General features: G+C 51.5%; 204 protein-coding genes, 1 pseudogene, 2 riboswitches and 1 other annotated feature (1 of these 208 running past the window's edge). Of the genes and pseudogenes, 128 read left to right on the forward strand and 77 right to left on the reverse strand.

The genetic code is table 11. From position 1 onward, the window contains the following. The 5 genes from bglX to OGV93_RS03410 all read left to right on the forward strand — a co-directional run. Positions 1-1,423: the 3' portion of a beta-glucosidase BglX gene (bglX, locus tag OGV93_RS03390; protein WP_016153697.1), read on the forward strand. Its footprint begins 875 nt before the window's first position; the window shows 1,423 of its 2,298 coding nt (coding positions 876-2,298); its start codon lies off the left edge, out of view; the stop codon is at positions 1,421-1,423. A 218-nt stretch (positions 1,424-1,641) separates the two neighbouring features. After that, complete coding sequence (gene osmF, locus OGV93_RS03395) at positions 1,642-2,559, forward strand: glycine betaine ABC transporter substrate-binding protein OsmF (RefSeq protein ID WP_047500997.1); 918 nt, start codon at positions 1,642-1,644, stop codon at positions 2,557-2,559. Between the two features lie 15 nt (positions 2,560-2,574). After that, positions 2,575-3,741, forward strand: a complete 1,167-nt coding sequence (locus OGV93_RS03400; RefSeq protein WP_278249885.1) for an ABC transporter permease — start codon at positions 2,575-2,577, stop codon at positions 3,739-3,741. After that, entirely contained in the window at positions 3,734-4,681 is a 948-nt protein-coding gene (locus OGV93_RS03405) for an ABC transporter ATP-binding protein (protein WP_103928373.1), read from the forward strand. The genes OGV93_RS03400 and OGV93_RS03405 overlap by 8 nt, the downstream gene beginning before the upstream one ends. Continuing rightward, positions 4,665-5,396 carry an ABC transporter permease gene (locus OGV93_RS03410; protein WP_016156966.1) on the forward strand — a complete coding sequence of 244 codons (732 nt, stop codon included), beginning with the start codon at positions 4,665-4,667 and terminating at the stop codon, positions 5,394-5,396. The genes OGV93_RS03405 and OGV93_RS03410 overlap by 17 nt, the downstream gene beginning before the upstream one ends. Here the strand turns inward: OGV93_RS03410 and OGV93_RS03415 are convergent. Together OGV93_RS03415 and mlrA are read right to left on the reverse strand one after the other, a co-directional pair. Further along, positions 5,377-5,484, reverse strand: coding sequence for a protein YohO (locus OGV93_RS03415; protein WP_003027354.1), 108 nt, complete (start codon positions 5,482-5,484; stop codon positions 5,377-5,379). The genes OGV93_RS03410 and OGV93_RS03415 overlap by 20 nt on opposite strands. A 74-nt stretch (positions 5,485-5,558) precedes the next feature. Then, a complete protein-coding gene (gene mlrA / locus OGV93_RS03420) occupies positions 5,559-6,290 on the reverse strand; it encodes an HTH-type transcriptional regulator MlrA (RefSeq protein WP_016153692.1) in 732 nt (243 codons plus the stop codon). 225 nt (positions 6,291-6,515) lie between these two features. On the opposite strand from mlrA, the gene OGV93_RS03425 reads away from it, so the two are divergent. Genes OGV93_RS03425 through OGV93_RS03435 form a run of 3 tightly spaced genes read left to right on the forward strand, consistent with a single transcriptional unit; the run spans position 6,516 to position 9,434 of the window. Further along, positions 6,516-8,201 (forward strand): sensor histidine kinase, encoded by a 1,686-nt coding sequence (locus tag OGV93_RS03425; RefSeq protein ID WP_016153691.1) that lies wholly within the window; start codon positions 6,516-6,518, stop codon positions 8,199-8,201. Further along, positions 8,198-8,917, forward strand: coding sequence for a two-component system response regulator BtsR (gene btsR, locus OGV93_RS03430; protein ID WP_016153690.1), 720 nt, complete (start codon positions 8,198-8,200; stop codon positions 8,915-8,917). The genes OGV93_RS03425 and btsR overlap by 4 nt, the downstream gene beginning before the upstream one ends. Before the next feature lie 46 nt (positions 8,918-8,963). After that, positions 8,964-9,434, forward strand: coding sequence for a YehS family protein (locus OGV93_RS03435; protein ID WP_016156965.1), 471 nt, complete (start codon positions 8,964-8,966; stop codon positions 9,432-9,434). Positions 9,435-9,476: 42 nt separating this feature from the next. Here OGV93_RS03435 and OGV93_RS03440 read toward each other — a convergent pair whose 3' ends face one another. Both OGV93_RS03440 and metG read right to left on the reverse strand, forming a co-directional pair. Beyond that, the gene (locus OGV93_RS03440; RefSeq protein WP_016156964.1) at positions 9,477-9,935 is read right to left on the reverse strand and encodes a YehR family lipoprotein; all 459 of its coding nucleotides are present in this window, start codon (positions 9,933-9,935) and stop codon (positions 9,477-9,479) included. A gap of 210 nt (positions 9,936-10,145) precedes the next feature. After that, entirely contained in the window at positions 10,146-12,179 is a 2,034-nt protein-coding gene (gene metG, locus OGV93_RS03445) for a methionine--tRNA ligase (RefSeq protein WP_103928372.1), read from the reverse strand. A gap of 164 nt (positions 12,180-12,343) precedes the next feature. Here metG and apbC point away from each other — a divergent pair, with 164 nt between their 5' ends. The 6 genes from apbC to OGV93_RS03475 all read left to right on the forward strand — a co-directional run bounded on the left by apbC (position 12,344) and on the right by OGV93_RS03475 (position 19,050). Continuing rightward, positions 12,344-13,453, forward strand: coding sequence for an iron-sulfur cluster carrier protein ApbC (apbC, locus tag OGV93_RS03450; RefSeq protein ID WP_016153686.1), 1,110 nt, complete (start codon positions 12,344-12,346; stop codon positions 13,451-13,453). A 264-nt stretch (positions 13,454-13,717) separates the two neighbouring features. Further along, positions 13,718-13,999, forward strand: a complete 282-nt coding sequence (locus tag OGV93_RS03455) for a DUF2574 family protein (protein WP_101700143.1) — start codon at positions 13,718-13,720, stop codon at positions 13,997-13,999. A 272-nt stretch (positions 14,000-14,271) separates the two neighbouring features. Continuing rightward, entirely contained in the window at positions 14,272-14,811 is a 540-nt protein-coding gene (gene yehD, locus OGV93_RS03460) for a fimbrial protein YehD (RefSeq protein WP_101700060.1), read from the forward strand. A gap of 63 nt (positions 14,812-14,874) precedes the next feature. Further along, positions 14,875-15,555, forward strand: coding sequence for a fimbrial assembly chaperone (locus OGV93_RS03465; protein WP_101700059.1), 681 nt, complete (start codon positions 14,875-14,877; stop codon positions 15,553-15,555). 13 nt (positions 15,556-15,568) lie between these two features. Continuing rightward, the gene (locus OGV93_RS03470) at positions 15,569-18,055 is read left to right on the forward strand and encodes a fimbrial biogenesis outer membrane usher protein (protein ID WP_287109364.1); all 2,487 of its coding nucleotides are present in this window, start codon (positions 15,569-15,571) and stop codon (positions 18,053-18,055) included. A gap of 11 nt (positions 18,056-18,066) precedes the next feature. After that, positions 18,067-19,050 (forward strand): fimbrial protein, encoded by a 984-nt coding sequence (locus OGV93_RS03475; protein WP_287109365.1) that lies wholly within the window; start codon positions 18,067-18,069, stop codon positions 19,048-19,050. 53 nt (positions 19,051-19,103) lie between these two features. Here the strand turns inward: OGV93_RS03475 and OGV93_RS03480 are convergent, their stop codons facing one another. Then, entirely contained in the window at positions 19,104-19,436 is a 333-nt protein-coding gene (locus tag OGV93_RS03480) for an RcnB family protein (protein ID WP_019077205.1), read from the reverse strand. 221 nt (positions 19,437-19,657) lie between these two features. After that, positions 19,658-19,754, forward strand: a riboswitch (TPP riboswitch). Between the two features lie 31 nt (positions 19,755-19,785). On the opposite strand from OGV93_RS03480, the gene thiM reads away from it, so the two are divergent. Genes thiM through OGV93_RS03495 form a run of 3 tightly spaced genes read left to right on the forward strand, consistent with a single transcriptional unit; the run spans position 19,786 to position 22,159 of the window. Beyond that, the gene (thiM, locus tag OGV93_RS03485) at positions 19,786-20,574 is read left to right on the forward strand and encodes a hydroxyethylthiazole kinase (protein WP_275261884.1); all 789 of its coding nucleotides are present in this window, start codon (positions 19,786-19,788) and stop codon (positions 20,572-20,574) included. Continuing rightward, positions 20,571-21,371: a bifunctional hydroxymethylpyrimidine kinase/phosphomethylpyrimidine kinase gene (gene thiD / locus OGV93_RS03490; RefSeq protein WP_287109366.1), complete on the forward strand. Its 801-nt coding sequence runs from the start codon at positions 20,571-20,573 to the stop codon at positions 21,369-21,371. The genes thiM and thiD overlap by 4 nt, the downstream gene beginning before the upstream one ends. Before the next feature lie 41 nt (positions 21,372-21,412). Continuing rightward, positions 21,413-22,159, forward strand: a complete 747-nt coding sequence (locus OGV93_RS03495; RefSeq protein WP_016153677.1) for a GntR family transcriptional regulator — start codon at positions 21,413-21,415, stop codon at positions 22,157-22,159. On the opposite strand, the gene OGV93_RS03500 is transcribed toward OGV93_RS03495, so the two are convergent. Genes OGV93_RS03500 through OGV93_RS03510 form a run of 3 tightly spaced genes read right to left on the reverse strand, consistent with a single transcriptional unit; the run spans position 22,133 to position 25,373 of the window. Beyond that, positions 22,133-23,098: a PfkB family carbohydrate kinase gene (locus tag OGV93_RS03500; protein WP_287109367.1), complete on the reverse strand. Its 966-nt coding sequence runs from the start codon at positions 23,096-23,098 to the stop codon at positions 22,133-22,135. The genes OGV93_RS03495 and OGV93_RS03500 overlap by 27 nt on opposite strands. Further along, positions 23,095-24,099 carry an ADP-ribosylglycohydrolase family protein gene (locus OGV93_RS03505; protein WP_019077202.1) on the reverse strand — a complete coding sequence of 335 codons (1,005 nt, stop codon included), beginning with the start codon at positions 24,097-24,099 and terminating at the stop codon, positions 23,095-23,097. The genes OGV93_RS03500 and OGV93_RS03505 overlap by 4 nt, the downstream gene beginning before the upstream one ends. After that, the gene (locus OGV93_RS03510) at positions 24,096-25,373 is read right to left on the reverse strand and encodes a nucleoside permease (protein WP_016153674.1); all 1,278 of its coding nucleotides are present in this window, start codon (positions 25,371-25,373) and stop codon (positions 24,096-24,098) included. The genes OGV93_RS03505 and OGV93_RS03510 overlap by 4 nt, the downstream gene beginning before the upstream one ends. A 252-nt stretch (positions 25,374-25,625) precedes the next feature. Between OGV93_RS03510 and fbaB the strand changes: the two genes are divergently transcribed. Beyond that, positions 25,626-26,678 carry a class I fructose-bisphosphate aldolase gene (fbaB, locus tag OGV93_RS03515; RefSeq protein WP_103928365.1) on the forward strand — a complete coding sequence of 351 codons (1,053 nt, stop codon included), beginning with the start codon at positions 25,626-25,628 and terminating at the stop codon, positions 26,676-26,678. Between the two features lie 22 nt (positions 26,679-26,700). On the opposite strand, the gene yegS is transcribed toward fbaB, so the two are convergent. The 7 genes from yegS to OGV93_RS03550 all read right to left on the reverse strand — a co-directional run bounded on the left by yegS (position 26,701) and on the right by OGV93_RS03550 (position 32,317). Beyond that, a complete protein-coding gene (gene yegS, locus OGV93_RS03520; RefSeq protein ID WP_046275436.1) occupies positions 26,701-27,600 on the reverse strand; it encodes a lipid kinase YegS in 900 nt (299 codons plus the stop codon). A 131-nt stretch (positions 27,601-27,731) separates the two neighbouring features. Then, positions 27,732-28,463, reverse strand: a complete 732-nt coding sequence (gene artJ / locus OGV93_RS03525; protein ID WP_016153670.1) for an arginine ABC transporter substrate-binding protein ArtJ — start codon at positions 28,461-28,463, stop codon at positions 27,732-27,734. A 245-nt stretch (positions 28,464-28,708) separates the two neighbouring features. Continuing rightward, positions 28,709-29,377: an arginine ABC transporter permease ArtM gene (gene artM / locus OGV93_RS03530; protein ID WP_016153669.1), complete on the reverse strand. Its 669-nt coding sequence runs from the start codon at positions 29,375-29,377 to the stop codon at positions 28,709-28,711. Continuing rightward, positions 29,377-30,093, reverse strand: coding sequence for an arginine ABC transporter permease ArtQ (gene artQ, locus OGV93_RS03535; protein ID WP_016153668.1), 717 nt, complete (start codon positions 30,091-30,093; stop codon positions 29,377-29,379). Before artQ ends, artM begins: the two co-directional genes overlap by 1 nt. A 6-nt stretch (positions 30,094-30,099) precedes the next feature. Next, positions 30,100-30,831, reverse strand: a complete 732-nt coding sequence (gene artI / locus OGV93_RS03540; RefSeq protein ID WP_016156951.1) for an arginine ABC transporter substrate-binding protein ArtI — start codon at positions 30,829-30,831, stop codon at positions 30,100-30,102. Between the two features lie 16 nt (positions 30,832-30,847). After that, on the reverse strand, positions 30,848-31,576 hold the full coding sequence (gene artP, locus OGV93_RS03545; RefSeq protein ID WP_016156950.1) for an arginine ABC transporter ATP-binding protein ArtP: 729 nt from the start codon (positions 31,574-31,576) through the stop codon (positions 30,848-30,850). A 225-nt stretch (positions 31,577-31,801) separates the two neighbouring features. Continuing rightward, positions 31,802-32,317 (reverse strand): lipoprotein, encoded by a 516-nt coding sequence (locus OGV93_RS03550; RefSeq protein ID WP_016153666.1) that lies wholly within the window; start codon positions 32,315-32,317, stop codon positions 31,802-31,804. Positions 32,318-32,568: 251 nt separating this feature from the next. On the opposite strand from OGV93_RS03550, the gene OGV93_RS03555 reads away from it, so the two are divergent. Continuing rightward, on the forward strand, positions 32,569-32,892 hold the full coding sequence (locus tag OGV93_RS03555) for a heavy metal-binding domain-containing protein (protein ID WP_001160725.1): 324 nt from the start codon (positions 32,569-32,571) through the stop codon (positions 32,890-32,892). After that, positions 32,889-33,719: an N-acetylmuramoyl-L-alanine amidase gene (locus tag OGV93_RS03560; RefSeq protein WP_047414015.1), complete on the forward strand. Its 831-nt coding sequence runs from the start codon at positions 32,889-32,891 to the stop codon at positions 33,717-33,719. The genes OGV93_RS03555 and OGV93_RS03560 overlap by 4 nt, the downstream gene beginning before the upstream one ends. Here OGV93_RS03560 and OGV93_RS03565 read toward each other — a convergent pair. From OGV93_RS03565 to poxB, 4 genes are all read right to left on the reverse strand, one after another. Then, the gene (locus OGV93_RS03565) at positions 33,716-34,729 is read right to left on the reverse strand and encodes a 3-beta-hydroxysteroid dehydrogenase (RefSeq protein ID WP_016153664.1); all 1,014 of its coding nucleotides are present in this window, start codon (positions 34,727-34,729) and stop codon (positions 33,716-33,718) included. The two genes, OGV93_RS03560 and OGV93_RS03565, sit on opposite strands and share 4 nt — an antisense overlap. Positions 34,730-34,823: 94 nt before the next feature. After that, the gene (locus OGV93_RS03570; RefSeq protein WP_211941248.1) at positions 34,824-36,257 is read right to left on the reverse strand and encodes an SDR family oxidoreductase; all 1,434 of its coding nucleotides are present in this window, start codon (positions 36,255-36,257) and stop codon (positions 34,824-34,826) included. A gap of 10 nt (positions 36,258-36,267) precedes the next feature. Next, positions 36,268-37,269, reverse strand: coding sequence for a low-specificity L-threonine aldolase (gene ltaE, locus OGV93_RS03575; RefSeq protein WP_016153662.1), 1,002 nt, complete (start codon positions 37,267-37,269; stop codon positions 36,268-36,270). Between the two features lie 36 nt (positions 37,270-37,305). Further along, positions 37,306-39,024, reverse strand: coding sequence for a ubiquinone-dependent pyruvate dehydrogenase (gene poxB / locus OGV93_RS03580; protein WP_016156946.1), 1,719 nt, complete (start codon positions 39,022-39,024; stop codon positions 37,306-37,308). A 152-nt stretch (positions 39,025-39,176) separates the two neighbouring features. Here poxB and OGV93_RS03585 point away from each other — a divergent pair, with 152 nt between their 5' ends. After that, entirely contained in the window at positions 39,177-39,611 is a 435-nt protein-coding gene (locus tag OGV93_RS03585) for a DoxX family protein (protein ID WP_287109368.1), read from the forward strand. 72 nt (positions 39,612-39,683) lie between these two features. On the opposite strand, the gene OGV93_RS03590 is transcribed toward OGV93_RS03585, so the two are convergent. The 5 genes from OGV93_RS03590 to aqpZ all read right to left on the reverse strand — a co-directional run bounded on the left by OGV93_RS03590 (position 39,684) and on the right by aqpZ (position 46,026). Continuing rightward, positions 39,684-41,300, reverse strand: coding sequence for an FAD-NAD(P)-binding protein (locus OGV93_RS03590; RefSeq protein WP_287109369.1), 1,617 nt, complete (start codon positions 41,298-41,300; stop codon positions 39,684-39,686). Positions 41,301-41,501: 201 nt separating this feature from the next. After that, positions 41,502-42,470, reverse strand: a complete 969-nt coding sequence (hcr, locus tag OGV93_RS03595; RefSeq protein WP_016153658.1) for an NADH oxidoreductase — start codon at positions 42,468-42,470, stop codon at positions 41,502-41,504. A gap of 10 nt (positions 42,471-42,480) precedes the next feature. Then, the gene (gene hcp / locus OGV93_RS03600) at positions 42,481-44,133 is read right to left on the reverse strand and encodes a hydroxylamine reductase (RefSeq protein WP_016153657.1); all 1,653 of its coding nucleotides are present in this window, start codon (positions 44,131-44,133) and stop codon (positions 42,481-42,483) included. Between the two features lie 155 nt (positions 44,134-44,288). Further along, on the reverse strand, positions 44,289-45,188 hold the full coding sequence (locus OGV93_RS03605; protein WP_016153656.1) for a LysO family transporter: 900 nt from the start codon (positions 45,186-45,188) through the stop codon (positions 44,289-44,291). Positions 45,189-45,330: 142 nt separating this feature from the next. Further along, positions 45,331-46,026 carry an aquaporin Z gene (gene aqpZ, locus OGV93_RS03610; RefSeq protein WP_131379619.1) on the reverse strand — a complete coding sequence of 232 codons (696 nt, stop codon included), beginning with the start codon at positions 46,024-46,026 and terminating at the stop codon, positions 45,331-45,333. Positions 46,027-46,398: 372 nt separating this feature from the next. Here aqpZ and OGV93_RS03615 point away from each other — a divergent pair, with 372 nt between their 5' ends. Next, the gene (locus OGV93_RS03615; RefSeq protein ID WP_016153655.1) at positions 46,399-48,057 is read left to right on the forward strand and encodes an ATP-dependent endonuclease; all 1,659 of its coding nucleotides are present in this window, start codon (positions 46,399-46,401) and stop codon (positions 48,055-48,057) included. Here the strand turns inward: OGV93_RS03615 and OGV93_RS03620 are convergent. After that, a complete protein-coding gene (locus tag OGV93_RS03620; RefSeq protein WP_137379550.1) occupies positions 48,054-49,004 on the reverse strand; it encodes a VirK/YbjX family protein in 951 nt (316 codons plus the stop codon). The two genes, OGV93_RS03615 and OGV93_RS03620, sit on opposite strands and share 4 nt — an antisense overlap. 160 nt (positions 49,005-49,164) lie before the next feature. On the opposite strand from OGV93_RS03620, the gene macA reads away from it, so the two are divergent. Together macA and macB are read left to right on the forward strand one after the other, a co-directional pair. After that, the gene (gene macA / locus OGV93_RS03625) at positions 49,165-50,280 is read left to right on the forward strand and encodes a macrolide transporter subunit MacA (protein WP_287109370.1); all 1,116 of its coding nucleotides are present in this window, start codon (positions 49,165-49,167) and stop codon (positions 50,278-50,280) included. Continuing rightward, positions 50,277-52,223, forward strand: coding sequence for a macrolide ABC transporter ATP-binding protein/permease MacB (gene macB, locus OGV93_RS03630; protein WP_016153652.1), 1,947 nt, complete (start codon positions 50,277-50,279; stop codon positions 52,221-52,223). The genes macA and macB overlap by 4 nt, the downstream gene beginning before the upstream one ends. Positions 52,224-52,297: 74 nt before the next feature. Here the strand turns inward: macB and cspD are convergent, their stop codons facing one another. Then, on the reverse strand, positions 52,298-52,522 hold the full coding sequence (gene cspD, locus OGV93_RS03635; protein ID WP_003036813.1) for a cold shock-like protein CspD: 225 nt from the start codon (positions 52,520-52,522) through the stop codon (positions 52,298-52,300). Positions 52,523-52,845: 323 nt separating this feature from the next. Here cspD and clpS point away from each other — a divergent pair, with 323 nt between their 5' ends. Both clpS and clpA read left to right on the forward strand, forming a co-directional pair. Then, positions 52,846-53,166: an ATP-dependent Clp protease adapter ClpS gene (clpS, locus tag OGV93_RS03640; protein WP_003036810.1), complete on the forward strand. Its 321-nt coding sequence runs from the start codon at positions 52,846-52,848 to the stop codon at positions 53,164-53,166. Between the two features lie 30 nt (positions 53,167-53,196). Then, on the forward strand, positions 53,197-55,473 hold the full coding sequence (gene clpA, locus OGV93_RS03645; protein ID WP_016153651.1) for an ATP-dependent Clp protease ATP-binding subunit ClpA: 2,277 nt from the start codon (positions 53,197-53,199) through the stop codon (positions 55,471-55,473). A 193-nt stretch (positions 55,474-55,666) separates the two neighbouring features. Here the strand turns inward: clpA and OGV93_RS03650 are convergent, their stop codons facing one another. Both OGV93_RS03650 and OGV93_RS03655 read right to left on the reverse strand, forming a co-directional pair. After that, on the reverse strand, positions 55,667-56,674 hold the full coding sequence (locus OGV93_RS03650; protein ID WP_000152889.1) for a phage integrase: 1,008 nt from the start codon (positions 56,672-56,674) through the stop codon (positions 55,667-55,669). A 145-nt stretch (positions 56,675-56,819) separates the two neighbouring features. Continuing rightward, positions 56,820-57,119 carry a helix-turn-helix domain-containing protein gene (locus OGV93_RS03655; RefSeq protein ID WP_000106734.1) on the reverse strand — a complete coding sequence of 100 codons (300 nt, stop codon included), beginning with the start codon at positions 57,117-57,119 and terminating at the stop codon, positions 56,820-56,822. Between the two features lie 123 nt (positions 57,120-57,242). Here OGV93_RS03655 and OGV93_RS03660 point away from each other — a divergent pair, with 123 nt between their 5' ends. Both OGV93_RS03660 and OGV93_RS03665 read left to right on the forward strand, forming a co-directional pair. Further along, positions 57,243-57,518: a regulatory phage cox family protein gene (locus OGV93_RS03660; RefSeq protein ID WP_000043870.1), complete on the forward strand. Its 276-nt coding sequence runs from the start codon at positions 57,243-57,245 to the stop codon at positions 57,516-57,518. Positions 57,519-57,540: 22 nt separating this feature from the next. After that, complete coding sequence (locus OGV93_RS03665) at positions 57,541-57,888, forward strand: hypothetical protein (protein WP_000379073.1); 348 nt, start codon at positions 57,541-57,543, stop codon at positions 57,886-57,888. Positions 57,889-57,892: 4 nt separating this feature from the next. Here OGV93_RS03665 and OGV93_RS03670 read toward each other — a convergent pair whose 3' ends face one another. Then, positions 57,893-58,372 carry a hypothetical protein gene (locus tag OGV93_RS03670; protein ID WP_000671519.1) on the reverse strand — a complete coding sequence of 160 codons (480 nt, stop codon included), beginning with the start codon at positions 58,370-58,372 and terminating at the stop codon, positions 57,893-57,895. A 138-nt stretch (positions 58,373-58,510) separates the two neighbouring features. On the opposite strand from OGV93_RS03670, the gene OGV93_RS03675 reads away from it, so the two are divergent. From OGV93_RS03675 to OGV93_RS03690, 4 genes are all read left to right on the forward strand, one after another. After that, positions 58,511-58,732, forward strand: a complete 222-nt coding sequence (locus OGV93_RS03675; RefSeq protein WP_000366435.1) for a phage filamentation protein Fil family protein — start codon at positions 58,511-58,513, stop codon at positions 58,730-58,732. A 21-nt stretch (positions 58,733-58,753) separates the two neighbouring features. After that, a complete protein-coding gene (locus tag OGV93_RS03680; RefSeq protein ID WP_000361779.1) occupies positions 58,754-59,137 on the forward strand; it encodes a hypothetical protein in 384 nt (127 codons plus the stop codon). 70 nt (positions 59,138-59,207) lie between these two features. Further along, positions 59,208-60,194, forward strand: coding sequence for a DNA adenine methylase (locus OGV93_RS03685; protein WP_287109371.1), 987 nt, complete (start codon positions 59,208-59,210; stop codon positions 60,192-60,194). A 59-nt stretch (positions 60,195-60,253) separates the two neighbouring features. Beyond that, the gene (locus OGV93_RS03690; RefSeq protein ID WP_287109372.1) at positions 60,254-62,689 is read left to right on the forward strand and encodes a replication endonuclease; all 2,436 of its coding nucleotides are present in this window, start codon (positions 60,254-60,256) and stop codon (positions 62,687-62,689) included. Between the two features lie 119 nt (positions 62,690-62,808). On the opposite strand, the gene OGV93_RS03695 is transcribed toward OGV93_RS03690, so the two are convergent. Beyond that, the gene (locus tag OGV93_RS03695; RefSeq protein WP_001090788.1) at positions 62,809-63,420 is read right to left on the reverse strand and encodes a dual OB domain-containing protein; all 612 of its coding nucleotides are present in this window, start codon (positions 63,418-63,420) and stop codon (positions 62,809-62,811) included. A gap of 15 nt (positions 63,421-63,435) precedes the next feature. Further along, complete coding sequence (locus OGV93_RS03700) at positions 63,436-63,999, reverse strand: DUF488 domain-containing protein (RefSeq protein WP_287109373.1); 564 nt, start codon at positions 63,997-63,999, stop codon at positions 63,436-63,438. 77 nt (positions 64,000-64,076) lie between these two features. Between OGV93_RS03700 and OGV93_RS03705 the strand changes: the two genes are divergently transcribed. Beyond that, a complete protein-coding gene (locus OGV93_RS03705; protein WP_287109374.1) occupies positions 64,077-64,658 on the forward strand; it encodes a replication protein in 582 nt (193 codons plus the stop codon). Here OGV93_RS03705 and OGV93_RS03710 read toward each other — a convergent pair. The 4 genes from OGV93_RS03710 to OGV93_RS03725 all read right to left on the reverse strand — a co-directional run bounded on the left by OGV93_RS03710 (position 64,641) and on the right by OGV93_RS03725 (position 70,420). Continuing rightward, positions 64,641-66,914: an nSTAND3 domain-containing NTPase gene (locus tag OGV93_RS03710; RefSeq protein ID WP_287109375.1), complete on the reverse strand. Its 2,274-nt coding sequence runs from the start codon at positions 66,912-66,914 to the stop codon at positions 64,641-64,643. The two genes, OGV93_RS03705 and OGV93_RS03710, sit on opposite strands and share 18 nt — an antisense overlap. A 313-nt stretch (positions 66,915-67,227) precedes the next feature. Continuing rightward, complete coding sequence (locus tag OGV93_RS03715) at positions 67,228-67,503, reverse strand: Ogr/Delta-like zinc finger protein (protein WP_287109404.1); 276 nt, start codon at positions 67,501-67,503, stop codon at positions 67,228-67,230. Between the two features lie 47 nt (positions 67,504-67,550). Then, entirely contained in the window at positions 67,551-68,612 is a 1,062-nt protein-coding gene (locus tag OGV93_RS03720; RefSeq protein WP_287109376.1) for a phage portal protein, read from the reverse strand. After that, positions 68,609-70,420, reverse strand: a complete 1,812-nt coding sequence (locus OGV93_RS03725) for a terminase large subunit domain-containing protein (protein ID WP_287109377.1) — start codon at positions 70,418-70,420, stop codon at positions 68,609-68,611. The genes OGV93_RS03720 and OGV93_RS03725 overlap by 4 nt, the downstream gene beginning before the upstream one ends. Positions 70,421-70,597: 177 nt before the next feature. On the opposite strand from OGV93_RS03725, the gene OGV93_RS03730 reads away from it, so the two are divergent. From OGV93_RS03730 to OGV93_RS03835, 22 genes are all read left to right on the forward strand, one after another. Then, positions 70,598-71,659: a GPO family capsid scaffolding protein gene (locus tag OGV93_RS03730; RefSeq protein WP_287109378.1), complete on the forward strand. Its 1,062-nt coding sequence runs from the start codon at positions 70,598-70,600 to the stop codon at positions 71,657-71,659. 28 nt (positions 71,660-71,687) lie between these two features. Next, positions 71,688-72,710 (forward strand): phage major capsid protein, P2 family, encoded by a 1,023-nt coding sequence (locus OGV93_RS03735; protein WP_001177621.1) that lies wholly within the window; start codon positions 71,688-71,690, stop codon positions 72,708-72,710. Positions 72,711-72,712: 2 nt separating this feature from the next. After that, positions 72,713-73,414 carry a phage terminase small subunit gene (gene gpM, locus OGV93_RS03740; protein WP_287109379.1) on the forward strand — a complete coding sequence of 234 codons (702 nt, stop codon included), beginning with the start codon at positions 72,713-72,715 and terminating at the stop codon, positions 73,412-73,414. A gap of 102 nt (positions 73,415-73,516) precedes the next feature. After that, positions 73,517-73,990: a head completion/stabilization protein gene (locus OGV93_RS03745; RefSeq protein WP_000016519.1), complete on the forward strand. Its 474-nt coding sequence runs from the start codon at positions 73,517-73,519 to the stop codon at positions 73,988-73,990. Beyond that, on the forward strand, positions 73,987-74,463 hold the full coding sequence (locus OGV93_RS03750; RefSeq protein ID WP_046274985.1) for a phage tail protein: 477 nt from the start codon (positions 73,987-73,989) through the stop codon (positions 74,461-74,463). Before OGV93_RS03745 ends, OGV93_RS03750 begins: the two co-directional genes overlap by 4 nt. Positions 74,464-74,498: 35 nt before the next feature. Next, positions 74,499-75,155 (forward strand): hypothetical protein, encoded by a 657-nt coding sequence (locus OGV93_RS03755; RefSeq protein WP_286469812.1) that lies wholly within the window; start codon positions 74,499-74,501, stop codon positions 75,153-75,155. Between the two features lie 2 nt (positions 75,156-75,157). Further along, the gene (locus OGV93_RS03760; protein ID WP_103766518.1) at positions 75,158-76,300 is read left to right on the forward strand and encodes a DUF2586 domain-containing protein; all 1,143 of its coding nucleotides are present in this window, start codon (positions 75,158-75,160) and stop codon (positions 76,298-76,300) included. 3 nt (positions 76,301-76,303) lie between these two features. Then, the gene (locus OGV93_RS03765) at positions 76,304-76,759 is read left to right on the forward strand and encodes a phage protein (RefSeq protein WP_000140062.1); all 456 of its coding nucleotides are present in this window, start codon (positions 76,304-76,306) and stop codon (positions 76,757-76,759) included. Between the two features lie 4 nt (positions 76,760-76,763). Then, positions 76,764-77,075, forward strand: a complete 312-nt coding sequence (locus OGV93_RS03770) for a phage holin family protein (RefSeq protein ID WP_000980879.1) — start codon at positions 76,764-76,766, stop codon at positions 77,073-77,075. Further along, positions 77,062-77,400 carry a M15 family metallopeptidase gene (locus tag OGV93_RS03775; RefSeq protein WP_000777034.1) on the forward strand — a complete coding sequence of 113 codons (339 nt, stop codon included), beginning with the start codon at positions 77,062-77,064 and terminating at the stop codon, positions 77,398-77,400. The genes OGV93_RS03770 and OGV93_RS03775 overlap by 14 nt, the downstream gene beginning before the upstream one ends. Next, entirely contained in the window at positions 77,400-77,783 is a 384-nt protein-coding gene (locus tag OGV93_RS03780) for a hypothetical protein (protein WP_287109380.1), read from the forward strand. The genes OGV93_RS03775 and OGV93_RS03780 overlap by 1 nt, the downstream gene beginning before the upstream one ends. Before the next feature lie 102 nt (positions 77,784-77,885). Continuing rightward, positions 77,886-78,155 (forward strand): putative phage tail assembly chaperone, encoded by a 270-nt coding sequence (locus tag OGV93_RS03785; RefSeq protein WP_287109381.1) that lies wholly within the window; start codon positions 77,886-77,888, stop codon positions 78,153-78,155. Between the two features lie 50 nt (positions 78,156-78,205). After that, complete coding sequence (locus OGV93_RS03790; protein WP_001255513.1) at positions 78,206-78,343, forward strand: DUF6890 family protein; 138 nt, start codon at positions 78,206-78,208, stop codon at positions 78,341-78,343. Between the two features lies 1 nt (position 78,344). Next, a complete protein-coding gene (locus tag OGV93_RS03795) occupies positions 78,345-80,459 on the forward strand; it encodes a phage tail tape measure protein (protein WP_287109382.1) in 2,115 nt (704 codons plus the stop codon). Then, on the forward strand, positions 80,456-80,791 hold the full coding sequence (locus OGV93_RS03800; RefSeq protein ID WP_000102748.1) for a DUF2590 family protein: 336 nt from the start codon (positions 80,456-80,458) through the stop codon (positions 80,789-80,791). Before OGV93_RS03795 ends, OGV93_RS03800 begins: the two co-directional genes overlap by 4 nt. Beyond that, positions 80,784-81,968, forward strand: coding sequence for a baseplate J/gp47 family protein (locus OGV93_RS03805; RefSeq protein WP_000136916.1), 1,185 nt, complete (start codon positions 80,784-80,786; stop codon positions 81,966-81,968). Before OGV93_RS03800 ends, OGV93_RS03805 begins: the two co-directional genes overlap by 8 nt. After that, positions 81,961-82,554, forward strand: coding sequence for a phage tail protein (locus OGV93_RS03810; RefSeq protein ID WP_286469788.1), 594 nt, complete (start codon positions 81,961-81,963; stop codon positions 82,552-82,554). The genes OGV93_RS03805 and OGV93_RS03810 overlap by 8 nt, the downstream gene beginning before the upstream one ends. Before the next feature lie 11 nt (positions 82,555-82,565). Beyond that, complete coding sequence (locus OGV93_RS03815) at positions 82,566-84,530, forward strand: phage tail-collar fiber domain-containing protein (protein WP_287109383.1); 1,965 nt, start codon at positions 82,566-82,568, stop codon at positions 84,528-84,530. Further along, on the forward strand, positions 84,530-85,117 hold the full coding sequence (locus OGV93_RS03820) for a tail fiber assembly protein (protein ID WP_287109384.1): 588 nt from the start codon (positions 84,530-84,532) through the stop codon (positions 85,115-85,117). The genes OGV93_RS03815 and OGV93_RS03820 overlap by 1 nt, the downstream gene beginning before the upstream one ends. Beyond that, positions 85,107-85,835: a hypothetical protein gene (locus OGV93_RS03825; protein WP_287109385.1), complete on the forward strand. Its 729-nt coding sequence runs from the start codon at positions 85,107-85,109 to the stop codon at positions 85,833-85,835. Before OGV93_RS03820 ends, OGV93_RS03825 begins: the two co-directional genes overlap by 11 nt. Further along, on the forward strand, positions 85,807-86,349 hold the full coding sequence (locus OGV93_RS03830; RefSeq protein ID WP_000083769.1) for a baseplate complex protein: 543 nt from the start codon (positions 85,807-85,809) through the stop codon (positions 86,347-86,349). The genes OGV93_RS03825 and OGV93_RS03830 overlap by 29 nt, the downstream gene beginning before the upstream one ends. A gap of 7 nt (positions 86,350-86,356) precedes the next feature. Further along, positions 86,357-88,081 carry a hypothetical protein gene (locus OGV93_RS03835; protein WP_287109386.1) on the forward strand — a complete coding sequence of 575 codons (1,725 nt, stop codon included), beginning with the start codon at positions 86,357-86,359 and terminating at the stop codon, positions 88,079-88,081. An 813-nt stretch (positions 88,082-88,894) separates the two neighbouring features. On the opposite strand, the gene trhP is transcribed toward OGV93_RS03835, so the two are convergent. The 8 genes from trhP to OGV93_RS03875 all read right to left on the reverse strand — a co-directional run bounded on the left by trhP (position 88,895) and on the right by OGV93_RS03875 (position 101,865). Beyond that, on the reverse strand, positions 88,895-90,256 hold the full coding sequence (gene trhP / locus OGV93_RS03840) for a prephenate-dependent tRNA uridine(34) hydroxylase TrhP (protein ID WP_006683890.1): 1,362 nt from the start codon (positions 90,254-90,256) through the stop codon (positions 88,895-88,897). Positions 90,257-90,415: 159 nt separating this feature from the next. Next, a complete protein-coding gene (locus OGV93_RS03845) occupies positions 90,416-90,748 on the reverse strand; it encodes a YegP family protein (protein WP_019077150.1) in 333 nt (110 codons plus the stop codon). 135 nt (positions 90,749-90,883) lie between these two features. Next, a complete protein-coding gene (baeR, locus tag OGV93_RS03850; RefSeq protein ID WP_016156936.1) occupies positions 90,884-91,606 on the reverse strand; it encodes an envelope stress response regulator BaeR in 723 nt (240 codons plus the stop codon). Next, on the reverse strand, positions 91,603-93,006 hold the full coding sequence (gene baeS / locus OGV93_RS03855) for an envelope stress sensor histidine kinase BaeS (protein WP_287109387.1): 1,404 nt from the start codon (positions 93,004-93,006) through the stop codon (positions 91,603-91,605). Before baeS ends, baeR begins: the two co-directional genes overlap by 4 nt. After that, positions 93,006-94,418, reverse strand: coding sequence for an MFS transporter (locus tag OGV93_RS03860; protein ID WP_287109388.1), 1,413 nt, complete (start codon positions 94,416-94,418; stop codon positions 93,006-93,008). The genes baeS and OGV93_RS03860 overlap by 1 nt, the downstream gene beginning before the upstream one ends. Beyond that, complete coding sequence (mdtC, locus tag OGV93_RS03865) at positions 94,415-97,495, reverse strand: multidrug efflux RND transporter permease subunit MdtC (RefSeq protein WP_287109389.1); 3,081 nt, start codon at positions 97,493-97,495, stop codon at positions 94,415-94,417. The genes OGV93_RS03860 and mdtC overlap by 4 nt, the downstream gene beginning before the upstream one ends. Continuing rightward, the gene (locus OGV93_RS03870; RefSeq protein ID WP_103928361.1) at positions 97,496-100,618 is read right to left on the reverse strand and encodes an MdtB/MuxB family multidrug efflux RND transporter permease subunit; all 3,123 of its coding nucleotides are present in this window, start codon (positions 100,616-100,618) and stop codon (positions 97,496-97,498) included. Then, complete coding sequence (locus OGV93_RS03875; protein WP_287109390.1) at positions 100,618-101,865, reverse strand: MdtA/MuxA family multidrug efflux RND transporter periplasmic adaptor subunit; 1,248 nt, start codon at positions 101,863-101,865, stop codon at positions 100,618-100,620. The genes OGV93_RS03870 and OGV93_RS03875 overlap by 1 nt, the downstream gene beginning before the upstream one ends. Positions 101,866-102,144: 279 nt before the next feature. Here OGV93_RS03875 and OGV93_RS03880 point away from each other — a divergent pair, with 279 nt between their 5' ends. Then, entirely contained in the window at positions 102,145-102,204 is a 60-nt protein-coding gene (locus OGV93_RS03880; RefSeq protein WP_109017525.1) for a type I toxin-antitoxin system Ibs family toxin, read from the forward strand. 100 nt (positions 102,205-102,304) lie between these two features. On the opposite strand, the gene yegD is transcribed toward OGV93_RS03880, so the two are convergent. Further along, positions 102,305-103,657 (reverse strand): molecular chaperone, encoded by a 1,353-nt coding sequence (gene yegD / locus OGV93_RS03885; protein ID WP_046275425.1) that lies wholly within the window; start codon positions 103,655-103,657, stop codon positions 102,305-102,307. A 136-nt stretch (positions 103,658-103,793) separates the two neighbouring features. On the opposite strand from yegD, the gene alkA reads away from it, so the two are divergent. Then, positions 103,794-104,663: a DNA-3-methyladenine glycosylase 2 gene (alkA, locus tag OGV93_RS03890; protein WP_103928360.1), complete on the forward strand. Its 870-nt coding sequence runs from the start codon at positions 103,794-103,796 to the stop codon at positions 104,661-104,663. Here alkA and OGV93_RS03895 read toward each other — a convergent pair. Then, positions 104,631-107,960 carry a diguanylate cyclase gene (locus tag OGV93_RS03895; protein ID WP_287109391.1) on the reverse strand — a complete coding sequence of 1,110 codons (3,330 nt, stop codon included), beginning with the start codon at positions 107,958-107,960 and terminating at the stop codon, positions 104,631-104,633. The genes alkA and OGV93_RS03895 overlap by 33 nt on opposite strands. A 315-nt stretch (positions 107,961-108,275) precedes the next feature. Between OGV93_RS03895 and udk the strand changes: the two genes are divergently transcribed. From udk to asmA, 3 genes are all read left to right on the forward strand, one after another. Further along, positions 108,276-108,917: a uridine kinase gene (udk, locus tag OGV93_RS03900; protein WP_003036776.1), complete on the forward strand. Its 642-nt coding sequence runs from the start codon at positions 108,276-108,278 to the stop codon at positions 108,915-108,917. 91 nt (positions 108,918-109,008) lie between these two features. After that, positions 109,009-109,590, forward strand: a complete 582-nt coding sequence (gene dcd, locus OGV93_RS03905; RefSeq protein ID WP_016153598.1) for a dCTP deaminase — start codon at positions 109,009-109,011, stop codon at positions 109,588-109,590. A gap of 25 nt (positions 109,591-109,615) precedes the next feature. Then, a complete protein-coding gene (gene asmA / locus OGV93_RS03910; RefSeq protein ID WP_287109392.1) occupies positions 109,616-111,466 on the forward strand; it encodes an outer membrane assembly protein AsmA in 1,851 nt (616 codons plus the stop codon). Between the two features lie 44 nt (positions 111,467-111,510). On the opposite strand, the gene OGV93_RS03915 is transcribed toward asmA, so the two are convergent. Beyond that, positions 111,511-113,094 (reverse strand): TerC family protein, encoded by a 1,584-nt coding sequence (locus tag OGV93_RS03915; RefSeq protein ID WP_019077138.1) that lies wholly within the window; start codon positions 113,092-113,094, stop codon positions 111,511-111,513. A 654-nt stretch (positions 113,095-113,748) separates the two neighbouring features. Between OGV93_RS03915 and OGV93_RS03920 the strand changes: the two genes are divergently transcribed. The 35 genes from OGV93_RS03920 (at position 113,749) to ugd (ending at position 151,245) form a co-directional block, all read left to right on the forward strand. After that, positions 113,749-114,888: a polysaccharide export protein gene (locus OGV93_RS03920; RefSeq protein WP_029139591.1), complete on the forward strand. Its 1,140-nt coding sequence runs from the start codon at positions 113,749-113,751 to the stop codon at positions 114,886-114,888. A gap of 5 nt (positions 114,889-114,893) precedes the next feature. Continuing rightward, positions 114,894-115,343, forward strand: a complete 450-nt coding sequence (gene wzb / locus OGV93_RS03925) for a low molecular weight protein-tyrosine-phosphatase Wzb (protein WP_016156925.1) — start codon at positions 114,894-114,896, stop codon at positions 115,341-115,343. Further along, a complete protein-coding gene (wzc, locus tag OGV93_RS03930; RefSeq protein ID WP_287109393.1) occupies positions 115,340-117,502 on the forward strand; it encodes a tyrosine-protein kinase Wzc in 2,163 nt (720 codons plus the stop codon). The genes wzb and wzc overlap by 4 nt, the downstream gene beginning before the upstream one ends. A 120-nt stretch (positions 117,503-117,622) precedes the next feature. After that, positions 117,623-118,465, forward strand: coding sequence for a colanic acid biosynthesis glycosyltransferase WcaA (gene wcaA, locus OGV93_RS03935; protein WP_016153592.1), 843 nt, complete (start codon positions 117,623-117,625; stop codon positions 118,463-118,465). A 2-nt stretch (positions 118,466-118,467) separates the two neighbouring features. After that, positions 118,468-118,956 carry a colanic acid biosynthesis acetyltransferase WcaB gene (gene wcaB / locus OGV93_RS03940; RefSeq protein WP_016156923.1) on the forward strand — a complete coding sequence of 163 codons (489 nt, stop codon included), beginning with the start codon at positions 118,468-118,470 and terminating at the stop codon, positions 118,954-118,956. Beyond that, the gene (wcaC, locus tag OGV93_RS03945; protein WP_019077135.1) at positions 118,953-120,170 is read left to right on the forward strand and encodes a colanic acid biosynthesis glycosyltransferase WcaC; all 1,218 of its coding nucleotides are present in this window, start codon (positions 118,953-118,955) and stop codon (positions 120,168-120,170) included. The genes wcaB and wcaC overlap by 4 nt, the downstream gene beginning before the upstream one ends. Beyond that, entirely contained in the window at positions 120,145-121,362 is a 1,218-nt protein-coding gene (gene wcaD, locus OGV93_RS03950; protein ID WP_287109394.1) for a colanic acid polymerase WcaD, read from the forward strand. The genes wcaC and wcaD overlap by 26 nt, the downstream gene beginning before the upstream one ends. 5 nt (positions 121,363-121,367) lie before the next feature. Beyond that, positions 121,368-122,114 (forward strand): colanic acid biosynthesis glycosyltransferase WcaE, encoded by a 747-nt coding sequence (gene wcaE / locus OGV93_RS03955; protein ID WP_049270706.1) that lies wholly within the window; start codon positions 121,368-121,370, stop codon positions 122,112-122,114. Positions 122,115-122,123: 9 nt separating this feature from the next. Beyond that, positions 122,124-122,678, forward strand: a complete 555-nt coding sequence (gene wcaF / locus OGV93_RS03960) for a colanic acid biosynthesis acetyltransferase WcaF (RefSeq protein ID WP_016153587.1) — start codon at positions 122,124-122,126, stop codon at positions 122,676-122,678. 24 nt (positions 122,679-122,702) lie between these two features. Continuing rightward, positions 122,703-123,824, forward strand: a complete 1,122-nt coding sequence (gene gmd / locus OGV93_RS03965; protein ID WP_016156920.1) for a GDP-mannose 4,6-dehydratase — start codon at positions 122,703-122,705, stop codon at positions 123,822-123,824. Positions 123,825-123,826: 2 nt separating this feature from the next. Further along, entirely contained in the window at positions 123,827-124,792 is a 966-nt protein-coding gene (gene fcl / locus OGV93_RS03970) for a GDP-L-fucose synthase (protein ID WP_016156919.1), read from the forward strand. 2 nt (positions 124,793-124,794) lie between these two features. Continuing rightward, on the forward strand, positions 124,795-125,274 hold the full coding sequence (locus tag OGV93_RS03975; RefSeq protein ID WP_169329979.1) for a GDP-mannose mannosyl hydrolase: 480 nt from the start codon (positions 124,795-124,797) through the stop codon (positions 125,272-125,274). Continuing rightward, a complete protein-coding gene (gene wcaI / locus OGV93_RS03980; protein ID WP_101700043.1) occupies positions 125,271-126,497 on the forward strand; it encodes a colanic acid biosynthesis fucosyltransferase WcaI in 1,227 nt (408 codons plus the stop codon). Before OGV93_RS03975 ends, wcaI begins: the two co-directional genes overlap by 4 nt. After that, positions 126,497-127,933, forward strand: a complete 1,437-nt coding sequence (gene cpsB / locus OGV93_RS03985; protein ID WP_287109405.1) for a mannose-1-phosphate guanyltransferase — start codon at positions 126,497-126,499, stop codon at positions 127,931-127,933. The genes wcaI and cpsB overlap by 1 nt, the downstream gene beginning before the upstream one ends. 127 nt (positions 127,934-128,060) lie before the next feature. Next, entirely contained in the window at positions 128,061-129,431 is a 1,371-nt protein-coding gene (cpsG, locus tag OGV93_RS03990) for a colanic acid biosynthesis phosphomannomutase CpsG (RefSeq protein ID WP_101700042.1), read from the forward strand. 54 nt (positions 129,432-129,485) lie between these two features. Next, positions 129,486-130,880, forward strand: coding sequence for an undecaprenyl-phosphate glucose phosphotransferase (gene wcaJ / locus OGV93_RS03995; RefSeq protein WP_016156914.1), 1,395 nt, complete (start codon positions 129,486-129,488; stop codon positions 130,878-130,880). 1 nt (position 130,881) lies between these two features. Beyond that, complete coding sequence (gene wzxC, locus OGV93_RS04000) at positions 130,882-132,360, forward strand: colanic acid undecaprenyl disphosphate flippase WzxC (protein ID WP_101700041.1); 1,479 nt, start codon at positions 130,882-130,884, stop codon at positions 132,358-132,360. A gap of 23 nt (positions 132,361-132,383) precedes the next feature. Then, a complete protein-coding gene (gene wcaK / locus OGV93_RS04005; RefSeq protein ID WP_047359119.1) occupies positions 132,384-133,664 on the forward strand; it encodes a colanic acid biosynthesis pyruvyl transferase WcaK in 1,281 nt (426 codons plus the stop codon). Further along, positions 133,661-134,881, forward strand: coding sequence for a colanic acid biosynthesis glycosyltransferase WcaL (gene wcaL / locus OGV93_RS04010; protein WP_287109395.1), 1,221 nt, complete (start codon positions 133,661-133,663; stop codon positions 134,879-134,881). The genes wcaK and wcaL overlap by 4 nt, the downstream gene beginning before the upstream one ends. A gap of 11 nt (positions 134,882-134,892) precedes the next feature. Further along, positions 134,893-136,287: a colanic acid biosynthesis protein WcaM gene (gene wcaM / locus OGV93_RS04015; protein ID WP_287109396.1), complete on the forward strand. Its 1,395-nt coding sequence runs from the start codon at positions 134,893-134,895 to the stop codon at positions 136,285-136,287. 164 nt (positions 136,288-136,451) lie between these two features. Further along, positions 136,452-137,345: a GalU regulator GalF gene (galF, locus tag OGV93_RS04020; protein WP_101700037.1), complete on the forward strand. Its 894-nt coding sequence runs from the start codon at positions 136,452-136,454 to the stop codon at positions 137,343-137,345. Between the two features lie 458 nt (positions 137,346-137,803). Further along, on the forward strand, positions 137,804-138,892 hold the full coding sequence (gene rfbB / locus OGV93_RS04025; protein ID WP_101700036.1) for a dTDP-glucose 4,6-dehydratase: 1,089 nt from the start codon (positions 137,804-137,806) through the stop codon (positions 138,890-138,892). 10 nt (positions 138,893-138,902) lie between these two features. Continuing rightward, positions 138,903-139,775, forward strand: coding sequence for a glucose-1-phosphate thymidylyltransferase RfbA (gene rfbA, locus OGV93_RS04030; RefSeq protein WP_101700035.1), 873 nt, complete (start codon positions 138,903-138,905; stop codon positions 139,773-139,775). Continuing rightward, positions 139,772-140,308 (forward strand): dTDP-4-dehydrorhamnose 3,5-epimerase, encoded by a 537-nt coding sequence (gene rfbC, locus OGV93_RS04035; RefSeq protein ID WP_101700034.1) that lies wholly within the window; start codon positions 139,772-139,774, stop codon positions 140,306-140,308. Before rfbA ends, rfbC begins: the two co-directional genes overlap by 4 nt. A 53-nt stretch (positions 140,309-140,361) precedes the next feature. After that, entirely contained in the window at positions 140,362-141,141 is a 780-nt protein-coding gene (locus tag OGV93_RS04040) for an ABC transporter permease (protein ID WP_101700033.1), read from the forward strand. 1 nt (position 141,142) lies between these two features. Further along, complete coding sequence (locus OGV93_RS04045; RefSeq protein WP_101700032.1) at positions 141,143-141,883, forward strand: ABC transporter ATP-binding protein; 741 nt, start codon at positions 141,143-141,145, stop codon at positions 141,881-141,883. A gap of 45 nt (positions 141,884-141,928) precedes the next feature. Then, positions 141,929-142,711 (forward strand): glycosyltransferase family protein, encoded by a 783-nt coding sequence (locus tag OGV93_RS04050; RefSeq protein WP_131382550.1) that lies wholly within the window; start codon positions 141,929-141,931, stop codon positions 142,709-142,711. Next, complete coding sequence (locus tag OGV93_RS04055) at positions 142,698-143,597, forward strand: glycosyltransferase family 8 protein (protein ID WP_101700031.1); 900 nt, start codon at positions 142,698-142,700, stop codon at positions 143,595-143,597. The genes OGV93_RS04050 and OGV93_RS04055 overlap by 14 nt, the downstream gene beginning before the upstream one ends. Beyond that, the gene (locus OGV93_RS04060; RefSeq protein ID WP_101700030.1) at positions 143,597-144,382 is read left to right on the forward strand and encodes a DUF4422 domain-containing protein; all 786 of its coding nucleotides are present in this window, start codon (positions 143,597-143,599) and stop codon (positions 144,380-144,382) included. The genes OGV93_RS04055 and OGV93_RS04060 overlap by 1 nt, the downstream gene beginning before the upstream one ends. Then, positions 144,379-146,196 carry a glycosyltransferase gene (locus tag OGV93_RS04065; RefSeq protein ID WP_101700029.1) on the forward strand — a complete coding sequence of 606 codons (1,818 nt, stop codon included), beginning with the start codon at positions 144,379-144,381 and terminating at the stop codon, positions 146,194-146,196. The genes OGV93_RS04060 and OGV93_RS04065 overlap by 4 nt, the downstream gene beginning before the upstream one ends. A 1-nt stretch (position 146,197) precedes the next feature. Next, the gene (locus tag OGV93_RS04070) at positions 146,198-146,638 is read left to right on the forward strand and encodes an NAD(P)-binding protein (protein ID WP_287109397.1); all 441 of its coding nucleotides are present in this window, start codon (positions 146,198-146,200) and stop codon (positions 146,636-146,638) included. 8 nt (positions 146,639-146,646) lie between these two features. Further along, positions 146,647-147,369, forward strand: coding sequence for a UDP-galactopyranose mutase (locus OGV93_RS04075; RefSeq protein ID WP_287109406.1), 723 nt, complete (start codon positions 146,647-146,649; stop codon positions 147,367-147,369). Then, positions 147,369-148,301 (forward strand): NAD-dependent epimerase/dehydratase family protein, encoded by a 933-nt coding sequence (locus OGV93_RS04080; protein WP_101700027.1) that lies wholly within the window; start codon positions 147,369-147,371, stop codon positions 148,299-148,301. Before OGV93_RS04075 ends, OGV93_RS04080 begins: the two co-directional genes overlap by 1 nt. Before the next feature lie 135 nt (positions 148,302-148,436). Beyond that, entirely contained in the window at positions 148,437-149,843 is a 1,407-nt protein-coding gene (gene gnd / locus OGV93_RS04085; protein WP_047415442.1) for an NADP-dependent phosphogluconate dehydrogenase, read from the forward strand. 235 nt (positions 149,844-150,078) lie between these two features. Beyond that, positions 150,079-151,245, forward strand: coding sequence for a UDP-glucose 6-dehydrogenase (gene ugd / locus OGV93_RS04090; protein ID WP_287109398.1), 1,167 nt, complete (start codon positions 150,079-150,081; stop codon positions 151,243-151,245). Between the two features lie 46 nt (positions 151,246-151,291). Here ugd and hisIE read toward each other — a convergent pair whose 3' ends face one another. The 9 genes from hisIE to hisL all read right to left on the reverse strand — a co-directional run bounded on the left by hisIE (position 151,292) and on the right by hisL (position 158,522). Next, the gene (gene hisIE / locus OGV93_RS04095; RefSeq protein WP_075848371.1) at positions 151,292-151,903 is read right to left on the reverse strand and encodes a bifunctional phosphoribosyl-AMP cyclohydrolase/phosphoribosyl-ATP diphosphatase HisIE; all 612 of its coding nucleotides are present in this window, start codon (positions 151,901-151,903) and stop codon (positions 151,292-151,294) included. Continuing rightward, the gene (gene hisF, locus OGV93_RS04100) at positions 151,897-152,673 is read right to left on the reverse strand and encodes an imidazole glycerol phosphate synthase subunit HisF (RefSeq protein WP_019077116.1); all 777 of its coding nucleotides are present in this window, start codon (positions 152,671-152,673) and stop codon (positions 151,897-151,899) included. The genes hisIE and hisF overlap by 7 nt, the downstream gene beginning before the upstream one ends. Continuing rightward, positions 152,655-153,392: a 1-(5-phosphoribosyl)-5-[(5-phosphoribosylamino)methylideneamino]imidazole-4-carboxamide isomerase gene (hisA, locus tag OGV93_RS04105; RefSeq protein WP_047498983.1), complete on the reverse strand. Its 738-nt coding sequence runs from the start codon at positions 153,390-153,392 to the stop codon at positions 152,655-152,657. Before hisA ends, hisF begins: the two co-directional genes overlap by 19 nt. After that, the gene (hisH, locus tag OGV93_RS04110) at positions 153,392-153,982 is read right to left on the reverse strand and encodes an imidazole glycerol phosphate synthase subunit HisH (protein WP_003030129.1); all 591 of its coding nucleotides are present in this window, start codon (positions 153,980-153,982) and stop codon (positions 153,392-153,394) included. Before hisH ends, hisA begins: the two co-directional genes overlap by 1 nt. Continuing rightward, positions 153,982-155,049: a bifunctional histidinol-phosphatase/imidazoleglycerol-phosphate dehydratase HisB gene (hisB, locus tag OGV93_RS04115; RefSeq protein ID WP_094169144.1), complete on the reverse strand. Its 1,068-nt coding sequence runs from the start codon at positions 155,047-155,049 to the stop codon at positions 153,982-153,984. The genes hisH and hisB overlap by 1 nt, the downstream gene beginning before the upstream one ends. Next, positions 155,046-156,125 (reverse strand): histidinol-phosphate transaminase, encoded by a 1,080-nt coding sequence (hisC, locus tag OGV93_RS04120; protein WP_049281927.1) that lies wholly within the window; start codon positions 156,123-156,125, stop codon positions 155,046-155,048. Before hisC ends, hisB begins: the two co-directional genes overlap by 4 nt. Further along, positions 156,122-157,426 (reverse strand): histidinol dehydrogenase, encoded by a 1,305-nt coding sequence (gene hisD, locus OGV93_RS04125; protein ID WP_287109399.1) that lies wholly within the window; start codon positions 157,424-157,426, stop codon positions 156,122-156,124. Before hisD ends, hisC begins: the two co-directional genes overlap by 4 nt. A 5-nt stretch (positions 157,427-157,431) precedes the next feature. Next, on the reverse strand, positions 157,432-158,331 hold the full coding sequence (hisG, locus tag OGV93_RS04130) for an ATP phosphoribosyltransferase (RefSeq protein WP_003834191.1): 900 nt from the start codon (positions 158,329-158,331) through the stop codon (positions 157,432-157,434). A gap of 45 nt (positions 158,332-158,376) precedes the next feature. After that, positions 158,377-158,499, reverse strand: a sequence feature (His leader region). Next, entirely contained in the window at positions 158,475-158,522 is a 48-nt protein-coding gene (hisL, locus tag OGV93_RS04135; RefSeq protein WP_100250077.1) for a his operon leader peptide, read from the reverse strand. (Overlaps the previous feature by 25 nt.) Positions 158,523-158,696: 174 nt before the next feature. Here hisL and OGV93_RS04140 point away from each other — a divergent pair, with 174 nt between their 5' ends. The 4 genes and pseudogenes from OGV93_RS04140 to plaP all read left to right on the forward strand — a co-directional run bounded on the left by OGV93_RS04140 (position 158,697) and on the right by plaP (position 162,122). Then, positions 158,697-159,521 (forward strand): SDR family oxidoreductase, encoded by an 825-nt coding sequence (locus OGV93_RS04140; protein WP_047498991.1) that lies wholly within the window; start codon positions 158,697-158,699, stop codon positions 159,519-159,521. Between the two features lie 40 nt (positions 159,522-159,561). After that, positions 159,562-160,546 (forward strand): annotated as a pseudogene (locus OGV93_RS04145) (LysR substrate-binding domain-containing protein). A 162-nt stretch (positions 160,547-160,708) separates the two neighbouring features. After that, entirely contained in the window at positions 160,709-160,771 is a 63-nt protein-coding gene (gene yoeI / locus OGV93_RS23830) for a membrane protein YoeI (protein ID WP_099045591.1), read from the forward strand. Continuing rightward, positions 160,761-162,122: a putrescine/proton symporter PlaP gene (gene plaP, locus OGV93_RS04150; RefSeq protein WP_016153551.1), complete on the forward strand. Its 1,362-nt coding sequence runs from the start codon at positions 160,761-160,763 to the stop codon at positions 162,120-162,122. Before yoeI ends, plaP begins: the two co-directional genes overlap by 11 nt. Before the next feature lie 60 nt (positions 162,123-162,182). Here plaP and sbcB read toward each other — a convergent pair whose 3' ends face one another. Then, a complete protein-coding gene (gene sbcB / locus OGV93_RS04155; protein WP_016156890.1) occupies positions 162,183-163,607 on the reverse strand; it encodes an exodeoxyribonuclease I in 1,425 nt (474 codons plus the stop codon). 397 nt (positions 163,608-164,004) lie between these two features. On the opposite strand from sbcB, the gene phsA reads away from it, so the two are divergent. The 7 genes from phsA to OGV93_RS04190 all read left to right on the forward strand — a co-directional run bounded on the left by phsA (position 164,005) and on the right by OGV93_RS04190 (position 171,256). Continuing rightward, positions 164,005-166,278, forward strand: coding sequence for a thiosulfate reductase PhsA (gene phsA, locus OGV93_RS04160; RefSeq protein WP_287109400.1), 2,274 nt, complete (start codon positions 164,005-164,007; stop codon positions 166,276-166,278). A 14-nt stretch (positions 166,279-166,292) separates the two neighbouring features. Beyond that, entirely contained in the window at positions 166,293-166,871 is a 579-nt protein-coding gene (gene phsB / locus OGV93_RS04165) for a thiosulfate reductase electron transport protein PhsB (RefSeq protein ID WP_016153548.1), read from the forward strand. Continuing rightward, on the forward strand, positions 166,868-167,635 hold the full coding sequence (gene phsC / locus OGV93_RS04170; protein WP_213238846.1) for a thiosulfate reductase cytochrome B subunit: 768 nt from the start codon (positions 166,868-166,870) through the stop codon (positions 167,633-167,635). Before phsB ends, phsC begins: the two co-directional genes overlap by 4 nt. Before the next feature lie 138 nt (positions 167,636-167,773). Further along, positions 167,774-168,946 carry a serine-type D-Ala-D-Ala carboxypeptidase DacD gene (gene dacD, locus OGV93_RS04175; protein ID WP_287109401.1) on the forward strand — a complete coding sequence of 391 codons (1,173 nt, stop codon included), beginning with the start codon at positions 167,774-167,776 and terminating at the stop codon, positions 168,944-168,946. Between the two features lie 123 nt (positions 168,947-169,069). Then, positions 169,070-169,537, forward strand: coding sequence for a DNA gyrase inhibitor SbmC (gene sbmC / locus OGV93_RS04180; protein ID WP_016156886.1), 468 nt, complete (start codon positions 169,070-169,072; stop codon positions 169,535-169,537). Between the two features lie 86 nt (positions 169,538-169,623). Further along, the gene (locus OGV93_RS04185) at positions 169,624-170,682 is read left to right on the forward strand and encodes an FUSC family protein (protein WP_016156885.1); all 1,059 of its coding nucleotides are present in this window, start codon (positions 169,624-169,626) and stop codon (positions 170,680-170,682) included. Positions 170,683-170,920: 238 nt separating this feature from the next. Next, positions 170,921-171,256: a DUF496 family protein gene (locus OGV93_RS04190; protein WP_003834176.1), complete on the forward strand. Its 336-nt coding sequence runs from the start codon at positions 170,921-170,923 to the stop codon at positions 171,254-171,256. Positions 171,257-171,296: 40 nt separating this feature from the next. On the opposite strand, the gene OGV93_RS04195 is transcribed toward OGV93_RS04190, so the two are convergent. From OGV93_RS04195 to pduA, 21 genes are all read right to left on the reverse strand, one after another. Then, positions 171,297-172,163, reverse strand: a complete 867-nt coding sequence (locus OGV93_RS04195) for a GHMP family kinase ATP-binding protein (RefSeq protein WP_046275680.1) — start codon at positions 172,161-172,163, stop codon at positions 171,297-171,299. A 92-nt stretch (positions 172,164-172,255) separates the two neighbouring features. Next, positions 172,256-173,470 carry an acetate/propionate family kinase gene (locus OGV93_RS04200; protein WP_046275681.1) on the reverse strand — a complete coding sequence of 405 codons (1,215 nt, stop codon included), beginning with the start codon at positions 173,468-173,470 and terminating at the stop codon, positions 172,256-172,258. Beyond that, positions 173,455-173,907, reverse strand: coding sequence for a propanediol utilization protein PduV (pduV, locus tag OGV93_RS04205; RefSeq protein ID WP_046275682.1), 453 nt, complete (start codon positions 173,905-173,907; stop codon positions 173,455-173,457). The genes OGV93_RS04200 and pduV overlap by 16 nt, the downstream gene beginning before the upstream one ends. Positions 173,908-173,911: 4 nt before the next feature. Further along, complete coding sequence (gene pduU, locus OGV93_RS04210; RefSeq protein WP_016156881.1) at positions 173,912-174,262, reverse strand: propanediol utilization microcompartment protein PduU; 351 nt, start codon at positions 174,260-174,262, stop codon at positions 173,912-173,914. After that, positions 174,262-174,816, reverse strand: coding sequence for a propanediol utilization microcompartment protein PduT (gene pduT, locus OGV93_RS04215; protein ID WP_046275683.1), 555 nt, complete (start codon positions 174,814-174,816; stop codon positions 174,262-174,264). Before pduT ends, pduU begins: the two co-directional genes overlap by 1 nt. 2 nt (positions 174,817-174,818) lie before the next feature. After that, complete coding sequence (gene pduS / locus OGV93_RS04220; protein ID WP_287109402.1) at positions 174,819-176,174, reverse strand: cobalamin reductase PduS; 1,356 nt, start codon at positions 176,172-176,174, stop codon at positions 174,819-174,821. After that, positions 176,171-177,283 carry a 1-propanol dehydrogenase PduQ gene (locus OGV93_RS04225; RefSeq protein WP_065554159.1) on the reverse strand — a complete coding sequence of 371 codons (1,113 nt, stop codon included), beginning with the start codon at positions 177,281-177,283 and terminating at the stop codon, positions 176,171-176,173. Before OGV93_RS04225 ends, pduS begins: the two co-directional genes overlap by 4 nt. A gap of 10 nt (positions 177,284-177,293) precedes the next feature. Further along, entirely contained in the window at positions 177,294-178,679 is a 1,386-nt protein-coding gene (pduP, locus tag OGV93_RS04230) for a CoA-acylating propionaldehyde dehydrogenase PduP (protein WP_047415486.1), read from the reverse strand. Beyond that, positions 178,676-179,683 (reverse strand): two-domain cob(I)yrinic acid a,c-diamide adenosyltransferase PduO, encoded by a 1,008-nt coding sequence (gene pduO, locus OGV93_RS04235; RefSeq protein ID WP_103928342.1) that lies wholly within the window; start codon positions 179,681-179,683, stop codon positions 178,676-178,678. Before pduO ends, pduP begins: the two co-directional genes overlap by 4 nt. 8 nt (positions 179,684-179,691) lie before the next feature. Continuing rightward, positions 179,692-179,967, reverse strand: a complete 276-nt coding sequence (locus OGV93_RS04240) for a EutN/CcmL family microcompartment protein (RefSeq protein ID WP_003030211.1) — start codon at positions 179,965-179,967, stop codon at positions 179,692-179,694. A 3-nt stretch (positions 179,968-179,970) separates the two neighbouring features. After that, complete coding sequence (gene pduM / locus OGV93_RS04245) at positions 179,971-180,462, reverse strand: microcompartment protein PduM (RefSeq protein ID WP_047415490.1); 492 nt, start codon at positions 180,460-180,462, stop codon at positions 179,971-179,973. Then, complete coding sequence (locus OGV93_RS04250; RefSeq protein WP_016153533.1) at positions 180,459-181,091, reverse strand: phosphate propanoyltransferase; 633 nt, start codon at positions 181,089-181,091, stop codon at positions 180,459-180,461. Before OGV93_RS04250 ends, pduM begins: the two co-directional genes overlap by 4 nt. Then, positions 181,091-181,555: a BMC domain-containing protein gene (locus OGV93_RS04255; protein ID WP_047415492.1), complete on the reverse strand. Its 465-nt coding sequence runs from the start codon at positions 181,553-181,555 to the stop codon at positions 181,091-181,093. Before OGV93_RS04255 ends, OGV93_RS04250 begins: the two co-directional genes overlap by 1 nt. Positions 181,556-181,579: 24 nt before the next feature. Next, positions 181,580-181,855, reverse strand: coding sequence for a propanediol utilization microcompartment protein PduJ (gene pduJ, locus OGV93_RS04260; RefSeq protein ID WP_001057752.1), 276 nt, complete (start codon positions 181,853-181,855; stop codon positions 181,580-181,582). A gap of 19 nt (positions 181,856-181,874) precedes the next feature. Next, entirely contained in the window at positions 181,875-182,225 is a 351-nt protein-coding gene (locus OGV93_RS04265) for a glycerol dehydratase reactivase beta/small subunit family protein (RefSeq protein ID WP_016156873.1), read from the reverse strand. Continuing rightward, positions 182,215-184,047 carry a diol dehydratase reactivase subunit alpha gene (locus OGV93_RS04270; RefSeq protein ID WP_019077098.1) on the reverse strand — a complete coding sequence of 611 codons (1,833 nt, stop codon included), beginning with the start codon at positions 184,045-184,047 and terminating at the stop codon, positions 182,215-182,217. The genes OGV93_RS04265 and OGV93_RS04270 overlap by 11 nt, the downstream gene beginning before the upstream one ends. 15 nt (positions 184,048-184,062) lie before the next feature. Then, positions 184,063-184,581, reverse strand: a complete 519-nt coding sequence (pduE, locus tag OGV93_RS04275) for a propanediol dehydratase small subunit PduE (RefSeq protein WP_153690249.1) — start codon at positions 184,579-184,581, stop codon at positions 184,063-184,065. A gap of 14 nt (positions 184,582-184,595) precedes the next feature. After that, positions 184,596-185,270 (reverse strand): propanediol dehydratase medium subunit PduD, encoded by a 675-nt coding sequence (gene pduD, locus OGV93_RS04280; RefSeq protein ID WP_047357936.1) that lies wholly within the window; start codon positions 185,268-185,270, stop codon positions 184,596-184,598. Between the two features lie 10 nt (positions 185,271-185,280). After that, positions 185,281-186,945 carry a propanediol dehydratase large subunit PduC gene (gene pduC, locus OGV93_RS04285; RefSeq protein WP_003030249.1) on the reverse strand — a complete coding sequence of 555 codons (1,665 nt, stop codon included), beginning with the start codon at positions 186,943-186,945 and terminating at the stop codon, positions 185,281-185,283. An 18-nt stretch (positions 186,946-186,963) separates the two neighbouring features. Continuing rightward, positions 186,964-187,776 (reverse strand): propanediol utilization microcompartment protein PduB, encoded by an 813-nt coding sequence (gene pduB, locus OGV93_RS04290; protein WP_016153528.1) that lies wholly within the window; start codon positions 187,774-187,776, stop codon positions 186,964-186,966. Continuing rightward, positions 187,776-188,057: a propanediol utilization microcompartment protein PduA gene (gene pduA / locus OGV93_RS04295; protein WP_003030255.1), complete on the reverse strand. Its 282-nt coding sequence runs from the start codon at positions 188,055-188,057 to the stop codon at positions 187,776-187,778. The genes pduB and pduA overlap by 1 nt, the downstream gene beginning before the upstream one ends. A gap of 525 nt (positions 188,058-188,582) precedes the next feature. Here pduA and pduF point away from each other — a divergent pair. The 22 genes from pduF (at position 188,583) to cobT (ending at position 207,588) form a co-directional block, all read left to right on the forward strand. Next, the gene (gene pduF, locus OGV93_RS04300; RefSeq protein WP_016153527.1) at positions 188,583-189,392 is read left to right on the forward strand and encodes a propanediol diffusion facilitator PduF; all 810 of its coding nucleotides are present in this window, start codon (positions 188,583-188,585) and stop codon (positions 189,390-189,392) included. 201 nt (positions 189,393-189,593) lie between these two features. Beyond that, complete coding sequence (gene pocR / locus OGV93_RS04305; protein ID WP_016153526.1) at positions 189,594-190,505, forward strand: transcriptional regulator PocR; 912 nt, start codon at positions 189,594-189,596, stop codon at positions 190,503-190,505. Positions 190,506-190,837: 332 nt separating this feature from the next. Beyond that, positions 190,838-191,012, forward strand: a riboswitch (cobalamin riboswitch). A gap of 88 nt (positions 191,013-191,100) precedes the next feature. Further along, on the forward strand, positions 191,101-192,480 hold the full coding sequence (locus OGV93_RS04310) for a cobyrinic acid a,c-diamide synthase CobB (protein WP_287109403.1): 1,380 nt from the start codon (positions 191,101-191,103) through the stop codon (positions 192,478-192,480). Next, on the forward strand, positions 192,477-193,436 hold the full coding sequence (gene cbiB / locus OGV93_RS04315; protein WP_047357938.1) for an adenosylcobinamide-phosphate synthase CbiB: 960 nt from the start codon (positions 192,477-192,479) through the stop codon (positions 193,434-193,436). Before OGV93_RS04310 ends, cbiB begins: the two co-directional genes overlap by 4 nt. Before the next feature lie 10 nt (positions 193,437-193,446). Beyond that, on the forward strand, positions 193,447-194,079 hold the full coding sequence (locus tag OGV93_RS04320; RefSeq protein WP_008785140.1) for a cobalt-precorrin-8 methylmutase: 633 nt from the start codon (positions 193,447-193,449) through the stop codon (positions 194,077-194,079). After that, complete coding sequence (gene cbiD, locus OGV93_RS04325) at positions 194,076-195,212, forward strand: cobalt-precorrin-5B (C(1))-methyltransferase CbiD (protein WP_016153523.1); 1,137 nt, start codon at positions 194,076-194,078, stop codon at positions 195,210-195,212. The genes OGV93_RS04320 and cbiD overlap by 4 nt, the downstream gene beginning before the upstream one ends. Next, positions 195,206-195,811, forward strand: a complete 606-nt coding sequence (locus tag OGV93_RS04330) for a cobalt-precorrin-7 (C(5))-methyltransferase (RefSeq protein WP_019077093.1) — start codon at positions 195,206-195,208, stop codon at positions 195,809-195,811. Before cbiD ends, OGV93_RS04330 begins: the two co-directional genes overlap by 7 nt. Next, the gene (locus tag OGV93_RS04335) at positions 195,801-196,370 is read left to right on the forward strand and encodes a decarboxylating cobalt-precorrin-6B (C(15))-methyltransferase (RefSeq protein ID WP_016153521.1); all 570 of its coding nucleotides are present in this window, start codon (positions 195,801-195,803) and stop codon (positions 196,368-196,370) included. Before OGV93_RS04330 ends, OGV93_RS04335 begins: the two co-directional genes overlap by 11 nt. Further along, entirely contained in the window at positions 196,363-197,136 is a 774-nt protein-coding gene (locus OGV93_RS04340) for a cobalt-precorrin-4 methyltransferase (protein ID WP_003030275.1), read from the forward strand. The genes OGV93_RS04335 and OGV93_RS04340 overlap by 8 nt, the downstream gene beginning before the upstream one ends. Beyond that, on the forward strand, positions 197,117-198,172 hold the full coding sequence (cbiG, locus tag OGV93_RS04345) for a cobalt-precorrin 5A hydrolase (protein WP_016153520.1): 1,056 nt from the start codon (positions 197,117-197,119) through the stop codon (positions 198,170-198,172). Before OGV93_RS04340 ends, cbiG begins: the two co-directional genes overlap by 20 nt. Beyond that, entirely contained in the window at positions 198,172-198,897 is a 726-nt protein-coding gene (locus tag OGV93_RS04350) for a precorrin-3B C(17)-methyltransferase (RefSeq protein WP_003030278.1), read from the forward strand. Before cbiG ends, OGV93_RS04350 begins: the two co-directional genes overlap by 1 nt. Next, positions 198,894-199,679 (forward strand): cobalt-precorrin-6A reductase, encoded by a 786-nt coding sequence (locus tag OGV93_RS04355; RefSeq protein WP_047357942.1) that lies wholly within the window; start codon positions 198,894-198,896, stop codon positions 199,677-199,679. Before OGV93_RS04350 ends, OGV93_RS04355 begins: the two co-directional genes overlap by 4 nt. Positions 199,680-199,689: 10 nt before the next feature. After that, positions 199,690-200,484 (forward strand): sirohydrochlorin cobaltochelatase, encoded by a 795-nt coding sequence (cbiK, locus tag OGV93_RS04360; protein ID WP_016153518.1) that lies wholly within the window; start codon positions 199,690-199,692, stop codon positions 200,482-200,484. Beyond that, a complete protein-coding gene (locus tag OGV93_RS04365) occupies positions 200,481-201,194 on the forward strand; it encodes a cobalt-factor II C(20)-methyltransferase (protein WP_016156863.1) in 714 nt (237 codons plus the stop codon). Before cbiK ends, OGV93_RS04365 begins: the two co-directional genes overlap by 4 nt. Further along, entirely contained in the window at positions 201,191-201,928 is a 738-nt protein-coding gene (gene cbiM, locus OGV93_RS04370) for a cobalt ECF transporter S component CbiM (protein WP_016153516.1), read from the forward strand. Before OGV93_RS04365 ends, cbiM begins: the two co-directional genes overlap by 4 nt. Before the next feature lie 2 nt (positions 201,929-201,930). Next, positions 201,931-202,212: an energy-coupling factor ABC transporter substrate-binding protein gene (locus OGV93_RS04375; RefSeq protein ID WP_006683999.1), complete on the forward strand. Its 282-nt coding sequence runs from the start codon at positions 201,931-201,933 to the stop codon at positions 202,210-202,212. Continuing rightward, a complete protein-coding gene (locus OGV93_RS04380) occupies positions 202,199-202,876 on the forward strand; it encodes an energy-coupling factor ABC transporter transmembrane protein (RefSeq protein WP_016156861.1) in 678 nt (225 codons plus the stop codon). The genes OGV93_RS04375 and OGV93_RS04380 overlap by 14 nt, the downstream gene beginning before the upstream one ends. A gap of 8 nt (positions 202,877-202,884) precedes the next feature. Then, positions 202,885-203,700: an energy-coupling factor ABC transporter ATP-binding protein gene (locus OGV93_RS04385; RefSeq protein ID WP_046275697.1), complete on the forward strand. Its 816-nt coding sequence runs from the start codon at positions 202,885-202,887 to the stop codon at positions 203,698-203,700. Next, a complete protein-coding gene (locus OGV93_RS04390; protein WP_046275698.1) occupies positions 203,697-205,217 on the forward strand; it encodes a cobyric acid synthase in 1,521 nt (506 codons plus the stop codon). The genes OGV93_RS04385 and OGV93_RS04390 overlap by 4 nt, the downstream gene beginning before the upstream one ends. Next, complete coding sequence (cobU, locus tag OGV93_RS04395) at positions 205,214-205,759, forward strand: bifunctional adenosylcobinamide kinase/adenosylcobinamide-phosphate guanylyltransferase (RefSeq protein ID WP_046275699.1); 546 nt, start codon at positions 205,214-205,216, stop codon at positions 205,757-205,759. The genes OGV93_RS04390 and cobU overlap by 4 nt, the downstream gene beginning before the upstream one ends. Next, the gene (gene cobS, locus OGV93_RS04400) at positions 205,756-206,499 is read left to right on the forward strand and encodes an adenosylcobinamide-GDP ribazoletransferase (RefSeq protein WP_019077089.1); all 744 of its coding nucleotides are present in this window, start codon (positions 205,756-205,758) and stop codon (positions 206,497-206,499) included. The genes cobU and cobS overlap by 4 nt, the downstream gene beginning before the upstream one ends. A 24-nt stretch (positions 206,500-206,523) precedes the next feature. After that, positions 206,524-207,588 (forward strand): nicotinate-nucleotide--dimethylbenzimidazole phosphoribosyltransferase, encoded by a 1,065-nt coding sequence (gene cobT / locus OGV93_RS04405; protein WP_016156857.1) that lies wholly within the window; start codon positions 206,524-206,526, stop codon positions 207,586-207,588. Positions 207,589-207,807 lie beyond the last annotated feature (219 nt).

Consider the following 207,807-nt stretch of genomic DNA (forward strand, 5'->3'; position numbering starts at 1 on the left):
GGAACTGATTAAGCACGGCACCGCCGCCGATCCTGAAGATGCGGTGCGTGTGGCGATCAAGTCCGGCATCAACATGAGCATGAGCGATGAGTATTACAGCAAATACCTGCCGGGGTTGATTAAGTCAGGTAAGGTGACGATGGCGGAGCTGGATGACGCTGCGCGTCATGTGCTGAACGTGAAATATGATATGGGGCTGTTTAACGATCCGTACAGCCATCTGGGGGCTAAAGAATCTGACCCGCAGGACACCAACGCGGAAAGCCGTTTGCACCGCAAAGAGGCGCGTGAAGTGGCGCGTGAAAGCCTGGTGCTGCTGAAAAACCGTCTGGAAACATTGCCGCTGAAAAAATCCGCCACCGTAGCGGTTGTCGGTCCGCTGGCCGACAGCAAGCGTGATGTGATGGGCAGTTGGTCTGCTGCCGGGGTTGCCGATCAGTCAGTAACGGTGCTGACGGGGATTAAAAATGCCATCGGCGAGCAGGGCAAAGTGGTATACGCCAAAGGGGCGAACATCACCAACGACAAAGGCATTGTCGACTTCCTCAACCAGTATGAAGAGGCGGTGAAGGTTGACCCGCGTTCGCCGCAGGCGATGATTGATGAAGCCGTTAACGCCGCGAAGCAGTCTGACGTGGTCGTCGCGGTAGTTGGTGAAGCGCAGGGAATGGCGCATGAAGCCTCCAGCCGCACCGATATCACCATTCCGCAGAGTCAGCGTGACCTGATTACCGCGCTGAAAGCCACGGGCAAACCGCTGGTTCTGGTACTGATGAACGGTCGTCCGCTGGCGCTGGTTAAGGAAGATCAACAGGCCGATGCGATCCTCGAAACCTGGTTTGCCGGGACGGAAGGCGGTAACGCCATCGCCGATGTGCTGTTTGGCGATTACAACCCGTCAGGCAAGTTGCCGATGTCTTTCCCGCGCTCTGTCGGACAGATCCCGGTCTATTACAGCCATCTCAATACCGGTCGCCCGTATAATGCCGATAAGCCGAATAAGTACACGTCGCGCTACTTTGACGAAGCGAACGGTCCGTTGTATCCCTTTGGCTATGGCCTGAGCTACACCACATTCACGGTTTCTGATGTGAAACTCTCTTCTCCGACGATGAAGCGTGACGGGACCGTGACGGCCAGCGTGCAGGTGACCAACACCGGCAAACGCGAAGGTGCGACGGTGATTCAGATGTATTTGCAGGATGTTACCGCTTCAATGAGTCGTCCGGTAAAACAGCTGAAAGGTTTTGAGAAGGTGAATCTTAAGCCGGGTGAAACCCAAACCGTTAGCTTCCCAATTGATGTTGAAGCGCTGAAATTCTGGAACCAGCGTATGCAATACGATGCCGAACCGGGCAAGTTCAACGTCTTTATCGGCGTGGATTCTGCCAGAGTGAAGCAGGGCGAATTTGAACTGCTGTAATTGATATCATGCCTGATAGCGTGACGCTTATCAGGCCTGCGAAATCGTACCATCCGGTAAACTCACTTTGGGTTTGCCGGATTTTTTTTATTGTATTATCGCCTTAGCGCGAGTAACTCGCAGTGTTACTACCCAATTGCCAGGTTAAGGCTTGATTTTTCGACTATGCTTTTTCCTCAAGTCTCTGAAAAGGGCCGTAAAAGAATGAGGAGTGCAGCATGATAATTTCAAAAGTTTGGGTGGGTTCGCTGGCGTTATTAGCCGCGATCAGCTTGCCCTTACAGGCCGCGTCACCCGTCACGGTCGGTTCAAAAATAGATACCGAAGGGGCGCTGCTCGGCAACATTATTTTGCAGGTGCTCGAAAGTCACGGCGTGAAAACCGTTAATAAAGTACAGCTGGGTACCACTCCGGTGGTGCGTGGGGCAATCACCTCTGGTGAACTGGATATTTATCCGGAATATACCGGCAATGGCGCATTCTTTTTTAAAGATGAGAATGATCCTGCGTGGAAAAATGCGCAGGCCGGTTATGACAAAGTGAAAAAGCTGGACGCAGAGCAAAATAAGCTGATCTGGCTAACGCCTGCGCCCGCCAACAACACCTGGACCATTGCGGTTCGCCAGGATGTCGCGCAAAAGAATAAGCTTGAGTCCCTTGCCGATTTAGGCCGTTACCTGAAAGACGGGGGGACGTTCAAACTTGCCGCCTCTGCGGAATTTATCGAACGGGCTGACGCGCTGCCTGCCTTTGAAAAAACCTATGGTTTCAAACTGAATCAGAATCAGCTGTTGTCGCTGGCGGGGGGGGATACCGCGGTGACGATTAAAGCAGCGGCGCAGCAGACCTCAGGGGTCAATGCAGCGATGGCCTACGGTACCGATGGTCCGGTTGCGGCGCTCGGTCTGCAAACATTAAGCGATCCGCAAGGGGTCCAGCCCATTTATGCGCCAGCGCCCGTTGTGCGTGAATCGGTGCTGCAGGACTACCCGCAAATGGCAGAATGGTTACAACCGGTATTTGCCAGCCTGGATGAAAAAACGCTGCAACGGCTGAATGCCAGTATCGCCGTGGAGGGGCTGGATGCGAAAAAAGTCGCAGCAGACTACCTGAAGCAAAAAGGATGGGTGAAGTAACGGAGTTTGCAGCAGGTGGGTGTTTTGTCGAATATTTTAGTAAATCGGGTGCTGTTGCTGCTGGTGTTTCTGACCATCGCGGCGGCAGCGCTTCCTTTCATCAGCTATGCTCCCAATCGCCTGGTTTCCGGTGAAGGGCGTCAACTCTGGGATATCCAACCCGACATGGCATGGGGATTAGCGGCGGCCTGTGTGTTGCTGTTTCTTCTGTGCTTTGTACCGGGAAAATCCGGCAATATATTGACGCTTATCGTTAGCCAACTGTTGGTGATTGCGGTGCTGGTCATCGCCGGCACAACGGCAACGTATCTGGCTCAGACGGGTAGCCCGCTGGCCAGAACCAGCCTGGGCAGCGGGTTCTGGTTAGGGCTGGGACTGATGCTGCTGGCAGCCAGTGACGCCATTCGTCGCATCACCGAACGGGCGTCGTGGCGTTGGTTATTGCACGCACAAATATTCATTTTGCCGCTGGTGTTACTGCTCTCCGGTACGTTTAACGATCTTTCTCTGCTTAAAGAATATGCCAATCGCCAGGATGTCTTTAACGACGCGCTGGCGCAGCATCTGACGATTCTGTTCGCTACCGTGGTGCCCGCGCTGCTCATTGGCGTGCCGCTGGGCGTCTGGTGTACTTTTTCTGTCTCCCGTCAGGGGCCGGTATTCGCGGTACTGAACATCATCCAGACTATTCCCTCCGTCGCGCTGTTTGGCCTGTTAATTGCGCCGCTTGCCGGACTGGTGAAGCACTTTCCCTTGCTGGGTTCGCTTGGCGTAGCGGGAACCGGTCTGACGCCTGCGCTTATTGCGTTGGTGCTGTATGCGCTCTTACCGCTGGTTCGCGGCGTAGTGGCTGGGTTGAATCAGGTTCCACGCGATGTACTTGAAAGCGCCCGGGCGATGGGGATGAGCGCGCGTCAGCGGTTTATCTCGGTGCAGTTTCCACTGGCGCTGCCGGTCTTCTTGCGCAGTTTGCGAGTGGTGATGGTCCAGACGGTGGGAATGGCGGTGATAGCCGCGCTGATTGGTGCAGGGGGATTTGGCGCGCTGGTCTTTCAGGGATTGCTCAGTAGCGCCGTTGATTTAGTGCTGTTGGGCGTGATCCCGGTCGTTGTGCTGGCTGTGTTGATTGATGCGCTGTTTGATTTAGGGATCGCGCTGCTAAAGGTATCGAATAATGATTGAATTTCGCCATGTCAGTAAAACCTATGGCCAGCAAAAAGCCGTCGACGACCTGAACCTGCAGTTAGGAGAGGGCAGCTTTTCGGTATTAATTGGCACGTCAGGTTCGGGCAAGTCTACCACGCTAAAGATGATCAACCGGCTGGTTGAACATGACAGCGGGCAGATCCGTTTCGCCGGGGAGGAGATCCGCAGCCTGCCGGTGCTGGAGTTACGACGGCGCATGGGGTACGCGATTCAGTCTATTGGTTTGTTTCCCCACTGGACTGTCGCGCAGAATATTGCCACCGTACCGCAGCTGCAAAAGTGGTCACGTTCACGTATTGATGACCGAACAGATGAACTAATGGCGCTGCTGGGCCTCGAGGCGAGTTTGCGTCACCGTTATCCGCATCAGCTCTCCGGTGGACAACAGCAGCGGGTTGGGGTTGCGCGAGCGTTGGCCGCAGATCCGCAGGTGCTACTGATGGATGAGCCTTTTGGCGCGCTGGACCCGGTCACCCGCGGCGCGCTGCAGCAGGAGATGACGCGTATCCACCGTTTGTTGGGACGTACCATTGTGCTGGTGACGCATGATATCGACGAGGCGCTGAGACTGGCGGAGCATCTGATTTTGATGGATGTGGGAAAAGTTGTGAAGCAAGGCACGCCACTGTCGATGCTCACTGCGCCAGCGAATGATTTCGTGCAAACTTTTTTTGGCCGCAGTGAACTGGGCGTAAGGCTGTTGTCGCTGCGTACGGTAGGGGATTTTATCCGTCGCGGCGAACACTCAGACGGCGAGCCGCTGGTGGATGAGATGACGCTACGTGATGCATTGTCGGTGTTCGTGGCGCGTGGCTGCGATGTCTTGCCGGTCGTGACGCCGCAGGGGTTGCCCTGCGGGACGCTTCATTTTCGCGATTTGCTTTCGGAGACGCCGACCCGTGAAACGTCTTGCTGATCCATTGCTATGGCTTGTTGCGCTGTTTCTGATCCTGTTGGTGGGGTTGCCTCACAGTCAGGCCCTGTTTAGTTCGCTATTTCCGGCGCTGCCGCGTCCCGTGTATCAGCAGGAAAGTTTTACGGCGCTGGCGTTGAGCCATTTTGCGTTGGTGGGGATTTCAAGCCTTATTGCCGTCATCATTGGCACCGGAGCGGGAATAGCGGTAACCCGGCCCTGGGGCGCGGAATTCAGGCCGATGGTGGAAACGATTGCCGCCGTGGGGCAGACATTTCCTCCGGTCGCCGTGCTGGCGATCGCCGTACCGGTGATGGGGTTTGGGCTTGAACCCGCGATTATCGCGTTGATTTTGTATGGCGTGTTACCAATCTTGCAGGCAACTCTGGCAGGACTCGGCGGAATTTCTCCCAGCGTGATGGATATTGCCAGCGGAATGGGCATGAGTCAGGGCCAGCGGCTGCGTAAAGTGGAGTTGCCGCTGGCGGCACCGGTTATTCTGGCGGGAATTCGCACGTCGGTGATTATTAATATCGGCACCGCTACGATAGCCTCAACCGTCGGGGCCAACACGTTGGGCACGCCGATTATCATCGGCCTGAGCGGGTTCAATACCGCCTATGTGATTCAGGGGGCGCTGCTGGTCGCGCTGGCTGCGGTGATAGTTGACCGCGGGTTTGAGCGATTAGCGAGCCACCTTACCCGGCACGTAAAATGAATGTGTAGCCTGCCAGCATGACGCCGCCGATACCGCCGATGGCCATCAGCAGGAAGAGGGTAATGACACCGATTTTAGCTGCGCTCATGATGCACTCCTTATGTGAATCTAAGGATTGTACACGTTTGTTAACAGAATATTAAGAGCCGATCCTGGTTGGCTTTAAATACCGAGTGGATAAATATCGTGACCTAACGCGCGCCATTCGTTCAGTTGTTGCTGCTGAGCGGGCGTTTGGCTTTCGCCGCACCAGACCAGTAAGGTTCGGCCTTCAAACAATTCCGGTCGCAATTGGTTTAGCGAGTGGGCGAGGACGTCAACGCGCCATCCCTGCTGGCTGGCTACCCAACCCTCCAGCCATAAGCGAGTGGTATCATGAATGTTCCAGCCGACAACCAGGGCATCTTTACCCTGTTTCTTGCGCGCCGAGGCCAGACAAATCGCGATGTAGTTGATGAGGACACCGTCGAGGATCCCCAGTAACGCCTGCAGGATCGGCTGCTGACATTGCAGGCGGCGGCGTAACGGAATGAACAAATGGGTGTTGAGCGTTTGTGCGGGATAATCCTGACCGCGCTCTTTGATCCACATCCTGAGGCTATGCAGATTATTACTTTGCAAATAGCTCAACAGCGTCTCTTGCTGTTCGCGCCAGCCGTTATGCACATCAATGTTCTCATTACTGAGCAACATTTTTACCTTACTGACCTGAACGCCGTTATTTATCCAGCGTTTTATCTCACGGATCCGGTCAATATCCGCGTCGTTAAACAGGCGATGCCCGCCGTCTGTTCGCTGCGGTTTCAGTAATCCGTAACGCCTCTGCCACGCGCGTAAAGTGACAGGGTTGATATCACAAAGCAAAGCCACTTCACCTATTGTGTAAAGCGCCATCGTCGTCTCACTTATGCTCGCGAGGTCCCAGTTTTACTTTAGACGCTCTTTTGCGAACTAGGTAGTTTTGTCTGTTTTTTGATCAGCAAATGGGTGAATTTGTAGTCATGTTCGCGCTTTCGAGTGATCGTTCTCACAAATTCCTTTTTTTTTGCAACACTTCAAAGAAAGTTACGCGCAGCCCATGTATGTTACGCGCTTTTAAGTGATGTGTGGTTGGCAGGTATGTACGAGTTTAATCTGGTGTTGCTGCTGCTTCAGCAGATGTGTGTGTTTCTCGTTATCGCGTGGCTCATGAGCAAAACGCGTTTGTTTATCCCGCTGATGCAGGTCACGATCCGGCTTCCGCACAAGCTGCTTTGCTACGTTACCTTTTCCATTTTCTGCATTTTGGGCACCTATTTCGGGCTGCACATTGATGATTCTATTGCTAATACCCGTGCTATCGGCGCGGTGATGGGCGGGCTGCTTGGCGGCCCGGTGGTCGGCGGTTTGGTCGGCCTAACCGGTGGCTTACATCGCTATTCAATGGGCGGAATGACGGCGCTCAGTTGCATGATTTCGACCATTGTGGAAGGTTTGCTCGGCGGGCTGGTGCACAGTGTGCTCACCCGTCGTGGCCGTACCGATAAAGTCTTTAGTCCACTGACCGCGGGTGCCATTACTTTTGTCGCCGAACTGGTGCAGATGCTGATCATCTTGTTAATCGCCCGGCCGTTTGACGATGCGTTTCGGCTGGTCAGTAATATCGCCGCGCCGATGATGGTGACGAATACCGTGGGTGCAGCCTTATTTATGCGTATTTTGCTCGATAAACGGGCGATGTTTGAAAAATATACCTCTGCTTTTTCCGCCACTGCGCTCAAAGTTGCCGCCTCAACGGAGGGTATTTTGCGCCAGGGGTTTAACGAGGTTAACAGCATGAAGGTCGCTCAGGTGCTGTATGAAGAGCTGGATATCGGTGCTGTGGCAATTACCGACCGCGAGAAGCTGCTGGCATTTACCGGCATTGGTGACGATCACCATCTACCCGGAAAACCTATTTCGTCGTCGTACACCCAACGGGCGATAGAAACCGGAGAGGTGGTGTATGCCGATGGGAATGAAGTCCCTTACCGCTGTTCTTTGCACCCGCAATGCAAATTAGGCTCGACGCTGGTGATCCCTTTGCGGGGGGAAAACCAGCGGGTGATGGGGACCATCAAACTGTATGAAGCCAAAAACCGCCTCTTTAGCTCGATCAACCGCACGCTGGGGGAAGGGATCGCTCAACTGCTTTCTGCGCAGATTCTGGCCGGGCAGTATGAGCGGCAAAAAGCGATGCTTACGCAGTCGGAAATCAAACTCCTGCATGCACAGGTGAACCCCCATTTTTTGTTTAATGCGCTCAACACCATCAAAGCCGTGATCCGACGTGATAGCGAGCAGGCCAGCCAACTGGTGCAGTATCTGTCGACGTTCTTTCGCAAAAACTTAAAACGTCCGTCGGAGATTGTGACGCTGGCTGATGAAATTGAGCACGTTAATGCCTATCTGCAAATTGAAAAGGCGCGATTTCAGTCGCGCCTGCAGGTGACTTTAACGGTGCCAGATGCGCTTTCGTATCAGCAATTACCTGCCTTTACCCTACAACCTATTGTGGAGAATGCCATTAAGCACGGTACCTCTCAGCTACTGGATACCGGCGAAGTGTCGATTACCGCCCGCCGCGAAGGGCAGTATCTGATGCTGGATATTGAAGATAACGCCGGGTTGTATCAGCCAACGTCTGAGGCCAGCGGATTGGGTATGAATCTGGTTGATAAACGACTGCGCGAGCGGTTTGGCGACGATTTTGGCATCAGCGTAGCGTGTGAACCTGACCGCTTTACCCGAATCACTTTACGACTTCCTCTGGAGGAACTGGCATGATCAAAGTGCTGATTGTCGATGACGAACCGTTAGCGCGGGAGAATCTGCGGATCCTGTTGCAGGCGCAAAGCGACATCGAGATCGTCGGCGAATGTTCGAATGCGGTGGAAGCCATCGGCGCGGTACATAAACTGCGTCCGGATGTCCTGTTCCTTGATATTCAGATGCCGCGTATCAGCGGTCTGGAAATGGTTGGCATGCTTGATCCTGAGCATCGTCCGTATATTGTTTTCCTTACTGCGTTTGATGAATATGCGGTGAAAGCTTTTGAAGAACACGCGTTTGATTATCTTCTCAAACCGATTGAAGAGGCGCGACTGGAAAAAACGCTGAGCCGTTTGCGTCAGGAGCGCACGAAGCAGGATGTATCGCTACTGCCGGAGAATCAGCAGGCGCTGAAGTTTATTCCGTGCAGCGGCCACAGCCGAATCTATCTGCTGCAAATGGATGACGTGGCGTTTATCAGCAGCCGCATGAGCGGCGTGTATGTGACCAGCAGCGATGGTAAAGAAGGTTTCACCGAACTGACGCTCAGAACGCTGGAAAGCCGTACACCTTTGCTGCGCTGCCATCGGCAGTATCTGGTGAATATGGCGCAATTGCGGGAGATCCGTCTGGAAGAAAACGGTCAGGCCGAACTGATTTTGCGCAACGGGCTGACTGTTCCGGTAAGTCGCCGTTATCTTAAAAGCCTAAAAGAGGCGATTGGACTGTAAAACTGATACACTGCGCGCTATTGCATCACCGACAGTTGAAGGCTCTATGCTAAGTAACGATATTCTTCGTAGCCTGCGCTACACCCTGAAAGCGAACAATAACGACATGGTGCGTATTCTTGCGCTTGCTGACATGGAATCCACCTCCGCAGGTTTTGATACCTGGATGACAAAAGAAGATGAAGCCGGGTTTATTCGCTGCCCGGATATCATTCTCTCCGGATTTTTAAACGGTCTGATTTATCATCTGCGTGGTAAAGACGAGTCTGCGCCGGAACTGGCGCTTGAGCGTCGTGTTAACAACAATACGGTGCTGAAAAAGCTGCGTATCGCCTTTTCGCTGAAAACCGATGATATTCTGGCCATTATGACCGAGCAGAAGTTTCGTGTGTCGATGCCGGAAATTACCGCCATGATGCGCGCGCCGGACCATAAGAACTATCGCGAATGCGGCGATCAGTTTCTGCGTTATTTCCTGCGGGGTTTGACGTCGCGAGTGCACAAAACGAAAGCGTAAAACGACGCTGGCGACCACGATGAATATCGGGTCGCCAGGATGTTATTTCACTTCTTTAAAACCCGCCGATTCCATTACCGTTTGCATTTGCTTCATGCTGATATTTTTATCGGCTTTCTCAGAAAGCTTCATCCCGGAAATTGCCTGCAACGCTTTTATATCGACTTTTTCCATATCGATAGTGACATTTTCCTGCGCGTAGGTATCTGTATAGGTGAGCTTTTCTTCTACGCCTGCAATATTTTGATATTTGGCGCTTAACGCATCGAATACTTTTGCGGCTTCCTCTTTATTGCTGGCGCCGACAGACGCATAGCTGATTTTACTTTCGGAGCTTTGTTTCAGAACTTTGTCACCTTTATAGGTGTAAGAGACGGTGATATCCGAACCGTTAAGATTGGCATTGAATGTTTTCGTTTCTTCTTTATCACCACAACCCGCCAGGGAAAAAACCACAACCGATGCCACGGCGAGAGAAACTAATTTTTGTAACGCTGTCATGGAGACTCCATTTTATGAATATCGAAAGCTAAATAATAATTCTAATGAATATGATGGGGCCGGGCGGCCTTAATAGCAGAGCAGTATAGAATAAATCTAATAGCGATGGCTGAGCAGTCCGAAAATGGAGTGGGGGAGTGTGTTTAAGATTAAAGGTAAATCCCTCAGCAAAAAAAAAGCGCTGCAGTTGCAGCGCTCGAGATGTCTGATTTATTTCACCTGTTGGCCAGGTTTTGCGCCTTCGTCCGGGCTTAACAGGAAAATATCTTTCCCGCCAGGACCTGCCGCCATGACCATCCCTTCAGAAATGCCGAAGCGCATCTTACGAGGTGCCAGGTTAGCAACCATAATGGTCTGACGTCCAACCAGGGTCTGCGGATCCGGATAGGCAGAACGAATACCAGAGAAGACGTTACGCTTCTCGCCACCGAGATCCAGCGTCAGACGCAGCAGTTTGTCAGAACCTTCCACAAACTCGGCGTTTTCAATCAATGCCACGCGCAGGTCAACTTTGGCGAAATCGTCAAAGGTAATGGTTTCCTGAATCGGGTCATCCGCCAGCGGGCCGGTTACCGGTGCGGCAGCGGCCTTCACTTCTTCTTTCGACGCTTCCACCAGCGCTTCAACTTGTTTCATGTCGATGCGATTGTAGAGCGCCTTAAAGGTGTTGACCTTGTGACCGAGCAGCGGTTGCTGAATGGCATCCCAGCTCAGCTCGCTGTTCAGGAAAGCTTCTACACGTTCAGCAAGCGTTGGCAGAACCGGTTTCAGGTAAGTCATCAGGACGCGGAACAGGTTGATACCCATGGAGCAGATCGCCTGCAGGTCGGTATCGCGGCCTTCCTGTTTAGCAACGACCCACGGAGCCTGTTCGTCAACGTAGCGGTTTGCCACATCGGCCAGCGCCATGATTTCACGGATAGCTTTACCAAATTCACGACTTTCCCATGCTTCGCCAATCACCGCAGCAGCGTCAGTGAAGGTTTTATACAACGCCGGGTCGGCCAGTTCAGCAGCCAGTACGCCGTCAAAACGCTTGCTGATAAAGCCTGCGTTACGTGATGCCAGGTTGACTACTTTGTTGACGATATCGGCGTTTACACGCTGAACGAAGTCTTCCAGGTTCAGGTCGATGTCATCAATGCGTGAAGAAAGCTTCGCTGTGTAGTAGTAGCGCAGGCTGTCGGCGTCAAAGTGCTTCAGCCAGGTGCTGGCCTTAATGAAGGTACCGCGAGATTTGGACATCTTCGCACCGTTTACCGTCACATAACCGTGTACGAACAGGTTGGTCGGCTTACGGAAGTTGCTGCCTTCCAGCATTGCCGGCCAGAACAGGCTATGGAAGTAGACGATGTCTTTACCGATGAAGTGATACAGCTCGGCGTCGGAATCTTTCTTCCAATACTCATCAAAACTGGTCGTGTCGCCGCGCTTATCGCACAGGTTTTTGAACGAACCCATATAGCCAATTGGTGCATCCAGCCAGACATAGAAGTACTTGCCTGGCGCATCCGGGATTTCAAAACCGAAGTATGGGGCATCGCGGGAAATATCCCACTGCTGCAGGCCGGATTCGAACCATTCCTGCATTTTGTTGGCGACCTGCTCCTGCAACGCGCCGCTGCGTGTCCAGGCCTGCAGCATCTCGCTGAATGACGGCAGGTCAAAGAAGAAGTGTTCAGAGTCGCGCATTACTGGCGTCGCGCCAGAAACGACGGATTTCGGCTCGATAAGTTCGGTCGGGCTGTAGGTTGCGCCGCAGACTTCACAGTTATCGCCATACTGATCCGGAGATTTACATTTCGGGCAGGTGCCTTTAACGAAACGGTCCGGCAGGAACATGCCTTTTTCCGGATCGTAAAGCTGGGAGATAGTACGGTTCTTAATAAAACCGTTCTCCTTCAGGCGCGTATAAATCAGCTCAGACAGCTCACGGTTCTCTTCGCTGTGCGTAGAGTGGTAGTTGTCATAGCTGATGTCAAAACCCGCAAAATCAGTCTGATGCTCCTGACTCATTTCACCGATCATCTGCTCTGGCGTGATCCCAAGCTGCTGTGCTTTCAGCATGATTGGCGTACCGTGTGCGTCGTCCGCGCAGATGAAGTTAACCTGGTGGCCGCGCATTCGCTGGTAACGGACCCAGACATCAGCCTGGATGTGCTCCAGCATATGGCCGAGGTGGATAGAGCCGTTGGCGTACGGCAGCGCGCACGTTACCAGAATTTTCTTCGCGACTTGAGTCATAGTGGGCAATTACTTCTTTTGTAGTGAAAAGGGCTTTGATAGTACCAAAATGGTAATTACTGCGCCAAGCGATAAGGGCATTTATCCGTAAATGAATAATTGTTGCGGTTGGAGTAAACTACCTGGTGACTATTGTATTTTCAGAACAACAAAAAGGAGTCGGGATGAACGCACAATCCCAGGCCAAATCACCAGAGACCCTGCGCGCGATGGTTGCCGGGACGCTGGCGAATTTTCAGCATTCAACCCTGAAGCATAATCTGACGACGCTTAAAGCGTTGCATCACGTCGCCTGGATGGATGACACGTTGCACGTTGAGCTGGTCATGCCGTTTGTCTGGCAGAGCGCGTTTGAGGACTTAAAAGAGCAATGTAGCGCCGATCTGCTGCGTATTACTGGTGCGAAAGCGATCGACTGGAAACTGTCGCATAACATTGCGACGCTGAAACGCGTGAAAAACCAGCCGGGCATTAATGGTGTAAAAAACATCATCGCCGTCAGTTCGGGTAAAGGTGGTGTGGGTAAATCCTCAACTGCCGTGAACCTGGCGCTGGCGCTGGCTGCGGAAGGGGCGAAGGTAGGGATTCTGGACGCCGATATTTATGGCCCGTCAATCCCGACGATGCTCGGTGCGGAAAACCAGCGTCCAACCTCTCCAGACGGTACCCATATGGCGCCGATCATGTCTCACGGCCTGGCGACAAACTCTATTGGTTATCTGGTTACTGACGATAATGCGATGGTGTGGCGTGGCCCGATGGCCAGCAAAGCCCTGCTGCAGATGCTGCAAGAAACCTTATGGCCGGATCTTGATTACCTGGTACTGGATATGCCGCCGGGTACGGGTGATATCCAGTTGACGCTGGCGCAAAACATTCCGGTCACGGGGGCTGTTGTGGTGACCACTCCGCAGGACATCGCGCTGATCGATGCGAAAAAAGGCATCGTGATGTTCGAAAAAGTCGAAGTGCCAGTGCTGGGTATTGTTGAGAATATGAGTATGCATATTTGCAGCAACTGCGGTCATCACGAGCCAATCTTCGGCACCGGTGGCGCGCAGAAACTGGCTGAGCAGTATCACACCCAACTGCTGGGACAGATGCCGCTGCATATTTCTCTGCGTGAAGACCTGGATCGTGGTACGCCGACGGTCATCAGCCGTCCTGACAGCGAATTTACCGCCATTTACCGCGACCTGGCAGGACGTGTCGCTGCCCAGCTCTACTGGCAAGGGGAAGTGATCCCGGGTGAAATTGCTTTCCGCGCGGTGTAATTAATAGCGTTAAAAAGATTCACCGTATCAATAATGCATTGATGCGGTGAATATATTGGATGAAAAATCTCACTCAATTATTTATCCGGACTGTATAATTCATGTCTTTTTCTGAATAAACACCCTCAATGCATCATTTAAATTGATCAAATTGGTCGAATTAATCTACAATCTCAATTAGTCTTAGCGAGGCAGTTAATCCATAATCTACTGGAAAGACGGCTTGTGTGCTGTTTCCCAACCGATACAGGAATAATGAACGTAATGAAAAAAAATTTATTCTTGGGAGTTATTACTTTGGCTTATGGAATGAGCGCTTCTGCTTTCGCCACAAATACTGCCACCCTGAATATCAATGGTCGGGTAACTGAACCCACCTGTAGCGCTGATGTTGTAAATAACGAAGTGCAGCAACGCTGTGGCAATGCTATTTCCTTTTCAAACGTCAGAGCGGGTGTTTCCAATCCAACAAAAGGTGCGGTAACTGAAATTGTTACTATCACCGGTGACGCTACACGACAAATTGTGATGACGCGTTACGATTAAACGTCTTTTATCAGCCATGCATTATTATTGTGAATAATACGTGGCTGACCATTTCTCTGAAGAATTCCATTCCGACAGTTAATTTCGTAAATTTATTAATTTAAAAGAATAAAAAAATCGACTGATTTGTTTCTATTATATTGCGCTTTGCAATTTGTTTTAAATCAATAAAACAACGCGTTTACATTGCGGTAACGTTTCTGGTGTGCGAATTTAATTTCACGGGTTAAGTCCTCTTAACCAATAGAAATTAATTCATTAAGGAATATACGATGAAACGTTCAATTATTTCTGCTGCTGTTCTGTCCGCTGTAGTTATGAGCGCTGGAGCTTTTGCTGCTGATTCTGATCAGGGTGAACTGATTATTACTGGTAAGGTAGTAGGGACCACCTGTAAATTTACAGGGGATACCACTGCGACCATTGGTATGAACCAAATTGGTGCTGACAGATTAAATGCCTTAGGTGCTGGTGGTGTTTATGAAGGATACTCAAATAAAACTACCGTGCCATTGACGGTTGAATGTACAGGAAGTAAAGCACCAAAAATTACTTTCTCCAGCTCCCAATTTGACAGCGAAAATAAATATATTACACGAAATACCGCAGCAAATAATGGTGCTGGCTTCACCGTTTACTATGGTGATGATTTTACTAAACAGGTTAACCCCGATACAGGTATTGAGTTAACTAAAACTGCGGACAATAAATATACTCTGAACTTTAGCGCACGCTACGCGAAAATTGGTACTGCCGATGTCTCCGCTGGTGATGTGGCTTCTTCGCTGACGATGACGGTTGTTACTGATTAAGATGACTATCCTGTTTGTCGGCGGCTCCGGCCGCCGATTATTTCCGCAGTAAGGATAATTATAATGAAAAAAATACTCGTGTTTTTACTGGCCGGTACAGTAATGCCTGCGTGGGGCGGCATATACATTTACGGCACCCGTGTCATTTATCCGGCACAGAAACAAGAAATCACCGTGCAGTTAATGAATGAAGGCAGTCGCAGCTCGCTGGTTCAATCCTGGATAGATGACGGAGATACCGTTCTACCACCCGAAAAAATCCACGTGCCATTTGTAATGACCCCTCCTGTGGCAAAGGTCAGCGGAGGCTCTGGTCAACAACTGAAAATTAAGCAATTGGCAAATACCCTGCCGAAAGATCGTGAAAGCCTTTTTTTTCTGAATGTGTTAGATATTCCTCCTAATTCTGCGGAATCAGAAGGTAAGAACATGATTAAATTTGCTATGCAGAATCGCATCAAATTTATATATCGCCCGCAGGGTATCGCCGGTGTAGATGAAAAAAGCTTTTCTCGCTTAAGCGTCAGAGATGTCAGCGGTGGCATTAATATCAAAAATAATTCTGCCAACTGGATTACTATTCCTGAACTAGTGGGTAATTCAAAAATAAACAGCGAGACAGTATTACTTGCTCCGTGGTCAGATAAAAAGGTCATCACCACTGCTGTCGTTAATCATTACAAGGTTACTCTTATTGATGATCACGGAAACTACTTAAGTGAAAAAATAAAAACGGAAAGATAGTCAAGGATTGATTATGTCAACGATAAATTCTATTACACTGTCAATCCTGTCGGTGTTGGCTGCTTCATCTGCATGGGCTGAAGAAGACACGTTTGATACCCACTTTATGATCGGTGGTTTGAATGGTGAGAAAATCTCTCGCTATCAAATTGATGGCGATAAGCCAATGCCCGGTATATATGAAATGGATGTTTATCTTAATAATAAGTGGCGTGGTCGGTACGATATTGATATTAAAGACGATCCCGAACTGACATGTCTGTCCTGGGCACAATTGCAGCAAATTGGTATTCGCACCGGGAACATTAAAACGGATAAACAAGAAGGCTGCGTGCCGCTGCGTGCAGCAGTGCAGGGCGGCAGTGTTAGTTATGACATTGGGGAGTTTATTCTAAATTTAAGCGTACCTCAGGCGTATGTGGTTGAATATGAACCAGGATATATGCCGCCTGAAACCTGGGATCGTGGGGTGAACGCTTTTTATACCTCTTATTACGCCAGCCAGTATTACAGTAATTATAAACACGGTGGTGATGATAAAAGCAGCTATGTGAACCTGAATAGCGGGTTGAACCTGCTGGGGTGGCAGTTGCATTCAAGTGACAACTATACGAAAGGTAACGAGGGCAACGGCAAATGGAAGAGCAACACGTTATATGTGGAACGTGGTGTGCCGTCGATTCTTGGTACATTGCGCGCTGGTGACATGTATACCGGGGCAGATATTTTTGATGCCGTACGTTTTCGTGGTGTGCGTATCTGGCGCGATATGCAAATGTTACCAAACTCAAAACAGAATTTTACCCCTGTAGTTCGTGGGATTGCTCAGAGCAACGCCCTGGTAACCATCGAACAAAATGGTTTTGTTATTTACCAGAAAGAAGTGCCACCAGGCCCATTTGCTATTGATGATCTACAACTCGCTGGTGGTGGTTCGGATTTAGATGTCAGTGTGAAAGAGGCTAACGGTTCGATATCTCATTATCTGGTGCCTTTTTCATCTGTGCCAAATATGCTGCAGTCGGGCGTATCGAAATATGATTTCGCTGCAGGGCGAAGCCATATTGAAGGGGCTGGCAATCAGTATGATTTCCTGCAAGGTAGTTATCAGTATGGTCTGAACAATCTGCTAACGGTCTATAGCGGTACAATGCTGTCGCAAAACTATTCTTCATTTGTGCTTGGGACTGGCTGGAATACACCCATTGGCGCAGTATCGGTAGACGCCACGCGATCGCATAGCAAGCAGGATAATGGTGATGTTTTTGATGGTCAGAGCTATCAGGTTGCATGGAACAAATATGTCACGCAGACCGGTACGCAGTTTGCACTGGCAGCTTATCGTTACTCCTCGCGGGATTATCGCACCTTTAATGACTACGTGTGGGCGAATAATAAAAATAACTATAATCGCGATAAAAACGATGTTTATGACATTGCGGACTACTACCAAAACGACTTTGGCCGCAAGAACAGTTTTTCACTGAATATAAATCAAGCGTTACCCGAAAACTGGGGATCCCTGGCGGTTAGCGGCCTGTGGCGCGACTATTGGCAACGCAGTGGAAACGGCAAAGATTATCAGCTTAGCTACTCTAACGCCTGGCAGCGAGTTAGCTATACCGTTGCCGTGAGTCAAACGTACGATGAGGATAACCACGAGGATAAGCGTTTTAACCTGTATATCTCCATCCCGTTCTCGTGGGGGGACGGTATTTCCACTCCTCGACGCGATCTGTTCGTCTCTAATTCCGCGACGTTTGATAATGACGGCTTTCAGTCGAATAACACCAGCTTAAGCGGGGTGACGGGTCATCGCGATCAATTCAGCTATGGCGCCAACCTCAGTCAGCAACGACAGGGGAACGAGACAACGGCGGGCGTTAGCATGGTCTGGCGCGCGCCAGTGGCGACTGTAGGCAGTAGTTACAGCCAATCGAATAAGTATCAACAGGCCAGCGGCAATATTCAGGGGGGGATCGTGGTGTGGTCTGAGGGCGTGGCTCTGACTCCCCGGCTTTCAGATACATTCGCCATTGTTAAAGCGCCTGGGTTACAGGGTGCGGCTGTGCAAGGGCATCGTTACCTAACGACCAACAGTAAAGGTTACGCGGTTTACGACAGTCTGACGCCGTACCGTGAAAATATGCTGATGCTGGATCTTTCCGACACTAATAGCGATGTGGCATTACTGGGCAATCGAAAAGGTACAGTACCCTATCGCGGTGCAGTCGTGATGACGGAGTTTGAAACCGATCGGCGCAAACCCTGGTACTTCCTGGCCGAGCGTCCGGACGGCTCTCCGTTATCTTTCGGTTATGAAGTGGAAGATGATATCGGTAATAATATTGGTCTGGTGGGGCAGGGTAGCCGGTTATTTATTCGCACTAACGACATTCCCGCGTCGGTACATGTTGCAGTTAATAAACAGCAGGGACAGTTCTGTACAATTACCTTCGATAGGGTGATTGATGAGAATAAAGTCTATATTTGCCGATAAGGATGCAAGATATGAAAGGATACGTATTTTTGATATTTTTGCTGCTGTCATCCTTTGGCGCTGATGCCGGGTGTACATTTCAGACGAAAAATGGCGGGTTAGCGACAATTAATCTGGATATGACATCTGGAACGGCAATAAATCAAATTAATCTCAGTTCCAGTGGCAACATAGTGTGTACAGCCAACAGTGATAGCTTATATTATACAACACCGCTTAAGGATTACATTGTTGCAATTCAGGGGGCCAGCGGCAAGAAGGTTTTAATTAATATCAATCTGACCAGCAATGATTTTCCAGTAAGTGTTGGTAAGAAAACGGTTAGTGCCGGCGAAGTGCTGGATACCAAAAGTTTCACCATCTCAGCAAGATATGTAAATTCAGGGACTATTAAGCAGACAGTATCCGGTGATGCGTTTAGTCTGAGCGACCCGGCAGTAAGTATTACCTCTGATAATTCTTGTACTTCAAACTGGCTAGCTTATCTTTATTGCTGGGTTACCGGACGTTTATCGAGTAATTCAGCTTTTACACAGAATTTAAGCTTTACAGTAACGCATAAACCCACCACGTGTCAGTTTTCATTACCTCGATACGAAATTAAAATGCCAGATACCACATTAAATGAAATGCTCACGGTTAATAATACCAAATCGGGTTCTACAAATCTGGTATTGAATTGCGAAAGTATATATAACGTCACCACTAATCCCGTCACTTTTAAGGTGGTGCGCGGTGACTGGGATGAAAGCGGGAAAATACTAAAAAACACGATAGCGAATGGCGCCAAAGGGGTGGGGTTCCAGATATATAATGGCACCGCGACTTCTCCTCTAAAACAGGGGGATAATCTGATGAACAGAATGACCAAACTGGAAGCAATCAGTAATCAGTACACTTTCCCTATCACTGCGAAATATGTTCGCGTGACAGGGGAATCATTACTGCCTGGTGAAGTACAAAGTAAAGTGATATTTGCAGTATCTTATGACTAATTGATTTGCGGGTATTTCACGTACTTTCTTGCTGAAAGTACGTGTTTTTTCTATTAACGATGATAAAAAATCTCGCCGTCGTAGGCTTTAATGATCTTACCGTCAGCATCGTTGATCAGCACGTACGCACCACCCATGTAGGTCCAGTGGGTACCGGCGGTAGGGGCTGGCAGGTTGCGTTGGTTCCATTGCTTAATCGCATATTCGTCAGTACGGTACAGCGGTGGGACCGTGTCACCAGGTTTAAAATGGGTAAAATCGGCGATGAAACCGCTCAACTCATACTTATCAATTCCGGTGGGAGCAGCTGTTGCGGCCGGCGCGGCCCAGACGACGCTGCTTGCAAGCAGGAGTGCACCCAGCAACATTTTATTCTTCATACCCATCCTCTTTACCTGTTCGGGTCATCAACATCAGTCGTGTATCATTCCTGGCTTATAGGGCATCTGACAAGAACTTTTTTGTGATCACGCCAGTCATTTCGTAAAAAGTGTAAATGAATGTACAGAATAGCTGCAACCTTACCCCGTAATTTCGTGGAGGGCCATGGTGCTGCGCTAATTTACATCATCAAGCGTAGGCAGTATTCTGTTACCGAAACTTGTGTTTCAACGACTCGGGGTGCCCTTCCTGGTGAAGGCTGAGAAATACCCGTACCACCTGATCTGGATAATGCCAGCGTAGGGAAGTCTGACACTGCTCGTGTCCCTTCTTCGCGCGGGCAGGAGCTGAACCATGCAGCCTGACCTGCACAGCCGCACACTCGCGGCTCACACCTTACATCAATTTAGAACGCTTTCCCCTCTCACACACTGCATGACCAACGAGGTCGTGCAAAGCTTTACGGCCAATACGTTGCTGGCGCTGGGCGCATCACCTGCAATGGTAATCGAGCCTGAGGAAGCCAGTCAGTTCGCGGCTATTGCCAGTGCATTACTGGTTAACGTCGGCACCTTAACCCGGGAACGGGCTACGGCGATGCGTGCCGCAGTTGAGCGGGCACAACTTGCTAAAACCCCGTGGACGCTCGATCCCGTTGCCGTGGGGGCGCTGGAGTTTCGTCGTCGCTTCTGTCTGGATTTGTTGGCGCTACAGCCTGCGGCTATCCGCGGCAACGCTTCGGAAATACTGGCTCTGGCGGGTATGAACGGTGGGGGACGCGGCGTGGATACGACCGATACGGCAGCCGCTGCGCTTCCTGCAGCGCAGGCACTGGCTCGTCAGGTTGGGACTATTGTCGTGGTTACCGGCGAAATTGACTATATCACCGATGGTCAGCGTACCGTCTGCGTGAACGGGGGTGACCCGTTGATGACGCGCGCGGTGGGCACCGGATGCGCGCTGTCGGCAGTCGTTGCAGCCAGTTGCGCCCTGCACGGTGACCGGCTTGATAACGTCGCCTCTGCCTGTAGCTGGATGAAACAGGCCGGACAAATAGCCACTCAACAATCAACCGGACCGGGCAGTTTTGTCCCGGCATTTATCGACGCCCTCTATAACCTCAACGCGCAGGAGCAACTATGAAACGGATTAACGCATTAACCATTGCCGGAACCGATCCAAGCGGTGGTGCGGGTATTCAGGCCGATTTAAAAACGTTCTCGGCGCTTGGTGCTTACGGCTGCTCGGTTATCACGGCGTTGGTGGCGCAAAATACGCGCGGGGTACAGTCGGTGTATCGCATTGAACCTGACTTTGTCGCCGCACAACTGGATTCGGTGTTCAGTGATGTGCGTATCGACACCACTAAAATCGGTATGCTGGCGGAAACGGATATTGTTGAAGCGGTCGCCGAACGCTTGCGTCGCCATCGGGTGCAAAATGTCGTGCTGGATACCGTGATGCTGGCGAAAAGCGGCGATCCGTTGCTGTCTCCTTCGGCGATTGAAACGCTGCGTACCCATTTGCTGCCGCAGGTTTCGATTATCACCCCAAATTTACCCGAAGCTGCGGCGATGCTCGGGGCTCCCCATGCGCAGACTGAGCAGGAGATGTTAGAGCAGGGAAGGGCGCTGCGGGCGCTGGGTTGCGAGGCGGTGTTGATGAAAGGCGGTCATCTGGAGGATGCGCAAAGCCCCGACTGGCTCTTTACCCGTGATGGCGAGCAGCGTTTTACCGCGCCAAGGGTGATGACCAAAAATACCCACGGTACTGGCTGTACGCTATCGGCGGCACTGGCGGCGCTGCGTCCGCGCCATGACAACTGGGCACAGACAGTGCAGGAAGCTAAGTTGTGGCTTTCAGCGGCATTGGCGCAGGCCGACACCCTGGAAGTCGGTGAGGGAATTGGTCCGGTGCATCATTTCCACGCGTGGTGGTAATGAGTATACTGGCTGCAGAAACGGCTGCAGGAAAAAGATAAATGGAACAAGCGCATACCCAGCTTATCGCGCAACTGAATGAACGTATTTCCGCGGCAGATAACACGCCGCTGTATATGAAATTTGCGCAAACGGTGAAAAACGCTGTGCGCAGCGGGATTCTGGAGCATGGAAACATCCTGCCCGGCGAGCGCGATCTCAGCCAGTTGACTGGCGTTTCGCGAATTACGGTTCGTAAGGCGATGCAAGCCCTGGAAGAAGAAGGCGTCGTGACGCGCGCCCGCGGTTACGGGACGCAGATCAACAACATCTTCGAGTATTCGCTAAAAGAAGCGCGTGGTTTTTCACAGCAGGTGGTGTTGCGCGGTAAAAAACCAGATACGCTGTGGGTTAACAAGCGGATTGTGCCTTGCCCGGAAGAGGTAGCGCAGCAGCTGGCTGTTGCCACGGGGAGTGACGTCTTCCTGCTCAAGCGCATTCGCTACGTAGATGAAGATGCGGTTTCTATTGAAGAGTCATGGGTTCCTGCCCATCTAATTCATGACGTGGATGCCATCGGCGTTTCACTGTATGACTATTTTCGCAGCCAGCATATTTTCCCGCAGCGCACCCGCTCACGTGTCAGTGCCCGAATGCCTGACGCAGAGTTCCAGGCGCACATTCAAATGGACAGCAAAGTGCCGGTGCTGGTGATCAAGCAGGTAGCGCTTGACCAGCAGCAACGGCCCATTGAATACAGCATCAGCTATTGTCGAAGCGATCTATACGTGTTTGTGTGCGAGGAGTAACGCCTCGCGCGTAGGGGCGCAATCGCCCCCGCGATGCCCTACCACCCAGGACGCCACGGCGTTTCCAAGCAGTACAGCGTCAGCCAGCGACCAGCCAGACGCCAGTCCCGCCAGCATGCCGCCAGCGTGGCTGTCACCAGCGCCAATGGTATCAACGACCGCTGTCGCAAATGCCGGTATGCAACCGGAAGTTTGCGTGCTGAAATACCACGCACCGTCTTTATCGTGGCGTACCACCACCGGTGTGGCAAAACGTTGCACCCATTGTGCGCCAAAACCTTCTACATCCTGGCTTAATACAAACCGCTCGGCGGCAATTTCCGCCTCCTGCCGATTGAGCGATACCAGTGGACGGCAGGCCATAATTCTTGCCAGTAAGGGCTCGGGAATGTCGCCGATGCGTGGGCCAAAATCGATAAACGGCGTCACTTCCTCCAGCCCTTCCAGCCAATGCACCAGCAACTCACCACACGGAGAGGCTAACTGATAGCCCGAGAGATAAACCAGGCTGTGACGTGGGATCTCCAGCTGTGCCAGCCAGTCAGCGTTCCACTGATTTTCGACGCCACTAAAGGACATAAAGGTACGTTCGCCATCCGGCTCGACCAGAGCGAGACACCAGCCGTTATCGCCTGCGGCGTTATCGATCAGGCTGTGCAGTCCCTCTTTTGCCATCCGGTTGCGGATAATATCGGCCCACACCCCCTGACCCAGCGGTAAAGCATTACTGGCGTCGATACCTAACCGCTTGAGTGCTACGGCAATATTGAGCGCGCAGCCGCCAACGTTCACCCCTTGCTGTTTGAGTTCAATGTCACATCCGCGCCAGGGAAGGGCATACGCATCGGCAATGACATCAATCACCGCCGCACCCACCACCGTAACGGGTCGCTGTGTGCGTAACTGCGGGAGAAGTTGTTGCAGACGCGTGGTGCTCATAGTGCCTCCCGCTGCTCGCGCAGTCGCATCAATCCACTGGCGTAGCGGATAAAGTCCAGCTGATTTACCGCATCGAGCTCATGTTTCAATGCCGGATTAATCGCACTTACGCCGTGGAGCGCGCCACAAATGGCGGTTGCCATCGCCCCGATGGTGTCGGTATCGCCCCCGAGGTTCGCGCACAGAATGGCGCAGCGGTTAGGATCGGTCTGCGCCAGCTCAACCATAGCGATGGCGCAAGGCACGGATTCAATGGTACTGGTTCCGGCCCCTACAACCTGATACAACTGCTCGCAGGCAGATTCAATGCCGTCAGCGTTACGGACAATTTTCAGCGCCAGTTCAAGGCGTGCAGAGAGCGATGCGCTAAAGGTAGTGATCCTTTTTTGCTGCGCATGCCGGGCAATGGCTGGCAGCGCGTCGACAATCTCTGACCATTTTCCGCCGTCGATAGCGCGTGATACCGCCCATGCGACCACCACTGCGCCAGCGATAGCCAAATCCGATTTATGCGTCGGGCTGGAGGCTAATGCCACATCATCGATAAAGGCATCGAGATCGCGCGCGGGGAGCAGACATCCCAGCGGTGAAACGCGCATTGCCGCTCCGTTGGTAACGCCGTTATTTTCCAGTTCGGCGACAGGTTTGCCGTCGCGAATGGCTTTTAGGGCAATTTTTGAGGTCGGGCCGAGCACGTTTTTATTAAAAGCATCAAAACGTTCGGCCCAGGCCAGAATATTGCGGCCAATAACGTCGGGTACAATCTCTCCGTCGCACTCAAGCAGGGCATCAGCCAGACACAGCGCCATGGAGGTGTCATCAGTGAACTCCGCCTGGTTAAAATAGCAGGCGGCATTATTCTCCGCAGGGCCGGGTAAAAAACGGTCGATCCAACCGAAATGGGCTTTAACCCGGGTTCTTGGCCACAGTTCCGACGGCATACCCATCGCATCCCCTAACGCCTGCCCATAAAGAGCACCGAGAATACGTTCTGCTTTCATTTTACTTCCCCTTGTTTCAACGCTACATCGCGATCATCCACCTTAATGGCGGTGATTTCTTTATCTGACTCGCGAAAGAAAATCATAAACATTACGGCAATGACGGCGATCATGACCGCGCCAAATCCCCACATGCCAGCCCAGTTAAAGGTAAGACCATTCACCGGTTCCTGATAAGCAAACATTTTTTCCATCATCACGCCGCCCAGACGATAACCGAGCAGGCTACCGAATCCCTGACAACAGAGGGTGATAAGCCCTTGCGCCGCGGTGCGCATATGTACGGGCGCTTTTTTATCGACATAAATGTAGGCTGTGACGTAGTAGAAGTCGTAACTGACGCCGTGCAGCAGAATGCCGAGAAACAGCAGAGCGTAAGTGAAATATTCTTCCGCGCCGCCGTAAACGAAAAATCCGTAGCGGATAGCCGCAGTAATAAGACCAAGCAGCAATACCTTTTTAATGCCAAAGCGTTTGGTGAAAAACGGTAGCGCCAGCATAAAGAAGATTTCAGAGAACTGGCCCAGCGTCATCCAGCCGGTGGCGTTTTTCATCCCGACTTCTGTCAGATAACCGTTGGCGAAGATGTAATAGAACGCCAGCGGCATCGCGAACAGAAAAGAGCAAAAGAAAAAGACGAGGAAGTTCTTATCCCGCAGCAGTATCAGCGCATCCAGACCCAGCATGACCTTGAAATCCATTTTGCCGGTACTTTTCGGCGGCGTATCCGGTAAAAAGAACGCAAAGACGCCTAACAGAGCGGAGCTTCCGGCAGTGATAAGCAGAGGAATATTGGTAGGGGAGATGTCACTATAGCCAAGCATTTGCGGTAAGAAACCGCAGGCCAAACCAGAGGCGATCCAGCCAATGGTCCCCATCACACGGATGCGCGGGAAATCACGCTCAACGTCACTGACGTTGGCAAAAGCGATACTGTTGGTCAGCGCAATCGTCGGCATATAGGTCAACGAATAGGCCAGTAACAGCGGGAAAAATCCGCTGAAGGTGGTTTGCTGGGCGGCGAAGTACATTAAAATAGCGCCGACGAACATCAGCACCGCCAGCACTTTTTGCGCGGAGAAAAAACGGTCAGTGACAGAACCGACCAGGATGGGCGACAGGATCGCAGCAATCGCGGTACAGGCGTAGGACCAGCCGATCTCCCCGGCGCTAAAGCCACTTTTACTCAGCCACAGCCACAGCGGTACAAACCAGGCGCCCCAGATAAACCACTCTACAAACATCATGAACGACAGCTTAACTGTAGTTTTCATCTTTAAATCCTTCATGACAGGTAAGGTACGCACTGATAGTACCATTCGATAATACCTTTAAAATACCTTTGAGGTCTAAATTTGACCGCCTTAACATTATTTCTTCCTGAATCGAGCCAGCAGAAGTTGCTGAAAAGTGCGCTAAAGATGGAAAAAAAACGCAGTCGGTACCAGGCTTATTGCTGCCCGCAACAAAGCGGGTCAGGACAATCCACATTCCGGTTTCAAATCGGAACTTACGGGAGCATAGCTATGACTGATATTGCGCAGTTGCTTGGCAAAGATGCCGACAACCTTTTACAGCATCGTTGTATGACCATTCCTTCTGACCAACTTTACCTGCCTGGACATGATTACGTCGATCGCGTGATGGTGGATAACAACCGTCCGCCAGCGGTGCTGCGTAATATGCAAACGCTGTATAACACGGGCCGACTGGCTGGGACAGGTTATCTGTCAATTCTACCGGTGGATCAGGGCGTGGAACACTCCGCGGGGGCATCGTTTGCGGCTAACCCGCTGTACTTTGATCCGAAGAATATTGTGGAACTGGCTATCGAAGCAGGGTGTAACTGCGTGGCATCGACCTATGGCGTGCTGGCTTCCGTCTCCCGTCGCTACGCGCACCGCATTCCGTTTCTTGTAAAAATTAACCACAACGAAACGCTGAGCTACCCCAATACGTTTGACCAGACGCTGTATGCCAGCGTAGAACAGGCATTCAATATGGGCGCGGTTGCGGTAGGGGCAACCATCTATTTCGGTTCAGAGGAGTCCCGTCGCCAGATTGAAGAGATTTCTGCGGCGTTCGAGCGTGCTCATGAACTGGGCATGGTCACCGTGCTGTGGGCGTATCTGCGTAACTCCGCGTTTAAACAAGATGGCGTGGATTACCATGTTTCCGCCGATCTCACCGGGCAGGCTAACCATCTGGCAGCCACTATCGGGGCGGATATCGTTAAGCAGAAAATGGCGGAAAATAACGGCGGGTATAAAGCAGTCAACTTTGGCTACACTGACGATCGCGTTTACAGCAAGCTGACCAGCGACAACCCAATTGACCTGGTGCGTTATCAGCTGGCGAACTGCTATATGGGGCGCGCCGGATTAATTAACTCTGGCGGTGCGGCTGGCGGCGAAACCGATCTGAGCGATGCGGTACGTACGGCGGTGATTAACAAACGTGCTGGCGGTATGGGGCTGATTCTTGGACGAAAAGCATTCAAGAAAACCATGGCTGACGGCGTTAAGCTGATTAACGCCGTGCAGGATGTTTATCTGGACAGCAAAGTCACCATTGCCTGATCCCAGTTGGGGTGTCGTCGTGTTAACGCAGTAGTGGACAACCCGGCGGCAGTCTGCAACGTAGCGCTGCGGGCAGGATTTCAATATGAAATTCTTGTCCGCTAAGCGGTTCGCCATCGAGATTAAACGTAATTTCATGCGGGGCGCGGATATCAAACCACGATGATGCGCCTTCGATGATGTTAGGGTTGTCTTCGGATTGCGTTAACGCCGAAAGCAGCCCTGGCAGCAGCTCTTCGCCGGTAAATATACGCAGTTGCAGCAGACCATCGTTGATCAGGGCCGTCGGGCAAAGCTGTTGCCCACCACCGGCCTGACGACCATTACCGATACCAATGACCAGCGCCTTACCCTGCCAGTGAAAATCTTCCCCACGAATGTCGCAGATGTCGGGTTTGAGCGTATCCATGCGCATTAATCCGTGAATAAAGTACGATACGCCACCTAATGCGGCCTTGAGTTTTTCTGGCGTCTCGCTGGTGATGCGTGTGCCGAAGCCGCCGGTCGCCATATTGATAAAACAGGTTTTATCATTGACCTGAACCATATCGATATCAGTCGCATTTCCAGCGATAGCCAGTTTTAACGCCTTATCAAGGGCGTCGGGTATGCCTACGCTGGTTGCAAAATCATTCGCCGTTCCCAACGGTAAAATACCTAGCGCCGGGATATTGCCGCCCTGCGACTGGATCAGCGCCGTCGAGACTTCGTTAATTGTGCCGTCGCCGCCGCCGGCAATCACCGTTGCAACGCCTAACTGGCGAGCTTCATCAACGTAGCGTTGTGCGTCGCCTTTTTCCCAGGTAACGCGAACATGGATTTCCACGCCTTCATCGCGTAGCTCTGCAATGACATCACGCAGGGGGAGATTATCAGCACTTTTTCCGTTGAGGATCAGTAAACTGGCAGGGAACGCTATCATCCGTTTGCCTCACTTTTTTTCGTTTTAACAAGTGTACGCCAGGAATGGGTTTATGGCGTAAGAACTGACTGAAAGCGAAGTCGAAGAGATAAAAAAAGCCGCAGGATGCGGCTTTTCAGATTGGGTGGACGTTACTGTGGGAACCACTGATCGCTGATTTTTTGGTACGTGCCGTCAGCTTTGATTGCGGCCAGCGCGCTATTCAGTTTTTCCAGCAGGGCTTTGTTATCCGGGCGAACCGCAATGCCAAGACCAGTACCGAAGTATTGTGGGTCGGTCACTTTGTCAGTGGCCACGCCTAACTGCGGGTTGGTTTTCAGCCACTCGTTAACCACGGCGGTATCGCCAAATACGCCATCAATACGACCATTTTTCAGGTCGATAATCGCATTCTGATAGCTGTCGTAGGCCACGGTCTTCACTTCAGGGTGTTTGTCCTGCAGGTATTTCTGGTGCGTGGTACCGTTTTCCATGCCAATGCGTTTCCCTTTCAGGTCGGCAAAGGTTTTATAGGTGTCTTTTTTCGCAATCACCAGCGCGGAGTTTGCATAGTAAGGCTGAGTAAATGCCACCTGCTTGCTACGCTCAGGCGTGATGTCCATTCCGGAAATCACCGCATCATATTTTTTGAATTTCAGCGCGGGAATCAAGCTATCAAAAGCATGATTGGTGAAAGTACAGTCAGCCTGCATTTGTTTGCACAGTGCCGTTGCCAGGTCGATGTCAAAACCGACAATTTTATTGCTTGCATCCAGTGACTCAAATGGCGGATAAGTCGCTGATACACCGAAACTAATTTTATCAGCAGCTGAGGCGCCAGCGGCGAAAGTAGCAAGTAATGCGGCCAGTACTAACTTTTTCATGGTGGAACTCCCGTCTGTCAATCTTATGATTATTTACCGTGTCTGCGGCGTGAATTAACAATGCCATTTAATGAATTTATATGCAATAAAAATGATTAACTATTTTTATGGATATAAAAAAAGACGGACAATTTAGGTTGTTGTCCGTCTTTTTATTTTGGCTTTATGCATATTCACCGGAGAGTGTACAACGGAAGATGAATCGTAGCCTGATAAGCGTAGCGCCATCAGACATAAAAACCGATTTAATTCCGGTGTTCAAACGCCAGCGCTTTACGTTCGATCAAGCGCATCATCAGCGTCAGCAAACCGTTGACGATCAGGTAAATCACACCCGCCGCGCCGAAAACCATGACGTCATAAGTGCGACCGTACAGCAGCTGACTATAGCCCATGACTTCCATCAGCGTGATGGTGTATGCCAGTGAGGTACTTTTAAACACCAGCACCACTTCGTTGGAATACGAGGAGAGGGCGCGTTTAAAGGCGTACGGCAACAGAATCGCCAGCGTATCCTTCTTACTCATCCCCAACGCTCCACAGGACTGCCACTGGCCTTCCGGGATTGCGCGGATAGCACCGTAGAACAGCTGGGTGGTATAAGCCGCACTGTTTAACGATAGCGCAATTAAGGCGCACAGCCACGGTTCAGAGAGCAGGTGCCACAGTACCGGATACTCCTGTAGCGTCGGGAACTGCCCTGGCCCGTAGTAGATCAGGAAGATTTGCACCAGCAGCGGAGTACCGGTAAACAACGTGATATAGGCGCGAACCAACCAGACCACAATCGGCGTTTTTAGCGTCAGGATGACGGTGAAAACCAGCGCCAGCACCAGAGCAACCACGATGGAGGCGACCGTCAGCGTCAGGCTGGTATGCAGCCCTTTTAACAATTCAGGTAAATACTCAAGCATCAGCCTGGTCTCCGCTCAAATCGTGTCGCGCGCAGGTCAATGCGTTTGAGAATGTACTGACTCACCAGCGTAATCACCAGGTAAATAGCCGCCGCCACAATGTACCAGGTAAACGGCTCCTGGGTACGGGTGGCAATGCTCTTGGTTTGCAGCATCAGATCGTTCACGCTGATAAGGCTGACCAGCGCGGTATCTTTCAGCAATACCAGCCACTGGTTACCCAGTCCCGGCAGAGCGTGACGCCACATCTGCGGCATCACCAGGCGAAAGAAGATCGCGGCTTTAGACAAACCCAACGCCTGACCTGATTCCCATTGTCCGAGTGGTACGGCCTTCAGCGCGCCACGCAGCGTTTGCGACGCGTAAGCCGCATACAGCAATGACAGCGCAATTACACCGCACAGGAACGGGCTGACGTCGAAGTTTTCGATCTGCATCTGAACCGGGATTTGTACAAACCCGAGATTGATCGTAAAGCCATCGGCCAGCGTCAGCAGCAGCTGTGAAGAGCCGAAATAGATGAACAGAACCACCAGAATTTCCGGCAGACCACGCAGGATGGTGACCAGAGCTGAGCCCGTCCATGCTACCGGACGCCATTTTACTGACTCCCAGACGGCAAAAAACATGGCGAGCGCGAGGCCAATAATCAGCGCACAAACGGCAAGGCCGACGGTCATCCCGGCGGCGCTTGCTAAAGGAAAAAATTCATTCATCAAGTATTACTTCTGGAACCATTTGTTGTAGATGGTCTCGTAAGTCCCATCTTTCTTCACTTTTTCCAGCGCAGCGTTAAATTTCTGCTGCAGCTCGGTATTGCCCTGGCGCACAGCGATGCCCAGACCCGTACCGAAGTAATCTTTATCCGTCACTTTGTCGCCAACTGCGGCCAGCTTTGGATTGTCTTTCAGCCATTCGGTCACCACTGCGGTATCACCAAATACGCCGTCAATACGACCATTTTGCAGATCGAGTTTGGCATTCTGGTAGCTGTCATACGGTACGGTGGTCACTTCCGGATGTTTATCCATGATGAATTTCTGGTGCGTAGTACCGTTTTGTACACCGACTTTTTTGCCTTTCAGCTGGTCAATGCCGGTGTATTTACCCTGTTGGCCAACAAACAGGGCAGAGTTGTCGTAATACGGGGTGGTGAACAGAACCTGTTTTTCACGCTCTGGCGTGATGTCCATACCGGCCATCACCGCGTCAAAACGACGGAATTTCAGGCTCGGGATCAGGCTGTCGAAGGCCTGATTGGTGAAGGTACAAGTCGCGTCAATCTCTTTACACAGCGCATTCGCCAGATCAACGTCAAACCCTACGATTTTGTTATTCGCATCAATAGATTCAAACGGAGGATAAGACGCTTCGGTGGCGAAACGAATGGTTTGGGCTGCGGTAGCGGAAAGGCTAAAACCTGCGATTAGCGCGGCAATCAGAACTTTTTTCATTGTATTGTCCCGAATCTTAGTGAGAGAGATAGTTTTTAAACGCTTCGGTTTGCGGGTTGGCAAAGCAGCTCGCATCCCCAAACTCGACGATATGACCGTTTTCCATATACACCACACGGCTGGCCGTTTTACGTGCAACTTCCACTTCGTGGGTGACGATCACCTGAGTAATGTTGGTTTCCGCCAGTTCACGAATGATGCTGACGATTTGGGCAGTAATTTCCGGATCAAGCGCTGCGGTAGGTTCATCAAACAGCAGCACCTGCGGCTCCATCATCAACGCGCGGGCAATGGCCACACGCTGTTGCTGGCCACCGGAGAGATGCAGTGGGTAGCGATCGCTGTACGGCTTCAGGCGCAGACGTTCCAGCAATTTTTCGGCGCGTGCCAGCGCTTGATCTTTTGTCAGACCCAGTACGCGGCAGGGCGCTTCAATCAGATTCTGCACAACCGTGAGATGCGGCCAAAGGTTGTATTGCTGGAAGACCATGCCCACGTTCTGACGCAGCTCCCGAATGGCTTTGTCTGACGGGGTCTTCGTGAAGTCGAAACGGTTACCCGCAATAGAGAGTGTGCCCGAGCGCGGCATCTCAAGCAGGTTGAGTACGCGCAGCAGCGAGCTTTTCCCGGCTCCACTTGGGCCAAGTAACACCAGTGTTTCACCCTGAGGGCAATCCAGCGTGATATCGAACAGCGCCTGATGTGCGCCGTAGAAGCAGTTAATGCCGTTTAATTGAATACTCATTGACACTCGATACTGGCAGTCTGATAGCTATTGAAGCCGCAGATACTACCTTTGACAGAATAGTTATGCAATATTTATGCGTTAAAAGTTAAATGCAAACCGCATTCTTATCTAAACATAGCACAAAATAGCGGGGCCACCAGTGGGCAAGAATAATTGTCGGCATTCTATGCAGAATGCCAGACAATTTATGGGGGTTATGATTCAGGCGGGTGAATGGGGCGGTTAGCGGTTTTCGACAGACTGGCGCAGCGTCCCGGCTGGCGCGTGTACGCTGCCGCCCAGATAGCGGACATCGTCAACTACCCAGCACTGGCCTTCGCGGATCATCAGCACTTCATCACGCCAGCTTTGGTCACCCTGTTTAAGCTCTACGCGCAGCGGAATGTTGCGTGCATCACTATTCGGAATGGTCGATGCGCTGGCGACGCTGGCACTGTCCGGTAACGTGGCGCGACTAGAGAACGGATCGCTGTTAAACAGATCGCGATGCGCGTTATCACGGCTGGCATCGTTCAGCAGTTTCGCCAGGTTGTCGCTGAGGTACGGACGAAGGGGAGTAATGTCATTGTTTCGGTGCTGAATACGGTAATCATAGAATTGTTGAGCCACGCTGTCTGGCCCGCCTTCTACGCAAGAGCCGCTACGCGTGCCGTTATCTTTGTAGGCCGGCGTTACGGTAGTACAGGCGCTGAGAAGTAGTGCACATGGAACCAGCAGAGAGAGTTTCGAGTAGCGCATAATGATTTCCTTATTAGCTTTCTACTATTAGTGTTCTACGTTGATTTACATGTCATACTTCAAGTTGCTTGTGCGTTGGCTACGTGCGTTCACCCCAGTCACATAGTTATCTATGCTCCTGGGGATTCACTCTCTTGCCGCCTTCCTGCAACTCGAATTATTTTGTGTAAAGAATATATCCTTTCAATGATAGTGGATCGGTTCGATAATGCTTTTGAGATCGTGCTCTTAGCGCAAAAAGGAGATTAACCATGCAGTTTTCGACAACCCCTACGCTGGAAGGGCAGAGCATCGTGGAATACTGCGGTGTTGTGACTGGCGAAGCCATTTTAGGCGCGAATATCTTCCGCGATTTCTTCGCCGGCATTCGCGATATCGTCGGCGGTCGCTCCGGCGCGTATGAAAAAGAGCTGCGTAAAGCGCGTGAGATTGCTTTTCAGGAGCTTGGTGAACAGGCAAAAGCGCTCGGTGCTGATGCGGTAGTCGGTATCGATATCGATTACGAAACCGTAGGCAAAGACGGTAGCATGCTGATGGTGAGCGTCAGCGGCACCGCGGTGAAAACTCGCCGATGAAGCGTCTGCTGTCTCTGCTGGCATTAACGCTGCTGCTGGTAGGATGTGCTGGCGAAAAAGGGATTGTCGACAAAGACGGGTATCAGTTAGATACCCGTCGTCAGGCGCAGGCTGCTTACCCGCGCATTAAAGTGCTGGTTATCCATTACACGGCCGATGATTTCGACTCTTCTCTGGCTACGCTGACCGATAAAAACGTCAGCTCGCACTATCTGATCCCGGCAGTGCCGCCGCTCTACCATGGCAAACCGCGTATCTGGCAACTGGTGCCGGAAAAAGATCTGGCCTGGCATGCGGGGATTAGCTTTTGGCGCGGCGCTACGCGAATTAACGATACCTCGATCGGCATTGAGCTGGAAAACCGCGGCTGGCAAAAATCGGCGGGCAGCAAGTATTTTGCGCCGTTTGAACCCGCGCAAATTCAGGCGTTAATCCCCTTGGCGAAAGATATTATTGCCCGTTATGACATAAAACCACAGAACGTGGTGGCCCATGCGGATGTCGCACCGCAGCGCAAGGACGATCCAGGTCCGCTGTTTCCATGGGAAGAACTGGCTGCGCAAGGAATTGGCGCGTGGCCGGATGCTCAGCGAGTGGTGTTTTATCTTGCCGGGCGAGCGCCCGATACACCGGTAGAAACCTCATCATTGCTCGATCTGCTGTCGCGCTATGGTTATGAGGTAAAACCTGAAATGACGCCGCGTGAACAGCGGCGGGTGATTATGGCCTTCCAGATGCACTTCCGCCCGACGTTGTGGAACGGCGTGGCGGATGCAGAAACTCAGGCGATTGCCGAAGCGTTACTGGAGAAATACGGGCAGGGTTAACGCGGCAGCTTGCCGTGGTCACGCAACCAGGCCGCGGTACGCTCAATCCCTTCATCCAGCGTCACAACGGGCTGATAACCTAATTCTTCCTGAGCGCGGGTGGTATCCAGCGTAAAGTCAAAATTCAGCTTCGAGACGCCGTAATGCGTAAGCTTTGGCTCTTTCGCGGATTTATTGCCTAACCGCTCCATGCTGCGGGCAATCATGTCCAGCATCGGGTAGGGTACGGAGCGGATACGGCAATCAATATTTAGCTCGTCGATAAGTTTCTGCACAATACTGCGCAGGGTGCGATGCTCGCCGTTGGTAATGTTGTACGCGCGACCCGACGGCAGATTATCGCAGGCTTGCTGACTTGCCAGCCACATCGCGTGCACCGCATTCTCGTAGTAGGTCATATCCACCAGCGCACTTCCGCCGTGCGGCAACAGAATGCTGCCGTAGTGGTACATCATATGGGCCAGGCGTGGGATAAAGACTTTATCGTGTGGTCCGAACAAGCTTTGCGGACGCAATACCGTAAAACGGGTCTGCGGGTTGGCCTGTGTCAGCAACGCAATCACATCTTCGCCAGCCGCTTTACTGCGGGCGAATTCATTGGCGAAGCGTTGGGGGCGGAAGTCCTCTTTGATATCGCGATGGTGGTGATAATCAAAATAGAGCGACGGTGATGAGATATGAATGAAGTTACGAACGCCCCAGGCCACGGCCCACTCGCCCAGACGGCGGGTTGCGCGAACGTTGGCCAGATCGAAGGCTTCCTGAGTTCCCCATGGTGAGGTAAAACTGGAGCAGTGCCACAGCGTATCGATACCGGCGAGCATCACTTTTGCCTGCGAAGAGACCAGCTCGGTCAAATCGGCATGCACAAACTCTGCGCCCATTTTCTCCAGCAGCTTGCCCATCGCTTCGTTGCGACCGGTAGCTCTGACGCTGACGCCTTTGCTGCATAAAAACTCAACCGCGTTTCGGCCTAAGCCGCTGGTGGCTCCGGTAACCAGTACCTTCATATCAATCCACTGTGTTTAAAAAACGTCGTGCGCATTCTTCCGTGAATTTCGTCTGTATGCAATGGGAAACATGAAAGAATACAGGCTCTTTTTATCATGAGTCTGTGATTTGTTCTGCAAGTTTAGCAATACGCTTCGCCATCCCTCTGAAAATGAACAGATGCGCCGGGATCATCAGCAGCCAATAGAAGAGGCCTGGCATGCCGTGCGGATGCCACCAGGCGCGGACATCAATGCGTCGGTGGTCGCCTTTATCTTCCAGCGTGAAGCTCAGTCGACCCAATCCTGGCGCTTTCATCCCAAACAGCAGCGTCAGCTGTTTTTCTGGCTCAACGATGATCACTTTCCAGCTGTCAACGGTATCGCCAACCTGCAACAGAGAGTTTTGCGGTCTGCCTTTCGCCAGCTTATGGCCGACCAGCAGGTCCAACGCCGCGCGCGTTTTCCATAAAATATTGCCAAAGAAATAGCCTTCTTTGCCGCCGAGGCGATTCACCACCTGCCACAGCGCCTGCCGACTGGCCGAGGTTTCAACGCTAAAGCCAGCTTGTTTAGCGAAATAGCCATATTCGGGGCGCCAGCGGGCAAATGCCTGCGCGTCGTAACCCCAGTCGCTGGAATTGACCAGCTTCTCTTCTTCTTTCAACGTGCTGCGCACCGCGTCATCAAAGGCAATCAGCTTTTGCGGGATCAGCGTGCGTAATTCGGTGTCATCGGCCAGCAGGTCGTGTTTTAACCCCTGTATCAGCGCTTTTGCCGTGGTCGGCGGCACTGACGTTATGACGTTCAAAAACCAGACCGAAATCCAGCGGGTAGGAAAGGGGACAGGGATGAGCAGGCGATGTTTACCGCTGACCGCCATAAAATGCTCGAACTGCTCCTGATAGCTCAATACCTGCGGCCCGGCGGCTTCGAGTACGCGGTGTTGGCGTGTAGGATGGTCCAACAACGCCACCAGGTAGTACATTAAATTCTCCAGCGCGATAGGCGTGGTACGCGAGCGCACCCAGCGCGGAGGGGTGAGTACCGGCAGGTTGTAGACCATGTCGCGCATCACTTCAAAGGCGGCAGAACCTGCCCCTACGATAATACCAGCGCGCAATTCGGTCATTGGCACGCCTGATTCGCGCAGGGTGTCCGCGGTTATCTGTCGCGCACGCAGATGATCGGATTGTTCATGCCGGGGAGCCTGTAATGAGCTCAGGAAAATAAGCTGTTTGACTGGCGTATCACGTAGCGCATCGCGCACGTTCATTGCTACCTGGCGCTCATGGGCGATAAAATCACCGCCTTCTCCCATGCCATGGACCAGGTAATAGACCGTATCAACGCCGGTCAGCAGCGGCGTTAGGTTATCTGGCCAATTCAAATCGACCTTATGGCAACTGACGTTGGCCAACTGCTGCTTTTCCAGTCGCTCGATGCGGCGTGCCGCAGCCAGCACCTGATGCCCTTGCTGACTGAGCGCCTGTACCAGATGCTGACCAATGTAGCCACTGGCGCCAAGAACCAAAATCCGTTGCGGCACGCCCATCTCCTTAGCGGGTTAAAAAAGCGCGCCAGTGGGCGACGACTTCAGCAAGCTGTTCACGCGATACGTCCAGATGCATCACCAGACGCACAATCGGCGAGGCGTTAATCAGCACGCCTTGCGCTTTCATGTACTCGCCCAGTGCCGCAGCGTGTTCTTCGCCAACGCGAACAAACAGCATGTTGGTGTCGTGGCGCATGACGTCCGCTCCGGCTTCGCGCAGTTGTTCCGCCATCCAGGCGGCGTTGTCATGGTCTTCTTGTAAGCGCGACACGTTATTTTTCAGCGCATACAGTCCGGCCGCCGCCAGAATACCGGCCTGACGCATTCCGCCACCGGTCATTTTACGCCAACGAATGGCGCGCTTGATGTACTCGTGGCTGCCGACCAGCAGTGAGCCTACCGGCGTTCCTAAACCTTTGGAGAGACAAATGGTGAACGAATCGCAGTATTGCGTGACATCTTTTAACTCACAGCCATAGGCGACGATGGCGTTAAAAATACGCGCGCCGTCGACATGCAGCGCAAGATTGCGCTCACGGGTAAATTCCCAGGCCTCTTTCAGATACTCGCGTGGTAGCACTTTGCCGTTGTGGGTGTTTTCCAGGCTGAGCAGACGCGTGCGGGCAAAATGGATATCGTCCGCTTTGATTTTTGCCGCCACTTTGTCCAGCGGCAAAGAGCCATCCGGCATGGCGTCGATAGGTTGCGGTTGAATGCTGCCGAGTACCGCTGCGCCACCCGCTTCGTAGAGATAGTTATGTGCGCCCTGACCGGCGATATACTCTTCGCCGCGCTGACAATGGCTGAGGAGAGCCACCAGGTTCGCCTGAGTGCCTGTGGGTAAGAAAATTGCGGCTTCTTTGCCAGCAAGCTCGGCTGCGTATTGCTGGAGGGCATTAACGGTAGGGTCATCACCGTAGACGTCGTCCCCGACCGGGGCGGCCATCATCTCTTCGAGCATGGCGCGACTTGGTCGGGTGACGGTATCACTGCGTAAATCAATCACGGGCATTCCTTTTTAAGTGAGGTAATGCCCTCTGTTTTACCTGAGCCAGTTAGTTTTCGCCAGTTCGATCACTTCATCACCGCGCCCGCTGATGATTGCGCGCAGCATATACAGGCTAAAACCTTTAGCTTGTTCGAGTTTGATCTGCGGCGGGATCGCCAGTTCTTCTTTCGCGACGACCACATCGACCAGCACCGGACCGTCAATCGACATCGCCCTTTGCAGCGCTTCATCAACCTCTGAGGATTTCTCCACGCGAATGCCCGTGATGCCGCAAGCCTCGGCAATCCGTGCGAAATTTGTATCGTGCAGTTCGGTGCCGTCGGTCAGATAACCGCCAGCTTTCATCTCCATCGCCACAAACCCCAACACGCTGTTGTTGAAGACAATAATCTTCACCGGCAGCTTCATTTGCACAACCGACAGAAAGTCGCCCATCAGCATGCTAAAACCACCGTCACCGCACATTGCGACAACCTGACGTCCCGGTTCGGTCGCTTGTGCGCCGAGCGCCTGGGGCATGGCATTGGCCATCGACCCGTGGTTAAACGAACCGATCAGACGGCGTTTACCGTTCATTTTCAGATAACGTGCTGCCCACACCGTTGGCGTGCCAACGTCGCAGGTGAAGATGGCGTCGTCAGCGGCAAAGTGGCTGATCTGCTGCGCCAGATACTGCGGATGAATGGCTTTATCGCTGGGTTTGGCTAAATCATCCAGCCCTTTACGCGCCTCACGATAGTGTTCCAGCGCTTTATCCAGGAACTGCCGATCGGTTTTTTCTTCCACCAGCGGCAGCAGGGTGCGGAGTGTGGATTTAATATCGCCTACCAGCGCCATATCAACTTTACTGTGCGCGCCAATGCTTGCCGGATTGATATCGATCTGAATAATCTTGGCGTCGGTGGGGTAGAACGGGCGATAGGGGAACTGGGTACCGAGCAGGATCAGCGTGTCGGCATTCATCATGGTATGGAAGCCGGATGAAAAGCCAATTAGCCCGGTCATGCCCACGTCGTAAGGGTTGTCGTACTCAACATGCTCTTTACCACGCAGGGCGTGCACAATCGGCGCTTTTATTTTAGCAGCAAACTCAACCAGTTCTTTATGCGCACCGGCGCAGCCACTGCCGCACATCAGGGCGATATTGCTGGAGTAGCGTAGCAGTTGCGCTAGTTTTCTGAGCTCTTCTTCTTCCGGAGTGACCACCGGGAGCGGCGCATGATACCAGTGAGTGCTGGCGCTTTCAGGTGCTGGCTTCAGCGCAACGTCGCCGGGTAATACCACCACGGAGACGCCGCGGTTGAGCACCGCTTTACGCATGGCAATTGCCAGCACCTGTGGGATCTGTTCAGGGCTGGAAACCAGCTCGCAATAGTGGCTACATTCGCGAAACAACTCTTGCGGGTGGGTCTCCTGAAAATAACCGCTGCCTATCTCACTGGATGGAATGTGTGCAGCAATTGCCAGCACCGGGACGTGGTTGCGGTGGCAATCAAACAGGCCGTTAATCAGGTGCAGGTTGCCTGGCCCACACGAGCCTGCGCAGACGGCCAGTTCTCCCGTCAACTGCGCTTCAGCTCCCGCGGCGAAGGCCGCAACCTCTTCATGACGTGTTGGCATCCAGTCAATCGTTCCCATACGATTCAGACTGTCACTAAGGCCATTTAGCGAGTCACCCGTCACACCCCAAATGCGTTTAACGCCAGCTTGTTCGAGTGTTTTAGCAATAAAAGCGGCAACCGTTTGTTTCATGGTTTTCCTTCTCCTTTAATGTGATACCGGTTACAAGTTTAGATGAAGATAATAGTTATGCTTATCATTACCTCTTATTTCCGGCAGGTTTCATTAAGCCTGTATTAAGCGTAGTTTGTTATTGGACATGGTGAAACAAGGAATAAATTCAAATGGTTATAAAACTATTAAATACAGTTAACCGGGTACTGACTCATGAAGATTTTGGCAAGTTTTTGTTACGTATTGCCGTGGGTGGATTAATGCTGTTTCATGGGCTGCATAAACTGTTCGCGGGTATTGATGGCATCAGTGGCATGCTGATAGCGAAAGGTTTTCCTGGCTTCATTGCGTATGGCGTTCTGCTGGGAGAGGTTATGGCACCTTGCCTGATTATTCTTGGGATCCTGACGCGTCCGGCGGCGTTGGGGCTGGCGTTTACGATGGTGGTGGCATGGCTGATGGTCGGGATGGGTGAAACCTGGTCACTGGATAAAACCGGCGCATGGGCAATTGAAAGTCTGGTCTATTTCTTCATCGGCGCTCTGGCCGTGGCATTTTTGGGCGCGGGGCGTTTCTCCGTTGCCGGAAACTCGGCCTGGCGATAGTTTGCCATCCGAGAATCAAGACAGAGGCGGGGATGCGTTAACCTATCTCCGCCTCGCCATTAACTCTGGCCGCTAATCCATGTCGTCACTGCTCCACAGTTTGTGCCGACGTTTCAGTGCTCGTTGCGTCAATGCCTTTGCCATCGCCGCACCTATTTCAGCGCTAACCACCAGCCCCTGAATAAAGGGACGGTCGTGCATCAACCACGGCAGTCCGCCAAAGGCGATGCGGTTGCGGGCGTTTTCCGGTGCTTGCAGCGTGTAATCTTCGCCGATATCCGGGATCTCATCGCCACAGGCCAGCAGTTGATCGCGTAGCGTTGGGAACGGAATATCTTTGCTCTGCAATGCCCGTTGTCCTCGGGCGTCAATAAATACATCAAATTCACTGCGTTGACCGTGGTGGTAAATGACCGTCCTTTCCTGCTTATTTGTACGCTCATAATCCTTGCCGAGTGCGAGGATCTCAATCAGCCCGGCATCGTGCAGAGCCAGCAATCGGCGGATAGATTCAGACGGGATCGCCGCATAGTTATCAATAAAGACGCGCGCCAGTCCGTGCCTGAAACGTTTTTCGTCGCGAGCATCAAGATGAGGAACGATCTCTTCAATAACCTCGTGGAGGCGCAATAAGGTATAGCGCCAGGCGACGGTATGTTGTTCCTGCTTGTTGCGTTCAACCTCCACCAGGTTACGCCTCGCCCAGTCAAAAGGGTCATGCTTGAGCCTGTCGGCAAAATAGACCTCGGGGAATGTGTCGGCGTTAAGCGTTGCAAGTGCAACCTGTTGGCACCACCCAGGGGCCGCGTCTTGCAGTTGTTGCACAATAAGCCGGAAGATGCGGTCCAGTAATCCGTTTTGGCCCTCGGCAATGGCGTTTTCAATCGCTTCTTGCGTCGCGATATTCAGCGGTTCATAGGGAAGAGGGCAGTAAAAATCCGCTTCAGGCAGCACACCGCTGCGCGACATCAGGGTCAGCTTCAGGTTTTGGCTGTCGGGGTTACGCGTGAACTGCAGTGAACGGTCGGTATTGGTGGTGAAGGTACCATGCTGACTGACCACGGCCATCGCCGCGTCGATAGCGCTTAGCGAGGTGCCCAGAATACCCACCCTGCAAGCGCTAATCTGCGCCTCCATCAGGCCGGTCCACGGACTGGGGAAAAACTTGCGTGCTTGAGCATCAGTTTCTGGCCACAGATGACCGCTGGCGATAGCGGCGAAATCCACTTCGACGGGCTGTGACGCGTGATTGATCCACAGGGAGACCCCAGTCGGGTTTGCTTGCAGGTCGGTGACTTTACTTGATTCATATACGCGAATTGTGAACCCGGATCTTTGCGCTTTATCGACGATGGCTAAAAAACGATCGCGATAATAGTCGCCGAGGATCACGCGGGGCAAAAATTGCCGCTCATGCAACGATGTACGTTCAAGCCGAAACTGCGCAAGGTATTCATCGCTTTGATTCTGTAGCCACGTCAGATAACTGATATAAATCGGCGGGATCTCAATGCTGGCTATATTGGCCAGCATGTGGTCTGCGTTGTTGTCGCTGTTATAAGGCATGCCTACGCCAGCTTCCTCAGCTTGCTCATAAAGCTGTATCTCCAGCGGTTCACCGCGCTCAACGAGGGCATGAAACGTATAAATTCCGGTGGGACCTACGCCGACGATGGCCACTTTTTTCATGGGGATCCTTTGTAGAACGTTCGACGTGGTAGTCGGGGTTTTGCTTAACCTGTGCCAGGTAAGTGTGGTCGATAATTCGCAGGAGGTGGACGGTATTTTGCCTCGGAGGGTGAAAAAATCGGAATTTTGCAGCGTCTGACAGCATAAAAAAAGGCCACCCGATATAACCGGGTAGCCTTTTGCACATCAGATATCGGCCAATTACGCCAGCACTAAATCACCCTGCGGATGACAGGAGCAGGCCAGCACATAACCTTCAGCAATTTCTGCGTCGGTCAGCGTCATGGTGCTACTGACCGTGTAGTTACCGTCAACCACTTTGGTTTTGCAGCAGCCGCAAACGCCCGCACGGCATGCGGCGACAACCGGCACTTTATTGCTTTCCAGCGCTTCCAGCAGCGTACTGCCTACCGGCGCATAAAACTCTTTTGCCGGCTGCAGTTTGGTGAACTTCAGACCGCTGGTGGCGGCTTCAGCTACCGGGGTGAAGAACTGCTCTTTAAAGAAGCGTGTCACGCCCAGCGCGTTGACTTCTTTCTCGACCAGATCCATATACGGCGCCGGGCCGCAGGTCATCACGGTGCGCGAAGCCAGGTCCGGTACGCTTTGCAGCAGTTCGGTGGTCAGTCGGCCGGAAACAAAACCGTCAGTGGCATTGTTTTCAGCAACTAAGGTCACCGGATACTCGCGCCATTCGTCGGCAAAAATGACATCTTGCGGTGAACGGACGTTAAAGATCACCTGCACATCTGCCTGTGGGCGGTATTTTGCCAACCAGCGACGCATTGACATGATTGGCGTGACGCCACAGCCAGCGGCTAGCATCAGGAACCTGTCTTCCGCTTTATCTTCACAGGTGAATTCACCCATTGCATCGGACAGCCAGATATAGTCGCCGCGCTTCACGTCGCGGGTTAACCACTGTGAGCCTGCGCCATCGTCAATGCGGCGGATGGTCAGCGTGATATATTCGCTAACGCCCGGCGTTGAAGAAAGGGTGTAAGCACGCAGCGTGTCCGCTGAATTACGTACGCTGACCAGTGCATACTGCCCGGCGCGGTACGGATAATAGTCGTGGCACAGCAACGAAATTGTCCATACATCCGGCGTTTCCTGATGGATGTGATGAACCTGCATCCGCCATGGGCACTGATGAGTTGGCATTGTCATTCTTTACTCCTTACGCGCTCAGCAGTTGCTTCATGTCTTCTTCAACGGTGGTCACGGAACGCAGACCGAACTTCTCGTTGAGAACTGCCAGCAGGTCCGGCGTGAAGAAGCCAGGCGCAGTCGGGCCAGTGACGATGTTTTTCACGCCCAGAGACAGCAGGGTCAGCAGAATGACAATCGCTTTCTGTTCGAACCAGGAGAGCACCAGAGACAGCGGCAGATCGTTCACGCCACAGCCCAGTTTCTCAGCTAGGGTTACCGCCAGGATGATGGCAGAGTATGCATCGTTACACTGACCTGCATCGACCAGACGCGGCAGGCCTTCGATATCGCCGAACTCCAGTTTGTTGAAACGGTATTTACCGCACGCCAGAGTCAGGATCAGGCAGTCGTCCGGCACGCTGGTGGCGAAGTCGGTGAAGTAGTTACGTTCGCCACGCGCGCCATCACAACCGCCAACCAGGAAGATGTGACGCAGTTTTTCGCGGCTTACCAGGTCGATCAGGGTATCAGCAGCGCCCAGTAGAGTCTGACGACCGAAACCAACGGTGATCAGGTGCGGAATTTCGCTGTATGGGAAGCCCGCCATCTGCTGAGCCTGAGCGATTACCGGAGCGAAGTTGTCGCCTTCGAGGTGGCTTACACCCGGCCAACCGACGATGCTACGAGTCCAGATACGGTCATCGTAGGCGCCAACGGTTGGGTCGATGATGCAGTTAGAGGTCATTACGATTGGGCCCGGGAAGCGGGCAAATTCAACCTGCTGATTCTGCCAGCCGCTGCCGTAGTTACCGATCAGGTGTTTGAACTTACGCAGTTCCGGGTAGCCGTGCGCCGGCAGCATTTCACCGTGGGTATAGACGTTAACGCCGGTACCTTCGGTCTGCTCCAGCAGGTTGTACAGATCTTTCAGGTCGTGACCGGAGATCAGGATGCACTTACCTTCGGTTGCTTTGACGTTGACCTGAGTTGGCGTCGGGTGGCCGTATTTAGTGGTTTCGCCAGCATCCAGAATGCTCATCACTTTGAAGTTCATCTGGCCGATTTCCATTGAGCACTCCAGCAGAGCGTTCATATCGGAAGGCCAGGTTCCCAGCCATGCCATGATTTTGTGGTACTGAGCGTAGATGTCGTTGTCGTACTGACCGAGAACGTGCGCGTGCTCCATGTAAGCTGCCGCACCTTTCAGGCCGTACAGGCACAGCAGACGCAGGCCGAGAATGTTCTCGCCAATGGCTGCTTTGTCTTTGTTCGGGGTAAATTCAGCGGCCTGACGTTGCAGGTCGCCCAGATCGTCGCTGACCAGTTGCAGATCGGCCATCGGGTTAGCGACCGCTGCGTTCGCGTCGATGTTCAGGCATTGCGCTTTCAGGGCGTCGCGCATGGCGATAGCTTCACGGGCATAGCCAACAATACGCGGGGAATCGAAGTTAACGTTGGTCAGCGTGGAGAAGAATGCACGCGGCGCAAAGTTATCAACCTCATGGTCGATGATGCCGTATTCACGTGCCTTAACAGCCCATGCAGACAGACCTTGTAGGGAAGCAATCAGCAGATCCTGCAAATCGGAGGTTTCAGCCGTTTTACCGCACATACCCTGCGCGTAAGAGCAGCCGTTTCCTGCCGGAGTACGGATGGTTTGTTCACATTGCACACAAAACATGGTCACACCTTTTAAAGTTATATTTAATATACATGTTTAAGGTTATGCCTGTGCGCGAAGGGATAAAAGGGATTTCTGCTACAACTTGCAGGGAGATTGATTTAGCGCAATTTTGGCGGTAGATGACTACCGCCAGAGAGGTATTTGTCCTGACTTCAGGCGGAGAAAAACGCCATCAGCAAAGGCACTAACAGACTCAGAATAAAGCCGTGGACGATGGCTGCCGGAACCATCTCCAGACCGCCGCTGCGTTGGAGCACCGGTAAGGTGAAATCCATTGATGTCGCGCCACATAGCCCCAGCGCGGTTGAGCGACTGCGGCCCACCATTCCAGGAATCAACATAATGGCAATCAGTTCGCGGGCCAGGTCATTAAAGAAGGCGGCGCTACCAATCACCGGCCCGAACGATTCGGTTAACAGAATACCGGACAGGGAATACCAGCCAAAACCAGACGCCATCGCCAGCGCGGTTTTCAGCGGCAGGCCGAGGATCAACGCATTAATAACCCCCGCCAGCATCGAACTGGCGACGACGACCACCGCAACAATCATCCCCCGGCGATTCAGCACAATTTGCTTTAAGGTCATACCGCTGTTGCGCAGTTGAATCCCGACCAGGAACAGTAAAAAGATTAACGTATATTCGCTGGCTTCGGTGGCGTGCTGCAGAATAGGAAGACCGGTGAGGCCGAGCAGAAAACCCACGACGACGACGCCACAAAGCTGGAGCGACTCAAGCGCCATCGCAATTCGCGAGGGTAGCTTTTCTTGCTTGTGGTTATGTCGCCAGGGCAGTGAACGCTCCAGCCAGAACAGCGCCGCGATATTACACAGCAGAATGACCGTCACGCTGACCGCAGAATAATGAAGAATGGCTAACAGGTTGCTGGCGAGATTATCCAGAAACGCCAGGCTAATACCCATAAAAAAGAGAATAAGGTAGACGATCCAGCTCAACAGGCGATTGATGAGTTTTAATGCAGCCCTGTGCCGAAGCGGAATAAGGTAGCCCACAATAAGGGGAACCAGAATGATTAACAGCCCTGAAAACATGAAAACCAGATCCTTGCTGAGAGTAAGACGAAATGCGCCAGCACACACTACTCAATGCAAAGAAGGGAGTAAAGTTGCAAATAAAAGGAAATATAGCGGGGAAAAAAAGACCTGACTTGCGCCAGGCCTTTTTTGTTATCGATTAATCGCGTTTTTCCAGCAGAGTGCGGTAAATAAGACCGCCGAGGACCCCACCGATAATCGGCATAACCCAGAAGAACCACAATTGCTGCAATGCCCAGCCGCCCTGGAAGATGGCTACGGCGGTACTACGTGCCGGGTTAACGGAGGTGTTGGTAACCGGAATACTGATCAAGTGGATCAGGGTTAACGCCAGACCAATCGCAATAGGTGCAAAACCTGCCGGAGCATGTTTATCGGTCGCACCGTGGATCACTAATAAGAAACCAGCGGTCAAAATAATTTCAATTACGACGGCAGACAGCATTGAATAGCCGCCAGGTGAATGTTCACCAAAGCCGTTCGAGGCAAAACCACTGGCAGTTGCGTCAAAACCAGCTTTACCGCTGGCAATAAGATACAGTGCCGCTGCTGCAACAATACCGCCCACAACCTGAGCGATAACATAACCAATAACGTCTTTTGCCGGGAAGCGACCGCCCGCCCATAAACCTAAGGTCACCGCCGGGTTAAAGTGTCCGCCGGAAATATGACCTACGGCGAATGCCATGGTTAATACGGTCAAACCAAACGCCAGCGCGACACCGGCAAATCCAATACCCAACTCCGGGAATGCTGCGGCCAGAACTGCGCTACCGCACCCACCAAAGACGAGCCAAAACGTACCGAAGAATTCGGCTGCTAATTTCCTGAACATAACCACCTCAATTAAAAGTTCCGGGTTCGTGTTCCTTACCCGGTAATTCATCGCTAAAAGGGACGATGATGAAAGAGCCGGTATTTTAGAAAAAAACATCATCCCTTCGCCAGTTAAATTGATGAAAAAATTTGATTTAAGGCAATATGTTGTGATTCCTTTTTGAATATTGGATGAATGAAGCATAGTTCAATTAGCAAAACGGCGATGATTGAGTTCTGAAATAATATTCCGGGGAAAACATAAGAAGAATATTCTTATATTTTTTGATTTCTGCGACTAACCTCCTGATCATATCGGGTGTCCTGAGCGCCCGCTTGCCGTTATACTCCTGATAACTTGAAGGAAAAAGTTAGCATTTCCGGAGGCTATATGATTCTCGAACGCGTTGAGATTGTTGGATTTCGTGGTATTAACCGTCTGTCGTTGATGCTGGAGCAAAGCAACGTGCTGATTGGGGAGAACGCGTGGGGTAAGTCCAGTCTGCTGGATGCTTTAACCCTGCTGCTGTCGCCGGAAACTGATTTGTACCACTTTGACCGCGAAGATTTCTGGTTCCCGCCGGGCGATATTCAAGGCCGGGAACATCATCTGCATATCATCCTGACGTTTCGTGAGTCTCAACCAGGTCGCCACCGCGTGCGCAGGTATCGTCCCCTGGAAGCCAGCTGGACGCTGTGTCAGGATGGCTATCACCGCATTTTCTATCGGCTGGAAGGTGAATGTGCGGACGACGGTAGCGTTCTGACGTTACGCAGTTTTCTGGATGGCGAGGGCCATCAGCTTCCCCTCGACGACATTAACGATCAGGCGCGGCACCTCGTGCGTTTGATGCCAGTACTGCGCCTGCGCGACGCGCGTTTTATGCGACGGATCCGTAACGGTACGGTGCCGGATTCGGCGGATGTCGAAGTGACCGCGCGGCAACTGGATTTTCTGGCACGTGAACTGGCTACCCGACCGCAAAACCTGACAGATGGGCAGATACGTCAGGGGTTATCGGCCATGGTACAGCTATTGGAACACTATTTTTCTGAGCAGGGTTCCAGTCAGTCCCGCTATCGTCTGATGCGTCGACGTTCCAATAACGAACAACGTAGCTGGCGCTATCTGGATATTATCAACCGTATGATTGATAGGCCGGGCGGACGCACGCACCGCGTGATCTTGTTGGGATTGTTTTCGACGCTGTTACAGGCCAAAGGTACGCTGAGGCTCGATAAAGACGCCCGGCCGTTACTGTTGGTAGAAGATCCTGAAACGCGTTTACATCCGATTATGCTGTCGGTTGCCTGGCACCTGCTGAATTTGCTTCCACTGCAACGGGTGGCGACCACCAACTCAGGTGAGTTACTGTCCCTCACCCCCGTGGAACATGTTGTCCGCCTGGTGCGTGAGTCTTCCCGCGTCGCCGCCTGGCGGCTTGGGCCAGGTGGGATCAGCGCAGAAGATGGTCGGCGTATTGCCTTTCATATTCGTTTTAACCGTGCATCGTCGTTGTTTGCCCGCTGTTGGCTGCTGGTGGAAGGCGAAACGGAAACCTGGGTCATTAACGAACTGGCCCGCCAGTGTGGGCACCACTTTGATGCGGAAGGTATCAAAGTCATTGAATTTGCCCAGTCCGGCCTTAAGCCGCTGGTTAAGTTCGCCCGCCGGATGGGTATCGAGTGGCATGTGCTGGTTGATGGTGATGAAGCCGGGAAAAAGTATGCCGCTACGGTGCGGAGTTTGTTGAATAACGACAGAGAAGAAGAGCGCGATCATTTAACCATGCTTCCCGCGCTGGACATGGAACACTTTATGTATCGCCAGGGGTTCGCTGACGTTTTTCACAGGGTGGCGCAAATCCCCGAAAACGTGCCCATGAATATGCGCAAAATTATCTCGAAGGCGATTCACCGGTCGTCAAAACCAGATTTAGCCATTGAGGTGGCGATGGAAGCCGGGCGGCGCGGCGTTGACGCGGTGCCAACGCTGCTGCGAAAAATGTTTTCCCGCGTGCTGTGGTTGGCACGCGGCAGAGCGGATTAGTTGCGAAACATCGACGACAGCTGCGAGTGGATGCTGTCCAGTAACTGGTAGCGACGGCGGTATTCCGCGCGTTTTTTGCTGGCAATGTCCGCTTCGCTTTTTCGCGCCATTGTGCGTGGGATATGGTAATAGCCGTGACCGTCGCACTCACCGCCAACCGACTCCCAAAATGCGTTGTAGTCGGAAAGTATCACCTTGTTTTTATCGTGGTAACGCGGGCTGCGAAAGATATGCTGTTCATTACTGACAGCCAGAATTTGTTTAATATTCAATTGTTCTGCAAAACAGCAAATGGCTTCCATCACAATACGTTTAGGGAAAATTCCATAGCATGATTTGGTCGCTTTTTGAATTTCTTCATGTGGCAGTAATCGACTGCCTCCCTGTAACCCGCCAATAAACAGTGTGCTGCTTCCTTGATAATTGCACAGCGTAAACGTCATTTCCGCTAAAGTCTCGCCAGCGCTATTGCGTACCAGAATGGTACTTTCACCTTCTTTATCCAGTGAGATAAATGAGCCCAGTATTACGCTAAATATTTCGCTATTTTTGCCTTCAATTTGTGCCAGTTGTAATCCATCCGCACTTAAATAAGCTTTATATTCCGTGGCTGAAAAAGAGCTGCGGATAGCATTGTAATGAAAACGCACAGCATCCAGTTTCATTTTCCGATCAAGGTTTTGTGCGAGATAGGCGCGATGTAGGCGAACCGGCAGACGAGGCTGGCGTGCCAGTACGCTATCGAGATCAGGCCATTGCGCCAGTTCAGTCATCCATTCATGCATTAATCGTGGCATAAGCGCTGAGCGCAACAAAAACTTACGACGAAAGCTACGCTGATGCCAAAATTTTCCAGGGCGCCAATGTCCGGTCATCAGGCTACAAAAGAGGCTAAAACTTGTGGCGGGTTTTGAAGAATGAAAAGTGCTGTCAGTTAGCTGGCTCATAATAACAATCCGATGGATACTCTGGTACTAATTTCAACACAGCGGATCTTAACCATTCATCAATAACTCTGTTATTCTTGCGTTTTTCAACGGCTATTTATTTAACGTTGATGTTTACCACTCCACTCTGGTGGACGTATTGGGGGAAATTGGGACATTTATGAAGCTCAAGGGAAAAATCAAAAAGCGCTATTTTCTCTTCGCCATCATCATTATTGTGGCGATAATTGCACTTTGGCGAACGCTTAATGCGCCTTTACCTCAGTATCAAACGTTAATTGTTCGTCCGGGCGATCTGCAGCAAAGCGTACTGGCAACCGGCAAACTGGATGCGTTGCGTAAAGTTGACGTCGGGGCGCAGGTAAGCGGGCAGTTAAAAACGCTGTCGGTCGCGATTGGCGACAAAGTAAAAAAAGATCAACTGCTTGGCGTTATCGATCCTGAACAGGCGCAAAACCAGATTAAAGAGGTTGAAGCGACGCTGATGGAATTACGCGCTCAGCGTTTACAGGCTGAAGCCGAGTTGAAGCTGGCGCGGGTAACGCTTTCCCGTCAGCAACAGCTGGCGAAAACCCAGGCTGTCTCGCAGCAGGATCTCGACACGGCGGCCACTCAGATGGCGGTCAAACAGGCGCAAATCGGCACAATTGATGCGCAAATTAAGCGTAATCAGGCCTCTCTCGATACGGCAAAAACCAACCTTGATTACACCCGCATCGTCGCGCCAATGGCAGGCGAAGTCACGCAAATTACTACCCTTCAGGGGCAAACCGTTATTGCTGCCCAGCAGGCGCCTAACATTCTGACATTGGCAGATATGAGCACCATGCTGGTGAAAGCGCAGGTTTCCGAGGCGGATGTGATTCACCTGCATCCCGGGCAAAAGGCCTGGTTTACCGTTCTGGGCGATCCTCAGACGCGCTACGAAGGTAAGCTCAAAGATGTTCTTCCGACGCCAGAGAAAGTGAATGATGCGATTTTCTACTATGCTCGCTTCGAAGTTCCCAACCCGAAAGGGATCCTGCGTCTGGATATGACCGCGCAGGTCCATATCCAGCTCACCGATGTGAAAAATGTCCTGACGATCCCGCTGTCGGCGCTGGGCGATCCTATTGGCAACAATCGTTATAACGTCAGGCTGCTGCGTAACGGCGAAACCCGTGAACGCGAAGTGGTTATCGGCGCGCGTAATGACACCGATGTGGAGATCGTGAAAGGGCTGGAAGAGGGGGATGAAGTCATCACCGGTGAGGGCAACGCTGGAGCGCCAAAATGACGGCATTGCTTGAACTGAGCAATATCCGCCGCAGCTATCCGTCAGGCGAAGGTCAGGTCGAGGTATTGAAGGACGTATCCTTGAGCATTCAGGCCGGGGAAATGGTAGCGATTGTCGGGGCGTCTGGCTCGGGTAAATCGACGCTGATGAATATTCTCGGCTGTCTGGACAAACCCACCAGCGGTACGTATCGGGTTGCCGGGCGCGATGTCTCCACGCTGGATAGCGATGCGTTAGCCCAGCTGCGTCGCGAACATTTCGGTTTTATCTTCCAGCGTTATCATTTGTTGTCGCATTTAACCGCCGCGCAAAACGTTGAGGTGCCTGCGGTCTACGCTGGCACCGAACGTAAGCAGCGCCTGGCCCGTGCCCAAGAACTCCTGCAGCGACTGGGTCTGGGCGACAGAGTCGACTATCAGCCTTCCCAGCTTTCCGGTGGTCAGCAGCAGCGGGTTAGTATTGCGCGTGCGCTGATGAACGGGGGACAGGTTATCCTCGCCGACGAACCCACCGGCGCGCTGGACAGCCATTCAGGCGAAGAGGTGATGGCGATTTTGCATCAGCTGCGCGATCGCGGGCATACGGTGATTATCGTCACTCACGACAGCCAGGTCGCCGCGCAGGCCGAACGCGTCATTGAAATTCGGGACGGCGAGATTGTGCGCAATCCGCCGTCGCACAAACCCTCTACCGGGCGCGATATCGCGGAGCCGACGGTGAAAACGGCGTCCGGCTGGGGGCAGTTTGTCAGCGGTTTTCGCGAAGCGCTCACTATGGCCTGGCTGGCAATGGCTGCGAATAAAATGCGAACGCTACTGACCATGCTTGGGATCATCATCGGTATTGCTTCGGTGGTGTCGATTGTGGTGGTAGGCGATGCGGCTAAACAGCTGGTGCTGGCAGATATTCGCGCTATTGGCACCAATACCATCGATATCTATCCTGGCAAAGATTTCGGCGACGACGACCCACAATATCAACAGGCGCTGAAGTATGACGATTTAACGGCGTTACAGAAGCAGCCTTGGGTCAGTTCGGTGACGCCTGCGGTGTCGAAAAACCTGCGGCTACGCTATGGCAATATCGACGTGGCCGCCAGTGCTAATGGCGTTAGCGGCGACTATTTCAACGTCTATGGCATGACGTTTAGCGAAGGGACCACTTTTAACGCTGAACAACTGGCGGGGCGCGCTCAGGTGGTGGTGCTCGACAGCAATACCCGCCGTCAATTGTTCCCCAACAAAGCGAAAGTTGTCGGCGAAGTTGTGCTGGTGGGGAATATGCCTGCCACGGTGATTGGTGTTGCAGAAGAGAAACAGTCGATGTTTGGCAGTAGCAAGATCCTGCGGGTCTGGCTGCCTTACAGCACCATGTCCGGGCGAATTATGGGGCAGTCGTGGCTGAACTCGATCACCGTGCGGGTGAAAGACGGTTTTGATAGTGCCCAGGCCGAGCAGCAGCTCACCCGACTACTGACGTTACGCCACGGTAAGAAGGATTTCTTCACCTGGAATATGGACGGTGTCTTGAAAACCGCCGAAAAGACCACACGTACATTACAACTCTTCCTGACGCTGGTGGCCGTGATTTCGCTGGTGGTCGGTGGGATTGGTGTGATGAATATTATGCTGGTTTCGGTAACCGAACGAACGCGCGAGATTGGTATTCGTATGGCGGTTGGCGCCCGCGCCAGTGACGTACTGCAGCAGTTCTTAATCGAAGCGGTGCTGGTGTGTCTGGTTGGCGGCGCGTTGGGCATTAGCTTGTCGATGCTGATCGCCTTTACGCTTCAGCTATTCCTGCCTGGCTGGGAAATAGGTTTCTCACCCGTAGCCTTATTGACGGCGTTTCTGTGTTCGACTGCGACCGGGATTTTGTTTGGCTGGCTACCGGCGCGAAATGCGGCGCGGCTGGATCCGGTAGATGCTCTGGCGCGGGAATAATACTATCGAGATAAAAATGCCAGCCGCAAAGGCTGGCATTTTGACTGCGGGATGTACACAATGAAACAGAAGAGCTATGCGACAGCTTCTGCTTCAATGACAGGCACGATGACGCTGGCATGATTGCCTTTTGGCCCCTGGTGGACATCAAACTGGACAGACTGCCCGGCTTTTAGCGTTCTGTAACCATCCATCTGAATGGTGGAGTAATGGGCGAAAATATCTTCGCCGCCGCCTTCGGGGCAGATGAAACCAAACCCTTTGGCGTTGTTGAACCACTTAACAGTACCCGTTTCCATGCTTCGACATCCTTCGTAAATCTTATATAAGTAAGATGGAATGAACCGGTGGCGGAGTGGGGGCTGTTCAAAACCTCGCCAACTCTCGAAACTACAATTTAGAGAAATCAGGCGAGGCGTCAAGCGCCAGGCTGACGGAATAGGGTAAAAATGCATCAAAATTTGAAGCAGTTAACGCTATTGTCGGTTATGTGACAGATGTCGCGGATGGCACTAATAGATGATAGTTATCTAATACTTGAGGTAGATTGATTGTGCGCATAGGCTGCTTGTCAGCGGCAAGATTTTCTGCCGGAAACCGTAACTGAAGATGACGACTGACAATGGGTAAGACTAACGACTGGCTGGATTTCGATCTGCTGGCGGAAGATAAATTGCGCGACGCGCTAAAACCGCCATCTATGTATAAAGTGATATTAGTCAATGATGATTACACTCCGATGGAGTTTGTTATTGACGTGTTACAAAAATTCTTTTCTTATGATGTAGAACGTGCAACGCAACTGATGCTTGCCGTTCACTATCAAGGTAAAGCGATTTGCGGCGTATTCACTGCCGAAGTGGCTGAAACCAAAGTTGCGATGGTGAACAAGTATGCGAGGGAGAACGAGCATCCGTTGCTGTGTACGCTAGAAAAAGCCTAAATGCAGGCATAAATATTGGGGGAGGTGCCTATGCTCAATCAAGAACTGGAGCTCAGTTTAAACATGGCTTTCGCCAGAGCGCGCGAGCACCGACATGAGTTTATGACCGTCGAGCACTTGCTACTGGCATTGCTCAGTAACCCATCGGCCCGCGAAGCGCTGGAAGCGTGTTCTGTGGATCTGGTGGCGCTGCGTCAGGAACTCGAAGCCTTCATTGAACAAACCACACCCGTATTGCCTGCCAGTGAAGAAGAGCGCGACACGCAGCCAACGTTGAGTTTTCAGCGTGTGTTGCAACGCGCGGTCTTTCATGTTCAGTCCTCCGGGCGCAATGAAGTTACCGGTGCTAATGTGCTGGTCGCCATCTTCAGCGAGCAGGAATCTCAGGCGGCTTATCTGCTGCGTAAGCATGAAGTGAGTCGCCTTGATGTGGTGAATTTTATTTCTCATGGCACGCGCAAAGACGAACCAAGTCAGTCCTCTGACTCTGGTAATCAGCCGAATAACGAAGAGCAAGCTGGCGGGGAGGACCGTATGGAGAACTTCACGACTAACCTTAACCAGCTTGCCCGTGTGGGCGGAATTGATCCGCTCATTGGACGGGACAAAGAGCTGGAACGCGCCATTCAGGTACTGTGCCGTCGTCGAAAAAATAACCCGCTGCTGGTGGGTGAGTCTGGCGTCGGTAAAACCGCTATTGCGGAAGGCCTCGCCTGGCGTATCGTCCAGGGCGATGTGCCGGAAGTGATGGCTGATTGTACCCTTTACTCTCTGGATATCGGCTCGCTGCTGGCGGGTACCAAATACCGTGGCGATTTTGAAAAACGCTTTAAGGCGCTGCTGAAACAACTGGAACAGGATACTAACAGCATTCTGTTTATCGATGAGATCCACACCATTATCGGCGCGGGTGCGGCATCGGGCGGCCAGGTGGATGCAGCTAACCTGATCAAACCGTTGCTCTCCAGCGGTAAAATCCGTGTGATAGGCTCCACAACCTATCAGGAATTCAGCAATATCTTTGAAAAAGACCGCGCGCTAGCACGCCGTTTCCAGAAAATCGATATCACTGAGCCGTCGGTAGAAGAGACTGTGCAGATCATCAACGGTCTGAAGCCGAAATACGAAGCGCACCATGACGTTCGCTACACCGCCAAAGCGGTGCGTGCAGCGGTCGAACTGGCGGTGAAATACATTAACGATCGTCATCTGCCGGACAAAGCGATTGACGTGATCGATGAGGCGGGCGCGCGGGCGCGTCTGATGCCGGTCAGCAAGCGCAAGAAAACCGTCAACGTGGCGGATATCGAGTCCGTCGTAGCCCGCATTGCGCGGATCCCGGAGAAGAGCGTTTCGCAGAGCGATCGCGATACGCTGAAAAACCTGGGCAACCGTCTGAAAATGCTGGTATTCGGACAGGATAAAGCCATTGAGGCGCTGACTGAAGCGATCAAAATGAGCCGTGCTGGTCTGGGACACGAGCATAAACCTGTCGGTTCGTTCCTGTTTGCCGGACCGACTGGCGTAGGTAAGACCGAAGTCACGGTGCAGTTGTCTAAAGCGCTGGGTATTGAGCTGCTGCGGTTTGATATGTCCGAGTATATGGAACGTCACACCGTCAGCCGCCTGATTGGTGCGCCTCCGGGATATGTCGGTTTCGACCAGGGCGGTTTGCTGACAGATGCTGTCATTAAACATCCGCATGCGGTACTGCTGCTGGATGAAATCGAAAAAGCGCATCCGGACGTCTTTAACCTGCTGCTGCAGGTGATGGATAACGGTACGCTGACCGACAATAACGGGCGTAAAGCGGATTTCCGCAACGTGGTGCTGGTCATGACCACTAACGCCGGCGTGCGTGAAACTGAGCGTAAATCGATCGGGCTGATTCATCAGGACAACAGTACTGATGCGATGGGCGAAATCAAAAAAGTGTTTACGCCGGAATTCCGTAACCGTCTCGACAACATTATCTGGTTCGATCATCTCTCTACTGAGGTGATTCATCAGGTTGTTGATAAGTTTATCGTCGAACTTCAGGTTCAGTTGGATCAGAAAGGTGTCTCTCTGGAAGTGAGTCAGGAAGCCCGCGACTGGCTGGCTGAGAAGGGCTATGACCGCGCAATGGGCGCACGCCCGATGACGCGCGTTGTCCAGGATAACCTGAAAAAACCATTGGCTAACGAACTGCTGTTCGGCTCGCTTGTGGATGGCGGTCAGGTGACCGTTGCGCTGGATAAAGAGAAAAACGAGCTGACTTATGGTTTCCAGAGTGCGCAAAAGCACAAGCCAGAAGCAGCACATTAATATCTAATCACCTAATGAACCGGGCGTAATGCCCGGTTTTTTTCGCCTGAAAGTCGTGATTTGAATAGCGGGAGTTAAACGGCAGGCAAAAAATAAGCCTGCGTAAGGGCGTTTTTCAGGGTAGGTAACATGGGCTTTCAGCGGTGCAATGCGGGTTTGTGCGGCACGCAAGACCACTGAAAGCCATAATAAACTACCCTACTGTGGACACAGTGTGGACACTCTGGGAGTCAACACCACCACGTAGCGGATTGAGTGAAACAGCATCCTGAAGATACTCCGGGGCAAAGTGCGCATAAACCATTGTCTGCTCTATCCGTGAATGTCCCAGTATTCTCTGCAAGGTGATGATACTCCCGCCGTTAATCATAAAGTGGGTAGCAAAACTGTGACGCAATGCGTGAGTTGCTTGCCCGTCCGGTAGATCTGGTTTTACATCTTTCATTGTTCGCCTGAACTTCGGGTATGAGGCATCAGGGAACAGATAACCTTTACCCGCAATCATTACAGCCACTTCCTCAGAGATAGGGACAGTACGCGGTTTGTTCGTCTTTGTTTTAACGAACGTCACCCGATTCTGTATTACGTTCTCAGCTTTCAGTTTCGCGGCCTCACCCCATCGAGCGCCGGTACTTAAACAGAGAATCGCGATTTTCTTGTTGTCCCCGTCAAGATTGGCAAGTAACAATGTTATTTCTTCCTGCGTCAGATAGCCTGTTTCTGGTTTCTGTTCCTTGAGCTTTTTCATCCCTCTGAAAGGGTGTTCGCCAAAAAACAACTCCGCATCAATTAGCGCAGTAAACATACCACTCAAGCAGGTAAGATCGCGGTTAATACTGGCCGGTTTTATGCCTTGCCCTCTGCGAGTCATGCTGTACTGGCTAATAAGCGCTTTGGTTATCTGGAACGCGCAAGGGTCATCAGTGATCCGGGTAAAGATTTCAATCTTACCCAAATTAGATTTTCCGTGTTCTTCATGCTTGCCTTTCAGATCCCACCAGACTTTCGTTAATTCAGACAGATGCCGCTTATCTGTCGGTTTAGCCAACCATTCTTTATCGTGATGGTTGTATTGAGTGTGTTTCTCAAAAGCTACAGCCTCACTTTTCTTGTCAAATTTCCTGCGGATGCGCTTTCCGTTGCGCCCTGCAGGTCTGATGTCCACTTCATAACGACCATCATCGAGTTTCTTAATTGTCATAAGACCCCCAAATGAATGGTGCTAGGTTGTGTTTTCTTTGCTGCTGTTAATTTTCCCTTGCGCTTAGATTTCACAAACTTGTTGTGTTTGTTGTATTTGGCAACAAGTAAACAAATTTTGTAATAAAGATGCGCCTGGTGAATGGTTAACCAATCTTTTGGTCTGAGTGCTGCGATGTTGTTACATCTTGCCCAAAGTGTGCGAGGGCCGGTGCTATCTGACCGGCTTCGGGAGCAACCTGATCGGTCATAAACCACAACGTGTATTTGCTAAATCTGGGGTGCTGGAGAATTTTCATTGTTACGTCAGTGGGGGGCGTAGTTCTTCCGCTCTCATAATAAGTTAGAGAACTGTAAGGAACTCCTGTTATTTCAGCGAATTGCTTCCGGTTTAGTCGCTCAGACTCACGAACTAACGCTAGTTTTTCGCTTATGGGCGTTGACATGTTATCAAGATCCTCTAATATTATCGAAACTCTCTAATGTGGTTTTAGATGTTGTCAATGTGCATCAAAGCCCATTAAAGAACTTTGAAACCCATTGGTTAGATCTAGATACGAGGTTAGCAGATGAGCAAACAAGTTGTCAGTATTAGTGATGCTGTCCCGTACCAGGAGTTTGCAAAACTGATCGGCAAAACACCGGCAGCAGTAAGGGGAATGATTGAAAAAGGAAAGCTACCCGTAGTTGAGATGACTGATCCGCAATCAACTTCAGGGCGGGCAGGTGAGTACTGGGTCTACCTCCCAGCCTGGAACAACGGAATGAAAATGGCGTATGAGAGCCGTCCCAAGGAAATTAGGGAAGGGTGGTTAATGTGGTTGGGTCTGGGCAATCCATCATAAGCAACTTACAGGGCTGAATAAAATGGACACGGCAAAAATCTTTAAGCTCTCAGATAGTCATACAGCGTTATCAAATGTATTTATACGGATTAAGGACAAAAGAACGCCTTGCGGTAATTACTTTTTCCGTTTGGATAAGTTGGACTGCGTTTCTTTAGCAGATAATTCAGGGCTAACACCGTTAATTGAGGTTACTGGTGGGTATGTTGAACCCAGCGTCACTTATGAGCAGTTCATGAGTTTTCTTTTTCAGGTATTTGATGACGTATCAAACGGTGATAACAGCATCAGAATTTATGAGTTGATGGTTGATGAAGAAACCGTGCGAGATGTTCCACCTCGCACAAGAAAAACGATAACGCCGCAGTGATGGATTATTTGAACCATTTACTGGATGGGTGAATGTCACCAATGTGGTGCGTTTCCTCGAAAGATTTTGAGAAGTGCATACCGGGGATAGCGACATCGGCTTGATCCAGAATAGGAGCGTCGATAATGGCATTAATAAAAAACTGGGCACTTTGCTTTGCTAATTCTAATGAGTCAAAGCCATTACCTGAACTTTCGGTAACTTTAGACAGTTGTCCATTTTTTGAGATAAATAATTCCCAGCCCCATAGCGATTCATGCTGTTTTAAAGAAATAACTACAGATGGACAGTTTTCTGTATCGCCAGAATTAATATCGTCACCAGCCTTAATAAAAATTGGCGATTCCATAAGGCCTACAAAGTTCTCAAGGTCATCAATGGCTTTAGGTCTTGTTTCAAATAGTGGACTTTCAAAGAGGGGGGAACCATCAGAAAGTACCCAGTGTGATCCGTGGTCTTTTTTAAAAAACACATTGAATTTCATTACAACTCCTTCTGTGTTGGTGATTGTTATGCCTGATTCACTGCTCAAAGTTACACAGGCATAGCGATGTTATCACAGGAAACACGTGCCGGGCGTGGGGTTATATCCCGGCATCTTTTCAATATGACGGAGATCAACATGGACTTAACACAGTGCCCTTCACTCGCCAGCCTGCTCACCCACGGCCAGCAGATCACCCACCGTCAGCATCAACGCGGCTGGATTGAAACCCCGGACGGGCGGTTCTTCCAGCCTAAAGCGGCAGATGTTCAATTTGTTAAAAACTGCCGTGTACCGTTTATGTCGCGCCCGCGTAATAAGCGCCGCTGGTTTTCCCGCTTAATGGGCATCTTTGCGTAGTTCGGGGAGGTGGTTATGTTGATGGATAAGACAGGACAACAGCCAGGTCGCCGCCAGTTCTTAGAGCAACGGGCTCGACTGCAAGCAAGTTTGAACGTCTCACGCGTGAACGACACTGCAACCCGTTTTAACCGCCTGGATGATGCCTGTAAAAAGGTGATTTTCATCCTGGCAAACGATGCGTCCAGATACATAGCCGGAATGCCGAAGCTGACCGCCAAACAGCTGGGTTGTACTTACGAAAATCTAACCGAAAAGGAGCAAACGTGCCTTTTGATGGGCATTAAGCGCCTTTCCGAATTTGCAGCATCAATGCCGTGGGAATTTGAGGACTACGCCGCACCACGCGCCGAAATTCAGGCGATACGCGACAAACCACCCGCGCCAGATAACGCAGTAAATTAACAACTAACTACCCACAAAAAAGAAACAGGCGCTAACGCGTCGGGCTTCTTGCACCCTGGAGAAAGTAAAAATGATTCGATCTCTCGTTAAATGGCCCGGTGGTAAAGGCCGCGTTATGCCTGATTTGCTGCCGATTCTGCCGAAAGCCGATTGCCTGGTGGAACCGTTTGTCGGCGGTGCTTCTGTTTTCCTCAATACTGAATATCGCCGTTATATCCTGGGTGATATCAACCCAGATTTAATTAACCTGTATCGCCAGATAACCCGCTGGCCTGATGCGGTGATCGACGCTGCTCGCCCACTGTTTAAAGTGTACGGCGATAAAGACGGCTATAAGTGGATCCGCGATGATTTCAACGCCCGCGCCCGTGACCTACTGTCATTGCGCAGTGTGTTTGAAGATGGGCCGGACGCGGGCAAGATTCTTCGTGCAGCACAATTTCTTTACCTGAACCGTCACGGATATAACGGCGTAGTACGCTACAACCAACAGGGTGGATATAACGTTCCCTTTGGGCGTCACAAAACCCCGCCTTACTTCCCGGAAGAACAAATCCGTTTATTCTCTGAAAAAGCTAACGACACGAAAGCTATTTTCGTGTGCTGCGATTTCCAGAGCACGTTAAAAATCATGATTGGTAGTGACGCGGTTATCTATTGCGATCCGCCATACCTGCCAACAAGCGAAACCGCTAATTTCACCCAATACCACACCGCCCCGTTTGGCATTAAAGAACATCGCCAGTTAGCTGCCGCCCTGCTGGATATTAACCGCCTTACTGGTTCGCCGGTGATCCTGTCCAATAGCGACACCCCAGCCACCCGCGAGATTTATCGCTGTTTCAACTTCCAGGAAATCAGCGTTAACCGTTCTGTTAGCGCGAACGCCATTACCCGAGGGGCCGCCAGTGAAGTGATCGGCGTCCTCAAATTGTGTAGCGGCTGCGGTCGTGCCGGTGGTGGAGGTTGCCCTGATTGTGGCCTTGTAATGGGTAACGCGACCTATAACGAAATGCTGGCAACGGCTGCGACCTGTGGCGTGGAGTCTCAGCGGTGACAGACTCCGCGTTTGTTCGGCCGACTAACAATCGCCGCCAGTTAGTTGGCGGCAGGGGTATGTCTAATTCTGCTGCTGATATCAATTACGATTACGAGTGGCAAAAGCCTAATGCCGCTATTTATGTTGATAAGACTCCTGTTGTTGATCTATTCGAATTGGGTCAAGAACAAGAGTTTTTGTCGTGGGTGAAACTTACCCTTTCGAGACTTCCTCGCTTTATACGCCTGCGCTTGGCTTCTCGAATTGACAGTATTCACACGATGAAGGGCCGACATATTGCCCGTCAGGCAGTAAGAGACATCATCCGCAGAGAGCTGCCGCCCATCAATATGGTGAATGCTCAATACGCAATTGCGATGACCGAAGACGCAAAATCACAAGCTGAAACAGCATTCAAAAAGTTAAACCCGCTTTACCATGTATTTGATGCCCTTAACGGTTTAGTTGAGAGATTCAACAGGCTGCCGGACTTCACGCCGGAAGATGTTGAACTTTTAGCGCAGGATATTGCGATCTATATGCGGTCGGTGCTGAGCGAGGTACACGAAACGGTAGAGACGCAAAGTGATCGCCGGTATGCCGAATACCTTTACACCGAGGCGGCACAACTTGCGCGTCTTTTCTTTCTGACGCCACCGAACTGGGAAAAGTATTGCCGGGGTAAATTGTTTATTAATGAGGCGACGACCGGTATCAGCAAGATGCTGGATGATCGCTACTGGCACCGAAATCTTAAAAAGTACGGCACGCGCTGGCGTGAACATCTGCACATCGCTTTTGGTGATGTGAAGCGAGGTGCTGCGCCATATTGCAGTAAGCATCATGTTGAAGAGTGGGACACTAGGCGGAAACGCAGCCGGGCGATTATGGCTCGGCTTGAGCTGGAAGATCAGGAAACCAAAGAACGCATTTCACTCATTGAGCAAATAGATAAGAGCATATCTAACCCGGCTTTGCGCCGCGTTGAGCTTATGACTCGCATCGGTGGCTTTGAGAAAGTCGCTACCGAAAGTGGCTATGCAGGGCAGTTTTTCACCATGACAGCACCTTCCAAATATCATGCCTATACCGTCTTCGGTCATCGTAATGGCAAATGGAACGGGGCCAGTCCAAGAACCACGCAACGTTATCTTAATCGAGTCTGGCAACAGATCCGCGCTGAGTTGGCCCGCCGCGATATTCAGGTGTTTGGGCTTCGCGTGGCTGAATCTCACCACGATGGAACGCCACACTGGCATGGTCTTCTGTTTTCCTTACCAGAACATTCAGCTGAATTGTTGGAAGTGATGAAGGACTACGCCACCCGCGAGGATGAGGACGAATTGCAGGGTAAGCATGGCATTCGCCCACGTTTCGAAATGAAGCCTATCGATCATGAAATCGGAAGCGCCACCGGTTATGTGGTGAAGTACATCAGCAAGAATATTGATGGTTACGCGCTCGACGGTGAAACAGACGACGAGAACGGCAGACCATTAAAAGAAACCTCAAAACATGCGACGGCCTGGGCATCATGCTGGGGTATTCGTCAATTCCAGTTCCTTGGTGGTGCGCCTGTTTCAGTCTGGCGCGAGCTACGTCGATTCCGCAATCAGGAAAAGGCAGATCAGATTAACCCGTTGTTTGCCGAGCTGCACCGTGCAGCGGATGCTGGCGACTGGCAGCAATACACCCAATTGCAGGGTGGGGCGTTGGTTGCCCGTTGTGATCTGCCACTGCGCATCTGGTATCAACAAAAAGATCAGCCAAACGATCACGGTGAATACCAGACCTTAATTAAAGGACTGGTGATGCCTCACATCTTCATGCCGCCAGTTGAAACCCGCCTACATTCTTATCGGATTGTGCGCAAGAAACCGGAGATTATTAACGATTCAGGCAAGGCCGTTGACCTTGCTGTTGACCTTAAGGGCGCGTCTGCGCCCTCTAGGACTCGTGTCAATAACTGTACTGAGTACGAAAAACAAACAGATTGCCCAGTTGTTTATCGGCCAGATCTGACTTTGCCGACTAGGGATGAATCTCCAGAGCAATTTGAAATCGGCAAATTAAGGTGGGAACAGAAAAAAGAGATTGTTGAAGGCCTGAAAATCTACAAACAAACGCAGCGTGTTTCAGCAGCAGATGAGTTTGAGTCACTTGCGTACAGTATCACTGTGGGTGAGTGCACCGAATATAACCGAGCTAGAGCGGAAAGCTACTTAAAAGCCGCGTATGCGCTCCGCCAGGAAGAAAGCGTAGTAGATAAGAACGTTACAGCCCTAGTTGCTCAGGTACTGGATTGGGCGAAGTTAAGAAAGATCCAAATCACCCCTGTGCAAGTGCTAAAGCTGGCGCAAGGGAGAGAGGTGACTGCGCTTGATACTACTTACCGTGCCAACCAAATTACAGGGGAATTGATTGTGACCGGTGCGGATATGAACTGGCGTAAAACGCTGGCAAGGCATAGAGTAGAGGAGTTGCTCAGTCGCTGGAGAAAGGCGATAGAGTAATTTTCAAATATAATTGATATTGATTCAACGAAAGGTTTGAATAATTATATTTCATAATGCGCTCTGCATATCACAAAATAAGTTAATGCTGAGCGCGTTATTCTAATATAAAATATTTTTTAAATGTAAACTCCAGATAGTTGTAAATAACACACTTTAATACCATTATTATCCTTATCCCAAGGTCGAGCTAAAGAAAATCTAATAGGTGTGCCAGGGTTTATTCTACTAGGGAGTCTATTTATATCAAGTTCGCCAACATATTTAACTTTGCGCGGATTTAATGAGCCGAACTCTTGAAAGTCAGTTCCATTTCTAACTAGGATTTTATTAATCTTTGCTATTTGAACGCTAAATTCCGGAGGGTCTGACTCCAAAGCATATCCCTTGGAGTTTTGCCAGTGAAGTTTTCCAGAGAAGAGTTCACTAAGATTGTTATATGTACCAGAGTGTTTATGGACGATAGTATCTAGATCTACTTTATTAAAGCTTTTCGCTAAGCTGTAGTCATATACAGCTACATCTTCAACATGTGGGGCTGCTACTTGATACCTTTCAGCAAACTCTATTGAGTATGTTTCGCCAATACTATATGGATAAGCTGAAGTCAAAGCGCTTGCTCTATTATCCAATAATCTTAACATCTTCCCACTATTAAGATCTAATCCACCTACGCAAATTTTATCTCCAGACATTTTTGTTCTGGAAAGAATTATTACATCAGTATTCATCTCAATATCCTTTATTCAGCGATACGACTTTCTTGATTTTAATTTTTTGGTGTTGTCCGGAAATAGGTCCAATTCACCATTTGAGCCGAGCACTTCCTTCATTACGTCATTTTGTGAACTAATATCTCCTTTCTTATCTATATGCTGCATTTCTATCCCGAGTGATTGCAAGTAATCACCAATTAATTTACTTCTATGACAATCGCAAGGGGATAACTCGCTACACATGCATGCAATTTTTAAATTTTTTGAATGAGCCGTTTTTATTCTCTCTATTCCCTCATGGAAAAAAGCTTTGTTTTTTATTTTTTCGTAATCAACACGTCCGTCTTCATCGTAACATTGATTATCTTTAGGAATACCACCTAATTGTTCTCCCATGAATACGTATCGAATGCCTGCCTCTTTCAAATGAAGAGTCAAAGCTTCACGATTAAAATGTGGGTGAAACCTAGATCTGGGTTTTGAACGAACGTCTATAACATATCTGATATGATATTTTTTCAACAAAGCTATAAATTCTTCTAGCCTGCGAGCACCATGCCCAATGCTAAAAATTGTCTCGGTTTGAATGTTCATAAGTGTCACCCGTTGCGGAGCATACTGCACAATGCCATTTTGAACTAATCATAAAAGTCTATGCACTGATGATCAACATGAAGACTTTTTATACTGCACAAAAATGCACAGAGTGTTTGAGTTCGAGTTCTGTCAATAACTCTACGGAAGACGAAAAAAACACCGATTTTTCGCCTGATGTGGAGGGCATGACAGAAGATTCAGAAGAGGAAATCGTCGATTTTGAAAACATGGACCAGTCAACGCGGCGCAAATTGATGCGGCGACTACGTGAAACACCATTCAAAAGGCAGCAAAGCGGATCATCTTATGAGCCTGGGAGCGAATTAGATGCCGCCTGGCGTTCTGCCGTGGAAAAAAACGAGGCCAGATCGGGGGCTGAAAGAGCCAGACGGGCGGCACTTGCCCCTGCGGTTGCCAGCCTGCTGGCTGATGCGGAGTTGTATTCAGTTGAGATTGCAGAGATTAAGGCCGTTTCGCTATTAATGGGGAGCCGTCTGGAGATAGACGGCAAAGTTTATCAGGCCAGCGCTGACGGCCAGTTGATAACGCGTCAATTACCCGACGAGTCAAGGACGGTAAAATTTTTTAAGTCAATCAATTTACCCTCCCATTTTGTTAATGAATGGGAGGGGGAGGGGTTAGTCTCTACTGAATAGATCGTTAATATAACTTACGCTATCGCTATGTTGCGTAGAACGAGGCATTTCTTTATTATCATCATAATAATCATGGTCATAGCCATAATCTGGGAAATGTGAGGATACGTCAATGTTATCCATCATCGACTCAATATCTCTTTCATCAAATTCGAAAGGGTATTCATCGAGCAATTCATGAAGATAATTCAAAGCGATATCTTCCGCCTTGTCAAAATCATCAGGGTCTAGATTTTGAATTTTAGCGGAGTCCCCTAAAATTTCATCAAACCCTGACTCCCAAAAATCTATTATATTTTCCTTAAGTTCCAAAAACTTATCTTCATTTTCAATGTCAGGATAAAATGTTATTAGTTTTGCTAGGGGAAGATAGTCCTCATGATATAAAGCGTATTTTTGACTTGAGGAAAGAGCATAGTCAATAAAATCAATAGCAAAGTTTTTAGAAAAAAGATGTGGTTGTTTATCAATTGCCCATATAAGGCATTCTCCAACTTCAAAATCATAAGATACATGACTTTCCATTATACTAACAAGTTTAGAGGGAGAGATTTTTTCTAATTTGCTAATGTTAGGTATGTCAGACTTCAAGATACTATAATAAAGGTGTATCACATAATCATTAATTATCTTGGTTTTTTGATTGGATAATAAATTATCTATAACTGAATTGAATATGTGCTCGCCTAACTTTTCATTATTTTTTAAAGAGAATAAGGTATTAATAGATTGAAATGTATCCAGTGCTCCAAAATATAATGAAAGAGTTGTGTCATCTTTTGATAAACGATTTATGATGTAGTCAGAAATTGATGGATTGAAAGGGGATATAGTTGCAACTTTGTGTGACTGATTTAAACGTATATTCCTATTGAGAGTTGATTTTAATGATTCTTTAATAAAGTCATCTATCTTATTAACTTTGGTATAAAAATCACTTGGATATTTTTTATTAAAAACTTGCTTTAGCGCCTTTTTACATTTAGGTTCTTCGATATTACCGCCATTTAAGACCACAATGCTTACGAGATCATAAATTTCTTCAGGTATTTGTTTCTTAAAGTATAAATCCCAGATGATTTCTGGGTTGTTTAGTGCATCTTTTATGTAAGGCCAATACTCTTCTTTTGACATTCCCGATAGCCTATCGCTATCAGTTATAATTGATATTAGTCGAGGGTTAAAATTCTTGTGTTTTATTATTTCCCAATAGTTTTCGTTCTGAAAGTACACGTCTGAAAACTCAGTTGTAAGTGAGCTATGCCAAATGTGATTGTATAAAATATCAGCTTTTTCGGTTTGGGTGAGTTCAGTTACACTTATTTCATATTCACGTTTTTCTATTTTTTCGAAATTAAAAACTTCGCTAATATTTTTTGCTCGATTAAGTATATTTGATCTTGTAGTTAAGACTAGTCTCTTTGTGCTATCTAATGATATTCTTCGAATGAAGTTCATTATTTTTGAATCGAAATTCCCCTCAATAACATCTAAGTAGTTTGCGCCAAGAAAGTCATCAAAATAGAAAAACTGTAGTTTGTCTGGATAAAAACAAGACTCTGCTTCATTAATTGAATCTTCAATATGATATATTTCATATTTATTATTTGAATGAAAAAGAGCTAATTGTTTAGCTAATGTAGTTTTTCCAACACCGGGAGAGCCAGTTATAACAAGTACATGCTTTGTCTTTAATATATCTAAAGATTCATCAAACTGCTTTGTCTGAATATATCTAGCTGATTCATCATGTGCAGATTTAATGAGAAATTTGCTTTTTTGCATAATCCCATTATTTAAAATGTTAATTAAAACATTAGAGCTTGAAATCCAAAGTTTATAAAAATTGGTCTCAACGGATGGATATTTTATTAGTAAGTCATTAATGCCTTCCTTTCCGTATATATCCGTTGTGCTTAATATATAAGGGTGAAGTGCGGTTTTTATGCTTGCTTTATTCGATGGGGTCAGTCCAACACTGGTAACTAATATATATCTATTTGGACTTAATTTTTTTATTTTAGGTAATTCATCATTTTTAAGTTTCGACAGTAGCCCGTTAAAACCTGTTTTAGCGTAATGCTTTGCTTGAATTATTACAGTGTCATCTGCAGATGAATAAAAACGCCCATCTATCCCTTGATCTCTTCCCGGGGTGAACCGTTCAACTGATGCGTTTTCCCGATGACTTATGAGTTCAACAGCTAGTTTTTCAAATTCTTTGTCGTTGAGAACACTAAAATCATAATCATTCATTTCGTTTGTCTTCGTAGATTGCTAAACAATTAATGATTGCATAAGTTTCTCGGTGTTTGAAGGAGTTAGTGCACAATCTCTTTAGTTCATTCTTGTCTTTTTCGAGTACGTCTGGTGCTGGGTGAGTTCAGAACTGAGTCTGTACAATAAACACACCATTATCGTGTGTAGGTGAGGGGGGCGGGAGAGGGAATCCTCAAATATTGGGAAGTCGCCGCAATTTAGACGTACTGCGGCGTGATGTAAGAATGGTGAGACGTTTAGTGCGTCGAATGGTACTGGTGACCCGTGCGTCAATTGTGGCTGGAGGGTTTTATAAGTTTTGTCCGCTGAGCAGGTCCAGCGCGAATTGACGTTCTTCGGGCTTGAGCCGATCAATTAGAAATTTAACCAGCTTGTTACCGGTCAGCCCGCTGGGGCTGAGAGTATGTGAAAACTGGGCGTTAAAAACAAAGGTGTGGCCGCATTCAACTTCCGTGCAGGCGCAGTATAAATCGGCCAGTTTTTTATCTTTCCAGTCAGATTTGCGAATGATGGCCGGTGAGCCGCATTCAGGACATTTAATTTTAAAAACTCGCATGTTCACCATCCCGCACGCCATTGCTAACAATGGGGATGATTTTAACTTAATTGCGCTCATTTTTCGCCCTTTTCGGCGGTGATTGCCGGGATATCTACATCAAAATGCAGGTGTAAATGTGGGGGGATCTCCGGGTCATTGTTGACGCCGTTCATTAGCTTGCGCTGCAACGGGATAACTTCATCCTTGCGATAGGTTGTGCGGGCGGTTTCAGGGTTGCCCATTACCGCGCCGTTGGTCGGGATAATACCCGCCAGACCTGCGGGGAAACGGTGAGCGGTAAAGATATCCTGTGCGGTGATCCCTTTGATGTTGGCAAATTCGTCCTTTGCGCTGACTTCGCCCACCGGCAGGATTTTAACCCCTTCCGGGTCGCCCTTCGGGATGTTGATAAACATATTTCGGAAGTTACCCAGCCCTTTGGACTGGGCGATCTTCTCTTTGATTTCGTTTTCCATTTCCAGCGTAAGATTGGGATCGCTGGTATAGAGAATAAAGCCCATGTGCGCCCCGTTATTGTAGTAACGGCGCCGGAAGATGGTTGCCTCACTGTTGAGTAACACCGAATGGATGCCGCCGATATAGTCAGGCAGGCCATATACCTGCTGGCGCGGGTCGTACATTTTAAAGAAGACGATGTCTTCCGGGTCATAAATAAGCGCTGGCCCTTCCTGCAGGACAGCAAACGAGCCGTCTTTCCGGCAGCGCAGATACAGCGACGGCAGCGGCAGCAGGTCGATCACTTCCCCGAATACGTTACGAATTTTCAGGATAGCGACGTCACCAAACAGCAGGTAATCAAAGACAGCCTGTTCGACCTGGTCAGGTGTCAGGCCGCCGCCAATGTAGCCACCGGCAACCATATTGCGCCGCGCATACAGTACCCCACCGTGCTGGCCGTTAAGGTTCGGCAACTGGGCCAGCGCCAGGCGATCAATCGGGAGTCGCCAGTGGTCATATTCATTGTCATACCAGATATTGTGATAATCCGTGCCGGTCGTCAGGATGGGTTCGGGTTCGCCAAATGTGATCACGCTTCCGCGCCCTGGCGTGAAGGTTTCAACCTTGCTGCCGGTCATGGACCTGAATTTTTTATTATTACGCTGTATCTTTGTCATGCTGCTTTCCCAAAGTACCAGCCCGATGGGCGGTCATATTCGTGATCGATAGGTTCGTTAATTACGGCGTGCGAGATAGCGAAGAAAACATCTGCATGGCCGGTCGCGTCTGAACGTTCGGCAACAAACGTCAGCGCGTTGCCGCTGTTGGTTGTCGTGCGCCGGATAGCCATAAAGCTGGCCGGAATTTCGACGCGCTCTTTGTTCGTTTCGTCTACGGCGTCTTTTGCCCATTCGATGCGCTTACGCTCGACAACGTCGATCATCTTCATTACCAGACGGTTTTTGCTTTCGACGCTGTAAAGAATGGGTGTGGCTTCGCGCGGTGCAAACTTGCTGACCAGGTCATAAACGCCCTTACCAATGCCGGTTGTATCGATCCCGATGTAAGTGATGTTAAAGCGGCGCATAAGTTGCTTTATCTGGTCGGCCTGCCAGCTGAAGTTAAAGCCCTGCCATTGCCAGACGGCAAGCACGCGGAAGCGCTCGCCGTCCTCTATGGGGGGCGCGATTAAAACAAAGGTGGAGTTGTCGCCGGATCGTGACGGGTCAAAGCCTGCCCATACTTCGCGATTGCCGAAGGGCCGCGCAGCGGTCAGATCAAAGTCGCCCCATGTAGCCCGGTCCACTTCGCAGCCGACAAGCGCGGAGAACTTGAACACCGCGTCCTTACTGTCAACAAACTGGCACATGTAGAGCATGGCGAACGCGGTCGGGCTGTATTTGTTGCGCAGCCGTTCAATATCGACAAGCGCACCGAGGCCACCTTCGATAGCGTCTTCCATCGTGATGATGTAGCGCCAGATCTGGTCCGGGCAGAGAATACCCTGGCGCATTTCGCTGTCGTTCGGGAACTTCACACCTTTGCGTTTCGGGTCGTCCCCGCGCCAGGCTTCGCCAGTCCATACCGGGTAAGCCTGGTGCGTTTTCGCGCTGGGCGTCGAAAAGTAGGTCGTCCGGTATTTGTTATGCGTTGCCATTGCGCTGGCAACTTCATGCAGGCGCGTGAATTTCGGGATCCAGAAAACCTCATCGCCATACAGGTGGCCGTTAAAGCCCTGCGCGGTGCTGGCGTTCGTGGACAAAAAGCGCAGTATTGCGCCGTTGCTGAGGCGGATATTTTTACCCGTCAGCGTCACACCGAAATGGTTCTGGGCGATCTGGACGATGTATTCACGGAAGATTTCAGACTGGGAGCGGCTTGCAGAGAAAAAGACCTGGTTATCACCGGTAATGACAGCATCTTCGAATGCCTCCCAGGCGAAATAATAGGTCATGCCGACCTGTCGGCTTTTCAGAATGAAGCGCCAGTCTTCGCCTTTATGTTCGCGGCAGTGCAGCTGGTACTCGAAGAGATGTTCCCGCGCCCAGGTGTCGAGCATTTCCGTTGTAATACCGGAAACGTCGTTTTTCTTATACCGGCGCTTTCTTTCCCCTGGTTCCCCGCCTGCGCTGCTGAGGCAGTACCCTTCACCATCATAAGCCGCTTTCTGGGCCTGAATTTCTGCCAGCTTTTCGGCGTGCTTGTTGCGCTGCGCCATGAGTTTCACATGGTGGGCAATCAGATCGCGCAGTTCTTCCAGTTCCAGCGCTGTTTTTTTCTCGCGGCGGGAGAGCTGGTCGATACGGCGGGCGATGACATTTTCCACCGATTCAACAGGCAGCAGTGATGCCCACTTCCCGACGTCAGCCCAGTGGTAAATTGTACGCGGTGGAATATTCAGTTCCTGCGCAATATCTTTCGGCGTCCAGCTTTTTATATAAAGCGTGCGGGCCGCTTCTTTTAATTCATCGGAATATTTAGCCATGCGGCTATTATGGCGGGATTATTTTGCAGAATTGATAATTAAATATCGGTAAAAAGTGGCTATGTATTTATAACCGAACACATAAGAAATAAAGCGGTCGCGCTGTTTTAATCAATTCGCAATACTGACCACCACAAACGAATCATTGTTATTTAAACTCATTATTAAAGGTCAGTTATGCCGCAATCTCATTACCGCACGGATTGGCTATGTATTGCCACATCTGGACAGGCTGTGGACGGTCGCACCATTGAACCGCAATGGTTGATTGATGCGGCAGAAACCTACACCCGCAAAACCTATACCGCCATGATTTGGCCGCACCACCCGCAATATGATATCGGCGAGCGTGAATTTACCTGCAACCTAGGGGAAGTAGACGCGCTGAGAGTGGAAACGGAAGGTGACGTCACGAAGTTATATGCCCAGTTAATCCCGAATCAATTTTTAATTGAAGCCAACCAGCAGGGACAAAAGTTATTTACATCAGCCGAATTTGTCACTGATTTTGCTGGCAGCGGTCGTGAATATCTTTTCGGGCTGGCTGTGACAGATATTCCGGCAAGTCTGGGAACGGAAAAAATTAAATTTGTTTTAGCCGGTGAAGAAAAAGACGCCGAGCGCGGAAGTCTGGAAACATTCAGCTTAGGAGCATTGCAGACAAGTAACCCGGATAAAAAAGGTTCTTTCTGGTCGCGTTTATTTTCGACCAGTAAAGATTTTACGCCAATGCCAGAGCCAAACACTGATAAGCCCACCGAGGGCGACGGAGAAAAAATGGAAGAATTAAAAGCGCTCATTCAGCAAATGCTGGATCTGCTTAAAAGCGGTAAAGACGCCGCAGCGGGTGACGCTGACACGGTCGATACGCCAGAACAGGCCGCCGATGTGGTGGCAGATGTTGCTGCCCAGATCGCTGATGCTGCTGACGAGGTGGCCGAGCTGGCGCAGGACGTTATCGAAAACCCGGAAGACGAAGTCAAAGCGGAAGAATTCAGCGCCGCCAAAGCCAACCTGGCAAAAGTCATGAAGTCATTCAATGTGACGCCATCGAAGCGCCCACGCGCCAGCCGTCGCCGCGACTTTTCCGCCCGTCGCCAGGAAGCTGGCAACCAGATGGACAACCTTACCACGCAGTTGACTACCGTCCTGACTAAGTTGTCAGCGATGGAAAACGGCAATACGCGCCGCCCCGACAGTGCCCCTGGCGGCAGCAAAGAACCGTTTGAGTTTGTTTAACAGCCATTCTTTTCAGGAATAAAAGATTATGCAATTAACCCCAAAAGCAGAGCAGATGCTGCGTAAGTTTGCCGCAGGCCTGGCGAAAGCTAACGGCCAAGTGGACACGTCGCGCTACTTTTCGCTGACCAATCCGAAAGAAACCCAGCTGCGCAATGCCCTGCTGCAAAGTTCTGAGTTCCTGCGCCTGCTGCCCAATGTGCTGGATGTGGACCAGATCACCGGTCAGGTGGTCAGCACCGGTAAACCGGGTATTTACACCGGGCGTAAAAAAGATGGTCGTTTCTCCCGCGCCCTGGGCGTGTCCGGTAATGAGTACAAGCTGGTAGAAACGGATTCCGGTTCGTATCTGCCTTACTCCCTGCTGGTTGTCTGGGCGAACGCGGGCAGCGAAGAGGAGTTCTTCCAGCGTATTCAGGCATTCAGCAACGAATCTTTCGCGCTGGATATGCTGCGCGTGGCGTTCAACGGTACGAGTGTTGCAGAAGATACAGACCCGGAAGCCAACCCGAATGGCGAAGACGTCAACATCGGCTGGCACAAAATCGTCAAAGACCGTTCATCTGAGCAGATTATTTCTGATGCCGTCACTATCGGCGCGTCGGGTGCTGACTTTATTGGTCTGGATGCGGCAGTCACTGACCTGGTTCACACCTGCATTTATGAGCCATTCCGCAATGACCCGCGCCTGGTTGTGCTGGCTTCCGCTGACCTTATCGGCAACGACGCCACCACCATGATGAATAAGATTGATCGCCCGACTGAGAAAGTCGCCGCGCAGCTTATTGGCCGCCAGATTGCTGGCCGTACCGTGTACACCCCGCCGTTTATGCCGGAGGGTCGCCTTATCGTCACCACGCTGGACAACCTGCATATCTATACCCAGCAGGGCACACGTAAGCGTAAAGCGGAATGGAACGACGACCGCAAGCGCTTCGAGAATAACTATCTGCGCATGGAAGGTTACGGCGTCGAGCATGATGAGCTGTATGCGGCATTCGACAAAATCACCCTTGCGACCGGCGAAGTTGCACCGGGAGGAGGCGCGTAAAAATGGCCATGACCCCGTGTCAGCGACACCGAGCACGCGTGAAAGCCGCAAAGGCGCTGGATAAGTGCGAAGCCCTGACGGCATCGCCGGTCAGCTTTCACATTCAAATGCTGGAGCTGGAAAGGGATGTTGAACGGCTTCGCAGTCTGACGCGTGCAGAACGCATGGACATGAAGCGCGACGTTCTTTTGCCGCGCTGGATGCCGACCGTCGAGGCATATCTCGCCGGTGATGCCCGCTTTGCCAATCCGGCCCTGGTTTACTGCGTGATCTGGCTGTTCGATACGGGGGAAATGGGCAAGGCGCTGGACTGGGCTGACGTGGCTATCAGTGAGAGCCAGGCCACGCCGGAAAACTTCAAAAGCAACCTGCCTGCCTTTGTGGCCGACACGGTGCTGGAGTGGGCGATCATGCAGGCGGAAGCCGGTCACAGCATCGAACCCTATTTCAGCCGCACGTTTGAAAACATCCGCGAAAAGTGGCGTTTGCACGAAGACATTAACGCGAAGTGGTTCAAGTTCGCCGGTCTTTACCTGCTGCGCGACGAGAAGGGGCTGCCGCGTGCTACTGCTGTGGATGATGTGAACACGCTGGAGCAGGCCGACGCCCTTTTGGCCCAGGCGGCGGCGTACAACAAAAGCGCCGGAGTTAAGACCATGCGCGAAAAAATCCGCGCCCGGATTAATGGCCTGACCCAGCTTTAACGACTCCCGCAAGCCGGGACGGGCGCGGGGGAGGCATCAACCATGCGGTTGTTGGCCGTGGAACCCGTTAGCCCGTTTCTATTGTAAAACCGAGGTGCGCCAATGAGTGGCCCAAGTTTCAGTATCAGCGGCAAGCCGGTGACGGTGACGCCAACAGCGATCACCAACGGCGTGACGTTCTGGCCCGATCTCGATCTGGCCGAGTTTCAGAAGGTGCGCACGCTGCCCGCTGACCTGCCGCCAGAAACGGCAGGCGTGGCCCTGCTGGCTGCTATTGCGGAGGTAAACGACGCGCTGGCCGACGTGGTGACGTACTGGAACGCGAAAGCCTGCGAGCGGGCCGCAGATGTACCGGGTGCAAAGATGGGCGACGAAACCCAGTTAACAGCCCAGTACAAAAAAGCGGTCTACGCCCGCGCAAAGGCCGATTTACTGGGGGAATTCGCCACCATCGGGCGGCGTGAATCGCATCCGGGGCAGGAAAGCCAGGACACCCGCGCCAGCCTGCTGGCCGAGGCGGCCAACGTGATGCGAAACATGCTGCGACAACCACGCGTGGGGGTGCATCTGATATGAGCCAGCTTGAAAGCCTGACGGCGTTTATTACGGCAAATCTGCCGCCTGATGCCATGCAGATGTTTTCCAGTGTGATGGAAGATTGCGAGCTGACACGTAACGCCAAAGCGATGGGAAACAACCAGCGCCGGATCGGAGTGCTGACTTACACCGGTCGTTTGTCGTGGGATAACTTCCCGTTTCGCAAGTATTCGCCCGCGCTGATTTATGCCCTGGTGCTGGCCTGGGTGGATGAGTTTGCCAACGAGCTGCGCGAAGAGCTGAGGCTGGACGATCCAAAAGTGGACCCGGAGTTCGACGACGAAGGGTCATGTATTCTGGATGTGGTTGTCCCGCTGGTTGATCCGCTGGTCCTGCGTGAAGCGGAAAACGGCCCGATCCCCTACAAAGGCAAGCGCTGGGAAATCGTGGACCCCGAAATCTGGGAGGCGTCGCAACTGGAATTTATCGTCCAGCGTGGTGACGCGTCGTGATCCGTGGGGAGCTGAACCAGCAACAGCTAAAGCAGATGCGGGAAACGCTGGCAAAAGCTGACCTTCCCCCGCGCAAGCGCCAGCGCCTTTTATGGCGTATTGCAAAGCTGGGCATTGTTGCAGCGGCAAAACGTCACCAGCGCCAGCAGGCGGCCCCGGACGGTACGCCGTGGGAGCCGCGCAAGCGTGGCAAAGGGAAGATGTTAAAAGGGCTTCCCAAACTGCTGGCCGTGCGTGAAATGCCGGAGATTCAGGGGGTAAGAATTTACCTCAAGGGCGGGAACTACCGGAACGGGACGAAGCCCATTGCGGCGGGTCTGGTCGGTGCGGTCCAGCAGGATGGCGCAAGGATCCAGATGAAAGCCAGTAACGCCCCGCGCAAGCCGCAGGCTGACAAGCCCGCGCTACCGAGACAGGCCAAGCGCCTGCGGGCGCTGGGCTACAAAACCCGCAAGGGCAAGCGCTGGGTTAAACCGTCCAGCAGGCAAATCATGGAAACCATGAGCATGGCCCAGGCGGGATTACTGATTCGAAAACTGAAAGGCACACCCTCAAAACGCACATGGACCATTGATATTCCTGGACGCGTTTTTCTGGGGGTGAGCGATGACGAATTTAACCAAATTATTGCGCGGCAAATGCAGGCAATCGGCTTCGGCTGGGACGTCAACGCGCAGCAAATCAGGGGGTAAAAATGACCTGGCCGAATGTCAACGTCAGTCAGAAAAACCGCTTCAACGGCACAACGAACGACGTCGAGCGCGTCATCCTCTTTGTGGGTTACGGCGACACTAACATCGGGAAAACCCAGTCGCTGAATACCGGCAGCGATCTGGATAAAGCCCTGGGCGACAAAGACAGCCCGTTAAAAAATATGGTGGCCGCAGCGGCCAATAACGCCGGTCAGAACTGGTTTGCTTACGTGCATGTGCTGGCAGAACCAGACAAGGAAGCCGAGGGCTATAAACCAGATGAAGACTGGATGAACGCGGTCAAGATGGCCCAGAGCGTGGCATCCGTGGAAGGAGTTTTCCTGGTATTTGATACCGACGAAGTGGCAACCATCAACCGTGCAACGGAAATGCGTATCACCTTGCAGGCTAATTATGGGCGATTTATCTGGTTTGGCCTTGCGATAGGCGGGCCGAAACAGGGCGAAGCATGGGCCGATTATGTGACGCGCCTGGCACAACTCCAGGACGGTATTGCGTCACCGGGTGTGCAACTGGTCCCGCGTCTGTGGGGCAATGAACCCGGCGTCCTGGCCGGTCGCTTGTGTAACCGTTCGGTGACGGTGGCAGACAGCCCCGCCCGCGTTGCAACCGGCGCAGTCACCGCGCTGGGGCGTGACAAACTGCCGGTTGACGGGACGGGAGCCGAAATTGATCTGGCCGTGTTGCAGTCTTTGCAGGCGAACCGCTACAGCGTGCCGATGTGGTATCACGATTATGACGGCATCTACTGGGCTGATGGTCGCACCCTGGACGTTGAAGGCGGTGATTATCAGGTCATTGAAAATGTGCGCGTGGTTGATAAAGCATCCCGCCGCGTCCGTCTGCGTGCAATTCCCAAAATTGCCGATCGTTCACTGAACAGCACACCGGGCAGCATCGCCGCGCATGAAACCTATTTCGGCAAGCCACTGCGTGAAATGGCGATTTCAACCCAGATCAATGGCGTCGAGTTTCCGGGTGAAGTGAAGCCACCAAAAGACGGTGACATCACCATCACCTGGACCAGTAGCGAAGCGGTGCAAATTTACCTTGTGGTTCGACCGTATGAGAGCGCGAAAGAAATCAGCGTCAGCATCGAACTGGATACCTCACTGGAGAGCTAATCAATGACTGAACGTATTAGCGGCGGATCGTTCGATGTGAACTACGACAGCATCATGATTCACGTCGAAAACGCCACCGTCACCATTACGGATAACAGCGCGGTTGCGCAGTCGCGTGGCATCCCGAACGGCCACACGAAAGGGTCAGTTTCGGCGGATGTGGAAGTCGAAGTCGATTCCCAGAACTTTAAAAAGTTTACCGCCGTTGCCCGCGCTGCAGGTTCCTGGCGGGCCATTCCGGCAAAGGACTTTTTGTTCTATGCCAATGCGGGGGATGACGAAGAAAAAATCGAGGTGTTTGGCTGTGTTCCGACGCTGTCCGACATCGTCAACATCAACCCCAACGAGGCCAGCAAAACCACGAAAAAAATTAAATTCATGGTGACAAGCCCGGACTTTGTCGCGATTGACGGCGTGCCGTACCTGTCAGCCCGTGACACTCGAGATCTGAAAGGCTGACACGATGATGAACGGAGAAACGTCACTGCTTGAAAAGCTGTTGCTTATCGGGGCCGTGATCGGCCTGGGGCAACTGATGGTCAGCAATGAGCGAATCACAACCCGTCTGCTGGTCGGGCGGATGATTCTGGGATCTGCGGTCGCACCGCTGGCCGCAATCCCGCTGCTGAAATTCCCCGATATGCCGGAACTGGTCGTCATTGGGCTGGCCTGCGCCCTGGGCATTCTGGGAAGTGCGTTTATTGAGGCGGGGCTAAAGCGCTGCCTGGACATGTATATCAAGCGATGGGGGAGCAAGCGCAATGAAACTGAGTGAAAAACAGCAACTTTTTACGGTGATGATCGCCAGCCTGATTCATTTTGCCCAGGAAAAAGGCTATCGCCTGACGTTTGGCGAAGCGTACCGCACGCCGGAACAGGCCGCGCTTAACGCAAAAAAAGGGAGCGGCATTACTAACAGCCTGCATACCCAGCGCCTTGCGGTGGATTTTAACCTGTTTATTAACGGCGAATACCAGACCGACAGCGCCGCATATCGCCCCCTGGGCGAATACTGGGAATCTATCGGCGGATCGTGGGGTGGACGTTTCAGTAAGCCGGACGGGAACCATTTCAGTCTTGAGCATAACGGGGTTCGCTGATGCGCAATTTGCTGGGTCTTTTGCTGATTCTGGCCGCTGCAATGTCAGCGGGCTGGCAGGCGCATGACTGGCACGACGCAAAGCTGAAACTCGCTGCCAGTGAAGCGGCAGAACAAACACGCCAGATTGTTGTTGAGGTGACACAGCAGTCTGGTGAAGCGCTGGAAGCAAAACTCGCGGAGCTGAGGGCCAATGAAATTCATACGGAACGGGTTATCCGCACGGAAACCATTAAACCGGTTTTTAGCAATGTTTGTGCTTCTGGTGATTACGTCCGGTTGTTCAACGAAAGTGCAGATCAAGCCGAACGAAAATTATCAGGAAAACCAGCTGGCACTTTGTCCGGTCACGTTGCCACGTCTGGCCGGACCGACCGGAAGTGACTTTGACGCGGCGCTGAAAGCCTACCGGCTGATGTATACCGACTGCGCCGCCAGACATAACGCCCTGGTGGGCATCATTCGACAACGTAAGGAATTAGCACAATGAGCAAATCGAAAAAAATCGCCATGACCGTGGCGGGCGTAAATCTGAGCTTTGAGCCGAATAAAACCGCGTTCAACAACCTGCTTAACGAAATGACCATGACCAATAAAGTTGCCCCAATGGTGACGTATCTGGGCCGCATTGTTGATGCCGAGTGTAAAGAGGCGCTCAACAAGCTGATGGAAGATTATCCGGGTTGCGAAATGCAGATCGTCGAGAAGATTAACGAAATTTACTCCCCAAAACTTGAGATCGAAGTAAAAAACTGACGGCGCGGGTAGCGGCCATTCGCACGAATGCCCTGGAACAATACCTTGCCTTGCGCCGCTATTACCTCCCGCACGAAGACGACGACGAAGAAAGCATCGCCCGCGCCCTGTGGCTGGATGAATATTTCGCCCAGACCCGCGCCAGTAAGACGGCGGAAGGGATAGCAATCGCATTTAACGGAAACTGATATGAGCCACCTGGATTTTACCCTGAGCCTGATCGATAAGCTGACGCGGCCATTAAAGACGGCTCAGTCTTCGCTGTCTGGTTTTGCTGAAAAATCGCAGGAGTCTTTTACAAAAATCGGGATTGGTGCGGCGGCTGGCTGGGGCGTGGCGCAGTCCATCGCGGGCGTGGTGGGTCCGGCGTATGAGATGAACGCCGCGCTTGCAGAAGTGGGTTCCAAAGGCGTGGCAGAGGACGCGCTGAAGCGTCTGTCCGGCGAAGCCATGCGATTCAGTATGCGCTACGGCAAAGGGGCCGTTGATGTGGTCCGGTCAAGCTACGCGATGAAAGGCGCAATGGCGGGCCTGTCCGATCTGGACCTGCCCCGCGTTACCATCGCGGCCAATACCCTGGCCGCAGGCGTCAAGGCCAGCGGCGAAGAGGCAGGCGAATACATCGGCGCGATGGCGTCACGTTTCAACGCGGAATTGTCCAGTCTGGGGCATGTGCGTTTTGCCGAAGAGCTGGCAGGAAAAACGGCGTACATGGTGCAAAACTTCGGCGTGAAAATGCAGACCATGCAGGAGCTTATCGAGGGGACGAAAAGCGCCGGTGCTGACTTTGGCGTCAGCCTGGATGAACAGTTCGCCGTACTGGGTACGCTTTCGCGCACGCTGGGTACTGAGGCCAGCGGGATCTACGAGCAGTTTTTACGCAGCGCCCCGGCTGCCGCTGAAAAGCTGGGTATGAGCTTTGTCGATGCCACCGGAAAAATGCTGCCGATGGGCGACATTCTGCAAAAACTCCAGAACAAATACGGGCAGAGCATTGAAGGGAACGTCAAGGCACAACAGGCGCTGGATGCCGCGTTCGGTGGTGGTGCTGACGTTATCAAAAAGCTGTACGGCCAGCAGGATAAATTAAACCGCAGCATCACCGAGCTGGGCCGAAATGACGGGATGAAACGCGCCCAGGAAATGGCCGAACGAATGGCTGAGCCGTGGGAACGTATCAAAGCGACATTCTTTGCCATTCGCGTGGCGATTGGTAACACGCTGATCCCTATCCTGTCGCCGCTGATGAACCGTATTGCCGACGTGGGGACAAAATTTGCCCGCTGGCTGGATATGTTCCCGAATATTGCCCGCTGGCTGGGTTACATCACCCTGGGTGTGCTGTCCTTCGGGTTGGCCGGGGCGGCGGTCAATATCGTGATGGGGGTCTTTGGCTTCACCATGACAGGGCTGGCCGCAATTGCAAAAGTGCTGGGAGGGGCATGGAAACTCCTATTATGGACGCTCAACCTGTTGCGTCCGTCCCTGCTGACGACGCGCATCGGTCTGGCTGCATTGTGGATCCAGTCAAAATTACTGGCGCTGTGGACAGGCGTCTGCCGCATCGCGCTTGCTGCATGGAATATCGCGTTAAAGGCCGGAGCCATTGCCATGCGGGTTTACGGTGCGGCGACCATGTTTGCCGGGGCGGCAATGCAACTCCTGATGAGTCCGATCACCCTGATCGTTGCCGGGCTGGCACTTCTGGCCGTGGGCGTCTGGTATGTCATCACCCACTGGGAAGAACTGGCGGCAGCAATCATGGATACGTCGGCTTTTGCCTGGGTGATGTCGGTCGCTGAACAGGTAGGCCAGGTGTTTGCGCAGGTCTGGCAGTCCATCACAGACGGCTGGGCCGTGGTGGTTGATTTCTTTGCCGGTCTTTCCCCGCTTGCCACCTTTGAAGGGTTCGCACAAACCATCGGCGGGGTATTCAGCAAACTTTTTGACCTCCTCAAAAATACCTTTGCGTCTACCTATAACTGGATTGTTGAGAAGTTAAACAAGATCCCCGGCGTAAACATCGACCTGAAAACCGTTTCGCCACCGGCAGCGGCTGCCGTTCCGGCAAATGCGGTCATTCCTGACAGTGCTGCAGGTTCATCGAAGCTAAACAGCCCGTCCGTGCTGACGGGGAACCGAATTAATGCAGGCATCCCACGCGGCGGCCTGATGAGTCAGGTTAAAAACGACAGCAAAACCGCTGTTGATAACCGTAAAACGTGGGGCGATACCTACATCAACGCCCCCAATGGAATCACCCCGGCCCAGCTGGCTGAATGGCAGGAGCTTAACGCAGGATGAGTACCGAACCGTTATACATCGACCTTTTGATCACTGACGGCGATTTCACGCTGGACAGCGGCAACGAGCCGCGCCGTTGCGATAACCGCGACAGCATCACCCAGGACATTATTCACAGCATTCTGGAAAGCGGTATCACCACCCGCCTGATCGGTGAACGCAGCCCGACAATGCGCGGTGACGTGCTGACGCAACTGTCCTTACTGGTGGAAAGCGACGAACGTCTGGTCCCAGGAACCATAGTGATCACCGAAGAAACCCTTTCGAGGTTGTATATCACGGCGGAAACCTACGATTTCGGCCCTGTCAGTACAGAGGTTAACTATGACTGAGAAACCCGACGTTGATTTCGAAAAGGTACTGAATGACAGCGGGATGCCCGCGACAGAGGCCGAAATTACGGCAGCATTTAAAGCCACCGTGCAGGCGGAAGGGTTCGTCACAAACACGTCGAGAATGTCACCTTTCTGGCGGCTGATTTCGAAGATTGTCACCACGCCGGTGTTATGGCTGCGTGCGGCGCTGATCGATGTGGTTCTGCGCAATATGTTTGTTGCGACTGCCACCGGTCCCATGCTGCGCCTGCTGGCCTGGGCGGTTCATATCGAGCCTAAACCGGCCAGCGCTGCCGCTGGCGTGCTGCGATTCTTCAAGCTGAATGCGGCGGATGTGGTCGTCGTGCCTGCCGGAACACTGGTGCAAACAGAGCGCATTAACGGCGTGGTTTACGTGCTGGCCGTGAATGAAGACGTGACACTGCCTGCCGGGGTTGAAAGCGGGCTGGTTCCCGTCACGGCGACCGGCACCGGCAGTGGCTATAACCTTGCGCCAGGCTATTACCGGATCTTACCTGTTGCAGTAGCTGGAATCGCCAGCGCGGTCAATGAGGACGAATGGCTGATTACGCCAGGGGCTAACGAGGAAAGCGACGACGAGCTGCGCGACCGCACCCGCAACCAGTTTAATCTGGTGGGGAATTACCACTCTGACGCTATCTACCGCAGCATGATTGCCAGCGTGCTGGGCCTGAGCATTGATCGCATCTACTTTTTGCACGATGCCCCGCGTGGGCCGGGTACGGCAAATGCTTATCTGTTACTGGACAGCGGCGAAATATCACAGCCCTTTATTGATGCGGTTAACGATTATGTGAATACCCAGGGCCACCACGGACACGGTGATGATCTGCAGTGTTATGCCATGCCGGAAACCAGTCACACCCTGGCGGTTACTGTCTATGTCAAAAGCGTGGAAAACATGGAAGCGGAAGACCTGAGCGCGTTAAAAACCGGTATTACCGACCTGATTCGTTGCGCGTTTCGCGAGAACGCCAATTACGACGTTAAAAAGACGCAGCCCTATTCGCGCTATTCCTTTTCGAATCTGGGCCGCGAGATCCACAAGGCCTTTCCGGTTGTCGATTCACTGCATTTTTCACTGACGGATATTGTCAGCGAACTGTCGGTCCCGCGCCTGTCAGGGTTAACGGTGGAGATTGAAAATGACTGAGTTTTCGAAGTTGCTTTCCGGTCTGAAATTGCCGTCGTGGATGAACAAAGGCGACCCCGCCAGGCTGCTGCGTGCCTGCGTAAAATTCTGGTCGCAGGTGTACGGGTGGATCACCTGGCCGTTAAAGCAGTTTGACCCACTGGTCTGCCCCGAGCCGCTGTTGAACCTGATTGCCTGGGAGCGCGACATCGATCGGTTTAAGGGGGAGCCGCTCGACATCTTCCGCAAGCGGGTGAGTTACGCATTTATCAATGCGCAGCAGGCCGGAGAGGTGGCGGGCTTTATTGCCATTTTTGAGCGACTGGGGATTGGTTACGTTGAATTACTGGAACGGCAGGACGGACTCGACTGGGACGTGATTGTCGTTCGAGTGACAAGCAGCCAGGTTGCGGAAAATGGCGATCTCCTGCTGGAAATCATTCGCAAATATGGGCGCACATGCCGCCGTTACCAGTTTGAAGTAATCGACACCCTGCCACTGAATATCAATATTGGCTGGTATCAGGGGGAATATATTTGCTGGCCTGCCACCCTGGGCGATGTGAATAACCAGTCAGAAGCAACATATAGCGCAAGTTTGAAGTAGAGGGAATATTAATGTCACAGGCCGTCATTACAAAAGCATTTGCAGAGTGGAAAGCCCAGCAGGCAATTAATAACCAGCCCGTCACGCTGGATGAGTTTATTTTTGCTTATATTCCGGGGCTGGATGCTGACAAGCCGATTAATAATACTGAAACAACGCCAGCGGAAGATAAAATAGTTTGTCGTCAGGCGGTGAATAAAGCCGGTGTTGTGAATGAAAACTCTGTCGTTTATTCCGTTACCCTGGGGGCGGATGTGGGCGATTTTGATTTCAACTGGATCGGGCTGGCAAATAAGGCAACGGGTACACTGGCGATGATTATTCACGCCCCGACCCAACGAAAAATTAAAAACGCAGACGGTCAGCAGGGAAACGTTCTTGTTCGTTCCATGCTGATGGAATACAGCGGAGCCAGAGAAGCGACCGAAATTACCACCCCGGCAGAGACATGGCAGATTGATTTTACTGCCCGACTGGCGGGAATGGATGAACGCCAGCGCCGGGAAAATATCGATCTGTATGGCGCAGCGGCATTTTTTGATTCGGGCTATCTGGTCGCAAAGTCCGGCAATCAGTTTTTTGTCTCAAAGGGGGCGGGATATGTCGCCGGATTGCGTGCCGAATTGCCCGCAAACTTCAATATCACAGTATCCGCGAAACCGACAAAAATCTGGCTTGATGTGAGCTGGACCGGGACGTTAACAAGCGAATGGGCTGTACAGAGCAAAATTACTGTTGCTGCAGATCTTGCCGATTATGTGCTGGGCGGTGTGCAGCATTATGTCTTTGCGGTGGCGAGTATTGATGCTGCCGGAAATATCACTGACCTGCGCCCGAAAGGCACGCTAAATGACCAGGCGGCCAGCGATGCGCTGAAAAAGCATGAACAATCCCGAAATCACCCTGATGCATCAACCAGTGAAAAGGGTTTTGTGCGGTTAAGCAGTGAAACGAACAGTGATTCCGAAGCGCTGGCCGTCACGCCAAAAGCATTAAAAGCGGTGAATGAGAATGCAAATGGCCGCGTTCCGGCATCACGAAAAGTGAACGGTCACGCCCTGAATGAAGATATCAATGTCACTTCACAGGATATTTTTGACGGGCAAGTTGTGGGGATTGGTGAAAATCAGGATCTGGATGATTACCAGGTGCCGGGGCTTTATTTTCAGGGAGCGAACGCCAATACCAGTGCGGCACTACATTACCCGGAGAATAATGCAGGTTCTCTGATGGTACTGCGAAGCGCCGGAGTGACACAGATTTACCGCGTGTACAACTCATCCCGCAGTTATACGCGTAGCAAGTATTCAACGCAGGCATGGACGCCGTGGATGCCGGAAGATTCTTACCCTGTCGGCGCACCTATCCCCTGGCCATCGGATGTAACCCCGACTGGGTACGCCTTAATGCAGGGACAACCCTTTGATAAAGCGGTCTATCCATTGCTTGCGATTGCCTATCCTGCGGGGGTTATCCCGGACATGCGAGGCCAGACGATTAAGGGTAAACCGAACGGTCGCGCGGCACTCTCGTATGAACAGGATGGTGTTATATCGCATACCCACGGAGCCAGTATTTCCGATACCGATTTGGGGACGAAATACACCAGCTCTTTTGATTATGGTTCAAAACCAACAACCAGTTTTGACTACGGCAATAAATCCTCCACTGAGGGTGGGTGGCACGCACATAACTTTCGTTATTGCTCAACGTCTGCATACCGGGATACCCCCGGTCAGGGGCTGGGGATGCATTCGTCAAATGTTTCATGGGCGGCGGGAGATCGCATTGAGGGAAGCGGTAATCATGCTCATGTGACATGGATCGGCCCTCATGATCACTGGGTGGGTATTGGTGCGCATAACCATTATGTGGTTATGGGCTATCACGGACATACAGCGACCGTTCATGCCGCAGGAAATGCGGAAAATACCGTTAAAAATATTGCGTTTAACTACATTGTGAGGCTTGCCTGATGACTTTTGAAATGACCGGAGAAAACCGGACAATTACCATCTATAACCTGCGTGCTGATACAAATGAATTTATCGGGAAAAGTGATGGTTTTATCCCTGCTAATACCGGTTTACCTGCTAACAGTACCAATATTGCGCCACCGCCGACGAAAGCCGGTTTTGTCGCTGTATTTAATTCTGCGTTAGAAAAATGGTCACTTGTTGAAGATCATCGCGGGAAAATTGTTTACGACATTCTCACCGGGAAATCCATCACGATTGATGAATTAGGTCAGTTACCTGACGACGTTGTTTCCGTTGCGCCGGAAGGCCATTTTGTTAAATGGAATGGTAAAAAATGGATGCATGATGCTGACGCAGAAAAAACGGCACAGATTACACAGGCTACACAGCAAAAAGACAGTCTTCTGGCGCTGGCTGCATCAAAAATTGCCCCATTACAGGATGCTGTTGATCTGGATATTGCAACGGAAGAGGAAACAGCGCTTTTGCTGGCGTGGAAAAAATACAGGGTTTTGATTAATCGTATTAAGCCAGAAGATGCGCCAGATATTGACTGGCCGGAGGTTCCGGGCGATGTGGCGTGAGTCGGTTATAAAGATTGCTGATGATATGGGGGCGCTGGCCTGTTCAATTGTGCCAGCGCATCCCTGGGTTTACGGTCTGGGACAGAACACCGATTCAGGCGGTTATCTCAGTCCGGCCAATGCGCTGGGATACCTTGCTAAAAAGCTGTTATCCGGTGGCGGTAGCGGTAGCGGTGATGTCATCGTCATGATGGTGGCGGAGAATACCCACGATGCTTTTATGCGGGGACTGAATAAACTGTCCACCGTATTTCCGGCCCCGGTATTTACGCAGGTAAGCCGTATGGCCGCAGCCGCCGCAGAACTCAGCACGGTAAAAATGCAGTTGCCGGTTAAAGCCGATGTATTGCCAGCCAGTGCGCCGTTATCAGTCTCAACCAACCGGCTGGCGCTGAATGCCCAGCGTGTTGCCGCCGCGCAGCTGGCCGCCGCAGTCAGTACCACCACAACAGATCTAAAAAACCAGGTGACGGGATTTATTCAGGAACGGGCCGGTTTGCTGTCCTCGCTCAGCCAGGGACTGGACGACCTGAAAGCCGCCAGTGCGAATATTTTTTCATTCAGTTACAGCGGAAGTTATGCCGTTGCTGCCGCTGAATTGCTGAAAGGCATCCCGCAAACAACGGCAGTACATACCGCCGCGATGATGTTTATCGGGGATTCGTTATCTGACTTAGAGAAGATGCTACATGAGCCAGACCGCATTACTCGCGCTTGATGGTGAAGGGATCGCCATGCAGAACATGCTGGTTTCACCTTCCATGCAGTTTCAGGAAAAGGACCAGTCGGGACAGACATCGAGCACGGCCAATGCTGAACAGGGTATCAAGGCCAAAGAGCTGCGCGTATCGGGTCTGGTGACATTCGACGACGAAGCCGTCTTACAGCGGCTTTTCCAGCTGGCATCCGCGACCGAAGCCAGCGGCGCACTGAAAAAGTACCGCGTCGCCAATGCGACGGCGACGGCTATCAACCTTCGTGAAGCCACGTTTACCGGTCAGATTGATGCCGTACCGCAGGAGGATCGCCTTGCTTGGCAGGTAAGTTTCACCCTGCGTGAAAAAGGCAGCGTCCCAGAAAAACGACAGGCCCGAAAAGGCAACGCGACGGCCAGCACCAAGCAAACAGGGGCAAAGGGCGCGGGTCCGGCTGCCGGAGCTGATGAGCCAGCCGACAAAATGAGCTGGTTTGAAGAAAAGGTCTTAAAGCCGGTCAACGATGCGCTGGGGTAATTAAACGATGAAACCAATTAAACGCCTGTACCTTTCCTCTGATCCGGTCCATCTGATTGACTGCAATATCGTGCTGGAGCTGAACGCGTGCGGTCGGGGGTTTATTACGGCAGGGACTGAGACAGATTACACCGGCAAAATGGTTCGGATCGATGTTGGCTATGATGGTCTGGTCCTGCGCTGGTTTACCGGGTACGTTGAACGGTCACAGCCTGCTGATAATGGAACATGCCGATTATTCGTGCGTGAGCTGGTTGGCATCTTTGACAAATTGTGGCCGTGTTCTTTCCAGCATCCAACGCTGCGCCAGATTACTGACTGGATAAGTGAGCAAAGCGGGCTGACCGTCACAACGCCGGTCGGCGCTGCTTATGCAGATAAACCGATCCCCCACTTTACGCACAGCGGCACGGGCTATCAGCTTCTTGCCAGTCTGGGCCGTGCATTTTCAGTGACGGACTATCTTTGGTATCAGCTGCCGGACGGGGATGTCTTCGTCGGCGCCGCGGAGCATAGTCTTTTTGCGGGAAAACCAGTGGAGATCCCGCACGAATTTAGCCAGGAATCGGCAGGCGGAAATTCAATGGTTGTGCCAATGATTCAGAGCCTGCGCCCGGGTGCGGAGGTAAACGGCCAGCGGCTGAACCAGGTCCGGCTAAATAACGATGACATGGCAATCACCTGGCAGCCCCGCAACAAAGCCAACGGCCAGCCATTGCAAAAATCACCCATTCAGCGGCAGATTGAAAACGCATTCCCGGAGCTGGCAAGCGGCCTGCATCTTCCAAAATTCGCCAGGGTGGAAGCACCAAGCGAGGATGTTTCCGGGGGGAATATTGCCGAACCATTCCGCCCGCGCTATGCCGTGGATCTCCAGCTGCTTGACGAAGACGGCAAGCCAGCCGCAAATACGCCGGTTTATTCTGCCGTTCCGCTACCTGTACCAATGGCGGGCAGCGAGTCGGGAATGTTTCAGTTTCCGCCCCCTGGCACGCTGGTTGAAGTTGGGTTCACTGAGGGGCGGCAGGATAAACCCTTTGTGCGTCAGATTATGGCGGAGGGTCATAACCTGCCAGCGGTTAAACCCGGTGAGCAGTTGCAGCAACAGCGCGATGGTGTATCGCAGCGCGTGACGGTTGCCGGAGACTGGGAACGCCAGACGGACCAGACAATCCGCGAGAACTCCATGACTCGCGAAGTCACCACCGACGAAGAGATCCGCAAAGTGGTTGTCCGTGAAACTACGGTCCAGGCAACGGATAAAACAACCGTTCTTGGCACGGCCACACTTCTGGCCGGGGCGGTCGTTCATATCAGCGAGGGGGATTACAGCGTCGGCACATCCGGCAACCTGACAGTAACCTGCAGCAAGGACAATTCCGTCAGTGTTGGCCGGAACGTGAAACGGGATGTCGCGGGCAATGTTACAGACGACGTGAAAGGGGATGTCACGTCAAACGTCAGCGGCGCACTGACTGAAAAAATCAGCGGCATTCGCCGAAGTGTGGCCCAGGCGCAACAACTGATTGCCCCGGTGGTAAAGCTGGGAAGCGAAGAGATTAACGTCCTGACACTGCTCACCGACACCCTGGACGTGGTGAGGGAGCTGGCAGAGACTGCCGCATCACATACTCACCCCAATACGGGGGCCAGTGGGCAGGCGGCGCAGTTCACCGCAACGGCCACTAAAACCGGCACATTGAAAAGTAAATACGGCCCCCTGATAGCCTGACAAAAAAGCGGCATAACCGCACGCCTCACCAGACACCACAGAACGCGCCACAGCAGGCGCAAGCATTAAAGGTCGCCACCGTGCGGCCTTTCTTTCGTTCGTTCAACAGCGGCCCACAGCGTAAGCGACAGCAGGCAGACGGAAGCGGATCCAGGACGGAAACGGCGCTACACCGCACCCGCCTGCGCAGTTTGGATCATAAAAATTTTGCAAAAGAAATTTTGTGCAAAGCACCCCGCCAGCCTGCGCCGCTGCTGGGCTTTTGAATCCTGCGGGCGTTTGCACGCTGCGCAAATATTTGCAGCACTCTGCAAAAGTCACCGCGCCGCCAGTTGCTAACCAACTGGATAACATGATGTTTTTAAAAGGATCGTTTTAGATTCCGTCACGATCAAAATGATTCGGGTTCATCCGGGGATTTTTGGGCGCGGGTATGGCGAAGCCTTGCGCGGCGCGGGCTGGAGGCTGGTTTGCTGTGCTCTGGGTTTTGCAAAATGATGCATGAAGTTTTAATAAAAGGATCTACAGCGAAGGGGGAGGGGAAAGTATTAAAAAACCCCGTTTGTGGACGGGGTTTGTTTGATGTGGTCAATGTGTGGACATTGTAAGAAACAAATCCATTTATTTCAGTAGATTACAGGCAAAAAATAAGCCTGCGTAAGGGAGATTACGCAGGCTAAGGAGGTGGTTCCTGGTACAGCTAGCATTTATGGGTTATGTTTTTCAGCGGATGGGATAATAACCTTAATGAACGAAGCGGTATGTGATCGATTTCTAAGAATCTTCCGAACGCTGAAAAATAACCGTAATTAACTACTTAGCATGTGGGTTGCGCGTGGACTCACCGGCAAAATTACGCATCAACAATGCATAATTCAGATCGATATCCTCCGGTACAGGCATCCACACGGTGTAACCATCGCCCGGCGCAACCGGCATCGCTTCGCCTTTCGCGTTTTCCATCTGTTCGAGGGTAAAGTTGATGTTGCCCTGTGGGGTCATCAGCTCCAGGCTGTCGCCGACGGTGAATTTATTTTTCACCAGCACAGCCGCCAGTTCACCTTTACGTTCGCCAGTGAATTCGCCGACAAACTGCTGACGCTCGGAAACAGAGAAGCCGTATTCGTAGTTCTGATAGTCGTCATGCGTATGGCGGCGCAGGAACCCCTCGGTGTAACCGCGATGCGCCAGACCTTCCAGCGTTTCCAGCAGTTGCGGGTCGAACGGTTTACCGGCAGCGGCATCATCAATGGCCTTGCGATAAACCTGCGCGGTACGTGCACAGTAATAGTATGATTTAGTACGGCCTTCAATTTTCAGCGAATGCACGCCCATCTGAGTCAGGCGCTCAACGTGGGCAATGGCACGCAAATCCTTCGAGTTCATGATGTAAGTGCCGTGTTCGTCTTCAAACGCGGTCATGTACTCACCCGGACGCTGGGCTTCTTCGATCATAAAGACTTTGTCAGTCGGCGCGCCAATACCCAGCGTCGGCTCAACATTTTGTACCGGGATAGGCTCGTACTTATGCACGATATTGCCCACCACGTCTTCTTTGCCTTCCTGCACGTTGTATTCCCAGCGGCAGGCATTGGTACAGGTACCCTGATTTGGGTCACGCTTGTTGATGTAGCCAGAGAGCAGGCAGCGGCCGGAGTAAGCCATGCACAGCGCGCCGTGAACAAAGATCTCAATTTCCATATCCGGCACCTGGGTGCGGATTTCTTCAATTTCTTCCAACGACAGTTCGCGGGACAGGATCACTCGGGTCAATCCCATCTGCTTCCAGAATTTCACCGTCGCCCAGTTTACGGCGTTAGCCTGTACTGAAAGGTGAATGTCCATGTCAGGGAAGTTTTCGCGCACCAGCATAATCAGACCGGGGTCGGACATGATCAGTGCATCCGGCCCCATTTCCACCACCGGTTTCAGGTCACGAATGAAGGTCTTCAGCTTGGCGTTATGCGGGGCAATATTAACCACCACATAGAATTTTTTACCCAGTTCATGGGCTTCATTAATGCCTAGCTGCAGGTTTTCGTGATTGAATTCGTTGTTGCGTACGCGCAGTGAGTAACGCGGTTGGCCCGCATATACAGCGTCTGCGCCATAGGCGAAAGCGTAACGCATGTTTTTCAGCGTTCCCGCCGGGGAAAGGAGTTCCGGTTTAAACATAATTTTCTCGTTCTGATGACAGGTCAGACTCGCCTCACTCAATGAGGCGGTTAGGGGAGTGCCCCCATATTAAGGGCGGGCATTGTAGCGCTGTGGGGAAGACAGGTAAAGAAAAACGCCGGGCGACAGCGTGGCGTTACCCGGCTGAGCGAGTCATTATCAGGTTTTATCTTTTATCGTCTGAGTTACACCATTGGTCTTAACTGAAGCAATACCGGTCTCGCGCGACTGTTCATTCGCATACAGTTGACTGCTACCAATAATCTGGTGGTTTGCTGCTTTCAGATTGAAATGCAATTTGCCATTAGCTGCCGTTTTTTTCTCGTAACGCTCGGCCAGAGGGCTGTTAGCCTGGACAGATGCGATCCCTTTTTCTGCCGCGCCTTTTGTCGTGTAAAGCTCACTGGTAAGGATAGTTTCCCCGTTTCCAGCCTTAAGAACAAAGCGGTACTGATCATCGCTACTCTTGCTTAATTCAAACCAACCAGCCATATGAACTCCTTGATTAAAGTTTTATATCAAACAGTTATTGACGACAGTGTTGCCACAAAGAGTATGAGCGATATTTGGAGAGTTGCTAGTCAACAGGACTCCACGAAGCCGCGGAGTCCTGCAGGACGGGAGTGTTTACACAATCCGACAGGCGTCGGCTTCCCAGCGATACCCTACGCCATAGACCGCGCGGATAAACGACTGCTCCGCATCCAGCGATTCCAGCTTGCGTCGCAGGTTCTTGATATGGCTGTCGATGGTTCGGTCGGTAACGACACGGTAATCGTCATAGAGATGATTGAGCAACTGTTCACGGGAGAACACTTTTCCCGGTTCATGCGACAACGTTTTGAGTAAGCGAAATTCAGCAGGCGTTAAGTCGAGCATTTTCCCACGCCAGGACGCCTGAAAACGACCTTCATCGACGATCAACGGGCTGTCAGCATCCATCTGTTGCAGTTCGCGCTGCGGCTTGCAACGGCGCAGAATCGTCTTCACGCGAGCAACAACTTCACGCGGGCTGTAGGGTTTGCAAATATAATCATCCGCACCGATCTCCAGCCCCAGCAGGCGATCAATTTCTTCTATCTTGGCGGTTACCATCATGATGGGGACTTCAGAGAATCGGCGGATTTCCCGGCACAGAGTCAGGCCGTCGGTACCAGGCAGCATCAGATCCAACAAGATCAGGTCGGGCGGCGTCTGACGCACGTAAGGAAGAACCAGATCGCCGTGGCTGATGAGCGTAGGAGCGTAGCTTGCCGCACGCAGATAGTCGATAAGCAGTTGCCCCAGCTTGGGCTCGTCTTCTACGATCAGAATACGCGGCGTGTTTTCATCAATGGGTAACTCAGTCATACATCTCTCTGTAAATCGCGTTCCAGCGGTAATGCTACTGTAATGCTAACCCCGCCAAAAGGCGAATGGGCGGCGCGAATCAGACCATTATGCGCCTGTACGATATTGACGCAAATTGCCAGCCCCAGCCCGGAACCACCGCTGGCGCGGTTACGCGAGCCTTCGGTGCGATAAAAGCGTTCAAACAGCTTCTGTAACTGGTCGTCACTTACGCCGGGAGCGGAATCAGCGAAGGTTAATAAAACCATACGCTCGCGTTGTTCGGCGCTGATGTGCAGCCCGCCGCCGCTGTCGGTGTAGCGCAGACTGTTTTCCAACAGATTGTTGAACAACTGCATCAGACGATCCCTGTCGCCAAATACCGTCATGCTGTCCGGGAGTGAAAGTTGTATCGTCAGTCCACGGCTGGCAAAGCGTTCACGAAATGCGCCACTTGCCACTTCCAACAGCGGGATGAGATCCAGCGATATTTTCTGGTAGGCCAGCGCGCCTTCATCGGACATGGAGAGCTGATGCAGATCGTCCACCAGCTTGGTGAGCGTACCCACTTCAGCTTGCAAAGAGGCAACGGAGTCAGGGGTGAACTGGCGTACGCCATCCTGAATGGCCTCCAGTTCACCGCGCAACACCGCCAACGGCGTGCGCAGTTCGTGAGAAATATCGGCCATAAAGTCACGACGCATCTGCTGGTTTTTTTCCAGCGTACTGGCAAGCTGGTTGAAGTCCTGCGCCAGCTTGCCCAGTTCATCCGTACTGGTCGGCGCAACGCGAGTGGTGAAATCGCCAGCCGCCAGTTTGTGCGTGCCTTCCACTAACCGCTTGACCGGGGCCAGCAGGCTGCGCGCCAGCGTAAACGTTGCCAGCGCCGCCAGGATCGTGGAGAGCGCGACGATGAGCCAACTGGAACGTCTTTGCTGCATGTCGAAATTGATATCCGTATTGCGCGTTAAGCGTTCCACGGGAGAGGCAATCACGGCACCGACTTCGCTACCGTTGACGCGGATCGGATGGCGCATACCGTCACGGGGGACCGGAGCACGCGGACCGACCAGCACGCGGGCATTTTGGTCGACAACCCAAAACTGCGTACGCCAGCCGTGCGGCGGCATGCCGGGGCCGGGTTTATCATCGTCGTTGTCGTGTTCAAAAGAGCGCAGGATCTGAAAAACAAACCGATCGTTATTGCGTAAGAATCGCCAGTTGCCGTGCTGTTCATACTGCTCGCTTAATGCGTCGCTGAGCATTTGCAGCCGCTGTTCGTTACCGTGCTTGATATAGTCAATAAAACCGCGTTCGAAGCTTATGCGTACGGCCCAGTGCATGCTGATCAGCAATACGATGCAGGTGGCGAAAATCGCCAGAAACAGTTTGCCGGTGATACCGGGCCGCCAGAACTTCATCAGGTGCTCCTCTTGCGCCGTGAAATCACCGCGTTGGTTTGCGTGTCGTTCGGCACGCGGGCAAAAATAATGGCGGGCAGCGCGATAATGAATGCGATGCACAGCCAGGTATACATAAAGACGGTATGCGTACTTCCGCTGTCGATGACGCTATGCTGCTGACCGAACATGCCTAGCAGCAGTCCCGCGATGGTCACCCCGATACTCATCGACAGTTGCATGATCATTGACAGCAGGCTGTTACCACTGCTGGCGAGATCGTCAGGCAGGTCTTTTAACGTCAGGGTGTTCATGGATGAAAAACGCGTTGAGTTGACCATTCCCTGTAAGAACAGTACGAAGGGCAGGGCGTAATACCAGCCGAGCAGCGCGGTGGTCATCAGCAGCAGACTGACCAGCGACAGGCCAAGCGTTGTAGCGACCAGTACGCGACGGTAGCCAAAGCGGTTAACGACCTGCACCACAATGCGCTTCATGCCCATACTGCCGAGCACCATCGGGATCATCATCAGCCCGGCATGAAAGGGGGAAAAACCGAGGCCTATTTGTAAAAACACCGGCGTCATAAACGGCAGCATACCGCTACCGATGCGTCCGGCAAAACTGCCGAAAAGACCCAGCGAGAAGGTCGGTGTGCGAAACAGATTCAGGCTGAACAGCGCGCGTGGATTACGATGGGCGTGTTTCAGATACAGCGCAATAGCCAGCATTCCGCAGATAACCAACGCTGCCAGCGAGATACTGGAGATGCCGGTTCCTTTACTGCCATCAAGTGCCAGCGTCAGTACCGCCATGCCGACTGCCAGCATCGCAAATCCGGAGAGATCGAAGCGTCGGGTTTGCATGGTGTAGTTGGGCATCAGCATTAACGTCGCTATTGCGCCGACAATACCAACCGGAATGTTAATCAAAAATATCCAGTGCCAGGAGGCGTACTCAACCAGAATACCGCCTAATGCCGGTCCCAGTAGCGGGCCAATCTGACCGGGCAATGTGACAAACGTCATCGCCGCCATATATTGCTCACGCGGGACGATTTTCATCACCGTTAGCCTGCCGACCGGCACCATCATCGCACCGCCAACGCCTTGTAAGATGCGCGCCATCACCAGCTCGTTGAGTGTGCTGGACCCGGCGCAAAACAGCGAGCCAAGCGTAAACAGGATGATGGCGGTGAAGAAGATATTACGCACGCCAACTTTGTCCGCCAGCCATCCGCTGGCGGGCAGCATCACGGCAACGGTTAAAACATATGACACAATGACCATATGCATGTGTAACGGGCTTTCCCCGAGGCTTGCCGCCATCGAGGGAAGCGCAGTATTCACGATGGTGGTATCCAGCGACTGCATAAAAAAGCCGAATGCCACAATCCAAAGTTGCCAGCGGGTGCTGTCGGGAAGTTCTGTCATAACTCTGCTACCGGTTTGCTGTTTTTACGCGAAAAACGCAGACGCAGACGGTCGAAAAAGAGATAGACCACAGGCGTGGTGTACAGCGTCAGGAGTTGACTCACGACCAGCCCGCCGACAATGGTTATCCCCAAAGGTTGACGTAGTTCGGAGCCATCCCCGGCGGATAACACCAGCGGCAGCGCGCCAAATAACGCCGCCAGCGTGGTCATCATGATTGGGCGAAAGCGCAGCAGGCAGGCCTGGAAAATGGCTTCTTCCGGCTGCAGCTTGCCGTTTCTCTGCGCTTCCAGCGCAAAATCGACCATCATGATGGCATTTTTCTTCACAATGCCAATTAATAGCATTATCCCTATCAGGGCGATTAGGCTGAACGGGGCATTGAACAGCTCCAGCGCCAGCAAAGCCCCGACGCCAGCTGAAGGTAGCGTGGAGAGAATGGTCAGGGGATGAACATAGCTTTCATACAGCATACCCAGAACGATGTAGACCGTGGCAATGGCGGCGATAATCAGGATCACCTGCGAGTTCATGGTGTCCTGAAATACCTGTGCCGTGCCGGCAAAGCTACCGCGAACCGTGGAGGGGACGCCGAGCTGGGTCATGGTTCTGTTGATAGCCTCTGTCGCCTCAGACAGTGAAGAACCTGTTGGCAGGTTAAACGACACGGTTGAGGCAGCGGACAAGCCCTGATGGTTTACCGACAGCGGGGCATTCGCCGGTTGCCATTTGGCAAAGTACGATAGCGGGATTGCCTTACCTTCATTGTTGATGACGAACATTTTATCCAGCGCGCTGATGTCCTGGGTGTAACGTCGATCGACCTCCATCACCACTTTGTACTGGTTCATCGGTTGATAAATAGTTGAAATTTGCCGTTGTCCAAAAGCGTTGTTCAACAGGCTGTTAGCGGCTGCAACGTCGATCCCCAGACGAGACATGGTGTCGCGATCGTAGACCAGGTTCATTTCCGCGCCATTGTCCTGCTGATCTGAGTTGACATCCGCCAGTTGGGGCAGGGCGGCAAGCGCCTTACGGATCTTCGGTTCCCACTCGCGCAGCGCCGCCAGATCGTCGGAAAGCAATGTGTATTGATAGCTGGCATTGGCCTGGCGACCGCCGACGCGAATATCCTGCACCGCCATCAGAAACAGATTCGCGCCAGGCTCTTTTGCAAGCGCGACGCGCAGGCGGTCGATCACCTGCTGAGCGGTTTCACCGCGCTCATCGCGTGGCTTGAGGGTGATAAACATCATCCCGCTGTTAACCCGGGAACCGCCGGTAAAACCGGTGACGTTATTCACCGCCGGGTCGTCGCGGATGATCTTCATAAAGTCCTGCAGTTTGCCGCGCATCGCCTGGAAAGAGATGCTCTGGTCGGCCTGAATCCCCCCCATCAACACGCCCGTATCCTGCTCCGGGAAGAAGGTTTTGGGGATGGAAATATAAAGCCAGATATTCAGCGCAATGGTGCCAAGTAACACCACGCCTACCAGTCGCGTATGGCGCAGCACCCATTTAAGCGAAGTGCCGTAACTCTGTTGCAGTGCCACCAGCACACGACCAAAACCTCGTTTACGAGACTGTTCACGCGGGGCGCTGGATTTGAGCATCCAGCCACACATCATTGGCGTTAATGTCAGCGACACCAGCAGCGAGATACCGATAGCAACTGACAGCGTGACGGCAAATTCGCGCAGCAAGCGCCCAGGCAATCCGCCCATTAACAGCAGCGGGAGGAACACCGCTACCAGCGACAGGCTCATTGAGAGCACCGTGAATCCCACTTCGCGCGTACCTTGTAGCGCCGCCTGCAGTGGCTTCATTCCCGCTTCCAGGTGGCGGGCAATATTTTCCAGCACCACGATCGCGTCATCAACGACAAATCCCGTGGCAATGGTCAACGCCATTAATGACAGGTTGTTCAGGCTGAACCCGCACAGATACATGGCGGCAAAGGTACCGATCAGCGAGACCGGAACCGCTACCGCAGGGATCAGGGTCGCGCGCCCGGAGCGCAGGAAAACAAAGACCACCAGGATAACCAGCACAACGGAGATAATCAGCGTCTGTTCGACTTCCTCCAGCGAGGCGCGAATGGTCGGTGAACGATCCTGGGCAATTTGTAGATCGATGGCGGCCGGGACCAGCGTTTGTAACTCCGGTAATTTGGCCCGAATGCTGTCTACCGTCTGAATAATATTGGCTTCTGGCAACTTGCGGATCATCAGCAGGATAGCCGGTTCTGCGTTGGTCATCCCCGCGTTACGTACGTCCTGCACCGAGTCGCTCACAGACGCAACATCGCCCAGCCGCACCGCAGCGCCGTTATTGTAGTGGATAATAATCGGCTGGTACTCGGCGGCGGTTTTCAGCTCATCGTTGGTTTGTACCTGCCAGCGGTGGGTATCATTCTCGATAGCTCCCTGAGGCTTACGCACATTGGCGTTAGCAATCGCGCTACGCACGTCGTCCAGCGACACGCCCTGATTAAACAGCGCTTGCGGATTAAGCCCTACGCGCACGGCAGGCAGAGAGCTGCCCCCAACGTCGACGTCACCCACGCCGTCGATTTGCGCGATGGTCTGTGCTAATTGGGTTGATGCGAAATCGTACAGTTCACCCTGCGAGTAAGTGTCCGACGTGAGCGTCAGGATCATGATTGGCGCATCGGAAGGGTTGGCTTTGCGGTACGTGGGGCGGCTTGGCATACCGCTGGGTAGCAGGCTTTGCGCTGCGTTAATCGCGGCCTGAACATCCCGCGCCGCGCCATTGATGTCACGGTCGAATTTGAATTCAAGAATAATGCGCGTACTGCCAAGGGAACTGCTCGAGGTCATTTCGTTCACGCCCGCGATGCGCCCCAGTGAGCGCTCCAGCGGGGTGGCTACCGAAGACGCCATCGTTTCAGGGGAAGCGCCCGGTAATGATGCGCTGACCATGATCACCGGGAAATCCACCTGCGGCAGCGGAGCTACCGGCAGCAGACGAAAGCCCAGTATCCCGCACAGGGTGATGGCCACCGAAATGAGAATGGTCGCCACCGGACGATGAATGAAAAGCGCGAAAAATTTCATTTACGCTTCCTCTTCCTGGCGCGGGAAGCGGCTTTTCACGTACAGCGACAGACGGTCAAACAGCAGATAAATCACCGGGGTGGTAAACAGGGTTAATACCTGGCTTACCAGCAGACCGCCGACCATACCAATTCCTAATGGACGACGTAATTCGGCCCCCACGCCGGTACTTAACATCAGCGGCAACGCGCCGAGCAGTGCCGCCAGCGTAGTCATCAGAATCGGGCGAAAACGCAGCAGACAGGCCTGGAAAATAGCGTCGCGTGGGGTCATGCCCTGTTCGCGCTCCGCGGCAAGGGCGAAGTCGATCATCATGATGGCGTTTTTCTTGACGATACCGATGAGCAAAATAATGCCGATAATCGCGATGACGTCCAGTTCACTGCCGGCAATCATTAACGCCAGGAGGGCGCCAACGCCCGCCGTGGGTAGCGTGGAGAGAATGGTAATCGGGTGAATAAAGCTCTCATACAGCACGCCGAGAACGATATACATCGCGACAACCGCAGCCACAATCAACCAGATGGTATTACCCAGCGCGGCCTGGAAAGCGAGCGTACTGCCCTGGAACTGGGTGGTAATATTTGCTGGCAGATTGAGCGTTTTTTCGGCATCCAGAATTGCCTGCACCGCATCGCCCAGCGAATGACCGTCCGGTACGTTGAACGAGATGGTGGTGACCGGGAACTGATCGAGGTGGTTAATCGACAGCGGAGCGAAACGCTGTTCAATGCTGGCGATTGCGCTGAGCGGAACCACGCCGCCGTCGCTGCTGGTCAGACGGATAGTGTCCAGTGCAGCAAGCCCCGGCGTACTATTGGTGTCATGTTCCAACACGACGCGATACTGGTTGGCCTGGGTGTAGATGGTTGAAATCAGTCGCTGGCCGAAGGCGTTGTACAGGGCGTTATCGACATCCGCCATGCTGATGCCTAAACGGCTGGCGCTATCGCGATTGACGTTCACATACGCCACCAGCCCTTTGTCCTGCCAGTCGCTACTGACATCGGACAGTTGCGGTAGCTGGTGTAGTTTTTCTAACAGCTGTGGAACCCAGGTGCTGAGGGCGTCAAGGGACGTTGCTTGCAGCGTAAACTGATATTGCGTCCGGCTGACCTGGGTATCAATCGTCAGGTCCTGGGTGGGCTGAAGATAGAGATCAACGCCGGGTACTCTGTCAACTGCGTCCTGTAGGCGTGCGATCACTTTCTGCACGCGATCGTCGCGATCGTCCAGCGGCTTAAGGTTGATTTGCAGACGCGCGCTGTTCAATGCCGGATTAGTACCATCCACGCCGACAAAAGCGGTCAGGCTCTCGACCGCCGGATCTTGAAGGATGACATCGGAAACCTGGCGCTGGCGCTCGGCCATGCTGACAAATGAACTGGACTGCGGCGCCTGCAGCGTACCCTGGATGATGCCGTTGTCCTGGATTGGGAAGAACCCTTTGGGGATAAAGACCCATAACATAACGCTCAGTGCCAGCGTGCCGAGCGCCACGCCCAGCGTGAGCCACGGATGGTTCAGCACTTTTGCCAGCCAGTGACCGTACCCGGCAATGACGCGATCGAACATACGCTCCGAGGCGCGGGAGAAGCGGTTCTGCTTGCGTAACGAGGCCTGATTAAGCATGCGTGCGCACATCATCGGCGTGAGGGTGAGCGAGACGACGGCGGAAATCAGAATTGCCACGGCCAGCGTAACGGCAAACTCGCGGAATAATCGGCCAACGATATCACCCATAAACAACAGCGGGATCAGCACGGCGATTAGCGAAAATGTCAGAGAGATGATGGTAAAACCAATCTCACCAGCCCCCTTCAGGGCGGCAGTCAGCGGTTTTTCGCCTTTTTCGATATAGCGAGAAATATTCTCGATAACCACGATAGCGTCATCCACTACGAATCCTGTCGCGATGGTTAGCGCCATTAGGGTCAGGTTATTGATGGAGAAATCAAGAAATACCATCACCGCGAAGGTGCCGATGAGCGACAATGGAACGGCGACCGCAGGAATAATCGTCGCCGGAATATTGCGCAGGAACAGGTAGATGATCATCACCACCAGCGCAATCGCCAGCATTAGCTCAAACTGGGTGTCTGCAACGGACGCACGAATATTGGTCGTACGATCCGAAAGCACGCTGACCTTAACTGATTTGGGCAGGCTTTCGGTGAGCTGCGGCAGCATTTGACGGATACTGTCTGCCGTGGAGATGATGTTCGCCCCAGGCTGGCGCTGAACATTCATCACAATGGCTTGTTGCTTATTGGCCCATGCGCCCAGCCAGCTGTTTTCTGCCCCTTGTTCGACGGTGGCGACATCGCCCAGACGAACCGGCGCACCGTTTTTATAGGCCACGATGAGCTGGCGATATTCGTCTGCGGACTGCATCTGGTCGTTGGCGGAAAGGGTGACAGCACGCGTTGGGCCATCAAGACTCCCTTTTGCCGAATTGACGTTAGCCCCGGTAATGGCTGTACGGATGGTTTCGCTGGTCAGACCGAGTGCGGCAATAGCCTGTGCGTTAAGCTTCACGCGGACCGCCGGCCGTTGCCCGCCGGAAAGTGTTACCAGACCGACACCGGAAACCTGAGAGATTTTCTGCGCGACGCGGGTTTCGACCATATCTTCCACCTGCGTCATCGGCATGGCGCTGGACGTGACCGCCAGCGTCATGATCGGTGGATCTGCCGGGTTTACCTTGCTGTAGACCGGCGGATTGGGCAGATCGCCCGGTAATAAATTGGTGGCGGCGTTAATCGCAGCCTGAACTTCCTGCTCGGCAACATCCAGCGGCAGCGTCAGTTGAAACTGCAACGTGACGACCGATGCGCCGCCGGAACTTTGCGAGGACATCTGTTTTAAGCCGGACATCTGTCCGAACTGACGCTCAAGCGGCGCGGTTACCGCCGAGGTCATGACGTCCGGGCTGGCGCCCGGGTACAGCGTAACGACCTGAATCGTGGGGTAATCGACTTCCGGTAAGGCGGCGATCGGCAGGAAACGATAACCGATAATACCGGCAAGCAAAATCGCGACCATCAGCAGCGTGGTGGCGACAGGTCGCAGAATAAACAGGCGTGATGGCCCGCCTGTGTTGTGCGGAGGTAACACCTGCATCAGGAGTTAGCTCCTTTTTTGCCGTATCCGCGGGGCGCAGTTTTCTCATCCTGAGCAGAGGCGTCATGCGCCTCTACGACTTCTACTTTTGCGCCTTCCGTCAGGCGGTCAATACCGTCGGTTATGACCCGATCGCCTGCGGACAACCCGGCGGCGATCACTACTTTTTGGCTATCCTGAATACCTGGTTTAACCAGATGTTTGCTCACTTTATTCTCGCTGTTCAGCACCCAGACAAAATGGCCCTCATTGCCCATCTGCAGGGCGGCCGTTGGGATCACCACGGCGTTTTGTTCCGTGTCGACCAGCATGCGGGCGTTAACGAACTGGTTAGGGAATAAAGCATCATCCTGATTGTCAAAACGGGCTTTAACTTTGATGGTTCCGGTCGTAGCGTCAATCTGATTGTCCAGACTGAGCAGGACGCCTTCGCTCAGTTTTTGCGAATTGGTTCGGTCCCAGGCTTCGACCTTTAACGGAGTCCCCGATTTTTGCGCCCGCAACACGGTGGCAATGTCGTTTTCAGGCAAGGTGAATATCAGGTCGATAGGATGGGTTTGCGTAATGACGACGATTCCGGTGGTATCGCCGCTGGAAATTTGGTTACCGACATCGACCTGTTTCAGACCGACACGCCCCTCTACAGGCGCGGTTATCCGGCTCCAGTCAAGCTGCAATTGGGCGCTGGCGACGCTGGCTTCATCGGCTTTGATTGTCCCTAACGTTTCATTTACCAGCGCCTGCTGGGCATCCAGCTCCTGGCGGGAGACCAGATTAGTTTTCACCAACTGTTGATAGCGGGCAAGATCGCGACGGGCATTTGCCAGCGTGGCTTTATCTTTTGCCAGTTGGCCTTGCGCCTGAGCCAGAGCAACTTTGAACTGGCTGGGATCTATCTCTGCCAGCAGGTCGCCGGCTTTTACCTGCTGTCCTTCCTCGAAGTGTAAGGCAATGAGCTGACCATCCACCCGGCTACGTACCGTGGCGGTATTTGCGGCAGTAATGGTACCCAGTCCTGTCAGGTAACGCGGAACGGCTTCCATGGCGGCGGTGGCAGCCTGAACGGGAGCCAACGGCCCGGAGCGCATTCCACGCCGTCCCGAACCTGGCGTGTGCTGCGCTGGTTTGGTCGCGCCCGGTGCGTTTTCCTGGGCGTCGTTACGGCTTTGCCAGAACCAGATGGCGGCGACGGTGGCCACAACGATCGCGATTGCTAGCACCCAGCGGGATTTTTTACTGCCTTTCATTGTTATAAGTTTCTCATCCTGAAACGATTCGCGGAATGATACTAGTTTAGCCAGCGAACAAGGGAGAAAAATGGAGGAATTATGAAACACTGTCGGGATTCGTCTGAATGCTGATGCGGCTTTGCGAAGCGTTACGCAACAATCGGTGGTGAAGATAGCGAATACGTGATTGTGCGTTAGAGTGCTGACAAGGCAAAAAGGAGGAAAGCCAGAGATTTCAGCGGGACGCTGGAACGGAAAAGCCCCTCCCGAGGAAGGGGCCAAAATAGGGAAAGGGTTATGATGAAGCAAGTCATCATACTGGTGATACTCTTAGTGATTAGCTTACCGGCTTACTAAGACACCAGGGGGGAGGGGAAGCCCTCCCTAACCCTCACTCTTGAAAGTAAGCCACAGCAATGGTGATGTCAATACGCGTACTTTTCAGCATGTGAGCCGCTTAGCGGAAAACAACGTCAGCCCAGCGGGCCAGTCCGGCAGTAACGGAACCGAAATCATCACCCCCCGCGATCGGAATCCCGGGAAGTTGCTGGGCGAGGGCTTTTTTAATCAGCGGCGAACGCGCGCTACCGCCGGTCAGGTAAATCACGTCCGGTTTTTCCTGCGCGTTTTCCAGCGCCAGTTGAACCTGCTCCAGAATGCGCGCCAGGGGCTGATTGAGCGCAGCTTCCAGCCCGTGTTGACTGATATCGGTTGCCAGCGTGTCGCTGATAAACGGTATCGCCGCCGTCACAATGGTCTGATCGGAAAGCGCGATTTTGCTCTCTTCTGCGCTGCGCACCAGGCGATAGCTCAGACGCTCGCGCCAGACTTTAAGCAGTAGGGCGACTTTATCGGCTTCTTTCGCGTCACGGACAAGATCGTTGAGCAAGCGACCGTTGGCGCTACTGTAGAAGTCACTTTGCGCGGGAACATCGTTGATCGCGACCGCGTTCCACCAGGGCAGAATAGGTAAGGCGATCCCTTTTTCCGTTTCTCCCCCCATACCGAGCAGCGGCATCAGATGTTTAAACGCTAGCGCAATATCCAGATCGTTCCCGCCAACGCGGCAGCCGCTGTGCCCCAGCAGGCTGTTTTCGCGATCGGCGCGCTGATGCCATTGCGGCCCCATCAGCAGCAGTGAACAGTCGGTTGTACCCCCGCCAATATCCACCACCAGCACGCGTTTTTCTTCCTGCAGCGTGGCTTCGTAATCCAGACCAGCCGCTACCGGCTCGTACTGGAAGACGACATCCTGAAAACCGGCGCGTTTAGCCGCACGTTCAAGAATACCCTGCGCCTGGGCGTTGGCGTCATCGCCCCCTAACCCCTGGAAGTTGATGGGACGACCAATAACGGCCTGGGTGATGGCTTCCGGCAACTGATTTTGTGCCTGGTTGCGTATGTGCAGCATCATCGCGCAGACCAGATCTTCAAACAGCGCAACCTGCTGCGGCTTCAGACCGCTGGCACCCAAAAATGATTTTGGCGATTTAACGAAGTACACCTCTTCCGGGTCTTCAATATATTGACCCAGCGATGCCAGACCGAACTGCACGCTGTTGGCGTTAACGTCGATGTCTTCTTCGCGGTTATAGCGCATCGCGCGGCGAAGCAGCGCCTGCGTTTCGTCGTCCGTGGTTGGGATGTCGTGATGGCGATACAGCCACTCGCTGACCGCTTCGCGCGTTGGCGCGCACAGCATTGAAGGCAGAAGCGTGCTGTTATTTTCCATTTTGAGCAGGTGAGGCTGCCCGTCACGCATAACGGCCACTGAACAGTTTGCCGTACCGTAGTCAAAACCAATAAACACCGTAAAAATCCCCATGCCAGTGAAGAAGGGGCGTGACTTTAACGAAATGTTGACGCTCCGACAACTGGAATATGAAAGCAAGGCGCATCGATTGAATACCGTTTATGCTGTAGGTTTGCATAAAAAGGAAAACTGAATGTTCACGCTGAGCTGGCAACCGCCTTATGACTGGCCCTGGATGCTGGGATTTCTTGCCGCCCGTGCGGTTAACGGTGTCGAAACGGTGGAGGAACTGAGTTATACCAGAAGCCTGTCCGTAGGGGATCATCGGGGTCTGGTGCGCGTCGTACCGGATTTGCACGCCAATATGCTACACGTGACGTTAAGTTCGGGATTACAACCCGCCGCCTCCGAGTGCCTGGCGAAAATAACCCGTTTGTTTGATCTTACCTGTTGCCCGCAGCAAATTGTCAGCGCGCTGGGAAGCCTTGGTGCGGCGCGTCCGGGACTGCGCCTGCCGGGATGTGTCGATGCTTTTGAGCAAGGGGTACGGGCGATTTTAGGGCAGTTAGTCAGCGTGGCTATGGCGGCAAAACTGACGGCGAAAGTCGCCCATGCTTATGGCGACACGCTGGAGGATGCGCCAGGGTATGTTTGTTTTCCCACGCCTGAAGCGCTTGCTGACGCCGAACCGTTGCACCTGAAAGCGTTAGGGATGCCGCTCAAACGCGCTGAAGCGTTGATTCACCTGGCGCGTGCAACACTTGAAGGAACGCTTGCGACAGTAGCGCCTGACGATATTGAGCAAGGCGTTAAGCAACTACAAACGTTTCCCGGAATAGGGCGCTGGACCGCCAACTATTTTGCGCTGCGTGGTTGGCAGGCGAAGGATGTTTTTTTGCCGGATGATTATCTGATTAAACAGCGTTTTCCCGGCATGACGCCAGCCCAGATCCGGCGGTATGCAGAGCGTTGGAAACCCTGGCGCTCCTATGCACTCTTGCATATCTGGTACACGGATGGCTGGCAGCCGTCAGTTGATGGCGAAATTACTGGTATTCAGTAGCAGATCCAGCGGTTGGGCGTTGGCAATAATGTCGCCATAAATCATATCAATACCGATGCCGGAAAGCGCATCCATAATAAGCGGCAACTGCACCGGACCGGCGATGCTTTTAATGTCCAGACGCTGGGCATGGCCCTGGATAATGGACACCCACATCTCGTCAATCAGGTCTCCGTGAGCGCTGGCGCTTAGCTCGCTGTCGAGCAAAAGGTAATCGACAATGTGGTATTTCAGATTGTCAAAAAGCTCTAAATCACGACCGACCTGACTTAACACAATTCGACAACCGAACTGACGTAGCCGATGCAGGGCGGATATCGCCTGCGTTGGATTCGTTTTGATGACGCTGGCCGGAACGGTCAGGTGCAGCAGCCGCGGCGGTAACGGACTATGTTGCAATTGTTCCAGCAGCTCATCAACAAGTTCTGAATTGAGCAGCCCGGCGGCGGAAAGGGGGAGCGCAACACTGAGACCCTTGCTGGCGACTGCCGGGGCAGCATTCTGGAAGAATTCGCTGAATACCCGACGGTCGAGCGCTTGATTCAATGTGGGATCGACCAGCCCGGTACGGAATGTTTGCTCTTCAATCACTTCGCCTTCAGCGGTCCCTAAGCGTAGCGATATAAGCCAGAAGCTAAACGTCTCAGGTATACGTGGAGAAGCCACGCCTCTGGCGATCATCAGCATGGGGCTGTGCATAATGGTATGCTTTTGTTCGTCCAATGACAGTTGGCTACGCGTGGCATGCGCCTGGCTTTGCTGGGGTTCATAGACGCAGACACGCCCACGTCCGCTGTTTTTCGCCGCGTAGCAGGCGATATCCGCCTGAGACATGACGTCAGTCGCAACATGGTTTTTGTCATCAATCAGCGTAATTCCCGCACTGGCGCCAATGCGGTGCAAGCGGCCATCCCACATGAAGTGGTAATCGTTAATAGCACTGATGATGCGACCTGAGATGAAGCGGGCGCTTTCGATATTACAATCCGGCAGCAACAGACCAAACTCGTCGCCGCCAAGGCGCGCCAGCATATCGCTGGACCGCAGCATGCTTAGCATCAGTGAAGAGAGTTCGCGCAGCAGGGCATCGCCTGCAGCATGACCTGCGCTATCGTTCACCGCTTTAAAACGATCAAGATCGATAAAAACCAGCACATGACTCTGGTGCGCGTCGTGCACCGTATGCAGCAACTGTTTGAGATGGTTTTCAAAGCTGACCCGATTGGCCAACTGCGTCAGGTCGTCATGCGAAGCGCTGTAGCTAAGCTGGCGCAGCATCTTACGTGACTCGGTGACATCCTGAATGACCAGCACCGAGCCAATGCTGCCGCCATCAAGGGTGCTGAGGGGCGTGATGCTGTACTGAATGTCATAACTGTTGCCGTTGCGACAATGCAGGACGACTTCTTGTTCCATTGCCTTACGCGACATGTCGGCGCTGTAGATATTTTCCATCAGCGGACCGTTATCGCCGAAAGTAATACGCAGTACTGTCAGGAGCGGAATGCCAATTGCGTTTTCCTGTTGCCAGCCGCTCATTTTCTCAGCGACTGGATTCATAAAGGTCACATTCATGTCGACATCAATACAAATCACCGCCTCGCCGATGGAGTCCAGTGTAATATGCAAACGCTCTTTTTCTTGAAACAGCGCTTCGTTGAGCTGCTTCACCTCGGTCATATCCATATTGATGCCAAGTAAGCGTTCAACTTCACCGTCTTTATTCAGTACCCGGTTGGCCAATGAGCGGATATGCCGTATGCCACCTTTTACCGCGATACGAAACTCAAGCTTAAACGGGGCTCGTGCGGCCAGCGAATCGCGAATCACATTTTCGGCGTGTTCGCGATCTTCAGGCACAACGCATTCATACCAGACTTGCCAACTGGGCTTGATATGTGCCGGGACTTCATAGAGATCGAACATACGCTTATCCCAACTGATCACATCAGGCTGCAGTTCCCATTCCCAAATGCCGATCCCCCCGGCTTCATTAGCGAGCGTAATGCGCTCCATCAGCCGTTTGTTCATCCACTCGGTGTGCTTCAGATCGTTAATATCCTCAATCTGAGCAATAAAGTAGAGTGGGGTGGTGTCGCTATGGCGCACCAGCGAAACGGCCAGCAAAGCCCATACCACCTCGCCCGCGCGCGTGTAATAGCGCTTCTCCATGGAATAGCTGTTAATTTCCCCGCGCGCCAGCATGTTTAACTGTTCGAGGTCATTGTTCAAATCTTCCGGCCAGGTTAATTGCTGGAAGGTGAGCGAACGTAGCTCCTCCTGGCTATAGCCCAGAAACTGGCACAAGGCTTTATTGGCCTGTAGCCATTGCCCCTCGGTCCCGACCAGCGCCATGCCAATTGCGGAATACTCCATAGCATTGCGAAAGCGCGCTTCGCTTTCTGAGATGTGCTTGCGTTCAGCCCGAAACGCGTACATCACCATGGTCATCATATTGGCTGGCAACAGGATCATCAAAAACGGCAGCCACGGTATGCTGGTCATCATGTTCTGTTTGGGGGTGTAGAGCAGCGAAGGGTCAGCGGCCAACATCAGCGAAACCATCATCACGGTGCTGAGGAAAATTAAAAACGCCTCCATACGCGGCAGACGGACAGCGCTCCACATCAACAGGACAATAACGCAGGTAAACGGCCATGGAATGAACATCATCGACAGCCAACTGAACGTTAACGTCACCAGAAGCGTAATCAGAGTTTCAAGCAGTAATCGCGGATTGCGGTGGCGCAGCAGATAATGTGGCTTAAACAGTAAACCTAATGGTACCAGCGCCAGCGCGCCGATGGATTCTGACAGCACCCAAATGAGGAAGGTATTTAACGACGTTTCTTGCGGTAATAATAACCAGAGTAATACGCCGCCCAGCAGCGGAGGGACCACTGCGCTGCCGAATGCCAGGCGCGCCCAGTCGTTGAGATTTTGTAAAGGATTGTACCAGGGCAGCAGTTTGCGCAATAACATTGCCCCCACGACAGCCTCAATAATGTTGATGGCCGTGTAGGTAAAGCTAAGCGACTCTCCGGGGAAGAAGAGCAAAGAACCCGCGATGTTACCCAATGAGCACGCCAGCGCGATCCCCGGCCACATTTTTCCCGCATGACGGTAAAAAGCCACCATCATGATTGAGGTCGGAAACCACAGCGGCGCCAGCTGCGCCCCGAAACGAGACAGTTCCAGCGAGAACAGCGTAAAGATGAAAGCCACCAGACCTAAACTGGCCAGGCGCAGTAGAGGATGAGGTAAGGTAACTAAAACATGTTGGGATTGTTTACTCATTACCACTCTACCCAAATAGCCGTTGTCGCCCAGTAGAGATGCCGGACGGATCACATTTAATCTGGGTTTATGCTAGTACAAATAATTTACAATTTATACGCCAGCTGCTCATAAATTAACACTCTCAAGCTATTAATTACTAAGGCTGGCGAATAAATGTAGCGCATGCTTTAAATATGACCGTTTTAATTTGCGACAGGGAAGGCATTGGTGCAGCCTGGGCTGGCGTCGCGCCGCTGAAATCCCTATAATTGCCGCGTTTGGCGTTTCGGCGCCGCCCTTCCTAACATCCAGGTTAATCAGGTCGCTAAATTTATGACTGATCAGTCCCATCAGTGCGTCATTATCGGCATTGCCGGCGCATCGGCTTCCGGCAAGAGTCTTATTGCCAGTACTCTTTATCGCGAATTGCGTGAACAAGTCGGTGACGAACATATTGGCGTTATTCCCGAAGACAGCTATTACAAAGATCAAAGCCATCTATCGATGGAAGAGCGTGTAAAAACCAACTACGACCATCCGAACGCGATGGATCACAGCCTGCTGTTCCAACATCTGCAAACGCTGAAACGCGGTAGTGCCATTGAGCTGCCGGTGTACAGCTACGTTGAGCACACGCGCACGCAAGACACTATTCATATCGAACCCAAGAAAGTCATCATCCTGGAAGGCATTTTGCTGCTGACGGATGCGCGTTTGCGTGATGAGATGAACTTCTCTATTTTTGTTGATACCCCGCTGGATATTTGCCTGATGCGCCGTATCAAGCGCGATGTGAACGAACGTGGTCGTTCAATGGATTCAGTGATGGCGCAATATCAGAAAACCGTCCGTCCAATGTTCCTGCAATTTATTGAGCCTTCAAAACAGTACGCCGACATTATTGTGCCGCGCGGGGGTAAAAACCGCATCGCCATCGATATTCTGAAGGCTAAAATCAGTCAGTTCTTTGAATAAGTTCAGCGAATTGTGTACCGTTCAGTGATAACCTGGTTCACCCTTAATGCACCTGGCATTAAGGGGTTGAAGCACGAAAGGAGAAAGTGCCATGCGTTTATGTGACCGAGATATTGAAGCCTGGTTGGATCAAGGTCGTCTGTCGATCAATCCACGCCCTCCTGTCGAGCGAATCAACGGCGCCACGGTAGATGTGCGCCTTGGCAACAAATTCCGTACGTTCCGCGGGCATACGGCAGCGTATATCGATCTGAGCGGACCGAAAGATGAAGTCAGCGCCGCGCTGGATCGCGTGATGAGTGATGAAATCGTCCTCAAAGACGGCGAGGCATTTTTCCTGCATCCGGGCGAACTGGCGCTGGCAGTGACGTTCGAATCCGTGACGCTGCCTTCCGATCTTGTGGGTTGGTTAGATGGCCGCTCTTCGCTGGCGCGTCTGGGACTGATGGTACACGTCACCGCACACCGTATCGATCCGGGCTGGTCTGGCTGCATCGTACTGGAGTTTTACAACTCCGGAAAACTACCGCTGGCCCTGCGTCCTGGCATGCCGATCGGCGCATTAAGCTTCGAACCGCTTTCCGGTCCGGCGGCGCGACCTTACAACCGTCGTCAGGATGCAAAGTATCGCGATCAGCAGGGCGCCGTTGCCAGCCGGATCGATAAAGACTGAGTATTTTCAGTCCATTGGGGATAGCATGAGACGATTTCTGACGACGCTGATGATTCTACTGGTCGTGCTGGTGGCCGGTTTTTCTGCGTTAGTACTGTTGGTTAATCCGAATGATTTCCGCGCATATATGGTCAAGCAGGTTGCTGCGCGTAGCGGATATCAGCTGCAGTTGGATGGCCCTCTGCGTTGGCACGTATGGCCACAGCTGAGTATCCTCTCGGGGCGCATGGTGTTAACGGCTGAAGGCGCCAGCGAACCCCTGATTCGTGCCGACAATATGCGTCTTGACGTCGCGTTGTGGCCGCTGTTGAGTCACCAGCTCAGCGTGAAGCAGGTGATGCTCAAAGGCGCGGTGATTCAACTGACCCCGCAAACTGAAGCGGTGCGCGGCGAAGATGCGCCCGTTGCCCCAAAAGACAATACCTTGCCCGACCTGGCTGAAGACAGAGGATGGTCGTTTGATATTGCCCGCCTGCGTGTTGCCGATAGCGTTCTGGTATTCCAGCATGAAGACGATGAACAGATCACGGTTCGCGATATTCGTCTGGACATGGAACAGGATAATCAGCACCGCGGCACGTTTGATTTCTCCGGGCGCGTTAACCGCGATCAGCGTGACCTCGCGTTATCCTTCAACGGCAGCGTTGATGCCTCCGACTATCCGCATAACTTATCCGCGAATATTGAGCAGCTAAGCTGGCAATTGCAGGGGGCCGATCTACCGGCGCAGGGGATCAAAGGTCAGGGACAGTTTCAGGCGCAGTGGCTGGAAGAGAAAAAACAGCTCGCGTTTAGCCAGATTCATTTGACCGCTAACGACAGCTCTCTCGCCGGGCAAGTTCATGTGACATTGTTGGAAAAACCAGAATGGGCTGTCGACCTGAAGTTTGGTCAGCTCAATCTGGACAATCTGCTCGTACAACGTGAGGCTGTGACGACGAACGGTGAGGTTCAGCAAGGTCAGAGTCAGTCAACGCTGGCGCGCCCCGTCATTGCTTCTCAGGTTGATGCCGTTTCGTATCAGGGACTGAAGGGATTTTCGGCAGACATCGCGTTGCAAGCTGACAAAGTGCTGTGGCGGAAAATGGCGTTTGACAATGTCTCGGCAAAAATTGACAACCAGTTCGGCTTGTTGAATGTTACGCAGTTGCAGGGGAAAAGTGACGGTGGGCTGGTGTCGCTTCCTGGTATGCTGGATGCCAGAAAAGGACAGCCGCGAGCGGTCTTCCATCCGCGCCTGGAAGGCGTAGAAATTGGTACTATCCTGAAAGCCTTCGACTACCCCATCGCCCTCACCGGTAAGCTGTCACTGGCAGGGGATTTCTCTGGCTCAGATATTGATGCCCAGGCGTTTCGTCATAGCTGGCAAGGGCAGGCCCATGTCGAAATGAGCGATACGCGAATGGAAGGAATGAACTTCCAGCAGATGATACAACAGGCCGTCGAACGTAGCGGTGGGGATGTTAAAGCTCAGCAAAACCTGGATAACGTGACCCGGTTGGATCATTTTGTAACCGATATGACGCTGGATAACGGCGAGGTTACGCTGGATAACATGGCGGGTGAGTCGGCGATGCTGGCGCTGACCGGCAAGGGAACGCTGGATCTGGTGAAGCTGAATTGCGACACGCTGTTTAACATTCGCGTGCTGGGCGGCTGGGATGGCGAAAGTAAGCTGATTAACTTCCTGAAGGCTACCCCGGTTCCTCTCAGAGTCTACGGTCAGTGGCAGGCGCTAAACTACAGTCTGCAGGTCGACCAGATTTTGCGTAAGCATTTGCAGGATGAAGCAAAACGTCGCCTTAACGACTGGGCCGATCGCAATAAAGACTCCCGCAACGGTAAAGATGTTAAAAAGTTGCTGGATAAACTCTGATTCATATTGCCGGATGGCGGTTGATGCCGCCCCCGGCTCGTGATTTACACCTCGTAATCCATCTCTTCTTCACTGTGCAGCGGTATCAGTTGGACTTTTTGCACGCGATGATTTTCCACCTGCAGGGTTTTTAGTCGATAGTCGCCGACCTGAACTTCCTCCCCGGTTTTCGGGATGCGCTGCAAATACTCCATTAACAGTCCGGCAATGGTGTGATATTCACGCTTATCATCTAACGGGATAGGCACGTACTGCACCAGATCTTCCAGCGGCATGTGTCCGTTTGCGGTCCATGAACCATCCGCGTTTTTCTGAATGTCATGACGGGCGTCAATCTCCTCTACCTCATTTGGCAGGTTACCGGCGATGGTTTCCATCACGTCACTGAGCGTTACAATCCCTTCAACTGACCCAAATTCATCGGCCACAAAAGCGAAGTGCGTCCGGGCGTTACGAAACTGTTCAAGCGCCGGAAGCAGCGGCAGAGTTTCCGGGAACACCAACGGCTGGCGAATCAAGACGCGTAAGTCGAGCGGCTCGCCGCGAAGAGATTGCTGCAACAGGTCGATGACATGCACCACGCCCAGCAAGTCTTCCTGCTCATCTTCGCCGGTGACCACCAGACGCGTATGCTGGTTTTTTTCCAGCAAAGCGCGGATTTCTGTTTCCGGCGCATTGAGGTCGATGTGCTCAATATCATGGCGCGAGGTCATGATGCTGCTGACCGTACGCTGATTAAGGTTCAGCACACGTTCAATCATCCGCCGTTCCTGAGGGGCAAAAATTTGGCCTTCATGATGGTCTGCCAGCATTGCCGCGGTTTCGGCATCCAGTTCGGCGTCTTCTTTTTGCCCGCTCAGCAGTCGCATTACCGCCTCGGCGGTGCGCTGGCGCAGGGTATGGTTGGCTGACAGGAAGCGACGGCGGTTAAAGATAGCTAACTGGTTCAATGCTTCTATCATGACCGAGAAGCCGATGGCGGCGTACAGGTAACCTTTCGGAATATGGAAACCAAACCCATCGGCGACCAGACTGAAACCAATCATCAGCAAGAAGCTCAGGCACAGAATGACGATAGTGGGATGGCTGTTGACAAAGCGCGTCAGCGACTTGCTGGCAAGCACCATCAGGCTGATGGCAATAATCACCGCAGCCATCATTACCGCCAGGTGATCGACCATCCCCACGGCGGTAATGACGGAATCCAGGGAGAAGATGGCGTCCAGCACGACTATTTGCGCGACGACGCCCCAGAACTTAGCGCCTTTACGCTGGGTCGGGTTCTCGCTGTCTTTGCCTTCCAGCCGTTCGTTTAGCTCCATGGTGGCTTTAAACAGCAGGAAGAAACCGCCGAACAGCATGATCAGATCGCGCGCGCTGAAGCTCAGGCCGCGAATGCTGAACAGCGGCGTGGTCAGCGTTACCAGCCATGATATTGATGCCAATAGCAGCAGGCGCATGACCATCGCCAGCAGTAGCCCGGTAATACGCGCCTTATCCCGCTGGGCAGGAGGCAGTTTCTCCGCGAGGATGGCAATAAAAACAAGATTATCAATGCCAAGAACAAGTTCGATCACGATTAGCGTGACGAGTCCGGCCCAGATTGACGGATCGGCAATCCATTCCATAGTAAATGCTATACCCATAGTTGTATGACAATTGTCACAATTCGATCATGGGTAAAACTGGCGAAAAATGCAATGGCGAGGAGGGATTTCTCTGTAGCCTATTACAATCAAGTACGGGATATTAGCCTTAATGTAACTAAAGGAAATAATATTATTAATCCAAAGCTCTTTAAGAAATATCGCAGGTGGAATATTTCTATATTAATGTTGTCAATATCAATAAAATCCTAAAAATATACAAATTCAACGCTTAATATTAATCTTAAAAGCAAGTTGTCGGTAACTTGTTACCTTGCCTGATATTCGCTTAGCTGCAACAATTCCTCCGGTAATAATCAAAAGATAAATATTTCCTTATCAACCAGCGGCGCTATTCCTGATGCGTTCCCGTTGTGAATGTGATGAAAATAAAGAGGAAGATAAAAATTTAAATTAATCAGTGCATTGGTAGCTAATGAAGCCAGGGGCGGTAGCGTGTCTGGTCGCCTGAGACGAGCCTAAATTATTCTGTCAAGAGACCGCAGATGAATTCATTTTTTTTAGGACAGATGCCAGTTAAATTCCTTTTCAATTAACGGCAAGGTAAATACGTACAGGCGAAGTCGCTATTTAGAACGCACGTGATAATTACTCTGCCAAAGTGATAAATAATCAATGATGAAATCCAAACTTAAATTGATGCCTGTATTGGTATCGGTAATCTTGATAAACGGTTGTACCGTGCTTCCGGGCAGCAATATGTCTACGATGGGCAAAGATGTGATTAAACAGCAGGACGCTGATTTTGATATCGATCGCATGGTGAATGTTTATCCACTCACCCCACGACTGGTCGAACAATTACGTCCCCGACCAAATGTTGCGCAGCCTAATATGTCTCTCGACCAGGAGATTGCCGGGTATCAGTACCGGGTCGGCCCGGGCGATGTCCTGAATGTTACCGTCTGGGATCATCCTGAACTCACCACGCCGGCCGGGCAGTATCGTAGCTCAAGTGATGCCGGCAACTGGGTGCAGCCTGATGGCACCATGTTTTACCCCTACATCGGCAAAGTTAGCGTGTCAGGGAAAACGTTGGCCGAAATTCGTAGTGATATTACCGGGCGCTTGGCGAAGTACATTGCTGACCCGCAGGTGGACGTTAATATCGCCGCTTTCCGTTCGCAGAAGGCCTATGTCTCCGGGCAGGTGAACAAATCCGGCCAGCAGGCCATCACCAACGTGCCGCTTACCGTTCTCGATGCCATTAACGCCGCAGGCGGTCTCACCGAGGCGGCAGACTGGCGCAACGTTGTACTGACTCATAAAGGGCAGGAGCAACGCATTTCACTGCAAGCGCTAATGCAAAATGGCGACCTGAGCCAGAACCGTCTGCTCTATCCTGGCGACATCCTGTTTGTTCCGCGTAATGACGATTTGAAAGTCTTCGTGATGGGGGAAGTGAAAAAACAGAGCACCCTCAAAATGGACTTCAGCGGCATGACGCTCACCGAAGCACTCGGCAACGCGGAAGGTATCGACCTGACCACCTCCAACGCCAGCGGCATTTTCGTTATTCGTCCATTGAAAGGCGAGGGCGGGAACAACGGCAAGATTGCCAATATCTATCAGCTTGATATGTCCGATGCGACATCGCTGGTGATGGCGACGTCATTCCGACTCCAGCCATACGATGTGGTGTACGTCACTACCGCGCCGGTTGCTCGCTGGAACCGTTTGATCAATCAGTTGCTGCCGACTATTAGCGGTGTTCGCTATATGACGGACACGGCCAGCGACCTTCACAACTGGTAATCGTCATGTTTAACAAAATATTAGTTGTCTGTGTGGGGAACATTTGCCGCTCTCCGACGGCAGAGCGCTTGTTAAGGCAATTTCACCCGGCGCTGACGGTCTCTTCTGCCGGCCTCGGGGCGTTGGTAGGCAAAGGCGCGGACCCGTGCGCCATCAGCGTGGCGCAGGCGCACAACCTGTCACTGGAGAATCATTGTGCCCGGCAGATCTCGGGACGAATGTGCCGGGAGTATGACCTGATCCTGACCATGGAAAAACGCCATATCTCTGCCCTGTGTGAAATGGTGCCGGAGATGCGCGGCAAAGTGATGCTGTTTGGTCACTGGGACAGCGAGCGCGAAATTCCCGATCCGTATCGTAAAAGCCGTGATGCGTTTGACGCGGTGTACGCATTACTTGAACGGTCTGCCCGCCAATGGGCTCAGGCATTGAACGCAGAGCAGGGAAAACAATGACAGAAAAAGTAAAACAGTCTGCTGCGCCGGTAACGGGCAATGATGAAATCGATATTGGTCGTCTGGTGGCAACGGTGGTGGAAGCCCGCTGGTGGGTGCTTGGTATTACTGCGGCATTTGCATTATGCGCAGCGGTCTACACGCTGTTTGCCACTCCGATCTACAGTGCGGACGCGCTGGTGCAAATTGAGCAAAATACCGGAAATTCACTGGTGCAGGATATTGGCTCGGCGTTGTCGAACAAACCTCCGGCCTCTGAAGCGGAAATTCAGCTCATCCAGTCACGGCTGGTATTGGGGAAAACGGTAGACGATCTCAACCTGGATATCGCGGTTACCAAAGATACGTTCCCCATTTTTGGCGCGGGTTGGGATCGGTTGATGGGTCGCCAGAACGAAACGGTTAACGTGACGACTTTCACGCTGCCAAAGGCAATGAATGAACAGACCTTCACGCTAAGCGTGCTGAATGACAAAAGTTATCAGCTGGTGAGTGACGGGGGTTTTAGCGCCCAGGGGCAGGTTGGGCAGGTGCTGAAACATGACGGCGTGACGATACTGGTCGAGGCTATCCATGCCAGCCCTGAGAGCCAATTTACCGTCAGCAAATTCTCCACGCTGGGCATGATCAACACCTTGCAAAATAATCTGATGGTGACGGAAACCGGCAAAGACACTGGCGTACTGAGCCTGACCTTTACCGGCGAAGACCGTGAGCAAATCCGCCAGATCCTTGACAGTATTACCCGCAACTATCTGCAACAAAACGTGGAGCGTAAATCTGAAGAGGCCGCCAAAAGTCTGGCGTTTCTGGCAAAGCAGTTGCCCGAGGTGCGTAACCGACTGGACGTTGCCGAAAACAAGCTGAATGCCTTTCGTCAGGACAAAGACTCCGTGGATTTGCCGCTGGAAGCCAAAGCGGTGCTGGATTCCATGGTGAATATTGATGCGCAGCTTAATGAGCTGACCTTCAAAGAAGCGGAGATTTCCAAGCTGTTCACCAAAGCGCACCCTGCGTACCGCACCTTGTTGGAAAAACGCCAGGCGCTGGAAGATGAGAAAAGCAAGCTGAATGGGCGCGTAACGGCGATGCCGAAAACGCAGCAGGAAATTGTCCGCCTGACGCGTGACGTGGAGTCCGGCCAGCAGGTCTATATGCAGTTGCTGAACAAGCAGCAGGAGCTGAAGATTACCGAGGCCAGTACGGTCGGAGATGTGCGCATCGTCGATCCCGCGATTGCCCAGCCAGGCGTACTGAAGCCGAAAACGACGCTGATTATTCTCGGCAGCATCATTCTTGGTTTGATGCTTTCAGTGGTGGGTGTACTGCTGCGTTCCCTGTTTAATCGCGGCATTGAAAGCCCACAGGCGCTGGAAGAGCATGGCATCAGCGTGTATGCCAGCATTCCGCTATCAGAATGGCAAAAAGCACGCGATAACGTGCAAACCATTAAAGGCGTGAAACGCTACAAGCAAAGCCAGTTGCTGGCAGTGGGGAATCCGACGGATCTTGCGATAGAAGCGGTCCGCAGCCTGCGTACCAGCCTGCACTTTGCCATGATGCAGGCGCGCAACAACGTCTTGATGCTGACCGGCGTCAGCCCGTCGATTGGTAAAACGTTTGTCTGCGCCAACCTGGCGGCGGTCGTTAGTCAGACCAACAAACGCGTGCTGTTGATCGACTGCGACATGCGCAAAGGCTATACCCACGAGCTGCTGGGGACCAATAACGTTAACGGTCTGTCTGAGATCCTCATCGGCAAGGGGGATATCTCATCCAGCGCGAAACCGACATCGATTCCACATTTCGATCTGATCCCTCGCGGACAAATTCCCCCCAACCCCTCCGAGCTGCTGATGAGTGAACGCTTTGGCGAACTGATTGCATGGGCCAGCTCGCACTATGACCTGGTGCTGATCGATACCCCGCCAATACTGGCGGTGACCGACGCGGCTATCGTGGGTCGTCACGTTGGAACCACGCTGATGGTGGCGCGTTACGCGGTCAACACGCTGAAAGAGGTGGAAACCAGCCTGAGTCGCTTTGAGCAAAACGGCATTCAGGTGAAAGGGGTGATCCTGAACTCGATCTTCCGCCGCGCCAGCGGGTATCAGGATTACGGTTACTACGAATACGAGTACACCTCGGATTCGAAATAGGTAACGAACATTGCCGGATAGCGGCCCACAAAAACATATTTATACCCTAAATAACTCGAGTTGCAGGAAAGCCAACGCAGATGCAACTTGAAGTATGACGGGGATATCTGGGAAACGAAAATGACGACAGACAACCCGCTAATTTCAATTTATATGCCCACCTGGAACCGTCAGCAACTGGCCATCCGGGCGATTAAATCGGTACTGCGCCAGGACTATCCTCACTGGGAGATGATCATTGTGGATGATTGCTCTTCCTCGTATGAGCAACTGCAGCAATTTGTTGAAGAACTCAACGATCCGCGTGTGTCGTATACGCGTAATCCCACTAACTCCGGAGCCTGTGCGGTGCGTAATCAGGCCATCATGCAGGCCAGTGGGCAATATATTACGGGTATTGATGATGATGATGAATGGACGCCGAACCGCCTGAGCGTATTTCTCAATTATCGCCATCATCTGGTGACGCGGGCGTTTCTGTATGCCAATGACTATGTCTGTGAAGGCGAAGTATATTCGCAGCCGACCAGTTTGCCGCTCTATCCGAAGGCCGTTTATTCACGCCGTAAATTTTACAAGCGCAATATTATTGGTAATCAGGTATTTACCTGGGCCTGGCGGTTTAAAGCATGCCTGTTCGATACCACGCTGAAAGCGGCGCAGGATTATGACATTTTCCTGCGTATGGTGGTGGCGTATGGCAAACCGTGGAAGGTAAAAGAGGCAACGCAGATCCTGCATGTGAATCACGGTGAAATGCGTATTACCTCATCCCCGCATAAATTCTCCGGCTACTTTCAGTTCTACCGTAAGCACAAAGGCAAATTTGACCGGGCCAGCAAGAAATACCAGCTGTTTACCCTCTACCAGATCCGCAATAAACGGATGAACTGGCGCACGTTGCTGACGCTGCTTTCTGTTCGCAATAGTAAGCGCCTGGCCGACGGACTGCGAGGACGCTAAGTATGCTGGAAGATTTACGCGCGAACGGCTGGAGTCTGCGACCCTGCTGCATGGTGGTGGCCTATCGGATTGCCCATTTTTGCTCCGTCTGGCGTAAAAAAAATGTCTTGAACAACCTGTGGGCGGCGCCGGTGCTGGTGATGTATCGCCTTATCACTGAATGCGTGTTTGGCTATGAAATCCAGGCCGCTGCATCTATTGGTCGTCGTTTCACCATCCATCATGGCTATGGGGTGGTGATCAATAAACACGTGGTGGCGGGGGATGATTTCACCCTGCGCCACGGCGTCACCATCGGCAATCTTGGCGGCAACGATCTGTCCTGTCCGGTCATCGGTAACGGCGTTGAGCTGGGGGCCAATGTCACTCTGCTTGGCGGCGTTGCCATTGGCGATAACGTGACGATTGGCGCCGGGAGCGTCGTCGTGGATAGCATCCCGGACAATACGCTGGTCGTGGGCGAGAAGGCACGGGTGAAGGTAATAAAATGAAAATATTACAGTTTAATGTGCGGCTCGCAGAAGGCGGGGCGGCAGGCGTAGCGTTAGATTTGCATCTGAGGGCGCTGGAAAAAGGGTTGTCGTCGCGTTTTGTCTACGGCTATGGCAAAGGCGGTAAGAAAAGCGTCAGTCACGAGAATTACCCGCAGGTTATCAAACATACGCCACGTCTGACGTCGGCGGCGAACATTGCGCTGTTTCGTTTCGCGAACCGCGACATGTTTGGCAATCTCGACAAGTTGTACCGTACGGTAACCCGCACTTCCGGCCCGCTGGTACTGCATTTTCATGTGTTGCACAGCTACTGGTTGAATCTGGAAGAGGTGGTCACCTTTTGCCAAAAAGTGAAGGCGCATAAACCGGATATCACCTTCGTCTGGACGCTGCACGATCACTGGAGCGTGACCGGGCGCTGTGCCTTTACCGATGGTTGCGAAAGCTGGAAAACGGGCTGTCAGAAATGTCCAACGCTCAGTAACTATCCGCCGGTAAAAATCGATAAAGCCCATCAACAGTTGCCTGGTAAACGGCAGATGTTTCGCGCCATGCTGGCACTGGGCTGCCAGTTCATCTCGCCCAGTCAGCATGTGGCCGACGCATTCAACAGTCTGTATGGCGTCGGTCGTTGCCGCATTATTAACAACGGCATCGATGTGGCAACGGAAGCCATTCTTGCCGAACTTCCCGCTAACCATGAAGAAAGCGGCAGACCGAAAATCGCCGTGGTGGCCCATGACCTGCGCTATGACGGAAAAACCAGTCAGCAACTGGTGCGAGCGATGATTGCGCTCGGAGACAAAATTGAGCTGCATACCTTCGGCAAATTTTCTCCGTTTGTCGGGGATAACGTCATCAATCACGGGTTTGAGAGCGATAAGCGCACGTTGATGAGCGCGCTTAACGAGATGGATGGGCTGGTGTTCAGCTCGCGCGTTGATAACTACCCGCTGATTCTGTGTGAAGCGCTTTCCATCGGCGTACCGGTTATTGCTACGCATAGCGATGCCGCGCAGGAAGTGCTGGCGAAATCGGGCGGCAAAACGTTCAGCGAAGCGGACGTTTTGCACCTGGTGCAACTGAAAAGATCAGACATTGCGCAGGCGGTATTTGACACGTCGCTTGCCGCGTTCAGCCAGCGCAGCCGGGTGGCATACAGTGGACAACAGATGCTGGAGGAGTATGTCTCGTTCTATCAGAATCTGTAGCTATCTGGTGCTACCGCTGCTTTATCTGCTGGTTAACGTCAAACTCGCCCAGCTTGGCGAGAGCTTCCCGATAACTATCGTCACGTTTTTGCCCGTTCTGCTGTTGCTGTTTGTCGAGCGCATCAATATTAAAAAATTAATGATTGCGCTGGGCGTGGGGGGCGGACTGACGGCGTTTAACTATCTGTTCGGACAATCACTGGATGCCAGCAAGTACGTGACGTCCGCAATGCTGTTTGTCTATACCGTGGTGATTATCGGTATGGTGTGGAGTATTCGCTTCAAAACCATTTCGCCGCATAACTACATTAAGATCTTGCGTTTTTTCTGGCTGGTTGTGGGCCTGGTGGTGGGGTTAGCTGCGGTGGAAATGGCGCAGATAATTCTTAGTGGCGGCAGCAGTTTAATGGAAGTTATTTCGAAATATCTTATTTACAGCAATAGCTATGTTCTGAACTTTATTAAGTTTGGCGGGAAGCGTACCACTGCACTCTATTTCGAACCGGCATTCTTCGCTCTGGCGTTAATCTCAATTTGGCTCAGTATCAAACAGTTTGGTATCAAAACGCCTAAGTCCGATGCTATGATTCTGGCAGGGATAATATTATCAGGATCGTTTTCAGGGGTAATGACATTTATTTTGTTTTACCTCCTGGAGTGGGCGTTCCAGTATCTGAATAAAGATGCGATAAAAAAGAAGTTGCCGCTGGCGATAATCTCATTAAGCGTGTTTGTTGTTGGTGTGATATTTGCGTTTCCGTACATCGCGACACGGCTTGGAGATTTAGGAACTGAAGGCTCATCATCGTATTATCGTATCGTGGGACCATTAGTAATGGTCGGTTATTCATTACTTAACGTTGATGGGGTAGTGAGATTCGGCTCACTTTATGAATATGTTGCGTCATTCGGAATTTTTAACGGTGCAGATGTTGGTAAAACGATAGACAATGGCTTGTATCTGCTGATTATTTATTTCTCATGGTTCGCGGTGATATTAGCCCTGTGGTACATGGGGAAAGTCATGAAGATGATGAACAATGCGTTTGGTGATAATCAGAATTATCGGGTGCAGCTTTATCTTTTTACGCCGCTGTCGCTGTTTTTTACAGGTTCAGTATTTAGTCCGGAATACGCATTTTTAATTGTATGTCCGTTTATTTTGCGCAAGGCGCTGAATATAGCGAGGTAGAACGCATGCTGCTCAGTATTATTACCGTCGCCTTTCGTAATCTGGAAGGGATCGTCAAAACTCACGCGTCGTTAGCTCATCTGACGCAGGCGGGTGATATCAGTTTTGAGTGGATTGTTGTTGATGGCGGCTCCTCTGACGGTACCTCGGCCTTTCTTGAAGGGCTCAGTGGAGAGCACCGGTTACGGTTTGTCAGCGAGCCGGATAAGGGCATCTATGATGCAATGAACAAAGGTATCGCTATGGCGCGCGGGCGGTTTGCGCTGTTCCTCAACTCCGGGGATATTCTGCATGCAGATGCGGCTCATTTTATCCGCCAGCTAAAAACGCAGAGCGATAAAGCGATGGTCATTGGCGATGCGTTGCTGGATTTCGGTAATGGTAACAAAATTAAGCGGCGGGCCAAGCCGGGTTGGTATATTTATCACAGCCTTCCCGCCAGCCATCAGGCAATCTTCTTTCCTCTCTCTGGACTGAATGTCTGGCGCTATGATTTGCAATATAAGATATCGTCTGATTACGCACTGGCAGCCAAATTATACAAGTCAGGTTACGCGTTTAAAAAGCTGAGCGGGCTGGTGTCAGAGTTTTCCATGGGTGGGGTGTCAACGACGAATAATCTGGAATTGTGCCGGGATGCAAAAAAGGTACAGCGCCAGATATTACACATGCCAGGTTTTTGGACCGGGTTGTCAGAATATTTACGTCTGCGCACAACCGGTAAAACAAAAACCTTATATGGAAAAGCGTAAGGGTACATTATGCAGGATTTAAGCGGCTTCAACGTGCCGGGAGGTTTTCGCGGCGGCGGTGCCATTAAAGTGCAATTATGGTGGGCAGTGCAAGCCACATTATTTCGCTGGTCCCCACAGGTAATGTATCGCTGGCGTGCGTTTTTATTGCGAATGTTTGGCGCAAAAATAGGAAAAAACGTAGTTATTCGACCTTCAGTAAAAATTACTTATCCGTGGAAATTAACCCTGGGAGATTATTCCTGGGTGGGTGATGACGCGGTTTTATATACGCTGGGTGATATTACGATTGGTGCGCACGCGGTTATTTCGCAAAAAAGTTATTTATGCACCGGGAGTCATGATTATGCCAGTCAACATTTTGATATTAACGCCACACCAATTGTAGTTGGTGATAAATGCTGGCTGGCGACAGATGTCTTTGTCGCGCCTGGCGTGACGATTGGCGATGGCACCGTCGTCGGAGCACGCAGCAGTGTATTTAAATCGCTGCCAGCCAATGTCGTTTGTCGGGGAAATCCCGCAATAGTCACACGCGAACGCGTCGAGAAAGTTACTCCCTGAGGGGATCATTTAAGAGGTAATTACATGTCAAAAGTCGCTCTCATCACTGGCGTAACCGGGCAGGATGGTTCTTACCTGGCAGAGTTCCTGCTGGAAAAAGGGTATGAAGTACACGGTATTAAGCGCCGCGCTTCATCATTCAACACCGAACGAGTGGACCACATCTATCAGGATCCGCATTCGGGCAATCCCAAATTCCATCTGCACTATGGCGATTTGACGGACTCCTCCAACCTGACCCGTATTTTACAGGAAGTGCAACCGGATGAGGTCTATAACCTCGGCGCCATGAGTCATGTCGCAGTGTCGTTTGATTCACCGGAATACACCGCGGATGTCGATGCTATCGGCACCTTGCGTTTGCTGGAAGCTATCCGCTTCCTCGGGCTGGAAAAGAAGACCCGTTTTTATCAGGCTTCCACCTCTGAACTGTACGGTCTGGTACAGGAAATCCCGCAGAAAGAGAGCACGCCGTTCTACCCGCGCTCGCCGTATGCCGTTGCTAAGCTGTACGCCTACTGGATAACCGTCAACTACCGCGAATCTTACGGTATGTATGCCTGTAACGGCATTCTGTTTAACCACGAATCTCCGCGCCGCGGCGAAACCTTTGTCACGCGCAAAATTACGCGTGCGATCGCCAACATCGCGCAGGGGCTGGAGTCTTGCCTGTACCTGGGCAATATGGATTCGCTGCGTGACTGGGGGCATGCCAAAGATTACGTCAGGATGCAGTGGATGATGCTGCAGCAGGACAAGCCGGAAGATTTCGTGATTGCCACCGGCGTGCAGTATTCCGTGCGCCAGTTTGTGGAAATGGCCGCCGCTCAGTTGGGGATTAAATTGCGCTTTGAAGGCGAGGGCGTGAATGAGAAAGGCATTGTGGTTTCCGTAACCGGACACGACGCGCCGGGTGTGAAACCTGGGGATGTCATGATTGCCGTTGACCCGCGCTACTTCCGTCCGGCAGAGGTGGAAACGCTGCTGGGCGATCCGGCCAAAGCACATGAAAAACTGGGCTGGAAGCCGGAAATCACGTTGCGCCAGATGATCTCGGAAATGGTTGCCAACGATCTTGAAGCAGCGAAGAAGCATTCCCTGCTGAAGTCGCACGGTTACGAGGTCGCCATCGCGCTGGAGTACTGAGGATGAAGACACAACGTATTTTTGTGGCGGGCCATCGCGGGATGGTGGGGTCCGCCATCGTCAGACAATTGTCGCAGCGAGATAATGTCGAGCTGGTGCTGCGTACCCGCGACCAACTTAACCTGCTGGACGCCAGTGCGGTGCAGGCGTTCTTTGCCACTGAACGTATTGACCAGGTTTATCTGGCAGCGGCTAAAGTTGGCGGGATCGTGGCGAATAATACTTATCCTGCTGATTTTATTTATGAAAACATGATGATTGAGAGCAACATTATTCATGCTGCGCATTTGCATAACGTGAATAAACTGCTGTTCCTCGGATCATCCTGTATTTATCCAAAGCAAGCCACCCAGCCAATAGCCGAAAGCGAGCTGTTGCAGGGGCAGCTGGAACCGACCAATGAGCCGTATGCGATTGCCAAAATTGCCGGGATCAAGCTGTGCGAATCGTATAACCGCCAGTATGGCCGCGATTATCGCTCGGTGATGCCGACCAATCTGTATGGGCCGCATGACAACTTCCACCCGAGTAATTCGCATGTGATCCCGGCGCTGCTGCGCCGCTTTCATGACGCTCGCGAGCACAATACGCCGGATGTGGTGGTGTGGGGAAGCGGGACGCCAATGCGTGAATTTCTGCATGTTGACGATATGGCAGCGGCCAGTATCCACGTGATGGAGCTGGCTCAGGAAGTCTTGCAGGAATATACCCAGCCGATGCTGTCGCATATCAACGTGGGCACCGGCGTGGACTGCACCATCCGCGAACTGGCGCAAACCATCGCGCAGGTCGTGGGTTACAAGGGGCGCGTGGTGTTCGACGCCAGCAAACCGGATGGAACGCCGCGCAAATTGCTCGATGTTACGCGTCTGCATCAGTTGGGCTGGTATCACGAGATATCACTGGAAGCGGGGCTTGCCAGTACCTGGCAGTGGTTCCTTGAAAACCAGCAGCGCTACCGGGGGTAAGCATGTTTTTACGTCATGAGGATTTTGCCACCGTAGTACGTTCAACTCCGCTGATTTCCATCGATTTGATCGTGGAAAACACCCACGGTGAATTTCTGCTCGGTAAGCGTCTCAATCGTCCGGCGCAGGGTTACTGGTTCGTGCCCGGCGGTCGGGTGCAAAAAGATGAACCGCTGCACGTGGCCTTTGAGCGGCTTACTGAAGCGGAGCTGGGGTTACGTTTACCGCTGTCCGCTGCGGAGTTTTACGGTGTCTGGCAGCACTTCTATGACGACAACTTTTCTGGGGATGATTTCTCAACGCATTACATCGTGCTGGGATTTCGTCTGCGGGTGTCGGAAAACGACTTGCAACTGCCTGATGTTCAACATGATGCGTACCGTTGGATGGCGGCTACACAGATTCTGGTCAGTGACCACGTGCACGACAACAGTCGGGCTTACTTCTGTAAAACAAGTCAGGCCGGAGTACCCGGGCTATGAAGATCCTCGTGTATGGCATCAACTATTCGCCGGAGTTGACCGGTATCGGCAAATACACCGGTGAAATGGTGGAGTGGATGGCGCAGCAGGGGCATGACGTTCGGGTGATCACCGCGCCGCCTTATTATCCCCAGTGGAAGGTAAACGGCAGTTATTCATCCTGGCGCTACCGTCGCGAAGAGGGCGACGCCCTCGTCTGGCGTTGTCCGCTGTATGTGCCTGAGCAACCCTCAACGCTCAAGCGCCTGCTGCATTTGGGCAGTTTCGCCCTGAGCAGTTTTTTCCCGCTACTGGCGCAACGTCGCTGGAAGCCGGATCGCATTATCGGCGTAGTGCCGACGCTGTTTTGCACGCCGGGCATGCGCCTGCTGGCAAAGCTTTGTGGCGCACGTACGCTATTGCACGTTCAGGATTACGAAGTCGATGCCATGTTGGGGCTAGGAATGGCGGGCAAAGGCACGCGCGGTATGGTGGCAAAACTGGCCAGCGCCTTTGAGCGCAGTGGGCTGTTGAATATGGACCATATTTCGACGATTTCCCGTTCCATGATGCACAAAGCCATGGAAAAAGGCGTTGCGCCGCACAAGGTTATTTTCTTTCCGAACTGGTCAGAAGTGCCGCGTTTTCGTGATGTGAGCGACGCCGATGCCCAGGCGTTGTCCCGGCAACTGGGATTGCCTGCCGATCAAAAGATCGTTCTTTACTCAGGCAATATCGGTGAAAAGCAGGGGCTGGAGAGCGTGATAGACGCAGCGGTCGAGTTGAGCGAACACCCCTGGCTGTTTGTGATTGTCGGGCAGGGCGGTGGTAAAGCGCGGCTGGAGAGCATGGCCAGCGAACGCGGCCTGAACAACGTGATGTTCTTTCCGCTGCAATCATATGACGCGCTGCCGGCGTTGCTCAAGATTGCGGATTGTCATCTGGTCGTGCAAAAGCGTGGTGCGGCTGATGCCGTACTGCCCTCCAAATTGACCAATATCCTCGCTGTTGGTGGTAACGCAGTTATTACCGCCGAACCAGAAACCGAGCTGGGTCAGCTTTGTGACGCTCACCCTGGCATTGCGGTGTGCGTGGAGCCGGAGTCGGTAAACGCGCTGGTTTGCGGTATTAAACGGGCATTGATGATGCCAAAAGTAAACACGGTGGCACGTGATTATGCCGAACGCACGCTGGATAAAGAAAACGTGCTGAGTCAATTTCTTGCAGATATACGGGGTACATGATGAGTCAAAGCAAACTCTTTCCGGTGGTGATGGCCGGTGGCTCGGGTAGCCGTTTATGGCCACTGTCCCGCGTGCTGTACCCAAAGCAGTTCCTGTGCCTGAAAGGCGATCTCACCATGCTGCAGACGACGATTTGCCGTCTGAACGGCGTGGAGTGCGAAAGCCCGGTGGTTATCTGTAATGAACAACACCGTTTTATCGTAGCGGAACAGCTACGACAGCTGCACAAGCTGACTGAGAACATTATTCTCGAACCTACCGGGCGTAACACGGCACCAGCGATAGCGCTGGCCGCGCTGGCGGCAAAACGTCAAAGTCCGGGTGAGGATCCGCTGCTGCTGGTCTTGGCGGCCGATCACATGATTGCCAACGAAGAGGCATTCCGCGAGGCGGTTCGCAATGCGATGCCCTATGCCGGAGCGGGTAAGCTGGTGACGTTTGGTATCGTGCCGGACCAGCCGGAAACCGGCTATGGCTATATCCGCCGGGGGGAGGTCTCGCCGACGAATACCGACGCCGTGGCTTTTGAGGTGGCACAGTTTGTTGAAAAGCCCAATCTGGAAACCGCGCAGGCTTACGTGACGAGCGGCGACTACTACTGGAACAGCGGCATGTTCTTGTTCCGGGCCGGACGTTACCTGGAAGAACTGAAAAAGTATCGTCCCGATATTCTTGAAGCCTGTGAGAACGCCATGAGCACGGTCGACCCCGATCTCGATTTTATCCGCGTTGATGAACAGGCGTTTCTCGCCTGCCCGGAAGAGTCTGTGGACTATGCGGTAATGGAACGTACCGCCGATGCGGTGGTGATGCCAATGAACGCAGGCTGGAGCGATGTTGGCTCCTGGTCATCGCTGTGGGAAATTAGTGCCCATACCGCTGAAGGCAATGTGCATCACGGCGACGTCATTAGCCACAAAACGGAAAACAGTTACGTGTATGCCGAATCCGGCCTGGTGACGACCGTCGGGGTGAAAGATCTGGTGGTGGTGCAGACCAAAGACGCGGTGCTGATAGCCGATCGCAACGCGGTGCAGGACGTCAAAAAAGTGGTAGAGCAAATTAAGGCTGACGGGCGTCATGAGCATCATATTCACCGCGAAGTTTATCGTCCGTGGGGCAAGTACGACTCAATTGATGCCGGAGAGCGTTACCAGGTGAAGCGAATTACCGTCAAGCCTGGTGAGGGATTGTCTGTGCAGATGCATCATCACCGGGCTGAACACTGGGTTGTGGTTGCCGGTACCGCGAAGGTGACAATCAATGATGATATCAAGCTGCTTGCGGAAAACGAGTCTGTCTATATTCCGCTGGGGGCGACCCATTGTCTGGAGAACCCCGGGAAAATCCCGCTCGATCTGATTGAAGTGCGCTCCGGATCTTACCTCGATGAGGATGATGTGGTGCGGTTTGCGGATCGCTACGGGCGCGCGTAACACAACATCATCGTTGCCGGATGGCGGCGTGAACACCTTATCCGGCCTAAAAACTAACGGCTAGTCATTTTGGGAAAAATATCTCCAGTCAGGAGAGGGCTAACTGTTGCCTGAAGAAGGGGAAATCATGACGAAATTAACCTGTTTCAAAGCCTACGATATTCGCGGCAGGCTGGGCGAAGAGCTGAATGAAGAGATCGCGTGGCGCATTGGCCGCGCTTACGGCGAGTTCCTGAAGCCAAAATCTATCGTTCTGGGCGGCGATGTGCGTCTGACCAGCGAGACGCTAAAGCTGGCGCTGGCGAAAGGGCTGCAGGATGCGGGGGTGAATGTGCTGGATATTGGCATGTCGGGCACCGAAGAGATTTACTTCGCCACCTTCCACCTTGGCATTGACGGCGGTATTGAAGTGACCGCCAGCCATAATCCGATGGATTACAACGGCATGAAGCTGGTGCGGGAAGGGGCGCGGCCCATCAGCGGTGATACCGGTCTGCGCGACGTGCAGCGCCTGGCGGAAGCCAACGACTTCCCGGCGGTTGATGTGACAAAACGTGGGCACTACCAGCGTATTACTACCCGCGATGCCTACATCGACCACCTGCTGGGTTACATCAATCCCGGCAGCCTGAAACCGATGAAGCTGGTGCTCAATTCCGGCAACGGTGCGGCAGGTCCGGTGGTTGACGCCATTGAAGCCCGTTTTAAGGCGCTGGGTGTGCCGGTCGAGTTCATCAAAATTCACAATACGCCGGATGGCAACTTCCCCAACGGTATCCCCAACCCTCTGCTGCCGGAATGCCGGGCCGACACGCGCAATGCGGTGATTGAACACGGTGCGGATATGGGGATTGCCTTCGACGGTGATTTTGACCGCTGCTTCCTGTTCGATGAAAAAGGTCAGTTCATTGAGGGCTACTACATTGTCGGCCTGCTGGCAGAAGCGTTTCTGGAGAAGAATCCGGGGGCGAAAATTATCCACGACCCGCGCCTGTCCTGGAACACTGTGGACGTGGTGACGGCGGCAGGCGGTAAACCGGTGATGTCAAAAACCGGGCACGCGTTTATCAAAGAGCGGATGCGCCATGAAGATGCCATTTATGGCGGTGAAATGAGCGCGCATCACTATTTCCGTGATTTTGCTTATTGCGACAGCGGAATGATCCCCTGGCTGCTGGTGGCGGAACTGCTGAGTCTGAAAGGACAGGCGCTGGGTGAACTGGTCCGTGACCGGATGGTGGCCTATCCGGCGAGTGGGGAAATCAACAGCACGCTGGCAGAGCCGGCGGCAGCGATTGCGCGTGTGGAGCAGCACTTTTCCCGTGAGGCGCTGACGGTGGACAGAACGGACGGTATCAGCATGGCATTTGTCGACTGGCGCTTCAATTTACGCTCTTCCAATACCGAACCGGTGGTGCGCCTGAACGTGGAATCGCGCGGAAATATTCCGTTGATGGAAGCGCGAACGCGCACTCTTCTGGCGTTACTGAATCAGTAATGCCGGTGCTTCCTTTGCCCGCTTATGGGCAAAGGGTGACTAACAGGAACCACGATGACACATCTAAAAAAGCGCGAACGCGCCAAAACCAATGCGTCGTTAATTTCGATGGTGCAACGCTTTTCAGATATCACCATCATGTTTGGCGGGTTGTGGGTGATCTGCGAATTAAGCGGTTTGCCTTTCCTGTATATGCACCTGCTGGTGGCGCTGATCACGCTGGTCGTTTTTCAGATGCTCGGTGGCATAACGGATTTTTATCGCTCCTGGCGCGGCGTCAAAATTTCCACTGAGCTGGTGCTGTTACTACAAAACTGGACGCTGAGTCTGATTTTTAGCGCAGGTCTGATCGCCTTTAATAACGATTTCGATAACCGTCTCGCCGTCTGGCTGGCATGGTATCTGCTTTCAAGCGTCGGCCTGGTGTTGAGTCGTTCGTTTATTCGCTACGGTGCGGGGTGGCTGCGTAATCGTGGTTACAACACCCGCCGGGTGGCGGTGGCTGGCGACCTGCCCGCCGGACAAATGCTGCTGGACAGTTTTCGCCATGAACCGTGGCTGGGATTTGAAGTGGCGGGGGTCTATCACGACCCAATCCCTGGAAAAAACTCCCGCGACTGGGCCGGTAATTTGCAACAACTGGTGGACGACGCCAAAGCTTCACGCATTCATAACGTTTATATCGCCATGTCGATGAGCGATGGCGCCAGCGTAAAAAAACTGGTGCGTGAGTTGGCCGACACCACCTGCTCGGTGATCCTCATTCCTGATGTCTTTACCTTCAATATTCTGCATTCACGGATTGAAGAGATGAACGGCGTTCCGGTAGTGCCGCTGTATGACACGCCGCTTTCGGGGATTAATCGCTTGTTAAAGCGCGCGGAAGATATCGTGCTGGCTTCACTGATCCTGCTGCTTATTTCCCCGGTGCTGTGTGGTATTGCGTTGCTGGTAAAACTGACCTCCAAAGGTCCGGTGATTTTCCGCCAGACCCGCTATGGCATGGACGGGAAGCCGATCAAAGTCTGGAAGTTTCGCTCGATGAAAGTGATGGAGAACGACGCGGTGGTAACGCAGGCGACGCAAAACGATCCGCGCGTTACCCCTGTGGGAAATTTCCTGCGCCGGACGTCGCTCGATGAACTGCCGCAGTTTATTAACGTCCTGACCGGGGGGATGTCTATCGTCGGGCCACGTCCGCATGCGGTGGCGCATAACGAACAGTACCGTCAACTGATCGAGGGCTACATGTTACGCCATAAGGTAAAACCGGGCATTACCGGCTGGGCGCAAATCAACGGCTGGCGCGGTGAAACCGATACGCTGGAAAAAATGGAAAAACGTGTGGAGTTTGACCTCGAATACATTCGCGAGTGGAGCGTGTGGTTCGATATCAAAATTGTTTTTCTGACGGTATTCAAAGGCTTTGTGAACAAAGCGGCGTATTAACATGAGCTTACGAGAAAAAACGCTTAATGGCGCAAAGTGGTCGGCGATTGCTACGGTGATCATTATTGGTCTGGGGCTTATCCAGATGACCGTCCTGGCGCGGATTATTGATAACCACCAGTTTGGGTTGTTAACCGTGTCGCTGGTGATCATTGCGCTGGCCGATACGCTGTCGGATTTCGGTATCGCCAATTCAATTATTCAGCGCAAAGACATCGGTTATCTTGAGCTGACGACGCTGTACTGGCTCAACGTTGGGCTGGGTATGGTGGTATGTGTGGTGATGTTTCTGCTTAGCGGGACGATTGCCAGCGTGCTCAATAATCCCGAACTGGCGCCACTCATCAAAACCTTATCGCTGGCGTTTGTGGTGATACCGCACGGGCAGCAGTTTCGCGCGCTGATGCAAAAAGAGCTGGCCTTCAACAAAATTGGCATGATTGAAACCAGTTCGGTGTTGGCCGGTTTTACCTTTACCGTGGTCAGCGCCCATTTCTGGCCGCTCGCGCTGACGGCCATTCTCGGGTATCTGGTGAACAGTACGCTACGAACGCTGCTGTTCGGCTATTTTGGTCGCCGGATTTACCGTCCGGGGCTGCATTTTTCGCTGGCATCCGTTTCGTCGAACCTGCGTTTTGGTGCGTGGCTGACGGCAGACAGCATTATCAATTACCTCAATACCAACCTTTCCACGTTGGTTTTAGCCAGAACGTTGGGCGCAGGTGTGGCGGGCGGATTCAATCTCGCCTGGAACGTGGCGGTTGTCCCTCCGATCAAACTGAACCCGATTATTACCCGTGTCCTGTTTCCGGCGTTTGCAAAAATTCAGGACGACAGTGAAAAGCTACGGGTGAATTTTTACAAGCTGCTGTCGGTGGTCGGGATCATTAACTTTCCGGTACTCCTGGGATTGATGGTGGTGTCGAACAACGTGGTGCCGCTGGTATTTGGCGAGAAGTGGAACGGTATTATTCCCGTTTTGCAACTGCTGTGCATTGTTGGACTGCTGCGCTCTGTGGGGAATCCGATCGGTTCACTGCTGATGGCGAAAGCACGGGTCGACATCAGCTTCAAATTCAATGTGTTCAAAACCTTTCTGTTTATTCCCGCCATTTTCATCGGTGGTCATCAGGCCGGGGCGATTGGCGTGACGCTGGGCTTTTTGCTGGTCCAGGTGATTAACACGATCCTCAGTTACTTCGTGATGATCAAACCTGTTCTTGGCTCCAGCTACCGCCAGTACATGCTCAGTCTGTGGCTGCCGTTATATCTCTCTTTACCTACCCTTGTGGTGAGCTATGCGCTGGACGTAATGCTGCGCAGCCAACTGTCGCCAGGTGCGTTGCTGGGGATCCAGGTAGCGGCAGGAGTGCTGGCGTTTGCGGCGATGATTGTGGTGTCGCGCCATCCGTTAGTGGTGGAAATAAAACGCCAGCTCTGCCGCAGTGAAAAAATGAAAACCTTGCTTCGTGCAGGATAAGAACAACGCTTTAAGAGGTCATAATGAAACTATTAATTTTAGGCAACCATACCTGTGGGAACCGTGGGGATAGCGCGATTCTGCGCGGTTTGCTGGATGCCATTAACGCGTTGCGTCCTGAGACTGAAGTGGATGTTATGAGCCGTTATCCGGTGAGTTCTTCGTGGTTACTGAACCGCCCGGTGATGGGCGATCCGCTGTATTCGCAGATGAAGCAACACAATAACGCCGCGGGCGTTATGGGACGCGTGAAGAAGGTGCTGCGTCGTCGCTATCAGCATCAGGTGCTGCTCTCGCGTGTCACCGATTCCGGTAATCTGCGCAATATCGCGATCGCCCAGGGGTTTACCGATTTTGTTCGTCTGCTGTCGCGCTACGACGCCATTATCCAGGTCGGCGGATCGTTTTTTGTCGATCTGTATGGCGTACCGCAGTTTGAACATGCCCTGTGTACGTTTATGGCGAAAAAACCGCTGTACATGATTGGCCACAGCGTGGGGCCATTCCAGGATGAGCAGTTTAATCAACTGGCGAACTACGTTTTTGGACATTGTAATGCATTGATTTTGCGTGAATCCGTCAGTCTGGATCTGATGAAGCGCAGTGCAATAAACACGGATAAAGTCGAAACCGGGGTAGATACCGCCTGGCTGGTAAATAACCATGATGAGGATTATGAGCCTGGTTATGCCGTACAGCACTGGTTACACATGGCGGCAAAACAGAAGACCGTTGCCATTACTCTGCGTGAGCTGGCTCCTTTTGATAAGCGTCTGGGGACAACGCAGCAGGCCTATGAGCAAGCCTTTGCCGGGGTAGTGAACCGCATCCTTGATGAAGGTTACCAGGTGATAGCGCTGTCAACCTGTACCGGTATTGATAGTTACAACAAAGATGACCGCATGGTGGCGTTGAACCTGCGCCAGTATGTTAACGACCCGGGCCGTTATCACGTGGTGATGGATGAACTCAACGACCTGGAAATGGGGAAAATTTTGGCTGCATGCGATCTGACTGTGGGGACTCGTTTACACTCGGCCATCATCTCGATGAATTTTATGACGCCAGCCATCGCCATTAATTATGAGCATAAATCGGCAGGGATCATGCAACAACTGGGGTTAGCAGAGATGGCCGTCGATATTCGCCATCTGCTCGATGGCAGCCTGGAAGGGAAGGTCGCCGATGCTCTCGGACAGTTACCTGAGCTGAACATACGTCTCGGCGACGCGGTTAGGCGTGAGCGTGAACGTGGGGTGAACATGGTGCAATCGGTTTTAACGCGTATTGAGGGGGAAAAATGAAGGTTGGCTTTTTCCTGCTTAAATTTCCGCTCTCCTCCGAGACCTTTGTACTCAATCAGATTACCGCATTTATCGACATGGGCTACGACGTGGAAATTGTCGCGTTGCACAAGGGCGATCTTGAAAATACCCATGCTTCATTTAATACCTACCGTCTGGGTGAAAGAACGCGCTGGTTACTGAATGAGCCGAACAGCAAACTGGCGAAGCTTAAGTATAGGGCAGTGGCGGCCCTGCGCGGTATTACCCGCGCAGCCACCTGGAAAGCGCTGAATGTTTCACGCTATGGCGATGAGGCGCGCAATCTGATTTTGGCGGCCATTTGTGGCGCGAACCCGCGGGCGTTTGAAGCGGATGTGTTTATCGCTCATTTTGGGCCCGCAGGCGTAACGGCCGCCAAGCTGCGTGAGCTAGGGATGATCCGCGGCAAAATCGCCACGGTATTTCACGGCATTGATGTTTCGCATCGGGATGTGCTTGCCCACTACACCCCTGAATATCAGCAACTGTTTGAACGTGGGGATTTGATGTTACCCATCAGCAACCTCTGGGCCGGACGTTTAAAAAATATGGGGTGCCCGCCGCAGAAAATCGCGGTCTCGCGCATGGGAATCGATATGACGCGCTTTACGCCCCGCCAGTTGAAATCGCCAGCCGCACCGCTGGAGATTATCTCTGTCGCCCGGTTAACTGAGAAAAAAGGACTGCACGTTGCCATCGAAGCCTGTCGTCAGTTGAAAGAGCAGGGCGTCGCATTCCGTTATCGCATCCTTGGCATTGGCCCCTGGGAGCGTCGTCTGCGTACGCTAATCGAGCAATATCAACTTGATGATGTGATTGAGATGCCAGGCTTTAAACCCAGTCATCAGGTGAAGGAAATGCTTGAGCAGGCCGATGTCTTTTTGCTGCCCTCAATTACCGGAAGGGATGGCGATATGGAGGGGATCCCGGTGGCGCTGATGGAGGCGATGGCGGTGGGCATCCCGGTGATTTCCACCGTCCATAGTGGGATCCCTGAACTGGTCGAGTCGGGCAAGTCTGGCTGGCTGGCACCGGAAAACGATGCGCAGGCGCTGGCAGAGCGATTAGCGGCATTTAGCCTGCTCGACAGTGAGCAGGTGCAGCCGATTGTGCAGTGCGCGCGAGAAAAAATTGCAACTGAATTTAATCAGTTAGCGATCAATAAACAGTTAGCCGGTCTGCTGCAAACGATGTAAATCGAGGTTGTATGTCAGAGAACAAACTCTCACGCCGTACTTTTCTGACGGCAAGTTCTGCGCTCGTCGTGCTGCATTCTCCCGTTGTTCGGGCGTTAGAATCACCGGGCAGCGTCATCATTCAGGATTACAACCCACAGGATTGGGTGGCTTCTTTCAGGCAGGCGTTCAAAGAAGGACAAACGGTAGTCGTACCAAATGGACTGGAATGTAAGGATCTCAATACCGCAGTTGTTATCCCGCCTGGCAAAACGCTACACCTGCAAGGCAGAATCAGCGGCAATGGCCGTGGGCGCTTTGTTCTGCAGGATGGATGCAAGGTGATGGGCGAGCAGGGCGGGAGCCTGAGGAACGTTACCCTCGATGTGCGGGGTTCGGACTGTGTGATAAAAGGGATTGCCATGAGCGGTTTCGGTCCGGTGACGCAAATCTATATCGGCGGTAAAACCTCGAGGCTGATGCGTAATCTGACTATCGATGATATTACCGTCACGCGCGCTAACTATGGCATTTTGCGTCAGGGTTTTCATAATCGAATGGACGGCGTAAAGATCACGAACAGCCGTTTTAGCGATTTACAGGGTGATGCTATCGAGTGGAATGTGGCGATAAACGACAGCAACATCCTCATTTCTGACCATGTCATTGAACGTATCAACTGTACCAACGGCAACGTGAACTGGGGCATCGGCATCGGTCTGGCGGGGAGTACCTATGACAATACCTATCCCGATGAACTGGCGGTAAAAAACTTTGTGGTAGCGAACATAACCGGTAGCGACTGTCGACAGCTAGTGCATGTGGAGAACGGCAAACACTTTATTATTCGTAATATTACCGCGCGAAATATCACTCCGGATTATAGCAAGAAAGCGGGCATTGATAATGCGACGGTCGCTATTTACGGATGTGATAATTTCGTAATTGATAATATCAATATGGAGAATAGTGCAGGTATGCTCATTGGTTACGGCGTAATCAAAGGGCGTTATTTATCCATTCCACAAAACTTTAAGTTAAATAATATCCATCTGGATAATACGAAACGTGAATACAAATTGCGCGGTATTCAGATCTCCTCTGGTAATGCGACTTCATTTGTGGCGATTACCAATGTGGAGATGAAACGTGCCACGCTTGAGTTGCATAACCAACCACAGCACCTTTTTTTACGTAACATCAGGGTGATGCAGCAATCCGCGACGGGACCCGCGCTTAAGATGCACTTCGATCTCCGTCAGGATGTGCGCGGCAAGTTTATGGCTAAACAGGACACATTACTCTCGCTGACGAATGTCCATGCGGTAAACGAAACCGGGCAAAGCTCAGTTGACATCGACCGGGTAAACCATCAGGTGGTGAATGTCGAAGCGGTGAATTTTCGACTCCCGGGACGGGAGCGGTAACTTTGCGACCATTCCTGGCTAAAGTGACACTCCCTGGGATTAAGATTACTGCATTGCGAAGTTAAGCGGCGTAACATACGCTGCATCGGAGTAATGTAATTCATACTGGCTAAAACAAGCTAAAAAGCTATAATTCAGCAACAATTGAATAGGTGAATGACTTAATGATTAATTTGAAAGCAGTTATTCCGGTAGCAGGTCTGGGGATGCACATGTTGCCTGCCACGAAGGCAATCCCTAAAGAGATGCTACCGATCGTAGACAAGCCGATGATTCAATACATTGTCGACGAAATTGTAGCTGCAGGTATCAAAGAAATCGTGCTGGTGACTCATGCGTCTAAGAACGCGGTTGAGAACCACTTCGACACCTCTTACGAACTCGAATCGTTGCTTGAGCAGCGTGTTAAGCGCCAGCTATTAGCCGAGGTGCAGTCTATCTGTCCTCCAGGCGTGACTATTATGAACGTTCGTCAGGCTCAGTTACTGGGTCTGGGTCATTCAATTCTTTGTGCTCGCCCAATTGTTGGTGATAACCCTTTTGTCGTCGTATTACCTGACGTCATTCTTGATACAGCGAGCGCGGATCCGCTGCGCTACAACCTGGCTGCCATGGTTGCTCGTTTTAATGAAACCGGGCGTAGTCAGGTGCTGGCTAAGCGTATGGAAGGCGATCTGTCTGAGTACTCTGTTATTCAGACCAAAGAGCCTTTAGATAATGAAGGCAAAGTCAGCCGTATTGTTGAATTCATTGAAAAACCAGACCAACCGCAGACTCTGGATTCCGATCTGATGGCAGTAGGGCGCTACGTGCTTTCTGCTGATATCTGGGCAGAACTGGAGCATACCCAGCCAGGTGCCTGGGGGCGTATTCAGTTGACGGATGCTATTGCTGAGCTGGCGAAAAAACAGTCTGTTGACGCCATGCTGATGACGGGTGACAGCTACGACTGCGGGAAGAAGATGGGGTATATGCAGGCGTTTGTTAAGTACGGGCTGCGTAACCTGAAGGAAGGGCCGAAGTTCCGTAAGAGCATTGAGAAGTTGCTCGGAGAATAGGCAAGACGAAAGATTAATTATATTAGTAATACTTCATGATAAATGGCAGGGGAAGACTCATGATGCTATCAGTATACAGGCATGTCTTCACTGCCTTTTTTATGATAAAAATCAAGTAGTAAAAAGATCAATGCTCTACCTTTTCTTGTAGCAAAAATCGATTTCTTCTTGTTTCTTAGTTAGATTAATACGACAATATTTGGGATGTTTTGGGGCTAAATGTGTCAAAATGTAATCAATAATTGATAGGCTAAGCCCCCTCAAAAATTGGAGTGTACAGTACACTGGTAGCTGTTGAGCCAGGGGCGGTAGCGTGTTTTTTATTATGCAATACTAAAGTAACATCTTCTAAAACCCTATAAAAATTGTTATAGGGACTCGTTATTTCTTAAATAATAACTTGACAAGTTATTATTAAGAAAATTAGGCTCAACTTCATTAAATATGGAAAGGTTAACGTGAGAATTTTGATTACCGGTGGTGCAGGTTTTATTGGTTCTGCTGTTGTTCGTCATATAATCAATAATACTAATGACAATATCATCAATGTAGATAAACTCACCTATGCTGGAAATCTTGAATCGCTGAAAGAGGTGGAAAACAACGAACGCTATACATTCTTTAAAGCTGACATCTGTGATGGCGAAGCAATGGCGAGAATTTTTCAAGAAACACAACCTGATGCTGTGATGCACCTCGCAGCTGAAAGTCATGTTGACCGTTCTATCACAGGACCAGCGGCATTTATTGAAACAAATATAGTCGGTACTTACACTTTGCTGGAAACCACAAGAAGATACTGGCAAGGTCTGGACGAAGCGAATAGGAACAGTTTCCGATTCCATCATATCTCCACTGATGAAGTTTATGGCGATTTACCTCATCCGGACGAATTACCGGAGGGGGCTGAGTTACCATTATTCACTGAAACTACCTCTTACTCACCGAGTAGCCCTTACTCTGCCTCTAAAGCATCAAGCGACCACCTCGTTCGTGCTTGGAGACGTACCTACGGGTTACCTACTGTAGTGACTAACTGTTCTAACAATTACGGTCCCTATCACTTCCCTGAGAAATTGATTCCATTAATTATTATCAATGCACTTGCGGGTAAATCTCTACCAGTTTATGGCAATGGCGCGCAAATTCGAGACTGGCTGTTCGTTGAGGACCATGCTCGCGCGCTATACAAAGTGGTCACAGAAGGTGTTGTTGGCGAAACTTACAATATTGGTGGCCATAACGAGCGTAAGAATTTGGAAGTCGTTAAAACAATTTGCGAAATTCTGGACGAGGTTGTGACATCTAAACCTGCTGGAATTGCTAACTTTGCTGATTTAATCACTTATGTAACCGATCGTCCTGGCCACGATCACCGTTATGCAATTGATGCCAAAAAAATAAAAAATGATTTGGGCTGGGTGCCAGAAGAAACATTCGAAACAGGCATTAGGAAAACAGTTAATTGGTACCTGAATAATAAAGAATGGTGGAAACGGGTCATGGACGGTTCTTACGCTGGTGAACGTTTGGGTTTGGTAAAATAAAGGTCAAATAATGAAAGGTATTGTTTTAGCTGGTGGTTCTGGGACTCGTCTATATCCTATCACACTTGGAATATCGAAACAGCTGTTACCCGTGTACGATAAGCCAATGATATTCTATCCAATTTCGGTTCTAATGTTGGCAGGTATACGTGATATTTTGATTATTAGTACTCCTGACGATTTACCCGCATTCAAGCGCCTATTAGGGGATGGTTCCCAATTTGGTGTGAAATTCAGCTATGAAGAACAGCCGACGCCAGATGGTTTAGCGCAAGCATTTATCATTGGTGAAGAATTTATAAACAATGATTCTTGTGCACTTGTGTTGGGCGATAATATTTATTTTGGTCAGAGTTTTGGTAAGAAGTTGGAGGCCGCATCACAGCTAAAATCAGGTGCCACAGTATTTGGTTATCAGGTTTTGGATCCGGAACGTTTTGGTGTTGTTGAATTTGATGAGAATTATAAAGCTCTCTCAATCGAAGAAAAACCACTTAAACCCAAATCTAACTGGGCTGTCACTGGGCTTTATTTCTATGATAACAACGTGGTAGAAATGGCTAAGCAGGTTAAACCATCTGCACGCGGTGAACTGGAAATTACAACCTTAAACCAGATGTATCTCGAACAAGGTAACTTGCAGGTTGAATTACTCGGTCGTGGTTTTGCTTGGTTGGATACTGGTACCCACGATAGCCTGGTTGATGCTTCACAGTTTATTCATACTATTGAAAAACGCCAGGGCATGAAGGTTGCCTGCCTCGAAGAGATCGCGTATCGCAATAAATGGATTAGTAGAGATCAACTTTTTGAACAGGCTAATAAAATGAGTAAAAATGGATATGGCCAGTATCTGAAGATTATTGCTGGAGAGAACCAATGAAAGTAATTGATACTAAAATTAAAGATGTAAAAATCATTGAGCCGAAAGTCTTTGGTGACGAACGTGGATTTTTCTTAGAGACCTTTGAGAAAAATAGATATCAAACCATGCTCAATATTGACATGGATTTTGTTCAGGATAACCATTCTCGTTCAAGCAAAGGTGTCCTGCGTGGACTGCATTTTCAGCGTAACAATCCACAGGGCAAACTTGTTCGCGTAGTACGTGGTGAAGTGTTCGATGTTGCAGTTGATATTCGTAGGGACTCTCCAACATATGGTACTTGGGAAGGCGTAATTCTTTCTGAAGCTAACAAAAAGCAATTCTGGATACCACCTGGACTTGCCCATGGCTTCTTAGTGCTGTCCGATATTGCTGATTTTGAATACAAATGCACGGATTACTATGATGCAAGTTCTGAAGGCTGTTTGATCTGGAATGATCCGCAGGTAGCTATTGAGTGGCCTGAGATTGATGCTGAGATTAAGCTTTCAGTGAAAGATGCTGTTGGTAAATCATTACACGATCTATAGCATGATTGTAAGGCATAGATAATATCTATGCCTAATAATTATAAGAGGTTTATGTGTTTAATAGTTTTTTTAATGATCTAGTTAAATATAAAACTGTCCTTGGGCAGCTCGTTAAACAACAAGTTACTCTCCGCTACCGAAGAACAATTTTTGGGTTTTTATGGACATTACTAAACCCATTATTAAATATGATAGTTATTGCCACGGTATTTTCTATAGTACTAAAGTTTCAAATAAGAGACTATAGTATTTTTTTATTTTCAGCAATTATTCCATGGACAATGTTTTCGAATACAATTGCTCAATGTTCGCAGTCTCTCATAATGAATGAGAGTTTAATTAAGAAAATATATCTACCGAAGCAATTATTCATTACGGCAAATGCATTCTCAGTGCTGATTGATTCATTCTTAAGTACTATCTGTTTATTTATCATTGCATTATTGTTTGGTGCTAAATTATCTTTTGCACTTTTATTTTTGCCATTTTCTTTCTTTATTCTTTTCTTTTTTACGTTTGGACTAGGATTGATTCTGTCCATATGCTCCGTATTTCTTCGAGATATGCAATATTTAATCGGGGTGCTATTGCAGGCGCTTTATTTTATCACGCCAATAATTTATCCGATTAGTGCAGTGCCTGAAGAATTTAGATGGGTATTCTCTTGGAATCCAATGTTTTATTTTGTGGAGTTGTTTCGAGATCCTATTTACAATAATGTGCTGCCATCATTCGATTTAATAAAAACCTGTATTGTATTCTCAGGTGTCGCCTTTGTAATGGGCGTGTATATATTTAAATCCAACGAACATAAAATTGTATTTAGGTTGTAAAATGGAATCTAAAATAGTGTTTGACAGCGTATCATTATATTTTAATGATCATAAAAACTCTCGGGTAACTTTTAAAGAGTTATTTGCTAATATTTTTAAGTCTAGAGCTAATTTACCGAATTACACCGGTAAACATTTAGCCCTTAATAATGTAAACATAACCATTAGACATGGAGAAAGGTTAGGTGTTGTTGGTAGAAATGGTGCTGGTAAGAGTACCTTTCTGAAAACGTTATGCAAAATATATGCACCGTCTTCAGGCCAGATCAGAGTAAACGGCAATATTGCCCCATTATTGGAAATTGGTGCTGGATTTAATCCAGAGTTAAGCGGCCGTGAAAATATATATCTTAATGGGGCTATATTAGGACACTCAATACAAAAGCTGAAGACACTGGAAGATGAAATTATTGATTTTTCTGAGTTAAATGAATTTATTGATATACCTGTAAAATACTATTCAACTGGAATGTATCTCAAATTGGCATTTTCAATTGCTACGGCAGTTAAGCCAGATATTTTAGTTTTAGATGAATTATTTGCTGGTGGGGATGCGGAGTTTATTGCAAAGGCAAAACTCAGAATGTCAAAATTCATTGAAGACTCAAGTATTATGGTCTTTGTTTCTCACCAGTTAGAGCTTTTAGAAGAATTGTGTACCCGTGTAATTTGGATCGATAACGGAGAAGTTATTGCAGATGGTAAGCCAGAAGTAATTATCAAACAATATTTAAATAAATGATAAATGATAAATGATAAATGATAAATGATAAATGATAAATGATAAATGATAAATGATAATATGATAGATATAGTTATTGTTAGCCATGGTAATTATGAAGACTTAGTTAATATTTTTAATGAATTATCTGGTTGCGAGCAATGTAATATTTGGGTTAGAGATAATCTTTCAGAATACAAAGTTAGAGAACTGTGCTCACAGTACAGTATTAATTATAGTCCAGCTTTACGATGTGAAGGATTTGCTCTAAACAATAATATTATAGTTGAGGAGATTATTAGGAAGTATAATGCGCTTTGTACAAATAATGAATCACACTATGTGCTTTTTATGAATCCAGATGCCTTTATCACTAAGACTGCTCTAACATTACTGAATGAAAAGGTGCTCCAAAACCAGCCTGATATGTTTACTATCGATTTATACAAAGATAAATCATTTACAGTTAGAGATCCTGCAATAAGACGTTTCCCAACTGTAGCTACTTTCTTATGTTCATTCTTGATGAATAAGAATAATAGTATTTTAGATCGCAACAGTTTAATCGAAACTAGTAATCCTGATTGGTGTGCAAGTTCATTTTTCGGTATAAAGTTAAATCATTATATTGATTTGAATGGTTTCGATTCCCGTTTCTTTATGTACTGTGAAGATGTAGACCTCTGCTATCGTGCAAAGCAAAGAGGGCTAAATTTAACTTACTATCCTGATATATGCGGCATACATCGAGCAAATCACGGTAGTAAGAAAATTTTTTCTCAGAATTTTCTATGGCATTTTTCAAGTGCCATTCGCTATATCTGGTACAGAATAAATGAGCACAGATAATAAAACGATAGTTTTAGGTATTCAACAAAACTATAAAATAGCAGCAGCGGTGTTGATAAAATCTCTAATCAAGAATAACCAAAACTCTATTTTTGATATTTTTATTCTAACAGATGCAGATCTGTCAGAGTATTTCAATAAATTACATTTACCTAACTGTACGATAAATATTAAAGTTATTGATATAAGCGAAATTAAGAATATCGACTGTGGTCGTTTTGGACTTGGTACATTATATCGACTGTTAATGGATCAATACATACCTACAAACTTAGATAAGGTTTTATATTTAGATTCCGATATAATTGTTAATGGTAGTATCGATGATTTATTTGGAATTGAATTTAACGAACATGAATTAGTGGCTGCTGTGGAATGTAGTATATCCAAAGAACATATAAAAAAAATAAAAGTTAAAAGTAATAAAATATTTAATGCTGGAGTTATATTATTTTCATTTAATAGAGCATGCAATGCTGAGGTTTTCTCTCAAGCGCGAGATTATGTGATTGAAAATAATACCAGTTTCAATGATCAAGACGCATTAAATACTGTGCTCGATGGAAGAGTGAAATATATAAGTCCTAAGTGGAATTATGAATTATTTAGAGCTAAACGTGATCTGATTTATAACAAAGTTGATGCGTCTAAAATCAATATGATTCATTATACCGGGAAAGATAAACCGTGGGATTACTATGATATAAACCCTTATTCCTATCTTTATCGTTTTTATTACAAAGAGTTATTTGGTGAACTCATGAAATTTAATAATGTTTCACCATTTGCCAGACTAATAAAAACGCTCAAGTTGTATTTATATAAAAACTTCTTAACATCTCGTATGTATATACTCTTACAAAACATATTTAGAACGAGAGCTTAATGAAAATCTATGCAATATCATATGGGCATTATAAAGGTTGCTACAATGATAAAGTCGTGATTCCGATTCAGGCTGGGAGCGTTCTTGTGGATACAGATAAAATACAAATAAAAGACGCTGGACTGATAAATATTTCCGATAAAAATAGCACATATAATGAATTAACTGCTATTTATTGTGTCTGGAAAAATCCTGATCTTCAGTCGCCATTTGTAGGAGTCTGTCATTATAGAAGATTTTTCGTTAGTGCAAAAGGCATGGATTTTTTTTTCTTAAGATTGTTAAGGAAAATACAACTGCCAAAGTGGTTGCTGAAAAAAACGTATAGTTATTTTCTTTCAAAAACGACAGCAACCCTTCTTGATAAATCAAATGATATTGATGCTATATTTCCATCAAAAATTAAACTTAAAATATCACTCCGAGAGCATTATTGCTTATTCCATGATTCAACTCATTACGAGGCTATGATGAAAGTCATCAAAAGAGACTTTTCATACCTTTATGATACAGCTGAAAAATGTAGTGATTCATGCTCAGGATACTTTTTTAATATGAGCATCCTGAAACAAGATTTATTTAATGAATACTGTCATGAGCTTTTTAAATTTGCATCTCTAGTGGAAGATGAACTGTCTTATAATTTGCCAGATAAAAAATCACGCTACATTGGGTATTTAAGTGAACGTTTTAGTAGTTTTTACTTTTACTATCTAATTAATCAAAATAAAATTTCTTATACGGAAATGAATGTTATGCTTATTAAAAGTGAGGTGTATTTGTGATAATTAATATTCAACCAATAATTATTCCAGATAGTGAAGTATGTAATGTTCGGTCTCTTTTTTTTAGAAGCGATGACTTGGTAGAATATGCGTCAGGTAAATTTACACCATTAATAACTTCATTAAGTTCAAAAATTTCGTTTAATACCTATTTTAATAGTTTTTCTGCTGGTAAATGGATCAAACATACAAATATTGAAAAAGCATTTCTTCAATTAAACGTCTATGGTAAGGGTTTAATTAGAGTTATTAAATCTAAATTAGATTTAGATTCTATTAATGAGTCCACGGTAAATGAATATTTTTTCGAAACGAAAGAAGAGAAAGTTCTAAAAATTGATCTCCGACTTGATGATCTAACTTTTAAAGACACGATCAGCTTTGAAGCTTTCTTTACAACAAATGAGTCGTATATTAGTGAAGCTGGATATTGGGGCGAAATTAATGAAAGTAACATTAAACCTGTTAGCTTGGCGCTTGCTTCATGCACTTATAAAAAAGAAAAATATATAAATAAAACACTGTCTCTCATTGATAGATATATAATTGATTTACACCCAGATTATGATATAAAAACTTATATTGTCGATAATGGTGGTACTTTAGATTATGATATTTGTGAAAAATATAAACGTACCACTCTTGTGAAATCAGATAATCTGGGAGCTAGTGGTGGTTTTTCTCGTGCATTATATTGTGCTATTCAGAATAATGATACACACGTAGTATCACTAGATGACGATATTCTTCTAAATCCATACTCGGTGAGTTTATTATATAATTTTTTACAATGCCTTAAAACTGAATATAGTGACTATGCTATTGCTGGTGCTATGCTAATGTATGATAAACAGTATATGCAACATGATTCTGGCGCATATATTGAAAAAAATCGTTTGCATGGAATACATAGTAATCTCGATTTACGTAGTTATTACAATTGTTTATTGAATTCTGTACAAGAGTTTCATGATAAAACATTTAATGGCTTTTGGTTCTGTTGCTATCCTGTCCATTTATTAAGCTCCAAAGGGTTGGCATTTCCTTTCTTTATGAAAGGTGATGATGTCGAACTTGGGATTAGAATTTTCAATAAAAAAATGCTGTCATTGAATGGTATTTGCACTTGGCACGAAAGTTTCTATAAAAAATTTACGCCTGTTTATAGTAATATATATGAATTGAGAAATCTTCTCATAATTTATAGCACTCAGTTTAAAAATTATTCGGCTGTTGATGCCTGCACTTTATTTGTTAAACGCTCTTTAAAGGAATTATTCTTTTATAGATATAAAGGAGTGGTACTTAATTGCAAAGGAGTCGAATTATTTTTAAATGGTAGTGAAGGTATTAAAAATATCGACAATGCCACTATTGTAAAAGAGAATCAGATATACAAATTATTAGATCCGATTGATAGTGATTACAATTTCTCATATGAAGCCTACCTTCGCTCAATTTGTCCAAAGAAAGAGCATTTCGCAAAAAGAATTTTGCGACTTGTGACATTTAACGGAAATCTCCTTCCTAGTATTTTCTTGAAGAAGAATATTATCGTACCAACTGTCACCGCCTCAATGCGTAGTGTATTTGGATACCGTAATATTATTCATTACAATGCTGAAGAACATAAAATTTATGTTACTAAAAACTCTAAGATTGAGTTTTTAGGCGCAATATGGAATATTTCTAAGATAAGTATAAAAATTCTACTAAACTATAGGAAAATTAAAATAGATTATCTTGCTAACTTTTCTCAGTTGACTGCTATAGAGTCTTGGGAAGAAAAATTCAAACAGAGTGACAGGAAATAAGATGGCTGTTAAATACGATTATGTCATTATCGGTTGTGGTCTTTCCGGTATTGTATTAGCAAATAATATTGCTACTAAACTGAATAAAAAAGTACTCATAATTGAAAAGCGTGATCACATAGGTGGAAATTGCTATGACTACTATGATGAACATGGTGTTCTTGTCCATAAATATGGTCCGCATATATTTCATACAAATTACAAAGATGTATTTGATTACTTAGATCAATACACTGAATGGTTTGTTTATCAATTTCAGGCGCGTACTTTAATTGATGGTAAGAAGACTTACTTACCGTTTAATTTGAATACGATGAAAGATATTCTCGATGAAAACTTATATGGTGAAATTTCTCAAAAACTCATCGAAACTTATGGTTATGACAAAACGGTTCCAATCTTTGAGCTTAAAAAATCTAAAGATAAAAAATTCAATGGTTAGCTGACTATATTTATGACAAGGTTTATGTCAATTACATTGCTAAACAGTGGAATCTCAAACCTGAAGAGCTTGATAAAAGTGTTCTTGAACGTGTTCCTGTTTATATTTCCCGTGATAATCGGTATTTTAAAGATAAATATCAGATTATGCCACGAGATGGTTACACGGTTATGTTTAATAAAATGCTGGCTAATAAAAATATCCATGTTTTGTTAAACGCAAATGCTGATGATTTCATCACTCTTACTGACGATAATCAGATTCAATATATGGGGGGGCGATTTGACGGTAAATTAATTTATACAGGTCAAATTGATCATCTTTTTGGGTATAAATATGGTGAACTTCCTTATCGTTCTTTACGGTTTGATTTCGTTAATTATACCAAAGAGTTCTTCCAGGAAGTCGCTATGGTAAGTTATCCAAATAACTACGATTTCACTCGAATTACTGAAAGTAAACACTTAACTGGTCAGGATTGTAAAACTACAACAGTAGTATATGAATACCCTCAAGATTATGATAAGAATGATCCTGATAAAAATGTGCCATATTATCCTGTACCTCGTGATGAAAATCATCAACTTTATTCCAAATACTCAGAGTTAGCATCCAATTATAAATCGTTGATATTGGTTGGTCGCTTAGCTCAATATAAATATTATAATATGGACCAAATGATTAAAGTTGCTCTTGATACGTTCGTAGAAATTCAGGCTGGAGAGAAATAGTGAAAAATATTCTTATTATCGGTGGCTCAGGTTTTATGGGGGCCAATTTTACTGAGTATTTTCTTGGTAAAGGTTACAAAGTAATCAGTTTTAGTCGTTCGCCAATCCGTATTCAGCATGAAAATGTCATTAGCATTTGCGGCGATAGTCGCGATGCAGCTAAGATTGAGGAAATCTTTACTAATTATGATATTGATCTTGTAGTCTTCACTCTTACCAGTTTTTGGGTTGTGGATGGTGTGAGTTCTTATCAGGATTTGACGGCTATCAATTTAGCAGCTTTTATTGATGTTCTTAATATTATGAAGCGTAATAACGTAAATAATATTATTTACATTTCTTCTGGAGGCTCTATCTATGGTCAATCGGATAAACCGATTCCTGAGAATGCACCTCTTTGCCCTGTGAGTTTCTATGGCTGGATTAAAGAAGCCGCAGAGAGTTATCTTAAATATGAAGCACGAATTAATCCTGCCCTTAACTATTTGATTTTTAGGCCTTCAAATGTCTATGGTAAGTATCAGCAACTTAATCGTATTATCGGTGTGGCTCTGAAAAATACTTATCTTGGAATACCAATGAACATCTTTGGTGGTGCGGATACTAAGAAAGATTATATTTATATTGACGATTTCTGTGAGATCATTTTTGAAACAATTAATAAAGGTGTTTGGAATGAAACCTATAATATAGGTTCTGGTGTGGGTACCAGCATAAGAGATATTCTTGAGCTTGCACAAGAGGTTGTTAATAAGCCACTTTCAGTGGAGTACGGGAAGCAAAAAGAAGGTGACATTAGTTATAGCGTTCTAAACGTTGATAAAGTTAAAATGATATCAGGTAAGAATAACTTCATCAGTGTTAGAGATGGTATGGCTAAAATGTATCCATATGTTGTCGAAGAATTAGCTCGGTTAGAGCAGAAAAAATAATTTTTTGTGCCTTAAAACACCAATAGCTAAACGGTAAACTAGTTCTCTTATCGTTTGTTGGAGTAACATGTGATTTCAATACCAAGGCAGTTTGGCTACTTACTGCCTGGAGCTTACACCTGACAGGAGTTTTACATGTCTAAGCAACAAATCGGCGTCGTTGGTATGGCTGTGATGGGGCGCAATCTGGCGCTCAACATCGAAAGCCGTGGTTATACCGTGTCCGTTTTCAACCGCTCGCGTGAAAAAACGGAAGAGGTTATCGCCGAGAATCCGGGGAAAAAACTGGTTCCTTACTATACGGTAAAAGAGTTTGTTGAATCCCTTGAAACGCCTCGTCGTATCCTGTTAATGGTGAAAGCAGGCGCTGGCACTGATGCTGCTATCGACTCCCTGAAGCCATATCTGGATAAAGGTGACATCATTATTGATGGCGGTAATACGTTCTTCCAGGACACTATCCGTCGTAACCGTGAGCTCTCAGCTGAAGGATTTAACTTCATCGGTACCGGCGTCTCCGGTGGCGAAGAAGGTGCGCTGAAGGGACCATCTATTATGCCTGGTGGCCAGAAAGAAGCTTACGAGCTGGTTGCCCCAATCCTGACCAAAATCGCCGCTGTTGCAGAAGATGGTGAACCGTGTGTGACGTATATCGGTGCCGACGGTGCTGGTCACTATGTGAAGATGGTACACAACGGTATTGAGTACGGTGATATGCAACTGATTGCTGAAGCTTACTCATTGTTGAAAGGTGGTTTGAACCTAAGCAACGAAGAACTGGCTAGCACCTTCACCGAGTGGAATAACGGCGAACTGAGTAGCTACCTGATCGATATCACCAAAGATATCTTCACTAAAAAAGATGAAGATGGTAAATATTTGGTGGATTTCATCCTGGATGAAGCGGCGAATAAAGGGACGGGTAAATGGACCAGCCAGAGCTCTCTGGATCTCGGTGAACCACTGTCTCTGATTACTGAGTCTGTGTTTGCACGTTACATCTCTTCACTGAAAGATCAGCGTGTTGCTGCCTCTAAAGTCCTGTCCGGTCCTAAAACTCAGCTTGCGGGTGATAAGGCAGAATTTATTGAGAAAGTACGTCGTGCGCTGTACCTCGGTAAGATCGTGTCTTATGCTCAGGGCTTCTCTCAGCTGCGTGCCGCATCTGACGAGCATAATTGGGATCTGAACTACGGCGAGATTGCAAAAATCTTCCGTGCGGGCTGCATCATCCGCGCGCAGTTCCTGCAGAAAATCACCGATGCCTATGCTAAAAACGCTGGTATCGCGAACCTGCTGCTCGACCCGTACTTCAAGAACATTGCTGATGAATACCAACAGGCACTACGCGATGTTGTAGCGTATGCCGTGCAGAATGGCATCCCGGTACCGACATTCTCTGCGGCTGTCGCTTATTACGACAGCTATCGTGCCGAAGTGTTACCTGCAAACCTGATTCAGGCCCAGCGTGACTACTTCGGTGCGCATACTTATAAACGTACTGATAAAGAAGGTGTTTTCCATACTGAATGGATGGAATAAGTCTTCTGACATTCACTGGCCCGGTTTTTTGACCGGGCTTTTTTTTATCCCAAATCTTATTGATTTAAGTTGATTGCTTAATCTTTACTTAATATTTCTAGCGTACTCTGATAAAGAAAATCTGAATTGTTTTAACCTTCGTTGACACAACATTCAACAAAACGTTAAAACATTATTCTCTTATCAGGATGTACGACATCATGATTAAATATTAAGATAATACTGAGAGCATGAAATGAAAATCACCATTTCTGGTACCGGATATGTTGGCCTGTCAAATGGTCTTCTTATTGCCCAACATCATCAGGTCATTGCTCTGGACATAGTTCCTTCCCGTGTCGAGATGCTAAATAATCGGATATCTCCGATAGTTGATCAAGAAATTGAACAGTATCTGCAATCAAAAGATATAACATTCAGCGCTACCCTGGATAAGCACAAAGCTTATCAGAACGCAGAATTTGTCATTATTGCTACCCCAACAGATTACGATCCCAAAACTAATTATTTCGATACTAGCAGCGTCGAGTCAGTTATACAGGATGTTATTAAAATAAATCCAGATGCAGTAATGGTAATAAAATCGACGGTTCCTGTCGGTTTTACTCAATCGATGCGTCAAAAGTATAGCTCAGACAATATCATCTTTTCCCCAGAATTCCTGCGAGAGGGTAAAGCGCTATATGACAATTTGTACCCTTCACGCATTGTCATTGGTGAACGATCTTCCCGTGCTGAAACGTTTGCTGCACTGCTACAGGAAGGGGCTCTGAAGAAAGATATTCCGACCCTATTTACAGATTCAACTGAAGCCGAAGCTATCAAGCTCTTTGCAAATACCTATCTGGCGATGCGTGTTGCCTATTTTAACGAACTTGATAGCTATGCAGAAAGCCTGGGGCTTAATGCTCGACAGATCATCGAAGGGGTTTGTCTGGACCCGCGTATTGGTAACCATTACAACAATCCCTCATTCGGTTACGGTGGATACTGTCTGCCAAAAGACACTAAGCAATTACTCGCCAACTATAAATCTGTACCCAATAATATTATTTCAGCAATCGTTGATGCTAATCGGACGCGAAAAGACTTTATTGCTGATGCAATTATTTCACGAAAGCCAAAGGTCGTCGGTATTTATCGATTGATTATGAAAAGTGGCTCAGATAATTTCCGGGCATCGTCTATCCAGGGTATTATGAAGCGTATTAAAGCGAAAGGTATCCCGGTCATAATCTATGAGCCTGTATTGCCAGATGATAGTTTTTTCAATTCGCGGGTTGAGCGTGATCTGGCTAAATTTAAAAGCGAGTCCGATGTTATAATCTCTAACCGGATGGCCGAAGAACTGTTGGATGTAGCCGATAAAGTCTATACCAGAGATTTATTCGGAAATGATTAAACGCTCAATTAAATAAAGATACCGGCATAGTGCCGGTATCTGTCTATTACTGATGTCTTTTGCGTAAATTCTCAATCACCGTCGTCAGGTCGAGGTCCTGGTCCTGCAGCAGAACCAGCAGGTGATACATCAGATCAGAGGCTTCATTGGTCAGTTCAAAACGATCGTTCACGGTTGCGGCCAGCGCGGTCTCTACGCCTTCTTCGCCTACCTTCTGGGCAATACGTTTAGTGCCGCTGGCATACAGCTTCGCAGTGTAGGAGCTTGCCGGGTCAGCGGTTTTACGTTCGGCCAGTAGTTGCTCCAGTTGATACAGGAACAGCCACTGGTGGCTGGCATCGCCAAAGCAGCTTGAGGTGCCTTTATGGCAGGTCGGGCCAATCGGGTTAACCAGTACCAGCAGGGTGTCGTTGTCGCAGTCGGGCGCGATGCTCACCACGTTCAGGAAGTGACCAGAGGTTTCACCCTTGGTCCACAGGCGCTGTTTGGTCCGCGAGAAAAAGGTCACTTTGCCGCTTTCAACCGTTTTATCCAGTGCTTCCGGGTTCATATAACCCAGCATTAGTACCTCACCGGAAACCGCATGCTGCACGATGACTGGCATCAGTCCGTCGGTTTTTTCCCAGTCCAGCTCGCGGCATTGTTGCTTCGTTAACATATCCTGATCTCCACGCCCTGTGTTGCCAGGTACGCTTTTAATTCGCCAATATTAATAATTTGCTTGTGAAAGACGGAAGCGGCAAGCGCGCCGTCAACGTCGGCGTCCCGGAATGCTTCAAGGAAGTGTTCCATGGTGCCCGCGCCGCCGGAGGCAATCAGCGGTACATGGCAAACGTCGCGCACTTTTTTCAGTTGCTCCAGGTCATAACCGTTACGCACGCCGTCCTGGTTCATCATGTTCAGGACGATTTCGCCTGCGCCGCGTTTTTGTACTTCCTGCACCCAGTCCAGCGTTTCCCACTGCGTGACGCGGGTACGGCTTTCATCCCCGGTATATTGATTAACATGATATTTGCCGGTTTCAGCGTCATACCAGGTATCAATGCCTACCACGATACACTGCACGCCGAAGCGGTCCGCCAGGCGGGTGATAAGCTCCGGTTCAGCCAGCGCCGGGGAGTTGATAGAGATTTTATCCGCCCCGAAGGAGAGGATGCGCGCCGCATCGTCGATGGATTTAATGCCACCGGCAACGCAGAACGGAATATCGATCACTTCCGCCACGCGAGATACCCAGCTTTTATCCACTACGCGGCCATCGCTGGAGGCGGTGATATCGTAGAACACCAGTTCATCTGCGCCTTCATCGGCATAGCGTTTTGCCAGCGGGACAATGTCACCAATAATCTCGTGATTGCGAAACTGGACGCCTTTTACCACCTGTCCATCACGAACGTCCAGACAAGGAATTATGCGTTTTGCCAGCATTGAATGGCCTCCTCAACGGTGAACTTACCTTCCAGCAGGGCGCGTCCGACGATCACGCCGCGTACGCCGGTTCCACGCAGGGCTGCTACGTCCTCGATCCCGCCAATGCCGCCAGATGACTGGAATGCTACCTGCGGATATTTGGCGCACACTTCTTCATAAAGCGCGACGTTTGAGCCAGCCAGCGTACCGTCGCGGGAGATATCGGTGCACAGCACGTGCTTCAGGCCGACGGGTAAATAGGTCTCAACCAGTTCTTCCAGAGAAACCCCGGAATCTTCCTGCCAGCCGCTAACCGCTACCTGTTTATTACCGCGCTCGTCAATACGAACGTCCAGCGCCAGCACCAGCGCGTCGGCGCCAAAACGGGCAAACCAGCCCTTGACTACCTCGGGGGATTTTACTGCCGTCGAACCTACCACCACGCGCGCCACGCCTGCGTCAAGCAGCGCCGCAACGTCCGATTCAGTACGCACGCCACCGCCAACCTGTACCGGAACATTGACTCCAGCGACCAGCGTTTTAATCAGCGGGATCTGCCGCTGCGCCGGGTCTTTCGCGCCAGTTAAATCAACCAGGTGCAGTACTTCGGCACCCTGAGCTGCGTAATCCTGTAAACGGGGGAGAGGATCGTTGCCATAATCACGTTGCGTTGCGTAATCGCCCTGATGAAGACGCACCACCGTGCCGTCGATTAAATCTAATGCCGGAATAATCATTACATCTCCAGAAAGTTTTTCAGCAACTGCGCCCCAGCCGCGCCCGAGCGTTCAGGGTGAAACTGCACGCCAAAGAAATTGTCCTTTTGTACTGCCGCGGTAAATGGTTCGCCGTAATGGCACTGGGCGATGGTCCACGGGTTCACCGGCATAGCATAGCTGTGTACAAAGTAGAAATATGCGCCATCTTCAATGCCCTGGAACAGACGATTTCCCGCCTGCGGATAGACGCGATTCCAGCCCATATGCGGCAGCGGCAGACCGAAATCGGTCATCTTCGGAACGTCCTGCTCAATAATGCCCAGCAGAGAGACACCGTTACTCTCTTCGCTGCGGCGGCCAAGCAGTTGCATGCCTAAGCAGATCCCCAGTACCGGTTGCGTACAAGCTTTAATCAGTTCAATCAGTTCACGCTCGTGCAACTGGTCCATAGCCGCCTGAGCGGTACCGACGCCCGGCAGAAACAGTTTATCGGCACGCAGCACTACGTCCGGGTCACGGCTGACAACCGGGTCGTATCCATGGCGTGCGACGGCGGATTTCACCGAGTGCAGGTTGGCGCAGCCGGTATCAAGGATCACCACGTTCATTACAGCACTCCTTTTGAGGAGGGCAGCGTATCGCCTTCTACGCGAATAGCCTGGCGCAGCGTACGACCAAAGGCTTTAAACAGGCTCTCCACACGGTGGTGGTCATTTTTCCCTTTGGTTTTCAGGTGCAAGGTGACACCCATGGTGTAAGAGAGTGAACGGAAGAAGTGTTCAATCATCTCTGTGCTCAGATCGCCAACGCGCTGGTAGGTAAACTCCGCGCGGTATTCCAGGTGCGGACGCCCCGAGATATCCAGCGCGCAACGTGCCAGGCACTCGTCCATCGGCAGCACAAAACCAAAACGGTTGATACCGCGTTTATCGCCTAATGCCAGCTTTAAGGCTTCACCCAGCGCCAGACCGGTATCTTCAACGGTGTGGTGATCGTCAATATACAGATCGCCTTTGACGGCAATCTCCATGCGAAAACCGCCGTGGGTGGCGATTTGATCCAGCATGTGGTCAAAGAAGCCAACGCCGGTATTGATTTTGCTACGGCCTTCGCGGTCCAGCCAGACTTTGACGTCAATCTGCGTCTCTTTGGTATTACGCTCAACGTGCGCGTAGCGGTCTCGCTTGGTCAACTGCTCGCCGATCATCACCCAGTTCAGGGTGTCGCGGTGGTAGCGTAATCCGCTAATGCCCATGTTTTCTGCGAGCTGAATATCGGTCGCCCGATCACCAATGACGTAGCTGTTTGCCACATCCATGGCCTGTTCAACCAGATACTGCTCAACCAGTTTCATTTTTGGCTTACGGCAATCACACGCGTCCGCTGGCAGGTGCGGGCAGATCAGCACCTCATCAAACGCGACGCCCTGAGAGGTGAAAATTTGCATCATCAGGTTATGCGGACCGTCAAAATCGGCCTGCGGGAAGCTCTGCGTACCGAGTCCATCCTGGTTAGTGATCATCACCAGCTTAAAGCCGGCTTTTTGCAGCTTCAGCAAAACGGGAACGACGTCCGGCTCGAAGGCGAGTTTGTCAAAGCGATCGACCTGAAAGTCACTTGGCGGTTCTGAAATCAGGGTTCCATCACGGTCAATAAAAAGATACTTCTGGTTCATACTTGCTCCGCACGTAAGGCGTCAATGACGCGCTGGCTCTCTTCGCGGGTTCCGACAGTAATTCGCAGGCAGCCGCTTAATGAAGGTTGTTTATTCTGATCTCGTAAGATAATGCCCTGATCCCACAAAGATTTAAATACGCTGCTTGATGCGGTGAAGCGCGCCAGAACATAGTTGGTTTCAGAGTCGAAAACCTGCTCTACACAGCGAATGGTTTTCAGGTTCTCCACCAGATACTGACGCTCTTGCAGGATCTGCTCTACGCGTTGGCGCATGGCGGAAATCCCTTGTGGCGTCAGCGCCTGGGCGGCGATATCCGCTACCGGGGTAGAAAGCGGGTAGGGAGCAATCACCTTTAACAGCAGATTGATAACCTCTTCATTCGCCAGCGTAAATCCGCAGCGTAAACCGGCGAGAGCAAATGCTTTAGACAGCGTACGTAATACTGCCAGATGCGGATACTCAGACAGCCAGCCTGCCAGCGTAGCCTGCGGACAAAACTCAATATAGGCCTCATCAGCGACCACGATGGCTTTACCCTGCGTCATTTCGAGCAGTGAACGTAGGTCCTGCGGATTTATCAGCTGGCCGGTTGGGTTATTGGGGCTGCATACGTAGACCACTTTCACGCCATCAAGCTTGTCCGCGATGCCTTGTAAATCCAGCTGCCAGTTATCCAGGGTCGGGACGGTGCGGCATTCAACGCCAATCGTTTCGGCGCTGACGCTGTACATGCCGTAAGTCGGCGGACAGTAGAGAATTGCATCTTTACCGGGTTCGCAAAAAGCGCGCACCAGCAGTTCGATCCCTTCATCTGCACCGCGGCTGACCAGCACCTGCTCTGGTTTGACGCCAGCATACTGCGCGTAATTCTCAATTACGGTTTTCGGCTGACACTCTGGATAGCGGTTCAGCGTCTGCTGGCGTAGCTGGAACTCAACGGCGGTTGGGTACTCATTCGCGTTGAGCCACACGTCCCCGTTACCGCCAAGACGACGGGCAGACTGATAGGGCGTTAACTCGCGAACATTCTTACGGGCTAAATCAGTGACGCTGAGAAAGTTGTCAGTGCTCATGCTTGCTCCTTCAGGGCGTTAACGCGCAGGGTGACGGCATTTTTGTGGGCAGTCAGTCGTTCAGCAGCGGCCAGTGTTTCAATGGTGGAGGCCAGGGCAGAGAAACCTTGGGGGGTTAATTCCTGTACCGTCATCCGTTTCTGGAAATCAGCCAGCCCAAGGCTTGAGCAGGTTGCGGTATAGCCGTAGGTCGGAAGAACGTGGTTGGTGCCGGAAGCATAGTCGCCAGCCGACTCAGGAGACCAGTCACCCAGGAATACCGAACCAGCGCTGGTGATATCGTCAACCAGTTCACGCGCGTTACGGGTCTGAATAATCAGGTGCTCTGGGCCGTAGGCGTTAGAGATGGCCACGCATTGCTCAAGATCTCTGGCGACGATCAGTCGACTGGCGGCGAGCGCCTGACGTGCGGTGTCGGCGCGGGAAAGCTCGGCAAGCTGGCGTTCAACGGCTTTGGCCACGCCTTCGGCCAGCGTAGCGTCTGGCGTCAGCAGGATAACCTGCGAGTCGGGGCCGTGCTCGGCCTGAGAAAGCAGGTCGGAAGCAACAAAGTCAGGCGTCGCGCCGCTGTCGGCGATAATCAGCACTTCAGACGGGCCCGCAGGCATGTCGATAGCCGCGCCGTCAAGACGTTGGCTGACCTGACGTTTGGCTTCGGTCACATACGCATTGCCTGGCCCGAAGATTTTATCGACCTTAGGAATAGATTCGGTACCCAGCGCCAGCGCGGCAATGGCCTGCGCGCCGCCCACGTTGAACACCTCTTTTACGCCACACAGTTGCGCGGCGTAGAGGATTTCATCGGCAATCGGCGGCGGTGAGCAGAGCACCACTTTTTTGCAGCCAGCGATACGCGCCGGGGTCGCCAGCATTAATACGGTAGAGAAGAGCGGTGCCGATCCCCCAGGAATATACAGCCCCACGGAGGCGATAGGGCGAGTAATCTGCTGGCAGCGCACGCCAGGCTGAGTTTCAATATCCACCGGCGGCAGAATTTGCGCGGTGTGGAACGCATCAATATTACGCACCGCCGCCTGCATGGCTTGTTTCAGCTCGTCGCTCAGGCGGCTACTGGCTTGCTGAATTTCTTCTTCGGTGACGCGCAGCGCGCCGACCTCGGTTTTGTCAAACTTAGCACTGTATTCACGCAGCGCCCGGTCGCCGTTATTTTTGACGTTCTCAAGAATCTCGGCCACCGTGCGGCTGATGCTTTCAGAGGCGGATATCGCCGGGCGCATCAGCAGTTCGCGCTGCTGCTCGGGGCTACAGCTATTCCAGTCGATCAGGGTATTGAAGCTCATGGCTATCACTCCATCATCTTCTCAATCGGCAGCACCAGAATGGAGCTGGCGCCGAGCGCTTTCAGTTTTTCCATCGTTTCCCAGAACAGGGTTTCGCTGCTGACCATGTGCATGGCTACGCGCTGCTGGTCACCCGCCAGTGGCAGAATGGTAGGGCGCTCAGCGCCTGGCAGCAGGGCGATGACTTCGTCCAGACGTTCGCTCGGCGCGTGCATCATGATGTATTTTGATTCACGTGCCTGAATGACCCCCTGAATACGGGTCAGCAGTTTGTCGATCAGTTGTTGCTTGGCTTCGGCCATTTCGCCGTCGCGCTGAATCAGGCAGGCTTTAGAGCGGTAAATCACTTCCACTTCACGCAGACCGTTGGCTTCAAGCGTGGCTCCGGTTGACACCAGATCGCAAATCGCATCAGCCAGACCTGCGCGGGGAGCGACTTCTACAGAGCCGTTTAACAGACAGGATTTAAACGACACCCCTTTTTGGTCAAGATAACGTTTAAGCAGGTGTGGGTAAGAGGTAGCGATACGCTTACCGTTCAGCGCTGCCGGGCCATCCCAGGCTTCATCAACCGGGGTAGCCAGCGAAAGACGGCAGCCGCCGAAGTCCAGACGACGCAAGGTAAAATAGCGTGGATCTTCACCCTGTGCCCGGCGGTTGAGCAGTTCCTCTTCGAGAACGTTTTCCCCGATGATGCCGAGATCTACGACGCCGTCCATCACCAGACCCGGGATATCATCATCACGCACGCGCAGAATATCGATCGGCATATTCTCAGCCATCGCGATCAGGCGCTGGGTGTGAAGATTAATTTTAATGCCGCAACGGGCCAGCAATTCGCGTGAATCATCGCTTAAACGACCTGATTTCTGCATAGCTATGCGTAAACGGGTGTTATCTAACATTCTTTATTCCTCGTTATCCTGTCTGAATCAGTTTGGGTCACGCACAAAAAAAAGCCCCCGGAAGAAATCTTCCGGGGGCTTTCTCATACGCTCATGCACCGCTGGAAGATTTAAATGTCTCCCAGCACACATCGCCTGAAAGACTAGTCAGGATGATGGTGATGATGGTGTTTGAATTGAGCGCGTGTCATAAATTTTCTCGATGAATGTTTATTCATTTGATGTCTTTTAACCTAAACCACTTTAGCTACGGAAAGCAAGGGCTTTTTTTGATCATTAATTCATTTCATATTGATACTATGAATTGTCAGCCACTGTGGGCTAGCGTAGCCTTGCGTTATAGGCCAAAAGTCAGGAGAGAAGGCATGAAAAAGGTCGCAATTGTCGGTTTGGGTTGGTTAGGCATGCCGTTAGCTATGTCGCTGGCGGCGAGAGGCTGGCAGGTTACCGGCAGCAAAACCACATTGGATGGGGTGGAAGCGGCCCGCATGAGTGGTATAGAGAGCTACTCGCTGCGCCTGGAGCCTGAACTGGTCTGTGAGACAGACGATCTCGACGCACTGATGGACGCCGACGCGCTGGTTATTACGCTACCTGCGCGCCGTAGCGGTCCGGGGGAGACATTTTACCTGCAGGCTATGCAGGAGCTGGTCGACAGTGCGCTGGCGTACCGTATCCCGCGGATTATTTTTACCAGTTCGACGTCGGTCTATGGCGATGCACAAGGCATCGTGAAAGAAGGGACTCCGCGTAACCCGGTCACGGCAAGTGGTCGCGTATTGAAAGAACTTGAAGACTGGTTGCACAATTTACCCGGCACTTCGGTGGATATTTTGCGCCTGGCCGGACTTGTCGGCCCGGGAAGACATCCCGGTCGTTTTTTCGCTGGCAAGACGGCGCCAGATGGACACCATGGCGTCAATCTGGTGCATCTGGATGATGTGGTTGCCGCCATCTCTTTGCTGCTGCAAGCGCCAAAAGGGGGACACATCTATAATATATGTGCGCCTATGCATCCGGCGCGCAATGTGTTCTATCCACAGATGGCCCGCCAGTTGGGGATGGAGCCGCCGGAATTTCGTGGCAATGAGGATAACGGTAAAGGTAAAGTCATTGATGGCAACCGTATTTGTAACGAGCTTGGGTTTGAGTACCAGTATCCTGACCCGCTGGTGATGCCGATGGAGTGACAGACCAGCAGAGTGCCGCTGATACCGCCAGGGGGCGAGTATGAAACCACTGCTGGACGTTCTTATCATCCTCGATGCGTTGGAAAAAGAGGGCAGTTTCGCTGCGGCGTCGGCAAAATTGTTTAAGACGCCGTCTGCGCTTAGCTACACCGTCCATAAGCTGGAAAGCGATCTTAATATTCAGCTACTCGATCGCAGCGGACATCGGGCTAAGTTTACCCGTACCGGGCAGATGCTGCTGGAAAAGGGGCGGGAGGTGTTGCACACCGTCCGCGAACTCGAAAAGCAGGCGATTAAACTTCACGAAGGCTGGGAGAATGAACTGGTTATTGGCGTAGATGATACGTTTCCCTTTTCGCTGCTGGCCCCTCTCATCGAATCTTTCTATCAACACCACAGTGTGACGCGCCTGAAATTTATCAATGGCGTGCTGGGCGGCTCCTGGGATGCCCTCACTCAGGGGCGGGCAGATATTATTGTCGGCGCCACGCATGAGCCGCCTGCCGCGAGCGAATTTGGCTTTGCGCAGCTAGGGGTTCTGGAGCAGGTGTTTGTGGTTGCGTCGCATCATCCGCTGGCGCAGGAACAGGAGCCGTTGAATCGTCGCACTATTCGGCGTTTTCGCGCGATTGTGGTGGGCGACAATGCACAGCATGCCAACGTCTCCGGCTCTCAGGTGCTCGACGATCAGGAAGCCATCACCGTTTTTGACTTCAAAACCAAGCTGGAACTGCAAATCAGTGGTCTGGGATGCGGCTATATTCCACGCTATCTGGCGCAGCGATTTCTGGAGAGCGGCGCTCTGATTGAGAAAAAAGTGGTCGCACAAATTATCTTTGAACCCGTGTGGATAGGTTGGAATGAACAGACTGCCGGGTTGGCCAGCGCCTGGTGGCGAGATGAGATTTTAGCAAATAGTGCTATTGCGGGGGTGTATGTTAAAACGGCTGCTGATAAATCAATCAGTTAAGAAAAAATATTCTTTTGTAGTAGCTTCAATCTCTTGTTATTTCTCTCCAAATTAGTGCAAAATACGCCGCTTGCAAAAAATGACATTAACCGACGTTTTAATACGCGTCGGTTATTTTTTTGCATCAAACCAATCATTCATAAAAGAGGCCGGGCTTCGTACCGGATAGATACTTACTTAAAAATCGACAGTTGTTGTCGCTGAGGATTAACAAAAAATGGGGCAATTTTTTGCTTACGCGACGGTTTTCGCCGTAATGGGGGATAACCATGTCGCATAACGCTACTCCAAACACCTCTCGCGTGGAATTACGTAAAACGCTTACGCTGGTTCCGGTTGTCATGATGGGCCTTGCCTATATGCAGCCGATGACGCTGTTCGATACATTCGGTATCGTATCAGGAATGACCGATGGTCACGTCCCGACAGCTTACGCCTTTGCACTGATCGCCATCCTCTTTACCGCACTTAGCTACGGTAAACTGGTGCGTCGCTATCCGTCTGCAGGCTCTGCCTACACTTACGCCCAGAAATCCATTAGCCCGACCGTTGGCTTTATGGTGGGTTGGTCATCACTGCTGGACTACCTGTTCGCACCGATGATCAACATTCTGTTGGCGAAAATTTATTTTGAAGCTCTGGTGCCGTCGATACCGTCATGGATATTCGTGGTGGCGCTGGTGGCCTTTATGACTGCCTTTAACCTGCGCAGCCTGAAATCTGTTGCGAATTTCAACACCGTCATCGTGTTGTTGCAGGTGGTGCTGATTGCAGTGATCCTCGGCATGGTCGTTTATGGCGTGTTCGAAGGGGAAGGTGCCGGTACGCTGGCGAGCAGCCGTCCGTTCTGGTCAGGTGATGCGCATGTGATCCCGATGATCACGGGAGCGACTATCCTGTGCTTCTCGTTCACCGGTTTTGACGGTATCAGCAACCTGTCTGAAGAAACCAAAGACGCTGAACGTGTGATCCCGCGGGCGATTTTCCTGACCGCGCTGATTGGTGGCCTGATCTTTATCGTCTCCACCTATCTGTTGCAGCTGTACTTCCCGGATATCTCACGCTTCAAGGATCCGGACGCTTCGCAGCCGGAAATCATGCTGTATGTCGCTGGTAAGTTCTTCCAGGTCGGCGCGCTGATTTTCTCTACCATTACCGTACTGGCGTCAGGTATGGCGGCGCATGCAGGCGTAGCGCGTCTGATGTATGTGATGGGGCGTGACGGTGTGTTCCCGAAAAGTTTCTTCGGTTATGTCCACCCGAAATGGCGTACTCCGTCCATGAACATCATTCTGGTTGGTGCGATTGCTCTGCTGGCAATTAACTTCGACCTGGTGATGGCGACGGCGCTGATTAACTTCGGTGCGCTGGTGGCGTTTACCTTCGTTAACCTGTCGGTGATCTCCCAGTTCTGGATCCGTGAGAAGCGTAACAAGACGCTGAAAGACCACTTCCAGTATCTGTTCCTGCCAATGTGCGGTGCGCTGACCGTTGGTGCGCTGTGGGTGAACCTGGAAGAGAGCTCAATGGTTCTGGGTCTGATCTGGGCCGCTATTGGTCTGATTTACCTGGCTTGCGTGACCAAAAGCTTCCGTAACCCGGTGCCACAGTACGACGAAGATATCGCGTAATAACTGTATTTAGATAAAAAAAACCGGAGACATGTTCTCCGGTTTTTTTATACGTGGGAGTTATACAATCTCTTGCGCATACTGCCAGAGTGACTTCAGCAGCATCAGTTTCCCTTTGTTATCTGCATATTGCTGGCTCAGCATCTGCAATTCATTGGCGTAATTTTGCAAAAACTCCGGCGTGAATATTTGACGACGATGGTCCAACCAGCGCTGCTGTTCGGCTTCATCCAGCGTGCCGGGAAAGTTACGTGCGCGGTAGTTAAACAGCAGCTTTTCAATGCGCTTATCGACAAAGGAGATATCCAGCGCCGGTAAATTGCGCGGCTCAGTTTCCAGAACGATTTTCATCGCGGCACGATCGGCATCGCTGAAAAAACCATTGTACAACTGTGCGTCTACGTTATCTGATGGCGTAAAGGGTTCCGCATCGGCGAAGATGGCCACCACTTTGTCGCGAACCTGCGGGTTTTCGCGCAGTATTTTGAGATTATCCAAACAATGCTGGCGGTTAATGCCAAGGCGATCGGCATCTTCCGGGCGCAAGGTATTCGCCTGTGCCAGTACCGGGCATTTGTTGATGTGCACCAGTTTAACCGGCACGGCTGGGTTATCTCCCAGATCAGCTTTAGCAGTGTAGAGCCGCTCACGCAGCGCGTCGCTGTCCAGTTCGAGCAGCGGTGAAATATCACCGGCTAAGTCGACCATAATCACGGCGTTGCGATTCTCAGGATGCCAGGCTAAAGGCGCCACCCAACTGGTGTTGCCGCGCCATGCGCCGAACATCCCCGAAACATGGACCAGCGGCTTCATTTGCGGGACATCAATCAGTGCGGCCAGTTTGTGCTTATTGCGATGGCTGTAGAGATAATCAAACAGGCGCGGCTGGCGCGACTTCACTAATTGCGCCATCGCAATTGTGGCGTATACGTCGGCCATCGCATCGTGGGCATTGGCATGTTCAATACCGTTGGCTTTGGTCAAATGCTCCAGGCGAAAGCTGGGTAAGCCGTCGTCGTTTTCCGGCCAGTTAATTCCTTCAGGACGCAAGGCATAGCAGGCGCGCATCACATCCAGCAGATCCCAGCGTGAATTATCGTTCTGCCAGCTCCAGGCGTAGGGATCGTAGAAATTGCGATACAGGATGTTGCGCGTCACTTCATCATCGAAGCGCACGTTGTTATAGCCCAGGATACAGGTTTTAGGCACGGTGAACAGGGCGTGGATGCGCGCAGCAAAGGCGGCTTCATTTTCTCCTTTTTCACGCGCTTCCTGCGGTGTGATACCAGTTATCAGCACCGCCTCAGGCTGCGGCAGATAGTCGTCTGCGGGTTTGCAATAAAAGACTTCAGGTTCACCGATAATGTTGAAATCGCTATCTGTGCGGATAGCCGCAAATTGCGCGGGTCTGTCCAGCGCCGGATGGGTACCAAAGGTCTCGTAATCGTGAAAGAGAAAACCAGGTTGCTGCTTGCCGTCATTCATTGTTCAGTTATGTCCGGGATCAATTTAGCGCTCGTCCAAGAATACCAAAAAATAGCGAGGTAATCAGCAAAGCGATTATCAATGCTGAATGATGTACGCAATAAAATTGAGATGAACAGGCTTTAATAGAATTGATTAATAAATTTTGTACTGTTAAGGGAAATTACTGGAATAAATTTTCTGAAATCTATGAGCTGATAAATAATATAAATGAGAACCATTATTGTTATTTAGTGCTGATTTGTTGTGTTCTGGAAATTTTAAAATTCTTTTATAAACAATGGGTTTTTATTTTGGTGGTTAGCTGCTCTATATTCTAATGAAATGTGAGTGAGGTTAAAAATTAATAATTTAAACACCATATAATAATTGGATATATCTAATAACAGGAGGTTATATGAGCATTAGTCGGCGTAATTTTTTGCGAGGAGTGGGTATCGGTTGCTCGGCCTGCGCGATAGGCAGTTTTCCGCCAGGCGCACTGGCGCGAAATTCTCCAGAGAGCATTAAGGGGAAAACATCTCTGACGCCAAGCTTGTGCGAAATGTGTTCTTATCGTTGCCCAATACAGGCACAGGTAATTAATAACAAGACGGTTTTTATTCAGGGGAACCCTAATGCGCCTCAACAAGGCACGCGTGTCTGCGCGCGCGGAGGCAGTGGTGTTAGCCTGGTCAACGACCCGCACCGTATTGTCAAACCCATGAAACGCACAGGGCCTCGCGGCAGCGGAGAATGGCAGGTTATTAGTTGGGAACAGGCTTACAAAGAAATTGCCGAAAAAATGATGGCAATAAAAGCGCAGCATGGTCCTCAGGGGGTCGTATTCTCTTCCAAATCCGGTTCGCTTTCGGGTCATTTATTTCAACTGGCAACGGCGTTTGGATCGCCAAACACCTTTACGCATGCGTCGACATGCCCTGCCGGAAAATCGATTGCCGCCAAAGTGATGATGGGCGGCGATTTGGCTATGGATATCGCCAATACCCGTTATATGGTCTCTTTTGGCCACAATCTCTATGAAGGTATTGAGGTTGCCGAAACGCATGAACTGATGACCGCGCAGGAAAAGGGCGCAAAAATGGTCAGCTTCGATCCCCGTTTGTCAGTTTTCTCCAGCAAGGCGGATGAATGGCATGCGCTCAAGCCGGGCGGCGACTTGCCGGTGTTAATGGCCATGTGTCACGTCATGATTAATGAACATCTGTATGACGCGGACTTCGTAGCGCGCTACACCACAGGGTTTGACCAACTGGCCGAAGCGGTACAAGAGACCACGCCGGAATGGGCGCAAAAGCAGGCTGACGTGCCTGCTAATGTCATTGTTCGGGTCACCCGCGAAATGGCCGCCTGTGCGCCTCATGCTATCGTCAGCCCTGGCCATCGCGCGACGTTTTCGCAAGAAGAAATTGATATGCGGCGTATGATTTTCACCCTCAATGCGCTGCTGGGAAATATTGAGCGTGAAGGGGGCTTGTACCAGAAAAAAGCCGCGGCGACCTACAATAAGCTGGCTGGAGAGAAGGTCGCTCCGGTGCTGGCAAAACCTGATGCCAAATTGCCCAAGCCAACGGCGCAGCGCATCGATTTGGTTGCCCCACAATTCAAGTACATCGCGGCGGGTGGCGGCGTAGTGCAAAGCATCATCGATGCCGTGTTAAACCAGACGCCGTATCCGGTGAAGGGATGGATTATGTCCCGCCACAATCCTTTCCAAACTGTGACCTGTCGGCCTGATCTGGTCAAAACCGTCGAACAACTCGATCTGGTGGTCAGTTGCGATGTCTATTTAAGCGAAAGCGCGGCATATGCCGATTATCTGTTACCCGAATGCACCTACCTTGAACGCGATGAAGAAGTCTCTGATATGTCGGGCCTGAATCCGGCCTATGCCCTGCGCCAGCAGGTTGTAGAGCCGATAGGGGATGCGCGTCCGAGCTGGCAAATCTGGAAAGAGCTGGCCGTGCAGTTAGGTCTTGGGCAGTTCTACCCCTGGCAGGATATGCAGACGCGGCAGCTGTACCAGCTTAATGGTGATCATGCGCTTTCCGCTGAACTGCGTCAGAAAGGATATCTGGAGTGGGGGATTCCGCTGCTGCTGCGGGAACCTGAAGCAGTGCGTCAGTTTGTGGCGCGTTATCCGGGCGCGGTGGCGGTTGACGGCGACGGTACCTATGGCGAGCAACTGCGCTTTAAATCCCCGTCTGGAAAAATTGAACTCTACTCTGAAGAGCTGGAAGCACTTTTGCCTGGCTACGGTATTCCGCGCGCCCGCAATTTTGCCCTCAAAGGCGACAATGAACTCTATTTTATTCAGGGAAAAGTTGCGGTGCATACCAACGGCGCGACGCAATATGTACCACTGCTGAGTGAGCTGATGTGGGATAACGCGGTGTGGATCCACCCGCAAACGGCCCGTGAAAAAGGCATCAAAAACGGCGATGAGATTTGGCTGGAAAATGCGACCGGTAAGGAAAAAGGCAAAGCGCTGGTTACTGCCGGAATACGACCCGATACGCTGTTCGTTTATATGGGATTTGGCGCCAAGGCGGGAGCTAAAACCGCGGCGACGACGCACGGTATTCACTGCGGTAATTTGCTTCCGCATGTTACCAGTCCGGTTTCCGGTACGGTGGTGCACACCGCTGGCGTCACGCTTCGTCGGGCATGAGAAAGGAGAACATCATGAATCAATCAACAAACCCTTATGTCATGCTGCATGACGAGAAACGCTGTATTGGCTGTCAGGCGTGTACGGTTGCCTGCAAGGTACTGAATGACGTGCCGGAGGGATTTAGTCGCCTACAAGTGCAGATCCGTTCACCCGAACATGAACCCGAAGTGCTGTCCCACTTCCAGTTTGTTCGCGTTTCCTGTCAGCATTGTGAAGATGCGCCGTGCGTCAGCGTCTGTCCTACTGGCGCTTCATTTCGTGACGAAAATGGCATTGTGCAAGTGGATAAGTCTCGCTGTATTGGTTGTGACTACTGCGTTGCCGCTTGCCCGTTCCATGTCCGCTACCTCAACCCACAAACGGGGATTGCCGACAAATGTAACTTCTGCGCCGATACTCGCCTGGAGGTCGGACAATCGCCAGCCTGTGTTTCCGTTTGTCCGACGGATGCGCTGAAATTTGGTCGTCGCGATGACCCGGAAATTCAGCACTGGATTAATCAAAAAGAGGTTTATCGCCAGCAGGATACGCGTAGCGGCCCGGTAAGTGTCTATCGGCGTAAAGAGATCCATCAGGAGGGTAATGTATGAATTCTATCTGGGGAGCAGAGCTTAACTATGCGCCGGACTACTGGCCGCTGTGGCTCATTTATGCAGGCGTCGTTATTGTGCTGATGATTGCGGGCCTGGTCACGCACGCGCTGTTACGTCGGATGCTGGCGCCCAAAACGGCAACCGGGGAAGAACATCGGGACTACCTCTATTCGCTGGCGGTCCGCCGCTGGCACTGGGGTAATGCGCTGCTCTTTATCCTGCTTCTGCTGAGCGGCTTGTTTGGCCACTTTTCTGTCGGACCGGTGGCCTTAATGGTGCAGGTACATACCTGGTGTGGCTTCGCATTGCTGGCCTTCTGGATTGGCTTTGTGTTAATAAACGCAACCAGCGGCAACGGCTGCCATTATCGTGTGAAATTTAGCGGGTTGATATCACGCTGCCTGCTGCAAACACGCTTTTATCTGTATGGCATTATGAAAGGTGAGCCGCACCCGTTTGCCGCAACGGCAGAGGATAAATTTAACCCGCTGCAACAGCTGGCCTACCTGGCCATCATGTACGCACTGGTTCCACTACTGATCATCACCGGGTTGGTATGTCTCTACCCGCAGGTGGTAGGGGCGGGGCCGGTGATGCTGGTGCTGCATATGGCGTTAGCGATTGTGGGCTTACTGTTCATTTGCGCGCATATTTACCTGTGCACGCTGGGTGACACACCGGGGCAAATTTTTCGCAGTATGATCGATGGTTATCACCGCCATCGCAGTCATCACGCAGAGACCGTGCCGCGTAAAGGGTAGTTCCGGCGAGATTTGTCTCTGAAACCCTTTCCTGATAGCAAGAAAATGTGCCTTATGTCACATTTTCTTGCAATTTATCCATGTTTGTTCGACAGAACTTCCGTAAAAAGAACGGCTATTTCTCCCTTTCCTGAGGACATGCTGTTGAAACGCCGTTTGTTTATTGCCGCTTCACTATTAACGATGAGTTTTTCGCCCGCCTGGGCGAGCGATGCCGTGAGCTTCGCCCCACAACCTCCTGCGATTACTGCCGGGGCATGGGTGTTAATGGATTACACCACGGGCCAAATCCTGACAGCCGGTAATGAACACCAGCAGCGCAATCCTGCCAGCCTGACGAAACTGATGACTGGCTATGTTGTCGATCGCGCAATTGACAGCAAGCGTATTAGTCCGACAGATATTGTGACCGTCGGGCGCGATGCATGGGCAAAAGATAATCCTGTATTTGTCGGTTCATCCTTGATGTTCCTGAAAGAAGGGGATCGTGTTTCGGTACGCGACCTCAGTCGTGGGTTAATTGTTGATTCCGGTAATGATGCCTGCGTGGCACTGGCGGATTACATCGCCGGAGGGCAGCCGCAGTTTGTCGCGATGATGAACAACTATGCGCAAAAACTGAACCTGCAGGACACCCATTTTGAAACGGTACATGGTCTGGATGCGCCGGGTCAGCATAGCTCCGCGTACGACCTGGCCGTGCTGTCCCGCGCTATCATCCACGGGGAACCGGATTTCTACCATATGTACAGTGAGAAAAGCCTTACCTGGAACGGCATCACACAGCAAAACCGTAACGGCTTGTTGTGGGATAAAACCATGAACGTAGATGGCCTGAAGACAGGGCATACGTCCGGTGCCGGGTTTAACCTGATTGCTTCCGCCGTCGATGGTCAGCGCCGCCTGATTGCGGTGGTGATGGGCGCGGAGAGTGCGAAAGGGCGCGAAGATCAGGCGCGTAAACTGCTGCATTGGGGGCAACACAACTTCGATACAGTGCAGGTTTTGCGTAGCGGTAAGCAGGTTGGCACTGAACGCATCTGGTATGGCGATAAAGAAAAAATCAGCCTCGGAACCGAGCAGGATTTCTGGATGGCCTTGCCTAAAGCAGAAGTCCCTAACATCAAAGCAAAATATGTCCTTGATAAGAAAGAGCTGGTTGCTCCCATCGCTGCGCATCAACGTGTGGGGGAAATTGAACTCTACGATCGGGAAAAGCTGGTGGCGCATTGGCCTCTGGTTACGCTGGAATCCGTCGGCGAAGGCGGCGTTTTCTCGCGCCTGAGCGATTATTTCCACCACAAGGCGTAGTTTTTCCTGATGCGTCTGACTGGCAAGAGTGCGAATCTGCTCACATAATAATCACTATTTCCTTGTGGCCGACATAGCCAGAAATTACACTGTATATAAATACAGTGTAACAGTGGAGGTTGTATGGAGTACGAGATAAAGCTGGTCGAAAAACGCATGATTGCCGGTTTCCATATGGTTGGACCGTGGGAACAAACGGTGAAGCAGGGGTTTGAGCAATTAATGAAGTGGGTCGACGGTAAACAGATTGTGCCGTTGGAATGGATTGCTGTTTATTACGACAACCCTGATGTTGTTCCTGCGGAAAAATTGCGCTGTGATACCGTGGTTTCTGTGCCTGAAGGTTTTGAAATCCCGGAAAACAGCGAAGGGGTGATCCTCACCGAACTGGCGGGTGGCGACTATGCTGTCGCTGTTGCGCGCGTTGAGAATCACGATTTTGCGACGCCTTGGTATCAGTTCTTCGAGCGCCTGTTGCAGGATACAACTTATACGATAGCCGCTAAACCCTGCTTTGAAGTTTATATGAACAATGGCATGGAGGACGGTTACTGGGACATTGAAATGTACGTGCCAGTGCAGACGAAGTAACTGTTTGGGGTGTAAATCAGGATGATCTTTTCACGCTAAAAACAGGTACAATTCGCTTCTTTGCTATTCCCTGACGGAGTGCATGAGTGCGTGCAGACAAATCGCTGAGTCCTTTTGAAATTCGTTTGTATCGTCATTATCGTGTGGTGCATGGTATTCGCATTGCGCTGGCGTTTCTCCTTACTTTTCTGTTGGTACGCCTGTTAAACATTCCCGAAGGTACATGGCCTCTGATCACGCTGGTGGTGATTATGGGGCCAATATCTTTTTGGGGTAACGTTGTTCCCAGGGCCTTTGAACGTATAGGTGGCACGATCCTGGGCTCGGTCCTGGGACTGGTTGCCCTGCGTCTGGAACTCTTCTCGCTGCCGTTAATGCTGATATGGTGCGCGGTAGCGATGTTTCTCTGCGGCTGGCTGGCGCTGGGTAAAAGGCCGTACCAGGCGCTGCTGATTGGCATAACGCTTGCCGTGGTCGTGGGTGCGCCTGCCGGAGATATGAATACCGCGTTATGGCGCGGTGGTGATGTTATTCTGGGGTCGTTACTGGCGATGCTGTTTACCGGCATCTGGCCGCAGCGGGCCTTTATACACTGGCGTATCCAACTGGCGCATTGCGTCACGGGGTACAATCGGGTGTATCAGGCCGCGCTATCCCCCAATCTGCTCGAGCAACCGCGGCTGGAGAAGCATTTACAACAACTGTTGAGCGACGTTGTCAAAATGCGTGGGCTCATCGCTCCTGCCAGCAAGGAAACCCGCATTCAAAAATCGATCTTTGAGGCTATTCAGACGGTGAATCGCAATCTGGTCTGCATGCTCGAGCTGCAAATTAATGCGCTGTGGGCCAGCCGTACCAGCCACTTTGTCATGTTGAATGCGCATACGCTACGTGAAACTCAGCTCAGGACCCAGCAGGCACTACTGACAATAACCCACGCCTTGTATGAAGGTAATCCGCAGCCGGTGCTTGCCAATACGGAAAAGCTCAATGACACCGTGGCAGAGCTGCGTCAGCTTATTGCTGAGCATAAAGGCGATAATGTCGCAGAAACGCCCATTCACGGCTACGTTTGGTTGAACATGGAGATGGCTCGACAGCTGGAGTTACTTTCACATTTAATCTGTCGCGCACTGCGCAAATAAAGAGCAGATGAGGGGATTGGTTCTACTGCTGCTTCGATTCAGCAAAGATTAGAGGTATGATACTGAAAAAGGCTAAAACCATTGGTAACTGCAATGGCTTTACCCTCGATAACTCAGGTTTCAACCATGCATTGTCGATGCAGATGCAACTTGAAGTATGGCGGGCATGAAAGTAATGTTGACCCACTTTAGCCGTTGTTTTAACGAATCCGAATCTCACATTATCAGGGGTGTAAAAATGGAAACTACCAAGCCTTCTTTCCAGGACGTGCTGGAATTTGTTCGTCTGTTCCGTCGTAAAAACAAACTGCAACGTGAAATCCAGGACGTTGAGAAAAAGATCCGTGACAACCAGAAACGCGTTCTGCTGTTGGACAACCTGAGCGACTACATCAAGCCTGGTATGAGCGTGGAAGCGATTCAGGGCATCATTGCCAGCATGAAAAGCGATTATGAAGATCGTGTTGATGACTACATCATCAAAAACGCCGAGATCTCTAAAGAACGCCGCGATATCTCTAAAAAGCTTAAAGCCATGGGCGAAGTGAAAAACGGCGAAGCGAAAGCCGAGTAACGATTTTATGCTTGTCCGGGTCGCTGCCGTGCGGCGACCCTTATTGCAGTTCGACCCCGCCCGTTACCATGCGTAACAAATGCTGTTCTGGCCAGTGAATCGTAAGTTTTTTCTGCGTCAGCATCCATTTAATGTAATCCACATCATGACGATTTCTGTCCAGCATCAGTCCGACTACGCTGCCGCTGTGCGCGACGTTGACGCCGTATAAATCACATTCTTCCACCAGTGCTAATAGTGAATCAAAATCCGGCTTTGGTAACAGCAATTGGCTGGCGATTGCGCTAAGCGTAGCCGCTTCTCCCAACCGGTAAGGATTTTGGCTAATACAGGCTTCCTGTACTTTTTCCCATGCCCGTTGGAGGGCCGCAGCTCCCGCCTGCAAGCCGGAATGACGTGGAATACGGTGATAATCTGCGGTACGCAATGTTTCAGGGCTTTCGAGAACCAGCAGATCGAGTTGAGGCTGAGCTTCACAACCAATTTGCGTGGAAGCGTTGTTATGATCGAAAAGGGTTAGCTTACGAAAAACGGTGCTATCGGTTGGCTCCAGAGAAACGCAAAGCTGTGCCAGTGTTGGCTCGTCCAGTTGATGGCCCAGATAATGCGCTGCGGCGATGGCCGTGGCGGCAATATCCGCAGTGCTGCTGGCCATTCCTTTCGCGATGGGAATGGTTGACTGAACATCTATCCGGATATCCTGACTGAGATGCGCCGGGTACTGCCAGTGCTGTAATAACCTGTCAACCATTGCCCGAGAAAGTGGACGTTCATCTGTCAGCGGTGAGCCTGAAGTAACCTCAACGGTGCTATACCATTCGACCGGGCAGGAGACCAGTTTCTCACTGCCCAGAATCCAGCCCTGGATAAGTTCTCCGCACGATGCGGGACATTGCGCAACAGCCACGTCTTCACCTTTGTGTTCAGCAATCCTCGGCGCATAGTGTCATGGCGATCGCGCTATTACCATGATTTGCCGCAATTTGCGGTGCGGCAATATCAGGCGGGAATGCCCAATGTCACAGTTTCTGATATCGCTAAACGCATAACGTCCTGGGCTATCATCAGCTCTTCATTGGTATTAATCACCGCCACTTTAACTACCGCATTTTCCGTCTGAATAAAGGTGGCGTTACGCTGATTTTTTTCTTCATCAACGGCCAGACCTAAGAAATTCAGGTTGTGGCAAATCGCGGCGCGAGCACGCGCTGAATTTTCACCAATTCCCCCGGTAAACACCAGCGCATCCAGACCACCCATCTGCATAATATAACTGCCAATAGTGGCGCGAATCCGCTCGGCAAAAAGCGTCAATGCCAGTGCAGCCTGGTGATTGCCCGTATCTGCGGCATGTTCAACATCCCGGTAGTCGGGTGATACACCAGAAACTCCGAGTAATCCGGACTCATTGTTGAGCAATTGGTTGAGCTGCTGCGGGGTTTTGCCTTCACGCAGGGCAATCCACGGCAGAATGGATGGATCAATATCGCCACTTCGCGTGCCCATCATTACGCCAGACTGCGGCGTAAATCCCATGGAGGTATTCACCGAATGTCCGCCTTTGATAGCGCAGATGCTGCTGCCGTTGCCCAGATGACAACAAACAACCCGCAGGGCGCTGAGCGGCACGCCCAGCTTTTCAGCAAGCTGAGCGCTGACATACTTGTGGCTGGTACCATGAAAACCATAACGACGAATACCGAGCTCTGAGTAGTAGCGCCAGGGCAGGGGATAGATGAAAGAAGGCTCATCAAGGGTCTGATGAAAAGCCGTGTCAAAAACCGCAACGGCTGGCGTTTTCGGCAGTAGCTGGCGAAATATCGCAATCCCCAAGGCATTAACCGGGTTATGAAGCGGTGCCAGTTCCGCAAGGCGTTCGATTTCCACCAGTGTTTCATCAGTTACCCGCGCGGAATCTTTGAAGGATTCTCCACCGTGTGCGACGCGATGGCCAACGCCGTCGATCTCTTCCAGACTGCTGATAATATTGTGGCTGAGCAGTTTTTCCAGTAGCAGCGTTACTGCTTCACGGTGATCGGCTACGGGCAAAGTCTCCTGCCATTTTTGCGCTGGTGCTTTTAGGGTGACCTGCGCATCAGACATACCGATACGCTCGATCAGTCCCTGGCAAATCATTTCACCCTGCGGCATCGCCAGGAGCTGAAACTTAAGCGAGGAACTACCTGCATTAATGGCCATTATTTTGTGAGACATGAAGGTTCCTTTGCATTCAGAAAAATGAACATCTCATCGACCCCGGTATTCTCCAGCGCGCTGGTGACAAATACTTGTTGCGCGCCAGCCTGAACTAACCAACTCTCCACGAGAGAAATACGCTGCGGGCTGGCTAAATCGGCTTTGGTGACGAGGCCGATAACGGGTCGGTTCATCGGGCCAGTAAAACCTGGAGAAAAAGGTGACCACGGCGCGTCAGCATTGAGAACCAGCGCGATGATGTCTGCTTCACAGGCGCTGGCCAGCAGCGCGCTGTACAGGCAGCGGTTTTCGAGATATTCACCCGGTGTGTCTATCGTTGTGGGAGACCAGACAATGGCCTGGGTCTTCTGATAGTGAAGCGCCTCTCCCCGCATGCACTGCGTGAGTGACGTTTTACCGCACTGGCTGGGGCCAATTAGCATTATGCGTTTCATGAGATTATGTCCGGGTGATGGGACAGGCGGTAAAACGCATCATTTCGCCCAACGTCCGGGTTACCTGTTTCAGCGCGTACTCAACGGCGGAAACATCGCCCGTCAGTACCACAGCGCCGGTAAAACGGTCGAGAAAACCAATCTCTACCGCCCCGGATTTCGTGGCGATATCACAGGCGATGATTGAGGCTTCGCTGGGGGTAATCGTCAGAATACCGATTGCGGAAACCGATTCTGGTAATCCCAGTTTCTTGAACAAATCTTTACCCGGATTAGCGATAAGATGCGCCAACGTAACCTGCTTGCCAGGAACATATTCCTGAATCATACGATCCGTGGTGGGTTGTCTTTCCATTATCCCTCCACCATCTGTCGCCACATGCTTTCATGCGGACGAGGGATGACCGAACGGTAAACCAACAGACCTTTTTCACCCGCACTTTCACTGGCAACTGTCACTGCGTTATTCACATCAGACACATCGCCAGCGACAACCATGTAGCACTTGCCGCCAATACCAAATGCCATATGGACGCGTACCAGCGTGACATTGGAGGCTTTAACCGCACGGTCGGCGGCGCAGATGCAGGCCGCAACGCTCCATGTTTCAACAATGCCAACGGCCTGACGCTTATCCACGCTGTTAAGTCCACTGATCGCAGGAAGTACGCTGGCGTGAATGTTGGGTAGTACCAGACTATCAACGAGCATATCGCCAGCAAGAGAAGTTCCGGTGGCGATCGCCTGTTGTATTGCGCCTACGTCACCACCGAGCATGAGCAGAAATTTGCCCGGGCAGATGGTCTTGCTGACCAGTAAATTCACATTCGCGCTTTTTAACATGGCATCGCCCGCTTCCATTCCTTTGGCAATGCTGGTGAGTTCTAAAATCCCTATAGCCTGAGACATGATTAACCTCTTATTACCGTGATGGATTGCTCAGTAATTTCGCTGACAATACCGTCAATACTGGCGTGGACAGGTGCCCCTAATGCACCGGACGGCACATCGGCAACGCATTGACCGCGAACAACGTGTTCGCCCTGCAGTACACATGGGATGGCGCTGGCACCAATATGTTGGCGTAGCAACAGCGTCGTTTTATCCGTGGGATAATCAGTCTCAGTTAGTGGCGCATCGTGATACCAGTCGCTAAGGCCCAGTTTGGTAATAAGGCGCTTCACCGGAATAAGCCGATACTTCGCCATTTCATCCTCAGGATTTAACGGCCCTTCATAACGATGGTTGAGCGCCCGTAGCTCGCGTTTAAGCATGCGGTTAATTCGCATCGGTGAAATCCCAACCGGACAGGCTACGCTTTCACATACATTGCATTCTGAACAGGTCAGGGCCGTGAGCAGTAACTGCGGTGTGGCCGCCTGCTGATAATTAACCGCGCGAACCAGCAGGTGCGGCGATAATTCATGGCCGATCAAATGTCTTGGGCACAAATCCGTACACAACCGACACTGCTCGCAAACGGTTTTTGCGACGGAAAGCACGGTGCGTTCATCCTGCATCCGCCGCTGAATCAACGCATGAGACTTTGGTAAAACCAGCAGTCCCCCGGTGGTCTTGCTGACTGGGGTATCCAGTGAGGTAATCAGGCCGCCCATCATCGGACCACCGTTAATAAAACCGGGATCGTCAACGGTAGCACCACCGGCCAGCGCCAGAACCTCACGTAAAGACATTCCGATAGGGACGGTAAGAGTGATTGGTCTGGCGACCGCGCCATTAACGGTCAGGGTACGGCGCGTAACCGGATACTGCTGCTCAACGGCTCTGGCGATGTTGAGTACAGTCTGGACGTTATTGACCACCACGCCGACGCTGACCGGCAGCGCGGCAGGCGGAACTCTCCGGCCCGTTGCCATCCAGATGGTCAAAACCTCGTCACCAGCCGGGTAGACATCAGGCAAAATATGTAAGCGGATCCCGGCAGGCAGAAGGGGCGTTAACGCATTGATAGCCTTTTGATATTTCTCTTTGAGCGCAATAATACCGGCCCTGGCCCCGGTAGCCGTCATGGCATATTGAACGCCACGGATAAGTCGCTCAGCCTGAACGGCCATCAATTGCTGGTCAACTTTCAGCATCGGTTCACATTCTGCCGCATTGACCAGAAACGTATCGACCTGCGCTAGTAATTTTACGTGAGCAGGAAAGCCTGCGCCTCCGGCCCCGACAACACCCGCTGCACGAACGCGTTCGCGAATTGTCTGCGCATCATAAAGCGTGGACTCTGCCGTCATGGCTGTCTTCATAATAATTCCTCAAGCAGTTCCTGCATGGCGCTGGCGTCGGCAACACGAGGATTGGTTTGCAGCGTGACATCAGCCAGCGCGGCCTGAACCATCGACGGTATACGTTGTGACCAGGCTTGCTTTCCGTCTTTAAGCGCGTCAGCAAAAGAAGGTAACGCACACTGTTTTTTGAGTAGCTCTATATGACGAATTAGCGCATTCAGTGCCGCCGTATCGTTCGCGTTATCCGGGCATAGGTGGCAGGCTTTAGCGAAACGGGCGTAGCGCTTCGCGGCCCGCGGATCATGGGCATTAAAATGAATGACATGGGTCAGCAGCAGCGCATTGGCAAGTCCGTGGGGCAGATGAAACTGGCCGCCCAACTGATGGGCAATCGCATGATTGATACCCAGACCAGCCTGACTGAATGCCATTCCCGCGAGCGTTGACGCGTTGTGCATTTTTCCTCTGGTTGCCAGGCAGTCGCCTTTGCTGACGGCGACAGGCAGGTACTGGAAGACAATTTGTGCCGCTTTTTCAGCCAGCGCATCGGTGAAGTCGCTGGCTTTCGTGGACACGTAAGCCTCCAGCGCATGCGTTAATACGTCCATGCCGGTATTCGCGGTTATGGCTGGTGGAACGCTGACGACCAGCGTCGGATCAAGGATGGCCATGTCCGGATAAAGCGCATTATTAAATAATGGATACTTAATGCCTTTATCCGGATCGCTAATCACGCAGGCGCTGGTCACCTCCGATCCCGTGCCGCTGGTGGTGGGAATTGCAACGCAGGTTTCAATCTCAATACCGAACTGTCGGCTGAACCAGACGATGGCTTTTGCGGCGTCCAGTGCAGAGCCACCGCCAAAACCAATTACGACGTCCGGTTGTAGGGACTGCATTTGCGCAATCCCTTGTACTACCGTGCTAATGGTGGGATCGGGGGTGATATCGCTGAAAATGCTGATGCGGTTATCCGCTGGCAGCGCGTCGCGCAGCTTTTCAATCAGGGGAGAGCGCGCGAGAAAACCATCGCAGATAATCCAGATATGCTTATTCGTGAAGCGCTTAAGCACATCCAGGCTTCCCTGGCCGCTGTACAATCGAGTTTGCAGTGAAAAGCTTTTCATAACGGCCCCATTAGCGAATAGAAAAACCGTTTGTCAGCACGCAACGACGAGAGCGTGCGAAAGTGCGCGCAGATGTCGTTCCTTCACCGGTCGGCGTTGCGATGGTGAAGGTGGTAAAGCCTTCACCACCAACGCCAATCCCAGCATAAGAGGGGCCATTTTTCACAAAAATGGAGGTCTGAAGCGTGCGCGCGGCAAGGTTCAGACGTGACACATTTTGCGAATGCATAATGGCGGTGTGATGCAATCCCTCTTCAACCTTCAGGGCCAACGTTAACGCGCTGTCAAAATCGCTCACCGTTACGATGGGTAGCATTGGCATCAGTTGCTCGCTGGTAACCCATGGGTCGTCAGCCTTGACGATACCTATCAGTAATCGAGGTGCTTTTGCCGGAACCGGTATTCCCGCGGCTTCCAGTAAGGTTGCCGGGCTTTTCCCTACCAGTTGTTTATTGGCTATTCCTTCTGGCAGACAAACTGCGCGCAGTTTGTCTATCTCTTCGCTATTGAGTCGCATCGCGCCAAAAGACTGCATTTGTTGAACCAGTCGTTCGGCAACGGCATCAACAACAATCAGGCTCTTCTCAGCAATGCAGGGGAGGTTGTAATCAAAGGATGCGCCATTAATGATATCTTCCGCCGCCTTAACCAGGTCGGCTGTTTCATCAACAATGCAGGGAGGATTGCCTGCGCCTGCGCCAATGACTTTTTTCCCGCTTTTCATGCCCATAGCAACAATGCCTGGACCACCGGTAATCGCCAGAACTGCGATTTTAGGGTGCGCCATCATCTGCTGGGTAGCCTCAAAAGTGGGTTCTGTGACCGTGACGACAAGATTCCGAATCCCGCAGCAGCGAAAAGCAATATCTTCAATCATGGTAATCAGCTTCAGTGAGACCGCTTTTGCACCTGGATGTGGGCTAAAATAAACGCTATTTCCCGCAGCCAGCATACTGATGCTGTTGTTAATAATGGTTTCCGTCGGGTTGGTGCTGGGGGCGACGGAACCAATCACGCCAAAGGGTGAATACTCGAATAACACCATGCCGCCGTCACCGGTAAGCGCCGTAGTGGTGAGATCTTCGATACCCGGGGTATTATCCAACGCAGCTTTATTTTTAAGGAACTTATCCTCTTTGTTGCCCATTCCCGTTTCGGCAGCGCTTTCAGCAGCCAATGAAGCAAGGTGAGGCGTCAGCTCTTCTCGCAGGGCGTTAATGATGGCGCTGCGGGTTTTCAATGGACATTGCTGATAACGCAGAAAAGCCTGATGAGCGGCATCGATCGCTTCGCTAACGGACGGAAAAATTCCATTACCCTTAACTTCTGCTTTGGCCGGGGCAAGTTGCTCACTCAAAATGTTACGAATAAGGGTTTCAAGTTCTGAAGTGTTCATTGATGTGTTCTCACGTTAATTGCCGCAATGGCCGTTTCTGCAATGTCCATATCCTGCTCAACGCTTCCCCCGCTGATGCCAAGACCCCCAAGGAGTAACCCCTCACGCCATAATGCGTACCCGCCACCGAAGGTGACGACTTTTCCCTGCATATGGCTTTCCAGACCGTAAAGCGCGGCGCCTGGCTGCACTTCCGATGTCAGCTCGTGCGTGGCGGTTTTCATTGCCACGGCGGTCCAGGCTTTTTTCGGTGCCAGTTCGCTACTGACGAGTAATGCGTCAGGCATGCGCCAGGTCACCGTTTGGGTCCCATTCGCATCAACAATGCTGATGACGACCGGAACCTGAAGTTCTTCTGCTCTCGTTACCGCAACGCGAGTGAGTTGGTGGAGTTCCTGAAAAGACAGAGACATAGCCGGCTCCCTGGTGGCTGATGTACGGATGGCTGCGAGATAACGCTCCGCCACTTTCTGAATAATGTTGTTTTGATGGGCGTCATGATCTTCTGCTCGTGCAAGCGCATATAAGCAGTCGGAGAGGCGATTGATATAACGCATCAGCACGTGTCTGACGGAAATCTCGGTGGAGAGTTCGACCAGTCGCCTCTCTGCGCGGCGGGCCAGCGTGCGGGCAAAGTGCAGACGGCTGGCGGCTTCGCTGCGGCCAGGTAAAATAAAGCTGCGTAGGGGGGGCACTCTCCCCATCGCGGTATCAATGGCGGCTTCCAGCGCGGCAATTTCTTCTGAGCTGATGTAGCGCTGCTCTGGCGCTGGCTGTTCGCTTTCGCTTGCCAGCTCGGCGCTGAACCAAAAAAGCTGCAGTTGAATGTTTTCGAGTAACTGGCGGTGCTGCGGGTTTTTCGCCGCGCAAACACACAGGCTAAGCGCCGCATTAAGTTCGTCCAGCGTACCGTAAGCCTCGACGCGCGGGTGCGTTTTGCTCACGCGTTGCCCGGTAAAGAGGGCCGTTGTGCCGGCATCGCCAGTGCGGGTATAAATCGCCATAGTTCCTCCTAACGAGAAAGCGTGTCGACAATGCCGACGATAGCCAGATCGATGGCCTCATTAGGGCCGGAAAAAACGTGTCTGGCGCTGGAGCCACTGCTGAGTAATACCAGTTCTCCAGTTCCAGCGCCGACAGAATCAACCGCGACTTCATCTCCACTCACAGGGGACGCGGGAAGCTCTCCGTCCGCACTCACCCGACGTACCAGCAACAGTTTCTTCCCCACCAGTGATGGGGATTTTTGCGTGGAAACCACAACGCCTGTAACCCGTGCCAGATGCATAGCTCACTCCTGCTTAATTAATTGGACATTTCGCGTACCGACGGCGTCCTGAGCCAGAGCCGTCACGACACATCGACGACGTAGCACCAGAACGCCGCCCTTCAGTTGGGCGACGTCGGCATAGCTGAGAAGTTTGTCAGGATGCAAAACGATGATTCGCCCCAGCTCGTCACTGAACTCCAGAGGCAGACGCGCAAGTTTTCTAATGGGGATTGCGGGTAACAATCGGTGTTGTAGTGAAATTTTTACGCGGACTCCGCATGCCAGCGCTTCGTGGATCGTTACCACCGACATGTTGTCCGCGCAGCCCTCGGCAATTTGCTCCAACAATGGCAGGTCCGCCTGCAGGAGGTGGAGCGACGAGTACTGGCAGCACAATGTCCGTGGTTCGATTTCCCGTAACTGCGCGACGCTAAGCGAGAGCGTGCTTTCCGCGCGTTTTTTTAATCGGGAAACAACCTCCTCGATAATGCGTTGCAGCAGTTCGTTGTTCATCGTGGGCTCACCAGTGTGGCAAATGCCTGCGGATTATCTGCGCCCGCAGCATTGGCTTCGTCGGTATCGATATGCATTTCAAGGCGCATATCCGGCGAAACGCGTACGGCGACGTTATCGAAAATCAGTCGACGTTCATCGCCATTAATGGCAACAGAGACTTTATCGCCATGGGAAACGCGCAGGATTAGGGCATCGAGCGGCGACATATGGATATGGCGTTGGGCGACGATTACCCCGGATGCTAAGTCCAGTTCAGCAAATGGACTGATAAGGCGAACGCCTGGCGTGCCCTCGATACTGCCTGACATCCGTAGTGGAGCAGCAATTCCCAACGTACGAGCGTCGGTACGAGAAATTTCGACCTGACTGGTGCTACGCAGTGGGCCGAGTAAGCGCACATTTTTTAACTGACCTTTTGGTCCCACCAGTGTGACGGTCTGGTCTGCTGCATATTGTCCGGGCTGCAGCAGCTCTTTTTTCTCACTAATAGGGTGATTGGGAAACAAGCGGTCGTAATCTTCAGCGCATAGATGAATATGACGATTAGAGATCCCTAGCGGAATAGGGCGCTCACGCATTTCATCCAGAACTTTGGTGACCGTTGTCTCCAGTTGCTGTTTATCCATCACGCTTCACCTCGTTTGCCTGAGTGCAGACAAAGAGAGCGCGGCTCGCCCTTTTGACGGGGGCAGGCAGGGTCAAGACACAGATTGCAGCTAATCAACTCTGCATCTTGCGGCACTTCGGGCGCTGCATGGTCCTCAGTCATCTCTTCATGTGGTACGACCGGTGTCGGGGCGGGCGCTGGCTCAGACTCCGGGGTGACGCTATGTGACAGAATGCCATCCCCTGGTCTGGATATGACTTTATGAGCCACCAGTCCATCTCGCTGGTCAGCGAAACTGACACCGGTGGAAATGGCCGCCTGGACGGAGGCCACATCCCCGATTATCTTGATCACCATCCAGCCTGAACCGTTGGTTTTTTCGAGGCCCACCAGCGTGATGGAGGCGGCTTTCGCCATGACGTCCGCGCAACTGATGGCTAATGCCAGACCACTAACTTCAAGTAATCCCAGTGATTGCTTCACGCTGTGCTCCTTGGTTGCAACGATTTATGCGGATTTAGGTAAAATGGCTTCAACGTCGCTGTGCGGACGCGGGATAACGTGGCAGGATTTCACCTCGCCAACGGCGCTTGCTGCAGCGCTTCCTGCATCTACGGCAGCTTTCACTGCGCCGACATCGCCGCGAACCATAACGGTGATAAGGCCTGAGCCGATTTTTTCGTAACCAACCAACTGCACGTTTGCGGATTTCACCATGGCATCAGCGGCTTCAATAGCGCCGACGAGCCCTTTTGTTTCAACCAGTCCCAGTGCGTTATTCATACTGCTTTTCTCCTGTGGGTTATGAGTGGCATTCCCGAAACGGAATGCCTTTAACCAGCCGCGCAGCGTTATTACCAATGCTGCGTCGGGCATGGTTATCTTGTTGATACGTCAGCGTAAATAGTGGCGCTGATGTGGGTAAGTTTTTATAGTGCACGACCAGTTTTTCGCGACTGCAGCCAATGCCAACCAGCAGTGGCGATTGGCAAGCCGCCAGCCATGCGTTGTGGATAACGTCAGTTGACGGGCTCTCCTGAATCACAAAGGGGATCCCTTCTTCTTCAATACCCAGCAGCACATCACTCCAGACGTCAGTGCATCCAGCAGTGGCGAAGATAACGATGGCTGGCGTGGTGAGATTACTTTCCATGAGCGAATGCCTTGTACCAGGAGAGAATCAGCCCTGTCGCGACCGCGTTGCGCGGACCTTCGGTGCCACGAATGTTGCCGCGCCCGGCAACCAGGCGATAGTGTGCCAGTGCGTCGGTGACCAGTTGCGGAACTTCAAAGTCCAGGGATGAGCCGCCAACCAGCACCACAAAGGGAATATCCCGAATGTTCCCGGTCGGACTCACCTGACGTAGCGCTCTGAGTGCGTTGGTGACGAAAACGCGTTCCTTAGCGCTGCGGCGAATGGCCCGGACTTTCTCCAGCGCCAGTTCGCCTGGCAGTGGCACCAGTTCATCGGGTTTTACTACGCATACGCGGGCAAAAACCGTTGGCGGGAGAGGTGTAGGGAAGAACTGGACGCTGCCATCTTCGTGGCGAAGATGGAACAAGCTCTCGACTTTCGCCAGCGGGTACTTTTTGATCTCTTCAGCGAGATAACGGTCTTCCAGCCCCAGTTCACGGGCAATAATCATCGTGACCATATCGCCCGCACCCGCCAGGTGCGTGGCAATAATTTCGCCTTTCGGGTTGATGATGGAGGCATCGGTCGATCCTGCACCGAGGTCCAGAATAGCCAGTGGCCGCGTCGTGCCGGGGGTGGTTAAGGCCCCCAGAATGGCAGCTTCGGCTTCGGCGCCGCCAACCTGGACGTCAATGTTGAGCTTTTGCGTGATTTCCTGAGCAATCATCGCCATTTGCAGGCGGTCTGATTTCACCATGGAAGCAATGCCGACAGCCTGTTCCAGCGAGAACTCACCGGCTAGTCCGCCGGTCACGCTGACGGGAACCGAGGTATCGACTGCCAGCAGGTCCTGAATAAAAATTTCGTGGCTGGGTTTGTTGGTTAATTCAGCCATTGTCTGGCGCACATGCTCCAGCATGCCGCCAATATTGGTGCCAGCCTCTCCGGTGACGTTATCCAGTTTCGGGCATTCGCCAACCGCTTTCATAATCGCTTCAGCGCCAGCTGCAACGTCGACCCGTACGGTACGACCCTGCGACTGTAGCTCCAGATTTCCGGCAGGAATGGCTCGTGCTTTCACATCACCTGATGGCGTTTTCACGACCACGGCAGAACGGTTGCCGATCAGCGCCCGCGCCATCGGGACAATGTTTTTAGTCTCGTCGGCGTTGAGGCCAAAAACGGTCGCAATTCCGTAAGGGTTAGAAAGCGTTTCAATGACTTTTCCTGGAATTGCGACCTCAATGGCAGCCAGCATACCTAACGGGATGCGGTCGATATGAAGGACTTCATCGACGATAGGCAGGGGGTGGGTCAGACGATTACTGACCAACACGCCATCGTCCTGCTGCAAAATAACGCCAGTTAACTGGTATCCGGCGCGGACGGAGGCATTAATCATCGTGGCGACATCGGCGAAATCAAAGGCCGATGACACCACCAGAATATAGGGCGTATCCGCCGGACGGCTGAGCAGGTCTTCCGGCGTAATAGTGACGCCAACGCCTAATCCGACGCCGCCCGGCGTTTTAGGGTTATGGCCGATCATGGTGGATTCAGTGATGATGGTTTCGGTTATCGTTTCCATCGCGACGTCGCCAATGACCGGGGTGGCTTCGTTAATACGGATGAGCGAAATATCGCTGACATTAATACCGGCGTTTTTTGCTGCCAGCGAAAGTGCCTCCTGAATACCAAACACATTACGTAATGTGCCTTTAATTCCGGTGGTTTCTGCCAGCGCACTGCCGGTGATGCTCAGTGCGCCAGACTCATCGAGGGTAGCCAGAGCGACTTCCGTTGATGAGTTGCCTATGTCAATGCCAGCTATATATCGCATGATCCTGTCCCTGAGTTAGTCGTCGCCTTTGAGTTTTTTACGCTCAACGTACAGCGCTGCCGCTTCACGAACGAAAGCTGCACAGATCTTTGCCTGATAACGATTTTCGAGATCGTCGGCGATGGCCATCAGCTCGTCTTTCGTTGAGCGGTATGGGCGCAGCGCGTTGTAGATCTCAAGAATGCGATCGTCAGGTACAGCGGTTAGCTCAGCTGCACGCTCGAAGTTCATCGCCAGTCTGTCACGTCCGGCATCTTTGGCGATTTCCGCCTGAAGGCGCAGCGTTTCAGGGGTGATGCGCATGTCCTGCGCCGTCACTTTGTTGCTCAGAACATTTTCGAGCGTGAAGTCATCCAGAGTTTTGTTGGTTGCGGTTTTTACCCACTCAGGATGTTTATTCGCGAGAGGGTAATCCGTGACTTTCGCGGTATGTGCTGGTGAACTCGCCGCGGCCGGCGTCACGGGCTCGTCTTGCAGGCTGTTCATCCGGCTCAGCACATCCCGAACCATCGATTCAATTGCGTCGGTATTCATGGAGTTATCCTTTATCAAAGCGCCACGCGCAGTTCCTGCGGGTTTTTGCCCGTCACGACGTATTTGGTCTCTTTAATGTGCAGAATGGCCGATTTCGCCTGGTACTTAGGACGAGCCATCTGGTCATTCAGAGTAGGGACCGGTTGCGGAGATTCACGCTTGGCATAACGCGCGGCGTTTTTACCGATCTGACGATAGGTTTCCAGCGTCAGAAGCGGTGCCTGAGGGAACAGCTCCAGGTTAGAAAGCGGCGGTAACCCCTGCTGGTGGATAACCGTGGTACCTTTTGACTGGATGCCGATAGAGATCCCGGAACCGCTCAGACGGTTACCTTCCACGGCGACAAATGCCACATCGGAAGATTTAAAGCAGCGGATAACGCGCGCTTTAATGCCTTCTTCTTCAATACCCGCAATCACTTCGCGCAAGATGTTCTTATGCGGGATCCCTACGATATTGACGGTTTGCGACAGTCCAAACGCGGGACCTACGGCAATAATCACTTCGTCCTGCTGCTGGCCTTGTTTGGCTTCGCCAATCTCGGTCAGAAAGCTGTCGCCCTGCACCGCTGCAGCCTGTGGAGCGCTAGCCGCTGTCGATGCACGGAATGAGACGGGTTTGTCGCTGGTTTGCATTTCAGACAGTACGTCTTCAATAATCTGGCGCAGCAGCTTTTCATTGATTTCCATTTTTCACCCCTTAGCCAAGTTCGTTGGGATCAAGTGCGCCAGGGATGTTTTTGATCTCTTCCCAGCGTTCGCCTTGTAGGCGATAACCTGTTGCCGGACCGGCATAGTCATTGACGTCATTTACTGCGGATAGCACCTGTCCGTCGCCAACGATAATGGCGGAGGTATGCAGATAATCCCCGGTTAACTTGGCTTTCTGGATGTTGAGCATGTCCTGAGCGACATCGGTAAACCCGCCCTGAGCAAGGGCTTTCACCACTTCCAGACCGTTACGGTTTTTATTGATGATCTCTTGCGCAAACTTAATGTCTTCAACGATGTTTCGCTCCGGCATATCTTTCGAACCGTGGGCGTAAGTCGCCGCTTCCACTTCTTCATCAGTGATTGGCGGTAATCCCATCCCGGCAAAGACGGCCTGCAGTGCGCGCGCCGCTTTATTACGAATGGCGATAACGTCTTCTTCACGAACCGGACGCAGACCCCCATCTACCTTGAGGTCTCGCTGGAGAACGTTGTAGTCGTCAAAATCTTCGGCATCCTCGTTCGAACCCGCAAACATGTTGTCGTAGTTCGGTACAGCGGAATAACCGGAAGAGATGAAGTCAGTACCCGGCAGGAATTGCATCAGCAGGCGGGCAGTACGACGCATATCCGAGTGGGTAAAGGTTTGGTCGTTGCTGGAGGCACACTCCAGATCCAGGGAGGAACAGATCAGGTTTTCAGCTAACACCGCACGAATGCCTGACGGCACAGCGGAAGGCACGCCGATGCAGCTTACTGAGCCATTTTGTAAACCCTGTACGCCAGCGGCTTTGGTGATGTAAATACAGCGGGCTTCGAGGTAAAGCATCGATTTACCTTCGGCGTAACCCATCTGAACTTCTGAGCCAGAGCCGGAGGTAAAGCGCATTTTCAGACCGCGTGAGGCGTAGGAAGAGGCGAGGAAACCTTTCGACCATGGCGTGTCATCGCCGTCGGTAAATACGGGTTCAGTACCATAGACAGAGATGGTTTCCGCGTAACAGGTGTGGCCTAACATACCGAGTTTAAGTTCGGTCGCTTCTTCCAGCGAGCACTGGGTTAATACGCCAGGGCGCCCAACCTGTGAGCCGACTAACAGCGCAATGGCGTTAAAGGGTGCATAACGCGCAACGGCAACCGTCGTTTCCTGTTCGTCAAATCCGCGCCAGGCGCCTTCAGCCGCATCAGCGGCAATCTGCACCGGATTATCTTTAACGTTAGTGACGTGCGCCTGCTGAGACGGTGTACGACGAGCACGCATTTTCTGCATGGCCATCATCATCTCAACGACGTTCATATGGGACACCACTTCGACAATTTTTGCCGGGGTCATTGCGGTAGTCAGCGGCACAATGTCTTTGCGCTTCACGTTAGGATCGCAAAGCATATTGGCAAGTTTTACTGAGTCCATCGCCATGACTTCTTCAGCGCGCGCCAGGTTAATGCCATAGCGGGCAATGAAATGGTCAATTAAGTCAAATTCACTGGCGGATTTTCCGTCCAGTTCTGTGACTGTACCGTTGACGATTTTAATCGACGGTTTAGGGTCGTTCGGGCTTTCCATCGCAATGAAGCCTTCTTCGATCCACTCCTTAACGAAGCCATCCTGGTTCACAGGGCGCTTCGCCAGTGCTTCAAATCTTTTCGATCTCATGAATCAGCCTCACTGATATCAGATGTAGGACGGACGATCGTTTTTCGGTTCTGAGCCGAGGGTCCCGAGTACGGTTTTACCGATTTCGCGGGCGGAGATAACGGCCTGACGCACAGCGCCGGAATCGCCTGAAATGACCAGAATGGCTTCGTTACTGAAGCTGGTGCCATGGGCAGGGGAGCTGTAGGCCACAACTTCCACGTTGGCGGATTTCAGCGCAGTATCAGCCATCAGGACACCAACGGATGCCGGGGCGCCGACGATCACGCCACAGGCACGGCCAATCGGTGCACCAAAGGCTTTTTCCAGCGCGTAGCTGGCGCGTGCGGTGTATTGCATCTCGATGTGACCGGCTTCGTTGGCATACACATCGCCAAAGGTGCGATCCAGTTCTTTCAGCGCAACCTCGATTCCGCGTTTCACGTCGGAAACATCGTTGCCGCCGAGAATAATCAGCGAACCGTGACCCGCGCCGCCTTTGGTATCACGTGGCAACTCAATACTGACGACTTCAGTATTGGTGGCTTTTACCGCTTCATCTGCGGCCATGATGTGCGGGCCTGCACCAGTACGCGCGCCAAGGATGCCAATGGAGCGATACCGTTTTTCAAGTTTCATTGCGTCCAGTAGGGCGCTGTCCACGTTGGCGATTACCAGACCGACGGTGTCGCCAATCGCAGTACCGACAAACTCCGTTAAACTGCAGCTTTTCTCTGCCATAGCCGTTTCTCGTGTTGGAGGATTATTTTCAGGGATAGCCTGCTGTTCCGGCGTTGCCACGCGAGCAATCACCTGCGCCATGATCTGATCAACCAGCTCATTGCTGCTCATTAGCTAATTCCCTTCGGTAAGATTTTTTCTACATCGGTGTGAGGGCGTGGGATGACGTGTACGGCTTTCACTTCTCCCACATTACGTGCTGCGGCGGCACCTGCATCTGTTGCTGCTTTGACTGCGCCAACATCGCCGCGGACAATGACTGTTACCAGCCCCGAACCAATTTTTTCGTAGCCGACCAGCATTACATTGGCTGACTTCACCATTGCATCTGCGGCCTCTATGGCTGCAGTCAAGCCTTTGGTTTCTACCATTCCTAACGCTTCTTGTTGCATAAAGACCTCGCCTGGGTTGTCCCGATGTTCATGACTATAAAAAGAAGCGAGGAAAAAGAATGGCTGACTTGAAATTGAGAGTGAAAAAATAATAGAGGTAAGGTGATATAAAATTGCTATTAATTATTTTAACTTATTGTTTTTAATGGCTATATTAAATTTTATTGATGTGATTATTTAGTTATGTCAGTTCCACATTTACACTTTTTCTGGTGACATTATAAATATCATTTGCTATGCGAAAAAAATGAAATTGTGATGGTGGTTTGAAAACGGATTTCTGCTAATAGCAATATTTTATTGTTTTGAAAATGTCCGTGTAATACGCGTAATCCCGATTGTCTCTAATGTTTTAATAAAGTGCGTAGCAAGAATTTGCTATTGCACCACGATTTTAAAGGGCAAGCTATCCGCAGAATGCCAACAATTTGCTGATACGGCCTTTTATAGTAAGCCTCGAAGTATTCTACTTGCCAGTAAGGAGTCCGCTGGTAAAGACACGAACTCTGCTTAGAAGGTGTCACAATGAACGATTCACTAAAAGCGCAATGCATTGCTGAGTTTTTGGGTACCGGGCTGTTTTTGTTTTTTGGTATTGGCTGCCTGAGCGCTCTGAAAGTCGCAGGTGCCAGCCTGGGATTGTGGGAGATCTGCATCATTTGGGGTCTGGGGATCTCGCTTGCAGTCTACCTGACGGCCGGGATTTCTGGCGCGCATCTCAACCCTGCTATCACCATCGCACTGTGGCTGTTTGCCTGTTTTCCGGGGCGCAAAGTTTTACCTTACACTGTGGCGCAGGTCGCGGGGGCCTTTGGTGGCGCTTTGCTGGCTTATTTGCTCTACGGCAGTCTGTTTACCGAGTATGAGTCGGCCCACCAGATGGTGCGCGGCAGTCTGGAAAGCCTGCACCTTGCCAGTATTTTTAGTACTTATCCTGCGGCGGCGCTCAGCGTCTGGCAGGCAGCGTTGGTCGAAGTGGTGATTACCTCCATTCTTATGGGGATGATCATGGCGCTGACTGACGACGGTAACGGTGTGCCTAAAGGTCCGTTGGCACCATTGCTGATTGGTATTCTGGTTGCTGTTATCGGCGCATCCACCGGTCCGCTCACCGGATTTGCGATGAATCCGGCGCGTGATTTTGGTCCTAAATTGTTTGCCTGGATGGCCGGATGGGGAGATGTTGCGATGACCGGCGGGCGTGATATCCCTTATTTCATTGTACCGATTGTGGCCCCTATCATCGGCGCGTGCGCGGGTGCAGCAATTTATCGTTATTTGATTGGCAAAAATTTACCGTGTAATACGTGTAAGCTGGACGAAAATGAGAGCTAGCTTCACAGAAGAAGTTTATTTTTGAAAAGTAAAAACTGTTTTCGTGATCCGGTATCCTGAACTGCCCAAAAAGTCTCCCAAGAATGGGAGACTTTTGTTATGTTCAATTACGACTTTCATCAATGCTCAGGATGGCAGGGTGAAAATGAATGTGAATAATATGTTTTATTTATAACAATAAATTAACTGAGAGGTTTTATCATGATTTCTGCGAGTGCCCTGAACTCAGAACTCATTAATAAAATCGCACAGGATTTTGCGCAGGCCACCAGTCTGGCCGTTGTGGTTGTCAATATTCACGGTGATGAAATTTCTGAGCTTTTTAATTTCACCCCTTTTTGCCAGTTGATGCGTCAGCATCCTCAGCACAGTACCCGTTGTCGTATGAGCGATCGCTGTGGAGGGCTGGAAGCCTCTAAATCCGATCAACCCTGCATCTATCGCTGTCACGCCGGACTTACCGATTTCTCAATTCCGCTGGTCATTGCGGGGCACCTGGTAGGGTTTGTGCTTTGTGGCCAGGTACGCTTAAGTAACGATGTTGGTTTGGTTGATATTCTGAATGTAGATGACCGCTGGCAAGCCGATCCCGAACTGGTCAACGAGTTTCGTAATGTACCGGAAATGGACTATTCGCGAGTCATCGCCTCAGCGGATCTGCTGAAGCTCATCGTAGAAAATTGCCTTAAGAAACAACTTAATTTTGTGGTTATCAAAGATAACCCGCAGCAGTCAGAGCCGGTACGCGCTAACCGCAGTACCAATCCTCATGACAGCAAAATGAAAAAAGCACTGCGCTATATTGATGCGCATTTATCAGACGAATTGCGTCTGGAGGATGTCGCCTCTCATGTTTACCTTAGCCCTTACTATTTCAGCAAATTGTTCAAAAAATATCATGGGATCGGTTTTAACGCATGGGTAAACCAGCAGCGAATGGCCAGTGCAAAAGAGCTGCTTTGCCACAGTGACTGGAGCATAGCCAGCATTGCGCGTAATTTAGGATTTTCGCAAACCAGTTATTTTTGCAAAGTTTTTCGTCAAACGTATCAGGTCACGCCGCAGGCATTTCGCCAGCAAATAAATGTCATTTCACGTGGCGAATCCGCTTAAATGGCAATATTTTGCTATTGCCGATTTTTGATATAGGGCGCTATGCCAGTCATTATAAAATGAAAAGTAGCGACAGCAGTCAATAAATTGTCATAGCGCAACAAAATAATAGTATTAGAGGGATAAACTGCACCAGTTTTTATTTTTGTGATGAGATACAGTGTCTCTGTGAATGACTTTCTTTATTCTTTGTTGGCACTTTCATTCAGAATGCGAGCATATGAATAAGTGGGTTTATGCCAGGTAATTGGTTGAATGAACCCGGCAAGATATTAAATTGAATTATTGTCATGAGGTCGTGAATTTACCTCATAACAGAGAGCTTAATTAATCAGGCTCTTGAACTGACAGGTTTGCCACATTTGTGGTAGGGAAGGGGGTGAGAATCCCCCGCAGCCCCCGCTGCTGTGATGCTGACGACCCCGTATTGACCACTGATCGCAAGATTGGGAAGGACGGGTGAGGATGACGCTAAGCCAGAAGACCTGCCTGTCAGTGACTACCAACAACTTCGGTGGGAAGTGGGTGGTTCAGATGCATACAGTCGAGAGACTGGGTATCTTTACACCCCTACCACCCTGAACAGGATCAGGGTATGGCGGCCAATTTTCACGCTTTTGTTCTTGCAGGTACCGGAAGCGGCTGTGGTAAAACCACGGTGACGCTGGGCTTGTTGAGCTTGTTGAAAAAACGCGGTTTACGCGTCCAGCCTTGCAAAGTAGGCCCCGATTACCTTGATACCGGCTGGCATACCGCGGTATGCGGCACTGCTTCCCGCAATCTTGATAGCTTCATGCTTCCCGTCCCCACCCTGAATGCTTTATTTCGCGAGCACATGCAACATGCGGATATCGCCGTTATTGAAGGCGTTATGGGGTTGTATGACGGATACGGCACCGACCCAAACTACTGCAGCACCGCCGCGATGGCCAAACAGTTAGGCTGTCCGGTTATCCTACTGGTTGATGGCAAAGCCGTTTCCACCTCGATCGCCGCGACGGTAATGGGGTTTCAGCATTTTGATCCAACCCTGAATATTGCCGGCGTTATTGTTAACCGGGTTAACAGCGAAACGCATTACCAGCTCCTGAAAGTGGCGATTGAGCGTTACTGCGCTGTACCCGTCTTAGGCTACGTTCCCCGTATGGAAGGCGTTGCGCTTCCTGAGCGTCATCTGGGGTTAGTTACCGCGCGTGAGTCGGTTATCAACCAGCAGCCGTGGCAGGCGTTTGCCGCGACGCTGGAGCAAACCCTTGATATCGACGCGCTGCTGAGATTAAGCCAGTTAGACACGCTTCCTGCGGGTGAATGGCCAGCGCTGCCCGCCGCAGACGCCGGGGCAGGGCTAACGCTTGCTATCGCCGATGACGAAGCGTTCAATTTCTACTACCCGGACAACATTACGCTACTGGAGCGCACGGGGCTTAAGATTGTCCGTTTTAGCCCGTTGCACGACACCTGTTTACCCGACTGTCAGATGATCTGGCTGGGGGGTGGCTATCCTGAGTTACATGCTGCGGCGTTGGCCCGTAATGTTGCAATGCTTAACCAACTGCGGGCGGTGCACCAGCAGGGTGTCGCGATTTATGCCGAGTGCGGGGGGCTGATGTATCTCGGCAGTTCGCTGGAAGACAGCCAGGGTGATACCTGGCTGATGACGGATATCATTCCCGGTCACAGCAAAATGGGAAAACGTCTGACCCGATTTGGCTACTGCGAAGCGCAGGCCGCGCAGCAAACGTTGTTGGCTGCAGAAGGCGAAGTGCTGCGCGGACATGAATTCCACTACTCCGATTTTACCCCTGAAACTCCCGCGGTGATGAACTGTCGCAAAGTGCGCGATGGCAAAACGCTGCAAGCCTGGTCCGGCGGCTGGCAGGTGGGAAATACCTTTGCCAGCTATCTACACGTTCATTTTGCTCAACGTCCGCAGATGCTTAACCACTGGCTGGCAGCCGCGAGGAGCGCACTATGACCATCCTCGCGTGGTGTGTTGCCTGGCTGCTTGATTTTATCATCGGCGATCCGCAGAACTGGCCGCATCCGGTGCGCTGGATTGGCAATCTGATTTCTGCGGTGCAACGGGTTGTTCGGCGTTACTGCCATAGCGACCGTGCGCTACGCATCGGTGGCGCGGTGATGTGGATTGTGGTGGTTGGGCTGACCTGGGCTGTGTCCTGGGGAGTACTGGCGCTGGCGCACTCTATTCATCCCTGGCTTGGTTGGGTGGTTGAGGTCTGGATGATCTTTACCGTGCTGGCCGGGCGCTGCCTGGCAAACGCCGCGCAGGATGTCGAGCGTCCGCTACGTGCCGGTAACCTTGCTGCAAGTCGGGAAAAGCTGTCATGGATTGTAGGACGTGATACCTCGCAATTACAGCCACAGCAGATCAATCGCGGCGTAGTGGAAACCGTGGCAGAGAACACCGTTGATGGCATCATCGCGCCGCTGTTCTTCTTGCTCCTCGGCGGTGCGCCTCTGGCGATGGCCTACAAAGCGGTAAACACCCTTGACTCCATGGTGGGCTACAAACATGAAAAATACCGCGCTATCGGTATGGTCAGCGCTCGTCTGGACGATGTCGCAAATTATATTCCCGCGAGACTAAGTTGGCTGCTGCTGGGCGCAGCGGCATTTTTATGTCGCCAGGACGGCGCGCGTGCTTTGCAGATTGGCTGGCGCGATCGCTACAACCACAGCAGCCCAAACTGCGCGTGGTCAGAAGCGTCCGTAGCCGGGGCATTAGGAATTCGTCTGGGTGGTCCTAATGACTACTTTGGCGAGCGCGTTGAGAAACCGTGGATCGGTGATGCACAACGCGACATTTCGGTAGACGACATTTCCCATACGATTCGATTGATGTGGGTGGCATCGATGCTGGCACTGGCGCTGTTTATTGCGCTGCGGTGGCTGCTGGTCGGTGTGGCCTGAGGACAACACAATGCAATATATCCAGCAACCCCAGGCGATTGAGGCCAAAAGTTTCGACATTATTGGCGAGATCATCCGTGAAACCCGCCCGGACTATCAGTTTGCCAGCCCGTTACATGAAGCCATTATCAAGCGGGTCATTCACACGACAGCGGATTTCGACTGGCTGGACATTCTGTGGTTTTCCAGTGATGTACTGGAGCAGTTCTGTGCGGCGCTTAGCCGTTCGAGCGTGATTTATACCGACACCACTATGGCCCTTTCCGGGATTAATAAAACGCTGCTGGCAAAATTCGGTGGCGAATGCCGCTGCTACATCAGCGACCCGCGGGTCGTGCGGACGGCAAAAGAGCAGGGCATTACCCGGTCAATGGCGGCCGTTGACATTGCGGTGAAGGAAGAGGGTGAAAAGCTGTTTGTGTTTGGCAACGCGCCGACAGCGCTGTTCCGCCTGCTTGAGCATGATGTGGCCGTCAGTGGCGTAGTTGGCGTACCGGTTGGGTTCGTCGGTGCAGAAGAGTCGAAAGATGCACTGACCCAAAGCAATCTACCCGCCATTGCTGCGTTAGGTCGTAAAGGGGGAAGTAACGTCGCCGCCGCGATCGTCAACGCCATGCTTTATCACATGCAGGGGGCGCGATGAGCGAGTCCTTCGATACGCCTGTGTGGCACAACGGTAAAGCGCTGCGTAAAGGATATACCACGGGATCGTGCGCGACGGCGGCGGCAAAAGTGGCGGCGCTGATGGTATTGCGCCAGCACCTGATCCATCAGGTTTCTATCGTGACGCCATCAGGTGTGACGCTGTGTCTGAACGTAGAGTCACCGCATATCGAAGGACAGCAGGCGATAGCCGCCATCCGCAAAGACGGTGGCGATGATGTGGATGCCACCCACGGCATGCTGATTTTTGCCCGCGTGACGTTAAACGATAGCAAAGAGATAACCCTTCAGGGCGGGGAAGGCGTTGGCACGGTAACCCGCAAAGGGATCGGCCTGCCGGTGGGCAGTTCGGCGATTAATCGCACACCTCGCCAGACCATTGAGTCTGCGGTTCGTGAGGCGATTGGTCCGAATCGTGGGGCGCAAATTGAAATTTTCGCGCCGGAAGGCGAAGAGCGGGCACAAAAAACCTACAACTCCCGCCTTGGCATTCTGGGCGGCATTTCGATCATTGGTACGACTGGGATCGTCACGCCGATGTCAGAAGAAAGCTGGAAACGTTCACTGTCGCTGGAGCTGGAAATTAAGCGAGCGGCGGGGCTGGAGCGTGTCGTACTGGTGCCAGGAAACCACGGCGAACGTTTTGTGCGTGAGCAGATGGGGATCGACACCCAGGTTGTGGTCACCATGAGCAATTTTGTCGGCTACATGATTGAAGAAGCCGTACGTCTGGGGTTCCGACAAATTGTGCTGGTGGGACACCCTGGTAAGCTTGTCAAAATTGCGGCGGGGATCTTTCATACCCACAGCCATATTGCCGATGCTCGCATGGAAACGCTGGTGGCCCACCTCGCGTTACTGGGTGCGCCGCTGGAACTGCTCACGCTGGTCAGCGACTGCGATACCACCGAGGCGGCGATGGAACACATAGAAGCATACGGTTTTCAGCACATTTACAACCATCTGGCTAAGCGCATCTGTATGCGCGTCCTGCAAACGTTGCGCTTTACCAAAAATCCCCCGACCTGTGACGCCATCATGTTCTCTTTTGATAATCAGGTGCTTGGAAGTAATCGCCCGGTCGCAGAGATTGCTGAGGAGATGCAATGTTAACCGTTGTAGGGATGGGACCAGCCGGTTTGCATTTGATGACGCCTGCGGCGCGTGAAGCGGTCGCAACGGCTGATGTTCTGGTCGGTGGAAAGCGGCATTTGCAGCAATTCCCGGATTTTACCGGTGAACAGTTTGTTCTCGGCGCCAATATTCTCGAACTTTTGAACTGGATTTGCGCGCACCAGGAGCAACGCGTTGTGGTGCTGGCATCTGGCGATCCGCTGTTTTACGGCATCGGGACGCGCATGGTGGCGCATTTCGGTATTGAAAATGTGCGCATTATTCCCGGTATTAGCGCGGTGCAGTACCTGTGTGCGCAGTCCGGTATTGATATGAACGATATGTGGCTGACCAGTAGCCATGGTCGCAGCGTCTGTTTCGATGAACTGGCGCGACATAACAAGGTGGCGATGGTGACAGATGCGCAGTGCGGCCCGCGTGAAATTGCGCAGCAGCTCATTGCACGAGGCAAGGGACATCGCTGGATGGTGATTGGCGAAAACCTGGCAATGGAAAACGAACGGATCCATTTCCTGCCTGTGAACGAAGTTAACGCCGACTATGACATGAATGCAGTGGTGATCCTTGATGAAAGATGAGCTGTTTTTACGTGGAGAGAAAGTGCCGATGACCAAAGAAGCGGTACGTGCACTTGCCCTCTCAAAACTTGAATTACACCGCGCCAGTCACCTGATTGATATTGGCGCGGGAACCGGCAGCGTGTCGATAGAAGCCGCGCTGCAATACCCTGGATTGCGCGTGACGGCAATCGAGCGTAACCCGGCGGCGCTCAGGTTGCTGGATGAAAACCGCCAGCATTTTGCCTGTGCAAACATCGACATTTTTCCCGGTGTTGCGCCGATGACCATCGCTGAAAAAGCCGATGCCATTTTCATGGGTGGCAGCGGTGGCCATTTGACTGAACTGATTGACTGGTCAATGCGTCAATTGCATCCCGCAGGGCGGCTGGTGATGACATTCATCCTCCAGGAAAACCTCAACACCGCGCTGGCACATCTGGACCATCTTGGCGTACCGGGAGTGGATTGCCTGCAGCTACAGGTTTCCTCGCTTACCACGCTTGGCAGTGGTCACTATTTCAAACCGAATAACCCCGTATTTGTTATCGCCTGTCAGAAGGAAGGAAACCATGTCTGAGATTTTTGATCCCCGTAGCGTGTGGTTTGTTGGCGCAGGTCCTGGCGATCGCGAGCTGATTACCCTCAAAGGTTACCGGTTGCTACAGCAGGCGCAGGTTGTTATCTACGCCGGATCGCTGATTAACACCGAACTGCTGGAATATTGTCCTGCTGGTGCTGAATGCCACGACAGCGCTGAACTGCATCTGGAGCAGATCCTTGATCTGATGGAAGCCGGAGTGAAAGCGGGTAAGACCGTGGTGCGTCTGCAAACCGGCGATGTTTCGCTGTACGGTTCCGTGCGCGAGCAGGGCGAGGAACTGACCAAACGTGGGATTGACTGGCAGGTGGTGCCCGGCGTCAGCGCATTCCTTGGTGCGGCGGCGGAGTTGGGCGTTGAGTATACCGTGCCTGAGGTCTCACAGAGCCTGATCATTACCCGCCTGGAAGGACGCACGCCGGTGCCGGAGCGCGAACAGCTGGAGTCATTTGCCAGTCACCAGACATCTATGGCGATTTATCTGTCCGTTCAGCGTATTCATCGTGTGGCCGAGCGTTTGATTGAAGGCGGTTATCCGGCGACCACGCCCGTGGCGGTGATCTACAAGGCAACCTGGCCGGAAAGCCAGACTGTGCGCGGTACCCTGGCGGATATTGGCGACAAGGTTCGTGATGCGGGCATCCGTAAAACGGCCCTTATTCTGGTCGGTAATTTCCTGGGCTCGGAGTATCACTACTCCAAACTCTATGCGGCGGACTTTAGCCATGAATACCGTAAAGCCTGAGTCAATTGCGCTTTTTTGCCTGACCCCGGGAGGCGTTACGCTGGCAAAACGTCTGGCGGCCATGCTGCCGGTCACCTGTTTTACCAGTGAAAAGCTGCTGGAGGAGGGATTTATTCCTTTCGAAAACGGCTTTGCGAATACCGCCCGCGAAGCGTTTGCGAATTACTCGGCGCTGATTTTTATCGGTGCGACCGGCATTGCGGTGCGCGTGCTGGCCCCGCTGGTCAACGACAAATTTTGCGATCCGGCGGTAGTGGTCATTGATGAACGCGCCCAGCATGTCATCAGCCTGCTCTCCGGTCACGCGGGTGGTGCCAATGCGCTGGCGCGGTATCTGGCGGGCATGTTGGGCGCCGATCCGGTGATCACCACGGCGACGGATGTCAACGATATGGCGGCACTGGATACGCTGGCATTTCAACTGAATGCCCGGATGAGTGATTTCCGTTCGGCGGTGAAGATCGTTAATCAGATGCTGGTCAGTAATAAGCGGGTAGGGCTGTGGTGGGATGATGAACTGACGCAGGATGTCAGTCATTGTGACCGGCGCGGTTTTATCACGGTAACCGATCTCAATCAGCTTCCTGAACTAGATGCGCTGGTGTGTATCACCTTACGCACCAACTTACCCGATCTGCCTGTTCCGCACTGGAAGCTGGTGCCGCAGCGTGTTGTGGCCGGAATTGGTTGTCGTCGTGACACGCCGTTCCCGTTGCTGGCCGCGCTGCTTGCCAGGCAACTCGAGGCCCAGCAGCTCGATCCGCTGGCGCTTAAAGCGATTGGCAGTATCACGCTGAAAAAAGATGAACAGGGACTTATCCAACTGGCATCGTGCTGTCGCGTTCCTTTCGAAACCTTTACTGCTGACGCGCTGCGTGAGCATGAACACCGCTTCCCGGCCTCATCGTTTGTTCGCAAAACGGTGGGTACAGGAAGCGTTTCCGGTCCTGCAGCCTGGCTGCTGAGCCACGGAAAACTGTTAGGCGAGACCCTGCGAGAACAGGGCGTCACTATCACTTTGGGAGTTTCACACTGATGTTAAGCGTAATTGGAATTGGCCCTGGCTCGCAGGCAATGATGACCATGGAAGCCGTTGAAGCATTGCAGGCAGCGGAAATCATCGTTGGCTATAAAACCTACACCCACCTGGTAAAAGCGTTTACTGGCGACAAGCAGGTGATCAAAACCGGGATGTGCAAAGAGATTGAACGCTGCCAGGCGGCGATCGAACTGGCGCAGGCAGGTCACAATGTGGCGCTGATCAGCAGCGGTGATGCAGGGATTTACGGTATGGCCGGGCTGGTGCTTGAGCTGGTCAGCAAGCAAAAGCTGGACGTTGAGGTCAGGCTGATCCCAGGAATGACGGCCAGCATTGCCGCCGCCTCTTTGCTGGGCGCGCCGTTGATGCACGACTTCTGCCACATCAGCTTGAGCGATCTGTTAACTCCGTGGCCAGTTATCGAAAAACGCATAGTGGCTGCCGGCGAAGCAGACTTTGTAATCTGTTTCTACAACCCGCGCAGTCGGGGTCGCGAAGGACATCTGGCGCGCGCATTTGAGCTGCTTTCTGCCAGCAAGAGCGCGCAAACGCCGGTGGGTATTGTGAAGTCAGCCGGACGTAAAAAACAGGAAAAATGGTTGACCACCCTGGGTGAAATGGACTTTGAACCGGTTGATATGACCAGCCTTGTGATCGTTGGCAACAAAACAACCTATGTTCAGGACGGCCTGATGATCACGCCACGAGGTTATGTGCTGTGAATTACGGTGATGTGTTGGTCATGGGCGGTACCAGCGATGCGCGCATGCTGTGCCAGCAACTGGACGCAGCCAATGTGGCCTACACCCTGTCAGTTGCGACCCCAACGGGGAAGCAACTGGCGGGAGATATCAAAGGTCAGGTGCGCTGCGGGCGTCTGGAGCGCGAACAAATGATTGCCTGGCTACAGGAAAATCAGACGCGCTGGGTGATAGACGCCTCGCATCCGTATGCCGAGGTGGTGAGCCGCAACATCATGAACGCCTGCGAAGCGGCGGGGGTACTGCTGAGCCGCTATCAACGTCCTGAGCAGTTGAGCGGTTTAACCCACCCGCAGCTTTATACCGTACAGAGTATTCAGCAAGCCTGCGAGGTTGCGCGCCGCTTCGGTGACCGCGTGCTGCTGACGACCGGCAGTAAAGATCTGGCTATCTGGCGCGAAGGGTTGCCTGAAAAAACGCTGCTGGCGCGCGTCCTGCCTGTACCCGAGGTTATTCAGCAATGCGCGGACCTGGGATTTGGCGTCGGTGAGATTTTTGCATTGTGCGGGCCGTTTAGCGCCGAGTTCAACGCTGCGTTTTATCGCCAGTGTCAGGCTGATGTGGTGATCACTAAGGCATCCGGTGCGGAAGGTGGTTATCAGGAAAAAGTTCAACCCTGTCTGGATGCTGGTATCCCCTGCATCGTGATTACACGTCCGGCACCGTTGGTGACGGGAGAAGAGTTACTGGAAAGTCAGGCCGCCTTTGGGGCGCGTTTAACGCGCTGGCTGGCCGCTGCTTAAGGAGTTAGAGATGAAAAAGGCGCTTCTGGTGGTCAGCTTTGGCACCAGCTATCACGACACCTGTGAGAAAAATATTGTGGCTTGTGAGCGCGATCTCGCAGCCAGTTGCCCTGACCGCGACCTGTTTCGGGCGTTTACCTCCGGGATGATTATCCGCAAGCTCAAGCAGCGCGACGGCATTGAGATCGACACGCCGCTGCAGGCACTGCAAAAGCTGGCGGATCAGGGGTATCAGGACGTGGCTATTCAGTCGTTGCACATTATCAACGGTGATGAATACGAAAAAATTGTCCGCGAAGTGCAAAGCATGCGCCCGCTTTTTTCTCGCCTGACGCTGGGTGTTCCGCTGCTGAGCAGCCATGACGATTACGCCCAGCTGATGCTGGCGCTGCAACAGCAAATGCCGGTGCTTGGCGAAAATGAAAAAGTGGTGTTTATGGGACACGGTGCCAGCCATCATGCCTTTGCCGCCTATGCCTGCCTCGACCATATGATGACGGCACAGCGCTACCCGGCGCGGGTTGGAGCGGTGGAAAGCTACCCAGAAGTCGATGTGCTGATTGAAAGTTTGTCTCAGGAAGGGGTGACGGCGGTGCATCTGATGCCGCTGATGTTAGTTGCTGGCGATCATGCCATCAATGATATGGCCTCTGACGAAGAGGATTCGTGGAAAACATTGTTCAATGCGGCCGGGATACCGGCTACGCCGTGGCTCAGTGGTCTGGGTGAGAATCCGGCGGTTCGCGCTATGTTCGTGGCGCATTTACAACAGGCGCTTAATGTGGCGCTGGAGGAAGCAGCATGAGCGGAAAACTGTATGCATTAAGCACCGGGCCAGGCGCTTCCGATCTTATCACCGTGCGGGCCGCACGCACGCTGGGTACGCTGGATATTCTCTATGCGCCCGCCGGGCGTAAAGGTGGCGACAGTCTGGCGCTGTCGATCGTACGTGAATATATCGGCGAGCAGACCGAAGTTCGCTGCTGCCATTTTCCTATGAGTGCTGACAGCGCCGAAAAAGAGGCGGTATGGGATGACGTTGCGGCCGCGCTAGTTCAGGAAGTCGAAGCGGGTAAGCAGGTGGGCTTTATTACACTCGGCGACGCCATGCTGTTCAGCACCTGGGTTTTTTTACTCCAGCGTATTGGCTGTCCTGACTGGTTAGAAATCGTCCCGGGCGTGACCTCTTTCGCTGCGATTGCCGCGCGTTCAAAAACGCCGCTCGCCATGGAGCAACAGTCACTGGCCGTGGTCTCCTGTACCGCGCCGGAAGCGGAAATCCAGCAGGCGTTAAAGCAGCATGACAGTCTGGTGCTGATGAAGGTATACGGTCGTTTTGCGCGCATCAAAGCGCTGCTGCAACAAGAGGGTTTGTTGGGCTGTGCATTGATGATGTCTGAAGCCACGCTGCCGGGTGAACAGTGCTGGCGTCATCTCGATGAGGTGAGCGACGATCAGCCGCTGCCTTATTTCTCGACCATTCTGGTCAATAAACAGTGGGAGTATGCACAATGAAGCTTGAACAACAGCTAAAACAGCTGTCTTTCAGCGGGTTGGCTGCGGCGCTATTACTGATGGTTGTTCCTGAACAAGCGTTCGCCATGCACATAATGGAAGGTTTCTTGCCGCCGATGTGGGCGCTGGCCTGGTGGCTGCTGTTTTTGCCGTGCCTGTGGTACGGGCTGGTGCGGCTGCGCCAAATCGTGCAGGAAGATAGTCACCAAAAAGTGTTACTGGCTTTGTGCGGCGCGTTTATTTTTGTGCTGTCGGCGCTGAAAATTCCTTCTGTTACCGGAAGTTGCTCGCACCCTACCGGGGTAGGCCTGGCGGTTATCCTGTTTGGACCGGGCGTGGTGGCAATCCTCGGGGCAATCGTCCTGCTGTTCCAGGCGCTGTTGCTGGCGCACGGTGGTTTGACAACGCTTGGCGCTAACGGCATGTCGATGGCGGTGATTGGCCCGGTAGTGGGTTACATGGTATGGAAAATGGCCTGCCGTGCGGGGTTGCGTCGTGATGTTTGCGTCTTCCTGTGCGCGATGCTGGCGGATCTCGTCACCTATTTCGTGACCTCGGTGCAACTGGGCGTGGCGTTCCCGGACCCATCCGCCGGTGCTACGGGTTCAATCATCAAGTTCATGGGGATTTTCTGCCTGACGCAGATCCCAATTGCGATAGCGGAAGGTCTGCTCACCGTAATGATTTATGACCAGTTAACCAAACGGCAGTTGATTACCGCTCAAGGACATTAACGATGAAAAAGACGCTGATTTTGTTAGGGATGGTAGTGGCGCTGGTGATCCTGCCGTTCTTTATCAACCATGGTGGAGAGTACGGCGGCTCAGACGGTGAGGCGGAGAGTCAGATTCAGGCAATTGCCCCACATTATGAGCCGTGGTTCCAGCCGTTGTATGAACCGGCAAGCGGTGAGATTGAAAGCCTGCTGTTTACGCTCCAGGGATCGCTGGGCGCAGCCGTGATTTTCTACATTCTGGGTTACACCAAGGGCAGGCAACGTCGTGATGACCGGGCTTGACAGGCTTAGCTATCAAAGCCGCTGGTTTCATGTCTCACCCGTGCGGAAATTTCTGCTCTGGCTGATGATGATGATTCTGGCGTTTACTCTGCCCCCGTTGGGGCAGGGTATTGAGCTGTTACTGATTGCCGCGCTGAGCTGCTGGCTGCTGCGCATTTCCTTCTGGCGCTGGTGTCGCTGGATGGCATTACCGTTTGGTTTTCTGACGGTCGGCGTCGTGACCATTCTGTTTAGTTTTAGCCGCGATCCGCAGACGCTGCTGGCCAGCATCCCCGTTGGAAGCTATTGGTTAGGCGTTAGCGCGCCAGGGCTTGTCACCGCCAATGAAACCTTCTGGCGCAGCCTGGCTGCGCTGGCGGCAACGTTCTGGCTGGTACTGAATCTGCCGTTTCCGCAATTGATTATCTTACTCAAACGCGCGCACGTTCCTCGCCTGCTCACTGAGCAGATCCTGCTAACCTGGCGCTTTATTTTTATCCTGTTAGACGAGGCGCTGGCTATTCATCGCGCACAAACGCTACGTTTTGGTTATCGTAGCTTGCCGTTGGGCTATCGCTCGCTGGCGATGCTGGTGGGATTGCTGTTTACTCGCGTGTTGATCCGCTACCAGCAAATGACCACCACACTGGATATAAAACTGTATCAGGGTGATTTTCACCTGTAAGGAAAAGTATGCTTGCCACTTCAGCGCTTTGGTTTCGCTATCAGGATGACCCAATCCTCAAAGGGCTAACGCTGGATTTTTCAACGCATGCCGTCACCGGGCTGGTCGGTGCTAATGGCTGCGGGAAATCCACGCTGTTTATGAACCTGAGTGGTTTACTGCGCCCGCAGGAAGGCGCGGTGATGTGGCAAGGCAAACCGCTGGATTACAGCAAGCGCGGCCTGCTGGCGCTGCGTCAGCAGGTGGCAACCGTATTTCAGGATCCCGACCAGCAAATTTTTTATACCGATATCGACAGCGATATTGCCTTCAGCCTGCGCAACCTTGGGGTGGATGAAGCTGAAATCTCCCGCCGGGTGGATGATGCGCTCACGCTGGTAGATGCCCAGCATTTTCGCCATCAGCCAATTCAGTGTTTAAGTCACGGGCAAAAAAAACGTGTGGCGATTGCCGGGGCGTTGGTGTTGCAGGCGCAGTATTTGCTACTGGATGAACCTACTGCGGGCCTTGACCCATCAGGCCGCACGCAGATGATTGAGATAATCAAACGCATCGTAGCGCAAGGAAACCACGTGGTTATCTCCAGCCATGATATCGATCTTATCTATGAAGTCAGCGATGCAGTGTACGTTTTACGCCGGGGTGAAGTGCTAACGCACGGCTCGCCGGGTGATGTGTTTGCCCGGACGGATCTTATTGAACAAGCGGGATTAACTCAGCCCTGGCTGGTGAAGCTGCATACCGAGCTGGGCTTCCCGCTGTGTAAAACAGAGGCTGAATTTTTTAGCTGTATGCGAGAGAACGCACTGAAGGAGGCGTCATGACGCAGGCAATAATGTTGCAGGGAACGGCATCTGATGTAGGTAAAAGCGTGTTGGTCGCCGGTCTGTGTCGAATTTTTTATCAGGATGGACTGCGTACCGCACCGTTCAAATCGCAGAACATGGCGCTGAACTCTGGCATTACGCCAGAGGGCAAAGAGATGGGCCGCGCGCAAATTTTTCAGGCTGAGGCCGCCGGTATTACGCCAGATGTGCGTATGAATCCGGTGCTGCTTAAGCCGACCAGCGATCGTAAAGCGCAGGTTGTGCTGATGGGCAAAGTGGCAACCGATATGGATGCGGTGAGCTACCACGAGTACAAACCTAAACTACGGGATCAAATCCAGTCTGTTTATAACAGTCTGGCGCAGGAGTTCGATGTGCTGGTACTGGAAGGGGCGGGAAGCCCGGCTGAGATTAACCTGCGCGATCGCGATATCGTCAATATGGGTATGGCTGAAATGGCGCAGTGCCCTGTCGTTCTGGTGGCGGATATCGACCGCGGCGGGGTGTTTGCCTCCATTTACGGCACGCTGGCGCTACTGCACGACCATGAACGCGCCAGGGTAAAAGGGGTGATCATCAATAAGTTTCGCGGTGATGTGGCGTTGCTGTATTCCGGGATTGAGCAAATTGAAGCGCTGACCGGCGTTCCGGTCCTGGGCGTCATGCCATGGCTGGACGTTGATCTGGAAGATGAAGATGGCGTTGCGCTGCAAAAGGGCAAATATTTGCGCACAGACAAACGCGACATCGATATCGCCGTTGTTCAGATACCACACATTTCTAACTTTACTGATTTCAATGCGCTTGCCGCACAGCCGGATGTGCGCGTGCGCTATGTTCGCCAGCCTGAAGAGTTGGCGGGGGCCGATCTGGTGATTCTGCCCGGCAGCAAAAACACCCTGGGCGATCTGGTGTGGCTGCGTGAAAGCGGGATGGCGCATGGCGTGGTGCAATTACATCGTAATAACGTACCCGTAGTGGGGATTTGCGGTGGCTATCAAATGCTCGGCGAAACCATCATTGATGAAGTTGAGTCAGGACTCGGTACGTTGCCGGGTCTGGGCTTGCTCAATACCGTAACGCATTTTGCCCAGCACAAAACCACGACCCTGGTTGAGGGGCAAATGTCCTCCTCGCTGCCTGACTGGCTGGCGGGTACCGCGGGATTATCCGTTCGCGGTTATGAAATTCATATGGGTGAAACGGCATTAACCGAGGAATGCCGGTCGGTGATGACGCTGCGTAAAGACGGCGGTAACGTGGCTGATGGCGCGGTCACTGCCGATGGCCTGGCGTTCGGCACCTATCTTCACGGTCTGTTCGACAGCGATGAATTTACCCGTGCGCTGGTTAATGGCTTGCGAGAACGTAAAGGGTTAGCGCCGCTGGATTCCACCTTCCATTACGCGCAATATAAATCGCAGCAGTTTGATCTGCTGGCGGATGCGATGCGGCAACACATCGATATTGAGAAAATTTATACCATCATGCAGCAACACCGGGAGCCAGTATGATGATTCTGGTGACTGGCGGCGCGCGAAGCGGCAAGAGTCGGCATGCGGAAGCGCTGATCTCAGACTCTCCAAACGTTTTGTATATTGCGACTTCGCAGATTTTTGATGAGGAGATGGCTGCGCGAATTCAGCATCATCGTGACGGACGTCCTGCGCACTGGCGGACAGCCGAACGCTGGCAACATCTCGATGAACTGATTACGGCAGCAAACGATCCACAAGAAGCCATTCTGCTGGAGTGCATCACCACGATGGTGACTAACCTGCTGTTTGCGCTGGGCGGTGATAGCGACCCGGATAGCTGGGATTACGCGGCGATGGAGCAATCTATTGAGGATGAAATTCGTTCGCTGATTGCGGCCTGTCAGCGTTGTCCGGCGAAGGTTGTGCTGGTCACTAACGAAGTCGGAATGGGGATTGTTCCGGAGAACCGTCTGGCACGGCATTTTCGCGATATTGCAGGACGCGTGAACCAGCGACTGGCGGCGGCGGCTGATGAGGTCTGGCTGGTGGTATCAGGAATTGGAGTCAAAATTAAATGAGTAAGTTGTTCTGGGCAATGCTCTCTTTTATTAGTCGCTTGCCCGTTCCTGCTCGCTGGTCGCAAGGACTGGATTTCGAGCACTATTCACGTGGCATTGTGATGTTCCCGCTAATTGGCGTGGTGCTGGGAGGGCTGACGGGGCTGGTCTTTATGGCGCTGCAGCCCTGGTGTGGGGTGCCGTTGGCGGCCCTGTTTGCAGTTCTCACGCTGGCGTTATTGACCGGGGGATTTCATCTCGACGGTCTGGCGGATACCTGTGACGGTATTTTTTCGGCCCGTCGACGCGAGCGGATGCTGGAAATCATGCGTGACAGCCGCCTGGGGACTCACGGTGGACTGGCGTTAATTTTCGTGTTGCTGGCAAAAGTGCTGGTGGTGAGCGAACTGGCTTTGCGGGGTACACCGATGCTGGCGGCGCTTGCAGCCGCTTGTGTCGCCGGGCGGGGTACCGCTGTTTTGCTGATGTATCGACATCGCTACGCCCGCGAAGAAGGGCTGGGCAATGTCTTTATCGGTAAAGTCACCGGGCGTCAAACCTGCGTCACGTTGGGATTTGCGGCGATCCTGGCTGCTGTGCTTCTTCCTGGCATGCGCGGCGTGGCGGCGCTGGTTGTTACGATAGTGGCGATTTTTATTCTTGGGCAGTTATTAAAACGCACGTTGGGTGGGCAGACCGGCGATACGCTGGGCGCAGCCATTGAACTTGGCGAGTTGATTTTCCTGCTGGCTCTGCTCTGAGTCAGCCAACATACTGGAACCCTTATGCAGACTTTAACCTCTTTACTCCACGCAATCCCTTCACCTGATAGTGCTGCGATGCTGCGTGCACAGCAGCATGTCGATGGCTTGCTTAAACCGCCAGGAAGTCTTGGTCGACTCGAGTCGCTCGCCGTGCAACTGGCCGGAATGCCGGGTCTGAAGGGCGTACCGCATGTGAATGGCAAAGCGATGCTGGTGATGTGCGCCGATCACGGTGTATGGGATGAAGGGGTTGCTGTTTCGCCTAAAATCGTCACGGCTATTCAGGCTGCTAATATGACGCGTGGGACGACAGGCGTTTGTGTGCTGGCCGCTCAGGCGGGGGCAAAGGTACATGTGATTGATGTCGGCATCGATGCTGAGCTTATCCCTGGCGTGGTGAATATGCGTGTGGCGCGCGGCTGCGGCAATATTGCACAAGGCCCGGCAATGAGTCGTTCGCAGGCCGAGGAGCTGCTGCTGGAGGTTATCCGCTATACCCATGAGCTGGCCAAAGATGGCGTAACGCTGTTTGGCGTCGGTGAACTTGGTATGGCAAATACGACACCAGCGGCGGCAATCGTCAGCGTGCTGACCGGCAGCGATGCCGAGGATGTGGTGGGTATCGGCGCTAACCTGCCGCTTTCAAGAGTAGGCAATAAAGTCGATGTTGTGCGGCGAGCAATTGCCGTCAATCAACCGGATCGTAATGACGGTATCGATGTGCTGGCTAAGGTAGGCGGGTTTGATCTGGTCGGCATGGCGGGGGTGATGTTGGGGGCGGCCTCCTGCGGCCTGCCGGTCGTGCTGGACGGTTTTCTCTCTTATTCCGCCGCGCTGGCGGCCTGCCAGATTGCGCCGCAGATTAAACCTTACCTGATCCCGTCACATTTCTCCGCCGAGAAGGGGGCTCGCACCGCGCTGGCGCATCTTGAACTGGAGCCGTATCTCAATATGGGGATGCGTTTGGGCGAAGGCAGCGGGGCCGCGCTGGCGATGCCGATTGTTGAAGCCGCCTGTGCAATGTACAACAACATGGGGCAGCTTGCCGCCAGCAACATTGTGCTTCCGGATGGTAAGGAAGCATAGTTTTCGGCCACGCTGAACTTCGCCCCATGGTGCAATACCGTTCAGTTAAGCCTGTATGGAAATGTTTTGCTTTGAATCAGTTTCGTTCACCTTATGTGCGTTGCTTCTCTGATAACGTTATACCTGTGAACGCGCAAGGGAGGCTCACCGCCGCCTCCCTTGCATCCCTGGCTCCCGGCGGGAAAATCGTCGCTGCGCGATTCATTCGTCTTATGCCGT

This window comes from Citrobacter sp. Cb031 (assembly GCF_030336725.1).
GTDB classification, from domain to species: Bacteria; Pseudomonadota; Gammaproteobacteria; order Enterobacterales; family Enterobacteriaceae; genus Citrobacter; species Citrobacter braakii.

Coding starts and splice junctions, on each gene's coding strand:
- osmF (WP_047500997.1), top strand. CDS start 1,642: ATGATAATTTCAAAAGTTTGGGTGGGTTCGCTGGCGTTATTAGCCGCG.
- OGV93_RS03405 (WP_103928373.1), top strand. CDS start 3,734: ATGATTGAATTTCGCCATGTCAGTAAAACCTATGGCCAGCAAAAAGCC.
- OGV93_RS03415 (WP_003027354.1), bottom strand. CDS start 5,484: ATGAGCGCAGCTAAAATCGGTGTCATTACCCTCTTCCTGCTGATGGCC.
- mlrA (WP_016153692.1), bottom strand. CDS start 6,290: ATGGCGCTTTACACAATAGGTGAAGTGGCTTTGCTTTGTGATATCAAC.
- OGV93_RS03425 (WP_016153691.1), top strand. CDS start 6,516: ATGTACGAGTTTAATCTGGTGTTGCTGCTGCTTCAGCAGATGTGTGTG.
- btsR (WP_016153690.1), top strand. CDS start 8,198: ATGATCAAAGTGCTGATTGTCGATGACGAACCGTTAGCGCGGGAGAAT.
- OGV93_RS03435 (WP_016156965.1), top strand. CDS start 8,964: ATGCTAAGTAACGATATTCTTCGTAGCCTGCGCTACACCCTGAAAGCG.
- OGV93_RS03440 (WP_016156964.1), bottom strand. CDS start 9,935: ATGACAGCGTTACAAAAATTAGTTTCTCTCGCCGTGGCATCGGTTGTG.
- metG (WP_103928372.1), bottom strand. CDS start 12,179: ATGACTCAAGTCGCGAAGAAAATTCTGGTAACGTGCGCGCTGCCGTAC.
- apbC (WP_016153686.1), top strand. CDS start 12,344: ATGAACGCACAATCCCAGGCCAAATCACCAGAGACCCTGCGCGCGATG.
- OGV93_RS03455 (WP_101700143.1), top strand. CDS start 13,718: ATGAAAAAAAATTTATTCTTGGGAGTTATTACTTTGGCTTATGGAATG.
- yehD (WP_101700060.1), top strand. CDS start 14,272: ATGAAACGTTCAATTATTTCTGCTGCTGTTCTGTCCGCTGTAGTTATG.
- OGV93_RS03465 (WP_101700059.1), top strand. CDS start 14,875: ATGAAAAAAATACTCGTGTTTTTACTGGCCGGTACAGTAATGCCTGCG.
- OGV93_RS03470 (WP_287109364.1), top strand. CDS start 15,569: ATGTCAACGATAAATTCTATTACACTGTCAATCCTGTCGGTGTTGGCT.
- OGV93_RS03475 (WP_287109365.1), top strand. CDS start 18,067: ATGAAAGGATACGTATTTTTGATATTTTTGCTGCTGTCATCCTTTGGC.
- OGV93_RS03480 (WP_019077205.1), bottom strand. CDS start 19,436: ATGGGTATGAAGAATAAAATGTTGCTGGGTGCACTCCTGCTTGCAAGC.
- thiM (WP_275261884.1), top strand. CDS start 19,786: ATGCAGCCTGACCTGCACAGCCGCACACTCGCGGCTCACACCTTACAT.
- thiD (WP_287109366.1), top strand. CDS start 20,571: ATGAAACGGATTAACGCATTAACCATTGCCGGAACCGATCCAAGCGGT.
- OGV93_RS03495 (WP_016153677.1), top strand. CDS start 21,413: ATGGAACAAGCGCATACCCAGCTTATCGCGCAACTGAATGAACGTATT.
- OGV93_RS03500 (WP_287109367.1), bottom strand. CDS start 23,098: ATGAGCACCACGCGTCTGCAACAACTTCTCCCGCAGTTACGCACACAG.
- OGV93_RS03505 (WP_019077202.1), bottom strand. CDS start 24,099: ATGAAAGCAGAACGTATTCTCGGTGCTCTTTATGGGCAGGCGTTAGGG.
- OGV93_RS03510 (WP_016153674.1), bottom strand. CDS start 25,373: ATGAAAACTACAGTTAAGCTGTCGTTCATGATGTTTGTAGAGTGGTTT.
- fbaB (WP_103928365.1), top strand. CDS start 25,626: ATGACTGATATTGCGCAGTTGCTTGGCAAAGATGCCGACAACCTTTTA.
- yegS (WP_046275436.1), bottom strand. CDS start 27,600: ATGATAGCGTTCCCTGCCAGTTTACTGATCCTCAACGGAAAAAGTGCT.
- artJ (WP_016153670.1), bottom strand. CDS start 28,463: ATGAAAAAGTTAGTACTGGCCGCATTACTTGCTACTTTCGCCGCTGGC.
- artM (WP_016153669.1), bottom strand. CDS start 29,377: ATGCTTGAGTATTTACCTGAATTGTTAAAAGGGCTGCATACCAGCCTG.
- artQ (WP_016153668.1), bottom strand. CDS start 30,093: ATGAATGAATTTTTTCCTTTAGCAAGCGCCGCCGGGATGACCGTCGGC.
- artI (WP_016156951.1), bottom strand. CDS start 30,831: ATGAAAAAAGTTCTGATTGCCGCGCTAATCGCAGGTTTTAGCCTTTCC.
- artP (WP_016156950.1), bottom strand. CDS start 31,576: ATGAGTATTCAATTAAACGGCATTAACTGCTTCTACGGCGCACATCAG.
- OGV93_RS03550 (WP_016153666.1), bottom strand. CDS start 32,317: ATGCGCTACTCGAAACTCTCTCTGCTGGTTCCATGTGCACTACTTCTC.
- OGV93_RS03555 (WP_001160725.1), top strand. CDS start 32,569: ATGCAGTTTTCGACAACCCCTACGCTGGAAGGGCAGAGCATCGTGGAA.
- OGV93_RS03560 (WP_047414015.1), top strand. CDS start 32,889: ATGAAGCGTCTGCTGTCTCTGCTGGCATTAACGCTGCTGCTGGTAGGA.
- OGV93_RS03565 (WP_016153664.1), bottom strand. CDS start 34,729: ATGAAGGTACTGGTTACCGGAGCCACCAGCGGCTTAGGCCGAAACGCG.
- poxB (WP_016156946.1), bottom strand. CDS start 39,024: ATGAAACAAACGGTTGCCGCTTTTATTGCTAAAACACTCGAACAAGCT.
- OGV93_RS03585 (WP_287109368.1), top strand. CDS start 39,177: ATGGTTATAAAACTATTAAATACAGTTAACCGGGTACTGACTCATGAA.
- OGV93_RS03590 (WP_287109369.1), bottom strand. CDS start 41,300: ATGAAAAAAGTGGCCATCGTCGGCGTAGGTCCCACCGGAATTTATACG.
- hcr (WP_016153658.1), bottom strand. CDS start 42,470: ATGACAATGCCAACTCATCAGTGCCCATGGCGGATGCAGGTTCATCAC.
- hcp (WP_016153657.1), bottom strand. CDS start 44,133: ATGTTTTGTGTGCAATGTGAACAAACCATCCGTACTCCGGCAGGAAAC.
- OGV93_RS03605 (WP_016153656.1), bottom strand. CDS start 45,188: ATGTTTTCAGGGCTGTTAATCATTCTGGTTCCCCTTATTGTGGGCTAC.
- aqpZ (WP_131379619.1), bottom strand. CDS start 46,026: ATGTTCAGGAAATTAGCAGCCGAATTCTTCGGTACGTTTTGGCTCGTC.
- OGV93_RS03615 (WP_016153655.1), top strand. CDS start 46,399: ATGATTCTCGAACGCGTTGAGATTGTTGGATTTCGTGGTATTAACCGT.
- OGV93_RS03620 (WP_137379550.1), bottom strand. CDS start 49,004: ATGAGCCAGCTAACTGACAGCACTTTTCATTCTTCAAAACCCGCCACA.
- macA (WP_287109370.1), top strand. CDS start 49,165: ATGAAGCTCAAGGGAAAAATCAAAAAGCGCTATTTTCTCTTCGCCATC.
- macB (WP_016153652.1), top strand. CDS start 50,277: ATGACGGCATTGCTTGAACTGAGCAATATCCGCCGCAGCTATCCGTCA.
- cspD (WP_003036813.1), bottom strand. CDS start 52,522: ATGGAAACGGGTACTGTTAAGTGGTTCAACAACGCCAAAGGGTTTGGT.
- clpS (WP_003036810.1), top strand. CDS start 52,846: ATGGGTAAGACTAACGACTGGCTGGATTTCGATCTGCTGGCGGAAGAT.
- clpA (WP_016153651.1), top strand. CDS start 53,197: ATGCTCAATCAAGAACTGGAGCTCAGTTTAAACATGGCTTTCGCCAGA.
- OGV93_RS03650 (WP_000152889.1), bottom strand. CDS start 56,674: ATGACAATTAAGAAACTCGATGATGGTCGTTATGAAGTGGACATCAGA.
- OGV93_RS03655 (WP_000106734.1), bottom strand. CDS start 57,119: ATGTCAACGCCCATAAGCGAAAAACTAGCGTTAGTTCGTGAGTCTGAG.
- OGV93_RS03660 (WP_000043870.1), top strand. CDS start 57,243: ATGAGCAAACAAGTTGTCAGTATTAGTGATGCTGTCCCGTACCAGGAG.
- OGV93_RS03665 (WP_000379073.1), top strand. CDS start 57,541: ATGGACACGGCAAAAATCTTTAAGCTCTCAGATAGTCATACAGCGTTA.
- OGV93_RS03670 (WP_000671519.1), bottom strand. CDS start 58,372: ATGAAATTCAATGTGTTTTTTAAAAAAGACCACGGATCACACTGGGTA.
- OGV93_RS03675 (WP_000366435.1), top strand. CDS start 58,511: ATGGACTTAACACAGTGCCCTTCACTCGCCAGCCTGCTCACCCACGGC.
- OGV93_RS03680 (WP_000361779.1), top strand. CDS start 58,754: ATGGATAAGACAGGACAACAGCCAGGTCGCCGCCAGTTCTTAGAGCAA.
- OGV93_RS03685 (WP_287109371.1), top strand. CDS start 59,208: ATGATTCGATCTCTCGTTAAATGGCCCGGTGGTAAAGGCCGCGTTATG.
- OGV93_RS03690 (WP_287109372.1), top strand. CDS start 60,254: ATGTCTAATTCTGCTGCTGATATCAATTACGATTACGAGTGGCAAAAG.
- OGV93_RS03695 (WP_001090788.1), bottom strand. CDS start 63,420: ATGAATACTGATGTAATAATTCTTTCCAGAACAAAAATGTCTGGAGAT.
- OGV93_RS03700 (WP_287109373.1), bottom strand. CDS start 63,999: ATGAACATTCAAACCGAGACAATTTTTAGCATTGGGCATGGTGCTCGC.
- OGV93_RS03705 (WP_287109374.1), top strand. CDS start 64,077: ATGAAGACTTTTTATACTGCACAAAAATGCACAGAGTGTTTGAGTTCG.
- OGV93_RS03710 (WP_287109375.1), bottom strand. CDS start 66,914: ATGAATGATTATGATTTTAGTGTTCTCAACGACAAAGAATTTGAAAAA.
- OGV93_RS03715 (WP_287109404.1), bottom strand. CDS start 67,503: ATGGTGAACATGCGAGTTTTTAAAATTAAATGTCCTGAATGCGGCTCA.
- OGV93_RS03720 (WP_287109376.1), bottom strand. CDS start 68,612: ATGACAAAGATACAGCGTAATAATAAAAAATTCAGGTCCATGACCGGC.
- OGV93_RS03725 (WP_287109377.1), bottom strand. CDS start 70,420: ATGGCTAAATATTCCGATGAATTAAAAGAAGCGGCCCGCACGCTTTAT.
- OGV93_RS03730 (WP_287109378.1), top strand. CDS start 70,598: ATGCCGCAATCTCATTACCGCACGGATTGGCTATGTATTGCCACATCT.
- OGV93_RS03735 (WP_001177621.1), top strand. CDS start 71,688: ATGCAATTAACCCCAAAAGCAGAGCAGATGCTGCGTAAGTTTGCCGCA.
- gpM (WP_287109379.1), top strand. CDS start 72,713: ATGGCCATGACCCCGTGTCAGCGACACCGAGCACGCGTGAAAGCCGCA.
- OGV93_RS03745 (WP_000016519.1), top strand. CDS start 73,517: ATGAGTGGCCCAAGTTTCAGTATCAGCGGCAAGCCGGTGACGGTGACG.
- OGV93_RS03750 (WP_046274985.1), top strand. CDS start 73,987: ATGAGCCAGCTTGAAAGCCTGACGGCGTTTATTACGGCAAATCTGCCG.
- OGV93_RS03755 (WP_286469812.1), top strand. CDS start 74,499: ATGCGGGAAACGCTGGCAAAAGCTGACCTTCCCCCGCGCAAGCGCCAG.
- OGV93_RS03760 (WP_103766518.1), top strand. CDS start 75,158: ATGACCTGGCCGAATGTCAACGTCAGTCAGAAAAACCGCTTCAACGGC.
- OGV93_RS03765 (WP_000140062.1), top strand. CDS start 76,304: ATGACTGAACGTATTAGCGGCGGATCGTTCGATGTGAACTACGACAGC.
- OGV93_RS03770 (WP_000980879.1), top strand. CDS start 76,764: ATGATGAACGGAGAAACGTCACTGCTTGAAAAGCTGTTGCTTATCGGG.
- OGV93_RS03775 (WP_000777034.1), top strand. CDS start 77,062: ATGAAACTGAGTGAAAAACAGCAACTTTTTACGGTGATGATCGCCAGC.
- OGV93_RS03780 (WP_287109380.1), top strand. CDS start 77,400: ATGCGCAATTTGCTGGGTCTTTTGCTGATTCTGGCCGCTGCAATGTCA.
- OGV93_RS03785 (WP_287109381.1), top strand. CDS start 77,886: ATGAGCAAATCGAAAAAAATCGCCATGACCGTGGCGGGCGTAAATCTG.
- OGV93_RS03795 (WP_287109382.1), top strand. CDS start 78,345: ATGAGCCACCTGGATTTTACCCTGAGCCTGATCGATAAGCTGACGCGG.
- OGV93_RS03800 (WP_000102748.1), top strand. CDS start 80,456: ATGAGTACCGAACCGTTATACATCGACCTTTTGATCACTGACGGCGAT.
- OGV93_RS03805 (WP_000136916.1), top strand. CDS start 80,784: ATGACTGAGAAACCCGACGTTGATTTCGAAAAGGTACTGAATGACAGC.
- OGV93_RS03810 (WP_286469788.1), top strand. CDS start 81,961: ATGACTGAGTTTTCGAAGTTGCTTTCCGGTCTGAAATTGCCGTCGTGG.
- OGV93_RS03815 (WP_287109383.1), top strand. CDS start 82,566: ATGTCACAGGCCGTCATTACAAAAGCATTTGCAGAGTGGAAAGCCCAG.
- OGV93_RS03820 (WP_287109384.1), top strand. CDS start 84,530: ATGACTTTTGAAATGACCGGAGAAAACCGGACAATTACCATCTATAAC.
- OGV93_RS03825 (WP_287109385.1), top strand. CDS start 85,107: ATGTGGCGTGAGTCGGTTATAAAGATTGCTGATGATATGGGGGCGCTG.
- OGV93_RS03830 (WP_000083769.1), top strand. CDS start 85,807: ATGAGCCAGACCGCATTACTCGCGCTTGATGGTGAAGGGATCGCCATG.
- OGV93_RS03835 (WP_287109386.1), top strand. CDS start 86,357: ATGAAACCAATTAAACGCCTGTACCTTTCCTCTGATCCGGTCCATCTG.
- trhP (WP_006683890.1), bottom strand. CDS start 90,256: ATGTTTAAACCGGAACTCCTTTCCCCGGCGGGAACGCTGAAAAACATG.
- OGV93_RS03845 (WP_019077150.1), bottom strand. CDS start 90,748: ATGGCTGGTTGGTTTGAATTAAGCAAGAGTAGCGATGATCAGTACCGC.
- baeR (WP_016156936.1), bottom strand. CDS start 91,606: ATGACTGAGTTACCCATTGATGAAAACACGCCGCGTATTCTGATCGTA.
- baeS (WP_287109387.1), bottom strand. CDS start 93,006: ATGAAGTTCTGGCGGCCCGGTATCACCGGCAAACTGTTTCTGGCGATT.
- OGV93_RS03860 (WP_287109388.1), bottom strand. CDS start 94,418: ATGACAGAACTTCCCGACAGCACCCGCTGGCAACTTTGGATTGTGGCA.
- mdtC (WP_287109389.1), bottom strand. CDS start 97,495: ATGAAATTTTTCGCGCTTTTCATTCATCGTCCGGTGGCGACCATTCTC.
- OGV93_RS03870 (WP_103928361.1), bottom strand. CDS start 100,618: ATGCAGGTGTTACCTCCGCACAACACAGGCGGGCCATCACGCCTGTTT.
- OGV93_RS03875 (WP_287109390.1), bottom strand. CDS start 101,865: ATGAAAGGCAGTAAAAAATCCCGCTGGGTGCTAGCAATCGCGATCGTT.
- alkA (WP_103928360.1), top strand. CDS start 103,794: ATGTTCACGCTGAGCTGGCAACCGCCTTATGACTGGCCCTGGATGCTG.
- OGV93_RS03895 (WP_287109391.1), bottom strand. CDS start 107,960: ATGAGTAAACAATCCCAACATGTTTTAGTTACCTTACCTCATCCTCTA.
- udk (WP_003036776.1), top strand. CDS start 108,276: ATGACTGATCAGTCCCATCAGTGCGTCATTATCGGCATTGCCGGCGCA.
- dcd (WP_016153598.1), top strand. CDS start 109,009: ATGCGTTTATGTGACCGAGATATTGAAGCCTGGTTGGATCAAGGTCGT.
- asmA (WP_287109392.1), top strand. CDS start 109,616: ATGAGACGATTTCTGACGACGCTGATGATTCTACTGGTCGTGCTGGTG.
- OGV93_RS03915 (WP_019077138.1), bottom strand. CDS start 113,094: ATGGAATGGATTGCCGATCCGTCAATCTGGGCCGGACTCGTCACGCTA.
- OGV93_RS03920 (WP_029139591.1), top strand. CDS start 113,749: ATGATGAAATCCAAACTTAAATTGATGCCTGTATTGGTATCGGTAATC.
- wzb (WP_016156925.1), top strand. CDS start 114,894: ATGTTTAACAAAATATTAGTTGTCTGTGTGGGGAACATTTGCCGCTCT.
- wzc (WP_287109393.1), top strand. CDS start 115,340: ATGACAGAAAAAGTAAAACAGTCTGCTGCGCCGGTAACGGGCAATGAT.
- wcaA (WP_016153592.1), top strand. CDS start 117,623: ATGACGACAGACAACCCGCTAATTTCAATTTATATGCCCACCTGGAAC.
- wcaB (WP_016156923.1), top strand. CDS start 118,468: ATGCTGGAAGATTTACGCGCGAACGGCTGGAGTCTGCGACCCTGCTGC.
- wcaC (WP_019077135.1), top strand. CDS start 118,953: ATGAAAATATTACAGTTTAATGTGCGGCTCGCAGAAGGCGGGGCGGCA.
- wcaD (WP_287109394.1), top strand. CDS start 120,145: ATGTCTCGTTCTATCAGAATCTGTAGCTATCTGGTGCTACCGCTGCTT.
- wcaE (WP_049270706.1), top strand. CDS start 121,368: ATGCTGCTCAGTATTATTACCGTCGCCTTTCGTAATCTGGAAGGGATC.
- wcaF (WP_016153587.1), top strand. CDS start 122,124: ATGCAGGATTTAAGCGGCTTCAACGTGCCGGGAGGTTTTCGCGGCGGC.
- gmd (WP_016156920.1), top strand. CDS start 122,703: ATGTCAAAAGTCGCTCTCATCACTGGCGTAACCGGGCAGGATGGTTCT.
- fcl (WP_016156919.1), top strand. CDS start 123,827: ATGAAGACACAACGTATTTTTGTGGCGGGCCATCGCGGGATGGTGGGG.
- OGV93_RS03975 (WP_169329979.1), top strand. CDS start 124,795: ATGTTTTTACGTCATGAGGATTTTGCCACCGTAGTACGTTCAACTCCG.
- wcaI (WP_101700043.1), top strand. CDS start 125,271: ATGAAGATCCTCGTGTATGGCATCAACTATTCGCCGGAGTTGACCGGT.
- cpsB (WP_287109405.1), top strand. CDS start 126,497: ATGAGTCAAAGCAAACTCTTTCCGGTGGTGATGGCCGGTGGCTCGGGT.
- cpsG (WP_101700042.1), top strand. CDS start 128,061: ATGACGAAATTAACCTGTTTCAAAGCCTACGATATTCGCGGCAGGCTG.
- wcaJ (WP_016156914.1), top strand. CDS start 129,486: ATGACACATCTAAAAAAGCGCGAACGCGCCAAAACCAATGCGTCGTTA.
- wzxC (WP_101700041.1), top strand. CDS start 130,882: ATGAGCTTACGAGAAAAAACGCTTAATGGCGCAAAGTGGTCGGCGATT.
- wcaK (WP_047359119.1), top strand. CDS start 132,384: ATGAAACTATTAATTTTAGGCAACCATACCTGTGGGAACCGTGGGGAT.
- wcaL (WP_287109395.1), top strand. CDS start 133,661: ATGAAGGTTGGCTTTTTCCTGCTTAAATTTCCGCTCTCCTCCGAGACC.
- wcaM (WP_287109396.1), top strand. CDS start 134,893: ATGTCAGAGAACAAACTCTCACGCCGTACTTTTCTGACGGCAAGTTCT.
- galF (WP_101700037.1), top strand. CDS start 136,452: ATGATTAATTTGAAAGCAGTTATTCCGGTAGCAGGTCTGGGGATGCAC.
- rfbA (WP_101700035.1), top strand. CDS start 138,903: ATGAAAGGTATTGTTTTAGCTGGTGGTTCTGGGACTCGTCTATATCCT.
- rfbC (WP_101700034.1), top strand. CDS start 139,772: ATGAAAGTAATTGATACTAAAATTAAAGATGTAAAAATCATTGAGCCG.
- OGV93_RS04045 (WP_101700032.1), top strand. CDS start 141,143: ATGGAATCTAAAATAGTGTTTGACAGCGTATCATTATATTTTAATGAT.
- OGV93_RS04050 (WP_131382550.1), top strand. CDS start 141,929: ATGATAAATGATAATATGATAGATATAGTTATTGTTAGCCATGGTAAT.
- OGV93_RS04055 (WP_101700031.1), top strand. CDS start 142,698: ATGAGCACAGATAATAAAACGATAGTTTTAGGTATTCAACAAAACTAT.
- OGV93_RS04060 (WP_101700030.1), top strand. CDS start 143,597: ATGAAAATCTATGCAATATCATATGGGCATTATAAAGGTTGCTACAAT.
- OGV93_RS04070 (WP_287109397.1), top strand. CDS start 146,198: ATGGCTGTTAAATACGATTATGTCATTATCGGTTGTGGTCTTTCCGGT.
- gnd (WP_047415442.1), top strand. CDS start 148,437: ATGTCTAAGCAACAAATCGGCGTCGTTGGTATGGCTGTGATGGGGCGC.
- ugd (WP_287109398.1), top strand. CDS start 150,079: ATGAAAATCACCATTTCTGGTACCGGATATGTTGGCCTGTCAAATGGT.
- hisIE (WP_075848371.1), bottom strand. CDS start 151,903: ATGTTAACGAAGCAACAATGCCGCGAGCTGGACTGGGAAAAAACCGAC.
- hisF (WP_019077116.1), bottom strand. CDS start 152,673: ATGCTGGCAAAACGCATAATTCCTTGTCTGGACGTTCGTGATGGACAG.
- hisA (WP_047498983.1), bottom strand. CDS start 153,392: ATGATTATTCCGGCATTAGATTTAATCGACGGCACGGTGGTGCGTCTT.
- hisH (WP_003030129.1), bottom strand. CDS start 153,982: ATGAACGTGGTGATCCTTGATACCGGCTGCGCCAACCTGCACTCGGTG.
- hisB (WP_094169144.1), bottom strand. CDS start 155,049: ATGAACCAGAAGTATCTTTTTATTGACCGTGATGGAACCCTGATTTCA.
- hisC (WP_049281927.1), bottom strand. CDS start 156,125: ATGAGCACTGACAACTTTCTCAGCGTCACTGATTTAGCCCGTAAGAAT.
- hisD (WP_287109399.1), bottom strand. CDS start 157,426: ATGAGCTTCAATACCCTGATCGACTGGAATAGCTGTAGCCCCGAGCAG.
- hisG (WP_003834191.1), bottom strand. CDS start 158,331: ATGTTAGATAACACCCGTTTACGCATAGCTATGCAGAAATCAGGTCGT.
- OGV93_RS04140 (WP_047498991.1), top strand. CDS start 158,697: ATGAAAAAGGTCGCAATTGTCGGTTTGGGTTGGTTAGGCATGCCGTTA.
- plaP (WP_016153551.1), top strand. CDS start 160,761: ATGTCGCATAACGCTACTCCAAACACCTCTCGCGTGGAATTACGTAAA.
- sbcB (WP_016156890.1), bottom strand. CDS start 163,607: ATGAATGACGGCAAGCAGCAACCTGGTTTTCTCTTTCACGATTACGAG.
- phsA (WP_287109400.1), top strand. CDS start 164,005: ATGAGCATTAGTCGGCGTAATTTTTTGCGAGGAGTGGGTATCGGTTGC.
- phsB (WP_016153548.1), top strand. CDS start 166,293: ATGAATCAATCAACAAACCCTTATGTCATGCTGCATGACGAGAAACGC.
- phsC (WP_213238846.1), top strand. CDS start 166,868: ATGAATTCTATCTGGGGAGCAGAGCTTAACTATGCGCCGGACTACTGG.
- dacD (WP_287109401.1), top strand. CDS start 167,774: ATGCTGTTGAAACGCCGTTTGTTTATTGCCGCTTCACTATTAACGATG.
- sbmC (WP_016156886.1), top strand. CDS start 169,070: ATGGAGTACGAGATAAAGCTGGTCGAAAAACGCATGATTGCCGGTTTC.
- OGV93_RS04190 (WP_003834176.1), top strand. CDS start 170,921: ATGGAAACTACCAAGCCTTCTTTCCAGGACGTGCTGGAATTTGTTCGT.
- OGV93_RS04200 (WP_046275681.1), bottom strand. CDS start 173,470: ATGTCTCACAAAATAATGGCCATTAATGCAGGTAGTTCCTCGCTTAAG.
- pduV (WP_046275682.1), bottom strand. CDS start 173,907: ATGAAACGCATAATGCTAATTGGCCCCAGCCAGTGCGGTAAAACGTCA.
- pduU (WP_016156881.1), bottom strand. CDS start 174,262: ATGGAAAGACAACCCACCACGGATCGTATGATTCAGGAATATGTTCCT.
- pduT (WP_046275683.1), bottom strand. CDS start 174,816: ATGTCTCAGGCTATAGGGATTTTAGAACTCACCAGCATTGCCAAAGGA.
- pduS (WP_287109402.1), bottom strand. CDS start 176,174: ATGAAGACAGCCATGACGGCAGAGTCCACGCTTTATGATGCGCAGACA.
- OGV93_RS04225 (WP_065554159.1), bottom strand. CDS start 177,283: ATGAAAAGCTTTTCACTGCAAACTCGATTGTACAGCGGCCAGGGAAGC.
- pduP (WP_047415486.1), bottom strand. CDS start 178,679: ATGAACACTTCAGAACTTGAAACCCTTATTCGTAACATTTTGAGTGAG.
- pduO (WP_103928342.1), bottom strand. CDS start 179,683: ATGGCGATTTATACCCGCACTGGCGATGCCGGCACAACGGCCCTCTTT.
- OGV93_RS04240 (WP_003030211.1), bottom strand. CDS start 179,967: ATGCATCTGGCACGGGTTACAGGCGTTGTGGTTTCCACGCAAAAATCC.
- pduM (WP_047415490.1), bottom strand. CDS start 180,462: ATGAACAACGAACTGCTGCAACGCATTATCGAGGAGGTTGTTTCCCGA.
- OGV93_RS04250 (WP_016153533.1), bottom strand. CDS start 181,091: ATGGATAAACAGCAACTGGAGACAACGGTCACCAAAGTTCTGGATGAA.
- pduJ (WP_001057752.1), bottom strand. CDS start 181,855: ATGAATAACGCACTGGGACTGGTTGAAACAAAAGGGCTCGTCGGCGCT.
- OGV93_RS04265 (WP_016156873.1), bottom strand. CDS start 182,225: ATGGAAAGTAATCTCACCACGCCAGCCATCGTTATCTTCGCCACTGCT.
- OGV93_RS04270 (WP_019077098.1), bottom strand. CDS start 184,047: ATGCGATATATAGCTGGCATTGACATAGGCAACTCATCAACGGAAGTC.
- pduE (WP_153690249.1), bottom strand. CDS start 184,581: ATGAATACCGACGCAATTGAATCGATGGTTCGGGATGTGCTGAGCCGG.
- pduD (WP_047357936.1), bottom strand. CDS start 185,270: ATGGAAATCAATGAAAAGCTGCTGCGCCAGATTATTGAAGACGTACTG.
- pduC (WP_003030249.1), bottom strand. CDS start 186,945: ATGAGATCGAAAAGATTTGAAGCACTGGCGAAGCGCCCTGTGAACCAG.
- pduB (WP_016153528.1), bottom strand. CDS start 187,776: ATGAGCAGCAATGAGCTGGTTGATCAGATCATGGCGCAGGTGATTGCT.
- pduA (WP_003030255.1), bottom strand. CDS start 188,057: ATGCAACAAGAAGCGTTAGGAATGGTAGAAACCAAAGGCTTGACTGCA.
- pduF (WP_016153527.1), top strand. CDS start 188,583: ATGAACGATTCACTAAAAGCGCAATGCATTGCTGAGTTTTTGGGTACC.
- pocR (WP_016153526.1), top strand. CDS start 189,594: ATGATTTCTGCGAGTGCCCTGAACTCAGAACTCATTAATAAAATCGCA.
- OGV93_RS04310 (WP_287109403.1), top strand. CDS start 191,101: ATGGCGGCCAATTTTCACGCTTTTGTTCTTGCAGGTACCGGAAGCGGC.
- cbiB (WP_047357938.1), top strand. CDS start 192,477: ATGACCATCCTCGCGTGGTGTGTTGCCTGGCTGCTTGATTTTATCATC.
- OGV93_RS04320 (WP_008785140.1), top strand. CDS start 193,447: ATGCAATATATCCAGCAACCCCAGGCGATTGAGGCCAAAAGTTTCGAC.
- cbiD (WP_016153523.1), top strand. CDS start 194,076: ATGAGCGAGTCCTTCGATACGCCTGTGTGGCACAACGGTAAAGCGCTG.
- OGV93_RS04330 (WP_019077093.1), top strand. CDS start 195,206: ATGTTAACCGTTGTAGGGATGGGACCAGCCGGTTTGCATTTGATGACG.
- OGV93_RS04335 (WP_016153521.1), top strand. CDS start 195,801: ATGAAAGATGAGCTGTTTTTACGTGGAGAGAAAGTGCCGATGACCAAA.
- OGV93_RS04340 (WP_003030275.1), top strand. CDS start 196,363: ATGTCTGAGATTTTTGATCCCCGTAGCGTGTGGTTTGTTGGCGCAGGT.
- cbiG (WP_016153520.1), top strand. CDS start 197,117: ATGAATACCGTAAAGCCTGAGTCAATTGCGCTTTTTTGCCTGACCCCG.
- OGV93_RS04350 (WP_003030278.1), top strand. CDS start 198,172: ATGTTAAGCGTAATTGGAATTGGCCCTGGCTCGCAGGCAATGATGACC.
- cbiK (WP_016153518.1), top strand. CDS start 199,690: ATGAAAAAGGCGCTTCTGGTGGTCAGCTTTGGCACCAGCTATCACGAC.
- OGV93_RS04365 (WP_016156863.1), top strand. CDS start 200,481: ATGAGCGGAAAACTGTATGCATTAAGCACCGGGCCAGGCGCTTCCGAT.
- cbiM (WP_016153516.1), top strand. CDS start 201,191: ATGAAGCTTGAACAACAGCTAAAACAGCTGTCTTTCAGCGGGTTGGCT.
- OGV93_RS04375 (WP_006683999.1), top strand. CDS start 201,931: ATGAAAAAGACGCTGATTTTGTTAGGGATGGTAGTGGCGCTGGTGATC.
- OGV93_RS04380 (WP_016156861.1), top strand. CDS start 202,199: ATGACCGGGCTTGACAGGCTTAGCTATCAAAGCCGCTGGTTTCATGTC.
- OGV93_RS04385 (WP_046275697.1), top strand. CDS start 202,885: ATGCTTGCCACTTCAGCGCTTTGGTTTCGCTATCAGGATGACCCAATC.
- OGV93_RS04390 (WP_046275698.1), top strand. CDS start 203,697: ATGACGCAGGCAATAATGTTGCAGGGAACGGCATCTGATGTAGGTAAA.
- cobU (WP_046275699.1), top strand. CDS start 205,214: ATGATGATTCTGGTGACTGGCGGCGCGCGAAGCGGCAAGAGTCGGCAT.
- cobS (WP_019077089.1), top strand. CDS start 205,756: ATGAGTAAGTTGTTCTGGGCAATGCTCTCTTTTATTAGTCGCTTGCCC.
- cobT (WP_016156857.1), top strand. CDS start 206,524: ATGCAGACTTTAACCTCTTTACTCCACGCAATCCCTTCACCTGATAGT.